The organism is Luteimonas rhizosphaericola (assembly GCF_029888045.1).
GTDB classification, from domain to species: domain Bacteria; phylum Pseudomonadota; class Gammaproteobacteria; order Xanthomonadales; family Xanthomonadaceae; genus Luteimonas; species Luteimonas rhizosphaericola.
The window spans coordinates 438,419-641,926 of record NZ_JARXRN010000025.1 but is presented as its reverse complement, the minus strand read 5'-3'; the positions used below and the strand labels follow the sequence as shown (position 1 = coordinate 641,926).

Here is a 203,508-nt window from a genome sequence, read left to right as displayed (position 1 = left end):
CAGGCGCGCGCCGGTCCGCATCACCCTGGTCGACCGCGGCAACCACCACCTGTTCCAGCCGCTGCTCTACCAGGTGGCGACGGCCGGCCTGTCCGCGCCCGACATCGCCGCGCCGCTGCGCCAGATCCTGCAGCGGCAGCGCAATGTCGAGGTGCAGATGGCGACCGTCACGCGCGTGCACGCCGATGCGCGCGAGATCGAACTCGATCATGCCGACGGCTCCCGTCGACTCGGCTACGACTACCTGCTGCTCGCCAGCGGCGCCGGGCACGCCTACTTCGGCCACGACGAGTGGGCCGCGCATGCGCCGGGGCTGAAGACCCTCGACGATGCGCTCGACCTGCGGCGCAAGCTGCTGCTCGCGTTCGAGCGCGCCGAGGCGGCCACCGATCCCGACGACCGCGACGCCTGGCTCAGCTTCGCCATCATCGGCGGCGGACCGACCGGCGTCGAACTGGCGGGAACGCTGGCGGAGATCGCGCGCCACACGCTCGGAGGCGAATTCCGCAGGATCGATCCGGCGCGCGCGAAGGTGCGCCTGATCGAGGCCGGGCCGCGGGTGCTGTCCTCCTTCCCCGAGGACCTGTCGGAGAAGGCGCGCCGGCAGCTGGAAGCGCTGGGCGTCGAGGTCCAGACCGGCGCGGCGGTGGAGGAGATCACCGCCGAGGGCTATCGCCGCGACGGCACATTCATGCCGGCCCGGACCATCGTCTGGGCCGCGGGCGTGTCGGCCTCGCCGCTGGGCCGCTGCCTCGACGTGCCGCTCGACCGCGCCGGGCGCGTGCGGGTGCGTCCCGACCTGTCGGTACCCGGACATCCGGAGATCTTCGTCGCCGGCGACCTGGCGGCGATCGACCGCGCCGACGGCCGACCCGTGCCCGGGGTCGCGCCGGCCGCCAAGCAGATGGGCCGCCACGTCGCGCGCATGATCCGCGAGCGCATCGCGGGGCAGCCGGGCGAAGGCGCGCCATTCCGCTATCGCGACTTCGGCAACCTCGCCACCATCGGCCGCATGGCCGCGGTGGTCGACCTCGGCGCCTGGCGCTTCTCGGGCATGCTTGCCTGGTGGTTCTGGCTGGTCGCGCACCTGTTCTTCCTGATCGGCTTCCGCAACCGCAGCGTGGTGCTGCTCAACTGGTCGGTGGCGTACTGGACCCACCAGCGCGCGGCGCGGATCATCCTCGGCGGCGACGATCGTCCCGATACACAGTAACGATCCATCCGGCGTCGTCGCGTGCGTCTTCGCGCGCCGTCCTTCGGATAGGATGGCGCGTCCCCCGGAACGCCCGCCGCATGACCGAGATCCCGCTGCAGAACCTGCTGATCGCACTGGCGGTGACCACCGGGGCGGGACTGGCGACGGGCCTGGGCAGCCTGCTGGTGTTCGCGTCGAAGAAGCCCAACGCGCGGCTGCTGGCCTTCGGCCTGGCGTTCGCCGGCGGCGCGATGGTCTACGTCTCGCTGGCCGAGATCCTCAACAAGTCTGTCGCGTCCTACACCTTGGCCTACGGCGACCGGCTCGGGTTCACCTGGGGCACGCTGTCGTTCCTCGCCGGCGTGCTGCTGATCGTCACCATCGACCGGCTCGTACCCAACCCGCACGAGCGGCTCGAGGTCGACGATCCCTACTTCCGCCAGCACAACCGCGACTACGTCAGGCGCGTGGGCCTGCTGACCGCGATCGCGATCACCGCGCACAACTTCCCGGAAGGGCTGGCGACGTTCTTCGCCACGCTCGAGAACCCCGGCGTGGGCATGCCGCTGGCGCTCGCGATCGCGATCCACAACATTCCCGAGGGCATCGCGATCGCGGTGCCGGTCTACTTCGCCACCCACAACAAGGCCTACGCCTTCATCGCCTGCCTGCTGTCGGGGCTGGCCGAACCGGTGGGCGCGATCATCGGCTACGTGCTGCTGCGGCCGTACCTGTCGGACGCGGTGTTCGGCGGCGTGTTCGGCTTCATCGCCGGCGTGATGGTCTTCCTGGCGCTGGACGAACTGCTGCCGGCGGCCAAGCGCTACGCCAAGGGCCACGAGACCGTCTACGGCCTGGTCACCGGCATGGCCGCGCTCGCGATCAGCCTGGTGCTGTTCAAGTGGTGATGGCCGCCGGGGCCCGCTCCCCGGCCTGACGCGCACGTGCGAACCCGCCGGATCGAACGTCGCGGACGTCCGGTCCGCCCGGCTGCGACGACCGCGGCGCGCGAACTGCCGATGCTGCCTCCATCCCCACCCGATGGAGCAAGCGCATGCGGCTGCAAGCCACGACCCTGCTGGTGCGATCGACCCAGGCCCTGTTCTCGCTGGCGTGCGTGCTGGTGGCCGCCTACGCGTTCTTCTTCCTGCTCATGCCCGTGCGCGAGGGCGATCCGTTCGCGGCCCGCTTCGCCGTCGCCGGCTGGGACGTGCCCGCGCACTTCTTCGGCGCCGGGCTCGCGCTGCTGCTGGTGCCGGTCCAGCTGAGCCGGGGCATCCGCCGGCGGTGGCCGATGATCCACCGCGTCTGCGGCCGGGCGTCCGCGGTGGCGATCCTGGTCGGCGGCGTGTCCGGCCTGTCCATGGCCCAGGAGGCCCATGGCGGCTGGGTGAGCCGGGCGGGGTTTTCCGCGCTCGCACTGCTGTGGCTCGGCATCACCGCGAACGGCCTCCGGCTGGCGATCCGGCGCGACCTTCCCCGCCACCGCACCTGGATGGCCTACAGCATCGCCCTGACCACCGGTGCGATCACGTTCCGGGTGATGCTGGGCGTGGGCACGGGGGTGATGGAATGGCCGTTCACGCCCGTGTACGTGACGGTGTCCTGGGTGAGTTGGATGTTCAATCTGGCCGCGTGCGCGGGCTGGCTGGCCGTGTCGCGCGGTCGCCGTCCGGCGCCTTACCCCGCCCCGGTTGCGGTTCCGCGTGCCGACGCCGGAACGCGCTGGGCGTCTCGCCGACCAGGCGCTTGAACGCGGTGTTGAAGGTGGACTTGGAGGTGAATCCCGCGTCGTAGGCGAGCTCGAGGATCGCGCGCGATTCGGCCGGATCCGACAGGCTGGCGCGGACCGCCTCGATCCGATGGCGGTTCACGTATTCCCAGAAATTGCCCCCCAGGCGGCGGTTGATCACGGCCGACACCAGGTACTCGGGATACCCGCTGCGCCGTGCGAGCTGGGCGATCGTCAGCGCGGGCTCGCGGTACAGGCGCTCGCGCGACATCAGCTCAGACAGCCGCGCCTCGACATCGTCGACGCGCGCGTCGCCGGCAAGACCATCGTCGCCCGGCGACGGGTCCAGCGACGGGTCCGCAACGGGATCGGTCTCCGCCGTCGTCGCCACGGGCGGCTGGGACAGGCTGAACCAGCCGATCACGCAGACCCAGGCCGCGACCGCGCCGTAGATCAGGAAATAGTCCAGGTGGGGCACATCCACCAGCCACTGCACCAACGCGATGGCCCAGATCACGAACTGACCCGTTGCCATCGCCGTGAGCCAGCGCAGCGACAGCCGGTCGGCGTCGGAGCGGTGCGCCCGGAGCTGGCGACGATGCCGGGCGGCGCAGCGGAACGCGGCCGCGAGATACGCAAAAGCGACCAGGTAGAGCAGCGGATCGAACCAGGGTGCATCCCACGAACCAGCCACCGGCAGGGGCGCATCGCTCCACCAGCGTGCGCCGGCCCACGCCAGCGCCAGTCCGAACCAGACACCGTGTGCGAGCTCGGCCGGGCGGGGCCTCAGGCCCAAGGTCAGCACGCGCACGTACACGAAGAACATCGGCGCATACAGCAGCGGTAGCAGCCGCGCGACCCGGTACGCATCGCCCAGCGCGTTCGTCGCGGAGTGCATGTATCCCGCCTTGACCGCGAGATCGGCGGCCACGATCGCCAGCCACACCGACAGCACGCGGTTCGCGTGCGCGTTCGCGCGGGCGCGCCACAGCGCGGATGCGAGCATCGCCGCCTGCGCGGCGCCGATCCAGTACAGGATCACCCAGACTGTCATCGACCCGAAGCCGGTGGCGGCATTGCAGGATAAACGCGCGCGCCCCGTAAACGAATAAGCCCGGCCGGAGCCGGGCTTATTCGGTCAGTCGCGGAACCGGATCTAGGCCGCGAACAGCGCCTTCATCTTCTTCAGCGCGTTGGCTTCGACCTGGCGGATGCGCTCGGCGGACACGCCGTACTCGTCGGCCAGTTCCTGCAGCGTCACCTTCGCCTCCGGATCGAGCCAGCGGCGCTTGATGATGTCGCGCGACCGCACGTCCAGGCGCGCCATGCCCTCGCGCAGCAGCTCGAGCCGGTTGTCGGCGCTGTCGCTGCGTTCGTAGGCCTGCGCCGGATCCTCGTCGTGCGCGATCAGGTACGCCGACGGCGACGGCGGCGCATGGTCGTCGTCCTCGTCGGACGGGGCGTCGAAGCCGATGTCGCGACCGGACAGGCGCGACTCCATCTCCAGCACCTCGCGCTCAGACACGTTGAGGTCGGCGGCCACCGCGCGCACTTCCTCGGCGTTGAGCCAGCCCAGGCGGGTCTTGCTCTTGCGCAGGTTGAAGAAGAGCTTGCGCTGCGCCTTGGTCGTGGCGACCTTCACGATGCGCCAGTTTTTGAGGATGAACTCGTGCATCTCGGCGCGGATCCAGTGCACCGCGAAGCTCACCAGGCGCACGCCGATGTCGGGATCGAAGCGCTTGACCGCCTTCATCAGGCCGATGTTGCCTTCCTGGATCAAGTCGCCGAGCTGCAGCCCGTAGCCGCTGTAGCCGCGGGCGACGTGCACCACGAAGCGCAGGTGCGAATGCACCAGTTCACGCGCGGCGTCGAGGTCCTCGTCGTCGCGGTAGCGGCGCGCGAGCGCCTGCTCGTCCTCGACCGAGAGCACGGGAATCTGGTGGACCGCACCGATGTAGGCTTCCAGCGAACCGAGCGGAGTCAGCCCGGAAAAGGCGGGAACCGGCAGGTTGTTGGCAACGAGGGCGTGGGTCATGGGGGTCTTCATGTAGGGGAGTCTAGCAGTCGACTTGTATGACTGCTAAGACGACGGAAAGTTCCCCAGCATTCCAGCGATGGAACGATCTCTGGATTCCAGACAGGAAAGTAAATGGCGCCGAAACAACCTTTCCGATCATCGACTTACGAATTCATTCGTCCGGATCGGCCAGCGCCGCACTGCGGGCTCCAATATGGACCCCGCCGGGACACGGGAGTTCCGTGGCCGCCGACGACCAGTGGGCCCGGCTTGCGGGCGGGACGCGGCCCCCGGGGGTTCGGACCTCCCGGCAGGCGCGCGGCCCGTGGCCCACGACGCAGGACCCGAGGGAGGAGGGCGGGCCGGCCCCGCCCTCCTCGCTTCGGCTGCGCTCAGAACTTCTGCGCGTAGCGGAAGTACACCGTGCGGCCGTAGGCGTCGTACAGGTAGAAGTTCCACGGCCGGTTGTCGTAGCCGACCAGCTCGGGGTACTTGTCGCCCGCGTTGTTGACGCCGAGGGTGACGGTGGCACTCCATGGCATCTCGTAGCTCGCCGACAGGTCGTGGGTGGTGTAGCTGCCGATGCGGGTGTTCGCGCCGCCGGCCAGGAAGCCGAATGCCGGCACCGTGCCCGGGTTCTCCTGGTCGCCGATGTAGTTGACGTTCCAGTTGGCGGTGAACCCGCCCAGCGACCACGTGTTGCGCAGGCTGGCGCGGGTGTCGGGCGAGGTCACCCAGCCCAGGCGGTCCTTGACCGTCTCGCCGTCGGTGACGGTGAAGTCCAGTACGCGCGAGACCTGCAGCCACGTTTCCAGCCGCCCGGCGGCGTCGAAGTCGAACCGGGTGCGCAGGTTGGCGTCGATGCCGCTGGTCTCCAGGTCGCCCTCGTTGGCGTAGGCGGTGTTGATCTCGCGCACCGAGCCGTTGCTGCGGCGCAGGACCGAGGTGCCCGGCGGCAGCGCGATCCCGGCATTGTCGAAGTTCACCAGCTCCTGGTACTCGATCAGGCGGATGCGGTCCTCGATCTCGACGCTGTAGTAGTCGAGGGTGAGGTTGAGCCAGTCGGTCGCGTCCCAGGCCACGCCGATGCTGTACTGGCGCGAGTTCTCCGACTCCAGGTTGACGTTGCCGCTGGAGTAGCTGTCGATCTGGTAGGACACCACGTCCTCGTCCTCGGGGCCGTCGGCGACGCTGTCGCCGTTGGCGTCGCCGCCGCACTGCGCCGAGGTGAAGCCGATCGACAGGCAGGTGCGGTAGTCCTGCACCTGTTCGGCCGAGAACGCGCGCTCGGAATAGATGTAGGTCAGCGGCGGCGCCCGGAAGCCCTCGCCGGCCGAGGCGCGGAAGGTCAGATTCTCCAGCGGCTGCCAGCGCACCGAGACCTTGGGCGAGAGGTCGCTGCCGTAGTCGCTGTAGCGGTCGTAGCGCGCGGCCAGGGTGAAGTCGAAGCTGTCCACGACCGGGAACAGCCATTCGGCGTAGGCCGCGTACACCTCGCGCTGGCCGGCGGACGAATTGCCCGAGGAGCCGGCAACCACGCCCGCCTCCGACAGCGAGTCGTAGATGTCGGCATAGTCTTCGTCGCGGTACTCGGCGCCGAAGGCCACCACCGAGGTGCCGCCGCCCATCTCGAACAGGTCGAGCGTGGCGTTGGCGTACAGCTCCTCGATGTCGTAGAAGCCGTCGCGGCCGATGGTGGCGGTGAAGCCCTTGATCACCTCCTCGGAATTGCCGAACGGGTCGAACAGGTTGTACGAGCCGTCGGCCGCGGCCGCCTCGGCCAGCGGGGTGACGATGTAGCCGCGCCCGGTTTCCTTGAAGGTGGCGTCGCTGCGGCGCAGGCCGAAGTCGACGAACAGGCGGTCGGTCGCCTGCCACTGGAACCCGAGGTTGAAGTCGAGCACGTTGTTGTCGACGAAGTTGTCGCGGTTGCCGGCCGCGGCATAGCGGTGGTAGATGAACGCGCCCAGCCCGTCGCCCGGCACCGGATCGTTCGGGGTGCCCTCGGCGACGAACAGCACGCCTGGGGTGGGCGCATAGCGGCCGAAGCTGTCGGCGGCGCTGTAGCTGGCGGAACTGTAGATCGACAGGTCGTCGTTGATCTGCCAGGTGCCGCGCGCGAACAGCGACTTGTTCTTCACCGAGGCCTCGTTCGCGGCCACGGCGTTGAAGTCGAACACGCAGTTGGCGCCGTTGCGCCAGAAGTTGGGATCGTCGCAGGCGTAGCCCGGCAGCGCGCCGCCGGCGGCGCCCTCCTCGCCCGGGTCGGTCTCGCTCTCGAAGTAGAAGTTGTTGCCGTAGATCGAGCCGCCGCGCACGTCGCCGCCGATCTGGGCGCGGGTGAACACCATGTCGCGCGAGTTCATCGAGGCGCCCAGCAGCAGGCTGCCGCGGTCGGACGAGGTGCCGAACACCACCGACGCCTCCTCGGTATCGCCGCCGTCGACCTTGGGCGAGCCGCGGCCGTAGCGCAGCTCGGCGCCGTCGTAGTCCTTGCGCAGGATGATGTTGACCACGCCGCCGATCGCGTCGGAGCCGTACAGCGCCGAGGCGCCGTCGGACAGGATCTCGATGCGCTCCACCGCGGCCAGCGGGATCGTGTTGAGGTCGGCGTTGGTGCCGGTCGAGGGTGCGTACGGCGCGCGACGGCCGTCGATCAGCACCAGGGTGCGGTCCGAACCGATACCGCGCAGGTCGACGTCGGACACCGCCTGCGCGGAACTGCCCGACTGCGGGCGGAAGTTGCCGAACGAGGAGAACGTGGTGTCGCGCAGCAGGTCGGAGACCGAGGTCTTGCCGCTGGCGTCGATGGTGGCGCGGTCGATCACCGTCACCGGCACCGCGCCCTCGATGTCGGCGCGCGAGATGCGCGAACCGGTCACCTGGATGCGGTCGAGGGTCTGGGTGTCGGTGTCGGGGGCGTCCTGGGCGATGGCCGGCAGCGCCGGCAATGCGGCGGCGATGCCGATCGCCAGCGCCGCGAGCCGGCAGTGCGGCAGCCGGAAGGCAGATGTCATGGGTCTCTCCAAGTAATCGTTATGGGTGCGTTAAACGCACCGATGACGTTACGGAGCCCACCCCGCGTTCGCTTGGCGCCCGATGTCGGAAGCGTTTGCGCCGCTTGTCCGTCCGCCATCGGCCAACCGGTACAGCGATGGCGGCATGCCGTGCTGGGCCCTGAACGCGCGCGAGAAGCTGCAGTTGTTCTCGAAGCCGCAGGCCGCGCCCACCTCGCTCACCGAAAGCCGCGTGCGCCGCAGCAGCTGCGCCGCGCGCGCCAGGCGCAGGCGTGCCGATGCCGCCTGCGGACCTTCGCCGTAGAGCGCATGGAAGGTCTTGGTGAAGTACCAGACCGAGACGTTGCTCAGGCCGGCCAGTTCGGTGATGCGCACCGGCCGTTCCATGTGCCCTTCGAGGTGCAGCCAGGCGCGCTGCATGCGGCAGAAGACCTGGCGCTTGCGCCGCAACGAGCGCCCCGGGCAGCGGTCGACCATGGAACGGTAGTCCGCCTGCTGCGCCGCCAGCAGGCGCAGCACCTGGCCGATCCGGTGGCGGTCCATGTCGACGGCGCGGATGTCGTTGCGCGCGAAGCGCGCGCAGCGCCGCCACAACCGCAGCGCGTCCAGGCGTGCCCCTCGGGTGGCGGTTCCCATTCCCGGGAACAGCACGACCTGCGCCGACTGGTGCAGTTGCGCCTGCATGTCGGCGGTCATCGCGACCCCCACCAGCACCGCATCGCCGCCGGCGTAGACGGTGGGCCGCGCATCGCGCTCCAGCGAGAGCCATCCGCCGCGCGCAAGCGGGAACCGGCCTTCGCGACATTCGACCTCGGCGCTGCCGCGCAGCACCAGCCAGACCGTGGCCGCGGGCGCCGAGACCACCACGCTGCCGCCGCGGCTGAGCAGCAGCAACGCGGGCGATTCCTCCTCGCCCGCGCGCGGCTGGATCTCGAGCGCGCCGCCGCGGTCGCTCCAGAACGTGTATCCCTGCATGGCCATCTCCGATGTGGAAACCTGGCCACCTGTTTGACGCATTCGGGCCTGAAACTCAGGAACGAACGCCGAAATCTTGCCGAGATTGCGCCGTCGCGCATCCGAAAGTCATGGGTCGCACGCCATTTCGCCGCCGGAGGGCATGACGTCCGGCAGGGGTGCGCTTCAGTCCGGCGCCGGTGCGAAGCCGCGCGGCAATGCGCTCCATCCGATGTCGATGTTCTGCGCCATCGGCAGGCCGAGGTAGAGCCAGCGTCCCGCGGCATCGACGCTGGGCGAGCCCGCGATCGCCAGACTGTCGCGCGAGAGGCATCGCGTCGCCGCCGCCGTTCCGGGCAAAGGCTGCCAGGTCGTCGCGCACCCTTCTGCGGGGCCGTTGTAATGCACCTGCCCCTGGAACACGCCCCAGTGGCGATAGTGCTGCGGGGCCGGGAACACGTCGCTGACCGGGGCCACGTCCTCCAGTGCGGGTCCGGCGCGCCACAACCCGGCCCGCGAGGGGCGGGTGAAGTAGACGCGATTGCCGACCGGGTCGTAGCGCGCGACGGCGACATCATCCAGCGACGCCAGCGCGCGCCAGCCGTCGCGCGCGTACAGCACCAGCCGGATCCGTCCCTGGCCGCCGTCCACCCCCACCAGCAGTTCGCCGGGCCGCGCGCCGTAGGCGGCGAACACCGGGCTGGCGCCGGGCACGTCCACGGTCCGCACGCGGCCACTCGCCACTTCCACCTCGAACACGCGATCGCCGGCGCCGGTCTTGCCGAGCATCAGCAGCGTGCGTCCGTCCTCCGACCAGGCCGGCGGGTGCCGCGGCACCGGACGCAGGCCTTCGACCGCCCGCAGCGAGCCGGGCCTGTCGACCTCGCCCAGCCACAGCTGCACCGACAGCGTGCGGTCGGACACGAACGCCAGGGTGCGGCCGTCGGGCGAGATCGCCGGCAGCATGTCCACGCCGCTGGAGGCGAACACCGGTTCGGGCGCATCGCCGGCATCCGGCGCATCGAGCCGCACGCGGAACACGCCGCTGCGCGACTGGTCGATCTCGAACACCATCTGCCAGGCGCGCGCCGCCAGGTCCGGGTGCACGGCGTTGCCCGTCGGCAGCGACGGTAGCGGGTGGATCGACCCGTCCGCGAGCCGGTACAGGTACAGGCTGGCGTCCCCGGTCACGTGGCTGAAGACCAGGCCGCTGCCGTCCGGCAGCCAGTCCCAGCCGCGGATGTCGCCCCGCAGGGTCGTCAGCCGCCGCGGCGTGCCGCCCGCGGCCGGCATCAGCCACAGGTCGGCGAGCGAGAGGTTGCGACGGAATCCGAGCCAGCGGCCATCCGGGGAATGGCGTGGCACCAGGTCCACGTCGCCGGCGGCGATGCCGTAGGCCATCGGTCGCCATCGCCCGGTGGCGAGGTCGAGCCGCTGCAGCGGCGCGCTCGCTTCGCCGTCCACGCGCATGCCGCCCATCACCAGCGCGGTGCCATCGGGAGTCCAGTCGTACATCGAATACGCCCCGCGCAGGCACGGGGCCGCCTCATGCGCCGGTCCGCCGTTCGCGTCGACCAGCATGATCCGGCAGCCCTGCGGCGAGACGCGCACGAACGCGATGCGCGCACCGTCGGGCGACCAGGCCGGCATCACGTCCGAGTGCCCGGCCTCGGGCGGCACGAGGACGCGGGTCGCGACCGTGTCCACTGCCTGCAGCATCAGCGTTCCGCCCTCGCCTTCCCGTCCTGCCTGGGTGAAGGCGACCCGGGTGCCATCGGGCGACAGCGCGGGCATCCGTTCCTGCCCCGGCGTGGAGGTGATGGCGCGGTAGGACACCTGTGCCAGTCCCTCCGGCGCAGCCTGCATCCCGGCAACGGCGCTCGCGTCCGCCGGCCTGCGGCCGGCCAGCAGCGCGAGCGCGGCCATCAGCGCGACCGCCAGGCCCAGGAGCAGCCAGGCTGCAGGCGACATCGTTGCGCGCGCGGCGGGCGCCGCATCGGCAGGGCGGAGGCCGGCGGCGGGCGGAAGGGCCAGCGCCGCGTCGATCCCCGGAGTGACCTCGCCGTGCGACGCCGACGTCCGCGTGGACTCCGGTCCGGGCGCAGGAGTCGCCGGCGGCGATGGAACCGACAGCGACGTCGCGTCCTGGTTCCCCCCCGCCACGGCACTGGGCGGTCCCGCCTCGTCCCACTCGACCTGCGGCAGCAGCCGATAGCCGGCCTTGGCGATGGTCTCGATGTAGCGCGGCGCGTCGCGATCGTCGCCGAAGGCCTTGCGCAGCTGCGCCACCGCCTGGGTGACCACGTCGTCGGTCGGCATGGTGTGTGGCCAGACCCGTTCGAGCAGCGCCTCGCGCGACACCACGCTGCCGCGCCGTTCGGCCAGCACCAGCAGCACCTGCATCGCCTTGATCGTGACCCGCAACGACGTGCCGTCCGCGCGTGCGACCACGCGGCGTACCGTGTCGACCTCGCACTCCAGCAGGCGAAGCCACGGGGCAGGCGCGGCGATCATGCGCCCGGCGGGCGACGGACGCAGCGAGCGGTGCGCGAGTGCGATGTGGGGGAGTCGTCTTGCATGCCCGTGTTCCGGCTCCGGGTCGGCGGCGCCCGCCCAGTCTCCGCGCAGCCTCGCACCCGCGGAGAGGCCGCGCATGTGTCATTGGTCTGGGACTGCGATCGTGCGGACCTGCGATGCGCGCGAAGGCCGGATGGTTGCATCAGAACCGACGACCGCACGCGATGGAATCGGGCACATCTGCAACCAGTTGCAGGCGCGTGGGGACGCAGCGCCCGGGCGCATTCCACAGCGCATCGGACACCTTGCCGCATCTGGCGCGAACGCCTGACGCACGTCACGGGCACTTCAGGCAGATTCGGCGCGTCGCGGCGATGCGTAGCCTGCGCTCGTGGTCACGACCCCACGACACGAGGACATCGACATGAAGACCGTCACTTCCACCTGCGCCGCCGTGTTCGCGGCGCTGCTGCTCGCCACGCCGCTGATGGCGGCGGAGGCCAAGGAATCCGCTGCGCTCGCCAGCTGCGTCACGCTGTCGCCCCAGCACCAGGGCACGCGCGTGGCCGGCAACCAGCAGATCCTGCTCAAGGACGGCGATGCGCACTACCGCGTCGGCTTCCGCAGCCACTGCGACGCGATCGCCCGCAGTTCGGCGATCCGGATCGAAACCGGCGGCCAGGACAACCAGCTGTGCCCGGAGGGGAGTGCCGTCCGCGCCCGCAATGCCAGCTGCGCGGTCCAGTCGGTCGAGACGATCGAAGCCGACGAATACGCCCGGCAGGCGCGCCGCAACCGGCGCTGATCGCAGAACGGACCCGGCCCGCGCGAGGCGGGCCGGGCGTCGCCGGGATGCGCTACTGCGGAGCGGGCACCGAGCCGGCGCGATACGGGTACTGGGCGAAGATCTCGGCCATCGTGTCGTTGATGCGCGCATCACGCTTGGCGGGATCCTTCTCGCGCGACACGCGGCCCACGGCGATGCCTTCCCACACCAGGCGGTTGCGCTCGACATCGACCAGGTCGACGTTGAGCGTGCCCTCGGTGTAGCGGTACACGTCGGTGCGGTCGCGCCAGTACGGCACCACGTAGTAGCCGCGGGCGCGGTAGCTGTAGTAGTACGCGTAATCCACGCTCGGCATCGAGGTGACGTCGGTGCGCTGCTGGGTATAGGCGTTGATGTTCAGCCACAGGTCCGGGCGCTCGGTGGTGAACACGTAGCCGCGCGCTTCCATCTGCGCGCGGGCGGCGGCCTTCATGCGCTCGCTGGCGGCCGAGCTGTAGCCTTCCTTCTCGATCGCCAGCGGCGAGTAGAAACCGAAGGTCCGGTAGCTGGCGAAATTGGCCTCGGGATCGGCCTCGGTGGTGATGCGGGGACCGGTGGCACAGCCCGCGAGCAGGGCGATGGCCGCCAGCCCCAGGACCCACGCGGCGACGCGGAACGTTCTCATGGCGACTCCTCCTGACGGATGCGCGGAACGCTAGCACGCGCCCCGCTACACGGAGTGAATGCCCCGGCACGCGCCCGGCGACCACGCCGGGGGACGGCGGCGGCCGGACCGCCAGGCGCACCGACCGCCACGCGCCGAACCGCCGGGTTCAGCAACACCGGATGTCGGTCGCTGCACATCGCCTTCAACCGCCACTCGGCACACTGTCGCCCACAGATCCACGTCCCATCGCATCGGCTCTCTCTCTCCGATCGAACCCTGGCGCCGCTCGCGGCGCCTTTTTTTTGGGGTGGCGTCCTTCCCACAGCGCCCGGTCGCGCTGGGCCGGGCCACCAGGCACCCGGGCGGTCGCCGGCCGGTGCGGCCGGCCGTACCGGCCAGTGGCGAACAGCCGGAAGGACGCGCCGAAGCCCTCTCCAGTGGCCGTCCCGCGCCCGGCGGTCAGCCTGGCCGGTAGACCTCCGCGCCCTGCTCGCGGAACTGGGCCGCCTTCTCCGCCATGCCGGCATCCAGGGCCACCTGCGCGTCCACCCCGTGCTCGGCCGCGTAGTCGCGCACGTCCTGGGTGATCTTCATCGAGCAGAAGTGCGGGCCGCACATGGAGCAGAAGTGGGCCAGCTTGTGCGCGTCCTTGGGCAGGGTCTCGTCGTGGAAGGCCTTGGCCTTCTCCGGATCCAGGCCGAGGTGGAACTGGTCTTCCCAGCGGAACTCGAAGCGCGCCTTCGACAGCGCGTTGTCACGCACCTGGGCCCCGGGATGGCCCTTGGCCAGGTCGGCCGCGTGGGCCGCGATCTTGTACGCCATGATGCCGTCGCGCACGTCCTCGCGGTTGGGCAGGCCCAGGTGCTCCTTCGGGGTGACGTAGCAGAGCATCGCGGTGCCGTACCAGCCGATCATCGCCGCGCCGATCGCCGAGGTGATGTGGTCGTAACCCGGCGCGATGTCGGTCGTCAGCGGTCCGAGCGTGTAGAACGGCGCCTCGCCGCATTCGGCCAGCTGCTTGTCCATGTTCTCCTTGATCAGCTGCATCGGCACGTGGCCGGGGCCTTCGATCATGGTCTGCACGTCGTGCTTCCACGCGATCTTGGTCAGTTCGCCCAGCGTTTCGAGCTCGCCGAACTGCGCCGCGTCGTTGGCGTCGGCGATGCAGCCCGGGCGCAACCCGTCGCCCAGCGAGAAGGCCACGTCGTAGGCCTTCATGATCTCGCAGATGTCCTCGAAGTGGGTGTAGAGGAAGTTCTCGCGGTGGTGCGCCAGGCACCACTTGGCCAGGATCGAGCCGCCGCGCGAGACGATACCGGTGACGCGCTTGGCGGTCAGCGGCACGTAGCGCAGCAACACGCCGGCATGGATGGTGAAGTAGTCCACGCCCTGCTCGGCCTGCTCGACCAGCGTGTCGCGGAAGATCTCCCAGGTCAGCTCCTCGGCGCGGCCGTCGACCTTCTCCAGCGCCTGGTAGATCGGCACGGTGCCGATCGGCACCGGCGAGTTGCGCACGATCCACTCGCGGGTCTCGTGGATGTGCTTGCCGGTGGACAGGTCCATCACCGTGTCGCCGCCCCAGCGAATCGCCCAGACCAGCTTCTCGACTTCCTCCGCGATGCCGGACGAGACCGCGCTGTTGCCGATGTTGGCGTTGATCTTGGTCAGGAAGTTGCGGCCGATGACCATCGGCTCGCTTTCCGGGTGGTTGATGTTGTTGGGCAGGATCGCGCGGCCGCGGGCGATCTCGTCGCGCACGAACTCGGGCGTGATCCGCGCCGGCAGGCTGGCTCCGAAGGATTCGCCAGGGTGCTGCGCGCGCAGCGCCGCGTCGCGCACCGACTCCAGCCGCTGGGTTTCGCGGATCGCCACGAATTCCATTTCGGGCGTCACGATGCCGCGGCGCGCGTAGTGCATCTGGGTGACGTTGGCGCCGGCGCGTGCGCGGCGCGGCAGCGCGCGCTGCGGGAAGCGCACGGCGTCGAGACGCGCATCGTGTTCGCGGCTACGCCCGAACGCCGAGCTCAGCCCGTCGAGCCGCTCGGTGTCGCCGCGCGCCTCGATCCAGCGCGCGCGCACGGCGGGCAGGCCGGCCGACAGGTCGATGCGCGCATCGGGATCGGTGTACGGGCCGGAGGTGTCGTAGACGGTGACGGGCGGGTTCTCTTCGCCGCCGAACAGCGTCGGCGTGCGCGCGAGCAGGATCTCGCGCATCGGCACCCGCACGTCCGCGCGCGAACCCTCGACGAAGATCTTGCGCGAGCCGGGGATGGGCCGGGTGACGGCGTCGGAGAGCTGGTCGGTCTGCTGGATCAGCGAAGCGGGCACTGCGTTCATCGGCATCGTCCGGTGGGCCGGCCGCGAGGGATTCGCAGGCCGCGAACGAAGCGAAGGCGCGGGACGCGCACGGCAGCATGGTCGTGCCGGCCATCGGGCGCATCCTGCGAAGCTTCCCTACGCCGGTCTCAACCGGATCAGGTTCCAAGGGACTGTCTCAACCCGCCGCCCGGCCGTGGCCCGCGGCGGGTACCCCCGCTTCGAGGCTTATTAGAACGCGCCCGTGCGCCTGGCGCCAGTCGCACGCGGTCGGACACGCGGCGTCCGCATCCCACTGGCGCGCCGTGGGCCGGCGCATCACGCCCTCCACTCGCGGCGGAGGACATGATCGCTGCGCCAGCTTGGGGTCGACGCCCGGTCCCTGCGACGGATCGATGCATCGAATCGCGCATGCGCTCGGTCGGGATGCCGCCCGCGGCGGGCATCGAACGCAGCTGGCCCTCGCTCCCGCGTGACGCTTGGCGCGTGGTCCCACAGAGAGCATGCGGCAGATCCCGGGGACACGTTGTCGACCCAGGTGATGGATGGCGAGGCGGCGATGGCGTCGTCGACCTCCTGCTCAGCGGAGCCGCGGGTGCGCTTCGCTTACCCCTGCCACGCGCAGAGGAGCCCGTCGCGATGGTTCCCGATGCAAGCAAAACCGTGTCTTGACGCGCCGCACCAACGTCCGGTATTCATGGCGGCCATGTCGCCCGTCCGCACCTTCGCCGCCCCCCGCACCGCCGTGTTCCGCGCGCGGACGGTTGCGATTGCGACGATTACCACCACCGGCACCATTGGGGCCGGGGTGCGGACGCGCGTGCAGGACTGATCGAACACGCCGCTCCGCACCCGACTCGGGTGCGGGCCGCACGGCCTCCCCCCTCGTCGGACGCGGAGCCCCAACCGGAGCTTCCCATGTCGTCCGCGCCTTCCCAGACCCTCGACGAGGCCGCCGCGTCTCCCGCCTCCGCCGTGCTGCAGGCGCTGCGCCCGGCGGCGCTGACCCGCGTGCACAAGTTCGGCGGCAGCAGCGTCGCCGACGCCGCCCGCATCGCCGCGCTGGCGCCGCTGGTGGACGACGGCGCCGACATCCGCGCCGTGGTCGTTTCGGCGATGGCCGGCACCACCAACGCACTGGTGGCGATGGCGGAACAGGCCGCCTCCGGCCAGGACTGGAGCGCGGACTGGTCGGCGTTGCGCGAGCGCCACCTCGCCACCGCCGACACGCTCGATCCCGATGCGCGGCACGGCCTGCGCGACGCCCTCGGCCGCGACTTCGACGGCCTGCGCGACGACCTGCTCGCGCTCGCCTCCGCCACCGGCGACCTCGCGCCGCTGGTGGCGCAGGTGCACGGGCTGGGCGAACTGGTGTCCTCGCGCCTGGTGCAGGCCGCGCTCGGCGGCGAGGCCGCGGGCTGGCAGCGCCTGGATGCGCGCGACGTGCTGGTGGTGCACCCGGGCGAGATGGGCGTGGGCGTCGACTGGGATGCCTCGCGCGAACGCTTCGCCGACTGGCGCGCGCGCCGCCGGCCGTCGCGCGTGGTGATCACCGGCTTCGTCGCGCGCGACGCCGACGGCCGCAGCACCACCCTCGGGCGCAACGGCAGCGACTATTCCGCCGCGATCTTCGCCAACCTGTTCGACGCCGACGAACTGCTGATCTGGACCGACGTCGACGGCGTGCTTTCGGCCGACCCGCGGCTGGTGCCCGATGCCATGGTGCTGCCGACGATGTCCTACGCCGAGGCCTGCGAACTGGCGTACTTCGGCGCCAAGGTGCTGCACCCGCAGACGATGGCGCCGGTGCAGTCGCGCGCGATCCCGCTGTGCATCCGCAACACGCTCAACCCGTCCGCGCCCGGCACCTGGATCCTGGCCGAGAACCCGGCGGGCGACGCCGAACTCTCGCCGGTGAAGGGCCTCACCATCGTCCGCGACATGGCGGTGCTGGAGCTGGCCGGCAACGGCATGGTCGGCGTGCCCGGCGCGGCCGAGCGCCTGTTCGCGGCGCTGCACCGCGCGGGCGTGTCGGTGGTGATGATCTCGCAGGGCTCGTCCGAGCACTCGATCTGCTGCGTGGTGCGCGCCGGCCAGGTCGACCGCGCGCGCGCCGCGGTGGAATCGGCGTTCGCCGAGGCCATCGCCGACACCCAGACCCAGGGCGTCAGCGTGACCCGCGACATCTCCATCCTGGCCGCGGTCGGCGACGGCATGGTCGGGATCCCGGGCGTGGCCGCGCGCCTGTTCGCGGCGCTGGCGCAGGCGCGGGTGAACATCCGCGCCATCGCCCAGGGCGCGAGCGAGCGCAACATCTCGGTCGCGATCGCCGATGCCGATGCCACCCGCGCGCTGCGCGCGGCGCATTCGGCGTTCTGGCTGTCGCCGCAGACGGTCTCGATCGGCCTGATCGGCCCGGGCCAAGTCGGCCGCGAACTGCTCTCGCAGATGGCGGCGGTGCTGCCGCGGCTGCGCGCCAGCTCCCGGGTCGACCTGCGCCTGCGCGGCATCGCCAACAGCGGCTACATGGCGCTGGACCATTTCGCGATCCATCCCGACGAGGCCACCACGCGCCTGGCCGACATGAGCACGCCCTCGTTCGACGTCGACGCCTTCGCCGCGCACATCCGCGCCGAACACCTGCCGCACGCGCTGATCGTCGACTGCAGCGGCAGCGAGGCGGTGGCGCGCCGCTATCCGGAGTGGCTCGCGGCCGGCATCCACGTGGTGACACCGAGCAAGCACGCCGGCAGCGGCGGATGGGAGCGCTACGTGGCCATCCGCGAGGCGCAGCGCGGCGGCGCGCGCTTCATGTACGAGGCCACCGTGGGCGCGGGCCTGCCGGTGATCAGCACCCTGCGCAACCTGCTCGACACCGGCGACGAGATCGAGGCCATCGACGGCATGCTCTCGGGCACGCTGGCGTGGCTGTTCAACAGTTTCGACGGCAGCCGCCCGTTCTCCGCCCTCGTGCGGCAGGCGCGCGAGCTCGGCTATACCGAACCGGACCCGCGCGACGACCTCTCCGGGCTGGACGTGGCGCGCAAGCTGGTGATCCTGGCGCGCGAAGCGGGACGCGAGCTGTCGCTCGACGACGTCGACGTGGAGAACCTGGTGCCCGAGGCGCTGCGCGGCGTGCCGCGCGACGAGTTCCTCGACCGGCTGGAAGAACTCGATGCACCGATGCAGGCGCGCCTGGCCGCCGCCCAGGCGGACGGCTTGGCGCTGCGGCACATCGCCCACCTCTCGCGCGAGCACGGCGCGCGCGTGGGCGTGGCGGCGCTGCCGCCCGACCACGCCTGCCGCCACACCCGGCTGACCGACAACCTGGTGCAGTTCACCACCGCGCGCTACGCCAGCAATCCGCTGGTGGTGCAGGGCCCGGGCGCCGGCCCGCAGGTGACCGCGGCCGGCGTGTTCGGCGATATCCTCGCGATCGCGCATTCGCTCAGCGACGGCATCGGCCTGCACGCATGATCCGCGCCGCCACCGCCTTCGCGCCCGCGAGCGTGGGCAATATCGGGGTCGGCTTCGACCTGCTCGGACACGCCGTCGAGGGGCCGCGCGACGTGGCCACCGTGCGCCGGATCGAAGAACAGACTGTGCGCATCGACGCGATCACCGGCGACATCGCCGGCGTGGACGCCCTGCCCCTGGATGCGGAGCGCAACACCGCGGGCGGCGCCCTGCTCGCACTGCGCGAGACAGTGGGGGCGCCGTTCGGCTTCGCGCTGGAGCTGCGCAAGGGCATCCCGCTGGGCTCGGGACTCGGCGGATCGGCGGCCTCGTGCGTGGCCGCCCTGGTGGCGGCGAACGCGCTGCTCGACGCGCCGCTGACGCGCGAGGCGCTGTACGAATGCGCACTGGCCGGTGAAGCGATCGCCAGTGGGAGCCGCCATGGCGACAACGTGGCGCCGATGCTGCTCGGCGGCGTGGCGCTGGCGACGGCCACGCGCGCGCTGCGGATCGAGGTACCGGCCTGGCTGCACGCGGTGGTGGTGCATCCCGACCAGGTGCTCGAGACCCGGCGCTCGCGCGCGGTGCTGGCCGAGCCGTATCCGCTGGCGGAAGTGGTCGCGCAGACCGCGCACCTGGCGCAGTTCCTGCTCGGGCTGCAGCGCGGCGACCGCGGGCTGATCCGCGACGGACTGCACGACGTGCTGGTGGAGCCGCGGCGCGCGCCGCTGATCCCCGGCTTCGCGCAGGTCAAGGCGGCCGCGCTCGCGCACGACGCGCTGGGCGCCAGCATCTCCGGCGGCGGCCCCAGCGTGTTCGCCTGGTTCGACTCGCGCGCCGCGGCCGAGGCCGCGGCGCCGGCGATGCAGGGCGCGTTCGTGGACGCGGGGATCCGGGCGCAGGCCTATGTGACGCCAGTGGACGCGGCGCGCGCCGAGGTGCTCGACCTGGCGTCGTGAGCCGGCGGCGCACCGCATGCCACTTCGCCCTGTCCTGACCGGGCATCCCTCCCGCCACGCCAGCGGCGATCCGATTCCGTTTCCGTTCCGAGACACCGATGCAGTTCATCAGCACCCGAGGACAGGTTCCGCCGACCCCGATCGACACCGCCCTGGTCGCGGGCCTCGCGCCCGACGGCGGGCTGTACGTGCCCGAGCGCCTGCCGCGCGTCGAATTCGGGACGCCGTGCGATGCGCTCGCGGCCACCGCGACCCGGACGCTTGCGCCGTATTTCGAGGACTCCGCCCTGCGCGACCGCCTCGCGGAAATCTGCGCCGAGGCGTTCGCGTTCGATGCCCCGCTGCGACCGCTGGCGGGCAATGGCGACCACGTGCTCGAGCTGTTCCACGGCCCCACCGCCGCATTCAAGGACTACGCCGCGCGTTTCCTCGCGCTGGCGCTGGAGTCGCTGCGCGATCCCGCCGCGCCGCCGACGACGATCGTGGTCGCCACCTCCGGCGACACCGGCGCCGCGGTCGCCGCCGCGTTTCACGGCCGGCCGGGCTTCCGGGTCGTGATCCTGTATCCGGACGGCAAGGTCTCGCCGCGACAGGCGCACGGGCTGGGCTGCTGGGGCGACAACGTTTCGGCGTTCCGGGTCGAGGGCAGCTTCGACGACTGCCAGCGGCTGGCCAAGCAGGCGCTGTCGGACGAGGCGCTGCGCGCGCGCGTGCCGCTGGGCTCGGCCAACAGCATCAGCCTCGGCCGGCTGCTGCCGCAGGCGGCGTACTACGCGCACGCCGCCGCGCACTTCCACGCCGCGCACGGGCGGCCGCTGAACCTGATCGTGCCCACCGGCAACCTCGGCAACGCCAGCGCCGCGTTCGTGGCGCGCACGATGGGCGCGCAAGTCGGCGAGATCCGCCTGGCCTGCAACGCCAACGACACCCTGCCGCGGTTCTTCGCCGGCGCCGGCTACGCCGCCCGGCCCACGCGCGCCACGCTCGCCAACGCGATGGACGTGGGCGCGCCCAGCAACTTCGAACGCCTGCGCCACTGGCACGCGGACGATGCGGCCCTGCGCGCGGCGTTCGTGGCGACGTCCGTGGAAGATGCCACCATCCGCGAGACGATCCGCGCCGCCCCGTCGCGCCACGGCATCGTGCCCTGCCCGCACACCGCGACCGCGCTGCACGTGCTGCAGTCGCTGCGCGAGGCTGGCGACACGCGCCCGTGGGCGGTGGTGGCCACCGCGCACCCGGCCAAGTTCGAAAGCATCGTCGAGCCGCTGGTCGGGCATGCGGTGCAGCCGCCGCCAGCCCTGGCCGAATGCCTCGCCAGACCGGCGTCCGCCACGCCGCTGGACAACGATTACCGCGCCCTGCTTACCGTGCTCGAACGCTGACCCCTGGGCTTCGCACCCGCAGCCCGGGCACGTGGAGCGCACCCGGGACTCGGACGGACATCGCCTGCCCGCAACCATGGCGAGCGCACCCCGCGTCCGGAGACGCCGGTGTCGCGCCGGGACATCCCGTACCCGCTCAGCGTCCCGCCATGAACGCCTCGATCTCCCCGGCGTCGCGCGCCAGCCCCTCGGTCAGCACCTCGTGCCCGTCCGCGGTGATCGCGACATCGTCCTCGATCCGGATGCCGATGCCGCGCCACTTCGCCGGCACCGTGGTGTCGTCCGCCGGCACGTACAGGCCAGGCTCGATGGTGAACACCATGCCCGGCTCCAGCAGGCGAGACTCGCCGTCGATGCGGTAGTCGCCGACGTCGTGCACGTCGAGCCCGAGCCAGTGGCCGGTCTTGTGCCGGTAGTAGCGCTTGTACTGCCCGTCGGCGATGGCTTTTTCCAGCCGCCCCTTGAGCAGCCCGAGCCGGAGCAGGCCTTCGGTCAGGGTTTCCACCGCGGCGTGGTGGCCCGCCTCGTAGGCCACGCCCGGGCGCGCCTGCGCCAGCGCCGCCGCCTGCGCGGCGCAGACCAGGTCGTGCAGCGCCCGCTGCTCGCGGGTGAAGCGGCCGTTGGCGGGGAACGTGCGGGTGATGTCGGCTGCATAGCCGCGGTACTCGGCGCCGGCATCGATCAGCACCAGGTCGCCGTCGCGCGTCTGGCCGCGGTTGGCGCGGTAGTGCAGCACGCAGGCATTGGCGCCGGCGCCGACGATGCTCTCGTAGGCCGGCTGCGCATCGGCGGCGCGGAACACGCGCTCGAGTTCGGCCTGCAGTTCGTATTCGTACACGCCCGGGCGAGCGGCGCGCATCGCCGCTTCGTGCGCCTGCACGCTGATCTTCGCCGCGCGGCGCATCAGCTTCAGCTCGTCGCGCGACTTGAACAGCCGCATCTCGTCGAGCAGGTGGCCCAGTTCGAGGAACTCGTGCGGCGGCTGCGCGCCCATGCGCACCTGCGCGCGGACGCGGTTGAGCCAGCCGATCAGCTTGAGGTCGAACTCGGTGTCGCGGCCGAAGTGGTAGTACACCCGGGTACGCCCCTCGAGCAGGCCGGGCAGGATCTCGTCCAGGTCGTCGATCGGATAGGCGTCGTCCATGCCGAACCCCTCGACCGCACCCTCGGGCCCGGCGCGCGGGCCGTCCCAGCCTTCGCGCTCGGGGTCGCGCTCGCGGCAGAACAGCAGCGCCTCGCCGTGTCGCCGCCCGGGCACCAGCACCAGCACCGCCTCGGGCTCGGCGAACCCGGTCAGGTACCACAGGTCCGAATCCTGGCGGTACGGATAGTGCGTGTCGCGGCTGCGCACGCGTTCGGGCGCCGAAGGCAGCACCAGGATCGCCTCCTCGCCGGCCATCCGCATCAGCTGCCGGCGGCGCCGGGCATAGCCCTGGGCCGGGATCCCGGTGGTCGCGCGCATCGGGGGCGCCACGGTCAGTTCAGGCGGCCGCGATGGCGCGGCCCCATCGCGCAGTCGCCGTGCAGCAGCAGCACCGCGACGCGCACGTACTCCTCGATCTCGACCAGCGCCTCCTCATCTTCCTGGTCCCCGTCGTCTTCCGGGGTGGCGGCGGACAGGCGCACCAGGTCGGCCAGCGCCTCGGCGCCCTCTTCCGACAGCGGCGGCGACGCGCCCGCGGCCAGGCCGAAGGCACCGACGAACCCGCGGCACCAGTCGAACAGCGCGCCGCTGCGCTCGACCAGTGGCGCGTCCGCATCGGGCAGCAGCAGTTCGAAGCCGAAGTCGCGATCCTCCAGCTGCGCCGCGGTGGAGGCGCGCAACCGGTCGAGCACGTCGCCCGCGCCAACCGCGGCCAGTCCCTCGTCGGCGAGCACCCGCGCCGGCCAGTCCGGCCCGCCCTCGCCGCCGCCGGCCAGCCAACCGCACAGCGCGCCGTGCAGCTCGGAGGCGCCGCTGCCGAGCCCGCGTTCACGGCTGGCCGCTTCGACCTCGGACAACGACGGCATGGCTTCTGACACGTGCGTTTCCTCCTTCGCTGCGGCAAGTCTAGAGCGTCGCCCGCGCGAGTGCATGCCACCGTGCGCCTCCGCATGTCCCGGCGGCGTCGACGCGGCGTGGCGCCGGGCGCCGCGGGCGCCTACACTCGCGACCATCCATGAACGGAAGCGCAGGGGACCTCCGCGTGCCGACCAATTCGGAGGACCTCCAGTTGCTGGCCGCGGCGGCCGCCGTGTCGGTACTGCTGGTCGCGCTCGCGTTCATCATCCTGCGGCGCCGGCAGAGCGAACGCTCGTACGTCGACCGCCTGCGCGACCGGGAAGAACGCCTGAAGCTGGCGCTGTGGGCCACCGGAGAACGATACTGGGCCTACGACGTGGCCGCGGGCAAGCTGCACCGCCTGGCGCTGGAATCGGGCGAGACGCCGTCGGACGAACTCGCCGAGGCGATCAGCGACGTGGAGGGCGTTGTCCATCCCGACGACCTGCCGATGGTGCGGCAGCGGGTGGAGGACTACATCGCCGGCCACACCGACACGTTCCTGGCCGAGCTGCGGGTCTCGAACGCACGCGGCGACTGGGTGTGGATGCGGGCCCGCGGCCGCGCGGTGGCGCGCGACACCAAGGGCCACATCCAGCGCATCGCCGGCACCGCGCTCAACATCACCTCCACCCGCGCGGCCGAGCGCGAACTGCGCATCTCCAGCGAAGTGCTGCGCAGCATGAACGAGGCGGTGGCGGTGATCGACCGCAACTTCGATTTCGTCTCGGTCAACCCGGCGTTCCTGCGCATGACCGGCTACGACGAGGAGGACGTGATCGGCCGCAACTCGAGCATCCTCGACAGCCTCCAGCACGACGCCGCCTTCTACCAGCACATCCGCGAGCAGATCCGGCGCAAGGGGCGCTGGAACGGCGAGATCTGGCAGCGGCGCAAGGACGGCGAGGAGTTCCTGTGCCAGATCGAGTCGAGCACGGTCTACGACAAGAACGGCCAGCTGATCCTGTACGTGGCGGTGCTCAACGACATCACCCAGCAGAAGCGCGCCGAGCAGGAACTGCGCTACCTGGCCAACTTCGACACCCTGACCAACCTGCCCAACCGCTCGCTGCTGTCCGAGCGCCTGTCGCGCGCGATCGTGCGCGCGCACCGCGAGGACAACCGGATCGCGGTGCTGTTCCTCGACCTGGACCGGTTCAAGGACGTCAACGACTCGCTCGGCCACGCCGCCGGCGACCGCATCCTGCGCGCCGCCGCCGCGCGCCTGCAGCAGACCGTGGGCATGCATCACACGGTCGCGCGCCTGGGCGGCGACGAGTTCACCGTGGTGCTGGAGAACCTCGAGACGCCCGAGGACGCCGACCGCGTCGCACGCGAGATCATCATGGCGTTCGAAGCGCCGCTGCTGCTCGACGACCGCCGCGAGATCGCGATCTCGCCCTCGATCGGCATCAGCCTGTATCCCGACCACGCGCACGTGCCGACCGAACTGCTCAAGCAGGCCGACACCGCGATGTACCAGGCCAAGGCCGCGGGCCGGCGCACCTTCATGCGCTACGACGACGCGATGGACGTGGTGGTGCGTCAGCGCGCCACCATCTCCGGCGCGCTGCGCAAGGTGCTCGACCGCGGCGAGCTGCGGCTGGTGTTCCAGCCGCAGATGGCGCTGGCGGAAGGCCGGATCACCGGGGTCGAGGCGCTGCTGCGCTGGCACAGCGACGAGCACGGCGAGATCCCGCCGGCCGAGTTCATCCCGATGGCCGAGGAAAGCGGGCTGATCCTGGAGATCGGCGAGTGGGTGCTGCGCGAGGCCTGCCTGACCCTGCAGCGCTGGCGCCAGCACGGGTTGACCGACCTCACCGTGTCGGTGAACGTGTCGGTGCTGCAGCTGCTGCGCGGCGATTTCCCGGAGGTGGTGAGCCGGGTGCTGGCCGACATCGCGCTGCCGCCGAGCGCGCTGGAACTCGAACTCACCGAAAGCGTGCTGATGGCCAACGCCGAGCACACGGCGGCCAAGCTGCAGGCGTTCCGGGAGCTGGGCGTGTCGCTGGCGATCGACGATTTCGGCACCGGCTATTCCTCGCTGGCCTATCTCAAGCGCCTGCCGATCACCACGATCAAGATCGACAAGGCCTTCATCGGTGACCTGACCCACGACCCGGAGGATGCCGCGATCACCAGCACCGTGATCACGATGGCCCACTCCCTGGGCCTGAACGTGGTCGCCGAGGGCGTGGAGACCGAGGCCCAGGTCCGGTTCCTGCGCGGGCAGCAGTGCGACGAGGTGCAGGGCTTCTGGCTGTCGCAGCCGCTCGACGCCCATGCCTGCCTGGCCTTCATCCGCAACTGGCGCCCCGCGCGCGAGGCCGTCCCGACCCGGCCCGTCACGGCGCCTTGACCGCCCCCCGCCGGCTGCCTATCGTGCCGGCATGGACCGCCCCGACGTGCTCGCCCAGCTCCGCGCCCTGACGGCGCGCATCGACGCGCTGGTCGACCGCGCCCAGAAGCTGTCGGACGAGAACCGGTCCCTGCGCCACCAGCACGAGCAGATCTCCGGCGAACGCTCGCAGCTGCTGGCCAAGAACGAGCAGGCGCGGTCGCGGGTGGAGGCGATGATCGCCCGGCTCAAGTCGCTGGAGCAGCACACGTGAGCGCCAACGAAGCGGTCAGCGTGCGCGTGCTCGACCGCGAGTACACGGTCGGCGTCGCCGCGGAGGAACGCGAGAGCCTGACCGCCGCGGCGCGGCTGCTCGACGGCCGCATGCGCGAGGTGCGCGGCAGCAACCGCATGGCGGCGGTGGACCGGGTCGCGGTGCTGGCCGCGCTCAACCTCGCGCACGAACTGCAGCAGCTGCGCGAGGAGAATGCGCAGCGCGACCGCGAGATGTCCCGACTGATCGAGGACCTGCAGCGCAAGCTCGACGGCCTGATCGACGCGCACTGAGCGCGCGCACGGCCGCCCTCGCCCCGCCGCCTTGGCGGCGCGCCCGTCACTCCCCTGCGGGTTCCCGTCCCGCCATCGCGAGCGCCGGCGTGGCACGTGTGCTGCGCATGCGCACGGTGGCCGTTGCGTGCGCGACGGCGCTCGCGCGACACGGACGCCACGCGCGGTGCACGCAGCGTGAAGTGGATACGCATTCAAGATGAACTCCACCATCGCGGCGCCGACGAACGGGCTTGGCAGGTGGGGCGGCGGGGCTATACTTCGTCGGCGTCCTCTGCCGTGTTCGACGGCATGCGCAACATTCGCCTTGTCCCTTAATGACGACCACGGGGGCGCGAGGAATCCGGGAGTGCAGGTCCGCCTCGCAGCGGGAAGCCCGATGGAAACCGAACGCTCCCACTTGAACCCCGGGTTCAAGGTCGTTTCGCAGGCATCGGCATGGCGGAGGACGTATCCATTCCCGCGCTCGTCGCGCACACCGCACCCGGTGACGCGGCGGACGCTTCCGCGGCGACGGCATGGCCGTCACAATGGCGCGCATGCGTCCCGCCGCCTGTCCCCGATGAACGACGACGTCCGCGGCGCGCTCCGGCGCGCCATGCGCGCGCGTCGCCGTGCACTGCCGGCGCCCGAGCGCATTGCCGCCGCCGCGCCCCTGGCCGAGCGCCTGCTCGCGCTCCCGTTCGCGCCACGTACCGGCGCCGTCGCCGGCTACTGGGCGATGGACGGTGAAATTCCGCTCCACGCCTGGCAGCTGCGGCTGCCGGCCGGCGTGCGCTACTGCCTGCCCGTGCTGCACGCCGACGACACCCTGCGCTTCGCGCCGTGGTCGCCGGGCATGCCGCTGGCGCCCAACCGCTACGGCATCCCGGAGCCCCAGGTGTCCGACGACGCCCTGCTCGCGCCGGCCGAACTCGACCTGGTGGTGGTGCCGCTGGTGGCGTTCGACGCCCGCGGCCACCGCCTGGGCATGGGAGGCGGCTGGTACGATCGCAGCTTCGCGTTCCGCACCACGCATCCCGCGCCGCCGCGGCTGGTGGGCGCCGCGTTCGCGCTGCAGCAGGCCGAGGACATCGCGCCCCAGCCGTGGGACGTGCCGCTGGACGCGGTCTGCACCGACTCCGACACGTTCCTGGCGACCGCATGAGCACACGCAAGCGCTACTGGCTGATGAAGTCCGAGCCGACCGACTTCTCGATCGACGACCTGGCCCGCGTCGGCACCGAACCCTGGACCGGCGTGCGCAACTACCAGGCGCGCAACTTCATGCGCCAGATGCAGGTCGGCGACGGCGTGCTGTTCTACCACTCCAACACCGAGGTTCCCGGCATCTACGGCATCGCGGAAGTGGCGACCCCCGCGTATCCCGACCCCACCCAGTTCCAGAAGAAGTCCAAGTACTTCGACGAGAAGGCCACGCGCGAACAGCCGCGCTGGGACCTGGTCGACGTGCGCTACGTGCGCACCCTGTCGCGCCCGATCCCGCTCGACGAGATCCGCGGCCACGCCGAGGCGCTGGGCGAGGAGTTCGCGCTGATCCGCAAGGGCTCGCGGCTGTCGGTGATGCCGGTGACCGCGGCGCAGTGGAAGCGGCTGCTGGCGCTGGAGTGAGCGCGCGACGACCTCGGCGCGGACACCCGCCTGCCGTGTTCCGGGCTGGCGCAGCGGCGGACGTGCCGCGCTCGGGTGGAGTCCTCGCCCGGTGACGTCCCCGGGACCTGCCTGCCTTCGATTGCACCTCCACACCCTCACCCACCTCGAGCCCCGCATCCCCATGTCCGAATCCAAGCGCCTGGCCGGCGAACAGGCCATCGAATTCGTCGAGGACGGCATGGTCGTCGGCGTGGGCACCGGTTCGACGGTCGCCTACTTCATCGACGCGCTGGCGCGCATCCGCGACCGCATCGCCGGCGTGGTGTCGAGCTCGGAGCAGAGCACCGCGCGCCTGCGCGGGCACGGCATCGAAGTCCTCGACCTCAACGCCGCCGGCCCGCTGCCGCTGTATGTCGACGGCGCCGACGAATGCGATCCGCAGCGGCGGCTGATCAAGGGCGGCGGCGCCGCGCTCACGCGCGAGAAGATCATCGCCCAGGCCAGCGAGCGCTTCGTGTGCATCATCGATCCGGCCAAGCAGGTCGACGTGCTGGGCCGGTTCCCGCTGCCGGTCGAGGTGATCCCGATGGCGCGCAGCCTGGTGGCGCGCGAGATCCTCGCGGCCACCGGCGGCCAGCCGGTGTGGCGCGAGGGCGTGGTGACCGACAACGGCAACTGGGTGCTCGACGTGCACGGCCTGCGCATCGTCGACCCCGTGGCGCTGGAGGGCGAACTCAACCAGATCCCGGGCGTGGTCTGCGTGGGCCTGTTCGCGCGCCGGCCGGCGGACGTGGTGATCGTCGGCGGCCAGCCGCCGCGCGTGCTGCGCTGACGCATGGCGCCTGACCGCGCGACGCCGCGTCGCGGGCACTGACACCCTGCGCGCGGCTCGCGCGCGAACCTGCATCGACGCGGCGCCCCGACCGGGCGCGTGGTGGCCAGGCGCGCACTCGCCCGCGCATCCGGTGCGCGCGGCGGGCCTCCCGCGTTCCGGCGAATGGTTTCCAGACGGGTCCGTCCCTGGACCCACCCGGAAGACGGGACGGTCAGCGCAGCGCGATGGCCGCCAGCAGCCGCGCGGCGGAGCGGCGCGGCGGAGACCGACGCCGCGCCATGACGGTCGCGGGCCGCCGCCGCGGCGCGACGACGACGCCTGGAGTCGCGGCAGTGGCGGCGCGCCTCCACGACAGCATCCGCGCCGTGACCAGGCTGGCCAGCGGCAGCAGCGGCAACCAGAGCGCCACCGCGCCATCCAGCCCCGGCAGCGAGAGCGCCGCGACCGCGCCGATGAAGACGGCGCCGGCGAGGAGCTGCTCGACCGTGCGCAGGCTGGAAACGGCAGGATCGGGGGTGGCGGTTCGGGTCATGGCGGTCGCTCCGGGGCGGGACGTGCAGCGTCCACCCCCGCCATCTCACCGGCTGCGACCTCGCGGGCCGCGGCCCCAGCGCTCAGTAGCCGGCGGCATCCAGGGCCCGCGTCGCGACGGCGCGCCCGACGTCGATCAGCTCGGCCGCGCGCCAGAACTCGTAGAACTGGCACACGTCGCGCGGGATCCGGATCAGCAGTTCCGGCGGGTCCAGCGCCAGCTGCACGCGCGCGATCTGCGCCTGCATGGTGTCGAGGGAGCGCGACATGATCTCGGGCAGACCCATGCGCAGCGCGTCGCGGTCCTCGGGGCCGTCGCGGCCCGCGGCCACGCGTTCGACCGCGCGCTCGAGCCAGTCGCCGACGCGGTCGGCCAGCCCCGGGTCGCGCGTCGCGGGATCGGGCTGCGCCGGTTCGCCGGGCGGTCGCGTCGGCCAGCCATGCATGTCGACCGCGACCAGCCGGTGCGCATCCGACAGCCGGGTGGCGGCGATCGGCAGCGGCGCCAGCAGGCCGCCGTCGACCAGGGCGCGGCCGTTCACCCGGTGCGGCGTGAACAGGCCGGGGATCGCGAACGAGGCCCGCAGCGCATCCCACAGCCGGCCCTCGCGGATCCAGACCTCGCGTTGCCGCTGCAGGTCGACCGCGACCGCGGTGAATTCCACCGGCAGCGACTCGATCAACGGGTCGCCGACCACCTCGCGCATCGCCTCCACCAGGCGCACGCCCCGCAGCAGCCCGCTGCGGCGCCAGCCGGGGTCGAGCAGGCGCAGGAAATCGCGCCGCGACATCGCCCGCAGCTGCTGGTCGAACGCGCGCAGGCGGCCGGCGGCGAAGAGGCCCCCCACCAACGCACCGCTCGACGATCCGCACACCGCATCGATGCGGAAGCCGCGCTCTTCCAGCACCTCGATCACGCCGATCTGGGCCAGCCCCCGCGCGCCGCCTGCGCCCAGCACCAGGGCGATACGCTCGCCCTGCGCCCGCGACTCCGCGGCGGGCGGCGCTGCGGGCGCCGTCATCGACGCTCGTAGTTCGACAGCGCCAGCTGCAGCAGCGACTTGGCCTGCTCGCGCAGCGCGGCCGGCTCCACGATCTCGGCGTCGGCGCCGTAGTGCAGCACGTCCATCAGCAGTTCGCGCGAGGCGCTGTAGGGCAGCTTCAGTTCATAACGGCCGTCGGGCAGGTGGCGGCCCTGCTGCTGCGAATGCCAGTGTTCGTCGGCGACCCAGCGCGCGGCCTTGGCGCTGAACACGATGGTGGCGATGCCCTTGGGCGGCCCGGAGAAGATGCCGTAGCTGCCGGCCAGATGGGTGTCGAGTTCGGATTCGGCGACGTCGCGCGCCGCCGAGTCCAGCAGCCGGGCCGCGCCGACGCGGTCGACCGAGAAGCTGCGCAGCGCGTCGCGCTCGTGGTCCCAGGCGTCGAGGTACCAGTTGTCGCGGTAATGGGTGATGCGCTGCGGCGAGACGGTGCGCCGGGTCTTCTCGTCGGTCGAGCGTGCGCGATAGTCGAAGGCCAGCTGCTTGCGCTGCAGCACCGCCGAACACACGGTGCGGAACGCGTGTTCGTCCATCCGCCGGCCGCGGTGCGGAATCACCCGCACCCGCTCCACCGGCCAGTGCTTGCCGGCCGAATGCTCGTCGAGCAGCTTGTCGATGCGCGCCTGCAGCGGTGCCAGCGCGCTCGACAGGACTCCACCACCGCTGCGCGCCAGCAGCTGCTGCGCCGCGAGCAGGGCGTGCAGTTCGTCGGAGTTGAGCCACAACCCGGGGAGTTCGAAGCGCCCGCCCTCCTCGGCGTCGTAGCGGAAGCCCGCCTCGCCGTCGCCGACCACCGGCGCCATCAGCGCATCGCGCAGGAAGGCGAGGTCGCGGTAGACGGTGGCGCGGGAGCACTCGAGCTCCTGCTGCAGCCGCGCGACCGTGACCGGGTAGCGCGAGGTCTTGAGGATGCGGTGCAGCGAGAGGATGCGTTCGTATCGGTCCATGGCGGGATTATGCCCCTGTCGGGCGTGGCGGCGCCGCCTGCGGCGCCGCCTGCGCGGCCCGGGATTGCAGCCTCGCGGCCGGGGTCCCACCATGGCGGCCGGATTTCAGCCACGGGAGCGGGCACGGGCGTGCGCGAGACGGGGATATCGACACGGCCGGCGCGCGGCGACTGGAGGGCGAGCGCGCCCGGCGCCCGGACGTGGACAGCCGCCGGCATCGCCATGGGGAGGCCCGCATGGCGCTGTGGCTGACGCTGGCCATCCTGGCCGGCGCCATCACCCTATTCGTCACCGAGAAGCTGCGGGTCGACGTGGTGGCGCTGCTGGTGATGACCGCACTGATGGTCACCGGCGTGCTGACCGTGCCCGAGGCCCTGTCGGGTTTCAGCAGCCAGGCCACGGTGATGGTCGCGGCGATGTTCGTGCTCAGCGCGGCGCTGCAGCGCAACGGCGCGCTGGTCGCGTTCGGCGACGTGCTGTCGCGGATCCGCTGGCAGTGGCTGTTCATGCTGGTGATGCTGGTGCTGGTCTCGTGCGTGGCCGCGTTCGTCAACAACACCGCGACCGTGGCGGTGTTCCTGCCGCTGGTGCTGGCCGCGAGCACGGCCAACCGCTGGGCGCCGTCGAAGTTCCTGATCCCGCTGTCCTACATGTCGCAGGCGGCGGGCGTGTGCACCCTGATCGGCACCTCGACCAACCTGCTGGTCGATGCGATGGCGCGCGAATCGGTCGGCATCGGCTTCACCCTGTTCGAGTTCGCACCGCTGGGCATCGTGTTCGTCGGCATCTGCATGCTGTACCTGATGACGGTCGGGCGCTGGCTGCTGCCCGACCGCGGCATCCCCGGCAGCGACGAGAACGAGCACGTCGGCCGCTACGTCGCCGAGCTGCTGGTGCCGCCGGAGTCAGACGCCGTGGGCCTGCGCCGGGACCAGGTGGTGCCGGCGAACATCGACGATGCGACCCTGCTCGAGATCCTGCGCCAGGGGCGCGCGGTGCCCGGCGCCGATGCCGTGGTCGAGCCCGGAGACCGGCTGCTGCTGCGCGGCGAGTGGCGGCATATCGCCGCGGTACGCAGGACGCGGCGCCTTCGCTTCGACCATGTCGCGCGCGACCTCGACGGCGACATCGCCACCGATCGCGTGCAGGTGGAGGCGATGGTCTCGCCCGGATCGCACCTGGTCGGCCACACCCTGGCCGGGATGCGCTTCGGCCACATGTACCGGACCCGGGTGCAGGGCATCCACCGGCGCCTGCTCGACATCCGTCAGCCGCTCGACCACGTCCAGCTCACCGTCGGCGACGTGCTGCTGCTCGACGCACCCGAGACCGCGATCGAGGACCTGCGCGCCGACAAGGGAATGATCGTGCTGGGCACGCGCAAGGAAGCCAAGGTCGACGTGTTCCGGGCGACCATGTCGGTGCTGGTCATGGTCGCCACGATCGGCGTGGTCGCGCTGGGCTGGCTGTCGATCGTGGTCGCGGCGCTGATCGGCTGCGCGGCGCTGCTGGTGTTCCGGCTGATCGAACCCGACGAGGCCTACCGCGCGATCGACTGGCGCGTGATCCTGCTGCTGGCCGGCATCATCCCGCTGGGCGTGGCGCTGCAGAAGAGCGGCGGCGCCGCGCTGGCGGCCGAGACCATCATCGGCACCCTCGGCCACTTCGGCCCGCTGGCCGCGCTGGCGGCGGTCTACCTGATCACGGCCATCGCCACCGAATTCATGAGCAACAACGCCTCGGCGGTGCTGGTGGTGCCGATCGCGCTGGCCGCGGCCGAATCGCTCGGCGTGGACCCCAAGCCGCTGCTGGTGGCGGTGGCCTTCGCCGCCTCGACCAGCTTCGCCACCCCGATCAGCTACCAGACCAACACCATGGTCTTCACCGCCGGCGGCTACCGCTTCTCCGACTTCGTGCGCATGGGCGTGCCGCTCAACATCGTCTTCTGCACCGCCGCCATCCTGCTGATCCCGCGGTTCTTTCCGTTCTGATCGTTCGCACAGCAGGTGCCTGCCTGACGGGCAGGCGGCGGCCGGAGCCGGTGTGGTGGCGCGGCGTGCAGATGCGTTCAGCGACGTGACGGTAGCAGTCGCCATAATGGGGCGGAACCGTTTTCACCCCCCGGAGCCCGGATGCTCGCCAGCTGGTGGCTGGCCGTGATCGGCCTGCCTGTCTTCATGCAGCCCCTGCCCGAAGCGCCGGACATCCCGGCGGCGATGGCGGTCGCCTCGGGGCAGGTGTCGCTGCGCCAGCCCTGCCTGCAGCTGCGCTGCCCCGGTCGGGAGTGGCAGGCCGATGGGCCGCGCCGGGTGGTCGCGCAAACCACGGCGCCGGGCGCGGTGACCGCGATCGCGCCGCTGCGGCTGCCGCAGCTGGCCACCCGCCGCTACATCGGCCTGCATTCGCCGGCGTCGCGCCGGGACCGCTTCTATTCCACCGGCGGCGACGCGCTGGTGGCCACGCGCTACGGGCTCGAGGCCGTCCGCGGCCCCGACACCCAGGTCCAGCTTGAATTCGGTACCGGCTACCGGCTGCAACCCTACGCGGACTTCGGCACCGCGGCCCAGGGTCCGGTGGCGTCCGGACAGCTGCGGCTGTCCCAGCGGCTGGGGGAACGTGCCGCGTTGAGCCAGCAGGTGCGGGTGGAACGCGGACGCGAGAACGCCTTCGTACGCCAGACGATCGGCCTCGACCTGCAGCTGGATCCGCAGTGGTCGTTGCTGGGCGACGTGGAACTCCGGCACGACACCGCCGGCGACGGTGGCGAAGGCCACACCGATCGCGAAGGCTCGGTCCGGCTGCGCTACGTATTCTGAGGACGCGGGCCTGCGCGGCCGGGGCGGCGCCTGGCGGAATCCACCCCCCACCACCCGCTGCGGCGTGTCGCCGCACGTCACACGCGTGCGCTCGCGCGACGGCGCCCGTCGCCCCGGCCATCGGCGGGCTCCGGCGCGGGGGATCAGCCCGGGTCGGCCGCCAGGTCCGGCGGGTCGAGCAGCGCGGCGGCGCCCTGCGCGAACAGCCCGCGGGCCGCCTCGCGGCCGAGAGCCTCGGGATCGTCCCCCGAGACCTCCACCCGGACCACGCGTCCGTCGCCGGCGCTGCCGACCAGCCCCAGCAGTTCTAGCCCGCCCCCGGATTCGCGCGCGAACGCGGCGACCGGCACGTGGCAGCTGCCGTGCAGCGCCCGGTTCATCGCGCGCTCGGCCTCGACGCAGCGGCGCGTCGCCGCGTCGTCGAGCGACGCCAGCAGCCTGCGCGTGCCTGCGTCGTCGTCACGGATCTCGATCGCGATCGCCCCCTGGGCCGGCGCTGGCAGCCAGTCCGGCGGATCGAGCCGGGCGCGGATGCGCGCCTCCAGCCCCAGCCGCTGCAGCCCGGCGCAGGCCAGCACGATGGCGTCGTACTCGCCACCGTCCAGCCGCGCCAGGCGGGTGTTGACGTTGCCGCGCAGGTCGCGCAGGTCGAGATCGGGCCGGCGTGCGCGCAGCAGCGCCTGGCGCCGAAGCGACGAGGTGCCGACCCGGGCGCCCTGCGGCAGGGCATCCAGGCCGTCGAAGCGGCTGCTGACAAAGGCGTCCGCAGGGTCGCCGCGCGCCAGGATCGCCGCCAGCGCGAAACCCGGCTCGAGCGTCATCGGCACGTCCTTGAGCGAGTGCACCGCGCAGTCGGCTTCGCCCCGCCGCATCGCGATCTCGAGCTCCTTGAGGAACAGGCCCTTGCCGCCGATCGCGGCGAGCGAGCGGTCCAGCACCTCGTCGCCGCGGGTGCTCAGCGGCACCAGCGCCACCTCCAGCCCGGGATGCGCCTCGCGCAGGCGCCGGGCGACGTGCTCGGTCTGCCACAGGGCGAGCGGGCTCTTGCGGGTGGCGATGCGCAGTCGTTCCATGCGCGCATTATCCCGCACCCGCCCTCCAGGCACGATTCGCGCGCCCACCGCCGCGCGTCGGCCGCGGACAGGCCCCGCGGCTGCGGCGATGCGATGGTGTCCCGCAGGTGCCGACCGCACCGGCGCGGGGCGGCTGCCCCCGGCCCGCCCGCCCGACACTGCGCTAGAGCTGGCGGACGGTCTCGCGCAGCTGCGACACGCAGCGTCGGCTGACCTCCAGCGGCCGGTCGCCGTGGCGCAGGATGGCGTGCACATGGCCGTCGAGGCCGCGCTTGAGCTCGACCAGTTCGTGCCGCGCGACCAGGCAGTTGCGGTGGATGCGCACGAAGCGGTCGCCGAATTCGTCCTCCAGCGACTTCAGCGACTCCTCGATCAGGTCCTCGCCGCGGGCGTGGTGCACCACGACGTATTTCTCTTCCGCCTGCAGGTATCGCACGTCGTCGACCGGGATCAGGCGCAGGCTGCCGCGCAGGCGCGCGCACAGGTGGGTCCGGCGCTTGCCCCCGGTCTCGCCTGCCGCGTCCGACTGCCGCGCCGCCGCCAGCGCCCGCGCCCGCTGCAGCGCGGAGGCCAGGCGTTCGGGGCGCACGGGTTTGACCAGGTAGTCAACCGCTTCGGCATCGAAGGCCGACAGGGCGTGCGCGTCGTAGGCGGTGCAGAAGACGACCACCGGGCGCGGCTCGAACGCGCGCAGGTGGCGCGCCACCTCCAGCCCGTCGATCCCGGGCATGGCGATGTCCAGCAGCACCAGTTCCGGATCGTGCGCGGCGCAGGCGTGCAGCGCCTCGTGGCCGTCGCCGACCTCGGCCACGACCTCGACGCCGGGCTCGTCGGCCAGCAGCGTGCGCAGCCGTTCCCGGGCGAGCGGTTCGTCGTCGGCGATGACGATCTTCACTGGGTCATCCGCTCCAGCGGCAGCGCGATCTCGCAGCATGGTAGCCGCGCTTCACCGCCGACACCATCGGCGTGCCCGGCGGCACCCCCGGGATCGCCGTCGCGCGCGGTGGCCATCGCTCAGGCCGCGGCGATCCGTCGCGACATCCAGTCGCCGAGGTCGCGGATCTCCTCCAGGCACACCGAATGCGGGATCGGGTAGCGGTGGAACTCGACGTCGAAGCCGTGGTCGCGCATCCACGTCGCGCTCTGCTCGCCGGCGGCGAAGGGGACGACCGGGTCCTGGGTGCCGTGGCCCATGAACAATGGCTGCGCGGTCGCCGCGGGCGCCAGTGCGCCGGCGGCCTCGTGCATCGACGGCAGGTAGGTCGACAGCCCGACCAGACCCGCGAGCGGCGCCGTACGGCGCAGGCCGGCGGCGAGCGTGATCGCGCCGCCCTGCGAGAACCCCGCCAGGAAGATGCGCGAGGGCGCGATGCCGCGCGCGACCTCGCGCGCGATCAGCGCGTCGACCTGCGCCACCGATTCGGCCACGCCGGCGGCGTCGGCGCGATTGGCCAGGTCGAAGTCGCGGATGTCGTACCAGGCGCGCATGCGCGTGCCGTTGTTGATCGTCACCGCGCGCACCGGTGCATGCGGGAACACGAAGCGCATCGGCGGCCAGTCGCGCCGCACCAGCTCGGGCAGGATCGGGACGAAGTCGCTGCCGTCGGCGCCCAGGCCGTGCAGCCACAGCACGCTCCACAGCGGCGCAGGGCCGGTCTCGCGTTCGATCGATTCGAGCAGGGCGTGTTCGCCTTCGGCCATGTGCATTCCAGTCGACAGCAGCAGTCGCGGCAATATACCGCGCGCGCGCCGCCGCGCCGGCGACTCAGCCGACCGGTCCGTAGCTGCGCCAGGCCTCGCCCACGGCCGCGCGCGCACGCGCCAGCGCGTCGTCGTGCGCGACCAGCCGCGGGCGCCGGTCGAGGGTGCAGGTCAGGCCCGCCGCGACCAGCCACGCGTGCGCCTGCCGCAGCGCCTCGACCGTCCCGCCCGGCAGCACGCCCGCCGCGCCCAGCGCGTCGAGCAGCGGCCGCGATGCGCGCGGCGCCAGCAGCGCCGGGTGCGCGGCCGCCTCGCGCAGCACCAGATACTGGAGCAGGAACTCCAGGTCCACCAGCCCGCCTTTGCCCTGCTTGAGGTCGAACAGGGCGTCGGTGCTGCGGTCGAGCTCGCCGCGCATGCGCTGGCGCATCGACGCCACGTCCCCGCGCAGGCGGGCCGGGTCGCGGGCGCGCGCGAGGGTGTCGCCGCGGATGCGCTCGAATGCCTCGCACAACGACGGCTCGCCGGCGACGAAGCGCGCGCGCACCAGCGCCTGGTGTTCCCAGGTCCAGGCGCGTTCGTGCTGGTACTCGTCGTAGCTGGCGAGCGTCGATACCAGCAGCCCCTGGCCGCCGTCCGGGCGCAGGCGCACGTCGACGTCGTACAGCCGTCCGCCGCCGGTGACCGCGCCGAGCAGGGCCACGATCTTCTGCGCCAGGCGCGCGAACCAGCGCGGCGCATCCAGCGCGCGCGCGCCATCCGACTGCGCATCGACCGGCGCGTCGTAGACGAACACCAGGTCGAGGTCGGAGCCGAAGCCGAGTTCCTCGCCGCCCAGGCTGCCGTAGCCGAGCACGGCGAAGCCGGCGCCGGGAATCGCGCCGTGCGCGCGCTCGAGTTCGCGCCACGCCAGCACCAGCACCGTGCCGACCACCGCGTCGGCCAGCCATGCCAGCTGGCGGGTACTGTCGCAGGCCGGCTGGCGGCCATCGAGCGTGGCCAGCGCGATGCGGAAACTGAGCTGCTGGCGCACCTCGTTGAGCGCGTACAGCGCCGCCTCGGTGTCCATCGCGCGCGCCGGGGCGCAGGCCTGCGCGAACAGCTCGCGCTGCGGCAGCGGGCCTTCGGCGCGTGCATCGAGCAGCTCGTCGAGCAGCAGCGGATGCGCCGCGAGGCGCTCGGCCAGCAGCGCGCTGCGCGTGACCAGGTCGACCAGTCGCGCCAATGCCGCCGGCTGTTCGTCCAGCAGCGCCAGGTAGCTCGCGCGACGCAGGATGTTGTGCAGCAGTGCCAGCAGCCGGCGGATCGCCTGCAGCGGGCGGTCGGCCGGCGCCGAGGCCTGCAGCAGCACCGGCATCACCCGGTCCAGCCGCGTCCGGGTGGCGTCGGACAGCTCGCGCACGCTGGGCGAGCGCACGAAGTCGCGCAGCGCCGCGTCGACTTCGTCCGCGGCCTGGAAGCCCGCCGCCGCCAACGCCTGCGCGCTGCCGCCATCGGGCAGCGCGCGCCAGTAGGCGGTGATGTCGTCGGCCACCGCCGGCTGCTGGTCGCGCTGCGACAGCAGCGCGTCGAACTCGCTCGACACGTGCGCGCGGTGGGTGGCGATCACTTCGGCCAGCGCGTCCCAGTCGCGGTAACCCAGGGCGACCGCGATGCGGGCGCGCTCGAGCGGCGACTCCGGCAGGACGTGCGTCTGCGCGTCGCGCACCATCTGCAGGCGGTTTTCCAGCCGGCGCAGGAAACGGTAGTCGTCGGCCAGTCCGGCGGCGGCCTCGGGCTGGATCTGGCCGGCCTCGCGCAGCGCGGCGAGCGCGGGCAGCAGCCGCGGCTCGCGCAGCGCCGGCTCGCGCCCGCCGCGGATCAGCTGCAGCGCCTGGGCCAGGAACTCGATCTCGCGGATGCCCCCCGGCCCGCGCTTGATGTCGTCGGCCAGTTCCTTGCGCGCGACCTCGGCCGCGATCATCGCCTTCATCGCGCGCAGGCCGTCGAGCGCGCCGAAGTCGAGGTAGCGGCGGTACACGAACGGCCGCAGGGTCTGCAGGAACCGCTGTCCTGCCTCGACGTCGCCCGCCGCCGGGCGCGCCTTCTGCCACGCGTAGCGCTCCCAGTCGCGGCCCTCGCGCTGGAAGTACAGCTCGAGCGCGGCGAAGCTCATCGCCACCCGCCCGGCATTGCCGAACGGCCGCAGGCGCAGGTCCACGCGATGGCAGAAGCCGTCGACGGTGGGCTCGTCGAGCAGCCGCGCCAGCTGCTGGCCGACGCGGGCGAAATAGTCGTCCGCCGGCAGCGGGCGCACGCCGGCCTGGCCGGCTTCGCCACGGCTCTCGCCGCCGTGCTCGTAGGCGTAAACCAGGTCGATGTCGGAACTGAAGTTCAGTTCGCCGCCGCCGAGCTTGCCCATGGCGAAAACCACCAGGCGCACCGGTTGGCCCTCGGGATCGTGAACGATGCCGTGCCGCCGCGCCATGTCCTGCTCGACGGCCGCGAGCGCCAGCTGCAGACAGGTGTCGGCCAGGCGCGTGGTGCCGGCGAGGGTGGCATCGACGTCGTCCAGGCCGAGCACGTCGCGCCAGACCAGGCGCGCGGACTCGGCCGTGCGGTAGCGGCGCAACAGGCGCGGCCACGCATCGGTCTCGCCGGGCGCGAGCGCGGGCGACGGCAGCGGCTGCGCGCCGTCGTCCTCGGCCAGGCGCGCGAGCAGGTCGGGCTGTCGCACCAGGACGTCGATCGCGAAGTCGCTGGCCATCGCGACCCGGGCGAGGCGCTCGCGCAGGACCGCGTCGCCGGGAAGCGCATCGAAGCGCGCCAGCGCGCGGGCGACCAGGGTGTCGGTATCGGGCGAAGCGGTGTCCATGCGGCGATTGTGGCATCGGGCTCGCATGCACGACGACGCGCGGCCGGCGCGCAGCGGCTGCCTCATCCCGTGGGATGCGCGCAGGTGCCCGCCGGCAAGAAAGCGTGTGTGTGTGCATGCCTGCGCACGCGACATCTTGCAAGCCGACGCGACGGCGCACGGCGCGGCGCCACGCGGTCGCGTTCGGCACCGCGGACTGCGGCCGCCGCAAACGCAACTGCCGACATGCATCGTGGACCCGCGGACCTGCGGCGCCGCGGACCCGGCAGGGATGGCCGAGTCGGATCGCCATGGGCGCCGGCCCCACCACCGCCGGGGACGCGGGCACAAAAAAGCCCGCTTGCAGTTGCCTGCCAGCGGGCTTTGCTCCCTCCCCCACGTCGGGTGCGGAGCCATCGTGAACGATTCGTTACCCCGGTTGCACGCTGCAGCGCAAAACGATACCGGCCGGTTTATTAAGAGCGCCTGCCAAGCATCGGCCGCACAATGCGGATGCAATCGATTGCATCCGCGCCGGGCGGCGCAACGCCGCTGTTGACCGCGCGTCAGCCGGGGCGCGGTTTGCGCCGCAGGTCGCGCAGGATCTCGCGCGCGGCGTTGCGCCCCGGCAGGCCGGTGACGCCGCCGCCCGGGTGCGTGCCGGCGCCGCACAGGTACAGCCCGGGCAGCGCGCCGCGATAGCGGCCCTGCCCGAGCAGCGGGCGCGCGCTGAACATCTGGTCCAGGCCGAGCGCGCCGTGGAAGATGTCGCCGCCGACCAGGCCGAACTCGCGCTCGAGGTCCAATGGCGACAGCGCGCGGTAGCCGAGTACGCTGCGCGCGAAGTTCGGTGCCACCGCGTCGACGGTGTCGATCATCAGCCGCGCCACGGTGTCGCGGTGCGCGTCCCAGCCGCCGTCCGGCAGTTCGGGATTGACGTGCTGGCAGAACAGGCTGGCGACGTGCTGGCCCGGCGGCGCGAGGCTGTCGTCGAGGGTGGACGAGATCACCAGTTCGACGATCGGCGCGCGCGCCCATCCCGGGTTGTGCGCGCGCGATTTCGCATCGAAGTACGCGGTCTCGAAATACTGCAGCGAGGGTCCGACCAGGATCCCGCTCTGGTGGTGCGGCTGCAGCCGCGTGCCGGGTGCGGCGATGAAGCCCGGCAGTTCGGACAGCGCCACGTTCATGCGGAACGTGCCCGAGCCGCAGCGGTAGCGCGCGATGCGCTCGGCGGTGTCGTCGTCGAGGTGCTCGCGTTCGACCAGGCGCGTGTAGAGCAGTTTCGGATTGAGGTTGGACACCACCGTCGCCGCGCGCAGTTCGCGCCCGTCGGCCAGCGCCACGCCGGTCGCGCGCCCGCGTTCGACCAGCACCCGTTCCACCGCCGCGCCGGTGTGCACGCGCACGCCGCGCGCCGCGCATTCGGCCGCGATCGCCTGGCTGATCGCGCCCATGCCGCCGATCGCATGGCCCCAGGCGCCGGCCTTGCCATTGACCTCGCCGAACACGTGGTGCAGCAGCACGTAGGCGCTGCCGGGCGTGTACGGGCTGGCGAAGTTGCCGACCACCGAGTCCCAGCCCAGCGCCGCCTTCAGCGGTTCGGATTCGAACCAGTGGTCGAGCAGTTCGCCGGCGGACTTGGTGAACAGGTCGAGCAGGTCGCGACGCCCGCGCAGGTCGAGGCCGCGCAGCCGCTTCGCGATGTCGTACGAGGCCAGCCAGTCGGCGATCGACATGCGCCCGCCGGGATCGGGCGGCGTGCGCCGCGCCAGTTCGCGCAGCACCACGACCACCCGGCCGAGCATCGCATCGTAGCCGGCCATGCGCTCGGCATCGCGGCGCGACCACGCGGCGATCGACGCCTGGCCGTCGGGCCCACCCAGGCGAAAGGCGCGCCCGTCGGGCAGCGGCAGGAAATTCGAGTACGGGCGCTCGACCACGCGCAGCCCGTGCGTGGCCAGGCGCAGTTCGGCGATCACCGCCGGATCCAGCAGGCTGACGGTGTAGCTGGCGGTGGAGTTGCGGAAGCCGGGGTGGAATTCCTCGGTCACCGCCGCGCCGCCCACCACGTCGCGGCGTTCGAGCACGGTCACCCCGAGCCCGGCCGCGGCCAGGTAGGCCGCGCACACCAAGCCGTTGTGGCCGCCGCCGACGATCAGGACGTCGGCATCGTCGCGCAGGGAGGCGGCATCGGATCGGGCGGTGTCGTGCATCGGGCGATTGTAGGCAGTGCGGGCCGCGCGCGCCGGCTGGCGCGGCGCACGACTCGGCCATCCCATCGCATGCGCGGGCGCGCCTACGCTTCGGGTGCGGCGCCGGCTCCGACTACGCCGCCGCCCCATGCGGAACCGACGCGGACCGCGCAAGCCGGCGCTCCACCAGGTCCGCCAGCCGCGCGGCCGCGTCCGGCCTGCCCAGCGCCGCCGCGGCGCGCGCGGCGTCGGGCAGGCGGGTGGGCGAGGCCAGCAGGTCGGCCAGCTGCCGCGAAAGCGCCTCGGGCGTGAAGTCCGCCTCCGCCACGTGCCAGCCGGCGCCGGCCTGCGCCAGCGTCTGTGCGTTGCGCCGTTGCTCGGCGCGCGAACCGCCGTGCGGCAGCGGCACGAAGATCGCCGGGCGGCCGATGGCGAGCAGGTCGGCGGCGGTGCTGGCGCCGGCGCGGGTGATCACCAGGTGCGCCTCGCGCAGGCGCGTGCCGATGTCGTCGAAGAACGGCCGCACGGTGGCGTCGATGCCGGCCGCGCGCAGCGAGTCCTGCAGCGCCTGCGGATCACCGTCGCGCGCCTGCAGGCTGACCTGCAGACGTCGCCGCAGCGCCTCGGGAAGCAGCGCCAGCGCCGGCGGCACCACGCGCGCGAACACCGCCGCGCCCTGGCTGCCGCCGACCACCAGCAGGCGCAGCGGGCCGGTGGCGTCGAAGGCGGGATAGTCGCCGCGCGCGTCCAGGATCGCGCGCCGCACTGGGTTGCCGGTCTGCACGATCCGCGCCGGATCGAATCCCCCGACGCCGTCGACGGCGGGGAACGATGTCGCCAGCGCATCCGCGAAGCGCAGCAGGCGCACGTTCGCCTTGCTCAGGCGCGTCGCCTGCTCGTGCAGCAGCAGCGGCAGGCCGAGGCTGCGGGCGGCAAGCGCGGGCGCGACGCTGGGATAGCCGCCGAAGCCCACCAGCAGCGCCGCCCGCCGGAGCTTCAGATCGCGCCGCGACGCGAGCACGCCTCGCGCGATCGTGACTGCCGCACGCGCCTTCGCCAGCACGCCGCCCTCCAGCGAGCTGGCCGGCAGCACCACGTGCGGCAGGCCTTCGAGCGCGGCCGTGTACTGCGCGCCGCGCCGCTCGGTGTGCAGCACCACGCCGAAGCCGCGCCCCTGCAGTTCGCGCGCCAGCGCCTCGGCGGGGAACAGGTGGCCACCGGTGCCGCCGGCGGCGAGCGCGATGGTGGGACGGCGGGACGCGGAATCGGGCATCGGATGCGAACGTCGGCGGCAGCGGAGGCATTGCATTATGGAGCCGCGCGCACGGCGGCCTCGCGTGGGGCGCGGCGACGGCGATCGGGGCACGCGCCGCGGGCATGACTTTCGACAGGGGGTGCGTGATCGGCGCCCTGTACCATGCCCCGACCACGCCGTGCGTCGCCCGGCCCCCAGCGCCCGTCCGATTCCGCCGCGGCCACGCCGCACGGCCCGGCGGGCGATCGCCCCGATGGACCCCGCATGACCTCCCGACGTTTCGTTCGACCCGCCCTGATCGCCCTGGCCGTCCTGCTCGCCGCCGTCCTCGTCTGGCGCGGCATGGGCGGCGGCGCGCCCGAACCGGACGCGGGCCGCGGCGGCTGGGGCCCCGACGGCGAGCGGCCGCCGACGCCGGTGCGCGTGAGCACCGCCGCGCGCGAGCGGCTGTCGGTCGAACTCAAGGCGCTGGGCACGGTGACGCCGCTGAAGTCGGTGACGGTGCGCCCGCGCGTGGACGGCGAACTGCAGCGGGTGGTGTTCGAGGAAGGCCAGCAGGTGGAGGCCGGCGCCCTGCTGGCCGAGATCGACCCCGCGTCGTTCCGCATCCAGCTGGCGCAGGCGCTGGGCCAGCAGAAGCAGAACCTGGCCGAGCTGGAGAACGCGCGCATCCAGCTGCGCCGCTACCAGGACCTGTCCGACGCCGCCTACGTGTCGGCGCAGGACGTCGCCAACCTGCAGGCGCAGGTGCGCCAGCTCGAGGGACGCCGCGAGATCGACCAGGCCGCCGTCGACGAGGCGCGGCTGCAGCTGCAGTACACCCGGATCGTCGCCCCGATCACCGGCCGCGTAGGCCTGCGCACGGTGGATGCGGGCAACCTGGTCAGCGGCGGCGACGAGGACGGCATCGCCACCATCGCCCAGACGCGCCCGATCAGCGTGCTGTTCTCGGTGCCGGAGAACGCGCTGGCGGCGGTGATCGACGCGGTGCGCCGCGATCCCGACCTCACGGTCCAGGCCTGGGACCGCGAGGAACGCAACGTGCTCGCCAGCGGCCGGCTGTCGAGCCTCGACAACCGCATCGACACCGAGACCGGCACCCTGCGCCTGCGCGCGCTGTTCGACAACGACGACGGCGCCCTGTTCCCGAACCAGTTCGTCAACGCGCGCCTGCAGCTGGGCGACGACGAAACCCTGGTGATCCCGGACGCCGCGGTGCAGTTCGGCAGCGAGGGCACGTACGTGTACGTGGTCAACGACGACGACACCGCGGGCGTGCGCCCGGTGGTGCTCGGCGCGGGCAGCGGCGGCCGCGTGTCCGTGCTCGACGGCCTGGAGGCCGGCGCCCGCGTGGTGCTGGAAGGCATCGACCGCCTGCGCGAGGGCGCGCCGGTGGAAGTGGTGGCCGACGCGGGCGAGGAAGACGGCGACGCCGGGGCACCGGCGCAGGACGCCGACCCCGACGCATGAACCTCTCGCGCCCGTTCATCCTGCGCCCGGTGGCGACCACGCTGCTGATGCTGGCGCTGCTGCTCTCGGGCCTGTTCGCCTACCGCCTGCTGCCGGTGGCGGCGCTGCCGCAGGTCGACTATCCGACCATCCAGGTGCTCACGCTGTACCCCGGCGCCAGCCCCGCGGTCACCACCAGCGCGGTGACCGCGCCTCTGGAGCGGCGCCTGGGCCAGATCCCGGGCCTCAGCCAGATGTCGTCGACCAGTTCCGGCGGCGCATCGGTGATCATCCTGCAGTTCTCGCTGGAGGTGGACCTGGGCGTGGCCGAACAGGAGGTGCAGGCCGCGATCAACGCCGCCGGCAGCTTCCTGCCCGACGACCTGCCGATGCCGCCGGTATACCGCAAGGTCAATCCGGCCGACACGCCGATCCTCACCCTGGCCATCGGTTCGGAGACGATGGCGCTGCCCGAGGTCTACGACCTGGTGGACACGCGCATGGCCCAGCGCCTGTCTCAGCTGCCCGGCGTGGGCCTGGTCAGCATCGCCGGCGGCCAGCGCCCCGCGGTGCGCATCCAGGTCAATCCCTCGGCGCTGGCGTCGGCGGACGTGGGCATGGACGACATCCGCGCGGCCATCGCCGCGGCCAACGTCAACATGCCCAAGGGCAGCTTCGACGGCCCGACCCGCGCGATCATGCTCGACGCCAACGACCAGATGCGCTCGGCCGAGGAATACCGGCAGCTGGTGATCAGCTGGCAGGGCGGCGCGCCGCTGCGGCTGGGCGACGTCGCGACCGTGAGCGAGGGCGCGGAGAACCGCCAGCTCGCCGCCTGGTCGGGCGAGCAGCCGGCGATCCTGCTCAACATCCAGCGCCAACCCGGTGCCAACGTGATCGAGGTGGTCGACGCGATCCACGCCCTGCTGCCGCAGCTGCGCGCCTCGATGCCGCGCGCGGTGGACGTGACCGTGCTCAGCGACCGCACCGAGTCGATCCGCGCCTCGATCCGCGGCGTGCAGCACGAGCTGCTGCTGGCGATCGGGCTGGTCGTGCTGGTGACGTTCGTGTTCTTGCGCACCCTCCCGGCGACGATCATCCCCAGCCTGGCGGTGCCGCTGTCGCTGGTGGCGACCTTCGGCTTCATGCTGCTGGCCGGGTTCTCGCTGAACAACCTGACGCTGATGGCGCTGACCATCGCCACCGGCTTCGTGGTCGACGACGCGATCGTGATGCTGGAGAACGTCGCCCGGCATCTCGAAGAGGGCAAGTCGCGGCTGCAGGCGGCGCTCGACGGCGCGCGCCAGATCGGCTTCACCCTGATCTCGCTCACCGTCTCGCTGATCGCGGTGCTGATCCCGCTGCTGTTCATGGGCGACGTGGTGGGACGGCTGTTCCACGAGTTCGCGATCACGCTCGCGGTGGCGATCAGCATCTCGCTGGTGGTCTCGCTGACCCTCACGCCGATGCTGTGCGCGCGCTTCCTCAAGGCCGGCCGCGACCACGGCATCGCCGAGCCCGCGAGCGGAGACAGCGACGCCGAACACCATGCCGCCGGCGCGGAAGGCGACATGTTCGACCGCGTGGTCGCGCAGTACGACCGCGCGCTGCACTGGACCCTGGCGCGGCAGCCGCTGATGCTCGGCGTCACCGTGGCCACGCTCGCGCTCACGGCCGCGCTGTACGTCGCGGTGCCGAAGGGGTTCTTCCCGTCGCAGGATGCCGGCCTGATCCAGGGGATCAGCGAGGCGCCCGCGTCGATCTCGTTCCAGGCCATGTCGCAGCGGCAGCAGGCGCTGGCCGCGGCGATCCTCGAGGATCCGGACGTGGCGACGCTGTCCTCGTTCATCGGCGTCGACGGCAGCAATCCCACGCTCAATACCGGGCGCTTCCTGATCGAGCTCGCGCCGCACGCCGACCGCGATGCCGGCGCGCACGCGATCATCGAACGGCTGCAGCAACGCGTCGCGCAGGTGCCCGGCATCGCCCTGTTCCTGCAACCGGTGCAGGAGCTGTCGATCGAGGATCGCGTCAGCCGCGGCCAGTACCAGTTCGCGCTGACCAGCCCCGATCATGCCGCGCTGGCGCAGTGGACGCCGCGGATGATCGAACACCTGCGGGGCAGCGGCGCGCTCGCGGACGTGTCCAGCGACCTGCAGAACGAGGGCCTGCAGGCCTGGGTCGACATCGACCGCGATGCCGCCGCGCGCCTGGGCATCCAGGCCTCCGACGTCGCCGACGCGCTCTACGATGCCTTCGGCCAGCGCCAGATCTCGACCATCTTCACCCAGGCCAACCAGTACCGGGTGGTGCTGGAGGCCGATGCCCAGTTCCAGCTCGGGCCCGAGGCGATCGAGCGCATCTATGTCGCCACCGCCGACGGCGGGCAGACGCCGCTGGCCGGCATCGCCCGCGTGTCGACGCGCAACGCGCCGCTGCTGGTGAGCCACATCGGCCAGTTCCCCGCCGCGACGGTGTCGTTCAACCTCGCGCCCGGCGCCTCGCTCGGCGAGGCGGTCGAGCAAATCGAGGCCGCCTCCGCGGCGATCGGGCTGCCGGCGTCGATCGAACTGCGCCTGCAGGGCGCGGCCCAGGCCTTCCGCAACTCGCTGTCCAGCACGCTGTGGCTGATCCTGGCCGCGGTGGTGGTGATGTACATCGTGCTGGGCGTGCTGTACGAAAGTTTCATCCACCCGGTGACGATCCTGTCCACCCTGCCCTCGGCCACGGTCGGCGCGCTGGCCGCGCTGCTGCTGAGCGGACGCAGCCTCGACCTGATCGCGGTGATCGGCATCATCCTGCTGATCGGGCTGGTGAAGAAGAACGGCATCATGATGGTCGACTTCGCGCTCGAGGCCGAGCGCGAGCAGGGCCTGGCCCCGCGCGATGCGATCCACCGCGCCGCGCTGCTGCGCTTCCGCCCCATCCTGATGACCACGCTCGCGGCGCTGTTCGCGGCCATCCCGATGATGCTCGCCAGCGGCTCGGGCGCCGAGCTGCGCCAGCCGCTGGGCCTGGTGATGGTCGGCGGCCTGCTGGTGAGTCAGGTGCTGACCCTGTTCACCACGCCGGTGATCTATCTGTTCTTCGACCAACTGACGCGGAACCGCGTGCGCGTGCCCGCCGCGGAACCGGCCGCAGGCTGATGGACGCGCAGCGCGTCAACCTCTCGCGGCTGTTCATCGAACGCCCGGTCGCGACCATCCTGCTCGCGATCGCGGTGGTGCTGGCGGGCATGCTCGCCTACCGCATGCTGCCGGTGGCGCCGCTGCCGCAGATCGACTACCCGGCGATCCAGGTCAGCGCCTCGCTGCCGGGTGCCAGTCCCGAGTCGATGGCCGCCACCGTGGCCACGCCGCTCGAACGCGCGCTCGGCACCATCCCCGGCATCACCCGGATCAGTTCCACCAGCAGCCAGGGCAATGCCCGCATCGACCTGGAGTTCTCGCTCGACCGCAACGTCGACGAAGCCGCGCGCGAAGTGCAGGCGGCGATCAACGCCGCGCGCGCGCAACTGCCCGCGGGCATGCCGGGCATGCCGCAGTACCGCAAGATCAATCCCTCGCAGGCGCCGATCCTGGCGCTGGCGCTGAGCTCGTCGACGATGACGCCGGGGCAGGTGTACGACGTCGCCTCCACCGTCATCGCGCAGAAGATCGCGCAGATCCCGGGCGTGGGCCAGGTCGAGGCGGGCGGCGCCTCGCTGCCGGCGGTGCGGGTGTCGCTCAACCCGAATGCGCTCAACCAGTCCGGCATCGCGCTGGACGAGGTCGCCGGCGCGATCCGCGACGCCAACGCGCTGCGCCCGCTCGGACATGTTGTCCGCGGTGACCGCCAGTGGCAGGTCGAGGCCGGGCTGCAGCTGCGCACCGCGGCCGAGTACCGCGACCTGGTGGTGGCCTGGCGCAACGGACGGCCGGTACGCCTGCGCGACGTGGCCGAGGTCAACGAAGGCACCGAGGACCGCTATGCCGCCGGCTTCCACAACGACCGCGACGCGGTGCTGCTGGTGGTCAGCCGCCAGCCCGGCGCCAACATCATCCGCACGGTCGATGCCATCCACGCGCAGATGGACGGCCTGCGCGCACTGCTGCCGCCGGGCATCGACATGGCGGTGGTGATGGACCGTTCCCCGGTGATCCGCGCCACCATGACCGAGGCCGAGACCACCCTGCTGCTGGCGGTCGCGCTGGTGGTGCTGGTGGTGCTGGCGTTCCTGGGCAGCTGGCGCGCGGCGCTGGTGCCGACGCTGGCGATCCCGGTCTCGCTGTTCGGCGCGCTGGCGATCATCTGGATGCTCGGCTTCTCGCTCAACACCATGTCGCTGATGGCGCTGATCGTGGCCGCGGTGCTGGTGGTGGACGATGCGATCGTGGTGCTCGAGAACATCTCGCGCCACATCGACGCCGGCCTGTCGCCGTGGGACGCGTCGATGCGCGGCGCCGGCGAGGTCGGCACCACGTTGCTGTCGATGAACGTGGCGCTGGGCGTGGTGTTCGTGTCGATCCTGTTCCTGGACGATTTCGTCGAACGCCTGTTCCGCGAGTTCTCGCTGACCCTGGTGGCGGCGATGACGGTCTCGCTGCTGGTCTCGCTGAGCCTCACGCCGACGCTGTGCGCGCGCCTGCTCGGCCGCCACCGGCGCACCGCCGACGTGCCGAAGTGGCAGCGCATGGGCACCCACCTGTCGGACCGGCTGCGCGGGCTGTACCTGCGTTCGCTCGGCGGCACGCTGCGGCACACCGCGCTCGCGCTGGCGATCCTGCTCGGCGCGATCGTGTTCAACGCCTTCCTGTTCGCCAAGGTACCCAAGGGCGTGGTGCCCGAGCAGGACACCGGCCAGCTGCGCGGCTTCGCCCGCGGCGACGACGGCCTTTCGTTCCAGGTGATGCAGCCGAAGATCCAGGCCTATCGCCAGTACCTGATGACCGATCCGGCGATCGCCGACATCTCCGGCTACATCGGCGGCGGCACCGGCGTGAACAACGGTTTCGTCATCATCCAGATGAAGCCGCTGTCCGAGCGCGGCGTGTCCAGCCGCGAGGTGATCGACCGCCTGCGCGAAGGCCTGCCGAAGGTCCCCGGCGGCAACCTGTGGCTGTGGGTCGACCAGGACATCCGCATCGGCGGCGGTGGCGGCGGCGACGGCAATTACGACCTGCAGCTGCTGTCCGGCGACATCGAACCGCTGCGCGAATGGACGCCGCGCATCCGCGCCGCACTGGAAGCGCTGCCGCAACTGGTGGACGTGGATTCGGGCGGCGACGAGGGCATGCGCCAGGTGGCGCTGGACATCGACCGCAACGCCGCCGCGCGCCTGGGCGTGGACATGCGCACGATCGCCACGGTGCTCAACAACTCCTTCAGCCAGCGCCAGGTCGCCACCCTGTACGACAGCCTCAACCAGTACCGCGTGGTGATGGAACTCGACCCGCGCTACACCCAGACCCCGGACACGCTCGACCAGGTGTTCGCGATCGGCGGCGACGGCCAGCGCGTGCCGCTGTCGGCGTTCGCGCGCTGGGAATACGGCATGGCGCCGGACCGCATCCAGCACCGCGAGCAGTTCCTCTCGACCCGGGTGAGCTTCGCGCTCGCGCCGGGCGTGACCCTGGGCGAGGCGGTGGACGCGATCGATGCGGCAATGGCGCGAATCATGCTGCCCAACGACGTGCAGGCCAAGCTGGGCGACGAGGCGGGCAGCCTGCAGGAGATGCAGGGCCGCCAGCTGTGGCTGGTCCTGGGCGCGGTGCTGGCCGTGTACCTGGTGCTCGGCGTGCTGTACGAAAGCTACATCCAGCCGCTGGCGATCCTTTCGATCCTGCCCTCGGCCGGCATCGGCGCGCTGCTGGCGCTGCTGCTGTTCGACAACACGCTGGACCTGATCTCGCTGCTCGGCTTGTTCCTGCTGGTGGGCGTGGTGATGAAGAACACGATCCTGATGGTCGACTTCGCGCTGGCCGCGCAGCGCGAACAGGGGCTGTCGGCCGAGTCGGCGATCGTGGAGGCGGCGCGGCTGCGCTTCCGCCCGATCCTGATGACTTCGCTGGCGGCGCTGCTGGGCATGCTGCCGCTGGTGCTGTCCACCGGCGAGGGCTGGGAGATGCGGCGGCCGCTGGGGCTGGCGATCGTCGGCGGCCTGCTGGTGAGCCAGTGGCTGACGCTGTACACCACGCCCGCGGCGTTCCTGGTGCTGTCACGGCTGCGCGCGCGCTTCGGCCGCGCCGGCGCGGCGCGGGCACCGGCGGCCTCGCGCGGCTAGTCCCGCGGCGCGGGACTGCGGTCCACGGCGTCGCACGCCGGGGCGGCGGGGTCTTCGAAGAAGCGCAGCTTGTCCAGCCGCGGCAGCCGCTTGAGCTGCCATTCGGCGCGCGAGGCGCTGGCACGATCGGGATAGGCGCGGGTGGCGAGCAACCGCAGCGGCCCGCGCCCGCGGGTGTAGCGGGCGCCGGTCCCGGCCGCATGCGCGGCCAGGCGCGCGTCGACGTCGGTGCTGATGCCGGCGTACCAGGTGCCGTCCGCGCATTCGAGCAGGTACAGCCACCAGCCCGCAGGGCCTGCAGGCGTCGCGGTCTGCGACCGCGTGCAGCGCGCGCGGCTCATCCCGCGGCGCGCTCCGCGGCATGGCGCGCGCGCGCCGCGGCCAGTTCCGGCCGGTGCTCCACCGTCCACGCGTACAGCGCGTGCAGGGGCACCACGAGGCTGCGGCCGAGCCCGGTGAGTGCGTACTCGACCTGCGGCGGCACGGCAGGCCGCACGGTGCGCGTCACCAGTCCGTCGCGCTGCATGCGCCTGAGGGTGAAGGTGAGCATGCGCTGGGACACATCGCCGACGGCGCGCTGCAGCGCGCGATGCCGCAGCGGCCCCGGCCAGAGCGCATGGATCACGAACACGGTCCAGCGATCGCCGATGCCGGCCAGCACCTCGGCCGCCGCACGCAGGCCGACGTCCGGAATCGTCGTAAAAGGAACATGCGTGTGCGTAGCGGCCATGCCGGTGCCTGCTTGTGCGGGAACGACGGCAGCCTATCATCGGGACGCGACCCGTCCCGCATGGTCGATGGAGCACATCGCATGTCGATGCACCTGGTTCCCATGCTGCCGGTGCGCAGCATGCCGGCGGCGGTCGACTTCTACCGCCGGCTCGGCTTCGCGGTCGAGCAACGCAACGACCAGTGGCGCTGGGCGCGGGTGGCGCTGGGCGACTGCCGGCTGATGCTGGACGAGTCGATCAACGTCCATCCCGGAGCGCCGCGCAGCGGCGTGCTCTACCTGTACCCGGACGACGTGGTCGCCTACCACGCGATGGTGCGCGGCAACGGCGTCGACGTGCCGCCGCTGGAGACCACGTTCTACGGCATGACCGAATTCCGCATCGCCGATCCCGACGGCAACCGGCTGTGGATCGGCCAGGAGGGCGCGGCCCTGCCCTCCGCCGCGCCGGACGCCGACGGCTGACGCCGGCGTTCGCACGTCGGCGGGCATGGTGGAGCGCCCGCACGCGACACGCCGCGCACGCCTCCCGCGGCCGCGGCCACCCGCGCACACCGGATGCCCGGTGCGCGCAGGCCGCGAGCGCGTCCTACTTCGCCGGTGCCAGGTAGCCGTGCATCTTCAGCCAGCGCACCCAGGCGTCGAACCAGCCGGTGCTGGTGGTGTCCTTCGGGTACATGCCGAAGCCGTGGCCGCCGCGCTCGTAGTAGTGGAACTCCACGGGGCGCCCGGCCTTCTGCCAGCTCTCGATCAGGCCGAAGCCGGCGCCGGAGAACAGGCCGTCGTCCGCGGCCAGGGCGACGAACAGCGGCGGCGCGTCGGCCGGTACCTCGAGCGCCGAGATCGGACCGTAGACGTTGCCGATGAAGGCCGGCTTCGCGTCCTCGCCCGACAGCGCAGTGACCATCGTCAGCATGGCGCCGGCCGAGAAGCCGATCATGCCGATGCGGTCGGGATCCACGTTCCACTCCTGCGCGCGGCTGCGCACCAGGGCGAACGCGGCGCGCGAATCGGCCAGCTGCGGCGCGAGCATGGTGGCGGACTCGCGCGAGCCCGGATCGCGCGGCGGGCGCGGGCCGGAGAGCATCTGGCGGATCGACTGCGCGAAGCCGTCGAGGTCCGCCGGGGTCTGGTTGAGCCGGTACTTGAGCACGAACGCGGCCACGCCCTGCTCGGCCAGCGCGCGCGCCACGTCCCAGCCCTCGTTTTCCATCGACAGGGAACGGAAGCCGCCGCCCGGCGCCACGATCACCGCCGCGCCGGTGGCCTTGCCGGCCGCGGGCAGGAACGGGGTGAGCGTGGCCTCGGTGACATTGCGCGCGAACACGCGCTCGTACTGGCGGTGCCAGGACTCGTCGACGGTCGCACCGGGCAGCGGACCGGTCCCGAGCGCGATCGCGTCGGGCTGGGCCGGGATCTCGATCGGCACCATCGCATCGTCCTGCGCGAAGGCGGCGGACGAGCACAGCAGCAGCGCGGCGAACGCGTAGCGCCAACGGCCGCCGGCCGGGGTGCGCGGATGGGAACGTGTCGGGATCATGTCGAGGCTCCGTGTTGACGGGACGGGAATCGGCCGCGCGCGTGTGCGCGGCCGGGAACGTGTGCGACGGCCGCGTCAGCGCGGCACGGCGCGGGACTGTTCGATGGCGAAGGCGGCCTCGCGCGCGGGCACGCCGGTGCCCGGCTGGCCGGAGCCGACCGAGATCCGGTAGCGGCCGGGCATCACCAGGCGGGTGCCGTCGGCGTCGACCGCGCTGAGGTCGCGCGGATCGAGGTCGAACGTGAGCGTGCGCGTTTCCCCGGGCGCCAGGTGCACGCGCTGGAAGCCGCGCAGCGCCAGCCGGGGCAGGCCGTCGCGCGCCGGGAACACGAGGTACAGCTGCGCCACTTCGTCGCCGGCCCGCTTGCCGGCGTTGCGCACCTGCGTGGTCACGCGCAGGCCTTCGTGCGCGCCGGCGGCCGCCGGCGCCAGTTGCGGCGCGGTGTATTCGAAGCGCGTGTAGCTCAGCCCGTGGCCGAACGGATACACCGGCGCGCCTTCGAAATAGCGGTAGGTGCGCCCGCGCATGTCGTAGTCGCCGAACGGCGGCAGCTCGTCCACCGATGCGTAGAAGGTCAGCGGCAGGCGGCCGGCCGGGTTCACCTCGCCGCCGAGCACGCGCGCCACCGCCAGGCCGCCGGACTGGCCCGGGTACCAGGCTTCGACGATCGCGTCCGCGTGTCGCTTCGCCCACGACAGGTTGACCTGGCTGCCGTTCATCAGCACCACCACCAGCGGCTTGCCGGTGGTCTTCGCGGCCTTCAGCAGCGCCTGCTGGTCGGCGAGCAGGTCGAGCGAGGTCTTGTCGCCGCCCTTGAAGCCGGGCACCTCGATCGGCGCCTCCTCGGCCTCGAGGTCGGAGGTCAGCCCCACCACCGCCACCAGCACGTCGCTCCCGGCGGCCACCGCGCGCATGTCCTCCAGCGGCGCGTCGGACACCCGCTTCCACAGCAGGCCGATGCCGGTGAGGATGCGCGCCTGCGTGCGCACGGTGACCGGATAGCGGCGGCCGGCTTCCAGCTGCACGGTCTTCATCGTCGGCAGGCTGTTCCACGAGGCGCCGGCGAGGTCGACGAAGGGCTGGCCGTCGAATTCCAGTTCGCCGTTGAAGCCGCCGATGCCCAGCCGGTAGGTGCCGGTCTCGGGCGGCACCAGGTAGCCGGTCCACTCCACCCGGTGGACGTCGCGCACCTGCGCCAGGTCGAGGCTGCGCGAATTGACGTCCGGTTCGATCCGCGTGACCACCGGCGCGTCGTCGAAGCCGGTGCGGGCGACCCAGGCATCGAGTTCGCCCGGCGCGAAGCGCGCCGGCGGCGCCGCGGCCGCGTTGTAGTAGTTCGCGAGCAGGCCCGGCTCGCCGTCGGGCGTGCGCAGCGCGCTGGTGGGGACGGGATCGCCGTCGGTGTAGGTCTCGCCGAACGCGGCATGGCGCACCTGCGCCTGCGGCAGCGCGCGGCGCAGGCCGTCCAGCACGGACACCGGCGGCGCCGACTGCGGCGAGGAATAGTTGCCGCGCAGCACCCGGGTGGCATCGGCCAGCGGTCCGATCACCCCGATCCGGGCATCGGCTCGCAGCGGCAGCACGCCGTCGTTCTTGAGCAGCACCAGGCTCTTCTCCGCGGCCTCGAGCGCCACCTCGCCATGCGCGGGGGCACCGACCACGTCCGGCGCGACGGTGTCGGTCGACAGCGCGCGCAGGCCGGGCAGGTCGCCGTTGCGGTAGCGCGCCGAGAACAGGCGCACCAGCGCGCGGTCGATGTCGGCCAGCGTGATCAGCCCGCGCGCGAGCGCCTCGCGGTAGGGCCCGGTGAGCCCGTCGGTGTCGGTGAGCGTGGCGCCGTTGCACTCGCTGTCCACGCCCGCGCGCAGCGCGGCGGCCACCGCGGCGGCGGCATCGGGCGCGAAGTGGTGGTTCCTGTGGATGTCGCCGACCGCGTCGCAGTCGGACACCACGTAGCCATCGAAGCCCCAGTCGCCGCGCAGCACGTCGCCCAGCAGCCATTCGCTGGCACAGGCGGGCACGCCGTCGACGCGGTTGTAGGCGCACATGATCGAACCGGCCCCGCCCTCCACGATCGCGGCGCGGAACGCGGGCAGGTAGGTGTCCTCCGCGTCGCGGCGGGAGACGAACACGTTGGCGTGGTGGCGGGTCGATTCCGGACCGCTGTGCACCGCGTAGTGCTTGGGCGTGGCGATCACGTCGTACTCGCCCGGGCGCCCGCCCTGCACGCCGCGCACGTAGGCCACGCCCATGCGCGCGGCGAGGAAGGGGTCCTCGCCGTAGGTCTCCTGGCCGCGGCCCCAGCGCGGGTCGCGGAAGATGTTGATGTTCGGCGACCAGGTGTTGAGGCCGGTGCCGATGCGGCCGGTGCGCCCGGTCTCGCGCGCCAGCGCATGCAGGCCGCGCACCTCGGTGCCGATCACGCCGGCCACGCGCCGCACCAGCGCCTCGTCGAAGGTGGCGGCCAGGCCGATCGGCTCGGGGAAGTTGGTGGTGGGCAGGGTGCCCATCGCGCCGTGCAGCGACTCGGTCCACCAGTTGTAGCGCGGCACGCCCAGGCGCTCGATGGCGGGCGCGGTGTTGAGCAGCTGGCCGAGCTTCTCGTCGGTCGTCATCCGCGCGACCAGCGCCTCGGCCAGCGCCCGGGCCTCGGGCGGGGCGGCGGGTGCGCGATCCTGCGCCGGCAGCGACGCGGCGGCGAACAGCAGGAGCAGGGCGGGCAGCAGGCGGCGCATGCGGTCGAAGCGGTGCGTCATGGTGTCCCCTCGTGTCGCGGACCGTCGGCGCCTGCGCCCGCATCCGCGCGGGTGGACGGCAGCGCGACGTCGTCGGGGGTACAAGGCTGCCCACGTCCGCCGGCCGGTACCAATCGAATTACGGGTACGCGGCATAACCGTTTGGGGATGCGGACGCGCCACGGCGCAGGATGCGACCGGTAGACAGCGCATGCGGCGAATGCATTGGCGACGCGCAGGCGTCCACGCAGCCGAGGTGGCGCCGCCGCGACCATGGCCGGCGCGCGCCTTCGACCGATCCCGATCGATGCACGCACGACGACCCGCGCATGCAGGCGCCGAGGCGCCGGAGGCCCGCGTGACACGCCCCCCCATCCAGCGCCACACCTGCGCGCGGCCACCGGGCGCGGCCGTGAGACAGGGCCACGCCGCAATGGACCGGAGCGGCCTGCGGGCATTCCGATCCCGAACCGCCGCGCCGGGATCCGATCCCTGTTCAGCCGCGTTCATCCGCCGCAACGCGCACGCCTGCGCAGTCACGCGGCCCCCACGAACCCTTTGCTCCACTGCCGGGCATGACGCCCGTGCTGCAGCTGCCCACTCCTGCCCCGCCCGCCACGCTGGAGGCGCGCGCGCGTGCGCGGCTGCGCGTCGAGGGCGCCCTGCCGCTGCCCGGTCGCGGCCACACCCTCGACCGCTGGCGCGCGCTCGCCGCGCTGGGCGCGGAGGACCTGTCGCTGGTGAAGGTGCTCGAAGCGCATTACGACGCGCTCGCGATCCTCGCCGAGCTGCACGCCCCGCCAGCGCCGGCCGGCACCCTGCTCGCGGTGTGGGCGGCGGACGGCCCGCAGTCGACTGTGCGCCTGCACGACGACGGCCACGGCCCACGGCTGCGCGGCCGCAAGCCCTGGTGCTCCGGCGCGGCCTTCGTCGATGCGGCCCTGCTTACCGTGCAGGACGGCGACGACCGCCAGCTGGTGCGGGTGTCGATGTCGTCCCCCGGCATCACGCGACCGGCATCGGGCTGGGAGGCCGTCGGCATGGCGGCGATCGAAAGCGGGCCGGTGGATTTCGGCGACGTGCCCTGCGAACCCGTCGGCACCCCGGGCGCGTACCTCGAGCGCCCGGGCTTCTGGCACGGCGGCGCGGGCATCGCGGCCTGCTGGTTCGGCGCCGCGGCCGCGATCGCCGGGCGCATGACCGATCCCGCGCGCGTCGGCCGCGATCCACACGCGGCCGCGCAACTCGGCCGCGCCGACATGGCGCTCGGCGCCGCCGCTGCGCTCATGCGCGAACTCGCTGCCGCGATCGACGCCGATCCGGCACGGCCGTACCGGCGCGAGGTGGTGCGACTGCGTTCGGTAGTCGAGCGCGCCTGCCACGACGTCCTCGATGCCGCCGGGCGCGCGCTCGGCCCCGGACCGCTGTGCGGCGACCATGCGCACGCGCAGCGCTGCGCCGACCTGTCGGTGTTCGTGCGCCAGAGCCATGCCGATCGCGACTGGGCGGCGCTGGGACAGGACGTCGCCGCACTGGAAGGAGATGCGCCTTGGCCGCTGTGACCGTGAGGCGCATCGTCGGCGCCGGCAATGACGAAGCCGACTGGCGAGATTCGCACTGGCTGTCGCAGCTCGCCGAACGCCAGGCGGATGCGCTGCTGTCCGGCCACCGCCGGCTGCTGGTGCTCTCGCCGCACCCCGACGACGAGACGCTCGCCTGCGGCGGGCTGATGCATGCCGCCGCGCGCGCCGGGCTCGAGGTGGCGCTGCTGGCGATCACCGACGGCGAAGCCTGCTACCCGGGCGATCGCGCCTGGACGCGGGCGCGCCTGCGCAGCCATCGTCCGCGCGAACTGGCGCAGGCGCTGTCGGCGCTCGACGTGGACGCGCGCGTCTACCGGGCCGGGCTGCCGGACGGTGGCGTGGCCAGCGCATTGGACCTGCTGCTCGGCGCGGTCAACGGCCTGATCCGCCCCGGCGACCTGGTGCTGGCGCCGTGGGAACGCGATGGACATCCGGACCACGACGCCGTCGGCCACGCGGCCCTGCGCGCGGTGCCCGCCACCGGCGCGCGCCTGCTGCGCTATCCGGTCTGGGCCTGGCACTGGCTCGACCCGGATCTCGACCACGCCCCCTTCAACGCCTTCCGGGTCCCGCTGGCGCAAGACGCGCTGGCGGCCAAGCGCGCGGCGATCGCGTGCTTCGCCTCGCAGCTGGGCACCGGCGTGCCGCCGGTGGCCGAGCCGATCCTGCCGCCGCACGTGGTCGCCCGCTTCGAACGCCCGTTCGAGGTCTACCTGCGGTGAGCCTGGCGGCATACTTCGACACGGTCTGGCGCGAAGGCGAGGACCCGTTCGGCTATCGCGACCGCTGGTACGAGTCGCGCAAGCGCGAGCTGCTGGTGGCCGCCCTGCCGCGGCCGCGGTTCGGGCGCGCATGGGAGATCGGCTGCGCCAACGGCGAGCTCGCGCGCGTCCTGGCGCCACGCTGCGGCATGCTGCTCGCCACCGACCTGCATCCGCGCGCGGTCGCCGTCGCCCGCGAGGCCTGCGCCCCACTGGGCCACGTGCAGGTCGAGTGCATGGAGCATCCGCGGCAATGGCCGCACGGCCTGTTCGACCTGGTGGTGGTGGGCGAGATGGGCTATTACCTCGATGCCCCGGCGCTGGATGCATTCGCGCAGCAGCTGGCGGGCAGCCTCGCGCCGGGCGCGCTGCTGCTGGCCTGCCACTGGCGCCACGATTTCAAGGGCCGACGCAGCACGACCGAGGCGGTGCACGCGCGGCTGGGCGCGATCGCCGGCATCGCCCCGGTGCTGCGCTATGCGGATGCCGACTTCGTGCTCGAGGGCTGGAGCGGCGACCGCCTGTCGCCGGCGCAGCACGAGGGCCTGCGGTGATCGGGGTGCTGGTGCCTGCGCACGACGAGCAGGCACTGATCGGCGGATGCCTGGAGTCGCTCCGCGCCGCCGCCGGCTGCCCGCGCCTGGGCGGCGAACCGGTGCGGGTGGTGGTGGCGCTCGACCGCTGCCGCGACGCAACCGCCCGCATCTGCGCCGAGGCAGGCGTGGCCACTGTGTGTCTGGACGCGTGCAATGTCGGCCGCGCGCGCGCCGCGGCCGCCGAGGTGCTGCTGCAGGCGGGCGCGCGCTGGCTCGCCTCGACCGATGCCGACAGCCGGGTGCCGCGCGACTGGCTGTCGGGCCAGGTGGCCTGCGGCGCCGATGCGTTCTGCGGCACGGTGCGCGTCGGCGACTGGCTCGACTACGGGGCCGCGGTACGCGACGCGTTCCTCGCCCGCGAACAACATCGCGACGACCATCCGCACGTGCACGGCGCCAACCTCGGCGTGAGCGCAGCGGCATACCGCGCGGTCGGCGGCTTCGCGCCAATGCCGGCGCACGAGGACCATGCGCTGGTGCGGGCGCTGGCCGCGGGAGGCTGGTCGATCGCGCGCCGCAACAGTCCCGCCGTCACCACCAGCGCGCGACGCGACGCCCGCGCCCCCCAAGGCTTCGGCGAGCATCTTCTGAGCCTCGAGCACGCGCTGGCCTGAGCCCGCGCGGCGCGTTCCACGCGCACCGCCCACCCGCGCCTCTCCCCATCCGTAGCCCGGGTAAGCGAAGCGCACCCGGGACCCGCCGCCAGCCAATTTCCCCGCAGGAACGCCGCCGCAGGCGCTCCGCGCTCCAGCGACCGCACGCGCCGCACGCACACGTAAAGCACCCGCATCCACGCATGTTCAGTCGCCTTGCATGCGCCGGTGCCTACACTCCGTCGTCGGTTCCATCCGTCCCCATGCCATGCCTGTCGCCCGCCCACCCGTCCGCGTCCTGTCCTGCCTGCTGCTCGCCGGCCTGCTCACCGCGTGCGGCGCACGCGAAGTCCGCCATCGCGCCGAGGCGCCGCCGCTGGGCGAGGCCTTCAGTTCCGAGGACACCTACGCGCGCAACTACCGCGTGCCACCGCTGATCGCCTGCGAGGCCACGCGCCGCGCCCTGCTCGGCCAGGGCTACGTGATCGCGAAGCAGGCGGCCGATTCGCTGGAAGCGACCAAGGTGTTCCAGCCGCAGTCGGACGTGCACACCCAGCTCAACGTCCGCGCGACCTGCGTCGAGCGCGCACCCGGCGGCTCGATCGTGTTCCTCAACGCGGTGCAGGACCTGCACGCGCTCAAGGCGCAGTCCAGTTCCGCCAGCGTGGGCGTGAGCATGATCGGCTCGGTCTCGGTGCCGGTCCCGATCGGCAGCGGCAGCGCCAACCTGGTACGGGTGGGCAGCAACACGGTGCAGAACCAGGACTTCTACCAGCGCCTGTTCGACCGGATCGCGGTCTACCTGCCCGGAACGCCCGATGTGCGCCCGCCGCTCGCCGAACCCGATGTCCCTCCCGATCCGGTGATCATCGAACACCTGGACTGAGCGTACGCGGCGCAGCGTGCGGCGCCCATGCCGGGCGTCGGACGCCGTCCGGCGCACTGCATCGATGCGCGCGATGGTCCCGTAAGTGCCGGTGCCTGACCGTGGAGCGCGGGCGGAGGCCTTCACCTCGGCGTGCGCGCCCACGCCACATGCTGCATCAATGGCCGACGCCGCCTGCCAGCTGTTTCTCGTCTATCTGGAAACGCGGACGACGCCGCCTCCGGATCCCGCGCCGGATCTCGTCGCGCTGGCACCGGGCCTGTACCTGACCGAGTCCGCGCGGACGCGTTCGCAGCTCTACCACGCGCTCAAGCGCCGCCTGCAGCCCGCGCGCCTGCTGGTCGCGCCGCTGTCCGGCGATCCGAAGTTCAAGGGAATGCAGCCCGGCGCGCTCGCCTGGCTGCGCGGCCGGCGCACCTAGACGGCCTGCACCGACGGCAGCTGCGCGCTTCGCTGCAGCACGCGCCGCGGGCAACGGGCAGCGGGGTCGCATCGCCCCGCTGCCCGACCCGTGGCCGGGCGCATCAGCGCACCAGCATCTCCACGATCAAGCCGGTGGCGATCGCCACCAGCAGGTAGCGGCCATCGTCCTGGCGCACCCAGCGATGGCCACGCGGCGGCGCATCCAGTCCGATCCGGCCGTAGTCGTCGATCCAGTAGCCGTCGAGTTCCCGCAACGGCAGCCGGTCGCCCTTGCGCCAGGCCTGCTTGGCCCAGCCCGGCGGCGGCGCCTTGGCATGGTGGGGTCCGCCCGCGTGCGCCGGCGGGCCCTTGCCGCGGGCGTGCGGTGGCGGATCCGCCAGCGCCGAGGCCGCGGGCAGCGCGAGCGCCAGGCCGGCGGCAAGGGCCAGCAAGGAACGGGACGCACGCTTCGTGGTCATGGCGAACTCCTGTGACGTCGGAGCACGCAGTCTGGCGCTGCCTGCGTCAATGCAGGGCAAACACCGGGCACCCCAGTGGCTCCCGGGTCAGCGGACGTTGCAGGTCCGTGCCTTGGGGTTCGGTCCGGGTTCGGCCAGGCGCCGGGCGCGCCACCCGGCGAAGGAACTCACGCCGCGATGTGCGGCGGCGTTGCAGCGGGCGCGATATCCAGTTCGACCGCCATGCCGGCGCGACGCGCGCGGCGGGCGCAGGCGCTGGCGTAGTCGTTGGCCGCGTCGTGTTCGCTGAAGTAGCCGTCGACGATGCGGTCGCGCGTGACCGACCAGCCCCCCTGCACATCGGGGCGGACTTCGATCCGGATCCTGGCCTGGTTCACGGTGCACCTTCGCGGGACTGTCTGCGGGAGGCGCATCCTAGGGACGCGAACGTCAACATTGCGTGGCGGATTGCGGTCGCGCCGATGACAGCGCGCGCGATGGTGGCGGTGGTCACGTTCCGGTGCGTCGCGCGCCGAGCCGGGCGCCCAGCAGCGCCGCCATCGCGAGCGTCGCCGCCACCGCCAGCAGCGCCGTGGACAGGCTCGCCGCCTGGGCGACGAAACCGATCAGCGCCGGGCCCGCGAGCACGCCGGCGTAGCCCAGCGTGGTCACCGCCGGGATCGCCAGGTGCGCCGGCATGCGCCGCTGTTCGCCGGCCAGCGAAAACATCACCGGCACGATGTTGGCGCAGCCCACGCCCAGCAGCGCGTGGCCGACGAGGCTGGGGCCGAGCCCCGGCGCCAGCACCGCCAGCGCGAGCCCGCAGGCGCCCACCGTGCCCCCGGCGAGCACCGTCGGCGCGCGCCCGAGCCGCGCGATCACGCCATCGCCCACCAGCCGGGTCGCCGTCATCGCCAGGTTGAAGGCGACGAAGCCCCAGCCGGCCTGCGCCACCGCGATCCCGCGCACCTCGTGCAGGAACACCGCGCTCCAGTCCAGCATCGCGCCCTCGGCGAGGAAGCTCACGAAGCACACCACGCCGATCGCCACCACCACGCCGCGCGGCAGCGCGAACACGGCAGCGCCGGCCGGCGCGCGATCGGGGCGCCAGGCGCGCATCGCCAGCACGCACAGCAGCGCCGCCACCATCGCCACGACGAGCGCGGCGACCAGCGGGCCGCGGCCGGTACCGAGCACCAGCGTGGCGAGCAGGGCGCCGACCAGGCTGCCGATGCTGTAGAAGGCGTGGAAGCCGGACATCATCGGCCGCGCGGCCTCGCGTTCGACCACCACCGCCTGGATGTTCATGGTGCAGTCCATCGCCCCGACCGCGGCGCCGAAGACCAGCAGCGCCGGCCCCAGCAGGCGCGCGTCGGGCACCAGCGCCAGCAGCGGCAGCGTGGCCAGCATCAGCGCCGTGCTGCCGAGCATCACCCGGCGGCAACCCTGGCGCGCGGCCAGCGCGCCGGCCAGCGGCATCGCCAGCAGCGAGCCCAGCCCGAGGCACAGCAGCACCAGGCCCAACCCCGCCTCGTCCAGACCGGTGCGCAGCTTCGCGAACGGCACCAGCGGCGCCCAGGTCGCGATCACGAAGCCGGGAATGAAGAACGCCACCCGGGTGGCGTGTTGCTGGGCGCGGGGCGAGGCGATGGTCAAGGCGCGAGGGTCCTGCGGGGGGTCGCCACCATAGCGGGCGTTGCGGCGGTGCGGTACCGGCGCGTGCGCTTGCGTCCGGACGCGGGGCGCGGCGCATGGCGACGCGTCGGCGCACGACCCGGTGCATTGGGCAGCGAGAATCGCGTGCCGCCGGATCCGCTCCCGGATGCGCTGCGCTGATCCGGCCGATGCGACGGGTGCCCTGCGCGGCGAGCGGAACGCGCCGCTGCGTGTGTTCCCCGGATGCGCTGCGCTTATCCGGGCTACGCGTTGGCGCGTGCCCGTAGCCGGGGCAACGAAGCGCCGAGTGCGTTCGACCTTGCGCCGCCACACCGGCCCATCGCGCGCCACCGGCCTCGGTTTGCGGCACCATACGGCCCGAACACGCCACACACCGGGGGACCGATGCCGCGTTTCCGTTTCGCCGCCTGCGTGGCCGCCTGCCTGCTGGCCGGCGCCGCCACCGCCGCGCCGCCCGCGGCGTTCCCCTGGCCCGATGGCCAGCGCGCCGCGGTCAGCCTGGCCTACGACGACGCCCTGCCCTCGCAGCTGGACAACGCGATCCCCGCACTCGATCGCCATGGCCTGAAGGGCACCTTCTATCTCACCCTGGCGGCCGATCCCGTGCGCGAGCGGCTCGAAGACTGGCGCGCCGCCGCGCGCAGCGGCCACGAACTCGGCAACCACAGCCTGTTCCACCAGTGTTCGGCCAAGGGCGCGGGCCGCGAATGGGTGCAGCCGGAGCAGGACCTCGACGCGATCACCGCCGCGCAGATGCGGGCGCAGGTGGCGCTGGCCAACACCATGCTGCACGCGATCGACGGCAGCACCGAATTCACTTACACCGCGCCCTGCGGCGACCGCCGCGCCAGCGACGGCGAGTACATCGGCCTGGTCGCGCCGCTGTTCCTGGGCATCAAGCTGGTCGGCGGCACGGTGGTCGAGGACATGTGGACCCTGGATCGCGCCGCGGTGCCGGTGACGGTGCCGGTCGACGCCAGCGGCGACGAGCTGATCGCGCTGGTCGAGGAGGCCGGACGCCGCGGCACCATGGTCAACTTCACCTTCCACGGCATCGGCGGCGACCATCTCGCCGTGTCCAACGCCGCGCACGAACAGCTGCTCGAACACCTGGCGCGTCACCGCGACCGCTACTGGACCGACACCTTCCGCAACCAGATGCGCTGGGTGCGCGACCGCCAGGCCGAGGCCGCGGCGCCGCCCTGACGCGCGCCGTCAGTCGCCGGCATCGGTGGCGCCGGCGTCCCCATCGATGCCGCGGCCGGTGGCTGCCCACCAGATCCCGCCGTACAGGTGCGCGAGATAGTCCGCGTCGTCGTACGCGGCCGGCGGATGGCCGAGCGCGGTGACGAACACCCGGCCGCCATCGAACGCGTGGTACCAGGCGACCGGATGGTCGGCGCCCATGCCGCGCGCGACCTGTCCGGGCCAGATGCGGCCGGGATCGTAGCTGCGCTCGTCCACCGACAGCACCGTGCGCAGGCCGTCCACCAGCGGCGGGCCGAACTCGTACCACTCGTCGCTCCAGATCCAGCGCGACGGCAGCGCGAACGCCGCCGGGAACGACGCATCCTCCACCCGCACCAGCGCGGTCTGCACCATCGGGTGGATGCGGAAGGCGCGCCCGATCATGCGCTCGAACCAGGGCCAGTCGCCGGGCGGATTGAAGATCAGCGCACGGTGCACGGCGACCACCCCGCCGCCGGCGCGCACGAAGCCTTCCAGCGCCGCGCGCTGGGCCCCGCGCAGTTCGTCGCCGGGCGTGTTGAGCAGCACGATCGCATCGAAGCCCGACAGGTCGGCGTCGAACGGCGCCGTGTTCCAGGCCCAGTCCAGGCCGAAGCCGTGCTGGCGCGCCATCTGCTCCAGGCGCGGCTTGGCCACCACGGTGTAGTCGTGGTGGTAGCGGTTGGGCACCGCGACCACCAGCACCTTGAACTGGTCGTCGGCGGACGCGGGCACGGGCGCGGCAGCGAGCAGCCACCACAGGACGAACGAGGCGAGCAGGGTCTTCATGCCCGCATGGTACCGGCCGGACGCGCCGGACCCCTTCGCCCGCCACGTCGGCCGGCCGCGGGCTGCGATCGCGCGGGGCGTTCCGCGGAAGATGCGCTGCGCGCCGGCGCCCGGCAGGTGCGGTCGCGTGGCTGTTCCGCGCCTCGACCGGTGCCGATACCCGCCGCACACGTCCGGCACCGAGTCCGCTGCCGCGCCACCCGCAGCACCCTCGCCCGCGGCCTTCGCGCGCCCCTCGCGTCCACGCTGCGATGCTGCGGCTCCCCACTCCCCGGAGCGCCCGATGGGCCGTCCACGCAAGCGTCGCGCCCGCGTCACCACCACCGGCGCGCGGCTGGCCGAGATCGGCACCGCCGCGCCCATGGTCGCGGCGGCCCGGCTCTCGCGCATCGCGCTGGCGGGCGCCAACCCGTCTGCGCGCGACCGCCGCGAGTTCAGCGGGATGGTCATCGAGAAGCAGACGGCGTTCGCGCAGTCGTGGACGGCGATGTGGGCCGAAGCGATGACGCTGCAGGCGCAGCTGGCCTGGTCCTGGATGTGGCTGTCGCCGACCGCGGCGGCGCAGGCGCGGCTGGCGCGCACCACCAGCGCCGGCCTCGACCGGATCGTCGCCAGCGGCGTCGCGCCCTGGCACCGCAAGGTGGTGGCGAACGCGCGGCGCCTGCGGCGCTGAGTGCCGCGGTCAGGCGGTCTGCACCCGGTCGCGGCCCGCGCGCTTGGCGGCGTACATGGCGCCGTCCGCCCGCTGCATCACGTCGGCCAGCTGGTCTCCGGGGATACCGCGGGTCAGCCCGATGCTGACCGTCACGGGCAGCGATTCGGAGGCATAGGCCACCGCTTCGCGCATGTACTCGCACTGCAGCCGCGCCTGCTCGAGGTCGACATCCGGCAGCAACCAGGCGAACTCCTCGCCGCCGTAGCGCGCCAGCAGCCCGTGTCCACCCGCAGAGGCGCGCAGGGTCGAGGCGACCAGCACCAGCACCTCGTCCCCGGTGGCGTGGCCGTGGGTGTCGTTGATCGACTTGAAGCGGTCGATGTCGAGCAGCGCCAGGCAGAAGCGGCCGCCTTCGGCCAGCGTCTGCGCGAGCGCGGCCGACAGCGCGCGCCGGTTGGGCAGCCGGGTCAGCGCGTCCAGCCGCACCTGCTCGCTGAGGTCGGCATTCTGCAGCTCGAGCTCCGTGCTGAACTGCTGCAGCTAATGTTCGTACCAGTCGCGTTCCTGCAGGTGCAGCCGCAGCTCCAGGCTCACCCGGCGCAGCTGCAGCAGGGCCGAGACCTGCCGCGACAGCGCGTCCAGCGCGCCGCGCTGGTAGGGGGCCAGTTCGCGCGGTTCGCGATCCATCACGCACAGCGCGCCCATCGCCAGGCCCTCGGCGTCGAGCAGCGGCGCACCGGCGTAGAAGCGCACGCCCGGCGCACCGGTGACCGCGGGGTTGTCGCGGAAGCGCGCGTCGTCGCGCGCGTCGGGCACGATCAGCATGTGCTGCGGCTCCAGGATCGCGTGCGCGCAGAAGGAATGGTCGCGCGGGGTCTGCGGGTCCTCCAGCCCCAGCCGCGTCTTGAACCACTGGCGTTCGGCGTCGATCAGCGTCACCGCGCCCATGGGCATGCCGCAGATCGCGGCGGCGATCGACACCAGGTCGTCGAAGGCGGCTTCCGCCGGCGTGTCGAGGATCTCGTGGCGGTGCAGCGCCTCGAGGCGTCGCGCTTCGTTCTCCGGCTTGGATGGCCGTTGCATGCGGTCTGGTTCCCTGTCGCGTCCGGTGCAGCCTAGAGCATCGCGGACCGGCGCAGGCGTGGATAGGAGGGCTGTCGTGTCTCGCGGGCGCGATCCCGTGCGCCTCCGCGGACGCGTCCGACGAACGCGCAACCAGGACCCAGCCCGGCCCCCGACCTCCCGCTGTGCCGACCGGGCCAGGCCCCGAGACGCCGCTACAATACCGCCGCGCGCGCAACCTCCGGCGGCGGCGCCGGTCCCATCGTGCGGACAGGGGAATGCGGGTGCAGGCAGCGAAGATCCACTGGGTGGTCACGCTCATCCGGCGCAACCGGACGCTGTTCTTCGCGCTGGGATTCCTCGTGCTCGGCACCCACCTGGTGTACCTGCAGGCCGGTCCGCTGATGTGGGCCCTGCTCGCGCTGCAGCTGCTGGTCTATCCGCAGCTGGCGTACTGGCGCTCGGCGCGCGCGGCCGATCCGTTGCGCACCGAGATGCAGCACCTGCTGGTCGACGGCCTGCTGCTCGGCATCTGGATGGGCGTGTGGGGGCTGCCGCTGTGGATCTCCTTCATGTTCTTCGTCGGCACCTGCCTGAACGTGATGATCTTCATGGGCATGGCCGGGTTGTGGAAAGGCGTGGCCGCCATCGCCGCGGGCGTGGCCGGTGCGGCCGCGTTCAACGGCCTGGCCTTCCGCCCGCACACCGAACTGCACACCAGCCTGCTGTGCATCGCGCTGCTGACCGGCTACCTGCTGATCTTCGCCCGCGACGCCTACCGGCGCGGCGTCTCCCTGCGCGAGAGCCGGCGCCAGCTGGGTGAGCGCCTGGACGAGATCACGCGCCTGCAGTCGCAGCTGCAGGACCAGGCGCAGCGCGATCCGCTGACCGGCCTGCACAACCGCCGGTTCCTGGACGAAGCCCTGGAGCGCGAGCTGGCCGCCTGCGCCGCGGCCGGGCTGCCGCTGGCACTGGTGCTGATCGACATCGACCGCTTCAAGCGCATCAACGACACCTACGGCCACCCGGCCGGTGACGAGATGATCCGCCGGCTGGCCGAGCTGCTGCGAGAACGCGTGCGCGACGAAGGCCTGATCGCCTGCCGCTACGGTGGCGAGGAATTCCTGCTGATGCTGCCCGCCACCCCGCTGCACGACGCCGCGGCGCTGGCCGAGGAGCTGCGCGCCACGTTCGAATCGCTGCGGGTGGAGTCCGGCGGCCAGATGATGCGCACCACGCTGTCGATCGGCGTGGCCGGTTTCCCCGAGCATGGCGCGCGCGCGCCGATGCTGGTGCTGCGCGCCGACCACGCGCTGTACGCGGCCAAGCTGGGCGGCCGCAACCAGGTGGTGCGCGCCGACGCCCTGCCGGGCAATGCGCCGCCGGTGCCCGCGGCCGCGACCTGACGCGCGCCAGCCGCGGCTCAGCCGTCCAGCCGCACCGGACGTCCCTCGCGCGCGGACTGCGCGATCGCCTGCAGGATGCGCACGTCGCGCAGGCCTTCCTCGCCGGGCAACCGGGCGGGCCGGCCCTCGAGGATCGACAGCGCGAAATCGTCGAGCTCGGCGGCGAACGGGTCGATGTCGGGGAACGCGATCGCCACGCCGTCGCTGCGACGCCCGCGGTTGCCGTCGTAAAAGAACGCCGGATCGAGTTCGAACCAGCCGCGCTCGCACTCCACCCGCATCCGCGACATGCCCGCGCCGCGGTAGCTGGTGGCGCAATGCGCCAGCACGCCGCCCGGGAAGCGCGCGGTCCAGACCAGGGTCTCGTCGACCTCGGCGTACTTCACCGGATCGGTCTTCACTTCCATCGCGCTGACCTCCACCGGTTCCTCGCCGGTGAGGTAGCGCGTGGCCTGCAGCGCATAGATGCCGACATCGAACAGCGCGCCGCCGCCGGCCAGCGCGTGGTGCAACCGCCACTGGTCGGGCCGCCCGACGTCGATCGAGAACGCGGCCTGCACGGTGAGCGGCGCGCCGAACGGACGCTCACGCGCCAGGCGGATGCACTCGAGATGGTGCGGATCGTAATGGCAGCGGTAGGCGGTGCCGAGCAGGCGGCCGGCGTCGCGGCAGGCGTCGATCATGGCCTGGCAGCGCTCGACCGACACCTCCAGCGGCTTCTCGCAGAACACATGCTTGCCCGCGCGCGCGGCGGCGATCGTGTGTTCGGCGTGCAGGGCGTTGGGCGTGACCACGTACACCACGTCGATGTCCGGGTTGTCGGCCATGCGGTGCATCTCGTCGTAGCGGTACACGCTGCGGTCGGGCACGCCGTAGCGCGACTGGAAGCGCGCCACCGTCGCCGGCGCGCCGCTGACCAGCCCGGCGAGCCGGCAATGCCGCGTCTTCAGCAGCGCCGGCGCGATCTGGTGTTCGCTGAGGCTGCCCAGCCCGCACAGGGCCACGCCGAGGTGGCGGTCGGCGGCGCTCACGCCCCGCGCCCCGGTACAGCGCGGCGGCGCGCGACGGCGTACGTGCGTGTGCACGGACGCGGAAACAGGCAGGCGGTCATGGCGGCTCCGGTGGGGCGACGCGGCCGTGCATCGTCCGCGAGCGGACGCTTTCGCGCAACGGCGCACACGCTCGATCGCGCGATGCCTGGACTCGCACCGCAGGCACCCGCGATCGCGCGGTGCTGCGTAGTCGCGTGGCGAGACGGGGTGCGGCTGCGGCACCTCGCGGCGGCCCGGAGGCCGATCTGTCACGCGTGCGTCGACCTTCCACGCAGCGCAGGTCGTCCCCGACAGCGCGCATCCGCTCGACGCGCGGCTGCCCATCGGAATGCCTCGCGATGGGCGCGATGCCGACCTGTCGCGCGCGCCTGCGGCGCAGCGTGGCGGGCGGCCGGATCGCGCGGCACAAGGTTGCAGATGCATCCATCGCGCAACGCTGCGCCGCAGCGGGAGCCGGGCCGCGGGTTGCCGGCATACTGCCGCGCGGCCGCCCGTGCGTCCGTCCCGCATCCTTCCGGAGCCCTGCATGAAGTCGTTGCTCGCGGCCGCATTCGGCCTGCTGCTCACCGCCTGCCAGCCCGCGCCGCCCGCGGCGGACGCGGATGTCCCGCCTGCCGCCGGCGCCACGCCCGCGCTGGTGGACCCGGCGCACATCGACCGCGTGCTGCGCGAGGTGGTGGAGCAGGACCGCGCCGTCGGCGTGTCCGCGCTGGTGTACGAGCGCGGCCAGGAAGCCTACTTCGGCGCCTTCGGCATGGCCGACCGCGAGGCCGACCGGCCGATGGCGCGCGACACGCTGGCGCAGATCTACTCGATGACCAAGCCGGTCTCCGGCGTGGTGCTGATGACGCTGTACGACGAAGGCAAGTTCCAGCTCGACGAGCCGCTGTCGACTTACCTGCCCGAGTACGCCGACGTGCGCGTGTACGCCGGCGAAGACGCCTCCGGAGCGCCTGTGCTGGAGGCGCCGCAGCGGCCGATCCTGGTGCGCGACATCCTGCGCCATACCGCGGGCTTCGCCGCTGCGTTCGAGGACGACGCGCCCGCGAAGCTCTATCGCGAGGCGGACATCGACACCCGCGCGATCACGCTGGAGGAAATGTCGCAGCGCCTGGCGCGCGTGCCGCTGGCCTACCAGCCCGGCACGCGCTGGCTGTACGGCATCTCGGTCGACGTGCAGGCCCGGCTGGCCGAAGTGCTGGCCGGGAAGCCGTTCGCGCAGCTGGTCCGGGAACGCGTGCTCGATCCGCTGGGCATGAGCGAGACGGCGTATTTCGTGCCGCAGGAGCGGCGCGACCGGATGATGGCGGTGTACGAACTGCGCGATGCCGGTGGCTTCGACCGCCTGCCCGACGCACCCTTCCTGGACAACGCCTATCGCGAGTGGACGATGGCGCCGGGCGGCTACGGCCTGGTGTCGACCCTGGACGACTACATGCGCTTCGGCCGCATGCTGGCCAACGGCGGCGAGCTCGACGGCGTGCGCGTCCTCGAAGCCGACACCGTGGCCCTGATGGCCAGCGACGACCTGCCCGACACCGTGGGCGACCGCTCCTGGCTGCCCGGCAAGGGCCAGGTGGGCTTCGGCATCGACTTCGCCGTGCGCCATTCGCCGCCCGCGCACCAGGGCGAAGCCTCGGGCGCGGTAGGCGAGTTCTTCTGGGACGGATTCGCGAACACGCTGTTCTGGGTCGACCCGAAGCACGACCTGGTCGCGGTGCTGTTCACCCAATCGATCCCGCCCGGCGGCACCGACCTGCACAAGCGCTTCCGCGACGCGGTGTACCACCGCGATGCCGAGGCCTCCTCGGCCAACAAGCCGCCTGCGCCCCCCGCGACGGATGCGGACCCGGCGGACACGGAACCGGAGGCGGATGAGGGAGCGGGCGCAGCTGCGGATGCGGATGGCGAAGCGGATGCGGCCCTGGGTGCGGATGCACTAGCTGGTGCGGGCGGGGAACCGGGCGCGGCCTGAGGCACACCGCGCGCCAGGCGGGGCCGCTGCTGTCTTCGCCTCGTGTGCCGGCACGACGCGCGCACGCGGCGCGGCTGTCGAGGAAGCGGAGGCGCGGACGGGTCTCCGGCGCGGCCCAAGCCCATCGCGCGCCGGTCGGGACCGAAGTCGTCCGACTGCGCTCCAGCCCGACCCTGCCGACCACGCGTGCGCACCGGCCCGCGGTTCCGGCGACGCCGCGCTCACGCGGCGCGCGCGATCGTGACGCCTGCTCCCACAGGATGATGACGATGGCCAAGACCACCCGCGACGACGTGCTGGTCGAACTCGACCGCATCGATACCGCACTCGAGGATCCTGCGAGCGACCGGGCCAGCCTCCTGCGCGAGGCCGCCGAATGGCTCTCGGCGCGGCAGGAGATCGAACCCGCCGATGCCCTGTATTTCCGCGAGCGGCTGCAGGCGATCCGCGAACGACACGCCGGCTGAGTACACGGCGCCCGGAGGCACTTCATCCGGAGCGTCCGCGTAGCCCGGATCAGCGAAGCGCATCCGGGACCGGGCTGCAGCCTCCGGCACGCCGACCCAACGCGTCGCCAAGAGACAGGACGCGGCACGCCCGCGCCCTGCCGAGGACGATTCAGCCCGCCTTGCGCCGGGTCGCCGTCGCCTTCTTCGCCGCGGTCTTGCGCGCGGCGGCCTTCTTAGGCACGGCCCGCTTTTTGGCGCCCTTCACCGCGGCCTTGCGCGGAGCGGTCTTCTTCTTCGCGGCACCCGCCTTCTTCTTCGCAGGGGTCTTGCGCGTCGCGGCGGTAGCGGCGCCGCTCGCGCGCGTCGCGGTCTTGCGCGCGCCCGATTTCTTCGCCGCTGTAGCGCGCTGGCCGCCGGACGACGGTGCCTTGCGGCTGCGCTTGCTGCGCAGGTCGACGATCCGGTTCTCGCCCATCACCTCCTCGTTGCCGGTGACCCGCGCCACCGCGAAGGTGAGCGCCTTGCCGATCCAGCTGCCGGGGCCGTCCCAGTACTCGATCGTATCCACCGCCACCTCGATCAGGACGATGTTGGGATCGTCCTTGCCGTTCGGGAAGAACGCCTTCATCGCGTCGTTCCAGAAGGTGTCGATCAGCGCCTGGTCGCGTACCACCCGCGCCTTGCCGGACACCGACAGGTACGTGTTCGCATCCTTCGACGCGTAGGCGACGTTAACCTGGGGATGGCGGCGGATCTCGCCGACCTTGGGCGTGTCGCGCTCGGTGAGGAACCACACCCGCTCGCCATCGAAGGTGGCGCACTGGGTGGACAGCGGGCGGCTGACCAGGTGGCCGCCCTTGCCGACCGTCGCCAGCATGGCGATGTCGATCTTCTTCATCAGTTTCGCGAGATGCTCGATTTCCTGCTTGGGTGTCGCCATGGGTGGCTCCGTGGGGCGGTGATGCGCCAGTGTGGCCACGATGCGCGCGTGGGCGACGTGAAGGCTCGCCATCCGCGCGACCGCGATACGCTTCGCGCATGGACCACCTCTTCCTCTACGGCACGCTGATGCGCGGCGAGCCGGCGCACGCGCGGTTCGCGCTGTCGACGCGCGCCCGCTTCATCGACGACGCCTGGATTCCCGGACGGCTGCTCGATCTCGGCGGATACCCGGGCCTGGTGGCGGGCGATGGCGTGGTCGAAGGCGAACTGCACCGCCTCCTCGACCCGACCCTGCTCGCCGAACTCGACCGCTACGAGGAATGTGGTCCCGACGCCGGCGCGCGCGCCGAGTACGTGCGCGAGCGCGTGGCCGTCCCCGGACACGGCGCGCCTGCCTGGGTGTACCGCTATCGCGGCGCGTTCGACCGCAGCCGGCTGCTCCCGGACACACGCTGGGGCGCCTCGGCGGACGGTCGCGCCCGCTGATGCGGTCCGGCCGCGTCGCAGGCGTTCCGGACCGGATGCTGCTGTCGCGTCGTAAGGTCCGCAGCGTGCGTCCGCATCGGTTAACGCACGCGTCGTGAATTCTTCACGTGCGCCTTCCGCCGCGGCGCTAGCGTGGCGCGCAGCCTACGAGGAGGCCCGCACATGACCCAGATCCTCTACGCCCAGGACGAGGCCGGCAACCGCCACAAGGTGATCCAGCGGCTCGAATCGCCCCACGACGGCGACGGCCACGACGACCATGGCGCCGCGCGCCTGGTGTACACGCTCGACGACGGCAGCCCGGTGCGCCGGGTCGATAACGATACCTTCCAGATCGTCGGCAGCGGCGCCTACATCACGGCCATCAGCGACTGAGGCGCCGGCGTCCCGGGCGCCGCGCCCGACCGCTTCGACACGCTCGCTCCGCGCGCGGGAACGGGGCGCGGCCGCCTCAGAGCGAGCGCGTCAGAGCGAGATCGACTGGCTCAGCGCCTGCCACGATGGCGGCGTCGGCCAGTCAGCCGCCTGGTTGCCCTCCAGCACGCGGCGCAGGTCGCGCCGGTCGAGCTGCGGGGCGACGCCGTGCAGCAGCGCCAGCGCGTACTCGCGCAGCACGCGCCCGCGCGGCACCACGGCCCAGGTGATGCAGTCGGGAATCTGCTCCGGCGCCGGCAGGATGCGCAGGTCCTCGTCCTCGCGCGGACCCACCGCCATCTCCGCCAGCAGGCCGGCACCGAGGCCGGCGCGCACGTAGGTCTTGATCAGGTTCGCGTCGCGCGCGGTCATCGCGATCTGCGGCTCCACCCCGGCAGCGGCGAAGGCACGGCGCATGGACGAGTCGGCGCGGGTCGAGGACTCGTAGCTGATCAGCGGGTGCTTCGCCAGTTCCGCCAGCGTAGGCGCACGCTGCAGTTCGGCCAGCGGATGCGCCGCCGGCACCAGCAGCACCCGTCGCCAGCCGTACAGCGGCACCGCCAGCCCGCCGGACGGCGTGCCGCCTGCGGTGCTGATCAGCGCCAGGTCGGCGCCGTCGTGCAGCAGCTGCAGCACCTCGGCATCGCTGGCGGCCTGCAGGTCCACGTCGACGCGCGGGAATTCGCGCCGGATCGCGGCGATCACCGGCGGCAGCACGTAGCGCGCCTGGGTGTGGGTGGTGGCCAGCAGCAGCCGCCCGCTGTACTCGCCGCGCTCGTTGGCGGCGTAGCTGCGGATGTTCGCGGCCTCGGCCAGGATCCGCCGCGCATGCTCGATCACGCGCTCGCCTGCGGGAGCGATTCCCTCCAGGCTGCGACCCTTGCGCACGAACAGCTGGAAGCCGAGTTCGTCCTCCAGCTGCTTGAGCTGCTTGGACAGGCCCGGCTGGGTGGCGTGCACGCGCTCGGCCGCGAGCGTGATGTTGAGCCCGGAGTCGGCGATCGCGACGAGGTAGCGCAGCTGGGTGAGGGTCATCCGGGAACCGTCCGCGCGGCACCGGTTTCGGCCGCAACTTCATCCTTCCATCCTGATTGAAGGATGGATCGCAGGATCATAGCCACGGCACCCGCCCCTGTCCACGCGGCGCCTCGGGCCGCTTATGCCGTTGCGGCATAAGCGAAGCACCCGTCGCCATTTCCACCCGCTCCCCGGCAATCGCTAGCGTCGCGTTCCGACACCCCGACCTGCGTCCCGATGCCCGACCCCTCCGCCAGCGCCCGGCTGTTCCCGCTTTTCGCCGACCTACGCGGCCGCGCCGTGCTGGTGGTGGGCGGCGGCGCGGTGGCGGCGCGCAAGGTCCAAGCGCTGCTGGGCACCGGGGCACGGATCGTGGTCGGCGCGCCGGTGCTGTCGCCGCCGCTGCAGGCACTGGCTGCGGACGGCCGCATCGAACACCGCCCCGGGGAATTCGCGCCCGACTGGCTCGACGCGGCCTGGCTGGCGATCGCGGCCACCGACGATCCCGCCGTCAATCGCGCCGTCGCCGAGGCCGGCGACGCGCAGCGGGTGTGGGTGAACGTGGTCGACGACGTGGAGCTGGCCCGCGTGCAGCTGCCGGCGCGGGTCGAGCGCGGCCCGCTGCAGATCGCGATCTCCAGCGGCGGCGGCGCGCCGATGCTGGCGCGCCTGGTACGCGAGGAACTGGAAACCCGGTTCGACGATTCCTTCGGCGCGCTCGCCGAACTGCTGGCGCGCAACCGCGAGCGCTTCCGCCTGCGCTGGCCGGACCCGATGGCGCGTCGGCGCGTGTTCGAAGGCCTGCTGGCCGGCCCGCTGCAGGGCCTGCTGCGGCGCCGGCGGCACATCGAGGCCGGGCGGCTGCTGGAGGGCGTGCTCTCGGCAGGAGCCGGCGCCCGGGACACGCCCCCGTCCGCCCATCGGCCGACGGCGCGCGCCGCGGACGGCGGCGGCGACGGCGTGGTGGGCGAGGCCACTGTGCAGCCGCCCACGCAGGCCACGCCCCTGCGCGGCCACGTCGCCCTGGTCGGCGCCGGCCCGGGCGATGCCGGCCTGCTCACCCTGCGCGCGCTGCGGCTGCTCAACGAGGCCGACGTGATCCTGCACGACCGTCTGGTCGGCCCCGCCGTGCTGCAGCTCGCCCGCCGCGATGCCGAGCGCATCGAGGTCGGCAAGCGCGGCGGCGGCCAGGCCACGCCGCAGGCCGAGATCAACGCCCTGCTGGTCGAGCACGCCGCGGCCGGCCGGCGCGTGGTGCGCCTGAAGGGCGGCGACCCGTTCGTGTTCGGACGCGGCGGCGAGGAACTCGAGGCGCTGCGCGCGGCCGGCATCGACTACGAGGTGGTGCCCGGCATCACCGCGGCCGCGGCCTGCGCCGCGTACGCCGGCATCCCGCTCACCCATCGCGACCACGCCCAGTCGGTGCGCCTGGTCACCGCCCACGGCAAGGACTCGCTCGACACCCTGGACTGGCCCGCGCTGGCCCAGGAACGCCAGACCCTCGCGTTCTACATGGGTGTGGCGCGGCTGGACGTGGTCCAGGGGCAGCTGCTGGCCCACGGCCGCGCGCCCGACACGCCGTTCGCGATCGTCGAGAACGGCACCCGCCCGGAACAGCGGGTCGTCACCGGCCGGCTAACCGATTTGTCACACCTGGCGCAGCGGCACGCCGTACAGTCGCCGGCGCTGCTGATCGTCGGCGAGGTCGCCGCCCTGGCCGACGCGCTGCACTGGTTCGGCGACGCGCCGCTCGGCGCGGACCCCGCGCCGCTCGCCGACGCCGCCTGACCTTCCCCTTCCAGACCAGAGGCATCGATCATGGCCATCTACGACAGCATCCTCGACACCATCGGCAACACCCCGGTCGTCAGGCTGCACCGGCTCGCACCGGAGCACGTGACGCTGTACGTGAAGGCCGAAGCGTTCAACCCCGGCGGCTCGGTGAAGGACCGCCTGGCGCTGGCGATCGTGCTCGATGCCGAGAAGCGCGGCGCGCTCAAGCCCGGCGACACCATCGTCGAGGCGACCAGCGGCAATACCGGCGTGGCGCTGGCGCAGGTCGCCGCCGCACGCGGCTACAAGTTCGTCGCGGTGATGGTGGAGACGTTCTCGATCGAGCGGCGCAAGCTGATGCGCGCCTATGGCGCCAAGGTGATCCTCACCCCGGCCGCCGAGCGCGGCAGCGGCATGGTGAAGAAGGCCAGGGAGCTGGCCGAACGCCACGGCTGGTTCCTGGCCTCGCAGTTCGCCAATCCGGCGAACCCCGCCTACCACCGCCAGACCACCGCGGCCGAAGTGCTGCGCGACTTCGCCGGCCGGCGGCTGGACTATTTCGTCAGCGGCTGGGGCACCGGCGGCACGCTCACCGGCGTGGGCGAGGTGCTGAAGGTCGCGCGCCCTGAAACGAAGATCATCGCCACCGAACCGGCCGGCGCTTCGCTGCTGGGCGGCAAGGAATGGGCGCCGCACAAGGTCCAGGGCTGGACCCCGGACTTCCTGCCCGAGGTGCTCAACCGCAACGTGCACGACGAACTGGTGCTGGTGAGCGACGACGAGTCGATCGACACCGCGCGCCGGCTGGCCACGGAGGAAGGCGTGTTCACCGGCATCTCCGCCGGCGGCACCGTGGCCGCCGCGCTGAAGGTCGCCGCGCAGGCGCCCGAGGGCTCGGTGCTGCTGGCGATGCTGCCCGACACCGGCGAGCGCTACTTCTCCACGCCGCTGTTCGCCCACCTGCTGGAAGGCTCGGACGACGAGTGGCTGGCGGGCCTGGAGGGCGCGCGCGACGCGGCCTGAGCCTTCTCCCCTACGGGATCGCCCCCATGAGCCCGCTTCCCGTTCCCGATCCTGCTCCCCCGTCGGCGCTTCCCGGCGCCGACGCCGCCGTGCCCCTCAGCGACGCCGAACGCGCGGTGCTCGACGCGGTCCGCGACCTGGCCTACGGGCAGGTCGAGGTGGTCGTGCATTCGTCGCGGATCGTGCAGATCACGCGCAGCCAGAAAGTGCGGCTCGGCGACTGAACGCCGGTGCCGCAGGTGCCATCCAACCATCCCTTCCACGGTGCCGACCGGACGACCGGAGGCGCTTCCCGAGCGACACACGAGGAAACGCCATGCGATCGTCACGCCATCTCCGACCCCAAACTTCTCCCGCTTCGATCCGACGCAGCGCACTTGCGCTGACGCTCGCGCTGCTGTCCACGCCGGTCGTCGCGCAGACAGCCGCGCCGACGCCCGAGGAGATCGCCGAGCGCCTGCGCATCGTCGAGCGCCGGCTGGGCATCACGCCCGACAATGCCTCCGTGCGCAACGACCTCGCCGAACTGGACCGGCGCCTGCGCGCCGTCGAGCTCGGCCTCGACGAGCGCGATCGCCAGGCCAGCGTGGCGGTCGCGCCCGCGCCGCCGGCCCCAGCCGCCAAGCCAGGCCCCGAGGTCACGCTGTCCGCGGACAAGGGGGCCTCGATCCGGAGCGCCGACGGCCAGGTCCAGCTCAAGCTGGGCGTGCTGGCGCAGGCCGACCACCGCGTGTTCATCGACAACGATCCTGCGGCACAGAACGACACGTTCCTGTGGCGCCGGATCCGCCCGACGCTGGAGGGCAGCTGGGGCGATCTGGTGGGCTTCCGCCTCACCCCGGAATTCGCCGGCGACAGCGCGTCGATCGTCGATGCCTACGTGGACCTCAAGTTCAGCCCGGCGGCCACGGTGCGCGTCGGCAAGGTGAAGGGGCCGATCGGGCTCGAGCGGCTGCAGAGCGGCGGTGCGATCGCGCTGGTCGAACGCGGCTTCCCGACCGAGCTGGCGCCCAACCGCGACATCGGCGTGCAGCTGCAGGGCGCGCTGGCCGGAGCGAAGGTCACCTATGTCGCCGGTGTGTACAACGGCGCCGCGGATGGCCGCGACAGTCCCACCAGCAATCCCGACGATGACTTCGAGTTCGCCGGGCGCCTGTTCTTCGAACCCTGGAAAGGCGGCGATGGCGCGCTGTCGGGCCTGGGCTTCGGCATCGCCGCCAGCACCGGCGACAAGGCGGGCAGCGGCAACAACGTCCTGCCGCGCTACCGCACGCCGGGTCAGGCGACGTTCTTCAGCTACGGGGCCAGCGTCATCGCCGATGGCGAGCACCGCCGCTGGTCGCCCCAGGCGTACTGGTATGCGGGGACGGTCGGCCTGCTCGGTGAGTACATCCGCTCTGAACAGACGGTATTCGATACCGCCACCGCGACCCGCGCGTCGCTCGACCACAGCGCGTGGCAACTCACGGGCAGCTGGGTGCTGACTGGCGAGGCGGCCAGCTATCGCGGCGTGAAGCCCGACCAGCCGTTCGCGCCAGGCGACGGCGGCTGGGGAGCGTTCGAACTGGTGGCACGCTATGGCCGGCTGCAGATCGACGACGACGACGCGTTCCCGCTGTTTGCCGATCCCGCCGCCGCGGCCTCGGAAGCGACGGCGTGGACGCTCGGCCTGAACTGGTACCTGACCGGCAACCTGAAGCTCGTCGCCAACTACGCCCGGGCGGACTTCGACGGCGGTGCCGTCGGCGGCGACCGCCAGGACGAAAAGACGTTCTTCACGCGTGCGCAAGTCGCCTTCTGACATATCCCCACTTCGAACAGGCAGACCATCATGCATCCCATTGCCAGACACGCCCTCGGGGCCCTGATCCTCTCGCTGGCGACGCTCGCCGGCACCGCGTCGGCGCAGTCGGTCGAACTGCTCAACGTGTCCTACGATCCCACCCGCGAACTGTATGCGGAGTTCAACACCGCGTTCGCGAACAAGTGGAAGGCCGACACCGGCCAGACGCTCACCGTGCGCATGTCGCACGGCGGTTCCGGCAAGCAGGCACGCTCGGTGATCGACGGGCTGGAGGCCGACGTGGTGACGCTCGCGCTGTCCGGCGACATCGACGCGATCACCGAGAACACCGACCTGATCGCGAAGGGCTGGCAGGCGCGCCTGCCCAACAACAGCTCGCCCTACACCTCCACCATCGTGTTCCTGGTGCGCAAGGGCAACCCGAAGCAGATCCGCGACTGGGGCGACCTGGCCAGGCCCGGCATCGGCGTGATCACGCCCAATCCGAAGACCTCGGGCGGAGCGCGCTGGAACTACCTTGCCGCGTGGGCATGGGCCTCGCGCGAGTACCGCAAGGGCCCGCAGGTGGTCGACTACCTGGGCAAGGTGTTCCGCAACGTGCCGGTGCTCGACACCGGCGCGCGCGGCTCGACCACCACCTTCGTCGAGCGCGGGATCGGCGACGTGCTGCTGGCCTGGGAGAACGAGGCGCTGCTGACCCTGGCCGACCCGTCGGTCCGCGACAGGTTCGAGATCGTGTTCCCGAGCCTGAGCATCAAGGCCGAGCCGCCGGTCGCGGTGGTGGACGGCAACGTGGCGAGGAAGGGCACGCAAAAGGTCGCCGAAGCCTACCTGCAGTACCTCTACTCGCCCGAGGGCCAGCGCCTGGCCGCGAAGCACCACTATCGCCCCTCGCGCCCGGACACGGTGCCAGCGGCGGCCATCGCCCACTTCAAGCCGATTCCGCTGGTGACGATCGACGACGCGTTCGGCGGCTGGGCCCGGGCGCAGCAGCTTCACTTCGCCGACGGCGGGTTCTTCGACCAGATCTACAAGCCGCGCTGAGTCCGCGACCGGCGCGTGGGTGGCGCCACGATCGGCAGCGGGACTTCCCCGCTGCCGATCGCGCGTCCCGCCCCGCCCGACCGGCGACGTGACCGCACACCGATCCTCCAACCCGATCCTCTCCAGAGCCTGCCTGCCACCCGATGAGCACACTCGCCCTTCCCCTGCCGCGACCGCGCTGGCGTCGGCCCCTGCCGGGCTTCGGGCTCAGCCTCGGCCTGGGCATGGCCTGGCTGGGCGTCGTCGTGCTGCTGCCGCTGACGGCGCTGACCGTGCGCGCCGCCGGGCTCGGCCTCGACGGCTGGCTGCAGGTGCTGCGCGACGAGCGCGTACTGGCGGCGCTGAAGGTCAGCTTCGGCACCGCGTTCGTCGCCGCGGTGATCGCGCTGCTGGCCGGCGCGCTGGTGGCTTGGGTGCTGGTGCGGTACCGCTTTCCCGGCCGGCGCCTGCTCGACGCGCTGGTCGACCTGCCCTTCGCGCTGCCGACGGCCGTGGCCGGGATCGCGCTGACCGCGATCTACGCGCCCAACGGCTGGATCGGCCGGTTCCTCGAGCCGCTCGGCATCCAGGTCGCGTACCAGCTGGCCGGCATCGTGATCGCGCTGGTGTTCATCGGCCTGCCCTTCACCGTGCGCACGGTGCAGCCGATCCTCGAATCGCTCGGCGCCGACCAGGAACAGGCGGCGGCCTCGCTCGGCGCCTCGCGCTTCACCGCGCTGCGCCGGGTGGTGCTGCCGGAGGTGCTGCCTGCGCTGCTCACCGGCTTCTCGCTGGCGTTCGCGCGCGGGCTGGGCGAGTACGGCTCGGTGATCTTCATCGCCGGCAACAAGCCCTACCAGACCGAGATCGCGCCGCTGCTGATCACCATCCGGCTGGAGGAATACGACTACAACGGCGCGGTCGGCCTGGCGGCGGTGATGCTGGCGGCCTCGTTCCTGTGCCTGCTGGCGATCAACCTGATCCCGCTGCTGTTCCGCCACGAGCGCAGGAGCCGCCGCGATGGTTGACCACACCCCCGACGCGGCGCTGCAAACGCCCGCCTGGCTGCGCCGCACGCTGATCGGCGGCGCGGTGGCGGTGATGGGTCTGCTGGTGGTCCTGCCGCTGCTGATCGTGCTGGTCTCGGCCTTCGGCGAGGGCTTTTCCACCTGGTGGGCGGCGCTGACCACGCCCGACGCGCTTTCGGCGCTCAACCTGACCCTGCTCACCGCCGCGATCGTGATCCCCGTGAACGCGATCTTCGGCCTGTTCGCGGCCTGGGCGCTGGTGCGCTTCGAGTTCCGCGGCAAACGCGCGCTGCTGGCGCTGGTGGACCTGCCGTTCGCGGTCTCGCCGGTGGTCGCGGGTCTGTGCCTGGTGCTGCTGTTCGGCTCGCAGGGCTGGTTCGCGGAATTCCTGCGCGAACACGAGATCAAGATCCTGTTCGCGCGCCCGGGCATCGTGCTGGCGACGCTGTTCATCACCTTCCCGTTCGTGGTGCGCGAACTGGTGCCGCTGATGCAGCAGCAGGGCAGCGAGGAGGAGGTGGTGGCGCGCTCGCTGGGCGCTAACGCCTGGACGATGTTCTTCCGCGTCACCCTGCCCAACATCAAGTGGGGCCTGCTGTATGGCGTGCTGCTGTGCGGCGCCCGCGCGATGGGCGAGTTCGGCGCGGTGTCGGTGGTCTCGGGCCACATCCGCGGCCTGACCAACACCCTGCCGCTGCACATCGAGATCCTCTACAACGAGTTCGACAGCACCGCCGCGTTCGCGGTGTCGTCGCTGCTCGCGGGACTGGCGCTGGTGACGCTGGTGTTGAAGTTCTGGCTGGAGGCCGCGCATGCCGACGGCCTCGCCCAGTCGCACCGCAGGCACTGAGGCCCCGCCCCATGCCGCTGCTGCCATGCCCGTTCCGACACCCCGCCGTTCCGCCGCGCGCACGGTACGGCCGCCGCCGCCCGGCGCCCATCCCGTTCCGATCCATGCCCTCGCCTTGGAGCCACCCGCCATGCTGCTGATCCAGGACAGCCCCACGCCCGCCCGCCGCCCGCCCGCGCCCGGCGTCGACACCGTGGGCCATACCGATGCCGCGGCCTCCGGTCCGCAGGAAATCGGCGATGATCGGCCGATGCGTGCGGACGGACATGGCGTGGACCTGCGGATCGAAGGCGTCGGCAAGCGCTACGGCTCGACCGCCGCGCTGGACCACGTCGACCTGCACATCGGCTCGGGCGAGCTCGTCGCGCTGCTGGGCCCGTCGGGTTCGGGCAAGACCACGCTGCTGCGCGTGATCGCGGGCCTGCTGCCGGCCGACGCGGGGCGGGTGCTGTTCGGCGACACCGACGCCACCCGGCTCAGCCTGCGCGAGCGCAACGTCGGCTTCGTGTTCCAGCAGTACGCCCTGTTCCGGCACATGACCGTGGCCGAGAACATCGCCTTCGGGCTGCGCAGCCGCCCGCGGTCGCGGCGCCCGGATCGCGCCACGATCCGCCGCCGCGTCGACGAACTGCTGGCGCTGATCCAGCTGCCCGAGCATGGCGACCGCTACCCCGAGCAGCTCTCGGGCGGCCAGAAGCAGCGCGTCGCGCTGGCGCGCGCGCTGGCGATCGACCCGACCGTGCTGCTGCTCGACGAGCCCTTCGGCGCGCTCGATGCCAAGGTGCGGGTCGAACTGCGCCGCTGGCTGCGCCGCCTGCACGACCAGACCGGCCAGACCACGGTGTTCGTCACCCACGACCAGGACGAGGCGCTGGAACTCGCCGACCGCGTGGTGGTGCTGCGCGACGGGCGCATCGAGCAGGTGGGCACGCCGCGCGAGATCTACGACGCGCCGGCGTCGGCCTACGTGTTCGACTTCATCGGCCGCGCCAGCGTGCTCGAAGGCACCGTCGCGGGGGGCCGGTTCTCCCCGCCGGGGCAGCCGGGCGATTTCGATGCCACCGGCGTGGCCGACGGGCCGGCGCGCCTGTACCTGCGGCCGCACGATGCGGCCATCGGCGCGCCCGGCGAGGGCCTGGACGCCACCGTGTCCGCGGTGCACACGCGCGCCGAGCGCATCGTGGTGGAACTGGCAGTTGCCGGCCAGCCGGGCGCGTTCGAGGCCGACCTGGTCGCGACGCCGGGGATCATCGTACCCAGTAGCGGTGCGGCCGTCGGCCTGCGTCCGCTGCGCTATCGCGTGTTCTCCACCTGAGCCGCGAGCGGCCAGCGCACCGGGCTGGCCGCTCCGCCGGACGCCTCGGGATCGCGGGCCAGCAGTCTCGGCGCCAACGCCTGTGCCGCGTCGCGCAGTTCGGGAATCGCGGTGATTTCCCACAGCCGGCCGCGCAGCAGCGGGCCCAGGCAGTACAGCCCCGGCACGGTGCGCCCGGCGCGATCGATCACCTGGAGCTGCGGGTCCACCTCGACGCCGAACCCCAACGGATCGGCGCGGATCTGTCCGGCCTCGCGCAGATGCGTCACCAGCGGATGCGTGGTGCGCTCGATGTCCGTATCCAGCCCGGTCGCGCGGACCATCACGTCGAAACGCGCGACCTGCGCATGCGCCCGGCCGCGGCCGCGCATCACGACTTCGATGCCGCCCTCGACCACGCCGGCGCGCAGCAGGCGGGCCGCGCGCACCTCCAGCTGCCCGCTCTGCAGCAGGCCGTCCAGTTCCGTCGCCACCTGCGGCGCCAGCCGGTGCCGGAACGTCTCCCAGTGGGTGCGCAGGTGGCGGGCGAAGCGCGCCCGCTGCACCGGCGACAGCGCCTGCCAGAAGGCCTGGGTGTGCGGGCGCAGGGCATCGACCAGCGCGCGCCAGTCCGCGACGGCGGGCGCGAGCGACCGCAGCGCCGACACCAGCGCATGCAGGTCGCCGGCGCGCAGGGCGTAGAGCACGCGGGGCGGCAGCGACAGCGCGTCCGAGGGCTGCGGCAGGTGCGAACGCGGCAGCAGTCCACGCCGCGAGATCGCGACGATCTGCCCGCGATGCTGCCGCCGCCGCAGGCTCACCACCACGTCGGCCATCGTCAGGCCGGTGCCGACCAGCAGCACGCGTGCATCGGCCGGAATGCGGTCGAGCGCGTCTTCGTACCAGGGCCAGCCGATGTAGCGCTCGCTGCGCGCCAGGCGGGGCCCGACGCCCGCCAGCCGCTGCGGCGGAAGCGCGCCCGGGGCCAGGACCACCCGTTCGCTGCGGAACTGGCTGCCGTCGGCGAGATGGATATCGAACCCGTCCAGCACGCGTTCGACGGCAATCACTTCCTGGTCGATGCAGGTCAGATTGCTCGACTGTTCCACCGCCTCCTTGAGCCGCTCGCGCAGGTACTCGCCGTACGCGATGCGCGGCATGAAGCCGTCGCGCCCGCGTTCGCCCAGGCTGAGCCAGTCGGCGAAGTCGCCGGTGTGCCCGGGATCGATGCCCAGGTGCCGCGCGCGTACGTTGAGCAGGTGCTCCTGCCGCGCCTCGCCGTAGGCCACGCCACTGCCGAACGTGGCGGGCGTGCCGACCAGGCACACCTGCGGCGCATCGTCGCGCGGTGAGGCGAGCAGGCTCGCCAGCGTGGTGCCGCTGAAACCCGCCCCGATGATGGTGATGCGCATGCCCCGCCCCTCGCCTGGAATGCGAGTGTTCTAGCAGCGGCCGCGGGTGCGTTTGCAAGCGTTCGGTTAAGCCCCGGTGGTGCGATCGCCACGCACTCCGCACATCGGGGTGCAACGCGATGAAACCCATTGATGCGACAGGGGCGCGGCGACGCACAGTCGCCTACATGACCGACGCGCATAAGCAGATTCCATCCGATGCGCAGCGGGCGATACGCGTACGCTGAACGCACACGCGATGTCCGGGGGGCACCGTGTCCGCGCAGCGCCGGGGACGACACCACGGTCGGCGTGCTTGCGGTCAGGAACGCCCGTACACGTCCTCGTAGCGGACGATGTCGTCCTCGCCGAGGTAGCTGCCCGACTGCACCTCGATCAGTTCGAGCATTTCGCTGCCGGGGTTCTCCAGCCGGTGGCGTGCGCCCAGCGGAATGTAGGTCGACTGGTTGGCGTGCAGTTCGAACACGTCGTTGTCGCGGGTGACGCGCGCGGTGCCGCGCACCACGATCCAGTGTTCGGCGCGGTGCTTGTGCGACTGCAGCGACAGCCGCGCGCCGGGCTTGACCTTGATCCGCTTGACCTGGAAGCAGCCGTCCTCCTGGTCGATCGAGTCGTAGCTGCCCCAGGGCCGGTGCACCTCGCGGTGCAGCACGGCATGGCTGCGCTGGCCGGCCTTGAGCTGGGCCACCACGTCCTTGACCTGCTGCACCCGGTCCTTGCGCGCCACCAGCACCGCGTCGTCGGTTTCCACCACCACCAGGTCGTCCACGCCCACCAGCGCCACCAGCCGGCGCGAGTAGGCGTAGCTGTTGCGCGAGTCGACCGCGATGACGTCGCCGTGGCGGGCGTTGCCCTCGCCGTCCTGCTCGCTCACGTCCCAAAGCGCCGACCACGAGCCGACGTCGTTCCAGCCGATGTCGACCGGCAGCACCTTCGCGTCGGCGGTCTTCTCCATCACCGCGTAGTCGATCGAGTCCGACGGGCTGGCGGCGAAGGCGTCGCGCTCGAGGCGGATGAAGTCGCCGTCGCGCTGGGCACCGTCGAACGCCTGGCGCACCGCGGCGAGGATGTCGGGGCGGAAGCGCTCCAGCTCGGCCAGGTAGCGCGAGGCGCGGAACAGGAACATGCCGCTGTTCCAGTAGTAGCCGCCGGCGTCGAGGTAGCCCTGCGCGGTGGCGGCATCGGGCTTCTCGACGAAGCGCAGCACGTTGCGCACGCCCTCTCCCGCATCGGCCTGGATGTAGCCGAAGCCGGTTTCCGCCGCCGTCGGCACGATGCCGAAGGTCACCAGCGCGCCGGCCTCGGCCGCGGGCGTCGCGGCCTGTACCGCGGCGCGGAAGCCGTCGGGGTCGCGCACCACGTGGTCGGACGGCAGCACCAGCAGCAGCGGATCGCCGCCGTCGGCCTGGGCCTGCAGCGCCGCGGCCGCGATCGCCGGCGCGGTGTTGCGGCCGACCGGTTCGAGGACGATGCGCGCATGCTCCACGCCCACGAGGCGCAGCTGTTCGGCGGCGAGGAAGCGGTGCTCCTCGTTGGCGACCACGATCGGCGCGGCCGACGCCAGCGGCGCGGCCCGGCGCCAGGTGTCCTGCAGCATCGTCTCCTCGCCGGCCAGCGGCAGGAACTGCTTCGGGTACGCCTCGCGCGAGAGCGGCCACAGCCGGGTACCGGAGCCGCCGGACAACAGGACAGGTTGCAGCTGGGTCATTTCATGTCTCGCCCGGAATTGCGCGGCAGTTTACCCTTTGCCCGCCCGGCATCCGCCGGCGGGAGCGTTCATGGTTCAGCCCACCGATCCGCAGTTCCGCGACCAGCAGCGCCTGCAGTGGATACGCAGCGCGCTGTCCGAGCCGGCCACCGGCCTGGAGCGCGCGTCGTTCGACGCAGACTTCCGCAGCTACTGGCGCACCACCGGGCGCACGCCCAGCCTGGTGCTGATGGATGCGCCGCCGGAGCTGATGGACGTGCGGCCGTGGCTGTCGGTGCGCCAGCTGCTCGAGGACGGCGGCCTGCGCGTACCGCAGGTGGTCGCGCAGGACCTGGCGCAGGGGTTCCTGCTGCTCGAGGACCTGGGCGTTCACACCTACCTGCACGTGATCGACGCCGGCAATGCCGACGCGCTGTTCGACACCGCGCTCGAACGCCTGGTGCGGCTGCAGTCGATCCCGGTGCCCGAGGGCCTGCCCGCCTACGACCGCGCGCTGCTGCTGCGCGAGCTGCGCCTGTTCGACGAATGGTTCCTCGGCACGCACCTGGGGCTGGCGCTGGACGCGGCCGAACGCGATGCGCTGATGCAGGTGTACATAGTGCTGGTCGAGGCTGCGCTGGCGCAGCCGCAGGTGCTGGTGCACCGCGACTACATGCCGCGCAACCTGATGCCCTGCGGCGACGAGGTGGCGATCCTCGACTTCCAGGATGCGGTGCGCGGCCCGATCGGGTACGACCCGGCCTGCCTGTTCAAGGACGCGTTCGTCAGCTGGCCGGAAGAGCGCGTCGCCGCATGGCAGGCGCGCTACCACGCGCTGGCGCTGGCGGCCGGGCTGCCGGTGCCCCCGCTGGAGACGTTCCGCCGCGACCTCGACCTGATCGGCGTGCACCGTCATCTGAAGGTGCTGGGCATCTTCTCGCGCCTGAAGCACCGCGACGGCAAGCCGAAGTACGTGGCCGACGCGCCGCGCTTCGTCGCCTATCTCGAAGCCGTGCTGCCCCGGCACCCGGAACTGCAGCCGCTCGCCGCGCTGATCGCGACGCGCGTGCGTCCGGCGATGCGCGCCATGGAGACGGTCGACGCATGAAGGCACTGATCTTCGCCGCCGGGCTCGGCGAGCGCATGCGCCCGCTCACCGACGCCACGCCCAAACCGCTGCTGCGCGTCGGCGGCCGGCCGCTGATCGCCTGGCACCTCGACAAGCTCGCCGCGCTCGGCGTGGACGAAGTGGTCATCAACACCGCGTGGCTGGCCGAACAGTTCCCGGCCACGCTCGGCGTGGGCCGCGCGTTCGGCCTGCGCATCAGCTACTCGCACGAGGGCGCCACCCCGCTGGAGACCGGCGGCGGCCTGTGGCATGCGCGCGAGCTGCTGGGCGATGCGCCCTTCATCGCGGTCAACGGCGACATCTGGACCGACTACGACTTCGCGCGCCTGCCGCGCGAACCGGCTGGCGACGCGCACCTGGTGCTGGTGGACAATCCCGCCCACCACCCGCGCGGGGATTTCGTGCTCGACGCAGACGGCGCCGTGCACGACGGCGACGGCGATACGCCGCGGCTGACCTTCTCCGGGATCGGCGTGTATCGCCCCGGACTGCTGCGCGACTGGCGCACGGTGTTCAGCGACGCCCCCGGCGCACGCGAAGTCCCGCCGCGCTTTCCGCTGGCGCCGCTGCTGCGCGCGGCGATGAAGCGCGACGCGGTCACCGGCGAGCGCCACGGCGGCGCCTGGACCGACGTCGGCACGCCGCAGCGCCTGGCCGAGCTGGACCGCGCGCTCGACCGCGGCGCGGCCGCCGGGGCACACTAGCCGCGCCGCGGGCATCCTGTCCGCGGTCGCCGTCGGGCCTGCGGCCCGTCGCACGGCACCCACATCGGTCGCGCGGGACGCAGCTGCGTCCCGTCCCCCCGGGACCACCGGCTGGAGAGACGGATGACGACCGCGTCACCGGTTGCGCTTGTTCGCGCGTCGGCCCTGGCCGACGACACGCCGCTGGCGGTCGACGCCGACGGCGTGCCGCTGGTGGTCGTGCGCCACGCCGGCACGGTGTCGGTGTTCGACGGGCGCTGCCCGCACCAGGGCAACCTGCTGGCCGATGGTGAGGTGGTCGACGGGCAGCTGGTCTGCGCAGCCCACGGCTGGCGATTCGACTGCCTCAGCGGCCGGCGCGCGGGCGATCCGCGCACCTGCCTGCACCGGTTCGATGCGCAGCTGGTCGACGGCGAGGTCGCGATCGACGCCCACGAGCTGGCGGCCTTCCGCGCCGGGCAGGCGGAACGCGACGCGCGCGCGGTGCGCCCGTTCCGCTCGCTGCCCGGTCCGCGCGGGCTGCCGCTGCTGGGCAACCTGTTCCAGCTGCGCGAGACCGACCAGCACCTGGTGATGGAGGACTGGGCCGACCGGTACGGCCCGATGTACCGGATCCGGCTGGGCCACTACCGGATCCTGATGGTGGCCGATCCGCAGCTGGTGGAAGAGGCGTTCAAGCGCCGGCCCGACACCTTCCGGCGCATGAGCACGGTGGAAGGCATCGCGCGCGGGCTCAAGGCCGCCGGCGTGTTCACCGCCGAGGGCGACGAATGGCGGCGCCAGCGCAAGGTGGTGGTGCAGGCGCTCACCCACGGCCACCTCAAGCACTTCTTCCCCACCATGATGCGCATCGTCGGGCGCCTGCAGCGGCGCTGGGAACAGGCCGCCGACACGGGCCAGGAGATCGACCTGCTCGACGACCTCACCCGCTTCACGATCGATGTCACCTCCACGTTCGCCTTCGGCCAGGACCTCAACACCATCGAGGGCCACGAGGGCGCGCTGGAGCAGCAGATCGGCGAGATCCCGAAGGCGCTGTCGCGGCGCGTGACCGCGCTGCTGCCGTACTGGAACTACGTGACGCTGCCGGCCGACCGTGCCCTGGAGCGGGCCCTGGTCGGGATCCATGACACCCTCGGCCGCCTGATCACCGATGCGCGCGCGCGACTGGCGGCCGACCCCGCGCTCGCGACGCGGCCGGGCAACTACATCGAGGCGCTGGTGGCGCAATCCGGCGATGCAGGCTTCAGCGACGCGGACGTGACGGGCAACGTGATGACGCTGATGCTGGCGGGCGAGGAAACCACCGCCCGCGCGCTGGCCTGGCTGATCCACTTCATGTGCGAACGCGGGGACCTGCGCGACACCCTGCGCACCGAGGCCGATGCCGTGCTCGGCGACGACGCGCTGCTGCAGGACTTCGCGGCGCATCCGCGCCTGGTGCGCACCGAGGCCGCGGCGCTGGAGGCGATGCGGCTCAAGCCAGCCGCTCCGGTGCTGCGGCTGGAAGCGCTGCACGACACCGTGCTCGGCGACGTCGAGGTGCCGGCGCGCACCCCGGTGTTCCTGCTCACGCGCCACGCCACGATCCGCGCCCAGGCCGAGACCGGCGCCGCCGCGTTCGACCTCGATCGCTGGATCCGGCCCGACGGCTCCGCACTCGACGCCGCCGCGGCCAAGGCCTTCTTCCCCTTCGGCGCCGGTCCACGCTTCTGTCCGGGGCGCTTCCTCGCGCTGCTGGAGATCAAGGCGGTGGTCTCGATGCTGTGCCGCAACTTCGAACTCGAGCGCGCGGGCCAGGGGCCGGTCGAGGAAAAGCTGGTCTTCACCATGCGCCCGGACAACCTGGTGATCCGTCTGCGCCGGCGCGCGCCAGTCTAGCGGCGCCGACCCATGCGAAGCCGGGACGCGACACCGCCCGCGAAGCGGGACCGCCTAGGCACGGGCGAATCCAGTCGCGGACCGCCTGTCCCCTGCCCCTCGTCCTCTGTCCTTCAATGTAGCCAGTCAAGATCACGCGCCCGGGTAGCATCGGCATGGCGCCACGCCACCGTGACGACGATGGTGTCGCGCATGCAGCAGGCGAGCATGCGGCCAGGCTGACCTCGGAACGCCATTCCTGCATGATTCGCGCGAGCCGGCAGTGCAAGCCACCGGAATATGCCGACCGGCAGGTCTCGCATCGGCAATCACCCACCATGGAAGACAAGATGTCCAGAGTCCCTAGGCGGCCCCTCGCTGCGATTGGCGCCCTGTTGCTTTGCCTGACCTCCACTCATGTGACCTGGGCCAAATCCATCCGGGACTATCACGGCTGGTTCGGACCGGGCGGCAAGGCCGCCCAGTTCAGCTCGACCATTCACGGCAAGCCACATGCATTGGAGGATGCGGCGGATTATCTGATGAGCGACGCGGGATACGAGCGCCAGCTGAAGCAGGCACTTCGCAAGCTTTCGCCGCGGCCGTCGGTCACCGGCCACTGGTGTGAGCTGGACGAGGATAAAGGAGAGTTCCGCTATCACGGCAGGAACATCTTCCGCCCCCTGTCGATGGCGGCCGACTGGCGAGTGTGGGAAGGAGCGGATCGCAACACACGATGGCGCCACCACGGTTTCGGGCTGGCGGGCTGTTATGTGAAGATCCTCGAAGAGGACCGACCTCGGGGGGCAAGACTTCTTCGCTCACTGATCAAAGACTGGTATCGGGCGAACGCGGTGGTTGCGCCCCCGGACCCCGAGTTTTCCTGGGGTGACCATTCCACGCCGATCAGACTTAGACAAACGATCGCCATCTACCTCCTGCTGAGGAAGCACGGACTCGCCGACCGTGAGTTCACGCTCGACGTCTTGCGACTGGTCAACTCGCATACGCGCATCCTGCTGGAGGACCCCGATATCCGGATGCGGCGCAGCAATCACGCCGTGGATCAGGCCTACGCGATTTTCCTGTCCGGAGCTGTCTTCCCCTTCATCGACTATTCGCTCGATCCACTGTCCGAGGCCCAGACCCGTGCGGTCTTCGAAGCCAATCACCTGGTTGCGCGCGACGGTGTCCAGACGGAGAACTCGCCCGAGTACCATCGCTGGGTCCCGACACGAACGTTCGCACTTCTCGAGGGACTGGCGCGGTTCCAGGAGACCCCGGTTCCGCCGGGAATGAAGCGGAGAATGACGGGCGCGACTTGGTTTGCCGCCTGGATCACGCGCCCTGACGGGACGCTTCCGCAGATTGGGGACACCGGCCGCGTTCCGCAGACATTTCGCGCGCCGAAGTCGGTTCCCAAGGCCGCACGCGAGGCTCTAGCGTATGTCAAGTCCAACGGCCGCGAAGGCCGGGCCCCGGAGGGGGATACGCGGATATTCGCAACATCCGGGTACCTGATCCACCGTGATCGCTGGTCGCCGGGCCTTGAATCGGACGACCTGCACATGGTGTTCAAGTGCGGCTTTCTGTCCTCCGGTCATCGCCACGACGACGACGGCAACCTCGTGCTGTATTCCCACGGTGAGGACTGGCTCATCGATGCAGGCCTGTTCGGCTACGAAAAAACAAGGCCGGAACGCGAATATGTGAGAAGTCCGCTGGCCCACAACGTCAGCGTGCCGCTCGGAATGGGTACCACCCGCAGCACCGGCACTCCCAGGTTCAAGCAGAACCGGAAGCAATGGGGACTTTTCCCCGACCGGTTGGGCATGCGAGCCCGCTGCCGCAGCTTCATGTACGTCGATGCCGAGTACATCCGGGACTTCGAGCTGGTGCCCGGCACCGGCGTCACCCTACAGGACAAGTTCGATGGGCTGTCGGGCGATGCACAGGTGATGACGATCTTCCGCTTTCCGCCCGACAAGCGGATCGAAATCGGTTCCAGGGAAGCGTCTATACGGATCTGCAGCACCGCAGCAGAAGAGCTTTGCATGAGCATCGGCTACGAACATTCCGCCATCGCGGACGTCGAGGTGAGCCGCGGCGAGGACCGGCATGGATTCTCGTTCAGGACCACGGATTACCTCAAAACCGAGGATGTGCAGACCGTCCGCCTGATATGGAGGAAGGCTGGGGAATCACCGTCGTTCCGAATCGCGTTTCCGGTACGGGATCCAGTAGTGGAGAGCCCTCCCACCTCGACGCCAGCCGTCCCGGGTTACGTCGGATGGATCGCGACGTTGCTGGCAATCATCGGCGCCATCGCGATCGTGGTCGGAAGTTATCGCCGGCGCCGGCAAAGCTCCGCTGCATGATTCAACCTCCGTCCCCCCAGTTCTGCTGGTCTTCGGACCGGGGACGAATGGGTTCAGCTTGGCGTCGTCGTTTCCAGCACCTGGCGCAGGAACGGCACGGTGATGCGCCGCTGCGCGGCCAGCGAGGCGGCATCGAGGCGGTCCAGCAGCGCAGCCAGGCCGCCGAGGTCGCGACCGGCGCGGCGCAGCAGCCAGTCGATCGCCGCCGCGTCGATCTGCAGCCCGCGCCGCTGCGCGCGCAGGCGCAGCACTTCGCCGCGGCCCGCATCGTCGAGCCGGTCGAGCGTCACCCGGGTGCACTGGGACAGGCGCGAGCGCAGGTCCGGCAGCCGCAGCGGCAGCGCATCCGGCGCGGCGTGCGCGGTGTACAGCAGCCGGCGGCCGCCGTCGTGCATGCGGTTGTGGAAGTCGAACAGCGCCAGCTCGTCGTCGGCATCGCCGGCCACCGCCTCGAGGCCGTCCAGCGCCACCAGGTCGAAGGCGTGCAGCGACTCGAGCGCCGCCCGCAGGCGGCCGGCGGCGCTGGCGAGCGGCAGGTAGCCGGCGCGCTGCCCCGCGCCGTCGGCCTCGGCGCAGACCGCGAGCGCGAGATGGGTCTTGCCGGTACCCGCCGGCCCGGCGAGCAGCAGCATGCGGGCGGGATCGCCGCCATGCGCGAACGCGCGCAGCTGCGCCACGCGCGCGGCATCGCCGGCGAAGGTGTCCAGGCGCTGGTCCGGCGGGTAGCGCAACGCCAGCGGCAGTTGCGGCGAAGGCGACGGCATCGGCGTCAGGGCTTGTCGCCGCGTTCGGTGGCCTCGCCGATGTCGTCGTCGAGCACGATCACGCCGCCGTGCTGGCGCTCGATCACGATCTTCGGGCCTTCGCCCGCGTACAGCCGGCTCTGGGTATAGCGCTCGTGGGCGAAGCGCAGCAGCACGTTGCCCACCGCGGCCACCGGCAGCGCGATCAACATGCCGACGAAGCCGAACAGCTGGCCGCCGGCCATGATCGCGAAGATCACCGCCACCGGATGCAGGCCGATGCGGTCGCCGACGATGCGCGGGGTGAGGATGTAGCTCTCGATCAGCTGGCCGACGGTGAACACCACGCCCACCAGGATCAGCAGCTTGAGGTCGAAGCCCTGGGCCTGCACCAGCGCCGCGAGCACCGCCAGGACGATGCCGGTGGTCGCGCCGAGATAGGGCACGAAACTGATCAGCCCGGCCACGATCCCGATCAGCAGGCCCAGCTTGAGCCCGCCGATCGTGAGGCCGAGGGCATAGATCGCGCCCAGCGCCAGCATCACGATGAACTGGCCGCGCAGGAACGCGCCAAGGACGTCGTCGGATTCCTTCGCCAGCCGCGTGACGGTGCCGATGTGGTCGCGCGGGATCATCGCCGCGGCGCGCTCGACCAGCAGGTCCCAGTCGCGCAGGAAATAGAACGTCAGGATCGGCACCAGCACGAGGTTGATGACCCAGGTCAGGAATGCGAAACCGGAGCTGGACAGGTAGCCGAACACCGTCGCCGCGACACCGCCCGCCTGCTCCCAGTGCGCGCGGGCCAGTTCGATCAGCCGTTGCGGGTCGAGCCAGGTGGTGATCTCGATCCCGGTCCGCGCCTCCACCCACGGCAGCGCCGTGCCCATGAACCACTCGCGGTATTCGGGCAGGGCCTCGACCAGGGTGACCACCTGGCGTTCGACCATAGGCACCAGGATCAGCACCACCAGCACCAGCAGCATCACCATCAGCACGAACACCAGCGTGACCGCCACCGGCCGCGACCGGCCGGAACGTTCCAGGCGGTCAACCAGCGGGTCGCCGAGCCAGCCCAGCAGAGCGGCCAGCACGAACGGCGTCAGGATCGGCCCGAGCAGTGCCAACAGCCACAGCGCGGCGAACGCGACCAGCCCCCACTGCAGCCGCTTCAGGAAACGGGCGAGGTCGGCGTTCGCGGCGACGGGCGTGGGATCCATGGGGCGTGGCTCGATGTGCTCAGCGCAGCAGGTAGACCGGGACGAGGGCGTCCTCGCCCTCCATTTCCAGCAGCACGCCATCGTCGGCCATGCGGCGGAAGCCTGCCAGGCCGGTCAGCAGGTCGAGTTCGACCTCCAGCCGGTCCGGCATGGCGCGCTGCGGACGGATCGCGCGCACCACCGACATGCGCTGCAGCGCGGCGGACAGGCGCAGGTAGTCCGCGCCCGTGCGCACGCCGGTGAAGACCATGCGCTGCGCGACCGGGTCGGCGGGCGCGGTGGCCTTGGCATACCGCTTGATCAGCGCGTCGGCACCGCCGTCGGCGCCGGTCGCCAGGGTGCGCCGCGCATCGGCGCCTTCCTCGGACCAGCGCGAGAGCACGCGGCCGTTGTCGACGAAGATCCAGTCGGCCTTCCAGCCGGCGCCATCGCGGTAGAGCTTGCCGATCAGCTGCATCGGCGGCTGGTAGCGGGCGGACAGGCGCGCGATCGCGCCGGTGTCGCCGCGCCAGATCGCGCCCACCGCGGCCTGTTCGGCGGCGCTGCCCGTGGGCAGCCCGAGCCGGTAGCCGCGCTGGACCGCGCGCTCGAGCAGCGGCCGCGCCACGGTGTTGTGCTGCAGGCCGACCAGGCGCGGGCCCTTGCCGTCGTCGATCGCCAGCCACACCACCGGCTTGGGCCGCGGCTGCGGCCACACCGGCAGGCCGAGCGCCGCAGCCACCGAATCCACCTGGGCGGGGTCGAAGCGCACCACCAGCATGGTCCGGAACGTCGGTGCGCCCGAGGGCCCGACGCTCTCGTCCTGGCGGTAGTCGTAGCCCTCGACGTAATCGCCGGCGCGGCGCAACTCCTGGCCGACGCCGGGGCGGTTGGCGATCGACCGGTCGCCCGACAGCTTGGCCAGCACCTGCGCCAGCGCTCGCGCGATCCCGGTCTCGCGTTCGGACTCGGACTGGTTGCGCACCTGCACCTCGGCCTCGTACATGCCCTCGCCGGACGCGCGGTCGCCCTCGACCCGCTGCGCGAGCGCGGGCGCGGCCGCCAGCAGCAGCGCCAGCGTCCAGGCCAGGGCCCGGGAGAAGTGTGCAAACGATCGCATCCGATGTCCTTGTGCAGCGGCAAACCGTGGCGAAATGGTGCCACAAAGCCCCAGGCCCCAGTCTGACGCGGCGCGCGTGACGGACGTGACCGCATCCCTCCACCGGCCGCCCGGTGGCTGCGCGGCCGGCTGCTAGAATCGCGGGCCGACCGGCCCCTGCGAGCATCCGTGACCACCCCGCCCCCCGGCCCGCCCGGCCTGACCTACCGCGATGCCGGCGTCGACATCGACGCGGGCAACGAAGTCGTCGAACGCATCAAGCCGCTGGTGGCGCGCAGCCGGCGCCCGGAAGTGATGGGCGGCTTGGGCGGCTTCGGCGCCCTGTTCGACCTGTCCGGCAAGTATCGCGAGCCGGTGCTCGTCTCCGGCACCGACGGCGTGGGCACCAAGCTCAAGCTGGCCCAGCAGCTCGGCCGCCACGACACCATCGGCATCGACCTGGTCGCCATGTGCGTGAACGACGTGCTGGTGCAGGGCGCCGAGCCGCTGTTCTTCCTCGACTATTTCGCCACCGGCAGGCTCGACGTCGACACGACCGTGGCCGTGGTCGGCGGCATCGCCAAGGGCTGCGAGCTGTCGGGCTGCGCGCTGATCGGCGGCGAGACCGCCGAGATGCCCGACATGTACCCGCCCGGCGAGTACGACCTGGCGGGCTTCTGCGTGGCCGCGGTGGAGAAATCCGAACTGCGCGACGGTGCCGCGGTGCGCGCCGGCGACGTGCTGGTCGGCATCGCGTCGAGCGGCCCGCATTCGAACGGCTACTCGCTGATCCGGCGCATCTACGACCGTGCCGGCCACCCCGGCGGGCTCGACGTCGGCGGCGTGCTGTTGGGCGACGCGCTGATGGCGCCGACGCGGCTGTACGTCAAGCCGGTGCTGGAACTGCTGCGCGGCAGCCACGGGCCCGCGATCCACGGCATGGCCCACATCACCGGCGGCGGCCTGACCGAGAACATCATCCGCGTGGTGCCCGACGGCCTGGGGCTGGAGATCGACGCGTCGGCGTGGCCGCTGCCGCCGGTGTTCGACTGGCTGCAGCGCGAGGGCAACGTGGCGCGCGAGGAGATGTGGCGCACCTTCAACTGCGGGATCGGCTTCGTGCTGGTGGTCGATCGCGACGCGGTGTCCGCGCTGGGCGGCGAGCTGGCGCGACTGGGGCTGGCCCACTGGCGCATCGGCCAGGTCGTCGCCGCGGGCGACGACGGGCGCGTGCGCATCGGCTGAGCCGCGTGGCGATGGCCTGCGTCCCCGGGATGCCGGCGCGCGCCGGCGTGCCGCGACCGCTGCGCGCCTGAGGCCGCCGTCGTGTCGCCCCCCGCGCATCCGCCGCTGCGCCTGGCCGTGCTCGCCTCGGGCCGCGGCAGCAACCTGCAGGCGATCCTGGACGCGATCGCGTCGCGGCGGCTGCACGCCGAGGTGACCGGCGTGTTTTCCGACCGGGCGGCCGCGCCGGCACTGCAGCGCGCGCGCGACGCCGGGATCCCGGCCGGATCGCTGTCGCCGCGCGCCTTCGACACCCGCGCCGCCTTCGACCACGCCCTGTTCGCGGCCGTCGACGCTTCGGCCCCGGACCTGATCGTCTGCGCCGGCTACATGCGGCTGCTGGACGCGGCCACCCTCGCGCCGCGCATCGGCCGCGTGATCAACATCCATCCCTCGCTGCTGCCGGCGTTCAAGGGCCTGCACACGCATCGCCAGGCGCTGGCAGCGGGCGCGGCCGAACACGGCGCCAGCCTGCACTTCGTCACCGCGGAACTGGACGGCGGCCCCGTCATCGCGCAGGTCCGGGTGCCGGTGGACGCCGACGACGACGAAGCCCGACTGGCGGCGCGCGTGCTGGCGCGCGAGCACCCGCTGCTCATCGCCACCCTGCGCCTGTTCGCCGACCGCCGGATCGCGCTGCGTGAAGACGGCGTTCACGTCGATGGACGCGCGCTGACCGCGCCGCTTCAGCTGTCGTGCAACGACGCGTTCGCATGATGTGCGGCTTATGCGCCCCGCCGTCCCCCTGATCGCCGCCTGCGTCCTCGCCACCGCCGCCCTGGTGGCGACGATGCCGCGCGCATCGGCCCAGGACGCGCCGGCCCCCAATGCAGCGACCGAGGCCACGACGCCGGACCAGGCGACGTCCCCATCCGCGAATGCGGGCATGGACGAACCGCGCACGCTGCAACCCTTCGTCGCCAGCTACGAAGCCTGGTACGAAGGCAGGCACGCGGGCACGGCCACCATGCAGGTGGTGCGCGACGATGCCGCCTCGCGCTGGCGCGTGGACCTGGGCGTGCGCGGCGATCGCGGCTTTGCCGGCATCGTCAACCTCAACATCGAGCAGAGCACGGTGTTCGACGTCGCCGGCGAGGTCTACCGCCCGCTGTCGCAGGCGACCACGCGCAAGGCGGCGCTGTTCTTCAACCGCCGCACCACCGGCACCTACGACTGGCGCGCCAATACCGCGCGCTGGACCGGCGACGTGAGCAAGGAGCGCCGCGTTCCGGTCCCGATCGAGCACGGCGACATGAGCGGGCTGCTGATCAACCTGGCGGTGATCCGCGACGCCCAGCCCGGCGCCACGCTGCAGTACCGGTTGGTCGACAACGGTCGCGCCCGCGACTACCACTACCAGGTGTCGGCCGAACCCGAGTCGGTCACCGTGGCGGAGCTGAGCTACCGCGCGCTGAAGGTGGAGCGCACCAACGGCGGCAACGACGAGATGATCCTGTGGGTCGCGGACGGCGTGCCGACGCCGGTGCGGATCCTGCAGCGAGAGGACGGCGAGGATGCCGTCGACCTGCGCCTGGTCGAGTACCGGGCGGCGCCATGAGCATGACAACGAGGATCCCCACGATGTTCCGTACCCCGCTGCGCGCCGTCGCGCTCGCCTCCCTCTCCGCCCTCGCGTTCGCCAGCGCCCCCGCGACCGCCGTCGAGCCGTTCTCCGCCGACTACGCCGCCAACTACATGGGCATGCAGGCCAACGGCACGATGACCCTCGCCCCCGCCGGTGCGAACCGCTGGAAGTACAGCCTGGAAGTCAGCGGCGCGGGCGCGCGGCTGGCGCAGAGCACCGTGTTCGAAGCCGACGGCGACCGCTGGCGGCCGATCTCGGGCAACGATTCCCAGGGCGGCGAGAACGGCCTGGCGGCGATGCTGGTGAAGAAGCGCTCGGTCAACGCCACCTACGACTGGGGCAGCGGCCAGGCGACCTGGGACGGCGACGTCAAGCCCGATCGCCGCGGCCCGGTGAAGCTGCAGCCCGGCGACGTCGACGGCATGCTGATGAACCTCGCGCTGGTGCGCGATTTCAAGGCCGGCAAGCCGATGAACTACCGGCTGGTGGAGGACGGCCGCGTGCGTCGACAGGCCTTCAAGCCCGCCGGCACGGAAACCGTCACCGTCGCCGGCAAGTCGCACAAGGCCACCAAGGTGACCTGGAAGGACGAGGATCGGAGCATCACCGCCTGGATCGTCGACAGCCTGCCGGTGCCGGCGCGCATCCTGCAGCAGCGCGACGGCCGCGACCACATCGACCTGACGCTCAAGGCGCTGCGCTGACGGATCCGGCTCAGGGGTCGGACGCGGCGGGCGCCTCCGCCGCATCGGCGCCGTCGAACACGACCCGGCACTCGACCCGGAACGGCGTCTCGCGATCGCGCAGCCGCACGTAGCGGCGGCAGGTGCGCGGTCCGTCCCGCGTTTCCTCCACCGCGACCAGCGTGTAGCCCTGCACGACCTCGGCCCGGCTGGCAGTGCCGTCGTCGTTCCAGTCCATCTCCCGCGGCTGGGTGCCGTTGAAGCCGGCGATCCCCATCAGCCGCAGCACCAGCATCGCCACCAGCACCAGCAGCACGGTCGCCAGCAGCGCCTTGCGACGCGCCGAGAAGCGGATGCGCGGCGTGTTCATGCCGCGCGCCTCACGAGATCCTCCGGATCCGCGCCCCCAGCCCTGACAGCTTGCGCTCGATGTGCTCGTAGCCGCGGTCGAGGTGGTAGATGCGGTCGATGGTGGTCTCGCCCTCGGCCACCAGCCCGGCCAGGATCAGCGAGGCCGACGCGCGCAGGTCGGTCGCCATCACCGGCGCGCCGCTCAGCCGCTCCACCCCGCGCACCGTCGCGCGATGGCCGTCGATATGGATGTCTGCGCCCAGGCGCATCAGTTCGTTGACGTGCATGAAGCGGTTCTCGAAGATCCGCTCGTCGATCGTGCCGGTGCCCTCGGCCACGCAGTCCAGGGCCATGAACTGCGCCTGCATGTCGGTGGGAAAGCCCGGATGCGGCTCGGTGACGATGTCCACCGCGCGCGGGCGCCGCCCGTGCATGTCGACGGTGACGCGGTCGCCTTCGGCGGTGACCTCGGCCCCGGCAGCGCGCAGCGCGTCGATCACGGCCACCAGCGTGTCCGGCCGCGCATGCGTGGCGGTCACGCGTCCGCCGGTGATCGCGCCGGCGACCAGGAAGGTCCCGGTCTCGATCCGGTCGGCGATCACCTCGTGGCGCGCGCCGTGGAGCCGGTCGACGCCGTGGACGGTGATGCGCGAGGTCCCCGCGCCCTCGATCCGCGCGCCCATTGCCGCCAGGCAGGCGGCGAGGTCGACGATCTCCGGCTCGCGCGCGGCGTTGTCGATGGTGGTGGTGCCATCGGCCAGGGTTGCGGCCATCAGCACGTTCTCGGTGGCGCCCACGCTCACGGTCTCGAACGCGACCTGCCCGCCGCGCAGTCGGCCGGCGCGCGCCTTGATGAAGCCGTGCTCGACCACGATCTCGGCGCCCAGCGCCTCGAGCGCCTTGATGTGCAGGTCCACCGGGCGCGAACCGATCGCGCAGCCGCCGGGCAGCGACACCTCGGCCGCGCCGTGGCGCGCCAGCAGCGGCCCCAGCACCAGCACCGAGGCGCGCATCGTGCGCACCAGTTCGTACGGCGCCAGGTGGCTGTCGACGGTGGACGGATCCACCCGCACCACGCCGGCGGCGATGTCGTGGCCGATGCCCGCGCCCAGCCCGCCGAGCAGGCGCGCGGTGGTGCGCACGTCGTGCAGGTGCGGCACGTTGCCGATCTCCACCGGCGCATCGGCCAGCAGGGTGGCGCACAGGATCGGCAGCACCGCGTTCTTCGCGCCGGAGATGCGGACTTCGCCCGCGAGCCGCACGCCGCCTTCGACGATGATCTTGTCCATCAGGCGCGCGCGGCCTCGTCGGGCGTGAGCGTCTTCAGCGCCAGGGCGTGGATCTCGCCGCCCATGCGCTCGCCCAGGGTGGCGTAGACCATGCGGTGGCGGGCCAGCGGCAGCTTGCCGGCGAAGGCGTCGGAGACGACCAGCGCCTCGAAGTGGACGCCGTCGTCGCCGGCGACCTCGACCCTGGCGCCGGGCATGCCCTGCAGGATCAGCGTGCGGATGAAATCGGGGGTCACGGGAGTTTCCTGCTGAAGCGCGCATGAGCCGGCCGGCGGCCGCGCGGCGGGGGCGGGCCTTTTGCGCCGGGAAGCGCCTAAAATGAACGGCTTAGGTTAACGGAAAGACCTCGCGCCGGATATGGCCATCCCTGGAACGATCCCCACCGACCCGACCGCCGCCGCTGCGGCGGCGCCCGCGTTCGCGGCCAGCGGCCGGCGCGTGTTCGAGGTCGAGGCGCGCGGCCTGCACGCGGTCGCCGCACGCCTGGATGGCGCCTTCTCGGACGCCTGCGCGCGCATCCTGCGCGCCAGCGGGCGCGTGGTCTGCACCGGCATGGGCAAGTCCGGCCACGTGGCACGCAAGATCGCCGCCACCCTGGCTTCCACCGGCACCCCCGCGTTCTACATGCATCCTGGCGAGGCCGGGCACGGCGACCTGGGCATGGTGACCGATGCCGACATCGTCCTCGCGCTGTCGTACTCGGGCGAATCCGACGAGATCCTGATGCTGCTGCCCGCGCTCCGGCGCCAGGGCAACGTGCTGCTGACGATGACGGGACGGCCGGGCTCGACCCTCGCCCGCGAGGCCGACGTGCACCTGGACATCAGCGTGCCCGAGGAAGCCTGCCCGCTGCACCTGGCCCCGACCAGCAGCACCACCGCCTCGATGGCGATGGGCGATGCGCTGGCGGTCGCGCTGCTGGAGGCGCGCGGCTTCACCGCCGACGACTTCGCCCGTTCGCATCCGGCCGGCGCGCTCGGCCGCCGCCTGCTGCTGCACATCGGCGACGTCATGCATGCGGGCGACGACATCCCACGCGTGCCCGCTGACGCCTCGCTGGGCGAGGCGCTGCTGGAGATGAGCCGCAAGCGCCTCGGGATGACCGCGGTGGTCGACGAGGCCGGCCGCCTGCTCGGCCTGTTCACCGACGGCGACCTGCGACGCACCCTGGGCGACCGCAGCGTCGACGTGCACGCGACCCCGATCGGCGAGGTGATGACGCGCGAACCGGTGACCATCGGCAGCGACGCACTGGCGGTCGAGGCGGCGCGGCTGATGGAAACCCGCAAGATCAACGCGCTGCTGGTGCTGGACGCGGACCGCCGCGTGGTCGGCGCGCTCAACGTCCACGACCTGCTGCGCGCGCGGGTGGTCTGACCGCCCGCCGGTTCGCCCCCGATACAGGCCGGATGCGGTTTCCTGCCTGTCCCCATCCCCCCCACCGGACTCCCTGCCCACGTGCCCCACACCCGTCCCGACTATCCCGCCGAGCTGGTCGCCCGCGCCGCGAAGATCCGCTTGGCCGGCTTCGACGTCGACGGCACCCTCACCGACGGCCGGCTGTGGTTCGACGAGGACGGGCGCGAGTCCAAGGCCTTCCACGTGCTCGACGGCCAGGGCCTGGTGCAGCTGCGCCGCGCCGGCGTGGCCGTGGTCTTCATCACCGCGCGCAACAGCACCGTGGCGGCCAACCGCGCGCGCGAACTGGGCGCCGGCGCGTTCGTGGACTGCAAGGACAAGCTCGCCTGCCTGCAGACGCTTGCCGACGAGCAGGGGCTGGCGATGGACCAGGTCGCCTTCATGGGCGACGACCTGCCCGACCTGCCGGTGCTGCGCGGGGTCGGCTTCGCGGTGGCGCCGGCCAGTGTGCACCACTGGATCCGCGACGCCGTGCACTGGGTGACCCCGTCGCGCGGCGGCGAAGGCGCGGCGCGCGAACTGTGCGACCTGGTCCTGCACGCGCAGGGCCGGGTCGAGGCGCTGCTCCGGGACGACGCGCGATGAACTGGCGCCTGGCCGCCATCCTGGTCCTGCTCGCCGGCGCCGTGCTCAGCGGCTGGTTCGCGTGGCGCGGGCAGGCGCCGGAAGCCGAGGAAGCCCAGGCGGAGGCGCGCTCGGACTACATCCTGCGCGACTTCGAGGTGGTGACCCTCGACAGCAGCGGCCAGGAGTCGTTCTCGCTGCGCGCCCCCGAGCTGCGCCAGACCCCGGGCGCGCGCACGCTGGAGCTGCAGACGCCGCTGTTCCTGATGCCCGACGAGCACGGCAGCCGCTGGGAAGTGCGCTCGAAGACCGGCTGGGTCAACGAGAAGAGCACCCTGGTGCGCCTGCGCGGCGACGTGGTCGCCGACAGCCCCGTCGGCGCCAGCCGGCCGACCAGACTGAGTACCGAGCAGCTGGACATCTTCCCCGACGACAACCGGGCCACCTCCGGAGCCGTCGTGACCATCACCACCCCCGGCACTACAATGCGCGGCACCGGGATGGAGGCCGACCTGGCCGGCAAGCGCATCCAGCTCCTCTCCGACGTGAGCCTCAACAATGACCCGAACCGCCGCTAAGCTGGCCCTCGCGATCGTCGCCGCCTGCTGCGCGCAGGCCGCCGTCGCCAAGTCGTCCGACCGCCAGCAGACCATGCAGGTGCAGGCGAACCGCAGCGACTGCACGGTGACCGATGCCGGCCCCTGCGTGCTCACCGGCAACGTGCACATCGTCCAGGGCACGCTGGTGATCGACGCCGCACGCGCCGACATCCGCCAGGGCGACGGCGACATCCAGAGCGCCAGGCTCACCGGTTCGCCGGTGCGGCTGAAGCAGGAGATGGACAACGGCGGCGTGATGAACGCCACCGCGGCCCAGGTCGACTACAACCTGCAGCAGGACACCGTGGTGTTCACCGGCAAGGCGGTGGTGCAGCAACCCGGGCGAGGCAGCATCGCCGGCGAGCGCATCGTCTACAACATGCGTACCGGGCAGGTGCAGGGCGGCGGCGGCGACGAAGGCGGCCGGGTGATGCTGCAGTTCGAGCCGCGCAACCGCGCCCCGGCCGGCAACGCCCCGCCCCGCGACGGGAACGACGACTGATGCTGGTCGCCGAGGGGCTGCGCAAGCGCTACAAGCAGCGCGAGGTGGTGCGCGACTTCGCCCTCACCCTGGACGCGGGCGAGGTGGTCGGCCTGCTGGGTCCGAACGGCGCCGGCAAGACGACCTGCTTCTACATGATCGTCGGCCTGGTGCCGGCCGACGCCGGTCGGATCGTGCTCGACGGCCACGACATCACCGCCGAGCCCATGCACCAGCGCGCCCGCCGCGGCGTGGGCTACCTGCCGCAGGAACCCTCGGTGTTCCGCAAGCTCAGCGTGGCCGACAACATCTCCCTGGTGCTCGAGCTGCGCGGGGACCTGGACCGTGCCGGCCGCCGCAGGGAACTCGACAGCCTGCTCGACGAGCTGCAGATCACCCACGTGGCCGACCAGATCGGCGCCAGCCTGTCCGGCGGCGAGCGTCGCCGGGTCGAGATCGCCCGCGCGCTGGCGGCCAGGCCGCGCCTGATCCTGCTCGACGAACCCTTCGCCGGCGTCGACCCGATCTCGGTCGGCGACATCCAGCGCATCGTCGAGCATCTCAAGAACCGCGGGATCGGGGTCCTGATCACGGACCACAACGTGCGCGAAACCTTGGGCATTTGCGACCGGGCGTATATCCTCAACGAAGGGGGTGTGCTCGCGCAGGGGGCTCCGGACGCGCTCCTCGCCAATCCCGACGTGCGCCGGGTCTACCTCGGAGAGTCCTTCCGTCTGTAGCCGTGCACGTCGTCCAGGGGATCGACCGGACGATGAAGCCACGCCTCCAGACATCGCTGGGCCAACACCTCGTCCTGACGCCACAGCTGCGTCAGGCGCTGCACCTGCTGCAGCTGCCGGCGGTGGAACTGGAGGCCGAAATCTCGGCCGCGGTGGAAAGCAATCCGCTGCTGGACTGGGCCGACGACACGCCACCGCTGTCCGCCGAGGGCAAGCCCGACGGTCGTGCCGACGGGGAAGGGCACGAACCGGCGCAGGCCAACGGCGAGGACTGGGAGCCGCGCGAGGACGGCTGGCGCGACGGCGGCTTCGAGTACGCCGGCGGCGGTCGCGGCGGACATGGCGAGGACGACGACAGCGACCCGGCCAGCCGCATGGTCCAGGCCGAGACCCTGCGCGGCCACCTGGCCTGGCAGCTGCACCTGTCGCACCTGTCGCCGCGCGACCGGCGCATCGGCGAAGCCCTGATCGACGCGATCGAGGACGACGGCTACCTGCGCGTGCCGTTCTCCGAGATCGCCGCCGCCCTGGACCCGGAACCCGCGCCCGGCGACGACGAGATCCTCGCCGTGCTGCGCCAGATCCAGCGCATGGACCCGGTGGGCGTGGGCGCGCGCGACCTGGCCGAATGCCTCTGGATCCAGCTCGACACCCTGTCCGCCGACACCCCCGGGCGCGCGCTGGCGCTGACCCTGGCGACCACCCTGATCGACCGCCTGCCGCGGCTCGGCGCGCGCGGCGTGTGCGAGTTGCTGGGCTGCAGCGCCGAGGAGTCCGACACCGCGCTGCAGCTGCTGCGTTCGCTCGACCCGCGCCCGGGCTCGCAGGTGGGCGAGGTGCCCTCCGACAACTACGTCGTGCCCGACTGCGTGATCGTGCGCCGCAACGGCGTGTGGCAGGCGATGCTGGCCACGAATTCTCTGCCGCGGCTGACCATCCACCAGGCCTACGAGCGGATGATCCAGACCACCGCCGGCGACGACGCGGGCTACCTCAAGGGCCGGCTGCAGGAAGCGCGCTGGCTGCTGAAGAACCTCGAGGCGCGCGGCGAGACCCTGCTCAAGGTGGTCCGCTGCCTGATCCGGCAGCAGTCGGGCTTCCTCGAGTTCGGCGCGCGTGCGCTGCGGCCGCTGACGCTGCGCGAGGTGGCGGCGGAGATCGGATTGCACGAGTCCACCGTCTCGCGCGCGGTGGCGCGCAAGTACGTGCACACCCCGCGCGGCACCCTGGCGCTGCGCGACTTCTTCGCCTCGGGTATCGACACCGACGGCGGCGGCGAGGCGTCGAGCGTGGCGATCCAGCAGATGATCCGCAGCCTGATCGAGGCCGAGGACCCGCGCAAGCCGCTGTCTGACGCGCGCTTGGCCGAGTCGCTGAAGGCCTCGGGCGTCCCGGTCGCGCGGCGCACCGTGGCCAAGTACCGCGAGGCGATGCACATCGCCGCCTCCCACGAACGCATCCGCATGAATTGAGCACGTCCGGCGCGGCCTGTCCATGACCTGTCCGGTCGCCGCCGGCCGGTCCCTGCGTTAACCTGTTTTCAACCCGCGGCGACCCGATCCGGGCCATGCTGGGGTCCCCAGACAGGAGGCAGCCGATGCAGATCGAAACCTACGGCCACGACATCGACGTGACACCCGCCCTGCGCGAATACGTGGACAGCAAGCTGCAGCGGCTGGCGCGACACCTCGAACGCCCCTTCGACGTGCGCGTGCAGCTCAGCCTCGACAAGCCCTACCACAAGGCCGAAGCCAACCTCACCCTGGCCGGGAAGGCCCTGCATGCCGACGCCAGCGCGATCGACATGTACGCCGCCATCGACCTGCTCGCCGACAAGCTCGACCGGCTGCTGATCAAGCACCGCAAGAAGCAGGTCGACCACCACCGCGGCGAGAACGCCGCCCGCGACGGCAGCTTCGGCTGAGCCGCCCCGGACCACGCCCATGCCCTGGACCGACCTGCTGAGCGCGGAGCGCATCGTGGTGGTGGACGATGCCGCCACCCCGGGCCGGGTGCTCGACGCCGCGGCGCGGCTGCTGTCGGACGGCTCTCCGGCGTCCGCCCGCGCCATCGCCGCGGCGCTGCGCCAGCGCGAGCAGCTGGGCAGCACCGCGATCGGCCACGGCGTGGCCCTGCCGCATGCGCGCAGCGCGGGTTTCCATGCCCCGCGCGGCGCGTTCCTGCGGCTGCGGCGGCCGGTCGATTTCGACGCGCGCGATGGCGAGCCGGTCGACCTGGTGTTCGCGATGAGCGCCACCGACGACCGTCCAGAGCAGCACCTGCAGCATCTGGCCGACATCGCCGGCCGATTCGCAGATGCCGACTTCCGCCGGCGCCTGCGCGCCGCGCGCGGCCTGCCCGCCCTGCGCCGCCTGCTGCTGGCACCCGCACCGGCCGCGAGCGCCGCATGAGGCCGTACCCGTGAACCAGCGCCTGACCGCCCTGGACCTGTTCGAGCAGCAGCACGAACGGCTCGGGCTGCGCTGGCTGGCCGGCCAGCCGGGCCAGACTCGGGTGCTCGAGTCGGTCGAGACCAACGCCCGCCGGCCGTCGCTGGCCGGCTACCTCAACATCATCTATCCCAACAAGGTGCAGATCCTCGGAACCGAGGAACTGCACTGGCTGGACGGGCTGGACTCGCGCCTGCGCTGGGAAACCATCGAGCGCATGATCCAGTACCGGCCGCTGGCGCTGGTGATCAGCAAGAACCAGCCCTGCCCGGAGGACCTGCGCCGCGCAGCGGAAGAGACCCAGACCCCGCTGTGGACCTCGCCCAAGCGCGGCCACGAGCTGCTCAACCACCTGCAGTACCACCTGGCGCGCGCACTGGCGCCGCGGGTCACGCTGCACGGCGTGTTCATGGAGGTCTACTCGATCGGCGTGCTGATCACCGGCGAATCGGGGTCGGGCAAGAGCGAGCTGGCGCTGGAACTGATCACCCGCGGCCACCGCCTGGTCGCCGACGACGCGCCGGAGTTCACCCAGATCGCCCCCGACGTGCTCGACGGCACCTGCCCCGACCTGCTGCAGGACCTGCTGGAGCTGCGCGGCCTGGGCGTGCTCAACATCCGCCAGATGTTCGGCGACACCGCGGTGAAGCGGAACAAGTACCTGCGCCTGATCGTGCACCTGAGCCGGCCCAACGCCGAGCCCACCCTGCACGAGGACGGCATGGTGCGCCTGACCGGCGACCTCGGCCTGCGCCGCGTGCTGGACCTGGACGTGCCGATGATCACCCTGCCGGTGATGCCCGGCCGCAACCTGGCGGTGCTGACCGAAGCCGCCACCCGCACCCACATCCTGCGCGCCAAGGGCATCGATCCGGCGGCGGCGTTCCTGGCCCGCCACTCCCACTTCCTCGAAAGCGGCGAGGAGCCGGTGCTGCCGTGAACACGCCCACGCAGCTGGCGGAGGACGAGGCCGGCGCGCGGGCGCCGACATCGCTGCTGATCGTCACCGGCATGTCCGGCGGCGGCAAGACGGTCGCCCTCAACACCTTCGAGGACCTGGGCTTCTACTGCGTCGACAATCTGCCGGCGGAACTGCTGCCCGAGTTCGTGCGCGCGGCCACGCACCCCGAGCGCGCCGAGCAGAAGCTGGCGGTCGGGATCGACATGCGCAACCGCGGCGACCTGGCCAACCTGCCCGAGTGGCTGTCGGCGCTGGGCGCGATGGGGCTGGAGCCCAAGCTGGTGTTCTTCGACGCCGCCGACGCCACCCTGCTCAAGCGCTACGCCGAGACCCGGCGCCGCCATCCGCTGACCCACCTCGGGCTGGCGCTGGCCGATGCCATCGCGCTTGAACGCCAGGCGCTCAAGTCGTTGCGCGCGCTGGCCGACGTGGTGGTCGACACCAGCGACCTCAACGTGCACCAGCTGCGCCACCGCGTGATCACCGAACTGGGGCTGAGCCAGGATTCGTCGCTGTCGCTGCTGTTCGAGTCCTTCGCCTACCGCCGCGGACTGCCGGCCGATGCCGACTTCGTGTTCGACGCGCGCAGCCTGCCCAACCCGCACTGGGATCCGCGCCTGAAGCCGCTGTCCGGGCGCGATGCGGCGGTGCGTGCCTACCTGGAGGCGCGCGACGAGGTCAACGAATACGTCGCCCAGGTCTCGGCTTTCCTCGATACCTGGCTGCCGCGGATGCAGTCGGGCACCCGCAGCTACGTCACCGTGGCCTTCGGCTGCAGCGGCGGACGCCACCGCTCGGTGTACCTGGCCGAAATCCTGGCCGAGCACGCGCGCGACCGCGGCTGGACCGAGGTCGCCACCTTCCACCGCGAGCTCGACTGAGGCCGCGCGCCGGCACGCATCGTCCCGCGTCGCGCGCTACCGGGCGGTCACCGGCGTCTGCTAAGTTGGCGCCATGGCCGTCGGCATCCTCCTTCTCACCCACACGGGCATCGGCACCGCACTGGTCGCGGTCACCACCGGCATGCTGCGCGGCAACCTGCCGCTGCGGCTGGAAGCGTTCGAGGTTCCGTTCGACGCGGATCCCGACGCCCTGCTGCCGCAGGCGAGCGCCGCGATGCGTCGCGCCGACGGCGGCGACGGCGTGCTGATCCTCACCGACCTCTACGGCGCCACGCCGAGCAACCTGGCCGCCCGGCTGTCGAGACTGGGCACGCCATCACGCCGCGTGGCGGCGTTGAACTTGCCGATGCTGCTGCGGGTGATGAATTATGCTGAACTCCCCCTGGAGGAGCTCCCCGCCGTCGCCGCCGCAGGTGCGCGCAACGGGGTGATCCTCGACGACGCCTGAGGCCGACGATGATCGAACGCGAACTGCTCATCGCCAACAAGCTCGGCCTGCATGCGCGCGCCACCGCCAAGCTGGTGCAGGTGCTCTCGGCCTTCCGTAGCAACGCCACCCTCGTCGCCAAGGGCCGCGAGGTCAACGCCAAGAGCATCATGGGGGTGATGCTGCTCGCCGCCGGCCACGGCACCACCGTGCTGCTGCGCCTGGAGGGCGAGGACGAGGACGCCGCGATGGACGCCGCGGCCGCGCTGTTCGAACGAAAATTCGACGAGGGAAGCTGAGTGCGGCACGCGTTCGCCGGGCATGGCGCGTCGCGGGGCAGCGCCCTCGGCCGCGCCCGGATCCGGCTCCCGCACGCGCTCGAAGTCGCCGAGGAACACGTCTCGGCGGACGCGGTCGAGGCAGAACTTCGGCGACTGCACACCGCGATCGACGCGGTGCGGGTGGAGATGCGCAACATGCGCACGCGCCTGCACGGCGCGTTGGCGCACGAGGTCGGCGAGTTCCTCGACCTGCACACCCTGCTGTTGGACGACCCCGAATTGCTGCAGGGGCTGGACGACCTGGTGCGCAAGGGCCGGTACGGCGCCGACTACGCCCTGCGCCTGCAGCGCGACCGGCTGGCGGCCGTGTTCGAGGGCATGGACGATCCCTACTTCCGCAGCCGGGTCGAGGACATCGACCACGTCATCGGCCGCGTGCACGCGATGCTGCACAAGCGCGAGGCCGACCTGCAGGGCGTCGCCGGCGAGATCCTGGTCACCGACGCGATCGCCCCGGCCGAGCTGAGCCAGCTGCAGGCGCAGGGCGTGCTGGCGGTGGTCACCGCCGGTGGCAGCGCGCTCTCGCACAGCGCGATCCTGGCCCGCAGCCTGCACCTGCCGCTGGTGGTGGGCGCGCCGCAGGTGCTGCACCAGGTCAACGACGGCGACGTGCTGGTCGTGGACGGCAGCAGCGGCGAGATCGTGGTCGAGCCCAGCGCCGCCGACCTGCGCGACTACCGCGCCCGCCTGCGCGACGAGAAGCGCGAGCGCAAGCAGCTGCACAGGCTGCGGCGCGAGCCCTCGCGCACGCTGGACGGGGTCGACATCAAGCTCTGGGCCAACGCCGAGTCGCGCGAGGACGTCACCGGCGCGCATGCGCTCGGCGCCGCCGGCGTGGGCCTGTACCGCACCGAGTTCCTGTTCCTGCAGCGCAGCGAGCTGCCCGACGAGGAGGAGCAGTTCCGCGCCTATCGCGACGTGGTGCTGGGCATGACCGGGCGCGCGGTGACGATCCGCACCATGGACATCGGCGCCGACAAGGCCGACCGCACCGGCCTGGCGCTGGCCGACGAACCCAACCCGGCGCTGGGCCTGCGCGGCGTGCGGCTGTCGCTGGCGCGCAGGGACGTGTTCCGGACCCAGCTGCGCGCGATGCTGCGTGCGTCGGGCTACGGGCCGCTGCGGGTGCTGGTGCCGATGGTCAGCGGCCGCGAGGAGGTGCTGGCGGTGGCCGCGTTGCTGCGCGAGGTCGCGCGCGAGTTGCGCAGCGAAGGCCACGAGATCGCCGAGCACGTGCCGTTGGGGGCGATGATCGAGGTGCCGGCGGCGGCGATCGCGCTGCCCACGTTCATCGGACTGGTGGACTTCATCTCGGTCGGCACCAACGATCTGACCCAGTACCTGCTCGCCGCCGACCGCGGCAACGACGCGCTCGGCGAACTGTATTCGCCGCTGCATCCGGCCATGCTGCTGCTGCTGCGCAACGTGATCCGCACCGCGCGCGCGCGCGGCAAGGCGGTCGCGGTCTGCGGCGAGATGGCCGGCGACGCCGCCCTGACCCCGCTGCTGCTCGCCCTGGGACTGGAGGAGTTCAGCCTGCACCCGGCGACCCTGCTCGAGGTGCGCCGCGCCATCCGCGCGCAGCGCCTGGACGCCCTGCGCGCGGCCGCGCCGGCGCTGCTGCGCTGCCGCGACCGCGACGCGATCGAACGCTGGCTGCGCGCCCGCGCCGCGCCGGCCTGAGCGCGGCCCTGCCGGGCGCACGGACGCGTGTGGACCACGGCATCCTGCGGAATCGCCGGCCCAGGCTGGGCAACCGGGGGGACGCGGGCGATAATGCGCGCATGAACGCCTGATCGGCCGCGTCTCCCGGCGCGGCACACCCCCGCCCACGGAGCCGCCGCGCATGGCCGAAGCCGTCCGCCACGACAAGACCGCGCGCCAGCTGCGACTGCTGTCCGACGCGCTCGACAGCGGCCGCCTGGGCCCCGTGCGCCGGCTGGTCAACACCCTGGCGCCGGCCGAGATCGGCAACCTGCTCGAATCGCTCCCGCCCGACAAGCGCATGATCGTGTGGGGTCTGGTCGATCCGGAGGACGACGGCGAAGTGCTGGTGCACGTCGGCGACGAGGTACGCGAGAGCCTCATCGCGGACATGGACCAGGACGAACTGGTCGCCGCCGCCTCCGAACTCGACATCGACGACCTCGCCGACCTGGTCGAGGACCTGCCCGATGCGGTGATCGACGAGCTGCTGCGCTCGATGGACCGCGACAACCGCGAACGCCTGGAGCAGGTGCTGTCCTATCCCGAGGACACCGCCGGGCGCCTGATGAACCCGGACGTGGTGACGGTGCGCGCCGACACCACGGTCGACGTCGTGCTGCGTTTCCTGCGCCTGCGCGGCGAGCTGCCCGACCACACCGACCACCTGTACGTGGTCAACCGCCGCCACCAGCTGATCGGCTGGGTCGCGTTGCAGGACCTGGTGACGCGCGAGCCCGGCACGCCGATCAACCAGCTGATCGACGACGAGCTCGAATCCTTGCACGTCGACGCCTCGGCCGATGAGGTCGCGCGCCAGTTCTCGGACAACGACTGGGTCTCCGCGCCCGTGGTAGACGACGGCAACGTGCTGCTGGGCCGGATCACGGTGGACGACGTGGTCGACATCATCCGCGAGCAGGCCGAGCACCAGGCGCTGGGCGCGGCGGGCCTGGACGAGGACGAGGACCTGTTCTCGCCGATCCGGCGCGCGGTGCGCGGGCGCGTGGTATGGCTGGGCATCAACCTGCTCACCGCCTTCCTGGCCGCCGGCGTGATCGGGCAGTTCGACGCCACCATCGAGCAGATCGTGGCGCTGGCGGTGCTGATGCCGATCGTGGCCGGCATCGGCGGCAACGCCGCGGTGCAGGTGCTGACCCTGATGGTGCGCGGCATCGCCCTGGGCCAGGTGGGCGCGAGCAACGCCTCGATCCTGCTGTGGAAGGAACTGCGCGTGGCGCTGATCAACGGCCTGCTGATCGGCGGGCTGGTGGGCGTGGTGGCGCTGGCGTGGTTCGGATCATGGCCGTTGTCGCTGGTGATCGCGGCGGCGCTGGTGATCAACTTCTGCTCCGCGGCGCTGGCCGGCGTGCTGCTGCCCCTGCTGCTCAAGCGCATGCACGTCGACCCGGCGGTCGCCGGCACGGTGGTCGTCACCGCGGTCACCGATGTCATGGGTTTCTTCAGCTTCCTCGGCCTGGCAACGGCCATCCTGCTGCACTGAGTGCGGCGCATGCGCCCGTCGTCACGCCGATGCAATCCGGCAGGCGGCACGATGCACGGCGGCGCCGGCACCCGTGGAACGGCCTGCCGGCCGGCACACGCTTCGATGAAGACAGGAGGCTCGACATGCGGATTCCCTTCGGACTGGCACTGGTGATGGCGACGCTGGTCGCAGGCTGCACCTCGGCGCCGGAGCGTCCCGAGCGCGGCGAGTTCGTCGAACGCGAGCTGCGCATGGACGGCCAGGTGCACCGCTACCAGGTGTTCGTGCCGGCGCGCGCGGCGGCGGCCGGCAAGGCGCCGGTGATCCTGTTCCTGCACGGCTCGGGCGAGCGCGGCGCCGACAACCAGCGCCAGGTCGCGGTCGGCCTCGGCCCGCAGGTGCGCCGCCAGGCCGACACGTTCCCGGCGATCGTGGTGTTCCCGCAGGTGCCGGAGGACGGCGAATGGAACCAGGTGGTCGACGTCACCTTCGCCCAGCTCGACGCCGCCACGCGCGAGTTCGGCGGCGATCCGGACCGCACCTACCTGACCGGCCTGTCGATGGGCGGCTACGGCGCGTGGGAACTGGCGCTGCGGCAGTCGTACCGCTTCGCCGCGGTGGTGCCGGTGTGCGGCGGCCTGGTGCATCCGCGGCGCACGACGATGGCGGTGACGGTGGTGGCCGACGAGGCCGATCCCTACGCGGCCGTGGCGCAACGCCTGCACGGGATGCCGGTGTGGATGTTCCATGGCGCGAAGGACGACCTGGTGCCGCCGGAGTATTCGCGCCGGCTGGAGGCCGCGTTCCGTGCCGCGGGCGCGCGCGACGCGCGCTACACCGAGTTCCCCGACGCCAACCACAACAGCTGGGATCCGGCCTACGCGACACCTGAGCTCTGGGACTGGCTGTTCGCGCAGCGGCGCACGAACGCGTTCCGCCAGCAGTAGCGCCCGGCGCGCGCCGGCGGGCGCGCGCTCAGCGCCCGGCGAGCAGCGCCTCGAGCACCGCCATGCGCACCGCCACGCCGTTGGCCACCTGGCGCAGGATCAGCGACTGCGGGCCATCGGCCACGGCATCGGTGATCTCCACACCGCGATTCATCGGCCCCGGATGCAGCACCACCGCATCCGGCCGCGCGCGGCGCAGGCGTGCGGTGTCCAGTCCGTAGTCGCGGTGGTAGTCCTCGAGCGAGGCCACCAGCCCCTCCTCCATGCGCTCGCGCTGCAGGCGCAGCATCATCACCGCGTCGACGCCCTCCATCGCGGCGTCCAGGTCGTGGGTCACCTCGCAGCCGTCGAGCGTGCCGTCTTCGGGCAACAGGGACGCCGGCCCGCAGACGCGAATGTGGCCGGCGCCGAGCGTGCGCAGCGCATGCAGGTCCGAACGCGCCACGCGCGAATGCTTCACGTCGCCCACGATCAGGAACCGGCGCCCGGAGAAGTCCGCGCCCAGCGCCTGACGCAGGGTCAGCATGTCCAGCAGGCCCTGGGTGGGATGCGCGCTGCGGCCGTCGCCGGCATTGACCAGCGCGGTGCCGGCCTCCGCCGCGGCGGCGAGCTCGGCCACGGCGCCGTCGCCGACGTGGCGCACGATGAACCCGCGCACGCCCATCGCCTCGATGTTCTTCAACGTATCGCGCGCGCTTTCGCCCTTGGTGGTCGAGGACGTGGCGGCATCGAAGCCCAGGATGTCGGCGCCCAGCCGCTGCGCGGCGCGCTGGAAGCTCAGCCGGGTGCGGGTGGAGGGCTCGAAGAACAGGGTGCACACCGCGGTGCCGGCCAGCGATGCGCGCGCGTCGGCGCCCTCGGCGAAGCGCTGGGCGCGGTCGAGCAGCGCGTCCAGCGCCGCACGCGGCAGGCCCTGTAGCGTCAGCAGGTGGACGAGGCGGCCTTCGGTGTCGGTCTGTGCGGTCATGGCGGCTATTGTCCGGCAAGTCGACGGATCGCCGCCATCGGTCAGGCCGGCGGCGGCAGCACGGTCGCGTCGCCGGGCGCAGCGAACCAGCGTTCCACGATGACCGCCGCGGCGACCGCGTCCAGCGCCACCGCATCCCGGCGCCGGCGCCGGCCCTCGGCGCGATCAAGGGCGAAGCGCTGGGCCGCCTCGACCGAACTGCTGCGCTCGTCCACCATCGCCACCGGCAGCCGGTAGCGCACCTGCAGTTCGGTGGCGAAGGCGCGCGCGCGCGCGCGGATCGGCTGGTCGCCGCCATCGAGCGTCATCGGGTCGCCGACCACCAGGCCGTCCGGGCGCCACTCGCGGTGCACGCGATCGATCGCCGCCCAGTCCACCTGGTCGCCGTGCACGTCGATCACCGCCAGCGCGCGCGCGCCGTGCCCGTACGGGCTGCCGACCGCGACGCCGATCCGGCGCGCGCCGACATCGAACCCGAGCACGGTGCCGTCGACGCGCATCCCCTGCGCGCTCATGCGTGGCCCACGTGCCCCGCGATGCGCATGAGGTCGACGCCGATCTCGCCCGCGGCCGCCTGCCAGCGCTGGTCGAGCGGCAGCGAGAACAGGATCTCCGGCCGCACCGGCGCGGTCAGCCAGCTGTTCTCGGTCAGCTCGAACTCGAGCTGGCCCGCGCCCCAGCCCGCGCAGCCCAGCGCCACGGTGGCATGCTCGGGACCGTCGCCGCGGGCGATGGCCTCGAGGATGTCGCGCGAGGTGGTGACCCACAGCCCGTCGGCGACCGCCAGGGTGGAGTCCCAGCCGTGGTCGCCGTCGTGGACCACGAAGCCGCGTTCGGGGTGTACCGGGCCGCCGGCAAGCACGCGCTGGTCGAGCACCGCCTGGTCGTCGCAGGCGATGTCCATCTGCCGCAGCACTTCGCCCAGGGTGTAGTCGGACGCGCGGTTGACCACCACGCCCATCGCGCCCTCGTCGTCGTGCTGGCAGATCAGCGCGACCGCGCGCGCGAAGCCGGGATCGGCCAGGGTCGGCAGGGCGATCAGCAGCTGGTTGGCGAAGGAGGACGTCGGCGCGGGCATGGCGCCATTCTAGGCCCTGCGCCCGCGGCGGGCGCCGGCGGCGTGGCCCGCGTTCAGGCGAGCCCGAACTGCTGTTCCTCGGGCGTCGCCAGTCGCACGTCCACCACTTCCACCAGCGCATCGACCGTGCGCCCGGCCAGCGGATGGTTGCCGTCCACCGTCACGTGGCCCTCGTCGACCGCCGTCACCACCACGTCCAGCGGCCCGCGCGCGGTCTGCGCGCTCAGCTTCGCGCCCACCGTCGGCGGCGCCGACGCCTGCAGCCGCGCGCGCGGAATGGTCTGCACCAGGGCGTCGTGGCGCGGACCGAATCCCTGCTCCGGCGCGATCGTCACCCGGAAGGTGTCGCCCGGCGACTTGCCGGCCAGCGCCTGCTCCAGGCCCGGCATGATGCTGCCGGTGCCGTGCATGTACACCAGCGGCGCGTGGCCGTGGGTGGAGACCAGGGTCTGGCCCTGTTCGTCGTGCAGGGTGAAGTGGACGGTGGCGATGCGACGGTCTGCGATGTCCATGGCGGAACCGGAAGCGGGGACGACCGCATGGTGGCCCGGGCGCGCGGCCCGCGGCAACCCGGGCGTGTCCGGGGGGGCGGCGACAGGCCGGGCGCGCCTGCGCGATGCCTGGCCACGGCCGGCAGAAGGACGGCCGGGCGCTCCTTGGCGAACCACGTGTGCGGTGCCGGCAGCCCCGCCCCCGAAACGATTCCGGCCGCGTGTGCGGCCGGAATGCGGTGACCTGTGCAGGCAGGACTCAGCCCTTGGTGGCCTCGCCGTAGCGGCGCGCGACCTCGTTCCAGTCGACCACGTTGTAGAACGCGTCGATGTACTCCGGGCGGCGGTTCTGGTACTTCAGGTAGTAGGCGTGTTCCCAGACGTCGAGTCCCAGGATCGGGGTGTTGCCCGAGCCGATCCCCTTCATCAGGGGGCTGTCCTGGTTCGCGCTGCTCTCGATCGAAAGCTTGCCCGACGCGTCGGACACCAGCCACGCCCAGCCGCTGCCGAACCGGGTCAGTGCGGCCTTGGTGAAGGCTTCCTTGAACGCGTCGAACCCGCCCAGGTCGCTGTCGATGCGCGCGGCCACGTCGCCGGTCGGCTGGCCGCCGCCCTTGGGCGACATCACCGTCCAGAACAGCGAGTGGTTGGCGTGCCCGCCGGCGTTGTTGCGCAGCGCGGTGCGCTTGTCTTCCGGCAGCGCATCGAGGTTGGCGATGATCTCCTCGGCGGACTTGTCGGCCCACTGGGTGCCTTCCAGCGCGGCGTTGGCGTTGTTGATGTAGGTCTGGTGGTGCTTGGTGTGGTGGATTTCCATCGTCCGCGCGTCGATGTGCGGCTCGAGCGCGTCGTAGGCGTACGACAGCTTGGGGAGGGTGAAGGCCACGGCGATCTCCATTCGGGTCGGGGGATTCGGACCGCCATTGTGACGCCTGGCGGGTCAAAACGGGATCAACCGGCCCGCGATGCTGCTTTCCTCGACCGCGCTCGAGGTCCGCCGCGCGAAGCAGTGCCCGCCGCCGCCGGCGCTAGACTGTGGCGATGCCGTTCCTCGAACTCACCATCCGCTGCCGCCAGGCCGAACAGCCGCGCCGCGAGCATGCGCTGGAAGACGTCGGCGCGCTGGCGGTGACCCTGCTCGACGCCGACGCCGGCACCAGCGACGAGCACGCGATCCTCGAGCCCGGCGTCGGCGAGACGCCGCTGTGGGACGAGGTCTCGCTCAGCGCGCTGTTCCCGCACGACGCCGACGCCCTGCTGCTGCTCGCCGCGCTCGACGCGTTCGACCCGGCGCTCGACTGGTCCGGCGCCAGCTTCCGCCAGGTCGCCGACCAGGACTGGGAGCGCGCATGGATGGACCAGTACGTGCCGCTGCGCTTCGGCGCGCGCACCTGGATCGTGCCCTGGGATCACGCGCTGCCCGACGAGGCGCAGCAGCCGGGCGCCGCGGTGGTGCGGCTCGATCCCGGGCTGGCGTTCGGTTCGGGCACCCACCCGACCACCGCGCTGTGCCTGCGGTGGCTCGACGGTCTGGCCGCCGAGGGCCGGCTGCGCGACGCGGCCGTGCTCGATTTCGGCTGCGGCAGCGGCATCCTGGCGCTCGGCGCGCTGGCGCTGGGCGCGGCACGTGCCGATGCCGTCGACAACGATCCCCAGGCACTGCAGGCCTCGCGCGACAATGCGGCGCGCAACGGCGTCGACGCGCGCCTGCGTGCCTGGGCGCCGGACGAGGCCCCGGCCGGCCCGTGGCCGGTGGTGGTGGCCAACATCCTCGCCACCGCGCTCGATACGCTGGCGCCCACGCTGGCTGCGCGCACCGCACCGGGCGGGCGCATCGCGCTGTCGGGCATCCTCGACGGCCAGCAGGACGCGCTGCTGGCGCGCTACGGCGAATGGTTCGATGCGCTGGCGGTCGCCATCGAAGGCGACTGGGTGCGGATCGACGGCATCCGGAAGTGATCCGGCGCACGGCGTCGCCGTGCGGGCGCATGCTTGAATAGCGCCATGTTCATCAACTGCCGGCACTGCCACGCGCTGGTCGCGACCGACCCGGCCACCGACCTGCCGCCGGAGCGCTGTCCGCGCTGCGCCGGCGTGCTGCGCCGGAGCGAGGCGGGTCCGCCGCCGGCCGCAGCGGACGTCGCATCGGCCGCGCCCGCGCGGCCGCCGTCCGGAAACGCCACCGGCGCCCCCGCGTCCGCGCCGCGGTCGGAAGCCGCGGCGCCGCTCACGCCCGATGTCGCCGCGCGGCTGCAGCCCAGGGTCGCACCGCGGGTGGATGCGCCGCCCGCTGCGTCCGCCCCCGCACCCGCCCCCACACCAGCGCCAGCATCCGTACCCGCGCCTGCGCCTGCGTCGCCTGCGCCCGAACCGCGCGCGGCGGTGCCGGCCGCGCTGGCGACCACCGCGTCAGCGCCAGCGCAGTCCGGCCTGCGCGCCACCGCACAGGCGAAGTCCGGTGCGGCTGCACCGACCGACCCGGCGCCCGTCCCACCCGCGGCCGACGCGGCAGGCGCGCCGCGCGGCGGCAGCGAGGACCCGGCACCAGCGCCCGATGCGTCCACGCCGCCGGCACCCGCGCCGATCGACGCCGCGACCTCGGCTGCCGTCGCCGGACGCGCCGCGGACATGCCGGCACAGGACGCCGCACCGGCTCGCGGACCGGGCGCGTCCCCGCAGGACGCCGCGCCGGCGCCGGAGACTGCGACACCCGCCCCGGGTCCGGGCTTCCTCGGCGGCCGGGCGTCCGACGGCCGCACCGTCGCGCCGCGTCGCCGCGCCTGGCGCATCGCGGCAGTCGCGGGACTGCTGGCGATGCTCGCGCTGCAGATGCTGCTCGCCGACCGCGCGCGCCTGGCCGCGGACGCGCGCTGGCGCCCGCTGGTCGCCGCCGCCTGCGGCGTGTTCGGCTGCAGCCTGCCGCCGTGGCGCGATCCATCCGCGTTCACCCTGGTCTCGCGCGAGGTCCGTCCGCACCCGCAGGTACCCGATGCGTTGCGCGTCCGGGCCACGTTCCGCAACGACGCGCGCTGGGCGCAGGCGTGGCCGCCACTGGTGCTCACGCTCTCGGACGTGGACGGGCGCGCGGTGGCCGCGCGCGCGTTCCGGGCCGAGGAGTATCTGGGCAGCGACGCGCCCGCGCTGCTGGCGGCGGGACAGTCGGCGGACATCCAGCTGGACATCCGCGAGCCATCGACGGCCACGGTGTCGTACGCGTTCGGGTTCGGCGACTGATCCTCGCCGCCGGCCGCGCGGACGCGCCGCGCGCCTGAACGCATCGCCGCCTGCGCCATTGGTCGAATTCGCATTGTCGGCTGCGACCGCATGGCGCTAGACTCGACCGCCCGCGATGGCCGGCCGCGCCGCATCGCCCAGGTCGCACGAGCCGCCATTGAACGTCCCCGAACACGTCGACAGCAACGCCCGCAGCGCGCCGCGTGCGCCACTGCGCGACCACGTCGCCAATTCGATCCGGCGCTACCTGGGCGACCTCAACGGCAGCGATGCCGAGAACCTCTACCAGATCGCGCTGCGCGAGCTGGAGATCCCGCTGTTCCTGGAAGTGCTCGAGCACTGCGACGGCAACCAGAGCCGCGCGGCCACCATGCTGGGCATCCATCGCGCAACGTTGCGCAAGAAACTTCGCGAGTACGGCATCGCCTGACCGGGCCCGGGCGCGCGGCGGCTATAATTTCGCCCCGTTTTCCGCCGCGAGCGCCGATGACTTCCGACCTCCTGCCCGTGCGCCGAGCGCTGCTGTCCGTCTCCGACAAGAGCGGCCTGATCGACCTGGCGCGCGCCCTGGCCGCGCGCGGCGTGGAATTGCTGTCGACCGGCGGCACCGCGAAGGCGCTGCGCGAGGCCGGCCTGGCGGTGCGCGACGTGGCCGAGGCCACCGGCTTCCCGGAGATGATGGACGGCCGGGTCAAGACCCTGCACCCGGTGGTGCACGGCGGCCTGCTCGGCCGCGCGGGCGTGGACGAGGCGGTGATGGCCGAGCACGGCATCGAGGCGATCGACCTGCTGGTGCTCAACCTCTACCCGTTCGAACAGGTCACCGCGCGCGCCGACTGCACGCTGGCCGACGCGGTCGAGAACATCGACATCGGCGGCCCGGCGATGCTGCGCTCGGCGGCCAAGAACTTCGCGCGCGTGGCGGTGGCGACCGATCCGGCGCAGTACGCCTCGCTGCTGGCGGAGCTGGATGCGCACGACGGCGCGCTCTCGGCAGGCACGCGTTTCGCGCTGTCGGTGGCCGCGTTCAACCGCGTCGCCCAGTACGACGCGGCGATCAGCAACTACCTGTCGGCCATCACCGATGCCTCGCGCGACGTGCCCGTGCGCGGCGCCTTCTCCGCGCAGGCCAACGGCAGCTTCGTCAAGCTCATGGACCTGCGCTACGGCGAAAACCCGCACCAGCAGGCCGCGTTCTACCGCGACCTGCACCCGGCGCCCGGCTCGCTGGCCACGTTCGAGCAGCTGCAGGGCAAGGCGCTGAGCTACAACAACATCGCCGATGCCGATGCGGCCTGGGAGTGCGTGCGCCAGTTCGATGCGCCCGCGTGCGTGATCGTCAAGCACGCCAATCCCTGCGGCGTGGCGGTCGGCGCGGCCTGCGGCGATGCCTACGAACTGGCCTACGCCACCGACCCCACCAGCGCCTTCGGCGGCATCATCGCCTTCAACCGCACCCTGGACGCGGCCACGGCGAAGGTCATCCTCGACCGCCAGTTCGTCGAGGTGCTGCTGGCGCCGGACTACGCGCCCGAGGCGCTCGCGTACGCGTCGAGGAAGGCCAACGTGCGCGTGCTGCGGATTCCGCTGGCGCCGGCATCCCGCGGCTTCATCGATACCAAGCGCGTGGGATCCGGCATGCTGATGCAGACCGCCGACGACCGCGTGGTCACCCGCGACGAGCTGAAGGTGGTGACCAGGCTGGCGCCGACCGAGGCGCAGTTCACCGACCTGCTGTTCGCGTGGAAGGTGGCCAAGTTCGTCAAGTCCAACGCCATCGTCTACGCGAAGGACCATCGCACCATCGGCGTCGGCGCCGGGCAGATGAGCCGCGTGTATTCGGCGCGCATCGCCGGCATCAAGGCGGCCGACGCGAACCTGGTGGTCGAAGGTTCGGTCATGGCCAGCGACGCCTTCTTCCCGTTCCGGGACGGCATCGACGCCGCCGCCGAAGCGGGGATCAAGGCCGTGATCCAGCCCGGCGGCTCGATGCGCGATGCCGAGGTGATCGCCGCGGCCGACGAGCACGGCATCGCCATGGTCTTCACCGACGTGCGCCACTTCCGCCACTGACCGCAGGAATCCGGCGATGACACTTGCACTGCTGTTCATCGCCGGCCTCGGGCTGCTGCTGCTCGGGGCCGAGGCCCTGGTGCGCGGCGCCTCGCGCCTGGCGCTGGCACTCGGCCTGGCGCCGATCATCGTCGGCCTGACGGTGGTCTCGATCGGCACCAGCGCGCCGGAACTGGCAATCAGCGTCGGCGGCGCCCTGTCCGGCTCGCCCGACCTCGCGCTGGGCAACGTGGTCGGCAGCAACATCGCCAACGTGCTGCTGGTGCTGGGGCTGGTGGCGCTGGTAACGCCGCTGGTGGTGCAGCGCCAGCTGGTGTGGCTGGACGTGCCGATCATGGTCGGCGCCTCGCTGCTGTGCCTGCTGATGGCCGCGGATGGACGCATCGCGCGCTGGGAAGGAGGGGCGCTGCTGGCCTGCGCCATCGGCTACATCCTGTTCCTGGTGCGGCTGGCGCGGCGCAACCCCGAACACGTGCCGGACAATCCCGCGCTCGGCGGGCAGGGTTCGTCGAAGACGGGCCTGCTGCGCCAGTGCGCGCTGATGGCCGTCGGCCTGGCGATGCTGGTGCTCGGGGCGCGGCTGCTGGTGCGCGCCGCGACGGAGATGGCGACCGCGCTTGGCCTGAGCGAGCTGGTCATCGGCCTGACCGTGGTGGCGATCGGCACCTCGCTGCCGGAGATCGCGACTTCGGTGCTGGCCGCGCTGCGCGGCGAGCGCGACCTGGCGGTCGGCAACATCGTCGGCAGCTGCATCTTCAACCTGCTGCTGGTGCTGGGCGCGACCGCGCTGATCGCCGCCGACGGCGTGCCGGTGAGCGCGGTGGCGCTGCGCTTCGACCTGCCCGTGATGACGGCGGTCGCGCTCGCGTGCCTGCCGATCTTCTTCACCGGCCATTGCATCCAGCGCTGGGAGGGCGCGGTGTTCGTCGGCTACTACGTCGCCTACACCGCCTACCTGCTGCTCGCCGCCGCGAGCCATTCCGCGCTCGCCGATTTCCGCTTCGCCATGACCTACGTCGTCATCCCGCTCACCGTGCTCACCCTGATCGCCGTCGTGCTCGACAGCCTCCGCGCGCGCCGGCTGGCGCTCTCCTGCAAGGATTCTTCGTCATGAAAGTGCTCGTCATCGGATCCGGCGGCCGCGAACACGCGCTCGCGTGGAAGCTCGCGCAGTCGCCGCGCGTGGACGAGGTGATCGTCGCGCCGGGAAATGCGGGGACGGCGCGGGAACACAAATGTCGCAACATGCCGGTGAGCGTCGCCGACCTCCACGGCCTGCTGAAGCTGGCGCGCGACGAGCGCGTCGGCGTCACGGTGGTCGGCCCGGAAGTGCCGCTGGTGGCGGGCATCGTCGACCGCTTCCGCGCCGCCGGGCTGCGCATCTTCGGGCCTACCGCCGCCGCCGCGCAGCTGGAGGGCAGCAAGGCCTTCGCGAAGGATTTCCTGCACCGGCACGGCATCCCGACCGCGTTCTACGAAGTGCATACCGACGTCGACGCGGCGCTCGCCTACGTGCGCGCGAAGGGCGCGCCGATCGTGGTCAAGGCCGACGGCCTGGCCGCCGGCAAGGGCGTGATCGTGGCGATGACGCTGGACGAGGCCGAGGCCGCGGTGCGCGACATGCTGTCGGGCAACGCGTTCGGCGATGCCGGTGCGCGCGTGGTGATCGAGGAATATCTGGAAGGCGAGGAGGCCAGCTTCATCAGCATGGTCGACGGCACCACCGCGCTGCCGATGGCCACCTCGCAGGACCACAAGCGCGTCGGCGACGGCGACACCGGCCCGAACACCGGCGGCATGGGCGCGTATTCGCCGGCGCCGGTGGTCACGCCCGAGGTGCACGCGCGGGTGATGCGCGAGGTGGTGGAGCCCACCGTCGCGGGCATGGCCGCCGACGGCGTGCCCTTCACCGGCTTCCTCTACGCCGGCCTGATGATCGACCGGACCGGCGCGCCGAAGGTGATCGAGTTCAACGTGCGTTTCGGCGATCCGGAGACGCAGCCGGTCCTGCTACGTCTGCAGTCCGACCTGCTGGACCTGGTCGAGGCGGCGCTCGGGGGCCAGTTGCACCGGACCCGGGCCGAATGGAACCCGCGCCCGTCGCTGGGCGTGGTGATGGCGGCCCGGCCGTATCCGGAGACGCCGATCACCGGCGACGTCATCGAAGGCCTCGACGCCGTGCCGATCGAGGCCAAGGTATTCCATGCCGGCACCGCGCTGGATGCGGCGGGGCGCGTGGTCAGCGCCGGCGGGCGCGTGCTGTGCGTGACCGCGCTTGGCGATACGGTTGCCGATGCGCAGCGCGCGGCGTATGCCGGCGTGGACCGCATCCACTGGGCCAACGCTTTCCACCGCAGCGACATCGGCTGGCGCGCGATCGCGCGCGAGCGCGGCACCGACTGAGCCGTCAGCCGGCGGTCCCTGTCGCCGCGACCAGGGTGTCGGCGCTGCCCCGCGGCGCGCTGCGCAGGTACTGCGGCGGCGCCGCGACCCGGCCGCCGAGCGCCGCGGCCGCGTGCCACGGCCAGCGCGGGTCGTACAGCATCGCCCGCGCCAATGCGACCGCGTCGGCGCGGCCTTCGGCGAGGATCGCCTCGGCCTGCCGCGGCTCGGTGATCAGGCCCACCGCGACCACCGGCATCGCGACCTCGCGCCGGATCGCCTCCGCGAACGGGACCTGGTAGCCCGGGCCCGCGGCGATCCGCTGCGCCGGATGCAGGCCGCCGCTGCTCACGTGCAGGTAGTGGCAGCCGCGCGCATCCAGCGCCTTCGCCAGCGACACGCTTTGCGCCAGGTCCCAGCCGCCCTCGACCCAGTCGGTGGCCGAGATGCGCACGCCCAGCGCCATCGACGCCGGCAGTTCCGCCGCCACCGCGTCGAACACGCGCAGCACCAGGCGCATGCGGTGGTCGAGGCTGCCGCCGTAGGCATCGGTGCGATGGTTCGACAGCGGCGAGAGGAACTGGTGCAGCAGGTATCCGTGCGCGGCGTGCAGCTCCACCACGTCCAGCCCCAGCCGCGCGGCGCGGCGCGCGCTGGCGGCGAAGGCCGCGACGATCGCGTCGATGCCGGCGACCTCCAGCGCCTCGGGCCGCGGCTGGCCGTCGTCGTAGGGCAGCGCCGAGGGCGCGACGGTCTGCCAGCCGTGAGTCTGTCCGGGCGCGATCGGCGCGCCGCCGTGGTCCCACGGGCGATGCGTGGATGCCTTGCGCCCCGCATGCGCGAGCTGCACGCCCATGCGCGCCGGCGTCCAGCGCCGCACGGTGGCCAGCGCGCGCGCGAACGCCGCTTCGGTGGCCTCGTCCCAGAGCCCGAGGTCGGCCCAGCTGATCCGCCCGCGCGGCTCGACCGCGGTGGCTTCGGCGATCACCAGGCCCGCGCCGGACAGCGCCAGGCTCGTCCAGTGCTGCGTGTGCCAGTCGCTGCCCTGGCCGTCGATCGAGGAGTACTGACACATCGGCGCGACCACGATGCGATTGGGCAGCCGCAGCGGGCCGAGGTCGAGCGGGGAGAACAGGTGGCTCATGCAGGGTCCTGCATCGATGTGGGACGGATCAGACGTTGGCGTCTTCGGGCGGCAGGCGGCTGTCGATCGGCGCGGCGCCCTCGCCGACGCCCGCGCCGCCGGGGCAGCGCGCGTCGAGCGTGTACGAGGTCATCGACAGAGAACCGTAGGCATAGCCGTCGACCAGCGTGTCCGCGGGCCGGCCCGCGGCCGCCGCCAGCCCGGCGATGTAGAGCAGCGGCAGGAAATGGTCGGGCGTGGGCACCGCCAGCCGGTAGTCCGGGTGCGACTGCAGCGACGGCACCTCGTGCGGGCGCTCGAGCATCAGTTCGCGCGCGCGTTCGTCGAAGCGGCGCGACCAGTCGAACGCGCCGTCGGGCCGCTGCCAGTCGATCGCGCGCAGGTTGTGGACCACGTTGCCGCTGCCCAGCACCAGCACGCCGCGCTCGCGCAGCGCGGCGAGCTTCGCGCCCAGGGCGAGATGCCAGTCGACCGGCCTGCGGGTGTCGATCGACAGCTGCACCACCGGGATGTCGGCGTCGGGGAACGCGTGCACCAGGACCGACCAGGTGCCGTGGTCGATGCCCCAGCTGTCGACATCGGCGCCGACCCGGTCGGGCTGCGCCAGGTCGGCCACCTCCTCCACCAGGTCCGGCAGGCCGGGCGCCGGGTACTGCACGTCGAACAGCGCCTGCGGGAAGCCGAAGAAGTCGTGGATCGTGCGCGGGCGCGGCATCGCGGTGACCGCCAGCACGTTCGTGTACCAGTGCGCGGACACCGCCAGGATCGCGCGCGGACGCGGCACCGCCGCGCCGAACGCGCGCCAGGCATTGGTGTAGCGATTGCGCTCGAGCGCGTTCATCGGGCTGCCGTGGCCGAGGAAGGCGGCGGGCATCAGCGGGGTGGTCATGGCGCGACTCCTGGCGGCCGAAGGCCTGCAGGCACTCTAGCAATCGCCTGCATCGCGGAAACCGCGGCGGGCGGAACGGTGCGTCCGGCCCGGACGTCGCGCGGGGCCCTTCGCGTGCGCGGCGTCGCATGCGCCAGCGGCTTGGCGCGTCGCAGCACAACCGCACCGGGCGCGAGTGCACGTGCACGCACCTCTCGGGTTCGCATCGCGCGACCCGGGCAGCACGGTGACGCCGCGCCCGCGGCAGCGGCTACACTCGCCGCGTCCCGCTGGAGGCCGCATGGCGCACGTCCCCGAGCCACCCGTCACCGACCACCATTCGCAGTTCGACCTGCTGCGCCAGCGCCGTTTCCTGCCCTACTTCACCGTCCAGGCGCTGGGCGCGTTCAACGACAACGTGTACCGGCAGGCGATCATCGGCCTGCTCGGCGCGATGGCGCTCGCCGGCACGCTGGCCGCCGACACCCGCGCGCTGTACACCCAGCTGGCGCCGGCGATCTTCATCCTGCCCTACTTCCTGTTCTCGGCCACCGCCGGGCAGATCGCGGAGAAGCTCGAGAAGCAGCGCCTGATCGTGATCACCACGGCGATGGAGATCGCGATCATGTCGCTGGCCGCGGTCGGCTTCGTGCTGCAGAACATGCCGCTGCTGCTGGTGGCGCTGTTCTGCACCGGCCTGCAGTCGACCCTGTTCGGGCCGGTGAAGTACTCGATCCTGCCCTCGGTGCTGCGGCCGGAGGAACTGACCGGCGGCAACGGCCTGGTCGAGATGGGCACCTCGATCTCGATCCTGCTGGGCATGATCTTCGGCGGTTCGATCTTCCTGCTCGCCGGCGCGGCCGGTCCGTACGTGGCCGCGGTGTCGATCGTCGTGCTGGCAATCGCCGGCAACCTGGTCGCCCGCCGCATCCCGCGCGTGGATGCGGGCGAGCCGGGGCTGCGCGTGAGCTGGAACGTGCTGCGCGAATCCCTGCGCATCTGGAAGCTCACCCGTCGCCAGCCCGCGGTGCGCAACGCGGTGCTCGGCGTGTCCTGGTTCTGGTTCATCGGCACGGTGCTCACCGCGCAGCTGCCGATGTACGCCGAAACCAACCTCGGCGGCACCCAGGCGCTGTACATTTTCGCGCTGGCGCTGTTCTCGATCGGCGTCGGTGCCGGTTCGCTGCTGTGCGAGAAGCTGTCCGGGCGCACGGTCGAGATCGGCCTGGTGCCGCTGGGCGCGTTCGGCGTCAGCGCGTTCATGCTGGACCTGTACTTCGCGCGGCCGGGCGAGGCGCTGGCGGCCGGATTGTCGGTGACGCAGTTCGTGGCCGCGCCCGGCAGCTGGCGGATCATCCTGGATCTCACCGGCATCGGGCTGTTCACCGGCTTCTTCGTGGTGCCGCTGTTCGCGCTGATCCAGAGCCGCACGCCGCGCGCCGAGCTGGCGCGGGTGATCGCCGGCATGAACATCCAGAACGCGGCGTTCATCGTCGCCGCGGCGGTCATCGGGATCGCGCTGCAGCGCTTCCTCGGCTGGTCGATCCCGCAGCTGTTCCTGGCCCTGGCGATCGCCAACGCCCTGGTCGCGCTCTGGATCTTCAGCATCGTGCCGGAATTCTTCATGCGCTTCGTCAGCTGGCTGATGGTGCGCGCGCTCTACCGGCTGGAACTGCACGGCATCGAGAAGCACGTGCCTGACGAGGGCCCGGCCCTGCTGGTGTGCAACCACGTCAGCTACATGGACGCGCTGATCCTGGCCGCCACCATCCCGCGCCCGGTGCGCTTCGTGATGTACCACCGCATCTTCAACGTGCCGGTGATGCGCTGGATCTTCCGCACCGCGCGCGCGATCCCGATCGCCGGCGCGCGCGAGGATCCGGCGCTGATGCAGCGCGCGTTCGACGCGATCGACGCCGCCCTGGCCGAGGGCGAGATCGTCGGCATCTTTCCCGAGGGCGCGCTGACGAAGGACGGCGACATCGCGCCGTTCAAGTCGGGCGTGGAGCGGATCCTGCAGCGCGCGGCCGACGCGGGCCGGCCGGTCCCGGTGGTGCCGATGGCGCTGCGCGGGATGTGGTCGAGCATGTGGAGCCGGCGCGATTCCAGGCTCGGGCGCATGCGCGTGCCGCGACGCTTCCGCGCCCGGGTCGCGGTGGTGGCGGAGGCTCCCGTCAGCGATCCGGAGGTCACGGCGCAGCAGCTGGAGGCACGGGTGCGGGCGCTGCGCGGAGCCGAGGCGTAGGCGCATCCGCGTGCGGGCGTTCGCCGGGCCGCGAGGCGGTGACGCGAGCGCGGTGATCACGCCGCAGCCATCCATGGCGAGGCATCCGCGGCTTTGCGAGATTCCGGCCCACGCATCCGTGTGCGGGCGTTCGCTGACGCGCGAGGCAGTGCCCGCCGGCGTGGTGACTTCGCGGCAGCCGTCCATGGCGGGAGTGCCCGGCTGCGGAGGCACCGGCCCGCACATCCATGAGCGGGCGTTCGCTGACGCTGCGCGGCATGCCGCGCAGAGCTCGCGTCAGCTCACCCAGCCCGCGATGACGAACAGGGCGATCACGGCCAGCCACAGCAGCAGGGCGCGCCAGGCCAGGCTCATCGCGTCGCGCAGTTCCGGCAGCGGGCCGAGCGTGTGCACCAGCGCGCTGCCGGCCGCGACGCCGGCCACGGCATAGTCCTCGGCCTCGTCCGCCAGTTCGCTGCGCACGCCGGCGCGGCCGGCGGCGGTGAAGAAGCCCGGATCCGGCCTCAGCGCGGCGCCGCCGGCATCCTTCCACGCACCGATCACCACGTCGAAATTCCCCACCAGCGCCAGCGCCAGCGTCGCCAGCTGCGCCGCGGGCCAGTCGAGCACGGCCAGCAGCGTGCGCGCACCGGCCACCAGGCCATCGGGCAGGCGCGCAGCCACTGCATCCTCGGCCGCGAGCGCGGTCAGGCGATACCCGAGCGCGCCGACCGGCCCCAGCAGGACGAACCAGAACAGCACCCCGAACCAGCGCCGCAGCGCGGCATCGAACACCGCGCCCACCACGGCCGCCGGCCGCAGCTCGGCCTGGTCGCGGCGGGAGTCCGGCCACAGCCGGGCCGCGGCGGTGCGCCGCGCCTGCGCGTCCGTCGCGGCGAGGACAGCCTCGACGTCGCGATCCAGGTCGCGCGGCCCCCAGGCATGGAACAGCACCGCCACCGCGAACAGCAGCCACGGCAGGCCGAACAGCACGTCGTGCAGCAGCCACTGCACCAGCGCGACCAGCAGCAGCCAGGGCGCCAGCGCCAGCGCAATCCCGAATGGACCACGCCAGGCGGCGCTGTCGCCCAGGCGCGCGTCCAGCCAGCCGAGCCAGGCGCGGAACCAGCCGTATTCGCGCAGCGCGGCGGTCAGCCCGCGCGCGAGGTGCCCCAGCACCAGGCAGACCACGACCGCGAGCAGGGTGGCGAACATGGCGCGATTCTAGGCGCTTTCGCCCGCGTGCCAGCGCTCCACCAGCCAGCGCGAGATCGACAGCCGCGGCGACAGCAGCAGCCCCGCCTCGCGGGTCTCGCCCCGCAGCGCGGCGCCGACCTCCTCGCGCGTGAACCAGCGGGCGTCCTCGAGCTCGGCGTCGCTGGGCCGCGGCTCGTCGGGTTCGGCCTCGGCCACGAAGCCGAGCATCAGCGAGGACGGGAACGGCCAGGGCTGCGAGGCGAGGTAGCGACAGCGGCGCACGCGCACCGCCGATTCCTCGAACACTTCGCGCATGACGGTCTGCTCGAGCGTCTCGCCCGGTTCGACGAAACCGGCCAGGGTCGAATAGCGCCGCGCCGGCCAGCCGGCCTGGCGCCCGAGCAGCAGCCGCGGGCCATCGCTCACCGCGACGATCACCGCCGGGTCGGTGCGCGGGTAGTGTTCGATCGCGCAGGCATCGCAGCGTCCGAGCCAGCCCGCGCGCTCGAAGCGCAGCAGTCGGCCGCAGGCGCCGCAATGGCGGTGGCGCGCGCGCCAGTGCAGCACCGCGCGCGCCTGGGCGAAGGCGGTCGCCTCGCGCACGGGCCAGGTGGCGGCGGCGGTGCGCAGGTCGGTGCGGGGCGCGGCGGGGTCGGCGGACGCGTCGAGGGCGGCGAACCAGGCGCGCCCCGCGTCGACGCCCAGCAGCACCGCGTCCCGCTGCAGGTCCGGGTGCGCGGCGCCGGTCTCGTCGAGCGGACTGCCGTCGGCCGCGGCGAGCGCGTGGCCGTCCGCGTCCAGCCGCAGCAGGCGCGCGTCCGGCCACAGCCGGTCGAGCCGGGCCGCGTCGGTGCGCATGAATTCGGCACGATCGAGCGCGCCTTCGACGAAGGCGAACGACTCGGTCGCGCCCGGCATCGGGGTCAGACGGTGAACGACGACCCGCAGCCGCAGGTCGACTTCGCGTTCGGGTTGCGGATCGTGAACTGCGCGCCGTGCAGGCTCTCGGTGTAGTCGACCGCGGCGCCCATCAGGTACTGCAGGCTGAGCGGGTCGACCACCAGGGTCACGCCGTCGGTGGTCACCGTCAGGTCGTCCTCGGCCTGCTCCTCGTCGAATTCGAACCCGTACTGGAAGCCCGAACAGCCGCCGCCCTGGATGTAGACGCGCAGTTTCAGCGCCGAGTTGCCTTCTTCGGCGATCAGCTCGCGCACCTTTCCGGCGGCCGCTGGCGTGAAGTCCAGCGGGCGCTGGAGCGAAAGATAGTCGGGGGCGGGCGAAGACATGCGGTCAGGATGGGGCGCACCGGCCGCGACTTCAAGCGCCGCGGCGGCACGCACCGTCGCGTCAGCCCGCCGGCGCGGTGCGCGCGGCCTCGCTCCAGGGCAGGGTCTGTTCCACCGCCGCCCCGGACGACGGCACCAGGCGCGCGGTGATCCGCAGCGGCTGGAACCCCGGCGGCAACATCACCTCGCCCTCCACCTGCTGGAAATACTTGAACGAATACTCCACGCCCGGGGCATCGTCTTCCTGGCGCAGCGCCGCCCAGTCCAGGCGCTCGAGCTTGCCGTCCCGCGTGCCTTCCACCGCCAGGGTGAGACGGCCGGCGCTGACCGCGCCGCGGTTCAGGTTCTGGGTCAGCGTGGCCGTGTAGTGCCAGGCCTGGCCGGCCTGCGGGGTGAGCACCAGCTCGTGCACCGCCAGCCCACGGCGCTGCGCGGTGGAGCCGACGAAGCGCTCGTAGAACGCGACATCCGCCCGCAGGGCGGAGATCTCCTCGTCGCGCTCGGCCAGGGTGCCCTGCAGGTCGCGGTTGGCGTCGCGGCTGATCTGGTCGGAACGGGTGAGCGTGGCGACCTGCTGCTCCAGCGATTCGACCTGCGCCTGCGCCCGCGCGAGTTCGCCGCCCGACGCGCCACCGGCACCGCCGAACACGGCCCACAGCCCCCACAGGCCGAACGCCAGCGCGGCCACGAACAGGCCCAGCACCGCGTAGCCGGCCGGCGAGGTCGGGGAAGCGGGCGGGGAGACGGCGGCGGCGCCTGGCGCGGGTGCACCGGGCATCGCGGACGTCGGCGCGGCGCCTTCCGGCGCGCTGGGAGGTGGCTGCGTCATCGCACCGGTATAGCGACGCGCGCGCGCCGGCGTCAAGGCGCAGCGCGCCTATACTCCGGGCGTCGGGCGCGCTGGCCCGGCCCCTGGTTCAGCCGCCGTCCGGCCTGCGAGGAACGCCCGTGTCCGAAGCCCACCTGTTCGCCGTCGGCGTCCTGCTGGCCTGGCTGGCAGGCGTGCGCGCGTACCTGACCGTCTTCGGCGTGGGGCTGGCGGGCGCGTTCGGCTGGATCGACCTGCCCCCGGCGCTGGAGGCCACGACCTCGCCCTGGGTCCTGGGCGTCTCGGGCGTGCTCGCGGTGACCGAATTCCTGGCCGACAAGATCCCCGGGGTCGACTCGGCCTGGGACCTGGTCCAGACCCTGGCGCGGGTGCCTGCCGGAGCCTTCCTGGCCGCCGCGTCGCTGTCACCCGACGGCGAACTGGGCGCCGGGATGCTCGCCGCCGGCGCCGGCGTGGCGCTCACCAGCCATGCGGTGAAGGCCGGTTCGCGGATGCTGCTCAACACCTCGCCCGAGCCGGTCAGCAACTGGACCGCGTCGGCGACCGAGGACGTGGTGGTGGTCGGCGCGCTCGGTCTGGCGTGGTCGTACCCGTGGCTGGTGCTCGCGGTGGTGGTGGGGATCGGCGTGGGCGTGCTGCTGCTGTTGTGGTGGCTGTGGCGACGGCTGTTCAGGCGAGCGCCCCGACCCGCCGCAACCGCCTGAGCGCGCGATCACACTTCCGGCCCGACGCACGGTGCGTGAGGGGGATGTGGCCGCACGGGGCCGGCTTTGCCGTGCCATAGTCGCCGGGCCGCATTGCGCGATAATGCCGGCAACAGGGGGAAATGGAATGAACCGCGTGGCTGCGCAGGCAGGCTCCTCGCTACACCGGCTGTTGCGCCACGCGTCGTGCGCGGTTGCCGCGGCACGCGCTTTGCGGCAAGGTTCCGGCGGTGTCTGACGCCGACAACCGCCAACGCGCCGAATTCCCGCCGACCGGTTTCTGGCGCCGCTGGTGCGAGGATGCGGGCGCACCGGTGCTCGCGCGCGTCGATCCGGCCCCCGACGATCAACCGCCCGCGCCCGTGCCCGCCCTTGCGGCGCCGGCCGCCCCGGGACAGGACGCCTCGCCCTGGCGGGTGCTGATCGTCGAGGACGATCCCAGCCAGGCCCTGTTCGCCGAGAGCGTGCTCAACGGCGCCGGCATGCAGGCCCAGGTCGCGTCGGTCACCAGCGAGGTGATGGCGGCGATGGAGCAGCTGCGGCCCGACCTGGTGCTGATGGACCTGCACATGCCCGGGCTGGACGGTGCCGAGCTGACCTCGCTGATCCGCGCCCACGCCGATTTCTCGACGGTGCCGATCGTGTTCCTCACCGGCGACGAGGACCCCGAGCGCCGGTTCGAGGCGCTCGACCTGGGCGCGGACGATTTCCTGCGCAAGCCGGTCCGGCCCAAGCACCTGATCTCGGCGGTGCAGAACCGGATCGTGCGCGCCCGTGCGCTGCAGTCGCCGGCCGCGGCCACCCATCGCCACCCCGCCACCGGGCTGCGTACCCGGCCGCAGATGCTGCAGTTGCTGTCGACCTCGGTGCCGGGCGCGCGCGACGGCGCGACCTTCTTCGTCGAGATCGCGGGCATCGCCGCCCTCCGCGACCGTTTCGGCTATGCCGCGCTCGAAGCATTGCTCACCGATGCCGGCCGCCGGCTGGGGGAAGTCGCCGACCCGCACGCCGCCGCGCGCCTGAACGACAACACCTTCCTGGTGCTCGCCACCGGGCTGGCGCCCGATGCGCTGGCGCCGCTCGCCCGCCAGCTGCGCGACGGCCTGGGCGAACACGCCTTCCGCGTCGGCGAGGAACGCGTGCGCCTGCGTGCGGTGGTCGGGTATGCGGACCTGGCGCTCGGATTCGACGACCCCGGCGCGGCGCTGACCGCGGCCGAGGAAGCGCTGCGCGCCGCGCGCAGCCACACCCATGCGGTGGCGGCCTGGGAGCGGCCGGTCTCGGTCGAGGACCAGACCCTGGCCGACCTGTCGCGCACCCTGCGCGACGCGCTCGCCTCCGGCGGGCTGCAGACCGCGTTCCAGCCGATCGTGGCGGTGGCCGGCGGCAACGACGCCCAGTACCAGGTGCTGCTGCGCCTGCGCGACGCGCGCGGCACCGAACACGCCGCCGGCCAGGTGCTGGCCGCGGCCGCGCGCATCGGCGCCACGCTCGATGTCGACCGCCGCGTGCTGGAGATCGCGATCGGCGCGCTGCGCCGGCAGCGGCAGGAGAACCGGGCCCTGCGCCTGTTCGTCACCCAGTCGCCGGAGACGCTCTCGCACGCGGGCCACGCGCAATGGCTGCTGCAGTCGCTGGCCGAGGCCGGCGTGGACGGCGGCTCGCTGGTGATCGACGTGCGCCAGGAGGATGCGCTGGTGCATGCGCTGTCGCTGCAGGAGTTCTGCCGCGACATGGTCCAGGCCGGGGTGCAGCTGTGCCTGAGCCAGTACCGGTTCGGCGCCGAGGCCAACGCGCTGATCGGCCAGCTGCCGCTGGGCTACGTGCGCCTGGCCGCGCTGTATTCGAGCCAGCTGCACGAGGCGGCGATCCGCGACGAGATGCGCAGCGCGATCGACTTCGCCCACCGCCTGGGGCTGCAGGTCATCGGCCAGCAGGTCGAGGACGCGCAGTCGGCGGCGACGCTGTGGATGACCGGGGTCGATTTCATCCAGGGCAACCTGGTGCAGCGGCCGGCCGGCGAACTCGAATTCGACTTCCAGCACTCGGTGCTCTAGGGCCCGCCGATGGCGATGATCAGCAACGCACGCCCGTCCAGCGCGATGCTGCGCTGGTTCACCCTCGGTGCCGCCGGCGGCGCGGCGGTCACCATGGCCATGCACGTGCTGGGCATGGAAGGGCCGTGGCAGGGCTTCGCCCTGGTGCTGGCGCTGCTGGCGGTGTTCGCCTCGATCGCGGTGTTCTACAACATCCGCAGCCGCGAGCACGAACTGGCCGAGGCGCGGGAGCGTTCGCAGCGCGACGAACAGCTGCTGGGCGAACTGCAGCGCGAACTCGAACGCCACGCCCAGCTCGAGCAGGAGCTGCGCCACGCCAAGCAGGCGGCCGAGTCGGCGGTGATGGCCAAGGGCGAGTTCCTGGCCACGATGAGCCACGAGATCCGCACGCCGCTCAACGGCATCGTGCCGATGCTCGACCTGCTGATGCACGCGCGGCTCGCCGCCGACCACGCCGAGCTGGTGCGCACCGCCTACCTGTCCTCGCAGCAGATGCTGCGGATCGTCGACGACATCCTCGACTACTCCAAGCTCGAAGCCGACCGGCTCGAGCTCGAGACCACCGGCTTCAACCTGCGCGAACTGCTCGAGGGCGTGCTGCAGCTGATGGAACGCCCCGCGCAGAGCAAGGGTCTGCGCCTGCACATGCAGCTCGACCCGGGCGTGCGCCTGCCGGTGCGCGGCGACCCGGTGCGGCTGCGCCAGGTGCTGGGCAACCTGGTCAGCAACGCGGTGAAGTTCACCGAGCGCGGCTCGATCACGGTGTCGCTGCGCAAGACCGGCGAGACCGCGTCGCAGCACCAGCTGCGCTTCGAGGTGCGCGACACCGGGATCGGCATCTCGCAGGCGGCGCAGTCGCGGCTGTTCCAGGCCTTCAGCCAGGCCGACGCCTCGACCACGCGCCTGTACGGCGGCACAGGGCTCGGGCTGGCGATCTCGCGCCGCATCGTCGAGCTGATGGGTGGGCGTATCGGGGTCGACTCCGAGGCCGGGCACGGCGCTACGTTCTGGTTCGAAATCCCGCTGCTCAAGGTGCAGGGCGACATGCAAGCCGAAGACAAGACCCCGCAGGGTGGACGCCTGCTGCTGCTCAGCGCCGATCCGCGCTTGCGCCTGCGCTTGAGCATGCTGCTGCCCAACTGGGGCCTGCGCGTGACCTCGGTGGAGACCACGCAGGAAGCGCTCGACCGCCTGCGCAACGCCGCCAACCAGGGTCCGCCGTGGGCCTATTCGATCGTGCTGGCGGACCTGGCGGGCATGCGCAACACCGCGCTCGCGCTGCACCGCAACCTGGGCCGGCAGAGCGTGTACGGCGAGCTGCGGCTGGTGTGCCTGTACGGCGACGACCCGGTGGCCGACGAACTGCAGCGCAGCGTCACCCTGCTCAGCCGCCAGGCGCCGGACCCGGACCTGCGCGCGGCGCTGTTCGAATCCACCGCTTCCGAGCAGGCCGTCCCCGCCCCGCCGTCTCCCGAGGACAGCGCGCCATCGCCCGCCACCGCGGCGGCGCAGGCGGTCAACCTCGACAAGTTCGCGGTACGCAAGCCGCGGGTGCTGCTGGTGGAGGACAACCCGGTCAACCTGATGGTCGGACAGCGCCTGCTCGGCGTGCTCGGGATCACCTGCGATACCGCCAGCAACGGCGAGGCCGCGCTGCTGCGCATGTCCGCCTCGCGCTACGACATCGTGCTGATGGACTGCCAGATGCCGGTGATGGACGGCTACACCGCCACCCAGCGCTGGCGCGACAACGAAGCCGCCAGCGGCGACGGCCGTCGCCTGCCCATCATCGCCATGACCGCCAACGCGATGGCCGGCGACCGCCAGAAGTGCCTGGACGCGGGCATGGACGACTACCTGCCCAAGCCGGTGACGCGCAGCGAACTCGAGCGCTGCCTGCATCGCTGGTGGGATCCGGACCAGATCAGCGTGCCGGCGGAATTCGCCGACCTGGTCGGCGGCGGGCCCACGCCGGAACCGGTCACCCCGACCTCGCTGGATCCGCAGCTGCTGGGCCTGCCGACGACCGACGCGCCTGCGCCGGCAGCCGCGGTGACGCAGGCCTCGGCGGGCGCCGGCGACGCGGCCTCCGCGACGCGGATCGAAGCAGGCGCAGCGGCGGCGCACGCCCAAGCGGACGCGGCCGGCCGGCCGTCGCCCGACACCGCCCCGGCGACCGCGCATGTCGCCCCGCCGGCCGCGACGACGCCCGGACCCGGCGCAACCTCCTCCGCGCCGACTCCAGCCTGGACCTCGGCACCGTCGACGGCCGCGCCCGCGCCTCGCGTCGGGCCGCCCGACGCAAACCCGGCACCCGCCGCGATCCCGGCCGCGACGGCGGTTCTGGCGGCGCAGCCTCCCATCGCGCGCACCCCGCCCGCGGTTCCGCAACCTCCCGCCGCGGCTGCGGGCACGTCTTCGCGTACCGCCCCACCGCCTGCGAACGCAGCCGCGGCTCCGGCGGCCAGGTCCGCGAGTGCCGCGCCCGAGCCGCCCAAGCGCCCGCTCGCCGTGGTCCTCGATCCGGAAATCCTGGACGACCTGCAGGCCATGCTCGGCGAGGAGGTCGACCGCCTGGTCGACGTGTTCCTGGAAGACACGCCACGCCTGATCCGTGCGCTGGAACACGCGGCCACCGGCCCGGACTACGAGGCCCTGCGCGACGCGGCGCATTCGCTCAAGTCCTCCAGCGCCAACCTCGGGGCGATGTCGCTGTCGGCCGCAGCCAAGCGGGTCGAGCTGGCCTCGCGCGAGAAGTCGCTGGAGCGTCCGGCCGTGGCCGTCGCCCTGATCGCCAACGAATTCGCGCGCGCGCGCCAGCAGCTGCTGGCCCGGCGGCCCGCCTCCCAGACCTGAGGATCACGACGCGCTGGCAGAAGCCGGCCGGGCCACGCCCGACGAGTGAACGGTGGCGGCACCTGATCGCGCGCGCCGTGCCGCGACAGGATCGCGTCGGGCCCAGGGGTTCCCGGCGGATGAACGACGACGGACGAACTCCGCCGCCCGACGCCGCCTCAGTCCTCGATCTGGCTCTGCAGGTAGTTCTGCTCGCCGATGCGGGCGACCAGGTCGAGCTGGGTCTCCAGCCAGTCCACGTGCTCTTCCTCGTTCTCGAGGATGTCGGCGAACAGCTTGCGGCTGACGTAGTCGCCCACCGTCTCGCAGTGCGCGATCGCCTCGCGCAGCAGCGGGATGCCGTCCATCTCCAGCGCCAGGTCGGCGCGCAGGATCTCCACCGGGGTCTCGCCGATGCGCAGCTTGCCCAGCGCCTGGAAGTTGGGCAGCCCCTCGAGGAACAGGATGCGCTCGGACAGCACGTCGGCGTGCTTCATCTCGTCGATCGACTCTTCGTACTCGTGCTTGGCGAGTTCGCCGAGGCCCCAGTTCTTCAGCATCTTGGCGTGCAGGAAGTACTGGTTGATCGCGGTGAGTTCGTTGTAGAGCGCCTTGTTGAGGTAGCGGATGACCTCTGCATCGCCTTTCATGGCCGGATTCCGTGCAAGCGTGGACCTGCGCACTCTAGCGTCGCGCGCAGGCGCATGCCGGAACACGAATCGGGTGCATTTGTATCCCGCGCCGCGCGCGAGGCGTCGCTCAGGCGGCGCGCAGCACCGGCAGGGCGATGGACGCGGCCGGGGCGGCCGGACGCGCGGCGTCGAGCAGGGCGCTCGCGGTGTCGATGCAGGTGCCGCAGCAGGCGCCCACGCCTGTGCGCATGGTCAGTTCGGGCAGCGAACTGCAACCGGCCTCGGCGGCCCGGCGGATGTCGGCTTCGGTGATCCCGTTGCAGATGCAGACGTACAAGGCGCGCGACCGGTGGAAGATCCGGACGCCATTTCGCCATGCATGAGAATGATTGTCAATGCCGCCAGCATTCCGGTCCGCTCGGGGACCGTTACTCCCGGTCGCGCGAGGGCTGCCGGACCGGGCCACGGTGCCGGGGCCGCCGGCGGCCCCGCTCGCGCTCGACGGTGGCCGCGGGAATGGCGTTCATCCCCGCGATCTGGCGCGCGAACGGCGCCAGGTGCCGCAGCGCGCTGGCGTAGACCCCGCGCTTGAACATCACCACGTGTTCCACCGGGTACCAGAAATCCACCCAGCGCCAGTGGTCGAACTCCGGCTTCGGGGTCAGGTCCAGCTGCAGGTCGCTTTCCTGCCCGGTGAACTGGAGCAGGAACCAGACCTGCTTCTGGCCGATGCACACGACGCGGTCGTTGCGGCGGATGGCGTTGTACGGCAGCCGGTAGCGCAGCCAGCCGGGGGTGACGCCGAGCACGGCCACGTGCTCGGGCAGCAGGCCGGTCTCCTCGCGGAGCTCGCGGTACATCGCCTCGATCGGCGTCTCGTCGCTGTTCATCCCGCCCTGCGGGAACTGCCAGCCGTCGCGACGCACCCGTCGCGCCCAGAAGACGCGGCCGTCGGGGTGCATCAGGACGATGCCGACATTGGGGCGGTACCCGTCCGGATCGATCACGATGCGGACTCCAAGATCTACTGCCCCCGACTCTGCCACGGCGCCCGCGAAAGTGCCAATCCCGATGCGCGGCGTTGACGCCGCCGCCCCGCGCGCCGAGAATAGGCGGCTCGCCGCCCTGCGCGCGCGATCGATCTGGCTATGTAGCTCAGCCGGTTAGAGCACAGCACTCATAATGCTGGGGTCGGTGGTTCGAGTCCACCCATAGCCACCACTGCCTGCAGATCGAACCCGCCGCGTCGGGCGCGGTTCTGCGCGCCCGCGGCGCCTGCGCCTCCAGCCGGCCGCGCCCGCCCGCCTTTGCCGCACATCTCTGCCGCACATCCCGGCGATGCACCGGAGCCGCCGACGCGCGGACTGGATCCGCCGCACGATCCCCGACGCTACTCGCGGCGACGCACGCGACAGTCGTCGGCGCCGCCGGCATCTGCGCTCCCGGGCGTGGCCCTGCCGAAATGCCAACGCAGGCGCCCGCCGGCTGAGTCGAGTGTCGTCCGGCCCAGCACCGCCGGGCAGCCCGCGTTCCAGCGGCCGGACACGGCGAGGTCGAGATGCACCAGGCCAACGGCTTCGGGGCCGCGCCGCTCCAGCACGATCGACCAGCCATCGCCGACCAGCCGCGTTGCTCCGGCATCGTCGAGGCGTTCCATGCCGGCAAGCGCCAGTTGTTCTGCGATGCGGGCTTGCAGCCGGGCCGGCACGGAGATCGCGATGCCGACCACGTCGACGAAGTTCTGGTCCTCGCGCCAGCGCGCGGCCAGCGCATCGCGCCGACGCGTGCTTCCCGCGCGCGCTTCGCCGGATGGCGCGTCGCGCGACGAGATCCAGCCCACGAACTCCGGCGTGTAGGTCATCGCCCAGAGCACGAACTGCGGGTTGTCGCTGGTGGCATCCACCTGGACGGCGTCGTACCAGGGAACGACCGGATCGACCCGTCGGTAGGTGGCGGCGGAGCGCCGCACGTCGGCGCCATAGGCATGGCGCCATGCGTCGTGGACGGCATCCAGTCCCGCGGCGGCATCCAGCCCGATCGCCAGCCCGACCTTGCCGACCGGCTCGCCGAAGCGGTTGTCCGGCGCAAAGAACTCCAGGTACGTCGTGCGGCCGCGGAAGAACAGGCGGTCGCTGTGACCGTCGGGCGTCCTGAAGTCCGGAAGCCCCGCGTCCGCGTGCGACAGGACCCGCGCGACGTTCGGGTGGTCGCGCAGGGCGGCGAAGGTATCCGCATCGAGCACCACGTAGACGTGGTTGAGCCCCGGCGGTGCCGGTGCGCGCACGACCGGTGCCGGCGCTTCGCCAGCCTGTCCGCCCGACGCCGGCACCAGCGCACACAGGCCCGCGACCAGACATAGCAGCCCCAGCGCGAGCCGGCGCCGCGCCCCCGGGGGACGCCCGCGCACGACGGGGCCGCTCACCAGCGCTTTCCCAGGGTCAGTCGCAGCGTCCGCGGCGGTTGCGGGTAGATCTGCGCGAACCCGCCGGTGATGTAGTACCTGCGGTCGCCCACGTTGTCGATGTTGAGCAGGAGGTCGAAGCCGTTGCGCAGCGCGTAGCGCGCATTGAGGTCGATGCGCGTGTACGCGGGCAGGAAGAACGTGTTGGCGGTGGTGGCGGCCTGCTCGCTGCCGTGCAGGACGCCGCCGCCCAGCGTCAGGCCGGACAGGCGGCCGTCGAACGCCAACGACGTCCACAGGCTGGCCTGGTGGCGCGGCACGCCTGCAAGGCGGTTGCCGACGATGGAGGCGTCGGAGTCCTCGCGGATGCTCGCATCGGACCAGGCGTAGGCCGCCACCAACGTCCACGCATCCCGCAGGCGCATCGACAGTTCGGCCTCCGCGCCGCGCGAACGCAGTTCCCCCGCCTGGATGACCAGGTTCCAGTCCACCGGATCGGCGACCACGGCGTCGGTCTTGCGCAGGTCGAACAGCGCGAACGTCGCCTCGGCGCGTCCGTCGGCCAGGATCGACTTGATCCCCAGTTCGACCTGTTCGCCGCGTGTCGGCTTCGGCGTCAGGCCGCTTTCCAGCAGGCCCGCATCCGCCTCGTTGCGGAACGAACGCGCCCAGCTGGCGTACACCGACAGGTCCGGCGTGAGCAGGTAGGTGACCCCTGCGCGTGGCGAGAACGGGCGATCGCGACGCGTCACCGCCGGGTCGATGCCGCCGGTGTAGAACGACACCGTATCGGTGCGCTCGTAGCGGCCGCCCAGCAGCCATCGCCAGCGTTCCCACGCGATCTCGTCCTGCAGGTACAGGGCCGCGGTCTCGAACTCGTAGCGGCTGTCGCCGGCATCCACGTAGGTGTCGGGCCGGCCGGTCGGCACCGGATCGAACAGGTCGATCGGATTGCCGTAGGCGATGCGTCCGTCGAGGAATGCCAGCCGGTCCACCGCCCGCTCCACGCCCGCCAGCACGCGATGCTCGACCGGCCCGGTGCGCCAGCGCCCATGCAGCTCGGCCTGCAGGGTCGAATCCTTCTGGGTTTCGCGATAGCTGACGAAATTGCGGTTGACCGTCGTGCCGGTCAGCGTGGGGAAGCCGTAGTTGAAGAACTCCTCCTCGGGCACGCGTACGTCCGACCAGTAGGCGCCGAGGCGCAGGCGCCAGTCCGCGGACAACTGGCGATCGAACTCCAGGGCACCGCTCAGCTGGCGCTTGCGGATGCGCATGAAGTCTTCGCCGTAGTTGCGTCCGATCGGCACCTCGAGGAACAGCGGGCTGTTGCCCAGGCCACGGTCGAAGGCGGCGTCGCGTTCCAGATACTCGAACCGCGCGAGCAGGCTCGTGTGCGCGTCGGGTCGCCACTCCAGGGTGGGCGCGAGGAACGACTGGCGGCTGTCGATGCCGTCGCGGAAGCTGCCCGCGTCCTCGTGCGCCGCGTTGAGGCGGCCGAGCAGCGTGGCGGCGGCGTCGACCGGGCCGGTGACATCGACGCTGGCGCGGGCGTAGTCGTCCGAGCCTGCCGCCAGGCTTGCGGCCGCGGCGAACCGCTCCTGCGGCCGTTTGGAGACGAAGTTGATCACGCCGCCCGGCTCGAAGCGCCCGTACAGAGCGGACGCGGGGCCCTTCAGGACTTCGATGCTCTCCACACCCTGCAGTTCGACCTCCGGCTGCGACATGCTCTGCCGGAATCCGTCGCGCAGCGTGCTGACGGCCTGGAACCCGCGGATGCGGAAGCGCTGGTTGCCGGAGAAGCCGATCGTCCGCTGCACGCCGCCGATGGTCTCGGTCGCCTGTCCGATGTTCGACACGCTGCGCAAGTCCAGCAGTTCGCGCGGGACGATGCTGACGCTGAACGGGATGTCCAGCACGGGGGCGCCGGATTTGGTGGCGGTTTCGCCGGGAATGCGCCCCAGCTGCCTGCCGTACACGGTCACCGCATCCAGCTCGGTGGCGGACACGGCTGGAGCGACGTCTTCCGCATTCGCAGCGGCGGCCGCACCGGCAAACGCGAGTGCTAGCGCGGGGGCAAGCGTCGGGCATCGGAACATCAAGGCTTCCTTCTGGACACGGGAGATGGGGCGCGGCGCCTGTCGGCAACGTGCGCGCACGGACATGGTTTCGAATGCGGCCCTAGGCAGCCGGCCCGCTGCCGGCACGTCGCAGGGCGAGCGCCAGCAGCAACAGCGCCAGCGTCCACAGCACGCCTAGCGGCGCCCGCACGGCGCGCCAGGCCACGTCGTCGCCCGGCTCGGCGAACGCGAACGTCGGCAGCGCGTCCAGGGCTTCGGCATCGAGCAGTTCGCCCCCCAGCATCATCCGGCCGGTGCGCTCGCGGAAATCGACCAGATGCGTCCTGGCCTGGCCGATGAACGCGCCTCGACGCCGTTCATCGGTTCCGGCCGCGGCCACCAGCCCCCGCTGCAACATCAAGGCGGGCGTGGCGAACTGCCATCGCGCCACCGTCTGCTGCTGCGCGGCCAGGGCACCGTCGAAACGCTGCACCACCGGCGCCACCGCGCCATCCACCAGGCGCGTGGTCAGGAACAGGGTGGTCGCCCAGGCGGGCAGGTTGCCGCCGGCCTCCGGATCGAGCTCGGGATGGTCGTGCGCGTACTCGCCGAGCAGCGCCGCGCCGCGCTTGATGCCGTCGATCTCGTGCGCGCGTGCGGTGGCGATCAGTTCGAAGCGCGACGGCGGCGGATGCAGCTCGCGCGACACCAGCCCCACCAGCGCCGGCAGGGCGAGCACCAGCAACACCCACGCCGCCAGCAGCGCCAGCAGGGTCTGTCCTTCGCGCAGGTGCCAGGTGCCGATCCAGGCCACCAGCCCCCACCAGAACGCGAAATAACCCAGCGTCAGCGCCAGCGCCCAGGCCAACCGCAGCGTGCGCTGGTCGTGGCCCGTGGTTGCGTCGCCTGCGAGCCAGAGCCATGCGAAGACGGCCAGCAACGGCGCCAGCAACAACAGCGCGCGTGCGAGCAGGCGCCCGGCCAGCAGGTGCCGTGGTGGAACCTGCTGCACGGCCAGCACGCGGTCCAGGCCGCGTTCGCGCTCTTCGGCCAGCACGCCGTAGCCCAGCACGATCACCAGCAGCGGCAGCAGCGTCTGCAGCACGAAGGCGAGGTCGAAGCGCCCCTGCGCCAGCGCGAGCGGGCTGTCGATTTCGTAATGGCGGAACAGCTCGTGCTGCCTGCGGAAGGTGAACGCCGTGGTGGTGCGCGGATCCAGATCCGCCCGACCGCTGGCGAGATCCGCCAACGGGGCGGGCGGCAGCACGATCGGGCTTTCCGCGCTGAACGGCAGCGCGGCCCAGCCCTCGCCCCGGGCGATGTCGGTCAGCATGCGCGTACGCGATTCCTCGGCGGCGGCCACCGCTGCGCGCGCCTGCGCCTGCCATTGCGTCGCGAACCGCGCACCGTTCCACGCCGCCAGCGCGATGAACAACGCGGCCAATGCCAGCGCGGCCACCCCGATGCGGCTGCGTGCAAGCAGCCGCCAGTCCCACGCCATCGTGCGCCATAGCGTCTTCATCGGGCGGACTCCGCACGGGTGGCGGCGCGGCTCGCCAGCCAGGTCGCCAGCAACAGCCATGCAGCGAGCAGCAGCCCGTCGGCGGCCAGGCGCGGGGACAGCTCCGCCATCCCAGGCAGTACGTAGTCGAATTCGGGAATTCGCTCCCACACGGAGCGATCGGCCAGATAGGCCATGTCCTGCCCGGCGCCGTTGCGGATCAGGTCTTCGTCGAGCGTGCGCACGATGATGCGACGCTGCGCCTCGGCCTGCGCCATGAAATCCACGTGGTGGGAGACATCGGTACCCGCCGCCGCCATCGAGACCTGCTGCAGCGCGGGCAACGGTCCTGCCAGTGCACCGATGCGGCGCCACCGCTCCTGCTCGCGATAGGCGTCGGTCAACGCGCCGAAATGGCGGTCGAATACGAGATGCCCGTAGCGTTCGCCTTCCTGAAGCGCCAGCCCGGCGAAGCTCACCGGCAGATCCTCGACGCGCTCCACGCCATATTGCGCCAGCACCTGCTGCCTGAAGGCGTCGCGACGCCGGTCGGCCGGATCGTGGCCGTCCATGCCGTCGCGCAGGTCGCGATAGATGGCCGACGAGAACTCGCCGGCCGCCGGCACGGGCGCGACCGCTTCGGCCACGGCGACCGCCAGCCTCGGGGCGATCAGGGTGGCCAGCGTCCAGGCCGCCAGCAGCAGCACCAGCGCGCTGCGCGCTTGCGCCATCCGCAGCGAGACCGCCAGCGCCACCGCGATCCATGCGCCCAGATAAAGCGCATGCGCCAGCACCCAGATCGACAGCCGGAGCAGCAGGTCGGTCGTCCCTTCGACGCGTCCGATGGCCGCCGGCAGTTGCGCGAGCGCGAGCAGCAGCAACGGCGCTCCGAACACCAGTCCCATGGCCACCGCCTTGCCGATCAGCAGCGTGCGTGCGGTCGCGCCTCCGCCCAGCAGCAACGGGAACGTACCGCGCTCCCGCTCCCCCGCCAGCGCGTCGAAGCCGAGCGCGATCACCAGCAGCGGCACCAGCACCTGCAGCAGCCACGCCGGGCTGAGGTCGGCCAGGCGCCCCAGCTCCACCCGGTCTTCGGCCGCACGCAGATTGGCCGGATCCTGGTAGTGGGCTTCCATCCAGATGGCGACGCCCGCATACGGCCCGATGCCCGGGTCCAGCGTGGCGAGCGGCCCCATCGGCCGGAACGCGAAGCGCGAGAAATGCGCGACGCTGTGCGGGTTGCGCGCGCCCTGATTCGCGAAGGTGTCGCGGTCGGCGGCTTCCGCGGCGATGCGGTCGCGCTCCGATCCGGCCGCCCGCTGGATCGACAGCGTCGCGGCCAGCAGCCCCAGGGCCCCCACGAGCAGCAGCACGACGGGCAGCCTGCCTTCGCGCCACCACAGCCGCAGCGTGTGTCCGGCGATCGCACGCACCGGACTCATGCCACGTCGCGCAGGTGATGCACGTACAGCGCCTCGATCTCCGCGGCGCTCATCGCGCGTGGGTCGAGCATGTCCACCAGCCTGCCCTGGCGCATGATCCCGATGCGGTCGGCCATCTGCTGCGCGCGGAAGATGTCGTGGGTGACGGCGAGGACGGCATGGCCGTCGGCGGCCAGCCTGCGCACCAGCGCGACGAGTTCGTTGGCGGCCTTCGGATCGAGCCCTGAGAGCGGTTCGTCGAGCAGCAACGCGCGCGCGCCCTTCGACAGCGCGATCGCCAGCCCGAGCTTCTGGCGCATGCCCTTGGAGTAGCCCGCCACGCGACGCCCGTGCGCATCGCGCTGCAGGCCCACCTGCGACAGCATGCGATGCAGTTCGTCGTCCGCGGGCCGCGGACGGCCGGACAGGTCCGCGAAGTAGCGCAGCGTCTCGAGTCCGCTCAGCAGCGGATACAGCTGCACGACCTCCGGCAGGTAGCCCAGCCGTGCGCGGGCGGCCTGTGGATCGGACTGGACCACCACCTCCTCGACGCGCGCCTCACCCGACGTCGGCGCGAGAAATCCCAGCAGCAGGTTGAGGGTGGTGGTCTTGCCGGCGCCGTTGGCGCCGAGCAGGCAGACCACTTCACCGGAGTCCACCTTCAGGTCCAGGGCGTCCAGTGCGATCTGGTCGCCATAGCGCTTGCACAGGGCGCGCGTTTCGAGCATTGGCTGATCCCCCGACGTCATTGACGGATATGTTATTACATTACACTCACGCCTTCGCAAGCAGCCCGTCGTGATCCCCCGCCCGCTCCGACTTCTCGGGGGATCGCACCGGTCGCGCTGCCCTCCACCGCCTCCAACCCCGAGATCTCGATGAAGTGCTCCCTGCTGTGCGTCGCCATCGCCGGCGTCGTCCTCTCACCCCTGCCCGTGTCCGCGCAGGACGTCTCCCCCAGAAGCCCGGTCGACCTCGACGAACTGGTCGTGTTCGGCGAACGCCGGGCCGCCGAGCCCCTGGCCGGCAATGCCCGGTCCACGCTGTCCGGCGACGAACTGGCGCGTCGCCGCCAGGGCGGGCTGGGCGAGACGCTGGCCGGCCTGCCCGGCGTGCATCTGGACAACTTCGGCGGCGGGGCCTCGCGGCCGGTCATCCGCGGCCAGACCGTGCCGCGCATCGAGATCCTGTCGGACGGCGCCAACCTGTTCGATGCATCCTCCGTGTCGCCCGACCACGCCATCACGACCGATCCGCTGCTGCTGGACGCGATCGAAGTCATCCGCGGTCCGGCGGCGGTGATCTACGGTGGCAATGCCATGAACGGGGCAGTGAACCTGATCGACGGCCGCGTTCCCAAAGCGTTGCCCCGCAACGGACTCGGTGGCGGCGCGGAGCTGCGCCTGGGCAGCGGCGACCGGAGCCGGGCGGGCGTGGCGCGGGTGACGGCCGGCGCCGGCCAGTTCGCCGTGCACGCGGAACTCGCGCGCCAGCACGCGCAGGACTACGACATTCCGGGCGGACGCCTGCAAGATTCGTTCGCCGAGGGCACCACGTCCTCGTTGGGCGCCTCCTGGATCACCGGGCGGGGCTACATCGGCGCCGCGCACACCCGCCAGGAGGGCGAGTACGGGCTGCCCGGGCATTCGCACCTCAACGGCGTCTGCCACCCGCACGGCATCGACCTCCATTGCGAGGCGCACGGCGGCTACGAGGATCCGTTCGGCTCGTCCGACGACCACACCGCGCGCATCCGGTTGCGCAGCGAGCGCACCGACGTGCGCGCGGACATCGACGATCCGCTGCCCGGCTTCGAGCACCTGCGGCTGCGCCTGTCCTCGACCGACTACGCGCACGACGAGATCGACGGCCCGGCGCTGTTCAACCGCTACACCAACGAGGTGGAGGACGGCCGCATCGAACTGACGCACGCGCCGCTGTTCGGCTTCACCGGACTGCTGGGCGTGCAGTACACCGACGGCAAGTTCAGCGGGCTCAACGTCAACAACCTGCACGTGCCCTTCGGCGAGAATGGCTACGGGCTGGTCCCGCCCTACTTCCACCTGACCCGGAACATCGGCGTGTTCCTGAGCGAACGCCGCTCCTTCGGAGTCCTCGACATCGACGCGGCAATCCGCAAGGACTGGCGCGAGGTCCGGGTGCCGGCGCCCGCATTCCGGCACACGCTGACACCTGCCTACCAGGAACTGTTCGAAGGCTGGTACGGGCCGGACTGGGAGCAGGTGATCGAAGACGAGGTGGTCGAGAGCTTCGTCACCCGCAACCCCGGCAGCAGGCAGTCGCCGGTGTCGGCCTCGGTCGGCGCGAACTGGCACCTCGACGGCGGCTATTCGCTCGCGCTCGCGCTGGGACGCACCCAGCGCGCGCCGAGCGTGCGCGAGCTGTACGCCTATGGCAACAACCTGGCCACCAACAGCTACGAAGTGGGCCTGGCGCGCTCGCGCAGCGCGTCACCGAGCTTCCCCGAAAGCCGCACCGACGTGCTTGAGACCACGCGATCGGTCGACCTGACCCTGCGCGGTGGCGGCGATGCGCTGGAATTCGAAGTCGGCCTGTTCCACCAGGACATCGACGACTACGTTTTCGCGCGCCTGATCGAGACCGACGACGCCACCGGCGTGCCGCACAACTACCTGCTCTACACCGCGGCCGATGCGCGCTTCAGCGGGATCGATGGCCAGGTCAGCCTGCGCCTCGACGACGCCCACGTGCTGACCCTGTTCGGAGATTACGTACGCGCCGACCTCACCGGCGAGGCCGACCGCGTGCCGAGGATCCCACCTGGCCGGCTGGGCCTGCGTCACGCCTGGTCGAGCGGTCCGTTCACGCTGGACGCCGAGTACTACCGCACCGCCTCGCAGGATCGAATCGCGTCGTACGAGACCCGGACGGCCGGCTACGACATGCTCAACGCGACTTTCGCCTACCGCTTCGCGCTGACGCCGCGCCAGTCGTCGGAGGTCTACGTGCGCGCCACCAACCTGCTCGACGAGACCGCCTACGCCCATACCTCGTTCGTGAAGGACCAGTCGCCGCTGCGCGGTCGCAGCATGACGCTGGGCATCCGCTACCGGTTCTGAGCGGATCGACCGCCGGACCCCGCATCGCCTGCGGGACGCCGGGCCTGGGAGTCCTGCCCGTGGGATCCGGCGACCCGCGTGCCCTCCATCTGGCGTATAATCCCGCTCAGATGGAGGAACGCCCATGAATGCCGTCACCCCGCTGCGCCCGGCCGCCAGCCCCGTGTTCACCCACATGTCGCGGCTGCTGGACGTGGTCCTGGAATCGGAAACCGACGCCGTGCGCCTGGCCGCGGCGGGCGTGAGCAGCCGCTCGTACCGGCGCGCGGCGCAGCGCCTGGGGTTCGCGCCGTCGCTGGTGGCGCCCGAGAGCACCGTGCGCCGGCGGCTGGCCCGCAATGCGCGCTTCACCGAGGCCGAGTCCGAACGCCTGATCCGCCTGGCGCGGGTGTATGCCGAGGCGGTGGAACTGTTCGGCGACGAGGCCCAGGCGCTGGAATGGCTCAACGCCCCGGCCGCCTACATCCCCGGCGACGCGCCGGTCACCCCGCTCCAGCTCGCGGCCAAGGACTCCGGCGCCCGCCTGATCGAGTCGCACCTGCGCCGCACCGCCCACGGCGTGTTCTGATGCGGCTGTGGCGGATCTCCGCCTTCCCGGGGCTGGGGGGCGAAGGCGGGCACCATACCGACGGGCGCTGGCACACCCTGCCGCGTTCGGTGCTGTACGCGGCCGAGCATCCGGCGCTGGCGATGGTGGAGGTGATGGCGCACATGCGCCTGAGCGTGACCCGCATCCCGACCACGCTGAAGCTGATCACGCTCGAAGTCGCGGACGGCGCCGCGATGTCGCCGCGTCCGGACCTGCCCGACGGCTGGCAGGCGAACGAACCCACCTCGCAGGCCGTGGGCAACGCCTGGCTCGATGCGCGCGAGGGCCTGCTGCTGCCGCTGCCCTCGGCGCTGCTGCCCGATTCGACAAACTACCTGGTCAACCCGGCGCATCCGCAGGCCGCCACCCACCTGCGCGAAGCGCAGGTGCGCCCGTTCTGGTTCGACAAGCGCTACTTCCGCTGATCCATGCGGGCAGGCCGCTGTGCGCGCAGCGCCATGCCGCCCAAGCCGCGCCGTGCAGGCCCCACCGGTGGCCTGCAGATGGCCAGTCGCCTCACTGTCGCCGCCGCGCGACGGGCGTTCCGCACAGTGCGCACGCGCTCCCAGCACGCGTACCAGGCGCCGCCGCGGCTACCAGAACAGCGTATACAGCGCGACCAGGATCGCGATGACCGCGAGCGCGCCGACATTGAACGCGGCACCGGTGCGGTACTCCACGTCGCCGGTCTGGATGATGTCCTTCTCCGGCGCGTGGCGCGTGGCCATCGACACGCCGACCGCCAGCGCGAGCGCCAGCAGGAACACCAGCCCGACGCGATCGATGAACGGCAGCGCCGGCCACGCCAGCTTGAGCACGATCGACAGCGCGAACGAGCCGATCGCCGCGGCCAGCGCGCCGGCCTCGTTGGCGCGTTTCCAGAACAGGCCGAGCACGAAGATCACCACGATGCCCGGGGTGAAGAAGCCGGTGTATTCCTGGATGTACTGGAAGGCCTGGTCGAAGCTGCCCAGCAGCGGCCGCGCGGCGAGCACGGCGAGCGCCATCGCCACCACGGTGACGATGCGGCCGGTGCGCACCAGCCGTCGCTGGTCGGCCTGCCCGCGCGCGCGGTGCAGGTCCAGGGTGTAGATGGTGGAAATCGAATTGGCCATCGACGCCAGCGACGAGACGATCGCCGCGATCAGCGCCGCGAACACGATGCCGAGGATGCCTGCCGGCAGCAGCGACATCATCGCCGGGTAGGCCGCGTCGGGGCGGCCGATGTCCGGCGCCAGCAGCACCGCGGCCAGGCCGGGGACCACCACGATCACCGGCATCAGCAACTTCAGGAATGCCGCGAACAGCACGCCCTTCTGCGCCTCGGCCAGGTCCTTCGCGGCCAGCGCGCGCTGGATGATGTACTGGTTGAAGCCCCAGTAGCTCAGGTTCATGATCCACATGCCGCCAACCAGCACGCTGATGCCCGGCAGATCCTTGTAGAAGGGATGGTCGGGCGAGAGGATCATGTGGAAGTGCCCGGGCACTTCCGCGCGCAGGCGTTCGAAGCCCGCCCAGATGCCGGCGCCTTCGCCGATGCGGTCGAGGGTGATGCCGGCCAGCAGCAGGCCGCCGCCCACCAGCAGCACCACCTGCACGATGTCGGTCAGCGCCACCGCCTTGAGCCCGCCGTACAGCTGGAACGCGAGCGCGAAGGCGGCCAGCGCCAGCAGTGCCGCCATCTGGTCGATGCCCGCGACGTGCGCGATCGCCAGCGAGCCCAGCCACAGGATCGAGGTCAGGTTCACGAACACGTACAGGCCCAGCCAGAACACCGCCATGACGGTGCGGATGCGGGTGCCGTAACGCCGCTCCAGGAACTGCGGCATGGTGTAGATGCGGTTGCGCAGGAACACCGGCAGGAACCACTTGCCGACGATCAGCAGGGTCGCCGCGGCCATCCATTCGTAGGAGGCGATCGCCAGGCCGATGGCGAAGCCCGAGCCGGACATGCCGATGATCTGCTCGGCCGAGATGTTGGCCGCGATCAGCGACGCGCCGATGGCCCACCACGGCAGCGACTTGCTGGCCAGGAAGTAGTCGTCGGCGTCCTTGGCGTGGCCCGCCTTCTCGCGCGAGACCCACTGCGCCAGCACGAACACGCCGACGAGGTAGGCCAGCACGATCGCGATATCCAGTCCCGACAGCTGCATGGCATGTTCCAGGTGGGGGGCGCGACACGCGTGTCGGGCCGGGTGGTCGGTGGTGTCGCGGTCTGGCATGGATCACGCCGTGGCGGCGGGAGATGCGCCACCCGGAGGATCGACGGGCCGCCGTGCACGCGGACTCGATGTCCCCATCCGCCTTCGGCACCTTCCACCCGCGAGCGGGGGAAGGCTTGCTTCAACGTTCCAACGCCGCGGTCGCCCCGGCGCCCCGATGCGCGTCGGGGCCGCCGGGACGTCCGCGCGCGTCAGCCCTCCATCTGCTCGAGTTCGCGGCCTTTGGTCTCGTGCACGAACTTGATCACGAAGAACACCGAGATCACCGCCATCACCGTGTAGATGCCGTAGGCCGTCGCCAGGCCGATGCCGGCGAGCAGCATCGGGAAGGTCCAGGTGATCAGGAAGTTCGCCGTCCACTGCGCCAGGCCGGCGACCGCCAGGCCGGAGCCGCGGATCTGGTTCGGGAACATCTCGCCCAGCATCACCCACATCACCGGGCCCCAGGACAGGTTGAAGAACACCACGTAGGCGTTCGCTGCCACCAGCGCCAGCAGGCCCATCGAGTCGGACAGCTGCAGACGGCCGGCGGCATCCACGCCGCCGGTGGCGAAGGCGAAGGTCACCAGCCCCAGGGTGACGGCCATGCCGACCGAGCCGATCCACAGCAGCGGCTTGCGTCCCACGCGGTCGATCAGCAGCACGGTCACGATGCAGGCGCCGATGCTGAGCGCGCCGGAGAGCACGTTGATCAGCAGGGCGTCGGATTCGGAGAAGCCCACCGCCTGCCACAGCACCGCGCCGTAATAGAACACCACGTTGATGCCGACCAGCTGCTGGAACGTGGCCAGCCCCACGCCCACCCACACGATCGGGCGGATCCGGCCGGTGGCCTTGCTGACGAGGTCCGACAGTCGCGGGCGATGGTGGTCGGTGGCCAGCGAGGCATCGATCTCGCCCAGCTTGCGCTCGCCCTGGACCGCGCCGTACAGCCGCGACAGCACCCCCTTCGCGCGCTCGCGCAGACCGCGCGCCACCAGGTACCGCGGGCTTTCGGGAATGAAGAACAGCAGCACGAAGAACAGCGCCGCCGGCACCAGTTCGGCCCAGAACATCCAGCGCCAGGCCTCGTAGCCCATCCACAGTTCGGCCACCGACGAGGTCGCGACCTTCGCCAGCAGGTAGTTGCTCAGGAACGAGGCGAACAGGCCGGAGATGATCGCGATCTGCTGGATCGTGGCCAGGCGGCCGCGGTAGCGCGCGGGTGCCACCTCGCTGATGTAGGCAGGCGACATCACGCTCGCAGCGCCGACCGCCAGGCCGCCGATCACCCGGTAGATCACGAACTCGAACGAGGACGTGGCGATGCCCGAACCCCAGGCCGAGACGATGAAGAACACCGCCGCCAGCAGCAGCATCGTGCGGCGGCCGTAGCGGTCGGCCAGGGTGCCGGCGAACCAGGCGCCCACCGCGCAGCCCAGCAGCATCGAGGCGACGTTGAAGCCGGTCACCGCCGCATCGGAGTTGAAAGCGGTGGTGATGCCGTCGACGGTGCCGTTGATCACGCCGCTGTCGTAGCCGAACAGGAAACCGCCGATCGTCGCCACCAGGCTGATCAGGATGATGAAACCGGTGTTCTCGCCTGGTGCGTGGGGACTGCTCATGTGTTCCCTCCGGGGAATGGAATGCCGTGCGTCTGTGTGCAACCCGGTGCCCGTCCATGTGTGCGCGTCCACCGGTCGGGCGGACCGCACCATGGATCGAACGCAACGCGCTGCCGTGTCACCGCCTCCCCGGCCCCGGCAACGCGCGCACGACGGCGGTCGCGAGACCGCCGCGGCACCACGTCTGGATGACTGCGCTGTCATCCAGCGCGCTATCGTAGCCCGAGCATCCCGCCGGAGCGTTCGTGCAACGCAGCATCGACCGGCGGTTGCGGTTGCAACCGCGGCGCGTGCGCCGCCCCGCCGTGGCGCTCACGCGCGCACCAGGGCGCCGTCGCGCCAGGCGAGTGTCGCGGATTCGCCAGCGGCCAGCGACAGCGCCAGCACGTGGCCGCGATGGTCGACGCGGTATTCGCCGCCGCGCTCGCTGTGCAGCACCACGCTGGTCACGACCCCGTTCCGCCACGCCAGGTCCAGCCGCGCCGCGTTGCGCACGCGCACCCCGCGCAGCGTGCCCGCCGGCCAGTCGCGCGGCAGCGCCGGCAGCAGGAACACCGTGCCGCCCCAGCTCTGCACCAGCATCTCGGTGATGCCCGCGGTGCCGCCGAAGTTGCCGTCGATCTGGAACGGCGGATGGGCGTCGAACAGGTTCGGATAGGTGCGCGACGGGCTGAGCAGCATGCGCAGGATCGCCATCGCGCGTTCGCCGTCGCGCAGCCGCGCCCACAGGTTCAGGCGCCAGCCGATGCCCCAGCCGGTGGCCTCGTCGCCGCGGATCTCCAGCGAGCGGCGCGCGGCCGCGGCGAGTTCCGGCGTGTCGCGCAGGTTGACCTGGCTGGAGGGATGCAGCGCGTACAGGTGCGAGACGTGGCGGTGGTCGATCTCCGGCGCGCCCATGTCCCAGTCCTCCTGCCATTCCTGCAGCTGGCCGGCACGGCCGATGCGGTGCGGCGGCAGCCGTTCGCGCAACGCGGCCAGGCGTCGGGCGAAGTCCCCGTCCACCTGCAGCAGCGCTGCGGCCTCGATGCACTGGCCGAACAGGTCGCGCAGCAGCTGCGCGTCCATCGACGGCCCGGCGCACAGCGCGGCGCCGTGCGGATGCTGGTTCTCCGGCGAGATCGAGGGCGCGGTGACCAGCGCGCCGGTGTTCGGATCCTCGACCAGCACGGCCTCGAAGAATTCCGCCGCGCCGCGGAACAGCGGGTAGATGCGGCGCAGCTGGTCCGGATCGCGGCCGTAGTCCCAGCGGTCCCACAGGTGCTGCAGCAGCCAGGCGCCGCCCAGCGGCCACAACCCCCACTGCGCGCCGTCGATCGGCGCGGTCGCGCGCCACAGGTCGGTGTTGTGGTGCACCACCCAGCCCGGCGCGCCGTACATGCGGCGCGCGGTCTCGCGCCCGCGCTCGGCCAGCTCGGCCACCATGCGCTCCAGCGGCTCGACGCATTCGGCCAGCGCGCAGGGCTCGGCCGGCCAGTAGTTCATCTCGGTGTTGATGTTGATCGTGTACTTGCTTTCCCACGGCGGCTGCAGCAGGTCGTTCCAGATCCCCTGCAGGTTGGCCGGCTGGGTGCCGGGGCGCGAACTGGCGATCAGCAGGTAGCGGCCGAACTGGTGGTAGAGCGCGGCGAGCGCCGGGTCGCTCGCCTCGGCGAAGCACTCGACGCGCGCGTCGGTGGGCAGCTGCGCGAGGGCGGCGGGCGAGGCGCCGAGGTCGATCTCCACCCGGCGGAACAGCGCACGATGCGCGGCCACGTGATCGTCGAGCAGCCGGGGCCATGAGCGCGTAGTCGCACGGGCAAGCTGGTCGCGGGTGACCGCTTCGGGATCGCCGGACACGTCGTCGTAGCGGCGGAAGCTGGTGGCCGCGGTGAGCAGCAGCACCACTTCGTCGGCATCGCGCACCTCGATGCGGCCGTCGCGGCGCCGAAGCGTGCCGCCGACCGGCAGGACCTGCAGTCGTGCGGCGAACCGCAGCTGGCCGTCCACGCCGAACGCCGCCTCGTTGCGGCCGCGCAACAGCAGGCCCGCGTCGCCGTCGGCGTCCACCTGGGCGCTCGGCTGGTCGCTCGCCAGCCCGATGCGCAGCGAGATGCGGCCCGGCTTGTCGCCCGACAGCCGCATCGCCAGGCACTGGTCGACCGGCGAGACGAACACCTCGCGCCGGTGCTGCAGCCCGCGCGCCTCGAAGGTCGAGCTGGCCAGCGCGCGATCCAGGTCCAGCTCGCGCCGGTAGCCGTTGGTCTCGGCGATCTCGAAGAAGTCCAGCACCAGATCGCCCAGCGGCTGGTAGGGCATCTGCTTCGGCGGCCGGCCCAACATGGCGTCGTTCGCCAGCGCTTCGGCCTCGGCGTAGCGGCGCGCGAACAGCAGACGCCGTACCGCGGGCAGCGCCTCGAGCGCGCCCGGCGGCACCGGATCGTAGGGCCCGCCGGCGTAGAGCGTGTCCTCGTTGAGCTGGATGCGTTCGTGCTTGCCGCCGCCCCAGACCATGGCGCCGAGCCGGCCGTTGCCCAGCGGCAGCGCCTCGACCCACTGCGTTGCCGGGCGTGGATACCACAGGCGCAGGTCCTGCCACGGCGCGCCGCCGGCCACGGCCGCGCCATCGGCGGATGCCGCGGACCCCGCGGCCGCGTCGGCCGCGGGGGCGGGCACTGCCGCCCGCGCATCGCCGCGGCCGAACCCCACCGCCGCGCCCCCGCCCGCGACCGCCGCCAGCGCGGCGGCCTTGAGCGCCTCGCGGCGACGCGCATCGAACGCCGCCACGGCTCAGCCCTGCGCCGGCCGCATGACCACCTGCGCCGAGCCGTCGTAGGTCACCGTGGCGTCGGCCTCCGGCTCCAGCGCGCCGTTGTCGCCGCGCGGTCCGTCGATCCAGCGCACGCGGATCTCGCGCGACGCCGCCATGCCCGGATACGAGCCCTCGCGCGCCCCGATGGTCAGCGTGCCGCGCGCCTGGTCCCACGCCAGCGGGATGCGGCTGGATTCGCCGCGCTCGTAGCCGTAGCTGCGCCCGGCATCCTCGTACAGCGAGAAGCTGCCGTCCGCGCCGGTGTAGACCTCGATGGTCAGCGGCGCACCCGGCTGCTCGTCCACGTACTGCTGCACCACCGTGCGCGGCACGATCGAGCCGGCGCGCACGAACAGCGGCATGCGCTGCAGCGGAGCGGCTGCGGTGATCGTGCGCCCGCCCTCGTGCCGCTGGCCGGTCTCGAAGTCGATCCACTGTGCACCCGCCGGCAGGTAGACCTCGCGGCTGGTGGCCTTGAACTGCGTGACCGGGGCGACCAGGAAGGCCGGCCCGAACAGGTACTGGTCGGCGACGTCGCGCGCCTTCGCGTCCCCGGGGAAGTCCATCGCCAGCGCGCGCAGGATGGTGCCGTCCGCGTGCCAGGTGTCGCCCGCCAGGGTGTAGATGTAGGGCAGCAGCGTGTAGCGCAGTTTGAGGTAGTGCACGAAGCTGTCGTAGTGCGGCGTGCCCTCGGGCGCGATCTCCCAGATCTCGCGGTACGGGAACTGGCCGTGCAGGCGGAAGATCGGCACGAACGCGCCGTGCTGGAACCAGCGCAGGTTGAGCTCGCGCCACTCGGGCAGGTGCGCCGGGTCCTTCTGCTCGTAGCGGCGCTCGGGCGAGAAGCCGCCGATGTCGAAGCTCACATTCGGCGCGCCCGCCATCGAGGCGTTGACCAGGCCGGAGATCTGCTCGCGGAAATCGTCCCAGCGCGGCACGATATCGCCGCTCCAGAACGCCGCGCCCGCGCGCTGCTGGCCCGCGAAGTACGCGCGCGAGAGGATGAACACGCGCTTGTCCGGCTCCACCTCGCGCGAGCCGCGGTACACGCCTTCGGAATGCGGCAGCGGATAGGCGTTGAAATACTCCACCGACGAGCCCAGCGCGTTCGGCATCGTGCGCGCCTTGCGTTCGCCGGTGTCGATGTTGCTGTGCAGGTCGGGCTCGGTCGCGTCCAGCCACCAGGCGTCGAAGCCCTTGCTGTTGAGCTTGGTGTTGACCTGGCGCCAGAAGATGTCCTGCGCCTCGGTCGTGTACGGATCGTAGAAGGAGTTCAGGTAGCCCTTGCCGATCCAGTCCAGCTCGCCCACCTCGATGTTGCGGGTGTACATGTAGCCCTTGGCGGCGAGTTCCTTGTAGTGCTCGGTGGTCGGGTAGAACTTCGGCCACACCGAGATCATGATCTGGGCGTTGCGGTCGTGCACGTGGTCGACCATGCCGTCGGGATCGGGGAAGTTCGCCGGGTCGAAGTCGTGCGAGCCCCAGGCGTCCTCGGGCCAGTACGACCAGTCGAGCACGATGTTGTCGATCGGCAGCTTGCGGCGGCGGTACTCGTCCAGCACGCCGGTCAGTTCGGCCTGGGTCTTGTAGCGCTCGCGGCTCTGCCAGAAACCGTAGGCCCACCTGGGCAGGAGTACCGCCTTGCCGGTCAGCGTGCGGTAGCCGGCGATCACGCCGTCGGCGTCGTCCGCGGCCACCACGTAGTAGTCGATCACCTGCGCGGCTTCGGACCAGATCGACAGGTCGCCGGCCTCGGCGGCCGGCAGCGGGTCGCGACCCTGCAGCGCGATGTAGGCCGGTTCGATCCGGTCCCACTCGATGCGGATGTCGTGCCGCTTGCCGGCGTCCAGGTCCAGCGCGAACTCGTGGTGCCAGGGATTCCAGTTCTGGCGCCACCGGTCGACCACCAGCTTGCCGTCGACGTAGAGCCTGGCGTACTCGCTGTTGTACAACGAGAACGTATGCCGCCCGGACGTGCGCGCGGCGATCGCGCCTTCCCAGACCACGTCGCTGCGACCGCCTTCGACCAGGTTCTTGCCTGCGTCCGGGAACGCCTCGAGGCTGGAGATGAACTGGTAGTCGATCTGTTCCTCGCGCCGCACCAGCTTGACGTCGCGCTCGATCGAATAGGTCGCGGTGAGCGCGCCCTCCCTGCCGTCCTTGTCGTACAGCGTCACCACCTCGCCGATCTGGCGCAGGCCGCGCGGGTCGCCGTAGCGGGTGATCGAGTTGTTGTCCCAGAGGATGCCGTAGTTCCGGCTCGAGGTGAGGTAGGGAATCGCGTTGTCGATGTTGTGCTGGAGCAGCTCGATGTCGCGGCCCTTGAGGTTCATCCAGCCCTGCTGGTGCAGGCCGGTGCCGTACAGGCCTTCGTCGTCGTTGGACTCGAAACGCTGGCGCACGCTCACGTACTCGCGGCCGTCGAACTCGGCCGGGGTGAACGTTCGGCCGCCCGCCACTTCGGCGACCAGCGGCTTGCCGGCCGCGTCGAAGAACGCGACCTGGCCGTCGGCCAGCGAAACCGTCGCGGAGATGCCCGGTGCGACCACGCGCACCGCGTCGCCGGCCTCCCGCGCCTCGAACGCCGGCGCGGCGCCCTCGCGCGGGGCCCGCATCAGGCTTGGCGAGCGCTCGAAATCGCCATCGGCGTCGGCGGTCACGCGCAGGATGTTGCCGTCCACCACCTGCAGCCGCACCGGCGCCGCGCCGGGCTGCGTCGGATGCACCACGACGCCGTCGCCGTCGCGCTCCCAGCCGGGGGCCGCATGCGCGAGACCGCAGGCCAGGGACAGGGCCAGCGGCAGGGCCAGTGGCCGCGGAAAGCGGGAAAGTCGGGTCATGGCGTCAGGGCTCCTGGGGTTGCGAATCGGTTCGGGTGGGATAAGTGGCCAGGGTCACGCGCAGAAGCTGCGCGGCCTCGGAGAAATTGAGTCCGTAATCGGTCTGGTCGCCGTTCCAGTTGCGGTGGAATTCCCACGCAGTGTCGGCATAGCGCCCTTCCTCGACCCGGTCGTAGATCATCGCCACGCCGTCGCGCGCGGGCTGGATCGTCACCCGCGCGTGCATGCCGGTGACCAGGAACTCGTCGGGGCCGAGTTCGGCGATCAGCGCGCCGCCGATCGGTTCGGGATTACCGGGCGGCACGCCCTGGAACCAGAAGTGCGGCAGGCCGTAGGCGATCGTGGCGTTCCAGCGGTCGTTGAGCCGGATCTGCTGCTCGGGCACGCCCGGCGCCTCGGACACCCCGTGCAGCCGGCCTTCGGACGCGGCCTTCGCGAACACGCGCATCCCGAGGTTGATGCGCGCGAACGCCTGTGCGAACGGCGCGATGGTCTCGGGCGTGGTGCGCTTCGCGCCCAGCGGCCAGTTGCCGTAGGGCGTGTAGTCCATGCCGAACGGCACCCAGCCGATGCCGTCGTGGCCCAGCGCGGCGAACAGGTAGCGCGCGTAGGCCGGCGTGTTGCCGGTCTCGGCCACGAACAGCGCGTTGTCCGGCCGCGCGTAGCGCTCGAGCACCGTGGTGTAGAGCAGGTGCTCGGGCATGTAGATGTCGGGCGCCAGCAGGTCGATGTGCTTCGCGGCGGCCTTGTACACGTCGAGCATGTTGTCGGTCGGCCCGCCGCTGGCGTACTGCCCGGGCTGGCCCGGGTTGAAGGGCCCGCGCAGGGCGGCGTTGACGTACATCGGCAGCGGATACTCGGCCTTGCCGGCCTCGGCCACCTGGTCGATGTAGCGGGCGATGTGCCAGGCGTGGAAAGTCTCGTCGGCGTCGGCGCCGAACACCTCGCGCCAGGTCCCCGGCGACTTGCCCAGGTGCGCGAGCAGCGCTTCCGGCACCGGCCCGTCGAACGCCTGCTGCGCCAGCGGCGAGAAGTCGCGCACGCCGCCGTAGGTGCCCGGTTCGTTCTGCGGCTGCACCATGATCACCGTGCGCTGCGGATCGTGCTCGCGCAGGTGCGTCATCAACCGCGCGAACGCCTTGCGGTCCGCTTCGAGCGTGGCCGGCGCGTGCGGGGAGAGCGAGTTGAGCACCTGCCCGTCCTCGCGCACCAGTCGCGGGAAGCGCGCGTTGTCGAGCTTCACCCAGCGCGGCGCGTAGTTCGGGCCGTTGTTCTTCCAGGTGGCGAACCACAGCAGGATCAGGCGCTTGTCGTGCGCGCGCGCCTGTTCCAGCAGGTGGTCGACGAAGGAGAAGTCGAACCGGCCCTCCTCCGGTTCGAACTGTTCCCAGGCGATCGAGATCGAGAGCGTGTTCGCGCCGAGCTCGTCGAGCGCTGGCCACACCTGCTTCAGCGGCTCGGGATAGTTGCTGGAATTGTGCGCCTGCCCGCCGAGCACGAGGAACGGCGCGCCATCGACGATCAGGGCGTGCTTGCCGTCCTTGCTCTCGAAGCGCGGGATCGGGCGCTCCGCCGCGGGATCGCTGCGCGTGTCCCGACGCTCGGCACCGCGCTCCGCCTCCGTGGGCGCGCCGGTCGCGGTCGTCGCCGCCGCGTCCGGCGAGGCGGACTGGCGCTGGCAGCCGGCCAGCACCAGGGCTGCTGCGGCTAGGAGGGTGAGCGTTGGGTTGCGCATGCGCATTGCTCCGCGGAAAGGGGATGTCTTGGAGACAAGCGCGTGTGCTTTCCGGTCCTGATGATCTGACATGGCTGTGGCTCGAGCAGCGAGCGCGCCTGTCGTTGCTGTTGCTGTTGCTGTTGCTGTTGCTGTTGCTGTTGCTGTTGCTGTTGCTGTTGCTGTTGTTGTTCTTGATGTTGCTCTTGATGTTGCTGCTGTTGCGTTCGCTGTTCCGAGCCTTAGAGCGAGCCGAGCATCGCAGGGCGGCGGGGCCGGAGAGCGGCCCATGTCTGAGCGCAGCGAGTTTGGGCCGCGTGCCCCGCCGGCCGAGAAGCGCAGGGGACCGGGCCGGCGCAGCCGGACCGGCTCGCGTCCGGCGACAGCGGTTTTGGTGACTTTTGACAAGACAAAAGTCACCCGCGCGACAGCGCGGAAGCTGTTGCATTTGTTCTTCGCGTGTCTCGAGAAGAAGGCCAAAGGCAGGAGCAGAGCTTTCGCCCGCTGCGCGGCCGAGTTCCTTTTGACGGGCCAAAAGGAACCAAAAGCCCTCTCCGCCGGACGCGAGCCGTCGCGGCTGCGCCGCGCCGGTCCCCTGCGCTCCTCGCCGCTGGCGGCACGGCGCCCAAACTCGCTGCGCTCAGACATGGGCGCCTCTACGGCCGCCACCGGCTGCGGTGCTCGGCTCGCTTTAAGGCTCCGAAAATCAACCGCACCAGCAACCGCAACCACAGAAGCAACAGCGGGCGCGGCATTCATCGACCGGATCATTTCACCCATCACCAACCACGCCCGGCCCATCGCCCCGCTCACCACGCATCACTCCGGAACGGCGACGCCGGGAGCCCACTCGCCCCCACCAGGTTCGCGTCCACCGGCGCGTCGCTCCACGCGTAGCGCACCGCGACCGGCGCCGGCACGGCGGCGCTGCGTACGATCACGCGATCGCCCTCGATGATCGCCTCGGCGGGATGGAAGCGGCGGTCGGCGCCGGCGAGCTGGAACCCCCGCAGCGCACCGCCTCCGCGCACTACCAGGCCGTCGGCCTCGAATGACAGGCGCGCGACGCCGCCGGTGAACTGCGCCTCCTCGAACACCGGCCCCTGGTCGACCACGGGCGCGCCATAGGCCACGCGGCGCGCCGCCAGCGCCAGGCGCTTTCCCACGTCCTGCTTGTTGGTCGGGTGGATGTCGTCGACATCGCCGATGTCGATCGCCACCGCCTGGCCCGTCGACGGCAGTGAGAGCGTGGCGCTCTGCGATTCTCGCAACACCGCCCAGGGACTGGAGTCGCCTGCGTCGCCGCCCGAGTGCCAGCTCGCCAGCTGCACCCACAGGAACGGCAGCTTCGGCGCGTCGAACTGCGCGCGCCATTGCCGGATCATGTCCGGGAACTGCTGCCGGTACGCCAGCGCCTGCTCGACGCTGCCGGCGTTCGACTCGCCCTGGTACCAGATCACGCCGCGCACCGGCAGCGGCTGCAGCGGGTGGATCATGGCGTTGTACAGCAGGGTCGGGCGCTGGTTCTTGTCGTCGTCCAGCGCGAGCGCGGTGACCTGGGCCGGCCGGAATGCCCACGTGTCGGTCAGGAGCCGGCGCGCGCCGCCCTCGGGCTGCACGAACAGTTCCTCCGCCTGACCGTGGATGCCGCCACCGCCGCCCAGGTCGGTCACCCGCACCGCAATCGTGTTGGTGCCGGCGCGCAACGCGGAGGCCGGCACCGCGTACACGCGCGCGAGGTTGTACTGCGATTGCGTGGTGCCGACCTCGACGCCGTTGACCCAGGTGGTGTCGGTGTCGTCGATGCGGCCGACGCCGAGGGTGAGCCCGCGCCCCGCCTCGGCTGCGCTCAGCTCGAACGTGGTGCGGTACCACGCGATGCCGTCCATGCCGTTGAAGCCGCCGCCTTCCCACAGGCCGGGCACGGCGATCTCGGCCCAGCCGGTGGTGTCGAGCCCGGCCGCCTGCCACCCGCTGTCGTCGGCGGGCAGCTGCCAGCGCGCCAGGTTGGCGCGCGCCTGCGTCAGTGCGCGCGCATCGTCGGCCCTCAGCGTTTCGGCCAGCGCCGCTTGCTCCCCGGCGTCGATGCCCTGGGTGGCGGCGTCCATCCAGGCCTCGATGCTGCTGCCGCCCCAGGTGCTGTCGACGATGCCGATCGGCACGCCTTCGCTGCGGCGCAGCTCGCGCGCGAAGAAGTGCGCCACAGCCGAGAACTCGCCGGCCACGGCCGGCGACGAGGCGATCCATTCGCCGCCGGCCAGCTGCCACTCGGGCGTACCGGACCAGGACTTCGGGATCTTGAAGTGCCGGATCAGCGGGTCGGTGGTGCGCGCGATTTCCGCTTCCGCGTCGGCGGACTGCTCGATTGGCCACTCCATGTTCGACTGGCCCGACGCCAGCCACACGTCGCCGATCAGTACGTCGCGCAGCTCGCGCGGCGCCCGACCGTCGTCGATCCGCATCGCGTACGGGCCGCCCGCCTCGCGTGCCGGCAGCGACACACGCCAGCCGCCATCCGCGCCGGCGGTCGTCTGCGCGCGGTCGCCATCGAACGCCACCTCGACCCGCGCCCCCGGTTCCGCACGACCCCACACCAGGATCGGGCGCTCGCGCTGCAGCACCATGCCGTCGGCGAACATGCGCGGCAACTCGACCGCGTGCGTGGCGCCAGCCGCGAGCAGGCAGGCGGCGATCGCGAGCGCGCGGAGGGTTCCCGCCGTTGCGCGCCGGGCGCTTTCGGCGTCCCTCCGTCCGCCAGCAGACCCTGTCCGGACCCGCGCAGCGCAGCGGGCGTTCGGTCGATCTGCGCGGGGGCGCCGCGCAAGCAGGTCGCCCCCGCCCCCCGCGGGCGGTAGAAGGGATGGCGATGCCGAGCGATTCCTGGATTGCGTCATTGCGGATCTCCGTACCAGATGCCCCGGCCTTCGGTGCCGAAGTAGACGCGGCCGTGCAGCCGCGGATCGCCGCTCACGTGGCGCATGACGCCGCCGAAGCGCATGCCGTCGTGGCCGATGCGCCGCCACTGGCGGCCGTTGTCGTCGGAGCGGTGCAGGCCGAGCGTGCCGTCGACCTCGCCGAACACGAACAGCACCGGCGGCTCCCCCTCGCGCGCCGGCTTGCCGAGCCCGACCGAGTGCGCCATCGACACGCCCGGCAGGCGGACCAGCGCAGACTCCGTCCAGTGCAGCAGGCCACGCCCCGCAGCGGCGATCCACACTTCGCCACTGCGTGCAGGATGCGGGCGCAGGGCGACGCTTCGGCTCACGCCGCCCTCCAGCGGTCCCGTGGCCTCCGGTGCGCGCACGTCGAGCGCGGCGAAGCGCAGGCCGCCGTCGCCACTGCGGTACGGCGTGCCGGAGGCCTGGTCGAACGCGACAAAGACGTCAGGATCGATCCGGTCGGCTTCCACCACCGCCGTGTCCGGCAGGCCATCGACGCGCGTCCAGCGCGCGCCCCTGTCCGTGCTGTGCCAGTGGCCGCCGCCGCGCACCTGCCACACGATGCGGGCGCCGTCCGCGGACAGCGCGATGCGGCCGGCGCCTTCGCCGTCGGGCGGTTCGCTGGCGAACGCGGTCCAGGACCGCCCGCCATCGTCGGACCAGGCGCCGCGCACCGCGGCATCTGGCCGGTTGTGGAAATAGCCGCTGCGCACCATGCGCCGCGGCGCCTGCCCGGCCCAGGCCAGGCTCTCGGTATTGGAGAAGCGCACGCCGGAAAAGCGCTGCTGCGGCACGTCGAGGTCGTCGTGGACGAAGCCGTCGACGTCGCCCAGCCCGCTCACCAGGTGCGCGCCCTGCGTCGGGCTGGCCAGCACCAGCGGCACGGTTTCCTCGAAGCCTGCCTGCGGGAACTCCCACTGCAGCGTGTCGCCCGCGTCGAACGCGCGCGCGTTGCGCGAGGCCCAGAGGCCGTAGCCGGTGACGAACCAGATGCGGTCGGGGTCGTGCGGGTCGATCTTGATGTCCGCCATCCAGTGCGGCTTCGCATCCGTCGTCCACGGCGCGCCGGCGTGGTCGAAGCGCGAACGCGCGAACATCGGTGTCCACGACGCGCCGCCGTCGGTGCTGCGGTACAGGTCGTCGCCCGGCGAGTAGCGCCGGAACGTGCTGGCGACGAGGATATCCGGGTCGCCTGCATCCACCGCCACCGCGCCCCAGCCGAAGCCGCGCCCGTCGCCGCTGGTCGACTGCGCCACCGGGGTGATCTCGGTCCAGCGGTCGCCGTCCGGATCGAAGCGGTACACCGCGCCGTCGGCCATGTGGTTCGGGCCAGGTTCGTCGCCGTAGCTCAGCAGCCAGCGCCCACGCGCGTCGCGCACCATGTGGCTCGGGCGCAGGCCGGTGGGCTGGCCCGGCACAGCCTGCCAGCTGCGGCCACCGTCGCGCGAGCGGTACACGCTGGCTTGGGGCGTCGACACGCCCGCATACAGCGTGCGCGAGGCCGCGCCGTCGCCGCCGCTGTCCGGATCGAACACCACGAACGCGATGCCGATCGGCACCGCGTCGCGGAAGCCCATCGCCCAGGCCGAGCGGTCGCGCGCGATGGCCGGGAACCCTGCGACCTCCGTCCACGTGGCGCCCGCATCCGCGCTGCGCCACAGGCCGTGCGCCCGGGTGCCGAAGAACAGCACGCGACCGTCGTTGGGATCCACCGCCAGGCGTTCGCCGTTGCCACGTCCCTGTTCGTTGCCGCCGAACTTGAACGGCAGCGGCGTGCGCTCGAACGTCGCGCCGCGATCGCGCGAGCGCAGGATCGCGCCGGGGCTGCCGCGTTCGTGCAGGTAGGTGCCGACGGCGAGGTACAGGCGGTCGGGATCCGAGGGATCGAGCGCGAGGCTCTCGACGCCGAAGCGTCCGCGATCGTCGGCGCCCATCCAGTCCAGCAGCGGCGTCCAGCGCTGCGCGTCCGGCTCCCAGCGGTAGACGCCGCCGATGTCGGTGCGTGCGTACAGCAGACCGGGCGTGGAGGGATGGAACACCAGCCCGGTGACGAAGCCGCCGCCGCCGATGGCCACGTTGCGCCAGCGATACTCCGCCTGCGCGGGTGCGGCGAGGCCCATCGACAAGCACAGCAGCGCCAGCCACGTCCACGCGGCCGTGCGTCGCTGCGCGCGCCGCACGCATCCTCCGATCCACATCCTCATTCCGCCAGCACCCTCGCCCCAGCTGGTGATCGCCGCAGCATAGGTGCGGGGGACATGCCATACCAATGACGAAATCGGTACCGCGTATAGCGCAGGAGAATGCTGCGGTGCGTCAGGCGCGGGATTCGCGCGACAGCGTGCGGGTGGAACGTGCGCAACCCGCGTCCGTTGACGCGCGGACGCGATCGCATTCGCTTCAGCACGCTCGCGCCCTCGCGGCTTCGCGCCCGCGCCCGGCGACGGGAGCGTTCCCGCCGTCAGGATGCCCACCACCATGTCGACCCGGGCGGACCGATGCCGGACGCAGACTAGCGGGCCGTCTGCACGACCGCCCTGGCCGCGCGGTCGATCGTGTCGGCCACCACCTTGGGCTGGGTCATGAAGAGCGCGTGGCTGGCGGAGACGCGGGTGACCTGCGCGTCGATGCGCTGCGCCATGTGCACCAGCATCGCCTGGTCGAAGGCCTTGTCTTCGGTGGCGATCACCGCCCAGCTGGGCCTGCTCCGCCACGCGGCCTGCGTGAGCGGCGTTTCGAACACCGACATGTTGATCGGCACCTGCGAATCGCGCAGGAAGGCCGCGTCCGCATCGCTCGCGTCGTGGGCGAAGCCGGCCTTGAAGGTCTGCGGGCGGATGAAACCGTAGCCGTCGCTGCCCACGTCGATCACGAACTCGGGCGTGGGCGCGAACCCGGCGTACTGCTGCGCGGTGGTTTCGCCGGCATCGGGCGCCAGGGCCGAGACGTAGACCAGCCCGGCGACCTTGTCGTGCACGCCGGCCTCGGTGATCACCGTGCCGCCCCAGGAGTGTCCGACCAGGATCGCGGGGCCGTCCTGGCGGTCGAGCACGCGGCGGGTCGCGGCGACGTCGTCGGCCAGCGAGGTGAGCGGGTTCTGCACGATCGAGACGCGGTAGCCGCGCGCGGTCAGGTCGTCGTACACGCCGCGCCAGCCGGCCCCGTCGGCGAATGCGCCGTGCACCAGGACGACGTTGTGGACGCCCGCCGGGGCGGACTGCGACGGCAACTCGGCGGCATGGGTGGAGGACGTGGCGGTGGCCATGGCGAGGGCGGTGGCCAGCAGGGAGGGGATCAGGGTGGACATGGCGGTTTCCTCTTGGACGATGGGTGGTCGCGACACGGCCAGCTGGCCGGTGAGGAGACTTTGCCCGCCCGATCGGAACTCCTGATCACGAATCGTCTCTGATACTTGATCCAGAGTACGATTCGAAGGCAGGGTACGGCACACGTCGCGCATTGCCGCGCACGGCGCCCAGCGGATGCGCCATGGTCCGGGCGCGTCGCCGGCCGCGGCGGTGGTGCGGTTCCGCCCGCCTCGCTTCGCGCGGTCTGAGGCCTGCGTCTGCCCCGGTTGGCAGCGCCTGCCCGGACTACGAGGACAGCGACGCGGCGTCAGGCAAGGGGCGCGTCGCGTTGGGCGAGCCGGTGGAAATGGACCAGCAGGCCGACCAGGCTGCGCAGGTCCTGGGCGTTGTGGTGGCCGACCCTGCGCAGCTTGTCCGCGCTGCCGCCGCGCAGGTACGACAGCCAGGCGGCGGGCGCTTCCGCGCCGGGCAGGTCGTCCTCGCGCACCACGCCCAGCAGCTGGCGCTCGGCGGTGGCGAGGCGGCAGTTCTCCCACACGCCGCGATAGCGCCTGCGCACCGGGTGCAGCAGGTCGATGTGCGCGCGCCCCAGCACCGGGTCGGCCAGCCGCGCCAGGGTGTAGCGCGTGCTCAGCAGCGGGCGGTCGTAGCATTTGCCGTTGTACGACAGCAGCACCGTGTCGGCCGCCAGCCAGCTTGCGAAGGCATGGAGCATCGCGTGCTCGGCGCCCATCGTGGTCATCAGCAGCTGGCGCAGGCGCAGGCCGCCGTCGCGCCAGTCGGCGGCGCCGATCATGAAGGCGCGCGTACCGGTGCCGCCGGCCAGGCCGGTGGTCTCGGTGTCGAAGGCGAGGATGCGGTGGGTGTCGATCCGATCGTGCTCGAACGCGGTCAGGTTGAGCGCCGCCAGGTCGAGCCGATCCTGCAGCTGCTCGAACGGGACACGGTGCTCGATATAGCGCAGGCCAGGCGCGATCTCCTCGCCGTCCAGGCTGCGGTCGAAACTGCGCACCTGTGCGAGCGCGCGCGGGCGCAGGCCGAGCAGCTTGCGCAACTGCGCCACCTGTTCGCCGGCGGTCTTCGCGCGCGGCGCGGCGGGCGTGTCTGCCTGCACGTGCGTCGACTTCCCGCGCAAGGCGGCGGCCATCGCGGTCCGAGCGCCGGGTGCCATCCCACGCCCAAAGGCCGGCGGCGCCGGAGGGCTGGCGGTCGTCGCCTCGCGCGGCGCAGCGGACGGCCGCGCCGTTTCGCCGCGCATCGGCCCACGCGACGCGGGCGACACGTGCTCGTTCCCCTCGTCCGCCGCCGCGGACCGCATCCCTTGTGCAGCAGCCGTCGCATCGCGCGGCGCATCAGGGAATGCCGCCTTCCCGGCCTCCATGCCACCGCCTGGACCCACGGGAACCTCACCTGGCCTGGCCGCTCCGCCCGCCTGCTGCCGCAATCCCGCCAGCCGCCTGGCCAGTGCGCTCAAGCCGCGGCTCCCAGCAGTTCCAGCACCTGCGCCCCGGCGGCCTTGACCGACTTGCCCGCCGCTTCGCTGCTGGCCAGGATCGGCCCCACGCAGGCGGGACAGCCATGCGCACACGGGCACGCGCGGATCAGGTCGAGCGCCTGCACGCGCAACGCCTCGCGCTGTTCGAACAGCGGCAGCGACAGGCCGACGCCGCCGGGATAGTTGTCGTAGAGGAACAGCGTGGGCGTGAATCCGCGCGTGGCATCGACCACCGCCTCGCCGCTGTCGCCGGAGCGGATCTGCCCGCGCCCGGCCTGGTCGGCGGTGGCGAACCACGCACCATCGCCGCTGCCCACCGCCTTCTGCAGGTCGCGGCCTTCGGCCATCACCGACACCATCGCCACCAGGTGCAGCGCATAGGCCGCGGAGAGGAAGCCGTCCAGCGCGTCCTGGCGGCTGTCGAAGTGCGCGTCGAGCACCTGCTGCGGCAGCTGCCACCAGCACGCGGTGGTGTGCAGTTCCTGGTCGGGCAGCGTCACCGGCCCGTAGCCGATGTTCTCGTGGGTATGGAAGCGGATCTTCTTGTAGCCCGAGACGCGCCGCAGCACGTGCACCTCGCCGTGGTGCGCGCTGCCCTGTCCGGCCGCGCCGCGGTCGGCCTCGTCGAGCACCTTGAGCTTGGTGTAGTCGATGGCGTCGGTGTAGTAGTCCACGTGCGTCTGCTGCACGTAGGCCTTGCGCCCCTCCCAGTCCAAGCGTTCGACCTGGTAGGGCTCGGACTGCACCATGTGGATCGCGCCCTCGTACAGGGTGAGCGCCGCGGCGGAGTAATCCACTTCCGCGATGATGGTCTGGCGTCCGCCGGTGCGGTCGACCACCACGAAGTTGCCGTCGGCCACCGAGCGCAGGTTCACCGCCTGCGCCGGGTAGCTGTCGGCGATCCACTCGAAGCGCCCGCCCTCCTGGTGCAGCACGCCGCTTTCCACCAGCACCTCCAGCCACGGGCCCGGATCGACCGGTCCGAACGCGTCGCCGTCCGCGAACGGCAGCTCGAACGCCGCGCAGCGCACGTGGTCCATCAGGATCAGCGGCTGGTCGGGCGCGATGCGCGCCTGCTCGGGCGTGGCGCTGGCGAAGAACTCCGGATGGCGCACCACGTACTGGTCCAGCGGCTGGCTGCTGGCCACCAGTACGCCGATCGACGGCTGCTGGCGCCGCCCGGCCCGGCCGAAGCGCTGCCAGGTCTGCGCGATCGAGCCTGGATAGCCGTTGAGCACCACCACGTCCAGGCTGCCGATGTCCACGCCCAGCTCCAGCGCGGAGGTGCTGACGATGCCGTCGATCTTCCCCGAGCGCATCTCGCGCTCCACCTCGCGCCGTTCGGTGGGCAGGTAGCCGCCGCGGTAGGCGCGGATGCGCCGCGGCTTGCGCGGGTCGTGGTCGAACACTTCCTTCAGGTACTTGGTCAGCACCTCGACCATCAGCCGCGACTGGCAGAACACCATCGTCTTCAGCCCGGACTTGATCGCCAGCCGCGCGATGCGGTTGGCCTGCGACCGGGCGGAGGCGCGGATGCCGAGGTCCGGGTTCACCACCGGCGGGTTCCACAGCAGGATGTGCTTGTCGCCGGTGGGCGCGCCGCTCGCGGTGATCGCCTCCACCGCATCCTCGATCAGCGCGCCGGCGTGCTCGGCGGCATTGCCGATCGTCGCCGAGCACAGGATGAACTGCGGCCGCACGCCGTAGAACGCGCACACCCGCTTGAGCCGGCGGATCACGTTGGCCACGTGCGAGCCGAACACGCCGCGATAGGTGTGCACCTCGTCGATCACCACGTAGCGCAGGTTCTCGAAGAACTGCGCCCACTTGGTGTGGTGCGGCAGGATCGCCTGGTGCAGCATGTCCGGGTTGCTGACCACGATGTCGCCATTGAGGCGAATCGCCTGGCGCGCGTCCCCGGGGGTATCGCCATCGAACGTGGCCGCGCGCAGCCCCAAGTTGCCGGCGGCGTTGAGTTCCAGCAGCTCGGCCACCTGGTCCTGCGCCAGCGCCTTGGTGGGGAACAGGTACAGCGCCTTGGCGCCCTGCTCCAGCGCCGCGCTGACCACCGGCAGCGTGTAGCACAGCGACTTGCCCGACGCCGTGGGCGTGGCCACCACCACATGCCGCCCCGCGCGCGCCGCGTCCCAGGCCTGCGCCTGGTGCGAGTACAGCGAGCGGATGCCGCGCGCCTGCAGCGCCCCGGCCAGCGCCGGCGGCAGGTCCCGCGGCAACGGCCGCAGGTCGGCCGCCTGGCCCTCGATGGTGAACTGGCCGGTGACACGGTCGGCATAGCGGTCGGCGAGCCGGCGCGCGAGCTGGCCGCCGGACGGGACGGGCGCCGGCAGCGGGCGGGCATGGAGAATGGCGTTCATGGATGGCCCGGTATGGGCGCCCCAGTGTTGCCGTGGTCCGTCTCACCAGGTGAGCCTGACCGCCGGACCGCCCCTCCGCGCCGACGAGGACAAGGCTCAACCGGAAAAGCGCTGCGTGCATCGCGAGCCCAAAAAAAGGGCCGCGCGGCGAACCGCGCGGCCCCGCTCCGCCAACGCGCCGTTACCAGCTGGCGCGCAGCACCGCCGAATAGCGGCGGTCGTTCTCGAACCAGGCGCGGTTGTAGAGCGTCTCGTCCACGAACCCGTCGCGACGGTAGCCGCGCGGCCCCATCAGCAGCTTGGTGGTGCTGTTGGTGATGTTGTTCACCTGCAGGCCGAGCTGGATGTTGTCGGTGAGGTTGTAGAAGAACGAGCCGTCGAGCTGGCCGTAGTCGTCGTTCCACACCGGCTGGCGCATGGCCGGCATCACGTCGCTGCTGGTGAGCAGGTAGCGCGAACGCCAGTTGTACGCCAGGCGGAAGGACACCGGGCCGCGTTCGAAGATGCCGATCAGGTTGTAGCTGCGGCGCGACAGGCCTTCGAGCGGCAGTTCGAGCGCGACCTCGGGCACCGTCGGCGCGCCATCCGGCGGGCCGACATCGACGTTGGTGCCGCCGGAGCTGTCGACGAAGGTGTAGTTCGCCTGCACGCCCAGTCCCGGCAGGAAGTCGAAGAACTGCGAGTAGCCCAGTTCGAAGCCCTTGATCTTGCCCTCGTCGAGGTTGCGCGTGCGGTTCATCTGGTACACGCGCCCGTCGATGATCTCGGTGCCCAGCGAAGTCGCGAAGTAGTCCTCGACGTCCTTCTTGAACAGTGTGATGTAGGCGCTGTTGGCCGGCCCGAAATACCATTCCAGCGCCGTGTCGAACTGGTCTGCACGCATCGGCTTGAGCTCGGGGTTGCCGCCGCTGCCGCTGTAGGCGAGGTCGTCGAAGCTGCACAACTCCTCGCGCAGGCCGTCCTCGCGCGCCTGGGCGCAGCCGGCGGCATTAGCGCCCAGGGTGATCCAGTTCTGCATCAGCCGGAACTCGGGACGCGCGATGGCCTTGGAGGCCGCGAACCTCCACTGCAGGCCGTGGTCGAAGCGTACCCGCACGTTCAGGCTCGGCAGCACGTCGGTGTAGGACGTGTTGACCGTGCTGGTGAACGCCTGGCCGTAGAAGGCGTCGCGCACCTCCTGCGCCACGTCCTCCACGTACGCGCCGGTCATGTCCGGGAGCAGGCCTCCGCCTACCGCCTTGACGCTGGTCTTGACCACGCGCACGCCGAGGTTGCCGTCGACGGGGTTGCGCAGTTCGTCGTTGCCGAAGTACAGCACGCCATAGGCGGCCTGGGTACGCTCGCGCTGCTGATTGATGGCATCGGGCGAGAACTGGATCGGGTTCCACTGCGCACCGGGGATCGTCGACAGCGTGTCGCGGACACGGCCGATGTCGACGAAGCCGTCGCGCGCGGCCCAGAACTGGGTCGGGACCGTGGCATCTCCGCCGAAGAAGTCTTCCAGCGTGTAGAGCGCCGACTCGGACGAATAGAACTGGTCGAGCCACGCCACCGGCGGCCGGGTCGGGTCCGGGTTCTCGATCCGGTTCCAGTCGTCGCTGATCGGCTGCCAGTTGTAGGTGGTGTAGAAGCTGGTGTACTCGCGATCGGCCACGCGCCCGCCGAAGCGGAACGTGCGCAGCCAGGTGCTGTCGGGGAAGTTGTACTCGAAGTCCACGCGGCCGGCCCGCTCGTGGCCCTCGTTGTCGGCCAGGTGGTCCATCGCCGAGCGCCAGAAGTAGGTGTCCTGCTGCAGCGCCCGGTCCGGATTGTCGAGCGTCACGGACGGATACTTGCCGGTGAGGTCCAGTGTGATGCCTTCGAGCAGGGTCGAGGTATGGACCGAGAAGTCGACCTGGTCGCTCTCGGCCTTGACGTACTGGAAGTCGCCGCGCACCAGGAAATTGTCGCTGATGAAATGCCGGAAGCCCGCCGACCAGTCCGTGGTCTGCGAGGACTGCACGTTGTGGCGGTTGCCGGCCACGAACTGGATGCCCGGCCCCTGGTACATGCCGTTGGAGTCGTCGCCCGGCTGCCCGCGCCAGCCGCCCAGGCGGATGCTGCCGCGCAGGAAACGGCCATTCTCGTCGTATTCGAACTGGGTGCCCGGCATCGGGATCAGCCGGTTGGTGCGGTCGGCCAGGCCGTCGCCGCCGTCGTAGGCGTTGCCGTAATAGTTCGGATCGCCGGTCCAGTTGTCGGTGTTGTTGGCCTCGCCCGCGCCGGCGTACTCCATGAAATGCTCGCGCCAGGTCATGTCGTACTTCGAGGTGATGAACTGGGTGTAGATTTCGGTGTCGTCGTTCGGGCGCCACTGGAATGCGAACGCGCCGCCCTGGCGCTTGCGGTCGAAATCGGTGCGGCGCCAGTTCACGCCGCCAGGCACGAACACCTGGTCGCGACCGCTTCCTTCGAGCAGCAGGTCCCGCTGGCTGTCGGACGACACCCACGCTTCCTGCTCCCAGTCGTACACCCAGCCTTCGCCGTTCGGCAGGCCTTCCGGCTGCTCGGCCGGCGTACGGCCACGGCGCGAGTACGGCTGGATCTGGATGCCGTCCGACTGCGTGGCCAGTTCCGAATACGAGACGTTGGCCAGGAAGCCCATCTCGCCGACGCCGGTGTCCCAGCGGTCGCTGAACAGGAACGAGGCCGACGGCCGCGCATCCTTGGCCTTATCGCCGTAGTTGGCGTCGACGCTGCCGGCGATCTTGCGCCCGGGCTCGTCGAACGGCATGCGCGTGCGCAGGTTGATGGTGCCGCCCAGCCCGCCCTCGATGATCTCGGCCGACGGGTTCTTGTACACGTCCACGCCGGCCATGAGTTCGGCGGACACTTCCTCGAAGCTGATGCCGCGGCCGCCGTTGGCGGTGAACACGTCGCGGCCGTTGAGCTCGCCGCGCACGAAGGTCAGGCCGCGGATCATCACGCCGCTGCCTTCGGCGGAGAAGTGGTCGGTATCGTCGCGCGCGGCGAAGCCGGTGACGGTCAGGCCGCTGATGCGCTTGAGGGTCTCGGTGACGCTGCGGTCGGGCAGCGCGCCGATGTCCTCGGCGGTAACCGAGTCGATGATCTGCGGCGCATCCTGCTTGATGTCCTGCGCGCGCATCACCGCGCCCCGCACGCCCTTCACCACCACGGTGTCGAGATTGGTGGCGTCCGTGCCGGCGGGGGCGCTGGCGCCCGTGGTCTGCGCGTGCAATGGAGCGGACAGCAGCGTGGCCACGCCGAGGGCGATGGCGCTGCGGCGGAACGTGCGCAGGGTGTCGTCGCCCGCCCGCCGGATGGCCGGCTGGCGGTGATGGTGCGTTCGCATGGATCTCCCTCCCGAGGATGTCGCGTCGAACGGATCGAGTTGTGTGTCGCGTCGGTTCTGCACGGAATGTCCGCGGCGCCGGGCACGTGCCCGCCACGCCGACCGCGCTGGCAACGGCCAGCGCCTGCACGACGGCGCCACCGTGCTGGCGCCCGCGCAGAAAACCGCATGCCGGATCAACCGGCTGGTGATGTCATCCCCTTGGCGACTGTGCGCCCTGTCCCGATGTTAGCGCTCGCATTTCGCGCGCGTCAACGCGGCAACCATCGGATTGGCCGAAGGTCGTAGATCGGGGATCGATACACCCGAAAGGGTTTCATCCGTACCTGTCGACATCGCCGACCGGCCACGTCGCCGCGGGTGCGGTCGACGCGCCGCCAGTGCATCCGCACGGAGCTGGCGACGCGCCGCCGCGGATGTCGCGGTGCCTGCGGCCCGGGAGGGGAAGCCGCTACACCGCAACCGGATGCGCGCGGCGCATCCACGCGCATCCGCCAGCCGGACGGACGCCGCACACCCGGCATCCGTCCGTTCCGTGCCCGTCAGAAGGTGAAGCGCAGTGTCGCCGCGTAGCGCCGGTCGTTGACGTACCAGGACGTGATGCGCTTGCCGGCGCCGTTCTGGTCCATGATCGTGCGCTGCTCGGCGTTGTTGAGGTTGTTCATCTCCAGGCCGATCTGCACGTTGTCGGACACCTTGTAGAAGATCGAACCGTCGAGCTGGCCGAAGCTGTCGCTGTACACCGGCAGCTTCCACGGGATGCCGCCGTCGCCGCCGTTGTAGCCGTTCGGGCCCACCGACAGCAGGTACTCGCTGCGCCAGTTGTAGGCCAGGCGCACCTGCCACGGCCCCTTCTCGTAGAACACCGCCGCGTTGTAGGAGTTCTTCGACAGGCCGTCGGCCGGCAGGTCGTCGAAGGTGCTGCCGTCGGTGTCGATCGGCACCGCGTTCGAGCCGGCGGGAATCTCGGTCGAACTGTCGATGTAGGTGTAGTTTGCCGACATGCCGAATCCGTCGAACGGGGCCGGCAGGAAGTCGAAGAACTGGTTCCAGCCGAGCTCCGCGCCCTGGATCTTCGCGGTCCCGATGTTGACCAGGCGCGAGATCAGGTAGTCGTACTCGTTGCCGTCCACGCCCGGGTAGGGCACCAGTTCGGTCTGCTGGCGGAAGTAGTCCTCCACATCCTTGTAGAAGAAGTTCACCCACGCCATGCCGCCCTTGTCCGGCGCGAAGTACCACTCCAGCGACAGGTCGAACTGGTTGGCCTTCATCGGCTCCAGGTACGGGTTGTCGGTGGAGCTGCCGGTCAGGTCGAGATCGTCCGGCGTGACCGTCTCGCCCGGGTCGGGCGTCACGCCGTCCCGCACCGCCGCACTGAGCTGCTGGTAGGCCTGCATGTCGCTGAAGGCCGGGCGCGCGATCGCCTTGGACGCGGCGAAGCGCGCGATCAGGTTGGGCGCGAACTCCCAGCGCAGGTTGAGGCTGGGCAGCACGTCGGTATACGAATTGCTCGCCGTGATCGGCGTCGATTCGCCGGCACCGAGGTACGGCGCGAACGCCAGGTTCGGGTACACCAGGAAGCCGTCCGCCTCGTTCTCGGTGCGGACCACGCGCACGCCGACGTTGCCGTCGAACAGCGCCTCGTCGTTGCCGAAGTTGAGCATGAAGTAGCCGGCGGTGGTCTGCTCGCCCTGGGTGTTGCGCCACTGCGGGTCGTCCAGGTCGCGTGGGGTGATCTGGCCGTAGCAGCAGGTGTAGTACGGCGTGGCCGCGCCGTGGATGTCGAGGTAGCTCTGCGGGAAGCCCAGCGCGGTGGCCAGCACCGGGGCGTAGAAGGCGCCCGGGGTATTGGCATCGCCGCGGTAGAAGTTCTCGAAGGTCTGCAGGTTCACCAGGCTGGAATTGACCGTGGCGTCGAGGTCGAGCCCGGGCAGCGCGCCGCCCGGCAGCGCCCAGCCCTGCATCCAGGTCTGGAACACCGGCTGCCAGTCGTAGCCGGTGTCGACGCTGGTGGCGTCGCGGTCGGTCAGGCGCACGCCGAACTGGATCGAGTTGAAGAATCCCGCGTCGAAGCTGTGCTTGAGGTCCGCGCGCCAGGCCACTTCCTCGGCCTCGTTGTCGTCGCGGTGGTCCATCGTGAAGCCCCAGTAGTAGTTCGCGGGGTTCGCGGTGAACTGCTCGTCGACGCCGATGCTCGGCCGGCCCGAACCGAGGTCGACGTCGATGTAGGGCACGTTCACGCCCAGCGACACCGTGGAATCCAGCGCGCGCGTATCGGCCTTGATGAACTGCAGGTCGGTCGAGAATTCGGTGCGCTCGCTGAAGGCCCACTTCATGCCCACCGAGTAGTCGGTGGTCTTGGACTCGCGGTGCGAGGCGCGGATGTCCGTGCCCATCGGAATGTCGCCGTTCGAACGCAGGCGGCCGGACACGAACACGTTGCCGTCCAGTTCGTAGGGCTGGCTGGCGTCGAGCCGGACCTGCAGCGGGTCGTTGGACACGAAGATCGCGTCCTCGTACCAGAGCTCGTCGTAGCTGGACTGGAACGCGGTGGCGAACAGCTCCAGGTTCTCGTTCGGGCGCCACTGCAGGGCCACGTACGCGCCCTGGCGCTCGCGCTCGTACTCCAGCGTGCGCCAGTCGGCGCCGCGCGGCAGCCACAGCGACTCGGTGGTGCCGTCGCCGTCCAGGTCGCTGTTGCTGGTGTTGAAGAACGGCCGCACGAACATGCCGTCGGTGCGCGTGGCCAGCTCCGAATGCGCCACGTCGACCAGGATGCCGAAATCGCCCGCATCGGTCTCCCAGCGGTTGCTGTAGAGGATCGAGCCCGACGGCTTCACCTGGTCGGCGAAGTCGCCGCGGTTGGCGCTGAACGACACGCCCAGGCGGCTCTCCTCGAAGTCGAGCGGCATGAAGGTGCGCAGGTCGACCGTGCCGCCCAGGCCGCCTTCGATCATCTCGGCCGTCTGGTTCTTGTACACGTCCACGCCGGCCATCAGTTCGGACGGCACGTCCTGGAAGCTCAGCGCGCGCCCGCCGGAGGCGGAGAAACTGTCGCGGCCGTTGAGTTCGGAGCGCACCTGGGTCAGGCCACGCACCTGCACGCCGCCGCCTTCGGCCGAAAAGTGCTCGGGATCGCCCACCGACAGGAAGCGGTCGATGGTGACGCCGGGAATGCGCGACAGCGTCTCGGTGACGCTGCGGTCGGGCAGCGCGCCGATGTCGAGCGCGGTGACCGAGTCGACGAAGGTCGGCGCGTCGCGCTTGATGTCCTGGGCCCGGTACACCGACCCGCGGATACCGGTGACGGTGACGGTGTCGAGCTGGGTGGCGGTCTGGTCCGCGTCCGCTGCGGGTGGGGCCTCCTGCGCCTGCGCGTTGGCGGCGAGCATCAGCGCGATGCCCACGGCGATGGCGGAACGGCGGTACGGGCGGAGATCGGCGGCGGCCGTCCCGGCAGCCGGGTGGCGCTTGCGGAGCGTTGGCATGGTGTTCCCCTCCCACGGGCACATGACAAGCGAGTCGGATTTTTTTGACGCTCGATGGCTTGCGCGGCGCGTTGGCGCGTCCGCGGATGACAGCGCGAGACAGGCTGTCCGGGGCGAGCATAGGAGCGCGCAGCCATGCGCCACCAATGATTTTTTGGCGGGGAGGTAGGCTTTTCCGGAATAGTTCGGGACGAATCCCGTGACCGGGTGCTCAGGCCGGGAGCGGCGCCCCGGGGGCGTAGAGCCGGCGCGCGGTCAGCCGCAGCGCCTCGAGCACGCGCTCGGCCCCGGGCGAGAGCAGCTGGTCGCGGCGGCGGACGATGCCGAAGCACTCCATGCGCACGCCCAGCTCGATCGGCAACACCCGCATCTGCCCGGTCTGCAGGTACGGCCCCACCGATTCGGCCGGCAGCGCGGTCAGCAGGTCGCTGTGCCGCAGCAGGTGGATGATCACCGGCAGCGAGGCGGTCTCGACGATGTTCTGCGGCAGCGGCAGCCCGCGCTCGAGGAACACCGCATCGACCCGGTTGCGCAGCACGCTCGCCTCCGGCGGCAGGATCCAGCCCTGCTCGGCTAGGTCGGCATGGCTGATCGCCTCGCGTCGCGCCAGCGGGTGGCCTTCGCGCACGATCACCGCGTGCGGCTCGTCGGCAAGCGGTTCGAAGTCGAGCTCGGCCGCGCCTTCGGGCCCCATGATCCGGCCGACCACGATGTCGAGCTGGCCGTCGAGCAGGCGCGCGACCAGCGGCCGGCTGTAGTCCATTTCGACCTTGATCAGGATGTCGGGGAAGTCGCGCTTGACCGCCGCGATCGCCTGCGGCACCAGGGTGGTGCCGGGATTGACCACGGTGCCGATCGCGGCCTGGCCCATGCGGCCGGTGCGCAGCGCGGCGATCTCGTCGTGCGCGCGGCCGATTTCCGACAGCGCCGAGCGCGCGCGCCGGATCAGCACCTGGCCGTACCAGGTCGGCTCCACCCCGCGTGCGTGGCGCTCGAACAGCGGCACGCCCAGCAGCGATTCCATCTCGGCCAGCAGCTTGGACGCCGCCGGCTGGGTCATGTTCGCCGCCTCGGCCGCGCGCAGCACCGAACGCTGCTCGTACAGGTGCAGCAGCAGCGCGAGGTGGCGCGTCTTCAGGCGCGTGGCGCCGAACCACCCCGTTGCCGGCTGCACCATGGCGCGCTCTCCCGCTGCATCATCTATTCGTTGGCAGAATAGCGTACGACTAAAATTTCATTTGTCGTACATACCGCCCCACGCGAGGCTATGGCCGCTGTCATCCGGGGCAGCGCCGGCCGTGGTGCCGGGCCGCGGCTCCATCACCGGTCCCGAGGGGGAGGAACACACATGGCGCGATCGCTGCAGGGCGACTCCGACGGCCGCGGCGTGGCGCCGGCCGGGGCGCGCGCGGAGCCGCACCGGCGACCGGACCTGGCGGGCCGAGGCGTCCGCGCGCATGGATGATCCCGCCACGCCGTTCCGCCTGCCCCTGATCGCGATCCTGCGCGGCATCACGCCGGCCGAAGTCGCCGACCACGTCGGCGTGCTGGTCGAGGAAGGCTACGACGCGATCGAGATCCCGACCAACTCGCCGGACTGGGCGCGCAGCGTCGCGCTCGCGGTCGGGGCCTTCGCCGATCGCGCGCGTATCGGCGCCGGGACCCTGCTCGAGCCGGCGCAGGTCGACGCCCTGATCGAGGCCGGCGGCACGCTGGGCGTCACTCCGAACGTCCGCCCGGCGGTGATCCGCCACGCGGTCGCGCGCGGGCTGCCGCTGGTTTCCGGCGTCGCCACCCCCAGCGAGGCCTTCGACGCGCTCGAAGCCGGCGCGCCGATGCTCAAGCTGTTCCCCGCCGCCGTGTACGGGCCGGCCATGGTGCGCGCGCTGCGCAGCGTGCTGCCGCCACCGGTGCCGCTGTTCGCGGTCGGCGGCATCACCCCCGACACCCTGCCCGTGTACCTGTCCGCCGGCTGCCAGGGCGTGGGCATCGGCGGCGAACTGTATCGCGCAGGACAGACCGCGGAGCACACGCGCACGCAGGCGCAGCGGTTCCGCGACGCATGGATGGGCCACACCGCATGAAGATCACCCGGCTGACCACCTGGCAGGCCGCGCCGCGCTGGCTGTTCCTGCGCATCGACACCGACGAAGGCGTCAGCGGCTGGGGCGAGCCGGTGATCGAGGGCCGCGCGGCGACCGTCGAGGCGGCGGTGCAGGAACTCGGCGACTACCTGGTCGGGCGCGATCCTTCGCGCATCAACGACCTGTGGCAGGTGCTGTACCGCGGCGGCTTCTACCGCGGCGGCGCGATCCTGATGAGCGCGATCGCCGGCATTGACCAGGCGCTGTGGGACATCAAGGGCAAGGCCCTGGGCGTGCCGGTGTACCAGCTGCTCGGCGGCCTGGTGCGCGACCGCATGAAGACCTACCGCTGGGTCGGCGGCGACCGCCCGGCCGACATCGTGGCGCAGATGCAGGCGCACCACGCCGCAGGCTTCGACACCTTCAAGTTCAACGGCACCGAGGAGTTGCGGCTGATCGACAGCCCGCGCGCGGTGGACGCCGCGGTGGCGAAAGTGGCCGCGGTGCGCGAGGCGGTGGGCGACGCGATCGACTTCGGCATCGACTTCCACGGCCGCGTGAGCGCGCCGATGGCGCGCGTGCTGCTGCGCGAACTGGCGCCGTTCAAGCCGCTGTTCGTCGAGGAACCGGTGCTGCCCGAACAGTGGGAGTACTACCGCCCGCTGTCGGACGCCACCTCGATCCCGCTGGCCGCGGGCGAGCGCATGTACTCGCGTGCCGAGTTCAAGCCGGTGCTGGCCGCCGGCGGCCTGGCACTGCTGCAGCCCGACCTGTCGCACGCCGGCGGCATCACCGAATGCGTCAAGATCGCGGCAATGGCCGAAGCGCACGACGTCGGCCTCGCCCCGCACTGTCCGCTGGGCCCGGTGGCGCTCGCCGCCTGCCTGCAGGTGGACTTCGTCAGCTGGAACGCGATGCTGCAGGAACAGAGCATCGGCATCCACTACAACGAAGGAGCGGACCTGCTCGACTACGTGCTCAACAAGGACGACTTCCGATGCGACGAAACCGGCAGCATCGCCGCCCTGCCCGGCCCGGGCCTGGGCGTGGAGATCGACGTGGAACGGCTGGAACGCGCCGCGCAGGAGCCGCCGCGCTGGCGCAACCCGCTGTGGCGGCACGCGGACGGCAGCGTGGCGGAGTGGTGAGGCGATGAGCGCCGCGTCCGCGTCGACCGCCGCCCTGGCCATCGACAGCCGCTGCCAGCTGGGCGAGGGCATCGTCTGGGACGACCGCGCGCAGTGCCTGTACTGGACCGACATCCTCTCGCGCCGGCTGTGGCGCCACAGTCCCGCCAGCGGCGCCACCGATGCGTGGGACGTGCCCGAAGCGCTCGGCTGCCTGGCGTTGTGCGACGACGGCCGGCTGCTGCTGGCGCTGGCCAAGTCGATCCGCATCGCCGAACCGCCGGTCGCGGGCCGGCCGCTCGCGCTGCGTACGCTGGCGCCGCTGGAGGTCGCGCTCGGCGCATCCACGCGCAGCAACGACGGCCGCTGCGATCGCAATGGCCATTTCGTGTTCGGCACCAAGGACGAAACCGGCGCGACGCCGCCGCTGGGCCGCTTCTACCAGTTCTCCACCGCGCACGGGCTGCGCGAGCTGCCGCTGCCGCCAGCCACGGTGCCGAACTCGCTGTGCTTCTCGCCCGACGGCCTCACCCTGTACTGGTGCGATTCGGTGCAGCCGCGCATCTGGTGCGGCGACTACGACGCGCAGCGCGCGCAGGTGACCGGCGCGCGCGTGTTCGCCGAAGTCGAGGGCGACAAGGCGCCGGACGGCTCGACGGTGGATGCCGCCGGCGGGCTGTGGAACGCGCAGTGGGATGCCGGCCGCGTGGTGCGCTACGCGCCCGACGGCACGGTCGACCGCGTGGTCGCGATTCCCGCCGGGCGTCCGTCGTGCTGCACGCTCGGCGGCGCGGCGCTGGACACGCTGTACGTGACCACCGCGCGCGAGGAGCTTGACGCGGACGCACTCGAGCGTACGCCCGAGGCCGGCGGCGTGTTCGCATTGACGCTCGCCCCCGACGCCGGCCTGCCCGAAGCGCGGCTGCGCACCGCATGATCGCCGCCGACTGGGGCAGCACCCACCTGCGCCTGTACCGGGTTGACGGCGACGGCATGGTGCGCGAGCGGCGTCGCAGCGACCAGGGCACGCAGGCCAGCCGCGGTCGCCACGGCGAGGTCCTGGCCGAGGCGCTCGCCGGCTGGGATGACGACACCGTGCTGTTGTGCGGCATGGTCGGCGCGCGCGGCGGCTGGCACGAGATGCCGTATCTCGACTGCCCGGCCGGGCTGGACGACATCGCCGGACAGCTGCAGCGCATCCATCCGCCCGGGTTCGAGCAGCGCGCGCTGTGGCTGGTGCCCGGGCTGCGCGACACGGTGTCGGACATGGTGCCCGACGCGATGCGCGGCGAGGAGACCCAGCTGGCGGCCCTGCTCGACGTGCTGCCCGGCGGCGTGCACCGCGTGTGCCTGCCCGGCACCCACAGCAAGTGGGTGACGATCCACGACGGCCGCATCCAGCGCATCCATACCGCGATGACGGGCGAGGTGTACGCGCTGCTGCGCACCCACAGCCTGCTCGGCGCGCTGATGGCGGCCGACGACGGACGCTTCGACGGCTACGCCTTCGACGCCGGCCTGCGCCGCAGCGGCGATCCGGGCGGCCTGCTGCACCACCTGTTCGGCGTGCGCACCACCGGGCTGTCGGGACAGTTCGGCGAAAGCGCGCTGCCCTCGTACCTGTCGGGCCTGCTGATCGGGCACGAGCTGCGCGGCGGGGCGCTGTCGCAGGAAGGCCCACGCCCGGCGCAGGTGCATCTGGTCGGCAGCGAACGCCTGCTCGCCGCGTATGCGCGTGCGCTCACCACGCTCGAGATCGGGGTGCAGCGCCATCCCGAGGACCTTGCCGCGCGCGGCTTGCATGCGCTGTGGCGGCGCCGCTCCGCCAACCTCGCAGTCGCGCCGCCGGCCGCCCTCGCCACGGACTGACCGCGATGCAACGACACGCCGCCGCCCTCTGTACCCTGCTCGTTCTGCTGCTGGCCATCGGCGGCGCCTGCGCCGGCGAAGCGCGCTTCATCCGCGTCGACTACCAGGGCGACGACGGCGGCCCCGCCCCCGGCGCGACGCAGTATGCGAACCCCGTGCTCGCCGGCTTCTACCCGGACCCCTCCGCCATCCGGGTCGGCGACGATTACTACCTGGTCACCTCCAGCTTCGGGTATTTCCCCGGGCTGCCCGTCTTCCACAGCACCGACCTGGTGTCGTGGCGGCAGATCGGCAACGCCATCGACCGCGTCGACCAGATGCCCTACGGCGACGGCGAAGCGCTGAGCCGCGGCCTGTTCGCCGCGACCATCAGCCATTTCGATGGCACGTTCTACATCGCCAACACCTGCTTCTACTGCCCCGGCCGCGGCATGGGCAATTTCGTCATCACCGCACGCGATCCGGCGGGGCCGTGGTCGGATCCGGCGTGGCTGGATCTCGACGGCATCGACCCCTCGCTGTTCTGCGACGACGACGGCCGCGCCTGGCTGGTCAACAACGGCGTGCCCGACGGCCCGATGCGCTACGACGGGCACCGCGCGATCTTCATCCAGCAGTTCGATGCGAAGACGCTGTCGCTGGTGGGCCCGCGGCTGCAGCTGGTGGACGCCGGCGTCGACCCGGCCAGCAACCCCGAGCATGTGGAAGGCCCGCACGTGTTCAAGCACGACGGCTGGTACTACCTGACCGCGGCCGAAGGCGGCACCGGCGAGCAGCACGCGCAGATGATCTGGCGCAGCCGCGAGGTGACCGGCCCGTACGAGGCGTGGACGGGCAACCCGACGCTGACCCAGCGCGATCTCGATCCGGCGCGCCCCGACCCGGTCACCTCGACCGGCCACGCGCAGTTCGTGCGCGCTCAGGACGACACGTGGTGGGCGGTATTCCTCGCCACCCGCCCGTACCGCGGCAACCAGTACAACCTCGGCCGCGAGACCTTCCTGCTGCCGGTGCGGTGGCAGGACGGCTGGCCGGTGATCCTGCCGCGCGGCGAAGCGGTCCCGGCGCTGTCGGCGCGTCCGGCACTGCCGCCCGGCGATGCGCCCAGGCGCCCGAACGGCGGACCGATGGCATGGACGGAATCCTTCGACGGCGCGGCGCTGCCGGCGCAGTGGGTGCTGCTCGATCCGCCCGCGCAGCCCTGGTTCGCCACCGGCGCCGGTGGGTTGCGCATCACGCCCTCGCCCACGCCGCTCGGCCTGCACGGCACGGGCGCGGCCCTGTCGTCGTACGTCGGACACCGGCTGCAGCACCACCGCGCCACGTTCTCCACCACGCTCGACCCGGGCGCACTCGAGGCCGGCGAGCTCGCGGGGCTCGCCCTGCTGCAGAACGAATCCGCGCATATGGTCGCCGCGCTCGAACGCAGCGCGGACGGCGCGGCGCTGGTGCTGCTGCAGCGCGCCGGCGAGGACGACCCCGCCGCCGGCCGCGAACGTGCGCGCGTCGCGCTGCCCGAGATGCCCGCGCAGGCGACGCTCCGGTTCCGGCTCGCCGCGCCGCGGCTGGAGGTCGACTACGCGCTCGACGGCGGCGACTGGCAGCCGCTTGCCACCGACCTCGACGCCAGCCTGCTGAGCGTCGACACCGCCGGCGGCTTCATCGGCAACACCTTCGGCCCATATGCCGTGAGGCTCGGACACGCCGGCAACTAGCTCGTGGCGAGGGTGGCGTAGCAGAGTCTTCGTGCGGACCGGCCTTCCTTCCTCGGTGAAACGGGGAAGGGAGGGAAGACGCGCGTGGTATGAGGTTCGCCGCGTGCGCCTGTGCTTCTCCGCCACGCGGAAGAACGGCCGCAGGCCCGATCCCTACATCCCCGCGTAGTTCGGACCGCCGCCGCCCTGCGGGGCGACCCAGACGATGTTCTGGGTGGGGTCCTTGATGTCGCAGGTCTTGCAGTGCACGCAGTTGGCGAAGTTGATCTGCAGGCGCTCGTTGCCGGCTTCGCCGACGAACTCGTACACCGCCGCCGGGCAGTAGCGCGCCTCGGGGCCGGCGTACTGTTTCAGGTTCACCTCCACCGGCACCGACGCATCCTTCAGCGTGAGGTGGCTGGGCTGGTTCTCGTCGTGGTGGGTGCTGGACAGGAACACCGAGCTCAGGCGGTCGAAGGTGAGCACGCCGTCGGGCTTGGGGTACGTGATCTTCGCGTGCTGCGCGGCCGGCTCCAGGCAGGCGTGGTCGGGCGTGTCGCGGTGCAGGGTCCACGGCGGGTTGCGGATGCCCAGGCGCGGCAGCAGCCACTGCTCGATGCCGGTCATCAGCGTCGCCAGCGTGCGGCCCTTCTTGAACCACTGCTTGAAGTTCTTCGACTGCTGCAGCTCGCCGTGCAGCCAGCTGGACTCGAACGCCTCCGGATACGCCGACAGTTCGTCCTGCGCGCGGCCTTCGCCCAGCGCGGCGAACGCGGCCTCGGCGGCGAGCATGCCGGTCTTGAGCGCGGCGTGGCTGCCCTTGATCCGGCTGGCGTTGAGCGTGCCTGCCTCGCAGCCGACCAGTGCGCCGCCGGGGAACACCAGCTTCGGCAGCGACAGCAGGCCGCCGGCGGTGATCGCGCGCGCGCCATAGCCGATGCGCTTGCCGCCTTCGAGGTGCTTGCGGATCGACGGGTGCGTCTTCCAGCGCTGGAATTCCTCGAACGGGCTCAGGTAGGGGTTGCGATAGTCCAGTCCGACCACGAAGCCGACCGCGATCTTGCCGTCCTCGGCGTGGTACAGGAACGAGCCACCGTAGGTGTCGTCGGGCAGCGGCCAGCCGGCGGTGTGCACCACCAGGCCCGGCTGGTGCTTCGCCGGATCGGCCTGCCACAGCTCCTTGATGCCGATGCCGTAGCTCTGCGGGTCGCGGCCCTGGTCGAGGCCGAAGCGTTCGATCAGGCGGCGGCCGAGATGGCCGCGCGAGCCTTCGGCGAAGATCGTGTACTTCGCATGCAGTTCCATGCCGAGCTGGAATTCGGCGGTGGGGTCGCCATCCTTGCCCAGGCCCAGGTTGCCGGTGGCCACGCCGCGTACCGCGCCGCCTTCGGCGTAGAGCACCTCGTCGGCGGCGAAGCCGGGGAAGATCTCCACGCCCAGGCTTTCGGCCTGGGCGCTGAGCCAGCGCGTCACCGCGCCCAGCGACACCACGAAGTTGCCGTGGTTGCGGAAGCAGTCCGGCAGCAGGAAGGCGGGCGTGGACTTCGCGCCGGTGTCGTCGAGGAACAGGAACTCGTCGTGCGTCACCGCCTGCTTCAGCGGCGCGCCGCGCGACTCCCAGTCCGGGAACAGCTCGGCCAGTGCGCGCGGATCCATGATCGCGCCCGAGAGGATGTGCGCGCCGGGCTCGGAGCCCTTCTCCAGCACGCACACCGACACCTCGCGCCCGTGCTCGGCGGCCAGCTGCTTCAGGCGGATCGCCGTCGCCAGCCCGCCCGGGCCCGCGCCCACCACCACCACGTCGTACTCCATCGACTCGCGGGGTCCGTAGGTGCTCAGCAGGTCTTGGGGCGTCATCGGCTTTGCTCCTCGCGGGGGCATGGCGGTGGTGTGGAACGGCATCCGGCGCGCATCGCGCGGCCCTGGTACCGGGCCGCAATCGTAACGTACGCCCGCGCATCGCCCGCGTGAGTCATCGGGGGACGCGCCGCCAGAACGGCGCGCACGCGATCGGGGACCCTTGCACCGCCGCTACGCATCTGGCGCCCAGGTGGATGCGACCGCCGTTGCCGGCTCCCGTCGATGAGCGGAGAATCCCGCGATGGACATCTTCAAGAGCTTCACCCTGGAAGCCGCGCACCGGCTGCCCAACGTGCCGCTCGGGCACAAGTGCGCGCGCCTGCACGGCCACTCGTTCCGGGTGGAGCTGCACGTGAGCGGCGAACCCGGCGCGGACACCGGCTGGGTCATGGACTTCGCCGACATCAAGGCCGCCTTCCGCCCGCTGTACGACCAGCTCGACCACCACTACCTCAACGACGTGCCCGGCCTGGAGAACCCGACCAGCGAGCGCCTGGCGATCTGGATCTGGGACCGGCTGCGCCCGGCGCTGCCCCTGCTCAGCGCAGTGGTGGTCCACGAAACCTGCACCTCGGGCTGCCGTTACACCGGCCCTGACGCGTAAGTGTCTGATTTATCAAGCCTCCTGAACAGGGCGGCCGCCCACGGCCGAAATATGTTGCATCGCAACAAAAGGCCAGGTATGGTGCACCGCACAACCCGGCAATTCCGTGCCGGCCACTGATCGCAGGAGATCACCATGAACTACCAGTACAACGAGCAGTTCGCCGCCGCGACGCGTCAGTTCGCCGACACCGCCGCGCGCATCAACCAGCTTGCCCTCGAGAACGCCCACAAGGTCTTCGGCCTGAACATGGCGACCCTCGAAGAGAACGCCGAAGCCACCTTCGCGTTCTTCGGCGCCGCGGCCGACGTGCGCGACTTCGACGGCATGAAGACCCTGTTCCCGAAGGGCGTGCAGATCGCCCGCGAGAACGTCGAGCGCACCATCAGCGCCGGCCAGGAAGTGTTCGGCTCGACCGTCAAGACCAACGAGGCGATCGCCGAGCTCGCCAAGTCGCAGCTCGAGTCCGCCACCGTCAAGGCCCAGGCCGAAGCGGAGAAGGTCGTGGCTTCGGCCACCAAGACGGCCAAGCGTCGCTGATCCAGTAGTCCCCAAGCCGTCGCCGCCGCCCCTTCGGCGCGTCGACGCAAGAACCCGGCAGCGCAGGCTGCCGGGTTTTTTTGTGCCTGATCGTCACGACCTGCAGCCGGCGCTCCGAAAGATCAGGCGAGAGCGCGCATCGCGAGGCGCGCCTAGATCTGACGGGATATCCGGCACTTTCGACTGGATAAGAGTTATCACCTCGGATCCGCGGCTCGCCCGTCGACGCCAAGGCCGCAGCAGCCGGCCCGAAGGGATTGGAAGTCCTTGACGGATGCGCTGCTAGAAGCGTTTGACCGGCGTCGGGCGAGGCTGAATACTCCTCGCTACACCCCGGTTCCGGGGTCTAATTAGTGTTAGGCCGCGCAGGCATGTCCACCAGTATTGGTAAGCGAATTCAGCGAATCTACGCATCGCTCGGCACGGTCGTAGAGACCGACATACAGTCGACTGTTAAGTACGTGCAGGAAGGCACTACCGGCCGCATGACCTTCGATAAGGACATGTCACCTGAAGAGATCGAGAACAACGCGCATTCGGCCATCGCATTGCTCGCTAATCTACCAGATCATCTGAAGCGGTGGCTTAGAGAGCATAAGCAGAGCACCGCTCCTCTTGAGCAGTTTACTCAAGCCTGCTTTGAGCTCAAGGTACTAAAGGACCTGGCCAATACAGAAAAGCATGGAGGCTTTGATCGCAACGGCGGTCACTCCGGCCTGTTTCCAACGCTGCACAATGTCCACCGAGGCATGCGCCTGGAGCCCAAGGCTGGCGGCAGCAAGGCGACAATCCAGATTAAATTTCCTGAAGGAATTATCACCCACCTCGATGGTGAGCCACTTCAGGTCGTGATAGACGCAGACGTGCGGGATTCTGCTGGCAACGTCGTGGGCAAGCTCACTACCCTCCTTGAGTCTGCCCTCACCCAATTTGAGGGCTTGTGCCGTCAAATCGGCGCGGCCTAACAATTCGTCCAAGCCGACGCCGCTTCGCGGCGCGGCTTAACTCAGGTGTTAGGCGGCATGGACACTACGAGTCGGGCCACAGTTCTAGTCACTCGTTCCTGGATAGCCGCGTTCGGCGTCAGTGCCGCGGCATTGCCGCTCGGGCTCTTCGCACTTGGCGCGGCAATCGTATCGGCTACGCTAAGTGCACGCGAGTGGCTTGTGGTATGCGTCTTCTTTGCGTCGTCCGCATCTTGCGTGCTTCTGTACACCTTGCGGGACAGGTTCTGTTCCCTCCCACGTCCCGCGCAACACACTTCCACTTATGCGCTTGTTGTTCTCGTGATCGTTGGCTACGTGCTTGTGCTGTTCAATGTGCAGCGTGCCGCCTAACAATTCATTCAAGCCGAAACCGCTTCGCGGGTCGGCTTGACTCAGGCTTCAGTTCCGTTGCATTGGGTGGCGCGGGCTCGGTTCACCTGGAGGCCATCGTCATCTGCGAAAGCGCCGATCCGCGCGGCATGCCGCAAGGGCTAGGCATCCGCGCGAGTTCCAAGCGATACTGGCTCCTGCCCGCTCAACACGCTCGGAACGCAGGTGCAATGACTGGCCGAAAGCACGAGCCTGCATATTCGCTTTTCGCCCTCGGGTTGCTCAGCTGGGCGGTGTGGATCTTCTTTCTTGTGACAGGTATCGCGTCCATTACAGGGCGACGTCGACGTGTAGCCAGCGTCGTCGTTGTACACGTCGCGGACGATCCGCTCCGTTTCATTATGATCGTGTCGTTTCCGTTCCTGCTCGGGTGTGTGCTGGTCTACCATGGCCTCGGCCTTGGCCGATCCAAGGACTGATTCGGTGGCAATCGCGTGAGGCGGCGAATGGCCGCCCAGAGCGAACGCCGAATAGTCGAGAAGCCATCATCCCCGGAGTGCGACGAGCAAATCCCTCCGCTGGTCGGACAGTCCCGCCACCGATCATCCGCACGCCGTCCGGTACGACGCTAGCTACTGCAGCGCCGCCTCGAACTGGATCCGCTGACCCGGCACGAGTCGGTCGCTCTCGATGCTCACCTGCAGCGCGTCGCGCGCGTGGGCTCCCGGGCAGGTCTCGAAATCGCGTGTCGCGCCCGGCAGAACACCCCTGAGCGAGGCGGCCGCCCGATGGCCGTTCGCGGCGGGCCAGGCGTCGTGGTAAATGGGAGCGACGCCATCGTTGCGCACGGTCAGGCGCACGCATTGGCCGTTGCTCTCGAGCCGGGTGATGCGGAAGGCGTAGCCGGTGGCCATGGAGGCCTGTCGGATGCGGGCGCGCGGCTGGTAGCGCGGCTGGTCGTTGCCGATGATGTAGCTGATGCGGTACTGGGCGGCGAAGGATTCGAAGCTGCGGCCGTGCGGGCCGTTGGGCAGGTCGAGCACGTGGGCCTGGTCGTATTCGCTGTAGTAGCTGAACTCGCCGCCGGCGGGGCCGTCGTGATGGCGCGCGTCGCCGAAGAAGCGCCAGGCGGCGCGGTTGTACTCGCTGTCGCTTTCCGAGTGGCGCTCGTGCATGAAGGAGTCGTCGAACAGGCCGAAGCGCAGGGTGCGCAGCGACGGCACGGACGGGAACGGCGAGTAGACCTCGCTCGCGGCATCGATCGACACCGACCATGGCGTCTGCGCGAAGCGCGCGCCGAGGTGTTCGAGGGCCTCGCGCTGGAAGGCCTTGGACGGGAACGTCTGCCCCAGCGTCAGCGGCCCGTCCCACAGGTGATACTCGGCGTAGGAACCGAAGCCCACCTGCACGAAGGCCAGGCGCGGGTCGCGGTCGTAGCGCTGCGCGAAACGGCTGTAGAAGTCCAGCACGAACTGCCGCAGCCGCTGCGAGCGCCAGTCGGGGATGAAGGTGCGCCGGCCCTCGACGGTGTGGAAGGCGGTGACGTGGTCCGGGCCGTCGGCGATGTCGGCCGGGATCGAGATCTCCGTGCGGCCGGGATAGGTGTCGTGGAAGCGCAGGATCATCTGGTGCCCGCGCGCGGCCGCGGCGGCCAGGCGCGTGTCGACGGCGGACCAGTCGAAGACGTTCGAGGTCGGGCTCACGTCGCGGTAGCGCAGGTAGGCGAACTCCAGCTGCACGTCGTCGCCCAGCGCGGCCAGGCCGGACGCGTTGTCGCTCCACAGCACGATGCCGGTCATCGGCTGCACGGCGTCGATGCGCGACTGCAGCGGCACCGGTTCGAACGCGGCCGCCGCACGCCGGTGGCGATGGCCGCGTCCGCCGGTGACGCGCGGCGCCGCCTGCGCTCCGGCGGGCACCGAGGGCGCTGCGGAGGGCACGATCGGGACGGAGGGCGCAGTGGTCCAGCTGGCGACCACCGGCGCGGCCGCGACGCGTCGCGGCGCCGCCGCCCCCACATGACGCAACGCTGTCGGAGATGCGATGCGCCGGGAGGCGGTCGTCCCGAACCACCCGTCGGCGATCGCCCGCAGCTCCACCCACCGCTCCGCACTGCGCGGCACCGCCTGCGACGCACCGCCGCAGGCCAGTCCCACGACCAGCGGAACCACGCCCGCCACGATCTTCCATCCCCGCATCGCCTCGACTCCCTGTCCGATGGAACGGCCGGCCACGCGGGCCGGCCGGGTGGCGCCGTCAGAAGCGGTAGCTCAGCCCCAGGGTGAGCGAACGCCCGTAGCGATAGTAGCCCTGCGACAGCAGCGGATTGCCGTTGATGCTGTAGGTGTTCTCCTCGTCGAGCAGGTTGCTGCCCTCCAGCGACACGGTGAAGTCGTCGTTGACGTTGTAGGAGACGTGCGCGGTGAGCCAGGTGATCGGATCCGCCTGCTCGTTGTAGCCGCCCCCCAGCACGTTGATCGCGGTGACGAAACCGTCGGTGTGGTCGGCGGTCGCGCCGGCGGACCACGCGCCCTTCTCGTACATCACGCCCAGCGAGTACACCGACGGCGCGATGCCTTCCAGCGGGCGCTCCTCGTCGGCCACCCAGCTCTTCGACCAGTTGCGCGTGTACTGGGCGCGGAAGCCGAAGCCGTTGTCCCAGAAGTGCTGCAGGCCGGCCTCGAAGCCGCGCACCTTGGCGTAGTCGCCGTTGATCGGGCGCATCACGTTGAACAGGGTCGGTCCGTCGGTGATGGGGTTGCCGTCGGTGTCGACGATCGGCCCCACGCCGATGTCCTGGCCCGGCTCCCAGCTGGTGGTGATCTGGTTCTCGATGCGCTTGTGGAACACGGCGAAGTTGGCGATCGAGTTCTCGGAGAAGTACCACTCCAGCGACACGTCGCCCTGGCGCGCGGTGTAGGGCTTGAGCTCGGCGTTGCCGCCGTAGATCTGGGTGAACTCGCCCCAGGACACGCTTTCGGTGGTGTTGGTGGGCGCCAGCTGGCTCACCGCCGGGCGGGCCATGGTCTTGGCCGCGCCCAGGCGCAGCTGCAGCTCGTCGGTGAAGTGCCAGGTGAAGTTGGCGGTCGGCAGGGCGTACGTGTACTCGGCCTCCTGGTACACCGAGCTCGGCTCGTCGTACACCGCGGAGTAGTTGAACGCCCCGAACTCGACGATGCTCAGGATCTTCGCGTCCCAGGCCTGGGCGGTGGTCTGGGTCTTGACCAGGCGCAGGCCGGCGTTGCCCTCCCAGCGGTCGCCGGCGAGGTCGAGTTCGATATAGGCCGCGTTGGTCTTCTCGCTCACGCGGTAGCTCTGCAGCGGGTTCCACACCGGCGCGGCCGCGGCGTAGTCGTAGGTGCCGCCGCCGGGACGCGGATTGCCGTCGTAGGCCCGCAGCGCGGCGATGTAGCCCGGCACGTCGAAGCCCAGGAACGAGCGCGGGAACACCGACGACACGCCGCTCATGAAGTTGGGCAGGTTGAAGGTGTCCGACAGCACGCTGCCGCCGAGGTCGCCCACGTTGATCGCGTTGCCGCTGGAGTAGTAGTCGGCGCCGCCGTTGAGCGCGTTGTTGACCAGGTCGCGCGCCTTGCGGCGGTCGGTGCGGTTGAAGCCGAACTTCAGCCGTTCGATCCCGAGCTCGCCGACGTACAGCTCGCCGGCCACCGAGCCGCCGTTGATGCGGTCGTCGATGTTGTCGCCGGCCAGCGAGAAGTAGTGGGTGTTGAAATCGCTGGGGCCGAATTCGCCGTTGGCCAGGCCGTCGATCAGGTTGCGCCCGTCGTCGAAGTCCGCGTCGACGTTGGGGATGCCCCCGTCGAGCCAGATGCGGGCGGTGTTCGGCCGCGCCATGCGCAGCACCACGTACGAGTCCTGGCCGCCGGAATAGCGGCTGGAGGTCGAGCGGTACAGGTCGGCGGTGACGGTGAAGTCGTCGTTGACCTTCCACTCGCCGTTGACGCCGTACAGGTCGGTATCGACCACGCGGTACTCGGTCTGGTTCAGCAGTTCGGGGTTTAGCCGCAGTTCCGGATCCGGATTGTCCATGGTGAAGTCGGTGACGATGCCGTTGTCGATCGTCATGTTCGACCAGCGGCCCGGCGCGAACAGCGGGTAGTACGACTGCTGGTAGCCCACCTGCGGCGAGTCCAGGCGCGTCTTCAGCCCGTCGACCGAGATCTTCACGCTGTCGCTCGGCCGCCACTCGAGTTTCGCCGAGAACGCCTTGCGCTTCTTCTCCTCCAGGATCGAGCCGATGCGGAACTGGCCCGGGCCGATCAGGCCGTATTCCTCCTCGTCCAGCACGCCGTTGCCGTTGGGGTCGATGTGCCCGCCCCAGGTGTTGCCCCACAGCCAGCTCTCGTCGGTGGGGTCTGCGTTGCGGCTCCAGCCGCCGTCGTTGCCGGCCACGTCGGTGCGGTCCTTGCGGCGCCCGTAGACCACGCCCAGCAGCACGCCGAAGGTGTCGTCGGCGAAGGTGTTGCTGTAGGCGGCCGAGAGCTTGCCGCCGTTCTGCTCGGACATCAGGTTGCGGTCGCCCTCCAGCCGCACCACGCCATGCTGGCCGGCCTGGTCGAACGGGCTGGCCGAGCGCAGGTTGATCAGGCCGCCGATCGCGCCCTCGGTGAGCGAGGCCTGCGCGCCTTTGATCACGTCGGCGCCGCTGATCACGTCCGCGGGCAGCACGTCGTAGGCGAAATCGCGCCCGGCGCCGTCGGTGGCGAGGATGCGTCCGTTGAAGGTGGTGAGCGTGTACTCCGGCCCGAGGCCGCGCACGCTCACCTTCTGGCCTTCGCCGCCGGCGGTGCGCGAGATCGACACGCCGGTGATGTGGCTGAGCGAATCGGCCACGTTGTCGTCCGGGAACTTGCCCAGCTCCAGCGCGCTGATCGAGTCCTGCACGGTCGAGGATTCGCGCTTGAGTTCGGTGGCGCGCGCGAGGCTGCCGCGCACGCCGGTGACGATCACGGTGTCGAGCGATTCGATCGACTCCGCGGCGGGCTGGCCGGCCTGAGGATCGGCGGTGGTGTCGGCCCCGGCCTGCTGGGCGAAGGCCGCGGACGGCAGCAGGGCCAGGGCGATACTGCAGAAAAGCGTCTTTCGGTGCAGGCGGGCGGGTGTCACGGCGGCTCTCTCCTCGGGCGTTGGGCGGCAAGGCTTAACGAAACGAAACCGAGCCTATCTCATGTTTCGTTTTGCATCAATAGCGAAATTTAACGAAATGTCGCATACTCGGGCGTCACAAGGAAAGGACCCCATGGCCGCCACCCGCGACACCAGCCAGCGACGCCTGCAGATCAGCGAACTCGTGCGCCAGCACGGCAGCGTGCAGGTGACCGCGCTGGCGCGGCGGTTCGGCGTCAGCATGCAGACCGTGCGCAAGGACCTGCGCTACCTCGCCGAACGCGGGGTGATGGCGCGCGCCTACGGCGGCGCGATCGACAGCCACGTGGTCGGCGGCACCCTGGCCGAGCCGCCTTACGAGGCCAAGCGCACCGCGCACCTGGACGAGAAGCGGCGCATCGGCCAGCGCGCGGCCGCCCTGGTCAAGGCCGGCGACACCATCGCCATCGATTCGGGTACCACCGCGATCCAGCTGGCCGAGGCGCTGCCCAACATCGAGGTGACCGTGGTCACCAACGATTTCGGCGTGCTCACCGCGCTCACGCCCAAGACCAACCTGCGCCTGGTGATGCTGGGCGGCGAGCTGCGGCGCAAGAACATGGCCTTCTACGGCGGGCTCACGGTCGAGGCGCTCGACGCGCTGCACGTGGACCGCCTGTTCCTGGGCGTGGACGGCTTCGACCTCGAACGCGGAATCACCACGCACTACGAGCCCGAGGCGATGCTCAACCGCAAGATGGTCGAGGCCGCGCGGCACGTGGTGGCGATCACCGACAGTTCGAAGTTCGGCACCGTGTGCCTGCACCGCATCATCCCGGTGCGCGAGCTCGACGTGCTGATCACCGACACCGGCGCGCCGGAGGAGATCCGCGCCGCCAGCCAGCAGCTCGGGTTCGAACTGCTGCTGGCCTGAGGCCGGCGCGCGCATCGACTCAGCGGCCGTCGCGCAGGAACACGCGGCGCGCGTTGGCGAAGTAGATCCTGTCGATCACATCGCGCGGCAGCGCCAGGCCGGGCACGTCGGCGTCGATCATGTCCACGCGCTGGGATTCGCCGGTGGCGAGGTAGCGCCAGTCGGAGGTCCACGTCTCGTGCGCGCTGCGCGCGAACTCGGCCGGTTCCGCATCCGGACCCTGGGTGAGGTCGGTGCCGTAGAGGATCCGGTCCTGGTAGCGGATGAAGAAGCGGCGCACGCGTTCGCGGTCGCGCACCGACTGGTATTGCACCTGGCTCATGCGCGCGGCGAGGTCGACGCTGGCGTTGGGGAACCGGTCGAGGAACGCGCCCACGCGGTCGACGTCGTATTCGAGGCTGGCCATGTGCGCGCCGACGAAGCGCAACTGCGGGTGCGCGGCCACGAAGCGGTCGCGCACCGCCATGTGGTCCTCGTACGAGGGCTCGTCCGGATGCAGGTACATGTGGTACTGCGGATGGTTGGCGAAGTACTCGCGGTCGTTGTCGGTGGTCATCTGCTCCAGCGGCAGCCAGCAGTTGTGCGGCTCGCCCTGGTGGCCGATCAGGGCCAAGCCGCGCGCGCGCACGTGTTCGGCCACCGGCGCCAGCGCGGGATGGTCGAGCATGACCAGGCGCCCGTGCGCATCCTTTTCGATCATGCCGACGTTCTTCCAGATCTTGACCGCCAGCGCGCCCTCATTGGCCGCGGCGTCGATCGCCTGCCCGACCGAACTGCGCCACTGCGGCGTGCCGAAGCCGTCCATCGAGAACGTGGCGGCCCAGTGCAGGCGCGCGGGATCGGCCTTCGCCAGCGCCAGCGCCGCGGTGCGCTGGTCGGCGATCGACGGGAACACCGGATAGTCGACGTTGATCGTCAGCAGTTCGAAGTTGTCGACCGCGGCCTGGTCGAGGAAGGCGTGCTGGGAGGTGTTGGCGTGCACGTGCGCGTCGAACTTCGCCACGCGGGCGAAATCGGCCATGGTGTAGGTCGCGTCCGGCACGGGCGCGCCGGCCATGGCGGGGGTGGTGGCGACCGGCGCACAGGCGGTCGCGAGCGCCAGCACGGCGCCGAGGCAGGCAAGGGTTCGGGCGTGCATCGCGGGCTCCATGGGAATGTAACGAAACTTATATACAACATATCGCAACAAAAATGTTGCATCACTCGAAGCCGTCGCGCAGAATGCCCCCGCACTCCTTCGGAACCGTCCCATGACCCCGATCGGACGCCGCACCGTCCTCAAGCTGGCCGCCGGCACCGTCGCGCTGGCCGCGCTCCCCTCTGTGTCCGCCGCGCGTGCCGGGTCCTCCCGGCCGGCACGCGCGGTGGCGCACGACGACCACCTGTCGATCCGCTTCGACGCGCGCATGCATACCGCGATCGAGCGCGGCGGCACCGCGATGACCGGCTTCCAGCCCAGCGAAGTGCTGCTGCTGGCCGATGGCAGCGAACTGCAGGACTTCGCCTTCGTCGACGAGCACATCGAACCGCTGGACGACGCGCGCCATGGCAGCGGACGGCGCCATGTCCTGCGCGGCCGCTCGGCCGGCGGGATCGAGAAGACCGTCGACCTGACCTTCTACGCACGCTATCCCGGCCTGGCGATCCTGGCCACCACCTGGCGCAACGGCGGCGACGCCCCGGTGGAGCTGGCCGGCTGGCGCAACGCAGCGCACGAGCTCGACGATGCGCCCGGGGGCTTCTGGAGCTTCTCCGGCGCCACCCATACCGACCGGCGCGACTGGGTGCAGCCGGTGGACGCCGACTTCAACCAGCGCAACACCCTGGCGATGGATTCGTCCGACTACGGTGGCGGCACCCCGGTGGCCGACCTGTGGCGCCGCGATGGCGGCCTGGCCGTGGGCCATGTCGAGGCGGTGCCGCGGCTGCTGGACATGCCGGTGCGCAAGACCGCGCGCGGCGCCAGCATCGCGCTTGAAAGCGCGCAGCCGGCCACGCTGCCGCCGGGCGGCACGCTGACGACCGAACGCACGCTGCTGTGCGTGCACAGCGGCGATTTCTACGCCCCGCTCGAACTCTACCGCGGCCTGCTGGGCGACCAGGGCATCGCCGCGCGCGAGGTGCCGGCGTCCACCTTCGCGCCGATCTGGTGCGCCTGGGGCTACGAGCGCGACTTCACCACCGAGCAGGTGCTGGCGACCCTGCCCAAGGCGCGCGAACTCGGGTTCGAGTGGGCGGTGCTGGACGACGGCTGGCAGACCAACGAGGGCGACTGGGCGATCGACCTGCGCAAGTTCCCGCGCGGCGACGCCGACATGCGCGCCTTCACCGATGCGGTGCGCGCCCAGGGCCTGCGCCCACGGCTGTGGCTGGCGCCGCTGGCGGCCGACCCCGGCAGCGACGTGCTGCACCAGCACCCGGACATGCTGCTGCTCGACGAGTACGGCGGTTTCCAGAAGGTGACGTGGTGGAACGCGCTCACCCAGTGCCCCGCCTACGGCAAGACCATCGACTACTACGTCGCGTTCGTGAAGAAGGCGATCGGCGAATGGGGCTTCGAGGGCCTGAAGCTCGACGGCCAGCACCTCAACGCGGTCGCGCCCTGCCATAACCCCGCGCACAACCACGCGCACCCGGCCGAGTCGTGCGAGAAGATGCCCGACTTCTGGAACGCCATCCACGCCGCCGCGCGCGCGGCCAATCCCGAGGCGGTGGTGGAACTGTGCCCCTGCGGCACCGCGTTCGCGTTCCACAACCTGCCGGCGACCGACCAGTTCCCCTCGTCCGATCCGCTCTCGTCGTGGCAGGTGCGGCACAAGGGCAAGACCGTCAAGGCGCTGATGGGGCGCGGCAGCAGCTACGCCGGCGACCACGTCGAACTCAGCACCGGCGGCCAGGATTTCGCCAGCAGCGTCGGCATCGGCGCGGTGATCTCGACCAAGTTCACCTGGCCGCGCGACACCGACCGCCCCAACCCCGGCCCGCTGCCGCCCGGCGGCTTCGTGCTGACGCCGGAGAAGGAAGCGCTGTGGCGCAAGTGGGTGGACCTGTACAAGGCGCACATGCTGCCGAAGGGCGAATACCGCGGCGCGCTGTACGACATCGGCTTCGACAGGCCCGAGGCGCACGCAATCGCGAAGGATGGCGCGATGTACTACGCCTTCTACGCCGACGACTGGAGCGGTGCGGTCGAACTGCGCGGACTGTCGCGCGGCCGCTGGCGCGTGCGCGACCTGTTCAACGCGCGCGACCTGGGCGTGGTGGACGCGGGCGCGGCGCGCCTCGATGCGCGCTTCGAAGGCTTCCTGCTGCTGCAGGCCACGCCCGAGGGCGGCGCGGCATGAGCGCCGGCTCGCAGCGTGCCCGCCCGTGGCTGGCCTACGCGCTGGTGACGGTCGTCCTGTGGGGCGCCTGGGGCGCGCTTGCGGGGCTGTCGGCCGAGCGCGGCTTCCCCGACACGCTGGTGTACTGCGTGTGGGCGCTGACGATGATTCCGCCGGCGCTGTTCGTGCTGGGGCGCGCGGGCTGGGCGCTGGACCGCAGCCCGCGCGCGATCGGGTTCGGCATGGCCATCGGCCTGCTCGGCGCGGGCGGGCAGATGATCCTGTTCAAGGCACTGACCACCGGGCCGGCATACTTCATCTTCCCGATCATCTCGCTCTCGCCGGTGGTCACCATCGCGCTGTCGATGCTGCTGCTGCGCGAACGCACCGGCAGGCTGGGCGCGGCCGGCATCGTGCTGGCGCTGGTGGCGCTGCCGATGCTGGACCTGTCGTTCGGCGACGGCGATGCGCAGGGCCTTGGCTGGTTCCCGCTGGCGCTGCTGATCATGGCGGCCTGGGGAGTGCAGGCCTACTTCATGAAGCTCGCCAACGACAGCGTGAGCGCCGAGAGCATCTTCTTCTACATGATGGCCGGCGCGCTGCTGCTGGTGCCCGTGGCCTGGACGATGACCGATCTCAGCCAGCCGGTGAACCTGGGCCTCGACGGCCCGTGGATGACCGCGGCGATCCAGATCCTCAACGCCGTCGGCGCGCTGACGCTGGTGTACGCCTTCCGCTACGGCAAGGCGATCGTGGTGGCACCGCTGACCAATGCCGGCGCGCCGCTGGTGACCGCGGTGCTGTCGCTGCTGTTCGCCGGCGTGGTGCCGGGGCCGCTGAAGATGGTCGGCCTGGCGCTGGCGCTGGTCGCCTCGCTGCTGCTGGTGATGGAACCCGAGCGCGCACCCGCCGCGCCCCGCCCCTGACACGGAACCGCACGCCATGCGCGTCATGCTCGACCTGATCCAGCGCCATCGCGGCGGCGACGCCTGCGGCATCGCCTCGGTGTGCTCGGCCCATCCACTGGTGATCGAAGCGGCGCTGCGCCATGCGCAGCGCGTGGACGCGCCGGTGGCGCTGTTCGAGGCGACCTGCAACCAGGTCAACCAGGACGGCGGCTATACCGGCATGACGCCGGCGGACTTCGTGCGCTTCGTGCACGGCATCGCCGACGCGGTCGGCGTGGACCACGCGCGCATCGCGCTCGGCGGCGACCACCTGGGCCCGAACCCGTGGACCGCGCTCGGCGCGGATGCGGCGATGGACAAGGCCGAGACGATGGTCGCGGCCTACGTGGCCGCCGGCTTCCGCAAGATCCACCTGGACTGCTCGATGGCCTGCGAGGGCGATCCGGTGCCGCTGCCGGAGGCGACCATCGTCGCCCGCGCGGTACGCCTGTGCCGCGCGGCCGAGGCCGCGCACGCGGCGGCCGGCGGCGAACCGCTGGTGTACGTGATCGGCACCGAGGTGCCGGTGCCGGGCGGCGCGACCGAGGCCATCGAAGGCCTCTCCGTGACCACGCCCGACGCGGCGCTGGCGACCATCGACGCCCACCGCGCCGCCTTCGCCGCGGCCGGCCTGGACGACGCCTGGCGCCGGGTGATCGCCTCGGTGGTGCAGCCGGGCGTGGAGTTCGACCACCACGAGGTGATCGACTACCGGCCCAAGGCCGCGCGCGCCCTGAGCGAGGCGGTGCTGGCGGTACCGGGCATGGTGTTCGAGGCGCATTCGACCGACTACCAGACCCAGGACGCACTCGCCACGCTGGTGCGCGACCACTTCGCGATCCTGAAAGTGGGCCCGGGGCTCACGTTCGCCCTGCGCGAGGCGCTGTGGGCGCTGGACGCGATCGAGCGCGAGACCGTCGCGCCGGAAGATCGCGCCAACCTGCGCGAGGTCGCGCTGGCGCGCATGCACGCGCAGCCGGGCCACTGGCAGCGCTATTACCACGCCACCGGCACGCAGCTGGAACGCGACCTCTCGTACAGCCTGAGCGACCGCATCCGCTACTACTGGCCCGACCCCCGGATCGAACAGGCGCGCGAGCGGCTGTTCGCCAACCTGCGCGCACAGCCGCCGTCGATCGCCCTGCTCGGCCAGTACCTGCCGCACGCCCTGCGCGCCCTGCGCGAGGGCCGCGCCGACGCCGATCCCCATTCCCTCGCCATGGCGCATGTCGCCACCGTCCTGGACGACTACCACCGTGCCTGCCATCCCCACCATGACTCCCGTTGACCTGCTGCTCGGCATCCCGGAACCGGAGCTCGACGCCTCCGGCGCGCTGTGGACCGCGCGCGAGATCGTGCAGCAGCCGCGCATGCTCGAGCGCACCCACACCCTGCTGGCCGCGATGCGCGAGCGGATCGAGGCCTTCGTCGCGCCGCTCGCCGGCGACGCGTCGGCGCGGGTGATCCTCACCGGCGCCGGCACCTCGGCCTACATCGGCGAATGCCTGGCCGCGGTGCTCGACCGCCAGCTCGCCGCGCGCGTGGACGCGGTGCCGACCACCGACCTGGTCAGCTGCCCGCGCCTGCACCTGGACCCGGCGCAGCCGCTGCTGCTGGTCTCCTTCGGCCGCTCCGGCAACAGCCCCGAGAGCCTGGCCGCGGTGCAGCTGGCCGAATCCCTGGTGCGCGACGTGCGCCACCTGGTGGTGACCTGCAATGCCGAGGGCGCACTGGCGCGGATCAGCGCGCGCCAGGCGCTGACGCTGACGCTGCCGGAGGAAACCCACGACGCCAGCTTCGCGATGACCTCGAGCTTCAGCTGCATGATGTACGCCACCCTGGCCGCGCTGGGCGGGATTCCCGCGCTGGACGCGCGGGTCGCGCCGATCGCCGACGCCACCGCCGCGGTCATCGTGCAGGCGCGGCCGATGCTGCAGGAACTGGCGCTGCGCGGCTTCGACCGCGTGGTGTACCTGGGCAGTGGCCCGTTCCAGGGCCTGGCGCGCGAGGCCTGCCTCAAGCTGGGCGAACTGAGCAATGGCGCGGTGGCGACCTGCTTCGACACGCCGCTCGGCTTCCGCCACGGGCCCAAGACCTTCGTCACCGGCAATACGCTGGTGGTGGTGTTCGTGTCCAATGACCCGATGACCCGCGCCTACGACCACGACCTGGTGGACGAGCTGCGCCGCGACGGCTGCGCCGCGCGCGTGATCGAGGTGGGCGCGCAGCCGCGCACGCCCGGCGCGCGCGACACGCTGGCGGTGCCCGGCCTGGCCACGGCCGCCGACGTCGACCTGCTGTGGCCGTACATCGCGGTCGCGCAGGTCTACGCCTTCCTCGCCTCGCGCGCGCTGGGCCTGTCGCCCGACAATCCCAACCGCCAGGGCACGGTGAACCGCGTCGTGCAGGGCGTGCGCATCCACCCACTGGCCGACTGATGGCGGGCGACTGCTACCTGGGCGTCGACGGCGGCGGCACCAAGACCCGCGTCGCCGTGGTCGACGCCAGCGGCGGCCTGCTGGGCGAGGCCCGGGTCGGCACCACCTACCATCCCCAGGTCGGCCTCGACGGCGTGCGGGCGGCGCTGGGCGAAGGCATCGACGCGGCGCTCGCGCGCGCCGGGCGCTCCCGCGCCGCGATCGACCACGCGTTCTTCGGCCTGCCCGCCTACGGCGAGGACAGCCGGGTCACGCCGCTGCTCGACGCGCTGCCGCGCGACCTGCTCGGCCACGAGCGCTACACCTGCGACAACGACATGGTCTGCGGCTGGGCCGGTTCGTTCGACTGCGGCGACGGCATCAACATCGTCGCCGGCACCGGATCGATCGGCTACGGCCAGCGCGCGGGCGCATCGGCGCGCTGCGGCGGCTGGGGCGAGGCGTTCTCGGACGAAGGCTCGGCGTACTGGATCGCGGTGCAGGGGCTCAACGCGTTCTCGCGCATGAGCGACGGCCGGCTGCCGCGCGGCCCGCTGCACGCGCTGCTGCGCGAACGGCTCGCACTGCGGCAGGACCTGGACCTGTGCGCGCACGTGTACGGCGAGCACGCGCTGGCGCGCGGCGCGCTGGCGCAGCTCTCGCCGCTGGTCGCCGAGGCCGCCGGGCTGGGCGACGCCACCGCCGCGAGCATCTTCCGGGTCGCCGGCGAAGAGCTGGCGCGCATCGCCGATGCGCTGCGCCGCACGCTCGCGTTCGACGACGGCGAAGCGGTGCCGGTGTCCTACTCGGGCGGCGCCTTCAGCGCCGGCGAACTGCTGCTGGCGCCATTCACCGAGGCGCTGCACGCGGCCTGCCCGCGCTTCGACCTGCGCGCGCCGCTGCATCCGCCGCACCTGGGTGCGGCCTTCTACGCCATGCACCTGGCGCGCCAAGGCTGAGTCGCCCGGGTCGCGCGTGACGGCGCGGCCCGCTCGTCGCGCCATCGCCCGGCATGGGCCGCGCACCCGTCGCTCCACGCGCGCGCGGCCACGCGGCCGCCACGCATCGATGCGCGTGGCGGCTCCGCCACGCGCCTGACCCGCCAGCCGTCAACCCTTCGACACAGGTCCCGACGCCGGCGTGGCCTTGCCCGTTCCCGGGAGCGGCTCGTCCATGCTGTCGCCGAGCATGCGCCGCACCGCGACGAAGAACACCGGGATCAGCAGCAGGCCGAGGAAGGTGGCGAACAGCATGCCGCCGATCACGCCGGTGCCGATCGCGTGGCGCGCATTGGCGCCGGCGCCGGTGGAGATCGCCATCGGCACCACGCCCATGATGAAGGCCAGCGAGGTCATCAGGATCGGGCGGAAGCGCAGGCGCGCCGCCTCCACCACCGCCTCGCGCAGGGTCTTGCCGGCCGCGCGTTCGAGCACCGCGAACTCCACGATCAGGATCGCGTTCTTCGCCGCCAGGCCGATCACCGTCACCAGCCCGATCTTGAAGAAGATGTCGTTCGACAGCCCGCGCATCATGGTGAACACCACCGCGCCGAGGATGCCCAGCGGCACCACGAGGAGCACCGAGACCGGGATCGACCAGCTCTCGTACAGCGCGGCCAGGCACAGGAACACCACCAGCACCGAGAGCACCAGCAGCAGGGTCGCGGTATTGCCGGCGATGATTTCCTGGTAGGACAGTCCGGTCCAGTCGAAGCCGATGCCGGTGGGCAGCTCCTCGGCCACGATGTCCTCCATCGCGTTCATCGCCTCGCCGGAGCTGCGGCCCGGGGTGGGCGCGCCGTTGATGTTCACCGCCGAATAGCCGTTGTAGCGGGTGAGCGAGGGCGAGTTCATCACCCACTCAGAGGCCACCACGTTGCTGAGCGGGATCATCGCCGCGTTGCCGTCCGCATCCATCTGCGTGGACGGGCTGAAGAAGCGTGAGAACGACTCCGGCCCGGTGCGGTAGGGCGCATCGGCACGCATGATCACGCGCTTGATGCGGCCCTCGGCGAAGTAGTCGTTGACGTACACCGGCGCCAGCATCAGCTGGATCGCGTTGTACACATCGCCCACCGCCAGCCCCATCGCCTGCGCCTGGGCACGGTCGACGTCGAGCTGCAGCTGCGGCGAGTCGGCCAGCGTGTTCGGGCGCACGCCGGACAGCACGTCGCCGCGCTGCGCGGCGGCGCCGAGCAGGGTGTCGCGCGCCTGCCCCAGCGCCTCGCGGCCGAGGCTCGCGCGGTCCTGCAGGTACATGTCGAACCCGCCGAACTGCCCCAGGCCCTGGATCGTGGGCAGGTTGACCACGAAGATCGACGCGTCGCGCACGCCCTGCAGCGCCCCGTTGGCCTGCTGGATGAACTCGGGCACAGTGACGTCGCGCTCGTCCCAGTGCTTGAGCCGGACGAACGCCATGCCCACGTTCTCGCCCTGGCCGACGAAGCTGAAGCCGGCGATCTGCATCATGCCCTCGAAGCCGTCGATGCCTTCGAGCGTGCCGCGCACCTGCTCGAACACCGCCTGGGTGCGCTGCAGGGTCGAGCCCGGCGGCAGCTGCACGATCGCCAGCGCGTAGCCCTGGTCCTCCTCGGGCACGAAGCTTCCGGGCAGGCGCGTGAACAGCAGCCCGCAGGCCACGCTCAGGGCGGCGAACACGATCATCCAGCGCGGCGCGTGCCGGATCGCACTGCCGATGTGGCCGACATAGGTGCGGCTCACCCGCTCGTAGCCGCGGTTGAAGTTGCGGACGATCCAGTTCTCCTTCTTCCCGTCCGGATGCTCGCCCGGGGCCGCGTGCTGCTTGAGGAAGGTCGCGCACAGCGCCGGGGTAAAGCCCAGCGCGAGGAAGGCCGAGAACGCCATCGCCATGGCGATCGTGATCGCGAACTGCTTGTAGATCTCGCCCGAGGCGCCGCCCTGCAGCGCACTGGGGATGAACACCGCGGCGAGCACCACCGTGATCGCGACCACCGCGCCGGTGATCTGGTCCATCGCCTTCTCGGTCGCCTCGACCGGCGGCAGGTGCTCCTCGGACATGATGCGTTCGACGTTCTCGATCACCACGATCGCGTCGTCGACCACGATGCCGATCGCCAGCACCATCGCGAACATGGTCAGCTGGTTGATGGTGTAGCCGATCAGGCTCAGGCCCAGAAAGGTACCCAGCAGCGCGACCGGGATCACCAGCGTGGGGATGATCGTCGCGCGCAGGTTCTGCAGGAACAGCAGCATCACCAGGAACACCAGCACGACCGCCTCGATCAGGGTCTTGACCACCTCGTTGATCGAGATCCGCACGAAGGTGGTGCTGTCGAACGGCGTGTACCACTCCACCCCGGCGGGGAACGTCGTCTGCAGCTCGTCCATGCGCGCGGTGA

At 71.6% G+C, this 203,508-nt stretch carries 164 protein-coding genes, 1 tRNA gene, 1 other RNA gene, 2 pseudogenes and 1 riboswitch (1 of these 169 running past the window's edge); of the genes and pseudogenes, 92 read left to right on the top strand and 76 right to left on the bottom strand.

What is annotated here, in order from left to right; all coding sequences use genetic code 11:
* From QFW80_RS12070 to QFW80_RS12060, 3 genes and pseudogenes are all read left to right on the top strand, one after another.
* The coding region (locus QFW80_RS12070) for an NAD(P)/FAD-dependent oxidoreductase (RefSeq protein WP_280602204.1) at positions 1 to 1,213 on the top strand (1,213 nt) is incomplete at its 5' end.
* A gap of 80 nt (positions 1,214 to 1,293) precedes the next feature.
* A complete protein-coding gene (gene zupT, locus QFW80_RS12065; protein WP_280602203.1) occupies positions 1,294 to 2,103 on the top strand; it encodes a zinc transporter ZupT in 810 nt (269 codons plus the stop codon).
* Positions 2,104 to 2,249: 146 nt separating this feature from the next.
* Positions 2,250 to 2,768: pseudogene (locus QFW80_RS12060) on the top strand (DUF2306 domain-containing protein); the annotation flags it as partial.
* A 49-nt stretch (positions 2,769 to 2,817) separates the two neighbouring features.
* On the opposite strand, the gene QFW80_RS12055 reads toward QFW80_RS12060, so the two are convergent.
* From QFW80_RS12055 to QFW80_RS12035, 5 genes are all read right to left on the bottom strand, one after another.
* A complete protein-coding gene (locus tag QFW80_RS12055; RefSeq protein ID WP_280602202.1) occupies positions 2,818 to 3,981 on the bottom strand; it encodes a helix-turn-helix domain-containing protein in 1,164 nt (387 codons plus the stop codon).
* Between the two features lie 102 nt (positions 3,982 to 4,083).
* Positions 4,084 to 4,974: an RNA polymerase sigma factor RpoH gene (gene rpoH, locus QFW80_RS12050; protein ID WP_280602201.1), complete on the bottom strand. Its 891-nt coding sequence runs from the start codon at positions 4,972 to 4,974 to the stop codon at positions 4,084 to 4,086.
* A 362-nt stretch (positions 4,975 to 5,336) separates the two neighbouring features.
* Positions 5,337 to 7,961, bottom strand: coding sequence for a TonB-dependent receptor plug domain-containing protein (locus QFW80_RS12045; RefSeq protein WP_280602200.1), 2,625 nt, complete (start codon positions 7,959 to 7,961; stop codon positions 5,337 to 5,339).
* A 48-nt stretch (positions 7,962 to 8,009) separates the two neighbouring features.
* Positions 8,010 to 8,942 (bottom strand): helix-turn-helix transcriptional regulator, encoded by a 933-nt coding sequence (locus QFW80_RS12040; protein ID WP_280602199.1) that lies wholly within the window; start codon positions 8,940 to 8,942, stop codon positions 8,010 to 8,012.
* Positions 8,943 to 9,101: 159 nt separating this feature from the next.
* Positions 9,102 to 11,429: a winged helix-turn-helix domain-containing protein gene (locus tag QFW80_RS12035; RefSeq protein WP_280602198.1), complete on the bottom strand. Its 2,328-nt coding sequence runs from the start codon at positions 11,427 to 11,429 to the stop codon at positions 9,102 to 9,104.
* Positions 11,430 to 11,856: 427 nt separating this feature from the next.
* On the opposite strand from QFW80_RS12035, the gene QFW80_RS12030 reads away from it, so the two are divergent.
* Positions 11,857 to 12,237 (top strand): hypothetical protein, encoded by a 381-nt coding sequence (locus tag QFW80_RS12030; RefSeq protein ID WP_280602197.1) that lies wholly within the window; start codon positions 11,857 to 11,859, stop codon positions 12,235 to 12,237.
* Between the two features lie 52 nt (positions 12,238 to 12,289).
* On the opposite strand, the gene QFW80_RS12025 is transcribed toward QFW80_RS12030, so the two are convergent.
* Positions 12,290 to 12,883 carry a DUF4136 domain-containing protein gene (locus tag QFW80_RS12025; protein ID WP_280602196.1) on the bottom strand — a complete coding sequence of 198 codons (594 nt, stop codon included), beginning with the start codon at positions 12,881 to 12,883 and terminating at the stop codon, positions 12,290 to 12,292.
* A 441-nt stretch (positions 12,884 to 13,324) separates the two neighbouring features.
* Complete coding sequence (gene thiC / locus QFW80_RS12020) at positions 13,325 to 15,202, bottom strand: phosphomethylpyrimidine synthase ThiC (protein WP_280602195.1); 1,878 nt, start codon at positions 15,200 to 15,202, stop codon at positions 13,325 to 13,327.
* Positions 15,203 to 15,298: 96 nt separating this feature from the next.
* Positions 15,299 to 15,409: riboswitch (TPP riboswitch) on the bottom strand.
* Between the two features lie 690 nt (positions 15,410 to 16,099).
* Between thiC and thrA the strand changes: the two genes are divergently transcribed.
* From thrA to thrC, 3 genes are all read left to right on the top strand, one after another.
* Positions 16,100 to 18,658: a bifunctional aspartate kinase/homoserine dehydrogenase I gene (thrA, locus tag QFW80_RS12015; protein ID WP_280602194.1), complete on the top strand. Its 2,559-nt coding sequence runs from the start codon at positions 16,100 to 16,102 to the stop codon at positions 18,656 to 18,658.
* The gene (locus tag QFW80_RS12010; RefSeq protein ID WP_280602193.1) at positions 18,655 to 19,596 is read left to right on the top strand and encodes a homoserine kinase; all 942 of its coding nucleotides are present in this window, start codon (positions 18,655 to 18,657) and stop codon (positions 19,594 to 19,596) included. The genes thrA and QFW80_RS12010 overlap by 4 nt, the downstream gene beginning before the upstream one ends.
* Positions 19,597 to 19,694: 98 nt before the next feature.
* Positions 19,695 to 20,981 (top strand): threonine synthase, encoded by a 1,287-nt coding sequence (gene thrC, locus QFW80_RS12005; protein WP_280602192.1) that lies wholly within the window; start codon positions 19,695 to 19,697, stop codon positions 20,979 to 20,981.
* A 136-nt stretch (positions 20,982 to 21,117) separates the two neighbouring features.
* On the opposite strand, the gene QFW80_RS12000 is transcribed toward thrC, so the two are convergent.
* Together QFW80_RS12000 and QFW80_RS11995 are read right to left on the bottom strand one after the other, a co-directional pair.
* Complete coding sequence (locus QFW80_RS12000) at positions 21,118 to 22,443, bottom strand: aminopeptidase P N-terminal domain-containing protein (RefSeq protein WP_280602191.1); 1,326 nt, start codon at positions 22,441 to 22,443, stop codon at positions 21,118 to 21,120.
* Between the two features lie 14 nt (positions 22,444 to 22,457).
* Positions 22,458 to 22,991 (bottom strand): UPF0149 family protein, encoded by a 534-nt coding sequence (locus QFW80_RS11995; protein WP_280602230.1) that lies wholly within the window; start codon positions 22,989 to 22,991, stop codon positions 22,458 to 22,460.
* Positions 22,992 to 23,167: 176 nt separating this feature from the next.
* Here QFW80_RS11995 and QFW80_RS11990 point away from each other — a divergent pair, with 176 nt between their 5' ends.
* From QFW80_RS11990 to rpiA, 7 genes are all read left to right on the top strand, one after another.
* Complete coding sequence (locus QFW80_RS11990; protein WP_280602190.1) at positions 23,168 to 25,381, top strand: putative bifunctional diguanylate cyclase/phosphodiesterase; 2,214 nt, start codon at positions 23,168 to 23,170, stop codon at positions 25,379 to 25,381.
* A gap of 31 nt (positions 25,382 to 25,412) precedes the next feature.
* On the top strand, positions 25,413 to 25,634 hold the full coding sequence (locus QFW80_RS11985) for a TIGR02449 family protein (protein ID WP_280578683.1): 222 nt from the start codon (positions 25,413 to 25,415) through the stop codon (positions 25,632 to 25,634).
* Positions 25,631 to 25,927, top strand: coding sequence for a cell division protein ZapA (locus QFW80_RS11980; RefSeq protein ID WP_280602189.1), 297 nt, complete (start codon positions 25,631 to 25,633; stop codon positions 25,925 to 25,927). The genes QFW80_RS11985 and QFW80_RS11980 overlap by 4 nt, the downstream gene beginning before the upstream one ends.
* A gap of 268 nt (positions 25,928 to 26,195) precedes the next feature.
* Positions 26,196 to 26,379: non-coding RNA, 6S RNA (gene ssrS, locus QFW80_RS11975), on the top strand.
* 110 nt (positions 26,380 to 26,489) lie between these two features.
* A complete protein-coding gene (locus QFW80_RS11970; RefSeq protein ID WP_280602188.1) occupies positions 26,490 to 27,074 on the top strand; it encodes a 5-formyltetrahydrofolate cyclo-ligase in 585 nt (194 codons plus the stop codon).
* Positions 27,071 to 27,538, top strand: a complete 468-nt coding sequence (locus QFW80_RS11965) for an EVE domain-containing protein (RefSeq protein ID WP_280602187.1) — start codon at positions 27,071 to 27,073, stop codon at positions 27,536 to 27,538. The genes QFW80_RS11970 and QFW80_RS11965 overlap by 4 nt, the downstream gene beginning before the upstream one ends.
* Positions 27,539 to 27,701: 163 nt before the next feature.
* The gene (gene rpiA / locus QFW80_RS11960; RefSeq protein WP_280602186.1) at positions 27,702 to 28,352 is read left to right on the top strand and encodes a ribose-5-phosphate isomerase RpiA; all 651 of its coding nucleotides are present in this window, start codon (positions 27,702 to 27,704) and stop codon (positions 28,350 to 28,352) included.
* A 214-nt stretch (positions 28,353 to 28,566) separates the two neighbouring features.
* On the opposite strand, the gene QFW80_RS11955 is transcribed toward rpiA, so the two are convergent.
* From QFW80_RS11955 to QFW80_RS11945, 3 genes are all read right to left on the bottom strand, one after another.
* Positions 28,567 to 28,887: a hypothetical protein gene (locus tag QFW80_RS11955; protein WP_280602185.1), complete on the bottom strand. Its 321-nt coding sequence runs from the start codon at positions 28,885 to 28,887 to the stop codon at positions 28,567 to 28,569.
* An 82-nt stretch (positions 28,888 to 28,969) separates the two neighbouring features.
* On the bottom strand, positions 28,970 to 29,908 hold the full coding sequence (locus QFW80_RS11950) for a patatin-like phospholipase family protein (RefSeq protein ID WP_280602184.1): 939 nt from the start codon (positions 29,906 to 29,908) through the stop codon (positions 28,970 to 28,972).
* The gene (locus QFW80_RS11945; protein ID WP_280602183.1) at positions 29,905 to 30,876 is read right to left on the bottom strand and encodes a helix-turn-helix transcriptional regulator; all 972 of its coding nucleotides are present in this window, start codon (positions 30,874 to 30,876) and stop codon (positions 29,905 to 29,907) included. Before QFW80_RS11945 ends, QFW80_RS11950 begins: the two co-directional genes overlap by 4 nt.
* A gap of 236 nt (positions 30,877 to 31,112) precedes the next feature.
* Between QFW80_RS11945 and QFW80_RS11940 the strand changes: the two genes are divergently transcribed.
* Positions 31,113 to 32,867: an SLC13 family permease gene (locus QFW80_RS11940; protein WP_280602182.1), complete on the top strand. Its 1,755-nt coding sequence runs from the start codon at positions 31,113 to 31,115 to the stop codon at positions 32,865 to 32,867.
* A 141-nt stretch (positions 32,868 to 33,008) separates the two neighbouring features.
* On the top strand, positions 33,009 to 33,692 hold the full coding sequence (locus QFW80_RS11935) for a DUF481 domain-containing protein (RefSeq protein WP_280602181.1): 684 nt from the start codon (positions 33,009 to 33,011) through the stop codon (positions 33,690 to 33,692).
* Positions 33,693 to 33,835: 143 nt separating this feature from the next.
* Here the strand turns inward: QFW80_RS11935 and hemC are convergent, their stop codons facing one another.
* The 6 genes from hemC to QFW80_RS11905 form a co-directional block, all read right to left on the bottom strand.
* On the bottom strand, positions 33,836 to 34,765 hold the full coding sequence (gene hemC, locus QFW80_RS11930; protein WP_280602180.1) for a hydroxymethylbilane synthase: 930 nt from the start codon (positions 34,763 to 34,765) through the stop codon (positions 33,836 to 33,838).
* Positions 34,766 to 34,928: 163 nt separating this feature from the next.
* Positions 34,929 to 35,699, bottom strand: coding sequence for a LytR/AlgR family response regulator transcription factor (locus tag QFW80_RS11925; protein WP_280602179.1), 771 nt, complete (start codon positions 35,697 to 35,699; stop codon positions 34,929 to 34,931).
* Between the two features lie 80 nt (positions 35,700 to 35,779).
* Positions 35,780 to 36,466 carry an alpha/beta hydrolase gene (locus tag QFW80_RS11920; protein ID WP_280602178.1) on the bottom strand — a complete coding sequence of 229 codons (687 nt, stop codon included), beginning with the start codon at positions 36,464 to 36,466 and terminating at the stop codon, positions 35,780 to 35,782.
* 64 nt (positions 36,467 to 36,530) lie between these two features.
* On the bottom strand, positions 36,531 to 39,320 hold the full coding sequence (gene glnE, locus QFW80_RS11915) for a bifunctional [glutamate--ammonia ligase]-adenylyl-L-tyrosine phosphorylase/[glutamate--ammonia-ligase] adenylyltransferase (RefSeq protein ID WP_280602177.1): 2,790 nt from the start codon (positions 39,318 to 39,320) through the stop codon (positions 36,531 to 36,533).
* Positions 39,321 to 39,865: 545 nt separating this feature from the next.
* Complete coding sequence (locus tag QFW80_RS11910) at positions 39,866 to 41,515, bottom strand: phytoene desaturase family protein (protein WP_331488502.1); 1,650 nt, start codon at positions 41,513 to 41,515, stop codon at positions 39,866 to 39,868.
* A 112-nt stretch (positions 41,516 to 41,627) separates the two neighbouring features.
* Positions 41,628 to 42,767, bottom strand: a complete 1,140-nt coding sequence (locus QFW80_RS11905; RefSeq protein WP_280602175.1) for a UDP-N-acetylglucosamine--N-acetylmuramyl-(pentapeptide) pyrophosphoryl-undecaprenol N-acetylglucosamine transferase — start codon at positions 42,765 to 42,767, stop codon at positions 41,628 to 41,630.
* A gap of 246 nt (positions 42,768 to 43,013) precedes the next feature.
* Between QFW80_RS11905 and QFW80_RS11900 the strand changes: the two genes are divergently transcribed.
* Genes QFW80_RS11900 through QFW80_RS11890 form a run of 3 tightly spaced genes read left to right on the top strand, consistent with a single transcriptional unit; the run spans position 43,014 to position 50,460 of the window.
* Positions 43,014 to 44,219, top strand: a complete 1,206-nt coding sequence (locus QFW80_RS11900) for an MdtA/MuxA family multidrug efflux RND transporter periplasmic adaptor subunit (RefSeq protein ID WP_280602174.1) — start codon at positions 43,014 to 43,016, stop codon at positions 44,217 to 44,219.
* Positions 44,216 to 47,344 (top strand): multidrug efflux RND transporter permease subunit, encoded by a 3,129-nt coding sequence (locus QFW80_RS11895; RefSeq protein ID WP_280602173.1) that lies wholly within the window; start codon positions 44,216 to 44,218, stop codon positions 47,342 to 47,344. The genes QFW80_RS11900 and QFW80_RS11895 overlap by 4 nt, the downstream gene beginning before the upstream one ends.
* Positions 47,344 to 50,460: an efflux RND transporter permease subunit gene (locus tag QFW80_RS11890; RefSeq protein WP_280602172.1), complete on the top strand. Its 3,117-nt coding sequence runs from the start codon at positions 47,344 to 47,346 to the stop codon at positions 50,458 to 50,460. The genes QFW80_RS11895 and QFW80_RS11890 overlap by 1 nt, the downstream gene beginning before the upstream one ends.
* Here the strand turns inward: QFW80_RS11890 and QFW80_RS11885 are convergent.
* Positions 50,457 to 50,801: a GIY-YIG nuclease family protein gene (locus QFW80_RS11885; RefSeq protein WP_280602171.1), complete on the bottom strand. Its 345-nt coding sequence runs from the start codon at positions 50,799 to 50,801 to the stop codon at positions 50,457 to 50,459. The two genes, QFW80_RS11890 and QFW80_RS11885, sit on opposite strands and share 4 nt — an antisense overlap.
* A complete protein-coding gene (locus tag QFW80_RS11880; protein WP_280602170.1) occupies positions 50,798 to 51,190 on the bottom strand; it encodes a winged helix-turn-helix transcriptional regulator in 393 nt (130 codons plus the stop codon). The genes QFW80_RS11885 and QFW80_RS11880 overlap by 4 nt, the downstream gene beginning before the upstream one ends.
* An 81-nt stretch (positions 51,191 to 51,271) precedes the next feature.
* Here QFW80_RS11880 and QFW80_RS11875 point away from each other — a divergent pair, with 81 nt between their 5' ends.
* Positions 51,272 to 51,655, top strand: a complete 384-nt coding sequence (locus tag QFW80_RS11875; protein ID WP_280602169.1) for a VOC family protein — start codon at positions 51,272 to 51,274, stop codon at positions 51,653 to 51,655.
* Between the two features lie 124 nt (positions 51,656 to 51,779).
* Here QFW80_RS11875 and QFW80_RS11870 read toward each other — a convergent pair whose 3' ends face one another.
* Both QFW80_RS11870 and QFW80_RS11865 read right to left on the bottom strand, forming a co-directional pair.
* Complete coding sequence (locus tag QFW80_RS11870) at positions 51,780 to 52,730, bottom strand: alpha/beta hydrolase (protein ID WP_280602168.1); 951 nt, start codon at positions 52,728 to 52,730, stop codon at positions 51,780 to 51,782.
* Positions 52,731 to 52,805: 75 nt separating this feature from the next.
* Positions 52,806 to 55,487 carry a glycoside hydrolase family 3 C-terminal domain-containing protein gene (locus tag QFW80_RS11865; protein ID WP_280602167.1) on the bottom strand — a complete coding sequence of 894 codons (2,682 nt, stop codon included), beginning with the start codon at positions 55,485 to 55,487 and terminating at the stop codon, positions 52,806 to 52,808.
* Positions 55,488 to 56,041: 554 nt separating this feature from the next.
* On the opposite strand from QFW80_RS11865, the gene QFW80_RS11860 reads away from it, so the two are divergent.
* The 6 genes from QFW80_RS11860 (at position 56,042) to QFW80_RS11835 (ending at position 60,306) form a co-directional block, all read left to right on the top strand.
* Positions 56,042 to 57,028: an acyl-CoA dehydrogenase family protein gene (locus QFW80_RS11860; protein ID WP_280602166.1), complete on the top strand. Its 987-nt coding sequence runs from the start codon at positions 56,042 to 56,044 to the stop codon at positions 57,026 to 57,028.
* Positions 57,025 to 57,771 (top strand): PIG-L deacetylase family protein, encoded by a 747-nt coding sequence (locus QFW80_RS11855; RefSeq protein WP_280602229.1) that lies wholly within the window; start codon positions 57,025 to 57,027, stop codon positions 57,769 to 57,771. Before QFW80_RS11860 ends, QFW80_RS11855 begins: the two co-directional genes overlap by 4 nt.
* Entirely contained in the window at positions 57,768 to 58,364 is a 597-nt protein-coding gene (locus QFW80_RS11850; RefSeq protein ID WP_280602165.1) for a class I SAM-dependent DNA methyltransferase, read from the top strand. Before QFW80_RS11855 ends, QFW80_RS11850 begins: the two co-directional genes overlap by 4 nt.
* A complete protein-coding gene (locus QFW80_RS11845; RefSeq protein WP_280602164.1) occupies positions 58,361 to 59,020 on the top strand; it encodes a glycosyltransferase family 2 protein in 660 nt (219 codons plus the stop codon). The genes QFW80_RS11850 and QFW80_RS11845 overlap by 4 nt, the downstream gene beginning before the upstream one ends.
* Positions 59,021 to 59,267: 247 nt before the next feature.
* Positions 59,268 to 59,885 (top strand): DUF2242 domain-containing protein, encoded by a 618-nt coding sequence (locus QFW80_RS11840; RefSeq protein ID WP_280602163.1) that lies wholly within the window; start codon positions 59,268 to 59,270, stop codon positions 59,883 to 59,885.
* Between the two features lie 160 nt (positions 59,886 to 60,045).
* A complete protein-coding gene (locus QFW80_RS11835; RefSeq protein ID WP_280602162.1) occupies positions 60,046 to 60,306 on the top strand; it encodes a hypothetical protein in 261 nt (86 codons plus the stop codon).
* Positions 60,307 to 60,409: 103 nt separating this feature from the next.
* Here the strand turns inward: QFW80_RS11835 and QFW80_RS11830 are convergent, their stop codons facing one another.
* From QFW80_RS11830 to QFW80_RS11820, 3 genes are all read right to left on the bottom strand, one after another.
* A complete protein-coding gene (locus tag QFW80_RS11830; RefSeq protein ID WP_280602161.1) occupies positions 60,410 to 60,766 on the bottom strand; it encodes an RcnB family protein in 357 nt (118 codons plus the stop codon).
* Between the two features lie 167 nt (positions 60,767 to 60,933).
* Entirely contained in the window at positions 60,934 to 61,143 is a 210-nt protein-coding gene (locus tag QFW80_RS11825; RefSeq protein WP_280602160.1) for a hypothetical protein, read from the bottom strand.
* Positions 61,144 to 61,255: 112 nt separating this feature from the next.
* Positions 61,256 to 62,401, bottom strand: coding sequence for an MFS transporter (locus QFW80_RS11820; RefSeq protein WP_280602159.1), 1,146 nt, complete (start codon positions 62,399 to 62,401; stop codon positions 61,256 to 61,258).
* A 405-nt stretch (positions 62,402 to 62,806) separates the two neighbouring features.
* On the opposite strand from QFW80_RS11820, the gene QFW80_RS11815 reads away from it, so the two are divergent.
* Positions 62,807 to 63,628 carry a polysaccharide deacetylase family protein gene (locus tag QFW80_RS11815; RefSeq protein WP_280602158.1) on the top strand — a complete coding sequence of 274 codons (822 nt, stop codon included), beginning with the start codon at positions 62,807 to 62,809 and terminating at the stop codon, positions 63,626 to 63,628.
* A 9-nt stretch (positions 63,629 to 63,637) separates the two neighbouring features.
* Here the strand turns inward: QFW80_RS11815 and QFW80_RS11810 are convergent, their stop codons facing one another.
* Positions 63,638 to 64,438: a ThuA domain-containing protein gene (locus tag QFW80_RS11810; RefSeq protein ID WP_280602157.1), complete on the bottom strand. Its 801-nt coding sequence runs from the start codon at positions 64,436 to 64,438 to the stop codon at positions 63,638 to 63,640.
* Positions 64,439 to 64,721: 283 nt separating this feature from the next.
* Here QFW80_RS11810 and QFW80_RS11805 point away from each other — a divergent pair, with 283 nt between their 5' ends.
* Entirely contained in the window at positions 64,722 to 65,111 is a 390-nt protein-coding gene (locus tag QFW80_RS11805) for a hypothetical protein (protein WP_280602156.1), read from the top strand.
* A 9-nt stretch (positions 65,112 to 65,120) separates the two neighbouring features.
* Here QFW80_RS11805 and QFW80_RS11800 read toward each other — a convergent pair.
* Positions 65,121 to 66,176: pseudogene (locus QFW80_RS11800) on the bottom strand (GGDEF domain-containing protein).
* A 257-nt stretch (positions 66,177 to 66,433) separates the two neighbouring features.
* On the opposite strand from QFW80_RS11800, the gene QFW80_RS11795 reads away from it, so the two are divergent.
* Positions 66,434 to 67,561 carry a sensor domain-containing diguanylate cyclase gene (locus QFW80_RS11795; RefSeq protein ID WP_280602155.1) on the top strand — a complete coding sequence of 376 codons (1,128 nt, stop codon included), beginning with the start codon at positions 66,434 to 66,436 and terminating at the stop codon, positions 67,559 to 67,561.
* A 17-nt stretch (positions 67,562 to 67,578) separates the two neighbouring features.
* Here QFW80_RS11795 and QFW80_RS11790 read toward each other — a convergent pair whose 3' ends face one another.
* The gene (locus tag QFW80_RS11790; RefSeq protein ID WP_280602154.1) at positions 67,579 to 68,592 is read right to left on the bottom strand and encodes a Gfo/Idh/MocA family protein; all 1,014 of its coding nucleotides are present in this window, start codon (positions 68,590 to 68,592) and stop codon (positions 67,579 to 67,581) included.
* Positions 68,593 to 69,139: 547 nt separating this feature from the next.
* Here QFW80_RS11790 and QFW80_RS11785 point away from each other — a divergent pair.
* A complete protein-coding gene (locus QFW80_RS11785; RefSeq protein WP_280602153.1) occupies positions 69,140 to 70,588 on the top strand; it encodes a serine hydrolase domain-containing protein in 1,449 nt (482 codons plus the stop codon).
* 269 nt (positions 70,589 to 70,857) lie between these two features.
* Complete coding sequence (locus tag QFW80_RS11780; protein ID WP_280602152.1) at positions 70,858 to 71,055, top strand: hypothetical protein; 198 nt, start codon at positions 70,858 to 70,860, stop codon at positions 71,053 to 71,055.
* A gap of 151 nt (positions 71,056 to 71,206) precedes the next feature.
* On the opposite strand, the gene QFW80_RS17580 is transcribed toward QFW80_RS11780, so the two are convergent.
* Positions 71,207 to 71,977 (bottom strand): pyridoxamine 5'-phosphate oxidase family protein, encoded by a 771-nt coding sequence (locus QFW80_RS17580; protein ID WP_425603561.1) that lies wholly within the window; start codon positions 71,975 to 71,977, stop codon positions 71,207 to 71,209.
* Between the two features lie 98 nt (positions 71,978 to 72,075).
* Here QFW80_RS17580 and QFW80_RS11770 point away from each other — a divergent pair, with 98 nt between their 5' ends.
* Both QFW80_RS11770 and QFW80_RS11765 read left to right on the top strand, forming a co-directional pair.
* Positions 72,076 to 72,465 carry a gamma-glutamylcyclotransferase family protein gene (locus tag QFW80_RS11770; RefSeq protein ID WP_280602151.1) on the top strand — a complete coding sequence of 130 codons (390 nt, stop codon included), beginning with the start codon at positions 72,076 to 72,078 and terminating at the stop codon, positions 72,463 to 72,465.
* 162 nt (positions 72,466 to 72,627) lie between these two features.
* Positions 72,628 to 72,840, top strand: a complete 213-nt coding sequence (locus QFW80_RS11765) for a hypothetical protein (protein WP_280602150.1) — start codon at positions 72,628 to 72,630, stop codon at positions 72,838 to 72,840.
* A 90-nt stretch (positions 72,841 to 72,930) separates the two neighbouring features.
* On the opposite strand, the gene QFW80_RS11760 is transcribed toward QFW80_RS11765, so the two are convergent.
* Complete coding sequence (locus tag QFW80_RS11760) at positions 72,931 to 73,914, bottom strand: LysR family transcriptional regulator (protein ID WP_280602149.1); 984 nt, start codon at positions 73,912 to 73,914, stop codon at positions 72,931 to 72,933.
* A gap of 219 nt (positions 73,915 to 74,133) precedes the next feature.
* Between QFW80_RS11760 and cobA the strand changes: the two genes are divergently transcribed.
* The 8 genes from cobA (at position 74,134) to QFW80_RS11720 (ending at position 82,712) form a co-directional block, all read left to right on the top strand.
* Complete coding sequence (gene cobA / locus QFW80_RS11755) at positions 74,134 to 75,684, top strand: uroporphyrinogen-III C-methyltransferase (protein ID WP_280602148.1); 1,551 nt, start codon at positions 74,134 to 74,136, stop codon at positions 75,682 to 75,684.
* A 30-nt stretch (positions 75,685 to 75,714) separates the two neighbouring features.
* Positions 75,715 to 76,692 (top strand): cysteine synthase A, encoded by a 978-nt coding sequence (gene cysK / locus QFW80_RS11750; RefSeq protein WP_280602147.1) that lies wholly within the window; start codon positions 75,715 to 75,717, stop codon positions 76,690 to 76,692.
* 26 nt (positions 76,693 to 76,718) lie between these two features.
* Positions 76,719 to 76,916: a YezD family protein gene (locus QFW80_RS11745; protein WP_280602146.1), complete on the top strand. Its 198-nt coding sequence runs from the start codon at positions 76,719 to 76,721 to the stop codon at positions 76,914 to 76,916.
* Between the two features lie 92 nt (positions 76,917 to 77,008).
* Positions 77,009 to 78,493, top strand: coding sequence for an OprO/OprP family phosphate-selective porin (locus tag QFW80_RS11740; protein ID WP_280602145.1), 1,485 nt, complete (start codon positions 77,009 to 77,011; stop codon positions 78,491 to 78,493).
* Positions 78,494 to 78,523: 30 nt separating this feature from the next.
* Positions 78,524 to 79,540: a sulfate ABC transporter substrate-binding protein gene (locus QFW80_RS11735; protein WP_280602144.1), complete on the top strand. Its 1,017-nt coding sequence runs from the start codon at positions 78,524 to 78,526 to the stop codon at positions 79,538 to 79,540.
* Positions 79,541 to 79,683: 143 nt separating this feature from the next.
* Entirely contained in the window at positions 79,684 to 80,547 is an 864-nt protein-coding gene (gene cysT / locus QFW80_RS11730; RefSeq protein ID WP_280602143.1) for a sulfate ABC transporter permease subunit CysT, read from the top strand.
* On the top strand, positions 80,540 to 81,397 hold the full coding sequence (gene cysW / locus QFW80_RS11725) for a sulfate ABC transporter permease subunit CysW (RefSeq protein WP_280602142.1): 858 nt from the start codon (positions 80,540 to 80,542) through the stop codon (positions 81,395 to 81,397). Before cysT ends, cysW begins: the two co-directional genes overlap by 8 nt.
* Before the next feature lie 271 nt (positions 81,398 to 81,668).
* Entirely contained in the window at positions 81,669 to 82,712 is a 1,044-nt protein-coding gene (locus QFW80_RS11720; protein WP_280602228.1) for a sulfate/molybdate ABC transporter ATP-binding protein, read from the top strand.
* On the opposite strand, the gene QFW80_RS11715 is transcribed toward QFW80_RS11720, so the two are convergent.
* Positions 82,691 to 84,103: an FAD/NAD(P)-binding protein gene (locus QFW80_RS11715; protein WP_280602141.1), complete on the bottom strand. Its 1,413-nt coding sequence runs from the start codon at positions 84,101 to 84,103 to the stop codon at positions 82,691 to 82,693. The genes QFW80_RS11720 and QFW80_RS11715 overlap by 22 nt on opposite strands.
* Positions 84,104 to 84,404: 301 nt before the next feature.
* Positions 84,405 to 85,811, bottom strand: a complete 1,407-nt coding sequence (locus QFW80_RS11710) for a mannose-1-phosphate guanylyltransferase/mannose-6-phosphate isomerase (RefSeq protein WP_280602140.1) — start codon at positions 85,809 to 85,811, stop codon at positions 84,405 to 84,407.
* A gap of 70 nt (positions 85,812 to 85,881) precedes the next feature.
* Here QFW80_RS11710 and QFW80_RS11705 point away from each other — a divergent pair, with 70 nt between their 5' ends.
* The 4 genes from QFW80_RS11705 (at position 85,882) to QFW80_RS11690 (ending at position 91,861) form a co-directional block, all read left to right on the top strand.
* A complete protein-coding gene (locus tag QFW80_RS11705; protein WP_280602139.1) occupies positions 85,882 to 86,898 on the top strand; it encodes an aminoglycoside phosphotransferase family protein in 1,017 nt (338 codons plus the stop codon).
* Positions 86,895 to 87,623 (top strand): N-acetylmuramate alpha-1-phosphate uridylyltransferase MurU, encoded by a 729-nt coding sequence (gene murU / locus QFW80_RS11700; RefSeq protein ID WP_280602138.1) that lies wholly within the window; start codon positions 86,895 to 86,897, stop codon positions 87,621 to 87,623. The genes QFW80_RS11705 and murU overlap by 4 nt, the downstream gene beginning before the upstream one ends.
* Positions 87,624 to 87,746: 123 nt before the next feature.
* Positions 87,747 to 89,504, top strand: coding sequence for a cytochrome P450 (locus QFW80_RS11695; RefSeq protein ID WP_280602137.1), 1,758 nt, complete (start codon positions 87,747 to 87,749; stop codon positions 89,502 to 89,504).
* Positions 89,505 to 89,659: 155 nt separating this feature from the next.
* On the top strand, positions 89,660 to 91,861 hold the full coding sequence (locus QFW80_RS11690) for a heparinase II/III domain-containing protein (protein ID WP_280602136.1): 2,202 nt from the start codon (positions 89,660 to 89,662) through the stop codon (positions 91,859 to 91,861).
* A 53-nt stretch (positions 91,862 to 91,914) separates the two neighbouring features.
* Here QFW80_RS11690 and hda read toward each other — a convergent pair whose 3' ends face one another.
* Genes hda through QFW80_RS11675 form a run of 3 tightly spaced genes read right to left on the bottom strand, consistent with a single transcriptional unit; the run spans position 91,915 to position 94,920 of the window.
* Positions 91,915 to 92,625, bottom strand: coding sequence for a DnaA regulatory inactivator Hda (hda, locus tag QFW80_RS11685; RefSeq protein ID WP_280602135.1), 711 nt, complete (start codon positions 92,623 to 92,625; stop codon positions 91,915 to 91,917).
* 5 nt (positions 92,626 to 92,630) lie between these two features.
* Positions 92,631 to 93,821, bottom strand: coding sequence for an AI-2E family transporter (locus tag QFW80_RS11680; RefSeq protein ID WP_280602134.1), 1,191 nt, complete (start codon positions 93,819 to 93,821; stop codon positions 92,631 to 92,633).
* A gap of 19 nt (positions 93,822 to 93,840) precedes the next feature.
* Positions 93,841 to 94,920, bottom strand: coding sequence for a DUF2066 domain-containing protein (locus QFW80_RS11675; RefSeq protein ID WP_280602133.1), 1,080 nt, complete (start codon positions 94,918 to 94,920; stop codon positions 93,841 to 93,843).
* A gap of 168 nt (positions 94,921 to 95,088) precedes the next feature.
* Between QFW80_RS11675 and purM the strand changes: the two genes are divergently transcribed.
* The 4 genes from purM to QFW80_RS11655 all read left to right on the top strand — a co-directional run bounded on the left by purM (position 95,089) and on the right by QFW80_RS11655 (position 98,472).
* Complete coding sequence (purM, locus tag QFW80_RS11670) at positions 95,089 to 96,144, top strand: phosphoribosylformylglycinamidine cyclo-ligase (protein WP_280602132.1); 1,056 nt, start codon at positions 95,089 to 95,091, stop codon at positions 96,142 to 96,144.
* An 81-nt stretch (positions 96,145 to 96,225) separates the two neighbouring features.
* Positions 96,226 to 96,900 carry a phosphoribosylglycinamide formyltransferase gene (purN, locus tag QFW80_RS11665; protein WP_280602131.1) on the top strand — a complete coding sequence of 225 codons (675 nt, stop codon included), beginning with the start codon at positions 96,226 to 96,228 and terminating at the stop codon, positions 96,898 to 96,900.
* A 10-nt stretch (positions 96,901 to 96,910) separates the two neighbouring features.
* Complete coding sequence (locus QFW80_RS11660; RefSeq protein WP_280602130.1) at positions 96,911 to 97,741, top strand: DUF3108 domain-containing protein; 831 nt, start codon at positions 96,911 to 96,913, stop codon at positions 97,739 to 97,741.
* A gap of 23 nt (positions 97,742 to 97,764) precedes the next feature.
* Positions 97,765 to 98,472 carry a DUF3108 domain-containing protein gene (locus QFW80_RS11655; protein WP_280602129.1) on the top strand — a complete coding sequence of 236 codons (708 nt, stop codon included), beginning with the start codon at positions 97,765 to 97,767 and terminating at the stop codon, positions 98,470 to 98,472.
* Between the two features lie 10 nt (positions 98,473 to 98,482).
* Here the strand turns inward: QFW80_RS11655 and QFW80_RS11650 are convergent, their stop codons facing one another.
* Genes QFW80_RS11650 through QFW80_RS11640 form a run of 3 tightly spaced genes read right to left on the bottom strand, consistent with a single transcriptional unit; the run spans position 98,483 to position 100,327 of the window.
* Positions 98,483 to 98,821 carry an EF-hand domain-containing protein gene (locus tag QFW80_RS11650; RefSeq protein ID WP_280602128.1) on the bottom strand — a complete coding sequence of 113 codons (339 nt, stop codon included), beginning with the start codon at positions 98,819 to 98,821 and terminating at the stop codon, positions 98,483 to 98,485.
* Positions 98,822 to 98,831: 10 nt separating this feature from the next.
* Entirely contained in the window at positions 98,832 to 100,091 is a 1,260-nt protein-coding gene (murA, locus tag QFW80_RS11645; protein ID WP_280602127.1) for a UDP-N-acetylglucosamine 1-carboxyvinyltransferase, read from the bottom strand.
* The gene (locus tag QFW80_RS11640) at positions 100,091 to 100,327 is read right to left on the bottom strand and encodes a BolA family protein (RefSeq protein ID WP_280602126.1); all 237 of its coding nucleotides are present in this window, start codon (positions 100,325 to 100,327) and stop codon (positions 100,091 to 100,093) included. Before QFW80_RS11640 ends, murA begins: the two co-directional genes overlap by 1 nt.
* Before the next feature lie 121 nt (positions 100,328 to 100,448).
* Between QFW80_RS11640 and QFW80_RS11635 the strand changes: the two genes are divergently transcribed.
* The 15 genes from QFW80_RS11635 to QFW80_RS11565 all read left to right on the top strand — a co-directional run bounded on the left by QFW80_RS11635 (position 100,449) and on the right by QFW80_RS11565 (position 113,112).
* A complete protein-coding gene (locus QFW80_RS11635) occupies positions 100,449 to 101,468 on the top strand; it encodes a KpsF/GutQ family sugar-phosphate isomerase (RefSeq protein WP_280602125.1) in 1,020 nt (339 codons plus the stop codon).
* 81 nt (positions 101,469 to 101,549) lie between these two features.
* Positions 101,550 to 102,095, top strand: a complete 546-nt coding sequence (locus QFW80_RS11630; protein ID WP_280602124.1) for a KdsC family phosphatase — start codon at positions 101,550 to 101,552, stop codon at positions 102,093 to 102,095.
* Entirely contained in the window at positions 102,092 to 102,652 is a 561-nt protein-coding gene (gene lptC, locus QFW80_RS11625; RefSeq protein ID WP_280602123.1) for an LPS export ABC transporter periplasmic protein LptC, read from the top strand. The genes QFW80_RS11630 and lptC overlap by 4 nt, the downstream gene beginning before the upstream one ends.
* Positions 102,633 to 103,175 carry a lipopolysaccharide transport periplasmic protein LptA gene (gene lptA, locus QFW80_RS11620; RefSeq protein WP_280602122.1) on the top strand — a complete coding sequence of 181 codons (543 nt, stop codon included), beginning with the start codon at positions 102,633 to 102,635 and terminating at the stop codon, positions 103,173 to 103,175. The genes lptC and lptA overlap by 20 nt, the downstream gene beginning before the upstream one ends.
* Positions 103,175 to 103,894, top strand: coding sequence for an LPS export ABC transporter ATP-binding protein (gene lptB / locus QFW80_RS11615; protein WP_280602121.1), 720 nt, complete (start codon positions 103,175 to 103,177; stop codon positions 103,892 to 103,894). Before lptA ends, lptB begins: the two co-directional genes overlap by 1 nt.
* Before the next feature lie 32 nt (positions 103,895 to 103,926).
* Positions 103,927 to 105,366: an RNA polymerase factor sigma-54 gene (locus QFW80_RS11610; RefSeq protein ID WP_280602120.1), complete on the top strand. Its 1,440-nt coding sequence runs from the start codon at positions 103,927 to 103,929 to the stop codon at positions 105,364 to 105,366.
* Between the two features lie 125 nt (positions 105,367 to 105,491).
* Positions 105,492 to 105,818: a ribosome hibernation-promoting factor, HPF/YfiA family gene (hpf, locus tag QFW80_RS11605; protein WP_280602119.1), complete on the top strand. Its 327-nt coding sequence runs from the start codon at positions 105,492 to 105,494 to the stop codon at positions 105,816 to 105,818.
* Between the two features lie 19 nt (positions 105,819 to 105,837).
* Positions 105,838 to 106,305, top strand: a complete 468-nt coding sequence (locus QFW80_RS11600; RefSeq protein ID WP_280602118.1) for a PTS sugar transporter subunit IIA — start codon at positions 105,838 to 105,840, stop codon at positions 106,303 to 106,305.
* A gap of 10 nt (positions 106,306 to 106,315) precedes the next feature.
* Complete coding sequence (hprK, locus tag QFW80_RS11595) at positions 106,316 to 107,284, top strand: HPr(Ser) kinase/phosphatase (protein WP_280602117.1); 969 nt, start codon at positions 106,316 to 106,318, stop codon at positions 107,282 to 107,284.
* 56 nt (positions 107,285 to 107,340) lie between these two features.
* Positions 107,341 to 108,186, top strand: a complete 846-nt coding sequence (gene rapZ / locus QFW80_RS11590; RefSeq protein WP_280602227.1) for an RNase adapter RapZ — start codon at positions 107,341 to 107,343, stop codon at positions 108,184 to 108,186.
* 73 nt (positions 108,187 to 108,259) lie between these two features.
* Entirely contained in the window at positions 108,260 to 108,655 is a 396-nt protein-coding gene (locus QFW80_RS11585; RefSeq protein ID WP_280602116.1) for a PTS sugar transporter subunit IIA, read from the top strand.
* Between the two features lie 8 nt (positions 108,656 to 108,663).
* Positions 108,664 to 108,933: an HPr family phosphocarrier protein gene (locus QFW80_RS11580; RefSeq protein ID WP_280602115.1), complete on the top strand. Its 270-nt coding sequence runs from the start codon at positions 108,664 to 108,666 to the stop codon at positions 108,931 to 108,933.
* Entirely contained in the window at positions 108,934 to 110,658 is a 1,725-nt protein-coding gene (ptsP, locus tag QFW80_RS11575; RefSeq protein ID WP_280602114.1) for a phosphoenolpyruvate--protein phosphotransferase, read from the top strand.
* 163 nt (positions 110,659 to 110,821) lie between these two features.
* On the top strand, positions 110,822 to 112,183 hold the full coding sequence (mgtE, locus tag QFW80_RS11570) for a magnesium transporter (RefSeq protein WP_280602113.1): 1,362 nt from the start codon (positions 110,822 to 110,824) through the stop codon (positions 112,181 to 112,183).
* Between the two features lie 125 nt (positions 112,184 to 112,308).
* Positions 112,309 to 113,112, top strand: a complete 804-nt coding sequence (locus QFW80_RS11565; protein WP_280602112.1) for a carboxylesterase family protein — start codon at positions 112,309 to 112,311, stop codon at positions 113,110 to 113,112.
* Between the two features lie 28 nt (positions 113,113 to 113,140).
* On the opposite strand, the gene QFW80_RS11560 is transcribed toward QFW80_RS11565, so the two are convergent.
* The 5 genes from QFW80_RS11560 to QFW80_RS11540 form a co-directional block, all read right to left on the bottom strand.
* The gene (locus QFW80_RS11560) at positions 113,141 to 114,079 is read right to left on the bottom strand and encodes an aspartate carbamoyltransferase catalytic subunit (RefSeq protein WP_280602111.1); all 939 of its coding nucleotides are present in this window, start codon (positions 114,077 to 114,079) and stop codon (positions 113,141 to 113,143) included.
* Between the two features lie 41 nt (positions 114,080 to 114,120).
* Positions 114,121 to 114,594 (bottom strand): Holliday junction resolvase RuvX, encoded by a 474-nt coding sequence (gene ruvX, locus QFW80_RS11555; RefSeq protein WP_280602110.1) that lies wholly within the window; start codon positions 114,592 to 114,594, stop codon positions 114,121 to 114,123.
* On the bottom strand, positions 114,591 to 115,157 hold the full coding sequence (locus QFW80_RS11550) for a YqgE/AlgH family protein (protein WP_280602109.1): 567 nt from the start codon (positions 115,155 to 115,157) through the stop codon (positions 114,591 to 114,593). Before QFW80_RS11550 ends, ruvX begins: the two co-directional genes overlap by 4 nt.
* A 53-nt stretch (positions 115,158 to 115,210) precedes the next feature.
* Entirely contained in the window at positions 115,211 to 115,669 is a 459-nt protein-coding gene (locus QFW80_RS11545) for an FKBP-type peptidyl-prolyl cis-trans isomerase (RefSeq protein ID WP_280602108.1), read from the bottom strand.
* 238 nt (positions 115,670 to 115,907) lie between these two features.
* On the bottom strand, positions 115,908 to 116,534 hold the full coding sequence (locus tag QFW80_RS11540; protein WP_280602107.1) for a superoxide dismutase: 627 nt from the start codon (positions 116,532 to 116,534) through the stop codon (positions 115,908 to 115,910).
* A 155-nt stretch (positions 116,535 to 116,689) separates the two neighbouring features.
* Here QFW80_RS11540 and prmA point away from each other — a divergent pair, with 155 nt between their 5' ends.
* Positions 116,690 to 117,607, top strand: a complete 918-nt coding sequence (gene prmA / locus QFW80_RS11535; RefSeq protein WP_280602106.1) for a 50S ribosomal protein L11 methyltransferase — start codon at positions 116,690 to 116,692, stop codon at positions 117,605 to 117,607.
* Here the strand turns inward: prmA and QFW80_RS11530 are convergent.
* Positions 117,532 to 118,278, bottom strand: coding sequence for a hypothetical protein (locus tag QFW80_RS11530; RefSeq protein WP_280602105.1), 747 nt, complete (start codon positions 118,276 to 118,278; stop codon positions 117,532 to 117,534). The two genes, prmA and QFW80_RS11530, sit on opposite strands and share 76 nt — an antisense overlap.
* Here QFW80_RS11530 and QFW80_RS11525 point away from each other — a divergent pair.
* The 5 genes from QFW80_RS11525 (at position 118,277) to purD (ending at position 123,358) form a co-directional block, all read left to right on the top strand.
* Positions 118,277 to 118,882, top strand: a complete 606-nt coding sequence (locus QFW80_RS11525; RefSeq protein ID WP_280602104.1) for a DUF3426 domain-containing protein — start codon at positions 118,277 to 118,279, stop codon at positions 118,880 to 118,882. The genes QFW80_RS11530 and QFW80_RS11525 overlap by 2 nt on opposite strands.
* A gap of 157 nt (positions 118,883 to 119,039) precedes the next feature.
* Complete coding sequence (gene fis / locus QFW80_RS11520) at positions 119,040 to 119,312, top strand: DNA-binding transcriptional regulator Fis (RefSeq protein ID WP_280602103.1); 273 nt, start codon at positions 119,040 to 119,042, stop codon at positions 119,310 to 119,312.
* A gap of 56 nt (positions 119,313 to 119,368) precedes the next feature.
* Positions 119,369 to 120,955 (top strand): bifunctional phosphoribosylaminoimidazolecarboxamide formyltransferase/IMP cyclohydrolase, encoded by a 1,587-nt coding sequence (purH, locus tag QFW80_RS11515; protein WP_280602102.1) that lies wholly within the window; start codon positions 119,369 to 119,371, stop codon positions 120,953 to 120,955.
* A gap of 16 nt (positions 120,956 to 120,971) precedes the next feature.
* Positions 120,972 to 122,069, top strand: a complete 1,098-nt coding sequence (locus QFW80_RS11510) for a calcium/sodium antiporter (protein WP_280602101.1) — start codon at positions 120,972 to 120,974, stop codon at positions 122,067 to 122,069.
* A complete protein-coding gene (gene purD / locus QFW80_RS11505) occupies positions 122,066 to 123,358 on the top strand; it encodes a phosphoribosylamine--glycine ligase (protein WP_280602100.1) in 1,293 nt (430 codons plus the stop codon). The genes QFW80_RS11510 and purD overlap by 4 nt, the downstream gene beginning before the upstream one ends.
* Positions 123,359 to 123,362: 4 nt before the next feature.
* Here the strand turns inward: purD and QFW80_RS11500 are convergent, their stop codons facing one another.
* Together QFW80_RS11500 and ygiD are read right to left on the bottom strand one after the other, a co-directional pair.
* Positions 123,363 to 124,481: an NADH:flavin oxidoreductase/NADH oxidase gene (locus QFW80_RS11500; protein ID WP_280602099.1), complete on the bottom strand. Its 1,119-nt coding sequence runs from the start codon at positions 124,479 to 124,481 to the stop codon at positions 123,363 to 123,365.
* A 28-nt stretch (positions 124,482 to 124,509) separates the two neighbouring features.
* Positions 124,510 to 125,370: a 4,5-DOPA-extradiol-dioxygenase gene (gene ygiD, locus QFW80_RS11495; protein WP_280602098.1), complete on the bottom strand. Its 861-nt coding sequence runs from the start codon at positions 125,368 to 125,370 to the stop codon at positions 124,510 to 124,512.
* A gap of 280 nt (positions 125,371 to 125,650) precedes the next feature.
* On the opposite strand from ygiD, the gene QFW80_RS11490 reads away from it, so the two are divergent.
* Positions 125,651 to 127,594 carry an MFS transporter gene (locus QFW80_RS11490; RefSeq protein ID WP_280602097.1) on the top strand — a complete coding sequence of 648 codons (1,944 nt, stop codon included), beginning with the start codon at positions 125,651 to 125,653 and terminating at the stop codon, positions 127,592 to 127,594.
* A gap of 276 nt (positions 127,595 to 127,870) precedes the next feature.
* Here the strand turns inward: QFW80_RS11490 and ampE are convergent, their stop codons facing one another.
* The 4 genes from ampE to QFW80_RS11470 all read right to left on the bottom strand — a co-directional run bounded on the left by ampE (position 127,871) and on the right by QFW80_RS11470 (position 130,885).
* The gene (ampE, locus tag QFW80_RS11485) at positions 127,871 to 128,788 is read right to left on the bottom strand and encodes a regulatory signaling modulator protein AmpE (protein WP_280602096.1); all 918 of its coding nucleotides are present in this window, start codon (positions 128,786 to 128,788) and stop codon (positions 127,871 to 127,873) included.
* A 9-nt stretch (positions 128,789 to 128,797) separates the two neighbouring features.
* Complete coding sequence (gene nudC, locus QFW80_RS11480) at positions 128,798 to 129,688, bottom strand: NAD(+) diphosphatase (protein ID WP_280602095.1); 891 nt, start codon at positions 129,686 to 129,688, stop codon at positions 128,798 to 128,800.
* Positions 129,689 to 129,693: 5 nt separating this feature from the next.
* Entirely contained in the window at positions 129,694 to 130,056 is a 363-nt protein-coding gene (gene erpA / locus QFW80_RS11475) for an iron-sulfur cluster insertion protein ErpA (protein ID WP_280602094.1), read from the bottom strand.
* Between the two features lie 61 nt (positions 130,057 to 130,117).
* Positions 130,118 to 130,885, bottom strand: a complete 768-nt coding sequence (locus tag QFW80_RS11470; protein WP_280602093.1) for a DUF6776 family protein — start codon at positions 130,883 to 130,885, stop codon at positions 130,118 to 130,120.
* A gap of 119 nt (positions 130,886 to 131,004) precedes the next feature.
* Here QFW80_RS11470 and QFW80_RS11465 point away from each other — a divergent pair, with 119 nt between their 5' ends.
* The 3 genes from QFW80_RS11465 (at position 131,005) to QFW80_RS11455 (ending at position 136,502) form a co-directional block, all read left to right on the top strand.
* Entirely contained in the window at positions 131,005 to 131,589 is a 585-nt protein-coding gene (locus QFW80_RS11465) for a DUF4126 domain-containing protein (protein ID WP_280602092.1), read from the top strand.
* 230 nt (positions 131,590 to 131,819) lie between these two features.
* Complete coding sequence (locus tag QFW80_RS11460) at positions 131,820 to 133,646, top strand: EAL domain-containing protein (protein WP_280602091.1); 1,827 nt, start codon at positions 131,820 to 131,822, stop codon at positions 133,644 to 133,646.
* 9 nt (positions 133,647 to 133,655) lie between these two features.
* Positions 133,656 to 136,502: a hybrid sensor histidine kinase/response regulator gene (locus QFW80_RS11455; RefSeq protein ID WP_280602090.1), complete on the top strand. Its 2,847-nt coding sequence runs from the start codon at positions 133,656 to 133,658 to the stop codon at positions 136,500 to 136,502.
* 158 nt (positions 136,503 to 136,660) lie between these two features.
* On the opposite strand, the gene bfr is transcribed toward QFW80_RS11455, so the two are convergent.
* The 3 genes from bfr to QFW80_RS11440 all read right to left on the bottom strand — a co-directional run bounded on the left by bfr (position 136,661) and on the right by QFW80_RS11440 (position 138,120).
* Positions 136,661 to 137,131, bottom strand: coding sequence for a bacterioferritin (gene bfr / locus QFW80_RS11450; RefSeq protein WP_280602089.1), 471 nt, complete (start codon positions 137,129 to 137,131; stop codon positions 136,661 to 136,663).
* A 109-nt stretch (positions 137,132 to 137,240) separates the two neighbouring features.
* A complete protein-coding gene (locus QFW80_RS11445) occupies positions 137,241 to 137,450 on the bottom strand; it encodes a (2Fe-2S)-binding protein (protein WP_280602088.1) in 210 nt (69 codons plus the stop codon).
* 91 nt (positions 137,451 to 137,541) lie between these two features.
* Positions 137,542 to 138,120 (bottom strand): RNA pyrophosphohydrolase, encoded by a 579-nt coding sequence (locus tag QFW80_RS11440; protein ID WP_425603559.1) that lies wholly within the window; start codon positions 138,118 to 138,120, stop codon positions 137,542 to 137,544.
* A gap of 137 nt (positions 138,121 to 138,257) precedes the next feature.
* Here QFW80_RS11440 and QFW80_RS11435 point away from each other — a divergent pair.
* Positions 138,258 to 138,334, top strand: a tRNA-Met gene (locus QFW80_RS11435).
* Positions 138,335 to 138,503: 169 nt separating this feature from the next.
* Here QFW80_RS11435 and QFW80_RS11430 read toward each other — a convergent pair.
* The 5 genes from QFW80_RS11430 to QFW80_RS11410 form a co-directional block, all read right to left on the bottom strand.
* Positions 138,504 to 139,535 (bottom strand): DUF5829 family protein, encoded by a 1,032-nt coding sequence (locus tag QFW80_RS11430; protein ID WP_280602087.1) that lies wholly within the window; start codon positions 139,533 to 139,535, stop codon positions 138,504 to 138,506.
* Positions 139,532 to 141,520: a TonB-dependent siderophore receptor gene (locus tag QFW80_RS11425; RefSeq protein ID WP_280602086.1), complete on the bottom strand. Its 1,989-nt coding sequence runs from the start codon at positions 141,518 to 141,520 to the stop codon at positions 139,532 to 139,534. Before QFW80_RS11425 ends, QFW80_RS11430 begins: the two co-directional genes overlap by 4 nt.
* 172 nt (positions 141,521 to 141,692) lie before the next feature.
* Complete coding sequence (locus QFW80_RS11420; RefSeq protein WP_280602085.1) at positions 141,693 to 143,093, bottom strand: DUF3526 domain-containing protein; 1,401 nt, start codon at positions 143,091 to 143,093, stop codon at positions 141,693 to 141,695.
* Positions 143,090 to 144,514, bottom strand: a complete 1,425-nt coding sequence (locus QFW80_RS11415) for an ABC transporter permease (protein ID WP_280602084.1) — start codon at positions 144,512 to 144,514, stop codon at positions 143,090 to 143,092. Before QFW80_RS11415 ends, QFW80_RS11420 begins: the two co-directional genes overlap by 4 nt.
* On the bottom strand, positions 144,511 to 145,221 hold the full coding sequence (locus tag QFW80_RS11410) for an ABC transporter ATP-binding protein (RefSeq protein ID WP_280602083.1): 711 nt from the start codon (positions 145,219 to 145,221) through the stop codon (positions 144,511 to 144,513). The genes QFW80_RS11415 and QFW80_RS11410 overlap by 4 nt, the downstream gene beginning before the upstream one ends.
* Positions 145,222 to 145,371: 150 nt before the next feature.
* Between QFW80_RS11410 and QFW80_RS11405 the strand changes: the two genes are divergently transcribed.
* The 3 genes from QFW80_RS11405 (at position 145,372) to QFW80_RS11395 (ending at position 148,608) form a co-directional block, all read left to right on the top strand.
* Positions 145,372 to 147,594 carry a TonB-dependent receptor domain-containing protein gene (locus QFW80_RS11405; protein ID WP_280602082.1) on the top strand — a complete coding sequence of 741 codons (2,223 nt, stop codon included), beginning with the start codon at positions 145,372 to 145,374 and terminating at the stop codon, positions 147,592 to 147,594.
* A 124-nt stretch (positions 147,595 to 147,718) separates the two neighbouring features.
* Positions 147,719 to 148,162 (top strand): antitoxin Xre/MbcA/ParS toxin-binding domain-containing protein, encoded by a 444-nt coding sequence (locus QFW80_RS11400; RefSeq protein ID WP_280602081.1) that lies wholly within the window; start codon positions 147,719 to 147,721, stop codon positions 148,160 to 148,162.
* Positions 148,162 to 148,608: an RES family NAD+ phosphorylase gene (locus tag QFW80_RS11395; protein ID WP_280602080.1), complete on the top strand. Its 447-nt coding sequence runs from the start codon at positions 148,162 to 148,164 to the stop codon at positions 148,606 to 148,608. The genes QFW80_RS11400 and QFW80_RS11395 overlap by 1 nt, the downstream gene beginning before the upstream one ends.
* Positions 148,609 to 148,776: 168 nt before the next feature.
* Here QFW80_RS11395 and QFW80_RS11390 read toward each other — a convergent pair whose 3' ends face one another.
* The 13 genes from QFW80_RS11390 to QFW80_RS11330 form a co-directional block, all read right to left on the bottom strand.
* Positions 148,777 to 150,336 carry a sodium:solute symporter family transporter gene (locus QFW80_RS11390; RefSeq protein WP_280602079.1) on the bottom strand — a complete coding sequence of 520 codons (1,560 nt, stop codon included), beginning with the start codon at positions 150,334 to 150,336 and terminating at the stop codon, positions 148,777 to 148,779.
* A gap of 260 nt (positions 150,337 to 150,596) precedes the next feature.
* Positions 150,597 to 152,102 (bottom strand): sugar porter family MFS transporter, encoded by a 1,506-nt coding sequence (locus QFW80_RS11385; RefSeq protein ID WP_425603558.1) that lies wholly within the window; start codon positions 152,100 to 152,102, stop codon positions 150,597 to 150,599.
* A 219-nt stretch (positions 152,103 to 152,321) separates the two neighbouring features.
* Positions 152,322 to 154,772, bottom strand: a complete 2,451-nt coding sequence (locus QFW80_RS11380; RefSeq protein WP_345782082.1) for a glycosyl hydrolase family 95 catalytic domain-containing protein — start codon at positions 154,770 to 154,772, stop codon at positions 152,322 to 152,324.
* Between the two features lie 3 nt (positions 154,773 to 154,775).
* Positions 154,776 to 157,637, bottom strand: a complete 2,862-nt coding sequence (locus QFW80_RS11375; RefSeq protein WP_280602078.1) for a TIM-barrel domain-containing protein — start codon at positions 157,635 to 157,637, stop codon at positions 154,776 to 154,778.
* A 4-nt stretch (positions 157,638 to 157,641) separates the two neighbouring features.
* The gene (locus QFW80_RS11370; protein WP_425603557.1) at positions 157,642 to 159,444 is read right to left on the bottom strand and encodes a DUF5597 domain-containing protein; all 1,803 of its coding nucleotides are present in this window, start codon (positions 159,442 to 159,444) and stop codon (positions 157,642 to 157,644) included.
* 716 nt (positions 159,445 to 160,160) lie between these two features.
* The gene (locus QFW80_RS11365; protein WP_280602076.1) at positions 160,161 to 161,990 is read right to left on the bottom strand and encodes a sialate O-acetylesterase; all 1,830 of its coding nucleotides are present in this window, start codon (positions 161,988 to 161,990) and stop codon (positions 160,161 to 160,163) included.
* 251 nt (positions 161,991 to 162,241) lie between these two features.
* Positions 162,242 to 164,488, bottom strand: a complete 2,247-nt coding sequence (locus QFW80_RS11360) for a WD40/YVTN/BNR-like repeat-containing protein (RefSeq protein ID WP_425603568.1) — start codon at positions 164,486 to 164,488, stop codon at positions 162,242 to 162,244.
* A 314-nt stretch (positions 164,489 to 164,802) separates the two neighbouring features.
* Complete coding sequence (locus QFW80_RS11355; protein ID WP_280602074.1) at positions 164,803 to 165,597, bottom strand: alpha/beta fold hydrolase; 795 nt, start codon at positions 165,595 to 165,597, stop codon at positions 164,803 to 164,805.
* 308 nt (positions 165,598 to 165,905) lie between these two features.
* A complete protein-coding gene (locus tag QFW80_RS11350; protein ID WP_280602073.1) occupies positions 165,906 to 166,712 on the bottom strand; it encodes a ribonuclease H-like domain-containing protein in 807 nt (268 codons plus the stop codon).
* Positions 166,713 to 167,068: 356 nt separating this feature from the next.
* Positions 167,069 to 169,468 (bottom strand): DEAD/DEAH box helicase, encoded by a 2,400-nt coding sequence (locus tag QFW80_RS11345; protein ID WP_280602072.1) that lies wholly within the window; start codon positions 169,466 to 169,468, stop codon positions 167,069 to 167,071.
* A gap of 181 nt (positions 169,469 to 169,649) precedes the next feature.
* A complete protein-coding gene (locus tag QFW80_RS11340) occupies positions 169,650 to 172,820 on the bottom strand; it encodes a TonB-dependent receptor (protein ID WP_280602071.1) in 3,171 nt (1,056 codons plus the stop codon).
* A gap of 542 nt (positions 172,821 to 173,362) precedes the next feature.
* Positions 173,363 to 176,308 (bottom strand): TonB-dependent receptor, encoded by a 2,946-nt coding sequence (locus tag QFW80_RS11335; RefSeq protein ID WP_280602070.1) that lies wholly within the window; start codon positions 176,306 to 176,308, stop codon positions 173,363 to 173,365.
* A 211-nt stretch (positions 176,309 to 176,519) separates the two neighbouring features.
* The gene (locus QFW80_RS11330; RefSeq protein ID WP_280602069.1) at positions 176,520 to 177,485 is read right to left on the bottom strand and encodes a LysR substrate-binding domain-containing protein; all 966 of its coding nucleotides are present in this window, start codon (positions 177,483 to 177,485) and stop codon (positions 176,520 to 176,522) included.
* Positions 177,486 to 177,765: 280 nt separating this feature from the next.
* On the opposite strand from QFW80_RS11330, the gene QFW80_RS11325 reads away from it, so the two are divergent.
* The 5 genes from QFW80_RS11325 to QFW80_RS11305 are packed head-to-tail and all read left to right on the top strand — an operon-like array spanning position 177,766 to position 183,103.
* Complete coding sequence (locus QFW80_RS11325) at positions 177,766 to 178,392, top strand: 2-dehydro-3-deoxy-6-phosphogalactonate aldolase (protein ID WP_280602068.1); 627 nt, start codon at positions 177,766 to 177,768, stop codon at positions 178,390 to 178,392.
* Positions 178,389 to 179,540 (top strand): galactonate dehydratase, encoded by a 1,152-nt coding sequence (gene dgoD, locus QFW80_RS11320; protein WP_280602067.1) that lies wholly within the window; start codon positions 178,389 to 178,391, stop codon positions 179,538 to 179,540. Before QFW80_RS11325 ends, dgoD begins: the two co-directional genes overlap by 4 nt.
* 4 nt (positions 179,541 to 179,544) lie before the next feature.
* On the top strand, positions 179,545 to 180,456 hold the full coding sequence (locus QFW80_RS11315; RefSeq protein ID WP_280602066.1) for an SMP-30/gluconolactonase/LRE family protein: 912 nt from the start codon (positions 179,545 to 179,547) through the stop codon (positions 180,454 to 180,456).
* Entirely contained in the window at positions 180,453 to 181,388 is a 936-nt protein-coding gene (locus QFW80_RS11310; RefSeq protein ID WP_280602065.1) for a 2-dehydro-3-deoxygalactonokinase, read from the top strand. The genes QFW80_RS11315 and QFW80_RS11310 overlap by 4 nt, the downstream gene beginning before the upstream one ends.
* A gap of 5 nt (positions 181,389 to 181,393) precedes the next feature.
* Positions 181,394 to 183,103 (top strand): glycoside hydrolase family 43 protein, encoded by a 1,710-nt coding sequence (locus QFW80_RS11305; protein WP_280602064.1) that lies wholly within the window; start codon positions 181,394 to 181,396, stop codon positions 183,101 to 183,103.
* A 153-nt stretch (positions 183,104 to 183,256) separates the two neighbouring features.
* On the opposite strand, the gene QFW80_RS11300 is transcribed toward QFW80_RS11305, so the two are convergent.
* Positions 183,257 to 184,939 (bottom strand): electron transfer flavoprotein-ubiquinone oxidoreductase, encoded by a 1,683-nt coding sequence (locus QFW80_RS11300; RefSeq protein WP_280602063.1) that lies wholly within the window; start codon positions 184,937 to 184,939, stop codon positions 183,257 to 183,259.
* 244 nt (positions 184,940 to 185,183) lie between these two features.
* Here QFW80_RS11300 and queD point away from each other — a divergent pair, with 244 nt between their 5' ends.
* The 3 genes from queD to QFW80_RS11285 all read left to right on the top strand — a co-directional run bounded on the left by queD (position 185,184) and on the right by QFW80_RS11285 (position 187,051).
* The gene (queD, locus tag QFW80_RS11295) at positions 185,184 to 185,546 is read left to right on the top strand and encodes a 6-carboxytetrahydropterin synthase QueD (RefSeq protein WP_280602062.1); all 363 of its coding nucleotides are present in this window, start codon (positions 185,184 to 185,186) and stop codon (positions 185,544 to 185,546) included.
* A gap of 135 nt (positions 185,547 to 185,681) precedes the next feature.
* Positions 185,682 to 186,086, top strand: a complete 405-nt coding sequence (locus QFW80_RS11290) for a phasin family protein (protein WP_280602061.1) — start codon at positions 185,682 to 185,684, stop codon at positions 186,084 to 186,086.
* A 371-nt stretch (positions 186,087 to 186,457) separates the two neighbouring features.
* Positions 186,458 to 187,051, top strand: a complete 594-nt coding sequence (locus tag QFW80_RS11285; protein ID WP_280602060.1) for a hypothetical protein — start codon at positions 186,458 to 186,460, stop codon at positions 187,049 to 187,051.
* Between the two features lie 983 nt (positions 187,052 to 188,034).
* Here the strand turns inward: QFW80_RS11285 and QFW80_RS11280 are convergent.
* Positions 188,035 to 189,600: a hypothetical protein gene (locus QFW80_RS11280; RefSeq protein ID WP_280602059.1), complete on the bottom strand. Its 1,566-nt coding sequence runs from the start codon at positions 189,598 to 189,600 to the stop codon at positions 188,035 to 188,037.
* Between the two features lie 58 nt (positions 189,601 to 189,658).
* The gene (locus QFW80_RS11275; protein WP_280602058.1) at positions 189,659 to 192,529 is read right to left on the bottom strand and encodes a TonB-dependent receptor; all 2,871 of its coding nucleotides are present in this window, start codon (positions 192,527 to 192,529) and stop codon (positions 189,659 to 189,661) included.
* Between the two features lie 133 nt (positions 192,530 to 192,662).
* Between QFW80_RS11275 and QFW80_RS11270 the strand changes: the two genes are divergently transcribed.
* Positions 192,663 to 193,442: a DeoR/GlpR family DNA-binding transcription regulator gene (locus tag QFW80_RS11270; RefSeq protein WP_280602057.1), complete on the top strand. Its 780-nt coding sequence runs from the start codon at positions 192,663 to 192,665 to the stop codon at positions 193,440 to 193,442.
* 19 nt (positions 193,443 to 193,461) lie between these two features.
* Here the strand turns inward: QFW80_RS11270 and QFW80_RS11265 are convergent, their stop codons facing one another.
* Positions 193,462 to 194,580 carry an amidohydrolase family protein gene (locus QFW80_RS11265; RefSeq protein WP_280602056.1) on the bottom strand — a complete coding sequence of 373 codons (1,119 nt, stop codon included), beginning with the start codon at positions 194,578 to 194,580 and terminating at the stop codon, positions 193,462 to 193,464.
* Between the two features lie 112 nt (positions 194,581 to 194,692).
* Here QFW80_RS11265 and QFW80_RS11260 point away from each other — a divergent pair, with 112 nt between their 5' ends.
* Genes QFW80_RS11260 through QFW80_RS11240 form a run of 5 tightly spaced genes read left to right on the top strand, consistent with a single transcriptional unit; the run spans position 194,693 to position 201,088 of the window.
* Positions 194,693 to 196,786 (top strand): glycoside hydrolase family 36 protein, encoded by a 2,094-nt coding sequence (locus QFW80_RS11260; RefSeq protein ID WP_280602055.1) that lies wholly within the window; start codon positions 194,693 to 194,695, stop codon positions 196,784 to 196,786.
* Entirely contained in the window at positions 196,783 to 197,691 is a 909-nt protein-coding gene (locus tag QFW80_RS11255; protein WP_280602054.1) for an EamA family transporter, read from the top strand. The genes QFW80_RS11260 and QFW80_RS11255 overlap by 4 nt, the downstream gene beginning before the upstream one ends.
* Positions 197,692 to 197,707: 16 nt before the next feature.
* Positions 197,708 to 199,000, top strand: coding sequence for a D-tagatose-bisphosphate aldolase, class II, non-catalytic subunit (locus QFW80_RS11250; protein WP_280602053.1), 1,293 nt, complete (start codon positions 197,708 to 197,710; stop codon positions 198,998 to 199,000).
* A complete protein-coding gene (locus tag QFW80_RS11245; RefSeq protein ID WP_280602052.1) occupies positions 198,987 to 200,150 on the top strand; it encodes an SIS domain-containing protein in 1,164 nt (387 codons plus the stop codon). The genes QFW80_RS11250 and QFW80_RS11245 overlap by 14 nt, the downstream gene beginning before the upstream one ends.
* Positions 200,150 to 201,088 carry an N-acetylglucosamine kinase gene (locus tag QFW80_RS11240; RefSeq protein ID WP_280602051.1) on the top strand — a complete coding sequence of 313 codons (939 nt, stop codon included), beginning with the start codon at positions 200,150 to 200,152 and terminating at the stop codon, positions 201,086 to 201,088. Before QFW80_RS11245 ends, QFW80_RS11240 begins: the two co-directional genes overlap by 1 nt.
* A gap of 150 nt (positions 201,089 to 201,238) precedes the next feature.
* Here the strand turns inward: QFW80_RS11240 and QFW80_RS11235 are convergent, their stop codons facing one another.
* Positions 201,239 to 203,508, bottom strand: the 3' portion of a protein-coding gene (locus tag QFW80_RS11235; RefSeq protein WP_280602050.1) for a multidrug efflux RND transporter permease subunit. 916 nt of this gene lie beyond the right edge of the window; the window shows 2,270 of its 3,186 coding nt (coding positions 917-3,186); the start codon falls outside the window, past its right edge; it ends in the stop codon at positions 201,239 to 201,241.

What these genes read in the sequence shown, in the direction of transcription:
- QFW80_RS11265 (WP_280602056.1), bottom strand. Translation starts at nt 194,580, where the DNA reads ATGCACGCCCGAACCCTTGCCTGCCTCGGCGCCGTGCTGGCGCTCGCG.
- rpoH (WP_280602201.1), bottom strand. Translation starts at nt 4,974, where the DNA reads ATGAAGACCCCCATGACCCACGCCCTCGTTGCCAACAACCTGCCGGTT.
- glnE (WP_280602177.1), bottom strand. Translation starts at nt 39,320, where the DNA reads ATGGACACCGCTTCGCCCGATACCGACACCCTGGTCGCCCGCGCGCTG.
- thrA (WP_280602194.1), top strand. Translation starts at nt 16,100, where the DNA reads ATGTCGTCCGCGCCTTCCCAGACCCTCGACGAGGCCGCCGCGTCTCCC.
- QFW80_RS11280 (WP_280602059.1), bottom strand. Translation starts at nt 189,600, where the DNA reads ATGCGGGGATGGAAGATCGTGGCGGGCGTGGTTCCGCTGGTCGTGGGA.
- QFW80_RS12010 (WP_280602193.1), top strand. Translation starts at nt 18,655, where the DNA reads ATGATCCGCGCCGCCACCGCCTTCGCGCCCGCGAGCGTGGGCAATATC.
- QFW80_RS11370 (WP_425603557.1), bottom strand. Translation starts at nt 159,444, where the DNA reads ATGTCAGATCATCAGGACCGGAAAGCACACGCGCTTGTCTCCAAGACA.
- purH (WP_280602102.1), top strand. Translation starts at nt 119,369, where the DNA reads ATGACTTCCGACCTCCTGCCCGTGCGCCGAGCGCTGCTGTCCGTCTCC.
- murA (WP_280602127.1), bottom strand. Translation starts at nt 100,091, where the DNA reads ATGGACAAGATCATCGTCGAAGGCGGCGTGCGGCTCGCGGGCGAAGTC.
- QFW80_RS11315 (WP_280602066.1), top strand. Translation starts at nt 179,545, where the DNA reads ATGAGCGCCGCGTCCGCGTCGACCGCCGCCCTGGCCATCGACAGCCGC.
- QFW80_RS11795 (WP_280602155.1), top strand. Translation starts at nt 66,434, where the DNA reads ATGCGGGTGCAGGCAGCGAAGATCCACTGGGTGGTCACGCTCATCCGG.
- QFW80_RS11490 (WP_280602097.1), top strand. Translation starts at nt 125,651, where the DNA reads ATGGCGCACGTCCCCGAGCCACCCGTCACCGACCACCATTCGCAGTTC.
- QFW80_RS11690 (WP_280602136.1), top strand. Translation starts at nt 89,660, where the DNA reads ATGGCGCCACGCCACCGTGACGACGATGGTGTCGCGCATGCAGCAGGC.
- QFW80_RS11335 (WP_280602070.1), bottom strand. Translation starts at nt 176,308, where the DNA reads ATGCCAACGCTCCGCAAGCGCCACCCGGCTGCCGGGACGGCCGCCGCC.
- QFW80_RS11510 (WP_280602101.1), top strand. Translation starts at nt 120,972, where the DNA reads ATGACACTTGCACTGCTGTTCATCGCCGGCCTCGGGCTGCTGCTGCTC.
- QFW80_RS11405 (WP_280602082.1), top strand. Translation starts at nt 145,372, where the DNA reads ATGAAGTGCTCCCTGCTGTGCGTCGCCATCGCCGGCGTCGTCCTCTCA.
- QFW80_RS11340 (WP_280602071.1), bottom strand. Translation starts at nt 172,820, where the DNA reads ATGCGAACGCACCATCACCGCCAGCCGGCCATCCGGCGGGCGGGCGAC.
- QFW80_RS11610 (WP_280602120.1), top strand. Translation starts at nt 103,927, where the DNA reads ATGAAGCCACGCCTCCAGACATCGCTGGGCCAACACCTCGTCCTGACG.
- QFW80_RS11870 (WP_280602168.1), bottom strand. Translation starts at nt 52,730, where the DNA reads ATGATCCCGACACGTTCCCATCCGCGCACCCCGGCCGGCGGCCGTTGG.
- QFW80_RS11390 (WP_280602079.1), bottom strand. Translation starts at nt 150,336, where the DNA reads ATGCAGCTGTCGGGACTGGATATCGCGATCGTGCTGGCCTACCTCGTC.
- thrC (WP_280602192.1), top strand. Translation starts at nt 19,695, where the DNA reads ATGCAGTTCATCAGCACCCGAGGACAGGTTCCGCCGACCCCGATCGAC.
- hpf (WP_280602119.1), top strand. Translation starts at nt 105,492, where the DNA reads ATGCAGATCGAAACCTACGGCCACGACATCGACGTGACACCCGCCCTG.
- QFW80_RS17580 (WP_425603561.1), bottom strand. Translation starts at nt 71,977, where the DNA reads ATGGCGACACCCAAGCAGGAAATCGAGCATCTCGCGAAACTGATGAAG.
- QFW80_RS11250 (WP_280602053.1), top strand. Translation starts at nt 197,708, where the DNA reads ATGCGCGTCATGCTCGACCTGATCCAGCGCCATCGCGGCGGCGACGCC.
- QFW80_RS11890 (WP_280602172.1), top strand. Translation starts at nt 47,344, where the DNA reads ATGGACGCGCAGCGCGTCAACCTCTCGCGGCTGTTCATCGAACGCCCG.
- lptC (WP_280602123.1), top strand. Translation starts at nt 102,092, where the DNA reads ATGAACTGGCGCCTGGCCGCCATCCTGGTCCTGCTCGCCGGCGCCGTG.
- mgtE (WP_280602113.1), top strand. Translation starts at nt 110,822, where the DNA reads ATGGCCGAAGCCGTCCGCCACGACAAGACCGCGCGCCAGCTGCGACTG.
- QFW80_RS11565 (WP_280602112.1), top strand. Translation starts at nt 112,309, where the DNA reads ATGCGGATTCCCTTCGGACTGGCACTGGTGATGGCGACGCTGGTCGCA.
- QFW80_RS11410 (WP_280602083.1), bottom strand. Translation starts at nt 145,221, where the DNA reads ATGCTCGAAACGCGCGCCCTGTGCAAGCGCTATGGCGACCAGATCGCA.
- QFW80_RS11925 (WP_280602179.1), bottom strand. Translation starts at nt 35,699, where the DNA reads ATGCTGCGAGATCGCGCTGCCGCTGGAGCGGATGACCCAGTGAAGATC.
- QFW80_RS11770 (WP_280602151.1), top strand. Translation starts at nt 72,076, where the DNA reads ATGGACCACCTCTTCCTCTACGGCACGCTGATGCGCGGCGAGCCGGCG.
- QFW80_RS11745 (WP_280602146.1), top strand. Translation starts at nt 76,719, where the DNA reads ATGAGCCCGCTTCCCGTTCCCGATCCTGCTCCCCCGTCGGCGCTTCCC.
- QFW80_RS11300 (WP_280602063.1), bottom strand. Translation starts at nt 184,939, where the DNA reads ATGACGCCCCAAGACCTGCTGAGCACCTACGGACCCCGCGAGTCGATG.
- QFW80_RS12025 (WP_280602196.1), bottom strand. Translation starts at nt 12,883, where the DNA reads ATGAGAACGTTCCGCGTCGCCGCGTGGGTCCTGGGGCTGGCGGCCATC.
- QFW80_RS11910 (WP_331488502.1), bottom strand. Translation starts at nt 41,515, where the DNA reads ATGCACGACACCGCCCGATCCGATGCCGCCTCCCTGCGCGACGATGCC.
- QFW80_RS11270 (WP_280602057.1), top strand. Translation starts at nt 192,663, where the DNA reads ATGGCCGCCACCCGCGACACCAGCCAGCGACGCCTGCAGATCAGCGAA.
- QFW80_RS11715 (WP_280602141.1), bottom strand. Translation starts at nt 84,103, where the DNA reads ATGCGCATCACCATCATCGGGGCGGGTTTCAGCGGCACCACGCTGGCG.
- QFW80_RS11420 (WP_280602085.1), bottom strand. Translation starts at nt 143,093, where the DNA reads ATGAAGACGCTATGGCGCACGATGGCGTGGGACTGGCGGCTGCTTGCA.
- QFW80_RS11415 (WP_280602084.1), bottom strand. Translation starts at nt 144,514, where the DNA reads ATGAGTCCGGTGCGTGCGATCGCCGGACACACGCTGCGGCTGTGGTGG.
- QFW80_RS11860 (WP_280602166.1), top strand. Translation starts at nt 56,042, where the DNA reads ATGACGCCCGTGCTGCAGCTGCCCACTCCTGCCCCGCCCGCCACGCTG.
- QFW80_RS11325 (WP_280602068.1), top strand. Translation starts at nt 177,766, where the DNA reads ATGGATGATCCCGCCACGCCGTTCCGCCTGCCCCTGATCGCGATCCTG.
- QFW80_RS11525 (WP_280602104.1), top strand. Translation starts at nt 118,277, where the DNA reads ATGCCGGCACAGGACGCCGCACCGGCTCGCGGACCGGGCGCGTCCCCG.
- QFW80_RS11940 (WP_280602182.1), top strand. Translation starts at nt 31,113, where the DNA reads ATGGCGCTGTGGCTGACGCTGGCCATCCTGGCCGGCGCCATCACCCTA.
- QFW80_RS11255 (WP_280602054.1), top strand. Translation starts at nt 196,783, where the DNA reads ATGAGCGCCGGCTCGCAGCGTGCCCGCCCGTGGCTGGCCTACGCGCTG.
- QFW80_RS11650 (WP_280602128.1), bottom strand. Translation starts at nt 98,821, where the DNA reads ATGAACACGCCGCGCATCCGCTTCTCGGCGCGTCGCAAGGCGCTGCTG.
- QFW80_RS11875 (WP_280602169.1), top strand. Translation starts at nt 51,272, where the DNA reads ATGTCGATGCACCTGGTTCCCATGCTGCCGGTGCGCAGCATGCCGGCG.
- QFW80_RS11655 (WP_280602129.1), top strand. Translation starts at nt 97,765, where the DNA reads ATGTTCCGTACCCCGCTGCGCGCCGTCGCGCTCGCCTCCCTCTCCGCC.
- QFW80_RS11240 (WP_280602051.1), top strand. Translation starts at nt 200,150, where the DNA reads ATGGCGGGCGACTGCTACCTGGGCGTCGACGGCGGCGGCACCAAGACC.
- QFW80_RS11560 (WP_280602111.1), bottom strand. Translation starts at nt 114,079, where the DNA reads ATGACCGCACAGACCGACACCGAAGGCCGCCTCGTCCACCTGCTGACG.
- cobA (WP_280602148.1), top strand. Translation starts at nt 74,134, where the DNA reads ATGCCCGACCCCTCCGCCAGCGCCCGGCTGTTCCCGCTTTTCGCCGAC.
- QFW80_RS11865 (WP_280602167.1), bottom strand. Translation starts at nt 55,487, where the DNA reads ATGACGCACCGCTTCGACCGCATGCGCCGCCTGCTGCCCGCCCTGCTC.
- QFW80_RS11580 (WP_280602115.1), top strand. Translation starts at nt 108,664, where the DNA reads ATGATCGAACGCGAACTGCTCATCGCCAACAAGCTCGGCCTGCATGCG.
- QFW80_RS11660 (WP_280602130.1), top strand. Translation starts at nt 96,911, where the DNA reads ATGCGCCCCGCCGTCCCCCTGATCGCCGCCTGCGTCCTCGCCACCGCC.
- QFW80_RS11805 (WP_280602156.1), top strand. Translation starts at nt 64,722, where the DNA reads ATGGGCCGTCCACGCAAGCGTCGCGCCCGCGTCACCACCACCGGCGCG.
- QFW80_RS12045 (WP_280602200.1), bottom strand. Translation starts at nt 7,961, where the DNA reads ATGACATCTGCCTTCCGGCTGCCGCACTGCCGGCTCGCGGCGCTGGCG.
- QFW80_RS11345 (WP_280602072.1), bottom strand. Translation starts at nt 169,468, where the DNA reads ATGAACGCCATTCTCCATGCCCGCCCGCTGCCGGCGCCCGTCCCGTCC.
- QFW80_RS11550 (WP_280602109.1), bottom strand. Translation starts at nt 115,157, where the DNA reads ATGCCCGCGCCGACGTCCTCCTTCGCCAACCAGCTGCTGATCGCCCTG.
- QFW80_RS11675 (WP_280602133.1), bottom strand. Translation starts at nt 94,920, where the DNA reads ATGCGATCGTTTGCACACTTCTCCCGGGCCCTGGCCTGGACGCTGGCG.
- QFW80_RS11395 (WP_280602080.1), top strand. Translation starts at nt 148,162, where the DNA reads ATGCGGCTGTGGCGGATCTCCGCCTTCCCGGGGCTGGGGGGCGAAGGC.
- QFW80_RS11600 (WP_280602118.1), top strand. Translation starts at nt 105,838, where the DNA reads ATGCCCTGGACCGACCTGCTGAGCGCGGAGCGCATCGTGGTGGTGGAC.
- QFW80_RS11985 (WP_280578683.1), top strand. Translation starts at nt 25,413, where the DNA reads ATGGACCGCCCCGACGTGCTCGCCCAGCTCCGCGCCCTGACGGCGCGC.
- QFW80_RS12040 (WP_280602199.1), bottom strand. Translation starts at nt 8,942, where the DNA reads ATGGCCATGCAGGGATACACGTTCTGGAGCGACCGCGGCGGCGCGCTC.
- bfr (WP_280602089.1), bottom strand. Translation starts at nt 137,131, where the DNA reads ATGAAAGGCGATGCAGAGGTCATCCGCTACCTCAACAAGGCGCTCTAC.
- QFW80_RS11950 (WP_280602184.1), bottom strand. Translation starts at nt 29,908, where the DNA reads ATGACGGCGCCCGCAGCGCCGCCCGCCGCGGAGTCGCGGGCGCAGGGC.
- QFW80_RS11455 (WP_280602090.1), top strand. Translation starts at nt 133,656, where the DNA reads ATGGCGATGATCAGCAACGCACGCCCGTCCAGCGCGATGCTGCGCTGG.
- ruvX (WP_280602110.1), bottom strand. Translation starts at nt 114,594, where the DNA reads ATGAGCGCGCAGGGGATGCGCGTCGACGGCACCGTGCTCGGGTTCGAT.
- purD (WP_280602100.1), top strand. Translation starts at nt 122,066, where the DNA reads ATGAAAGTGCTCGTCATCGGATCCGGCGGCCGCGAACACGCGCTCGCG.
- QFW80_RS11330 (WP_280602069.1), bottom strand. Translation starts at nt 177,485, where the DNA reads ATGGTGCAGCCGGCAACGGGGTGGTTCGGCGCCACGCGCCTGAAGACG.
- QFW80_RS11305 (WP_280602064.1), top strand. Translation starts at nt 181,394, where the DNA reads ATGCAACGACACGCCGCCGCCCTCTGTACCCTGCTCGTTCTGCTGCTG.
- hda (WP_280602135.1), bottom strand. Translation starts at nt 92,625, where the DNA reads ATGCCGTCGCCTTCGCCGCAACTGCCGCTGGCGTTGCGCTACCCGCCG.
- QFW80_RS12035 (WP_280602198.1), bottom strand. Translation starts at nt 11,429, where the DNA reads ATGATCGCCGCGCCTGCCCCGTGGCTTCGCCTGCTGGAGTGCGAGGTC.
- QFW80_RS11290 (WP_280602061.1), top strand. Translation starts at nt 185,682, where the DNA reads ATGAACTACCAGTACAACGAGCAGTTCGCCGCCGCGACGCGTCAGTTC.
- QFW80_RS12000 (WP_280602191.1), bottom strand. Translation starts at nt 22,443, where the DNA reads ATGCGCGCGACCACCGGGATCCCGGCCCAGGGCTATGCCCGGCGCCGC.
- QFW80_RS11780 (WP_280602152.1), top strand. Translation starts at nt 70,858, where the DNA reads ATGGCCAAGACCACCCGCGACGACGTGCTGGTCGAACTCGACCGCATC.
- queD (WP_280602062.1), top strand. Translation starts at nt 185,184, where the DNA reads ATGGACATCTTCAAGAGCTTCACCCTGGAAGCCGCGCACCGGCTGCCC.
- QFW80_RS11810 (WP_280602157.1), bottom strand. Translation starts at nt 64,438, where the DNA reads ATGAAGACCCTGCTCGCCTCGTTCGTCCTGTGGTGGCTGCTCGCTGCC.
- erpA (WP_280602094.1), bottom strand. Translation starts at nt 130,056, where the DNA reads ATGTCTTCGCCCGCCCCCGACTATCTTTCGCTCCAGCGCCCGCTGGAC.
- QFW80_RS11935 (WP_280602181.1), top strand. Translation starts at nt 33,009, where the DNA reads ATGCTCGCCAGCTGGTGGCTGGCCGTGATCGGCCTGCCTGTCTTCATG.
- QFW80_RS11995 (WP_280602230.1), bottom strand. Translation starts at nt 22,991, where the DNA reads ATGCCGTCGTTGTCCGAGGTCGAAGCGGCCAGCCGTGAACGCGGGCTC.
- QFW80_RS11710 (WP_280602140.1), bottom strand. Translation starts at nt 85,811, where the DNA reads ATGACCCAGCTGCAACCTGTCCTGTTGTCCGGCGGCTCCGGTACCCGG.
- QFW80_RS11260 (WP_280602055.1), top strand. Translation starts at nt 194,693, where the DNA reads ATGACCCCGATCGGACGCCGCACCGTCCTCAAGCTGGCCGCCGGCACC.
- murU (WP_280602138.1), top strand. Translation starts at nt 86,895, where the DNA reads ATGAAGGCACTGATCTTCGCCGCCGGGCTCGGCGAGCGCATGCGCCCG.
- nudC (WP_280602095.1), bottom strand. Translation starts at nt 129,688, where the DNA reads ATGCCGGGCGCGACCGAGTCGTTCGCCTTCGTCGAAGGCGCGCTCGAT.
- QFW80_RS11680 (WP_280602134.1), bottom strand. Translation starts at nt 93,821, where the DNA reads ATGGATCCCACGCCCGTCGCCGCGAACGCCGACCTCGCCCGTTTCCTG.
- cysK (WP_280602147.1), top strand. Translation starts at nt 75,715, where the DNA reads ATGGCCATCTACGACAGCATCCTCGACACCATCGGCAACACCCCGGTC.
- QFW80_RS11760 (WP_280602149.1), bottom strand. Translation starts at nt 73,914, where the DNA reads ATGACCCTCACCCAGCTGCGCTACCTCGTCGCGATCGCCGACTCCGGG.
- QFW80_RS11905 (WP_280602175.1), bottom strand. Translation starts at nt 42,767, where the DNA reads ATGCCCGATTCCGCGTCCCGCCGTCCCACCATCGCGCTCGCCGCCGGC.
- ampE (WP_280602096.1), bottom strand. Translation starts at nt 128,788, where the DNA reads ATGTTCGCCACCCTGCTCGCGGTCGTGGTCTGCCTGGTGCTGGGGCAC.
- QFW80_RS11400 (WP_280602081.1), top strand. Translation starts at nt 147,719, where the DNA reads ATGAATGCCGTCACCCCGCTGCGCCCGGCCGCCAGCCCCGTGTTCACC.
- QFW80_RS11955 (WP_280602185.1), bottom strand. Translation starts at nt 28,887, where the DNA reads ATGACCCGAACCGCCACCCCCGATCCTGCCGTTTCCAGCCTGCGCACG.
- QFW80_RS11285 (WP_280602060.1), top strand. Translation starts at nt 186,458, where the DNA reads ATGTCCACCAGTATTGGTAAGCGAATTCAGCGAATCTACGCATCGCTC.
- QFW80_RS11965 (WP_280602187.1), top strand. Translation starts at nt 27,071, where the DNA reads ATGAGCACACGCAAGCGCTACTGGCTGATGAAGTCCGAGCCGACCGAC.
- QFW80_RS11970 (WP_280602188.1), top strand. Translation starts at nt 26,490, where the DNA reads ATGAACGACGACGTCCGCGGCGCGCTCCGGCGCGCCATGCGCGCGCGT.
- QFW80_RS11385 (WP_425603558.1), bottom strand. Translation starts at nt 152,102, where the DNA reads ATGGTGCGGTCCGCCCGACCGGTGGACGCGCACACATGGACGGGCACC.
- QFW80_RS11740 (WP_280602145.1), top strand. Translation starts at nt 77,009, where the DNA reads ATGCGATCGTCACGCCATCTCCGACCCCAAACTTCTCCCGCTTCGATC.
- thiC (WP_280602195.1), bottom strand. Translation starts at nt 15,202, where the DNA reads ATGAACGCAGTGCCCGCTTCGCTGATCCAGCAGACCGACCAGCTCTCC.
- QFW80_RS11830 (WP_280602161.1), bottom strand. Translation starts at nt 60,766, where the DNA reads ATGACCACGAAGCGTGCGTCCCGTTCCTTGCTGGCCCTTGCCGCCGGC.
- QFW80_RS11895 (WP_280602173.1), top strand. Translation starts at nt 44,216, where the DNA reads ATGAACCTCTCGCGCCCGTTCATCCTGCGCCCGGTGGCGACCACGCTG.
- lptB (WP_280602121.1), top strand. Translation starts at nt 103,175, where the DNA reads ATGCTGGTCGCCGAGGGGCTGCGCAAGCGCTACAAGCAGCGCGAGGTG.
- QFW80_RS11360 (WP_425603568.1), bottom strand. Translation starts at nt 164,488, where the DNA reads ATGTGGATCGGAGGATGCGTGCGGCGCGCGCAGCGACGCACGGCCGCG.
- QFW80_RS11835 (WP_280602162.1), top strand. Translation starts at nt 60,046, where the DNA reads ATGGCCGACGCCGCCTGCCAGCTGTTTCTCGTCTATCTGGAAACGCGG.
- QFW80_RS11735 (WP_280602144.1), top strand. Translation starts at nt 78,524, where the DNA reads ATGCATCCCATTGCCAGACACGCCCTCGGGGCCCTGATCCTCTCGCTG.
- QFW80_RS11545 (WP_280602108.1), bottom strand. Translation starts at nt 115,669, where the DNA reads ATGGACATCGCAGACCGTCGCATCGCCACCGTCCACTTCACCCTGCAC.
- lptA (WP_280602122.1), top strand. Translation starts at nt 102,633, where the DNA reads ATGACCCGAACCGCCGCTAAGCTGGCCCTCGCGATCGTCGCCGCCTGC.
- QFW80_RS11530 (WP_280602105.1), bottom strand. Translation starts at nt 118,278, where the DNA reads ATGTCCGCGGCGCGTCCGGCGACGGCAGCCGAGGTCGCGGCGTCGATC.
- QFW80_RS11365 (WP_280602076.1), bottom strand. Translation starts at nt 161,990, where the DNA reads ATGTTCGCCGACGGCATGGTGCTGCAGCGCGAGCGCCCGATCCTGGTG.
- QFW80_RS12055 (WP_280602202.1), bottom strand. Translation starts at nt 3,981, where the DNA reads ATGACAGTCTGGGTGATCCTGTACTGGATCGGCGCCGCGCAGGCGGCG.
- zupT (WP_280602203.1), top strand. Translation starts at nt 1,294, where the DNA reads ATGACCGAGATCCCGCTGCAGAACCTGCTGATCGCACTGGCGGTGACC.
- QFW80_RS11585 (WP_280602116.1), top strand. Translation starts at nt 108,260, where the DNA reads ATGGCCGTCGGCATCCTCCTTCTCACCCACACGGGCATCGGCACCGCA.
- QFW80_RS11840 (WP_280602163.1), top strand. Translation starts at nt 59,268, where the DNA reads ATGCCTGTCGCCCGCCCACCCGTCCGCGTCCTGTCCTGCCTGCTGCTC.
- QFW80_RS11885 (WP_280602171.1), bottom strand. Translation starts at nt 50,801, where the DNA reads ATGAGCCGCGCGCGCTGCACGCGGTCGCAGACCGCGACGCCTGCAGGC.
- QFW80_RS11945 (WP_280602183.1), bottom strand. Translation starts at nt 30,876, where the DNA reads ATGGACCGATACGAACGCATCCTCTCGCTGCACCGCATCCTCAAGACC.
- QFW80_RS11785 (WP_280602153.1), top strand. Translation starts at nt 69,140, where the DNA reads ATGAAGTCGTTGCTCGCGGCCGCATTCGGCCTGCTGCTCACCGCCTGC.
- QFW80_RS11500 (WP_280602099.1), bottom strand. Translation starts at nt 124,481, where the DNA reads ATGAGCCACCTGTTCTCCCCGCTCGACCTCGGCCCGCTGCGGCTGCCC.
- dgoD (WP_280602067.1), top strand. Translation starts at nt 178,389, where the DNA reads ATGAAGATCACCCGGCTGACCACCTGGCAGGCCGCGCCGCGCTGGCTG.
- QFW80_RS11705 (WP_280602139.1), top strand. Translation starts at nt 85,882, where the DNA reads ATGGTTCAGCCCACCGATCCGCAGTTCCGCGACCAGCAGCGCCTGCAG.
- QFW80_RS11245 (WP_280602052.1), top strand. Translation starts at nt 198,987, where the DNA reads ATGACTCCCGTTGACCTGCTGCTCGGCATCCCGGAACCGGAGCTCGAC.
- cysT (WP_280602143.1), top strand. Translation starts at nt 79,684, where the DNA reads ATGAGCACACTCGCCCTTCCCCTGCCGCGACCGCGCTGGCGTCGGCCC.
- QFW80_RS11695 (WP_280602137.1), top strand. Translation starts at nt 87,747, where the DNA reads ATGACGACCGCGTCACCGGTTGCGCTTGTTCGCGCGTCGGCCCTGGCC.
- QFW80_RS11470 (WP_280602093.1), bottom strand. Translation starts at nt 130,885, where the DNA reads ATGACGCAGCCACCTCCCAGCGCGCCGGAAGGCGCCGCGCCGACGTCC.
- QFW80_RS11920 (WP_280602178.1), bottom strand. Translation starts at nt 36,466, where the DNA reads ATGGCCGAAGGCGAACACGCCCTGCTCGAATCGATCGAACGCGAGACC.
- QFW80_RS11765 (WP_280602150.1), top strand. Translation starts at nt 72,628, where the DNA reads ATGACCCAGATCCTCTACGCCCAGGACGAGGCCGGCAACCGCCACAAG.
- QFW80_RS11815 (WP_280602158.1), top strand. Translation starts at nt 62,807, where the DNA reads ATGCCGCGTTTCCGTTTCGCCGCCTGCGTGGCCGCCTGCCTGCTGGCC.
- QFW80_RS11900 (WP_280602174.1), top strand. Translation starts at nt 43,014, where the DNA reads ATGACCTCCCGACGTTTCGTTCGACCCGCCCTGATCGCCCTGGCCGTC.
- QFW80_RS12030 (WP_280602197.1), top strand. Translation starts at nt 11,857, where the DNA reads ATGAAGACCGTCACTTCCACCTGCGCCGCCGTGTTCGCGGCGCTGCTG.
- ygiD (WP_280602098.1), bottom strand. Translation starts at nt 125,370, where the DNA reads ATGACCACCCCGCTGATGCCCGCCGCCTTCCTCGGCCACGGCAGCCCG.
- QFW80_RS11635 (WP_280602125.1), top strand. Translation starts at nt 100,449, where the DNA reads ATGGCCATCCCTGGAACGATCCCCACCGACCCGACCGCCGCCGCTGCG.
- cysW (WP_280602142.1), top strand. Translation starts at nt 80,540, where the DNA reads ATGGTTGACCACACCCCCGACGCGGCGCTGCAAACGCCCGCCTGGCTG.
- QFW80_RS11375 (WP_280602078.1), bottom strand. Translation starts at nt 157,637, where the DNA reads ATGACCCGACTTTCCCGCTTTCCGCGGCCACTGGCCCTGCCGCTGGCC.
- QFW80_RS11355 (WP_280602074.1), bottom strand. Translation starts at nt 165,597, where the DNA reads ATGTCCACCCTGATCCCCTCCCTGCTGGCCACCGCCCTCGCCATGGCC.
- QFW80_RS11310 (WP_280602065.1), top strand. Translation starts at nt 180,453, where the DNA reads ATGATCGCCGCCGACTGGGGCAGCACCCACCTGCGCCTGTACCGGGTT.
- hemC (WP_280602180.1), bottom strand. Translation starts at nt 34,765, where the DNA reads ATGGAACGACTGCGCATCGCCACCCGCAAGAGCCCGCTCGCCCTGTGG.
- QFW80_RS11880 (WP_280602170.1), bottom strand. Translation starts at nt 51,190, where the DNA reads ATGGCCGCTACGCACACGCATGTTCCTTTTACGACGATTCCGGACGTC.
- prmA (WP_280602106.1), top strand. Translation starts at nt 116,690, where the DNA reads ATGCCGTTCCTCGAACTCACCATCCGCTGCCGCCAGGCCGAACAGCCG.
- rpiA (WP_280602186.1), top strand. Translation starts at nt 27,702, where the DNA reads ATGTCCGAATCCAAGCGCCTGGCCGGCGAACAGGCCATCGAATTCGTC.